The 230,686-nt window shown below is 68.7% G+C and carries 202 protein-coding genes and 5 tRNA genes (1 of these 207 cut by a window edge); 109 read left to right on the top strand and 98 right to left on the bottom strand.

The annotated features are described in order from the left end of the window. Positions 1 to 1,326 (top strand): aminotransferase-like domain-containing protein, encoded by a 1,326-nt coding sequence (locus EY822_RS05640; protein WP_150307372.1) that lies wholly within the window; start codon positions 1 to 3, stop codon positions 1,324 to 1,326. Positions 1,327 to 1,331: 5 nt separating this feature from the next. Continuing rightward, positions 1,332 to 2,297, top strand: coding sequence for a D-alanine--D-alanine ligase family protein (locus EY822_RS05635; RefSeq protein WP_150307371.1), 966 nt, complete (start codon positions 1,332 to 1,334; stop codon positions 2,295 to 2,297). A gap of 1,437 nt (positions 2,298 to 3,734) precedes the next feature. On the opposite strand, the gene EY822_RS05630 is transcribed toward EY822_RS05635, so the two are convergent. The 8 genes from EY822_RS05630 to rpmH all read right to left on the bottom strand — a co-directional run bounded on the left by EY822_RS05630 (position 3,735) and on the right by rpmH (position 8,772). Then, the gene (locus EY822_RS05630) at positions 3,735 to 4,778 is read right to left on the bottom strand and encodes a ParB/RepB/Spo0J family partition protein (protein WP_150307370.1); all 1,044 of its coding nucleotides are present in this window, start codon (positions 4,776 to 4,778) and stop codon (positions 3,735 to 3,737) included. Further along, positions 4,778 to 5,701: a ParA family protein gene (locus EY822_RS05625; RefSeq protein ID WP_150307369.1), complete on the bottom strand. Its 924-nt coding sequence runs from the start codon at positions 5,699 to 5,701 to the stop codon at positions 4,778 to 4,780. Before EY822_RS05625 ends, EY822_RS05630 begins: the two co-directional genes overlap by 1 nt. Before the next feature lie 131 nt (positions 5,702 to 5,832). Next, the gene (gene rsmG, locus EY822_RS05620; RefSeq protein ID WP_150308780.1) at positions 5,833 to 6,459 is read right to left on the bottom strand and encodes a 16S rRNA (guanine(527)-N(7))-methyltransferase RsmG; all 627 of its coding nucleotides are present in this window, start codon (positions 6,457 to 6,459) and stop codon (positions 5,833 to 5,835) included. A 16-nt stretch (positions 6,460 to 6,475) separates the two neighbouring features. Further along, the gene (locus EY822_RS05615; protein ID WP_150307368.1) at positions 6,476 to 7,012 is read right to left on the bottom strand and encodes a Jag family protein; all 537 of its coding nucleotides are present in this window, start codon (positions 7,010 to 7,012) and stop codon (positions 6,476 to 6,478) included. After that, positions 7,009 to 7,965, bottom strand: coding sequence for a membrane protein insertase YidC (gene yidC, locus EY822_RS05610; protein ID WP_150307367.1), 957 nt, complete (start codon positions 7,963 to 7,965; stop codon positions 7,009 to 7,011). The genes EY822_RS05615 and yidC overlap by 4 nt, the downstream gene beginning before the upstream one ends. Positions 7,966 to 7,973: 8 nt before the next feature. Beyond that, the gene (yidD, locus tag EY822_RS05605) at positions 7,974 to 8,285 is read right to left on the bottom strand and encodes a membrane protein insertion efficiency factor YidD (protein ID WP_150307366.1); all 312 of its coding nucleotides are present in this window, start codon (positions 8,283 to 8,285) and stop codon (positions 7,974 to 7,976) included. Beyond that, entirely contained in the window at positions 8,282 to 8,623 is a 342-nt protein-coding gene (gene rnpA, locus EY822_RS05600; protein ID WP_150307365.1) for a ribonuclease P protein component, read from the bottom strand. The genes yidD and rnpA overlap by 4 nt, the downstream gene beginning before the upstream one ends. An 11-nt stretch (positions 8,624 to 8,634) precedes the next feature. Continuing rightward, entirely contained in the window at positions 8,635 to 8,772 is a 138-nt protein-coding gene (gene rpmH, locus EY822_RS05595; RefSeq protein ID WP_010204566.1) for a 50S ribosomal protein L34, read from the bottom strand. A 390-nt stretch (positions 8,773 to 9,162) separates the two neighbouring features. On the opposite strand from rpmH, the gene dnaA reads away from it, so the two are divergent. The 11 genes from dnaA (at position 9,163) to EY822_RS05540 (ending at position 21,212) form a co-directional block, all read left to right on the top strand. Then, positions 9,163 to 10,584 (top strand): chromosomal replication initiator protein DnaA, encoded by a 1,422-nt coding sequence (gene dnaA / locus EY822_RS05590; RefSeq protein WP_150307364.1) that lies wholly within the window; start codon positions 9,163 to 9,165, stop codon positions 10,582 to 10,584. A 650-nt stretch (positions 10,585 to 11,234) separates the two neighbouring features. After that, positions 11,235 to 12,383, top strand: a complete 1,149-nt coding sequence (gene dnaN, locus EY822_RS05585; RefSeq protein ID WP_150307363.1) for a DNA polymerase III subunit beta — start codon at positions 11,235 to 11,237, stop codon at positions 12,381 to 12,383. A 36-nt stretch (positions 12,384 to 12,419) separates the two neighbouring features. After that, a complete protein-coding gene (gnd, locus tag EY822_RS05580) occupies positions 12,420 to 13,304 on the top strand; it encodes a phosphogluconate dehydrogenase (NAD(+)-dependent, decarboxylating) (RefSeq protein ID WP_150307362.1) in 885 nt (294 codons plus the stop codon). Positions 13,305 to 13,318: 14 nt separating this feature from the next. Next, positions 13,319 to 14,500, top strand: a complete 1,182-nt coding sequence (gene recF, locus EY822_RS05575; protein ID WP_150307361.1) for a DNA replication/repair protein RecF — start codon at positions 13,319 to 13,321, stop codon at positions 14,498 to 14,500. 169 nt (positions 14,501 to 14,669) lie between these two features. Next, a complete protein-coding gene (locus EY822_RS05570; protein ID WP_227497052.1) occupies positions 14,670 to 15,137 on the top strand; it encodes a DUF721 domain-containing protein in 468 nt (155 codons plus the stop codon). Between the two features lie 185 nt (positions 15,138 to 15,322). Next, positions 15,323 to 17,374: a DNA topoisomerase (ATP-hydrolyzing) subunit B gene (gene gyrB, locus EY822_RS05565; RefSeq protein ID WP_150307359.1), complete on the top strand. Its 2,052-nt coding sequence runs from the start codon at positions 15,323 to 15,325 to the stop codon at positions 17,372 to 17,374. A gap of 118 nt (positions 17,375 to 17,492) precedes the next feature. After that, entirely contained in the window at positions 17,493 to 20,048 is a 2,556-nt protein-coding gene (gene gyrA, locus EY822_RS05560) for a DNA gyrase subunit A (protein WP_150307358.1), read from the top strand. Beyond that, positions 20,045 to 20,455, top strand: coding sequence for a DUF3566 domain-containing protein (locus tag EY822_RS05555; protein ID WP_150307357.1), 411 nt, complete (start codon positions 20,045 to 20,047; stop codon positions 20,453 to 20,455). The genes gyrA and EY822_RS05555 overlap by 4 nt, the downstream gene beginning before the upstream one ends. Positions 20,456 to 20,540: 85 nt before the next feature. Next, positions 20,541 to 20,614 (top strand) — tRNA-Ile (locus EY822_RS05550). Between the two features lie 27 nt (positions 20,615 to 20,641). Further along, a tRNA-Ala gene (locus tag EY822_RS05545) sits at positions 20,642 to 20,714 on the top strand. 60 nt (positions 20,715 to 20,774) lie between these two features. Next, a complete protein-coding gene (locus tag EY822_RS05540) occupies positions 20,775 to 21,212 on the top strand; it encodes an NUDIX hydrolase (protein ID WP_227497307.1) in 438 nt (145 codons plus the stop codon). 134 nt (positions 21,213 to 21,346) lie between these two features. On the opposite strand, the gene EY822_RS05535 is transcribed toward EY822_RS05540, so the two are convergent. Further along, on the bottom strand, positions 21,347 to 22,066 hold the full coding sequence (locus EY822_RS05535) for a hypothetical protein (protein ID WP_227497051.1): 720 nt from the start codon (positions 22,064 to 22,066) through the stop codon (positions 21,347 to 21,349). Between the two features lie 141 nt (positions 22,067 to 22,207). Between EY822_RS05535 and EY822_RS05530 the strand changes: the two genes are divergently transcribed. The 3 genes from EY822_RS05530 (at position 22,208) to EY822_RS05520 (ending at position 24,557) form a co-directional block, all read left to right on the top strand. Next, a complete protein-coding gene (locus EY822_RS05530; protein WP_150307356.1) occupies positions 22,208 to 22,750 on the top strand; it encodes a peptidylprolyl isomerase in 543 nt (180 codons plus the stop codon). 20 nt (positions 22,751 to 22,770) lie between these two features. After that, the gene (locus EY822_RS05525; RefSeq protein WP_150307355.1) at positions 22,771 to 23,619 is read left to right on the top strand and encodes a rhomboid family intramembrane serine protease; all 849 of its coding nucleotides are present in this window, start codon (positions 22,771 to 22,773) and stop codon (positions 23,617 to 23,619) included. Between the two features lie 98 nt (positions 23,620 to 23,717). After that, a complete protein-coding gene (locus EY822_RS05520) occupies positions 23,718 to 24,557 on the top strand; it encodes a glucose 1-dehydrogenase (RefSeq protein ID WP_150307354.1) in 840 nt (279 codons plus the stop codon). Between the two features lie 153 nt (positions 24,558 to 24,710). On the opposite strand, the gene EY822_RS05515 is transcribed toward EY822_RS05520, so the two are convergent. The 7 genes from EY822_RS05515 to EY822_RS05485 all read right to left on the bottom strand — a co-directional run bounded on the left by EY822_RS05515 (position 24,711) and on the right by EY822_RS05485 (position 33,715). Beyond that, positions 24,711 to 24,953, bottom strand: a complete 243-nt coding sequence (locus EY822_RS05515; RefSeq protein WP_150307353.1) for a cell division protein CrgA — start codon at positions 24,951 to 24,953, stop codon at positions 24,711 to 24,713. A gap of 2 nt (positions 24,954 to 24,955) precedes the next feature. After that, entirely contained in the window at positions 24,956 to 25,849 is an 894-nt protein-coding gene (locus EY822_RS05510) for a sugar phosphate isomerase/epimerase family protein (RefSeq protein WP_150307352.1), read from the bottom strand. Beyond that, entirely contained in the window at positions 25,846 to 27,018 is a 1,173-nt protein-coding gene (locus tag EY822_RS05505; protein WP_150307351.1) for a dihydrodipicolinate synthase family protein, read from the bottom strand. The genes EY822_RS05510 and EY822_RS05505 overlap by 4 nt, the downstream gene beginning before the upstream one ends. Before the next feature lie 7 nt (positions 27,019 to 27,025). Then, on the bottom strand, positions 27,026 to 28,123 hold the full coding sequence (locus EY822_RS05500) for a Gfo/Idh/MocA family protein (RefSeq protein ID WP_150308778.1): 1,098 nt from the start codon (positions 28,121 to 28,123) through the stop codon (positions 27,026 to 27,028). A 174-nt stretch (positions 28,124 to 28,297) separates the two neighbouring features. Next, positions 28,298 to 29,347 (bottom strand): LacI family DNA-binding transcriptional regulator, encoded by a 1,050-nt coding sequence (locus EY822_RS05495; RefSeq protein ID WP_150307350.1) that lies wholly within the window; start codon positions 29,345 to 29,347, stop codon positions 28,298 to 28,300. Between the two features lie 58 nt (positions 29,348 to 29,405). Further along, a complete protein-coding gene (locus EY822_RS05490) occupies positions 29,406 to 30,536 on the bottom strand; it encodes a mandelate racemase/muconate lactonizing enzyme family protein (protein WP_150307349.1) in 1,131 nt (376 codons plus the stop codon). A 1,907-nt stretch (positions 30,537 to 32,443) separates the two neighbouring features. Continuing rightward, complete coding sequence (locus EY822_RS05485) at positions 32,444 to 33,715, bottom strand: MFS transporter (protein WP_227497050.1); 1,272 nt, start codon at positions 33,713 to 33,715, stop codon at positions 32,444 to 32,446. Between the two features lie 23 nt (positions 33,716 to 33,738). Here EY822_RS05485 and EY822_RS05480 point away from each other — a divergent pair, with 23 nt between their 5' ends. The 5 genes from EY822_RS05480 (at position 33,739) to EY822_RS05465 (ending at position 38,165) form a co-directional block, all read left to right on the top strand. Then, on the top strand, positions 33,739 to 34,323 hold the full coding sequence (locus tag EY822_RS05480; protein WP_150307347.1) for a TetR/AcrR family transcriptional regulator: 585 nt from the start codon (positions 33,739 to 33,741) through the stop codon (positions 34,321 to 34,323). Between the two features lie 222 nt (positions 34,324 to 34,545). Beyond that, complete coding sequence (locus tag EY822_RS05475; RefSeq protein WP_150307346.1) at positions 34,546 to 36,531, top strand: beta-galactosidase; 1,986 nt, start codon at positions 34,546 to 34,548, stop codon at positions 36,529 to 36,531. Between the two features lie 78 nt (positions 36,532 to 36,609). After that, entirely contained in the window at positions 36,610 to 37,362 is a 753-nt protein-coding gene (locus EY822_RS05470) for a class E sortase (protein WP_150307345.1), read from the top strand. Positions 37,363 to 37,371: 9 nt separating this feature from the next. Next, positions 37,372 to 37,530: a hypothetical protein gene (locus EY822_RS15330; protein WP_227497049.1), complete on the top strand. Its 159-nt coding sequence runs from the start codon at positions 37,372 to 37,374 to the stop codon at positions 37,528 to 37,530. Further along, the gene (locus EY822_RS05465) at positions 37,527 to 38,165 is read left to right on the top strand and encodes an anthranilate synthase component II (RefSeq protein ID WP_150307344.1); all 639 of its coding nucleotides are present in this window, start codon (positions 37,527 to 37,529) and stop codon (positions 38,163 to 38,165) included. The genes EY822_RS15330 and EY822_RS05465 overlap by 4 nt, the downstream gene beginning before the upstream one ends. A gap of 36 nt (positions 38,166 to 38,201) precedes the next feature. Here the strand turns inward: EY822_RS05465 and pknB are convergent, their stop codons facing one another. The 7 genes from pknB to EY822_RS05430 all read right to left on the bottom strand — a co-directional run bounded on the left by pknB (position 38,202) and on the right by EY822_RS05430 (position 47,156). Continuing rightward, positions 38,202 to 39,899: a Stk1 family PASTA domain-containing Ser/Thr kinase gene (pknB, locus tag EY822_RS05460; protein ID WP_227497048.1), complete on the bottom strand. Its 1,698-nt coding sequence runs from the start codon at positions 39,897 to 39,899 to the stop codon at positions 38,202 to 38,204. Positions 39,900 to 39,996: 97 nt separating this feature from the next. Then, complete coding sequence (locus tag EY822_RS05455; RefSeq protein WP_150307342.1) at positions 39,997 to 41,784, bottom strand: serine/threonine-protein kinase; 1,788 nt, start codon at positions 41,782 to 41,784, stop codon at positions 39,997 to 39,999. After that, positions 41,781 to 43,235, bottom strand: a complete 1,455-nt coding sequence (locus EY822_RS05450) for a peptidoglycan D,D-transpeptidase FtsI family protein (protein ID WP_150307341.1) — start codon at positions 43,233 to 43,235, stop codon at positions 41,781 to 41,783. The genes EY822_RS05455 and EY822_RS05450 overlap by 4 nt, the downstream gene beginning before the upstream one ends. After that, positions 43,232 to 44,611 carry an FtsW/RodA/SpoVE family cell cycle protein gene (locus tag EY822_RS05445; RefSeq protein WP_150307340.1) on the bottom strand — a complete coding sequence of 460 codons (1,380 nt, stop codon included), beginning with the start codon at positions 44,609 to 44,611 and terminating at the stop codon, positions 43,232 to 43,234. Before EY822_RS05445 ends, EY822_RS05450 begins: the two co-directional genes overlap by 4 nt. Then, the gene (locus EY822_RS05440) at positions 44,595 to 45,842 is read right to left on the bottom strand and encodes a Stp1/IreP family PP2C-type Ser/Thr phosphatase (RefSeq protein WP_150307339.1); all 1,248 of its coding nucleotides are present in this window, start codon (positions 45,840 to 45,842) and stop codon (positions 44,595 to 44,597) included. The genes EY822_RS05445 and EY822_RS05440 overlap by 17 nt, the downstream gene beginning before the upstream one ends. A gap of 4 nt (positions 45,843 to 45,846) precedes the next feature. Then, a complete protein-coding gene (locus EY822_RS05435) occupies positions 45,847 to 46,422 on the bottom strand; it encodes an FHA domain-containing protein FhaB/FipA (RefSeq protein ID WP_150307338.1) in 576 nt (191 codons plus the stop codon). Beyond that, on the bottom strand, positions 46,419 to 47,156 hold the full coding sequence (locus EY822_RS05430; RefSeq protein ID WP_150307337.1) for an FhaA domain-containing protein: 738 nt from the start codon (positions 47,154 to 47,156) through the stop codon (positions 46,419 to 46,421). The genes EY822_RS05435 and EY822_RS05430 overlap by 4 nt, the downstream gene beginning before the upstream one ends. Positions 47,157 to 47,420: 264 nt before the next feature. Between EY822_RS05430 and EY822_RS05425 the strand changes: the two genes are divergently transcribed. Further along, positions 47,421 to 47,507 (top strand) — tRNA-Leu (locus EY822_RS05425). A 67-nt stretch (positions 47,508 to 47,574) separates the two neighbouring features. Here the strand turns inward: EY822_RS05425 and EY822_RS05420 are convergent. From EY822_RS05420 to EY822_RS05395, 6 genes are all read right to left on the bottom strand, one after another. Beyond that, on the bottom strand, positions 47,575 to 48,675 hold the full coding sequence (locus tag EY822_RS05420) for a VIT1/CCC1 transporter family protein (RefSeq protein ID WP_150307336.1): 1,101 nt from the start codon (positions 48,673 to 48,675) through the stop codon (positions 47,575 to 47,577). Between the two features lie 44 nt (positions 48,676 to 48,719). Beyond that, the gene (locus EY822_RS05415; protein WP_150307335.1) at positions 48,720 to 49,175 is read right to left on the bottom strand and encodes a hypothetical protein; all 456 of its coding nucleotides are present in this window, start codon (positions 49,173 to 49,175) and stop codon (positions 48,720 to 48,722) included. A gap of 89 nt (positions 49,176 to 49,264) precedes the next feature. Continuing rightward, positions 49,265 to 49,942 carry an HAD hydrolase-like protein gene (locus tag EY822_RS05410; protein WP_150307334.1) on the bottom strand — a complete coding sequence of 226 codons (678 nt, stop codon included), beginning with the start codon at positions 49,940 to 49,942 and terminating at the stop codon, positions 49,265 to 49,267. Positions 49,943 to 50,077: 135 nt separating this feature from the next. Beyond that, positions 50,078 to 50,773, bottom strand: coding sequence for an endonuclease NucS (gene nucS, locus EY822_RS05405; RefSeq protein ID WP_150307333.1), 696 nt, complete (start codon positions 50,771 to 50,773; stop codon positions 50,078 to 50,080). Between the two features lie 9 nt (positions 50,774 to 50,782). Further along, positions 50,783 to 52,048 (bottom strand): MFS transporter, encoded by a 1,266-nt coding sequence (locus tag EY822_RS05400; protein ID WP_227497047.1) that lies wholly within the window; start codon positions 52,046 to 52,048, stop codon positions 50,783 to 50,785. A 51-nt stretch (positions 52,049 to 52,099) separates the two neighbouring features. Next, a complete protein-coding gene (locus EY822_RS05395) occupies positions 52,100 to 53,491 on the bottom strand; it encodes an MATE family efflux transporter (protein ID WP_150307332.1) in 1,392 nt (463 codons plus the stop codon). A gap of 64 nt (positions 53,492 to 53,555) precedes the next feature. Between EY822_RS05395 and EY822_RS05390 the strand changes: the two genes are divergently transcribed. Both EY822_RS05390 and EY822_RS05385 read left to right on the top strand, forming a co-directional pair. Then, positions 53,556 to 54,665 (top strand): Gfo/Idh/MocA family protein, encoded by a 1,110-nt coding sequence (locus EY822_RS05390; protein ID WP_150307331.1) that lies wholly within the window; start codon positions 53,556 to 53,558, stop codon positions 54,663 to 54,665. Continuing rightward, complete coding sequence (locus tag EY822_RS05385) at positions 54,662 to 55,387, top strand: ThuA domain-containing protein (protein ID WP_150307330.1); 726 nt, start codon at positions 54,662 to 54,664, stop codon at positions 55,385 to 55,387. The genes EY822_RS05390 and EY822_RS05385 overlap by 4 nt, the downstream gene beginning before the upstream one ends. A 172-nt stretch (positions 55,388 to 55,559) precedes the next feature. On the opposite strand, the gene EY822_RS05380 is transcribed toward EY822_RS05385, so the two are convergent. Then, positions 55,560 to 56,828, bottom strand: coding sequence for a uracil-xanthine permease family protein (locus EY822_RS05380; RefSeq protein ID WP_150307329.1), 1,269 nt, complete (start codon positions 56,826 to 56,828; stop codon positions 55,560 to 55,562). A gap of 114 nt (positions 56,829 to 56,942) precedes the next feature. On the opposite strand from EY822_RS05380, the gene EY822_RS05375 reads away from it, so the two are divergent. Continuing rightward, complete coding sequence (locus tag EY822_RS05375) at positions 56,943 to 58,952, top strand: M13 family metallopeptidase (RefSeq protein ID WP_150307328.1); 2,010 nt, start codon at positions 56,943 to 56,945, stop codon at positions 58,950 to 58,952. A 107-nt stretch (positions 58,953 to 59,059) separates the two neighbouring features. Here the strand turns inward: EY822_RS05375 and EY822_RS05370 are convergent, their stop codons facing one another. The 3 genes from EY822_RS05370 to EY822_RS05360 all read right to left on the bottom strand — a co-directional run bounded on the left by EY822_RS05370 (position 59,060) and on the right by EY822_RS05360 (position 64,114). Beyond that, positions 59,060 to 61,747 (bottom strand): phosphoenolpyruvate carboxylase, encoded by a 2,688-nt coding sequence (locus EY822_RS05370; protein ID WP_150307327.1) that lies wholly within the window; start codon positions 61,745 to 61,747, stop codon positions 59,060 to 59,062. A gap of 153 nt (positions 61,748 to 61,900) precedes the next feature. After that, positions 61,901 to 62,983: a M24 family metallopeptidase gene (locus tag EY822_RS05365; RefSeq protein ID WP_150307326.1), complete on the bottom strand. Its 1,083-nt coding sequence runs from the start codon at positions 62,981 to 62,983 to the stop codon at positions 61,901 to 61,903. A 99-nt stretch (positions 62,984 to 63,082) separates the two neighbouring features. Beyond that, entirely contained in the window at positions 63,083 to 64,114 is a 1,032-nt protein-coding gene (locus tag EY822_RS05360) for a LacI family DNA-binding transcriptional regulator (protein ID WP_150307325.1), read from the bottom strand. A 167-nt stretch (positions 64,115 to 64,281) separates the two neighbouring features. On the opposite strand from EY822_RS05360, the gene EY822_RS05355 reads away from it, so the two are divergent. The 3 genes from EY822_RS05355 (at position 64,282) to EY822_RS05345 (ending at position 67,536) form a co-directional block, all read left to right on the top strand. After that, a complete protein-coding gene (locus EY822_RS05355; RefSeq protein WP_150307324.1) occupies positions 64,282 to 65,640 on the top strand; it encodes a Gfo/Idh/MocA family protein in 1,359 nt (452 codons plus the stop codon). Beyond that, entirely contained in the window at positions 65,637 to 66,554 is a 918-nt protein-coding gene (locus EY822_RS05350; protein WP_150307323.1) for an NAD-dependent epimerase/dehydratase family protein, read from the top strand. Before EY822_RS05355 ends, EY822_RS05350 begins: the two co-directional genes overlap by 4 nt. A 67-nt stretch (positions 66,555 to 66,621) precedes the next feature. After that, positions 66,622 to 67,536 carry a 5-dehydro-4-deoxyglucarate dehydratase gene (locus EY822_RS05345; RefSeq protein ID WP_150308776.1) on the top strand — a complete coding sequence of 305 codons (915 nt, stop codon included), beginning with the start codon at positions 66,622 to 66,624 and terminating at the stop codon, positions 67,534 to 67,536. Between the two features lie 44 nt (positions 67,537 to 67,580). Here the strand turns inward: EY822_RS05345 and EY822_RS05340 are convergent, their stop codons facing one another. From EY822_RS05340 to EY822_RS05320, 5 genes are all read right to left on the bottom strand, one after another. Beyond that, positions 67,581 to 68,075: an NUDIX domain-containing protein gene (locus tag EY822_RS05340; protein WP_227497046.1), complete on the bottom strand. Its 495-nt coding sequence runs from the start codon at positions 68,073 to 68,075 to the stop codon at positions 67,581 to 67,583. Positions 68,076 to 68,101: 26 nt separating this feature from the next. Next, positions 68,102 to 68,716, bottom strand: coding sequence for a GNAT family N-acetyltransferase (locus tag EY822_RS05335; protein WP_150307321.1), 615 nt, complete (start codon positions 68,714 to 68,716; stop codon positions 68,102 to 68,104). A 34-nt stretch (positions 68,717 to 68,750) separates the two neighbouring features. Further along, complete coding sequence (locus EY822_RS05330; protein ID WP_150307320.1) at positions 68,751 to 69,389, bottom strand: GNAT family N-acetyltransferase; 639 nt, start codon at positions 69,387 to 69,389, stop codon at positions 68,751 to 68,753. Next, positions 69,386 to 70,699 carry a glutamyl-tRNA reductase gene (locus EY822_RS05325; protein WP_150307319.1) on the bottom strand — a complete coding sequence of 438 codons (1,314 nt, stop codon included), beginning with the start codon at positions 70,697 to 70,699 and terminating at the stop codon, positions 69,386 to 69,388. Before EY822_RS05325 ends, EY822_RS05330 begins: the two co-directional genes overlap by 4 nt. Positions 70,700 to 70,826: 127 nt before the next feature. Then, positions 70,827 to 71,441: a flavodoxin family protein gene (locus EY822_RS05320; protein ID WP_150307318.1), complete on the bottom strand. Its 615-nt coding sequence runs from the start codon at positions 71,439 to 71,441 to the stop codon at positions 70,827 to 70,829. A 78-nt stretch (positions 71,442 to 71,519) separates the two neighbouring features. On the opposite strand from EY822_RS05320, the gene hemE reads away from it, so the two are divergent. From hemE to EY822_RS05280, 8 genes are read left to right on the top strand one after another with little or no spacing between them, the layout of a single operon-like run. Then, the gene (gene hemE, locus EY822_RS05315) at positions 71,520 to 72,593 is read left to right on the top strand and encodes a uroporphyrinogen decarboxylase (RefSeq protein WP_319803461.1); all 1,074 of its coding nucleotides are present in this window, start codon (positions 71,520 to 71,522) and stop codon (positions 72,591 to 72,593) included. Next, positions 72,590 to 74,137, top strand: a complete 1,548-nt coding sequence (gene hemG, locus EY822_RS05310) for a protoporphyrinogen oxidase (protein ID WP_319803460.1) — start codon at positions 72,590 to 72,592, stop codon at positions 74,135 to 74,137. Before hemE ends, hemG begins: the two co-directional genes overlap by 4 nt. Beyond that, positions 74,134 to 74,463 (top strand): YtxH domain-containing protein, encoded by a 330-nt coding sequence (locus tag EY822_RS05305; RefSeq protein WP_150307317.1) that lies wholly within the window; start codon positions 74,134 to 74,136, stop codon positions 74,461 to 74,463. The genes hemG and EY822_RS05305 overlap by 4 nt, the downstream gene beginning before the upstream one ends. A 2-nt stretch (positions 74,464 to 74,465) precedes the next feature. Next, the gene (locus EY822_RS05300) at positions 74,466 to 74,948 is read left to right on the top strand and encodes a phage holin family protein (RefSeq protein ID WP_150307316.1); all 483 of its coding nucleotides are present in this window, start codon (positions 74,466 to 74,468) and stop codon (positions 74,946 to 74,948) included. Then, on the top strand, positions 74,938 to 75,288 hold the full coding sequence (locus EY822_RS05295; protein ID WP_150307315.1) for a DUF3618 domain-containing protein: 351 nt from the start codon (positions 74,938 to 74,940) through the stop codon (positions 75,286 to 75,288). Before EY822_RS05300 ends, EY822_RS05295 begins: the two co-directional genes overlap by 11 nt. Before the next feature lie 52 nt (positions 75,289 to 75,340). Beyond that, the gene (locus EY822_RS05290) at positions 75,341 to 76,891 is read left to right on the top strand and encodes an FGGY family carbohydrate kinase (protein WP_150307314.1); all 1,551 of its coding nucleotides are present in this window, start codon (positions 75,341 to 75,343) and stop codon (positions 76,889 to 76,891) included. Then, a complete protein-coding gene (locus tag EY822_RS05285) occupies positions 76,888 to 77,817 on the top strand; it encodes a hypothetical protein (RefSeq protein WP_150307313.1) in 930 nt (309 codons plus the stop codon). The genes EY822_RS05290 and EY822_RS05285 overlap by 4 nt, the downstream gene beginning before the upstream one ends. Then, the gene (locus EY822_RS05280) at positions 77,814 to 78,551 is read left to right on the top strand and encodes an aspartate/glutamate racemase family protein (RefSeq protein WP_150307312.1); all 738 of its coding nucleotides are present in this window, start codon (positions 77,814 to 77,816) and stop codon (positions 78,549 to 78,551) included. Before EY822_RS05285 ends, EY822_RS05280 begins: the two co-directional genes overlap by 4 nt. Positions 78,552 to 78,561: 10 nt before the next feature. Here EY822_RS05280 and EY822_RS05275 read toward each other — a convergent pair whose 3' ends face one another. Then, positions 78,562 to 79,533: an aldo/keto reductase gene (locus EY822_RS05275; protein ID WP_150307311.1), complete on the bottom strand. Its 972-nt coding sequence runs from the start codon at positions 79,531 to 79,533 to the stop codon at positions 78,562 to 78,564. 46 nt (positions 79,534 to 79,579) lie between these two features. Here EY822_RS05275 and EY822_RS05270 point away from each other — a divergent pair, with 46 nt between their 5' ends. After that, positions 79,580 to 80,635 carry a dienelactone hydrolase family protein gene (locus tag EY822_RS05270; protein WP_227497045.1) on the top strand — a complete coding sequence of 352 codons (1,056 nt, stop codon included), beginning with the start codon at positions 79,580 to 79,582 and terminating at the stop codon, positions 80,633 to 80,635. Positions 80,636 to 80,709: 74 nt separating this feature from the next. Here the strand turns inward: EY822_RS05270 and EY822_RS05265 are convergent, their stop codons facing one another. Continuing rightward, the gene (locus tag EY822_RS05265; RefSeq protein WP_150307309.1) at positions 80,710 to 82,221 is read right to left on the bottom strand and encodes a glycoside hydrolase family 43 protein; all 1,512 of its coding nucleotides are present in this window, start codon (positions 82,219 to 82,221) and stop codon (positions 80,710 to 80,712) included. Between the two features lie 211 nt (positions 82,222 to 82,432). On the opposite strand from EY822_RS05265, the gene hemQ reads away from it, so the two are divergent. From hemQ to hemL, 6 genes are all read left to right on the top strand, one after another. After that, positions 82,433 to 83,167 carry a hydrogen peroxide-dependent heme synthase gene (gene hemQ / locus EY822_RS05260; RefSeq protein WP_150307308.1) on the top strand — a complete coding sequence of 245 codons (735 nt, stop codon included), beginning with the start codon at positions 82,433 to 82,435 and terminating at the stop codon, positions 83,165 to 83,167. Continuing rightward, positions 83,167 to 84,399: a ferrochelatase gene (locus tag EY822_RS05255; RefSeq protein ID WP_150307307.1), complete on the top strand. Its 1,233-nt coding sequence runs from the start codon at positions 83,167 to 83,169 to the stop codon at positions 84,397 to 84,399. Before hemQ ends, EY822_RS05255 begins: the two co-directional genes overlap by 1 nt. A gap of 92 nt (positions 84,400 to 84,491) precedes the next feature. After that, positions 84,492 to 85,442 carry a hydroxymethylbilane synthase gene (gene hemC, locus EY822_RS05250; protein ID WP_150308773.1) on the top strand — a complete coding sequence of 317 codons (951 nt, stop codon included), beginning with the start codon at positions 84,492 to 84,494 and terminating at the stop codon, positions 85,440 to 85,442. Beyond that, on the top strand, positions 85,439 to 86,293 hold the full coding sequence (locus EY822_RS05245; RefSeq protein ID WP_150307306.1) for a uroporphyrinogen-III synthase: 855 nt from the start codon (positions 85,439 to 85,441) through the stop codon (positions 86,291 to 86,293). Before hemC ends, EY822_RS05245 begins: the two co-directional genes overlap by 4 nt. Next, positions 86,290 to 87,297, top strand: a complete 1,008-nt coding sequence (hemB, locus tag EY822_RS05240; RefSeq protein WP_227497044.1) for a porphobilinogen synthase — start codon at positions 86,290 to 86,292, stop codon at positions 87,295 to 87,297. The genes EY822_RS05245 and hemB overlap by 4 nt, the downstream gene beginning before the upstream one ends. Before the next feature lie 91 nt (positions 87,298 to 87,388). Further along, entirely contained in the window at positions 87,389 to 88,723 is a 1,335-nt protein-coding gene (gene hemL / locus EY822_RS05235; RefSeq protein ID WP_150307305.1) for a glutamate-1-semialdehyde 2,1-aminomutase, read from the top strand. A 62-nt stretch (positions 88,724 to 88,785) separates the two neighbouring features. Here hemL and EY822_RS05230 read toward each other — a convergent pair whose 3' ends face one another. From EY822_RS05230 to panD, 5 genes are read right to left on the bottom strand one after another with little or no spacing between them, the layout of a single operon-like run. After that, on the bottom strand, positions 88,786 to 89,625 hold the full coding sequence (locus EY822_RS05230; protein ID WP_150307304.1) for a DNA/RNA non-specific endonuclease: 840 nt from the start codon (positions 89,623 to 89,625) through the stop codon (positions 88,786 to 88,788). A 4-nt stretch (positions 89,626 to 89,629) separates the two neighbouring features. Then, positions 89,630 to 90,022, bottom strand: a complete 393-nt coding sequence (locus tag EY822_RS05225; RefSeq protein ID WP_150307303.1) for a DUF1304 domain-containing protein — start codon at positions 90,020 to 90,022, stop codon at positions 89,630 to 89,632. 10 nt (positions 90,023 to 90,032) lie between these two features. Beyond that, a complete protein-coding gene (locus EY822_RS05220; protein ID WP_150307302.1) occupies positions 90,033 to 91,028 on the bottom strand; it encodes an MDR family oxidoreductase in 996 nt (331 codons plus the stop codon). A gap of 57 nt (positions 91,029 to 91,085) precedes the next feature. Further along, positions 91,086 to 92,111: a 6-phosphofructokinase gene (locus tag EY822_RS05215; protein WP_150307301.1), complete on the bottom strand. Its 1,026-nt coding sequence runs from the start codon at positions 92,109 to 92,111 to the stop codon at positions 91,086 to 91,088. Positions 92,112 to 92,165: 54 nt separating this feature from the next. Next, positions 92,166 to 92,597, bottom strand: coding sequence for an aspartate 1-decarboxylase (gene panD, locus EY822_RS05210; protein WP_150307300.1), 432 nt, complete (start codon positions 92,595 to 92,597; stop codon positions 92,166 to 92,168). A 100-nt stretch (positions 92,598 to 92,697) separates the two neighbouring features. Between panD and EY822_RS05205 the strand changes: the two genes are divergently transcribed. Beyond that, on the top strand, positions 92,698 to 93,114 hold the full coding sequence (locus tag EY822_RS05205) for a hypothetical protein (RefSeq protein WP_150307299.1): 417 nt from the start codon (positions 92,698 to 92,700) through the stop codon (positions 93,112 to 93,114). Here EY822_RS05205 and trhO read toward each other — a convergent pair. After that, a complete protein-coding gene (gene trhO, locus EY822_RS05200; RefSeq protein ID WP_150307298.1) occupies positions 93,099 to 94,010 on the bottom strand; it encodes an oxygen-dependent tRNA uridine(34) hydroxylase TrhO in 912 nt (303 codons plus the stop codon). The two genes, EY822_RS05205 and trhO, sit on opposite strands and share 16 nt — an antisense overlap. 93 nt (positions 94,011 to 94,103) lie before the next feature. On the opposite strand from trhO, the gene EY822_RS05195 reads away from it, so the two are divergent. Then, positions 94,104 to 94,592 carry a GNAT family N-acetyltransferase gene (locus EY822_RS05195; protein ID WP_150307297.1) on the top strand — a complete coding sequence of 163 codons (489 nt, stop codon included), beginning with the start codon at positions 94,104 to 94,106 and terminating at the stop codon, positions 94,590 to 94,592. Positions 94,593 to 94,628: 36 nt separating this feature from the next. Here EY822_RS05195 and EY822_RS05190 read toward each other — a convergent pair whose 3' ends face one another. Both EY822_RS05190 and EY822_RS05185 read right to left on the bottom strand, forming a co-directional pair. Beyond that, entirely contained in the window at positions 94,629 to 94,916 is a 288-nt protein-coding gene (locus EY822_RS05190) for a CDGSH iron-sulfur domain-containing protein (RefSeq protein WP_150307296.1), read from the bottom strand. Next, a complete protein-coding gene (locus tag EY822_RS05185; RefSeq protein ID WP_150308771.1) occupies positions 94,913 to 95,932 on the bottom strand; it encodes an iron-containing redox enzyme family protein in 1,020 nt (339 codons plus the stop codon). Before EY822_RS05185 ends, EY822_RS05190 begins: the two co-directional genes overlap by 4 nt. Before the next feature lie 52 nt (positions 95,933 to 95,984). Between EY822_RS05185 and EY822_RS05180 the strand changes: the two genes are divergently transcribed. Further along, positions 95,985 to 98,087 carry a GMC family oxidoreductase gene (locus EY822_RS05180; RefSeq protein WP_150307295.1) on the top strand — a complete coding sequence of 701 codons (2,103 nt, stop codon included), beginning with the start codon at positions 95,985 to 95,987 and terminating at the stop codon, positions 98,085 to 98,087. A gap of 12 nt (positions 98,088 to 98,099) precedes the next feature. Here EY822_RS05180 and EY822_RS05175 read toward each other — a convergent pair whose 3' ends face one another. Both EY822_RS05175 and EY822_RS05170 read right to left on the bottom strand, forming a co-directional pair. After that, on the bottom strand, positions 98,100 to 98,594 hold the full coding sequence (locus EY822_RS05175) for a MarR family winged helix-turn-helix transcriptional regulator (protein WP_150307294.1): 495 nt from the start codon (positions 98,592 to 98,594) through the stop codon (positions 98,100 to 98,102). Beyond that, complete coding sequence (locus EY822_RS05170; RefSeq protein ID WP_227497042.1) at positions 98,591 to 98,824, bottom strand: hypothetical protein; 234 nt, start codon at positions 98,822 to 98,824, stop codon at positions 98,591 to 98,593. Before EY822_RS05170 ends, EY822_RS05175 begins: the two co-directional genes overlap by 4 nt. A gap of 184 nt (positions 98,825 to 99,008) precedes the next feature. On the opposite strand from EY822_RS05170, the gene EY822_RS05165 reads away from it, so the two are divergent. Further along, entirely contained in the window at positions 99,009 to 100,397 is a 1,389-nt protein-coding gene (locus tag EY822_RS05165; protein WP_150307292.1) for a glycoside hydrolase family 5 protein, read from the top strand. 57 nt (positions 100,398 to 100,454) lie between these two features. Here the strand turns inward: EY822_RS05165 and EY822_RS05160 are convergent, their stop codons facing one another. Next, the gene (locus EY822_RS05160) at positions 100,455 to 101,849 is read right to left on the bottom strand and encodes a glycoside hydrolase family 5 protein (RefSeq protein WP_150307291.1); all 1,395 of its coding nucleotides are present in this window, start codon (positions 101,847 to 101,849) and stop codon (positions 100,455 to 100,457) included. A 141-nt stretch (positions 101,850 to 101,990) separates the two neighbouring features. On the opposite strand from EY822_RS05160, the gene EY822_RS05155 reads away from it, so the two are divergent. From EY822_RS05155 to EY822_RS05120, 8 genes are all read left to right on the top strand, one after another. Next, on the top strand, positions 101,991 to 103,007 hold the full coding sequence (locus EY822_RS05155) for an NAD(P)-dependent alcohol dehydrogenase (protein WP_150307290.1): 1,017 nt from the start codon (positions 101,991 to 101,993) through the stop codon (positions 103,005 to 103,007). Between the two features lie 101 nt (positions 103,008 to 103,108). Continuing rightward, positions 103,109 to 104,185, top strand: coding sequence for a LacI family DNA-binding transcriptional regulator (locus EY822_RS05150; protein ID WP_150307289.1), 1,077 nt, complete (start codon positions 103,109 to 103,111; stop codon positions 104,183 to 104,185). Positions 104,186 to 104,253: 68 nt separating this feature from the next. Next, positions 104,254 to 105,264 carry a LacI family DNA-binding transcriptional regulator gene (locus tag EY822_RS05145; protein WP_150307288.1) on the top strand — a complete coding sequence of 337 codons (1,011 nt, stop codon included), beginning with the start codon at positions 104,254 to 104,256 and terminating at the stop codon, positions 105,262 to 105,264. A 198-nt stretch (positions 105,265 to 105,462) separates the two neighbouring features. Beyond that, a complete protein-coding gene (gene yicI / locus EY822_RS05140; protein ID WP_150307287.1) occupies positions 105,463 to 107,799 on the top strand; it encodes an alpha-xylosidase in 2,337 nt (778 codons plus the stop codon). A gap of 103 nt (positions 107,800 to 107,902) precedes the next feature. Then, complete coding sequence (locus EY822_RS05135) at positions 107,903 to 109,195, top strand: ABC transporter substrate-binding protein (RefSeq protein ID WP_150307286.1); 1,293 nt, start codon at positions 107,903 to 107,905, stop codon at positions 109,193 to 109,195. Positions 109,196 to 109,351: 156 nt separating this feature from the next. Continuing rightward, positions 109,352 to 110,329 (top strand): carbohydrate ABC transporter permease, encoded by a 978-nt coding sequence (locus EY822_RS05130; protein ID WP_227497041.1) that lies wholly within the window; start codon positions 109,352 to 109,354, stop codon positions 110,327 to 110,329. Then, positions 110,326 to 111,240: a carbohydrate ABC transporter permease gene (locus EY822_RS05125; RefSeq protein WP_150307285.1), complete on the top strand. Its 915-nt coding sequence runs from the start codon at positions 110,326 to 110,328 to the stop codon at positions 111,238 to 111,240. Before EY822_RS05130 ends, EY822_RS05125 begins: the two co-directional genes overlap by 4 nt. Beyond that, the gene (locus EY822_RS05120; RefSeq protein WP_150307284.1) at positions 111,237 to 113,261 is read left to right on the top strand and encodes a beta-galactosidase; all 2,025 of its coding nucleotides are present in this window, start codon (positions 111,237 to 111,239) and stop codon (positions 113,259 to 113,261) included. Before EY822_RS05125 ends, EY822_RS05120 begins: the two co-directional genes overlap by 4 nt. Before the next feature lie 158 nt (positions 113,262 to 113,419). Here the strand turns inward: EY822_RS05120 and EY822_RS05115 are convergent, their stop codons facing one another. Next, on the bottom strand, positions 113,420 to 114,913 hold the full coding sequence (locus EY822_RS05115) for an HNH endonuclease signature motif containing protein (RefSeq protein ID WP_150307283.1): 1,494 nt from the start codon (positions 114,911 to 114,913) through the stop codon (positions 113,420 to 113,422). A 948-nt stretch (positions 114,914 to 115,861) separates the two neighbouring features. Between EY822_RS05115 and EY822_RS05110 the strand changes: the two genes are divergently transcribed. The 4 genes from EY822_RS05110 (at position 115,862) to EY822_RS05095 (ending at position 119,158) form a co-directional block, all read left to right on the top strand. Beyond that, the gene (locus EY822_RS05110; RefSeq protein WP_150307282.1) at positions 115,862 to 116,803 is read left to right on the top strand and encodes an acyltransferase family protein; all 942 of its coding nucleotides are present in this window, start codon (positions 115,862 to 115,864) and stop codon (positions 116,801 to 116,803) included. A gap of 186 nt (positions 116,804 to 116,989) precedes the next feature. Then, positions 116,990 to 117,544, top strand: coding sequence for an acyl-CoA thioesterase (locus EY822_RS05105; protein ID WP_150307281.1), 555 nt, complete (start codon positions 116,990 to 116,992; stop codon positions 117,542 to 117,544). Then, on the top strand, positions 117,538 to 118,506 hold the full coding sequence (locus tag EY822_RS05100; RefSeq protein ID WP_406609985.1) for a DNA-3-methyladenine glycosylase family protein: 969 nt from the start codon (positions 117,538 to 117,540) through the stop codon (positions 118,504 to 118,506). The genes EY822_RS05105 and EY822_RS05100 overlap by 7 nt, the downstream gene beginning before the upstream one ends. Positions 118,507 to 118,510: 4 nt before the next feature. Beyond that, positions 118,511 to 119,158 carry a pentapeptide repeat-containing protein gene (locus EY822_RS05095; protein WP_150307280.1) on the top strand — a complete coding sequence of 216 codons (648 nt, stop codon included), beginning with the start codon at positions 118,511 to 118,513 and terminating at the stop codon, positions 119,156 to 119,158. A 289-nt stretch (positions 119,159 to 119,447) separates the two neighbouring features. Here the strand turns inward: EY822_RS05095 and EY822_RS05090 are convergent, their stop codons facing one another. Further along, positions 119,448 to 119,684: a hypothetical protein gene (locus EY822_RS05090; RefSeq protein ID WP_150307279.1), complete on the bottom strand. Its 237-nt coding sequence runs from the start codon at positions 119,682 to 119,684 to the stop codon at positions 119,448 to 119,450. A gap of 88 nt (positions 119,685 to 119,772) precedes the next feature. Here EY822_RS05090 and EY822_RS05085 point away from each other — a divergent pair, with 88 nt between their 5' ends. The 3 genes from EY822_RS05085 to EY822_RS05075 all read left to right on the top strand — a co-directional run bounded on the left by EY822_RS05085 (position 119,773) and on the right by EY822_RS05075 (position 122,822). Then, complete coding sequence (locus EY822_RS05085; protein WP_150307278.1) at positions 119,773 to 121,308, top strand: phytoene desaturase family protein; 1,536 nt, start codon at positions 119,773 to 119,775, stop codon at positions 121,306 to 121,308. Positions 121,309 to 121,393: 85 nt separating this feature from the next. Next, positions 121,394 to 122,275, top strand: coding sequence for a manganese catalase family protein (locus EY822_RS05080; RefSeq protein ID WP_150307277.1), 882 nt, complete (start codon positions 121,394 to 121,396; stop codon positions 122,273 to 122,275). Between the two features lie 97 nt (positions 122,276 to 122,372). After that, positions 122,373 to 122,822: an SRPBCC family protein gene (locus EY822_RS05075; RefSeq protein WP_150307276.1), complete on the top strand. Its 450-nt coding sequence runs from the start codon at positions 122,373 to 122,375 to the stop codon at positions 122,820 to 122,822. A gap of 101 nt (positions 122,823 to 122,923) precedes the next feature. Here EY822_RS05075 and EY822_RS05070 read toward each other — a convergent pair whose 3' ends face one another. After that, positions 122,924 to 123,838, bottom strand: a complete 915-nt coding sequence (locus tag EY822_RS05070) for a hypothetical protein (RefSeq protein WP_150307275.1) — start codon at positions 123,836 to 123,838, stop codon at positions 122,924 to 122,926. A 145-nt stretch (positions 123,839 to 123,983) separates the two neighbouring features. Between EY822_RS05070 and EY822_RS05065 the strand changes: the two genes are divergently transcribed. Together EY822_RS05065 and EY822_RS05060 are read left to right on the top strand one after the other, a co-directional pair. Next, a complete protein-coding gene (locus EY822_RS05065; RefSeq protein ID WP_150307274.1) occupies positions 123,984 to 127,592 on the top strand; it encodes a proline dehydrogenase family protein in 3,609 nt (1,202 codons plus the stop codon). A 63-nt stretch (positions 127,593 to 127,655) separates the two neighbouring features. Beyond that, positions 127,656 to 128,489 carry an aldo/keto reductase gene (locus EY822_RS05060; protein ID WP_150307273.1) on the top strand — a complete coding sequence of 278 codons (834 nt, stop codon included), beginning with the start codon at positions 127,656 to 127,658 and terminating at the stop codon, positions 128,487 to 128,489. A gap of 121 nt (positions 128,490 to 128,610) precedes the next feature. Here EY822_RS05060 and EY822_RS05055 read toward each other — a convergent pair whose 3' ends face one another. From EY822_RS05055 to EY822_RS05025, 7 genes are all read right to left on the bottom strand, one after another. After that, positions 128,611 to 128,994: a GntR family transcriptional regulator gene (locus tag EY822_RS05055; RefSeq protein ID WP_150307272.1), complete on the bottom strand. Its 384-nt coding sequence runs from the start codon at positions 128,992 to 128,994 to the stop codon at positions 128,611 to 128,613. Positions 128,995 to 129,076: 82 nt separating this feature from the next. Continuing rightward, positions 129,077 to 129,739, bottom strand: a complete 663-nt coding sequence (locus EY822_RS15325; RefSeq protein ID WP_227497039.1) for a hypothetical protein — start codon at positions 129,737 to 129,739, stop codon at positions 129,077 to 129,079. Between the two features lie 90 nt (positions 129,740 to 129,829). Next, the gene (locus EY822_RS05045) at positions 129,830 to 130,963 is read right to left on the bottom strand and encodes a Gfo/Idh/MocA family protein (protein WP_227497038.1); all 1,134 of its coding nucleotides are present in this window, start codon (positions 130,961 to 130,963) and stop codon (positions 129,830 to 129,832) included. After that, on the bottom strand, positions 130,960 to 131,748 hold the full coding sequence (locus EY822_RS05040) for a ThuA domain-containing protein (protein ID WP_150307271.1): 789 nt from the start codon (positions 131,746 to 131,748) through the stop codon (positions 130,960 to 130,962). Before EY822_RS05040 ends, EY822_RS05045 begins: the two co-directional genes overlap by 4 nt. 49 nt (positions 131,749 to 131,797) lie before the next feature. Next, positions 131,798 to 132,586, bottom strand: coding sequence for a carbohydrate ABC transporter permease (locus tag EY822_RS05035; protein ID WP_150308767.1), 789 nt, complete (start codon positions 132,584 to 132,586; stop codon positions 131,798 to 131,800). Positions 132,587 to 132,689: 103 nt separating this feature from the next. Beyond that, positions 132,690 to 133,544 carry a carbohydrate ABC transporter permease gene (locus tag EY822_RS05030; RefSeq protein ID WP_227497306.1) on the bottom strand — a complete coding sequence of 285 codons (855 nt, stop codon included), beginning with the start codon at positions 133,542 to 133,544 and terminating at the stop codon, positions 132,690 to 132,692. A gap of 187 nt (positions 133,545 to 133,731) precedes the next feature. Continuing rightward, positions 133,732 to 134,937: a sugar ABC transporter substrate-binding protein gene (locus EY822_RS05025; protein ID WP_150308765.1), complete on the bottom strand. Its 1,206-nt coding sequence runs from the start codon at positions 134,935 to 134,937 to the stop codon at positions 133,732 to 133,734. A 274-nt stretch (positions 134,938 to 135,211) separates the two neighbouring features. Here EY822_RS05025 and EY822_RS05020 point away from each other — a divergent pair, with 274 nt between their 5' ends. Beyond that, entirely contained in the window at positions 135,212 to 136,237 is a 1,026-nt protein-coding gene (locus EY822_RS05020) for a LacI family DNA-binding transcriptional regulator (RefSeq protein ID WP_227497037.1), read from the top strand. Between the two features lie 94 nt (positions 136,238 to 136,331). Beyond that, positions 136,332 to 137,348, top strand: coding sequence for a LacI family DNA-binding transcriptional regulator (locus EY822_RS05015; protein ID WP_150307270.1), 1,017 nt, complete (start codon positions 136,332 to 136,334; stop codon positions 137,346 to 137,348). 43 nt (positions 137,349 to 137,391) lie between these two features. On the opposite strand, the gene EY822_RS05010 is transcribed toward EY822_RS05015, so the two are convergent. The 6 genes from EY822_RS05010 to EY822_RS04985 form a co-directional block, all read right to left on the bottom strand. Then, entirely contained in the window at positions 137,392 to 138,333 is a 942-nt protein-coding gene (locus EY822_RS05010) for a sugar ABC transporter permease (protein ID WP_406609982.1), read from the bottom strand. Next, positions 138,333 to 139,961, bottom strand: a complete 1,629-nt coding sequence (locus tag EY822_RS05005) for an ABC transporter permease subunit (RefSeq protein WP_150307268.1) — start codon at positions 139,959 to 139,961, stop codon at positions 138,333 to 138,335. Before EY822_RS05005 ends, EY822_RS05010 begins: the two co-directional genes overlap by 1 nt. Before the next feature lie 94 nt (positions 139,962 to 140,055). Next, positions 140,056 to 141,309, bottom strand: a complete 1,254-nt coding sequence (locus tag EY822_RS05000) for a sugar ABC transporter substrate-binding protein (RefSeq protein ID WP_150307267.1) — start codon at positions 141,307 to 141,309, stop codon at positions 140,056 to 140,058. Positions 141,310 to 141,450: 141 nt separating this feature from the next. Continuing rightward, positions 141,451 to 143,490, bottom strand: coding sequence for a beta-galactosidase (locus EY822_RS04995; RefSeq protein WP_150307266.1), 2,040 nt, complete (start codon positions 143,488 to 143,490; stop codon positions 141,451 to 141,453). A gap of 190 nt (positions 143,491 to 143,680) precedes the next feature. Beyond that, positions 143,681 to 145,303 (bottom strand): peptide chain release factor 3, encoded by a 1,623-nt coding sequence (locus EY822_RS04990; RefSeq protein ID WP_150307265.1) that lies wholly within the window; start codon positions 145,301 to 145,303, stop codon positions 143,681 to 143,683. A gap of 237 nt (positions 145,304 to 145,540) precedes the next feature. After that, the gene (locus EY822_RS04985; RefSeq protein WP_150307264.1) at positions 145,541 to 145,978 is read right to left on the bottom strand and encodes an Lrp/AsnC family transcriptional regulator; all 438 of its coding nucleotides are present in this window, start codon (positions 145,976 to 145,978) and stop codon (positions 145,541 to 145,543) included. Positions 145,979 to 146,198: 220 nt separating this feature from the next. Here EY822_RS04985 and ddaH point away from each other — a divergent pair, with 220 nt between their 5' ends. The 3 genes from ddaH (at position 146,199) to EY822_RS04970 (ending at position 149,730) form a co-directional block, all read left to right on the top strand. Next, positions 146,199 to 147,053 carry a dimethylargininase gene (ddaH, locus tag EY822_RS04980; RefSeq protein WP_150307263.1) on the top strand — a complete coding sequence of 285 codons (855 nt, stop codon included), beginning with the start codon at positions 146,199 to 146,201 and terminating at the stop codon, positions 147,051 to 147,053. 47 nt (positions 147,054 to 147,100) lie between these two features. Continuing rightward, a complete protein-coding gene (rocD, locus tag EY822_RS04975) occupies positions 147,101 to 148,303 on the top strand; it encodes an ornithine--oxo-acid transaminase (protein WP_227497305.1) in 1,203 nt (400 codons plus the stop codon). Between the two features lie 395 nt (positions 148,304 to 148,698). After that, on the top strand, positions 148,699 to 149,730 hold the full coding sequence (locus EY822_RS04970; protein ID WP_150307261.1) for an aldo/keto reductase: 1,032 nt from the start codon (positions 148,699 to 148,701) through the stop codon (positions 149,728 to 149,730). 216 nt (positions 149,731 to 149,946) lie between these two features. Here the strand turns inward: EY822_RS04970 and EY822_RS04965 are convergent, their stop codons facing one another. The 9 genes from EY822_RS04965 to EY822_RS04925 form a co-directional block, all read right to left on the bottom strand. Further along, positions 149,947 to 151,185, bottom strand: a complete 1,239-nt coding sequence (locus EY822_RS04965) for an alpha-hydroxy acid oxidase (RefSeq protein WP_150307260.1) — start codon at positions 151,183 to 151,185, stop codon at positions 149,947 to 149,949. 49 nt (positions 151,186 to 151,234) lie between these two features. Then, positions 151,235 to 152,227, bottom strand: coding sequence for a serine hydrolase domain-containing protein (locus EY822_RS04960; RefSeq protein ID WP_150307259.1), 993 nt, complete (start codon positions 152,225 to 152,227; stop codon positions 151,235 to 151,237). Further along, a complete protein-coding gene (locus EY822_RS04955; protein ID WP_150307258.1) occupies positions 152,224 to 154,815 on the bottom strand; it encodes a family 78 glycoside hydrolase catalytic domain in 2,592 nt (863 codons plus the stop codon). The genes EY822_RS04960 and EY822_RS04955 overlap by 4 nt, the downstream gene beginning before the upstream one ends. Beyond that, complete coding sequence (locus EY822_RS04950) at positions 154,808 to 155,773, bottom strand: nucleoside hydrolase (protein WP_150307257.1); 966 nt, start codon at positions 155,771 to 155,773, stop codon at positions 154,808 to 154,810. The genes EY822_RS04955 and EY822_RS04950 overlap by 8 nt, the downstream gene beginning before the upstream one ends. Further along, the gene (locus EY822_RS04945) at positions 155,770 to 157,203 is read right to left on the bottom strand and encodes a rhamnulokinase (protein ID WP_150307256.1); all 1,434 of its coding nucleotides are present in this window, start codon (positions 157,201 to 157,203) and stop codon (positions 155,770 to 155,772) included. Before EY822_RS04945 ends, EY822_RS04950 begins: the two co-directional genes overlap by 4 nt. After that, positions 157,200 to 159,251 carry a bifunctional aldolase/short-chain dehydrogenase gene (locus tag EY822_RS04940; RefSeq protein ID WP_150308763.1) on the bottom strand — a complete coding sequence of 684 codons (2,052 nt, stop codon included), beginning with the start codon at positions 159,249 to 159,251 and terminating at the stop codon, positions 157,200 to 157,202. Before EY822_RS04940 ends, EY822_RS04945 begins: the two co-directional genes overlap by 4 nt. A 106-nt stretch (positions 159,252 to 159,357) precedes the next feature. Continuing rightward, positions 159,358 to 160,533, bottom strand: coding sequence for an L-rhamnose isomerase (rhaI, locus tag EY822_RS04935; RefSeq protein WP_150307255.1), 1,176 nt, complete (start codon positions 160,531 to 160,533; stop codon positions 159,358 to 159,360). Between the two features lie 192 nt (positions 160,534 to 160,725). Next, on the bottom strand, positions 160,726 to 161,604 hold the full coding sequence (locus EY822_RS04930) for an SMP-30/gluconolactonase/LRE family protein (protein WP_150307254.1): 879 nt from the start codon (positions 161,602 to 161,604) through the stop codon (positions 160,726 to 160,728). After that, positions 161,601 to 161,942, bottom strand: coding sequence for an L-rhamnose mutarotase (locus EY822_RS04925; RefSeq protein ID WP_150307253.1), 342 nt, complete (start codon positions 161,940 to 161,942; stop codon positions 161,601 to 161,603). Before EY822_RS04925 ends, EY822_RS04930 begins: the two co-directional genes overlap by 4 nt. Before the next feature lie 73 nt (positions 161,943 to 162,015). Here EY822_RS04925 and EY822_RS04920 point away from each other — a divergent pair, with 73 nt between their 5' ends. The 5 genes from EY822_RS04920 (at position 162,016) to EY822_RS04900 (ending at position 167,139) form a co-directional block, all read left to right on the top strand. Next, the gene (locus tag EY822_RS04920) at positions 162,016 to 163,026 is read left to right on the top strand and encodes a LacI family DNA-binding transcriptional regulator (RefSeq protein ID WP_150307252.1); all 1,011 of its coding nucleotides are present in this window, start codon (positions 162,016 to 162,018) and stop codon (positions 163,024 to 163,026) included. A gap of 207 nt (positions 163,027 to 163,233) precedes the next feature. After that, positions 163,234 to 164,553: an ABC transporter substrate-binding protein gene (locus tag EY822_RS04915; RefSeq protein ID WP_150307251.1), complete on the top strand. Its 1,320-nt coding sequence runs from the start codon at positions 163,234 to 163,236 to the stop codon at positions 164,551 to 164,553. Between the two features lie 28 nt (positions 164,554 to 164,581). Beyond that, the gene (locus tag EY822_RS04910; protein ID WP_150307250.1) at positions 164,582 to 165,577 is read left to right on the top strand and encodes a carbohydrate ABC transporter permease; all 996 of its coding nucleotides are present in this window, start codon (positions 164,582 to 164,584) and stop codon (positions 165,575 to 165,577) included. Then, complete coding sequence (locus EY822_RS04905; RefSeq protein ID WP_150307249.1) at positions 165,574 to 166,479, top strand: carbohydrate ABC transporter permease; 906 nt, start codon at positions 165,574 to 165,576, stop codon at positions 166,477 to 166,479. Before EY822_RS04910 ends, EY822_RS04905 begins: the two co-directional genes overlap by 4 nt. A 3-nt stretch (positions 166,480 to 166,482) precedes the next feature. Then, positions 166,483 to 167,139 (top strand): hypothetical protein, encoded by a 657-nt coding sequence (locus EY822_RS04900; protein WP_150307248.1) that lies wholly within the window; start codon positions 166,483 to 166,485, stop codon positions 167,137 to 167,139. A gap of 39 nt (positions 167,140 to 167,178) precedes the next feature. Here the strand turns inward: EY822_RS04900 and EY822_RS04895 are convergent, their stop codons facing one another. From EY822_RS04895 to EY822_RS04875, 5 genes are all read right to left on the bottom strand, one after another. Then, the gene (locus EY822_RS04895) at positions 167,179 to 168,039 is read right to left on the bottom strand and encodes a metallophosphoesterase (protein ID WP_319803494.1); all 861 of its coding nucleotides are present in this window, start codon (positions 168,037 to 168,039) and stop codon (positions 167,179 to 167,181) included. 104 nt (positions 168,040 to 168,143) lie between these two features. Continuing rightward, complete coding sequence (locus EY822_RS04890) at positions 168,144 to 170,021, bottom strand: ABC transporter permease (protein ID WP_150307246.1); 1,878 nt, start codon at positions 170,019 to 170,021, stop codon at positions 168,144 to 168,146. An 11-nt stretch (positions 170,022 to 170,032) separates the two neighbouring features. Then, positions 170,033 to 171,046 carry an ABC transporter ATP-binding protein gene (locus EY822_RS04885; protein WP_150307245.1) on the bottom strand — a complete coding sequence of 338 codons (1,014 nt, stop codon included), beginning with the start codon at positions 171,044 to 171,046 and terminating at the stop codon, positions 170,033 to 170,035. Positions 171,047 to 171,212: 166 nt separating this feature from the next. Next, complete coding sequence (locus EY822_RS04880; protein WP_150307244.1) at positions 171,213 to 172,289, bottom strand: extracellular solute-binding protein; 1,077 nt, start codon at positions 172,287 to 172,289, stop codon at positions 171,213 to 171,215. 248 nt (positions 172,290 to 172,537) lie between these two features. Further along, positions 172,538 to 174,997 (bottom strand): glycoside hydrolase family 2 protein, encoded by a 2,460-nt coding sequence (locus EY822_RS04875; protein WP_150307243.1) that lies wholly within the window; start codon positions 174,995 to 174,997, stop codon positions 172,538 to 172,540. A gap of 184 nt (positions 174,998 to 175,181) precedes the next feature. Between EY822_RS04875 and EY822_RS04870 the strand changes: the two genes are divergently transcribed. Then, positions 175,182 to 177,341: a glycoside hydrolase family 36 protein gene (locus EY822_RS04870; RefSeq protein ID WP_150307242.1), complete on the top strand. Its 2,160-nt coding sequence runs from the start codon at positions 175,182 to 175,184 to the stop codon at positions 177,339 to 177,341. A gap of 37 nt (positions 177,342 to 177,378) precedes the next feature. Here the strand turns inward: EY822_RS04870 and EY822_RS04865 are convergent, their stop codons facing one another. The 3 genes from EY822_RS04865 to EY822_RS04855 all read right to left on the bottom strand — a co-directional run bounded on the left by EY822_RS04865 (position 177,379) and on the right by EY822_RS04855 (position 178,868). Then, a complete protein-coding gene (locus EY822_RS04865; RefSeq protein ID WP_150307241.1) occupies positions 177,379 to 178,221 on the bottom strand; it encodes an alpha/beta fold hydrolase in 843 nt (280 codons plus the stop codon). A gap of 109 nt (positions 178,222 to 178,330) precedes the next feature. Beyond that, positions 178,331 to 178,555, bottom strand: a complete 225-nt coding sequence (locus tag EY822_RS04860; protein ID WP_150307240.1) for a hypothetical protein — start codon at positions 178,553 to 178,555, stop codon at positions 178,331 to 178,333. Position 178,556: 1 nt separating this feature from the next. Then, a complete protein-coding gene (locus EY822_RS04855; protein WP_150308762.1) occupies positions 178,557 to 178,868 on the bottom strand; it encodes a DUF7882 family protein in 312 nt (103 codons plus the stop codon). Positions 178,869 to 179,037: 169 nt separating this feature from the next. Between EY822_RS04855 and EY822_RS04850 the strand changes: the two genes are divergently transcribed. Then, positions 179,038 to 179,385, top strand: a complete 348-nt coding sequence (locus EY822_RS04850) for a hypothetical protein (RefSeq protein ID WP_150307239.1) — start codon at positions 179,038 to 179,040, stop codon at positions 179,383 to 179,385. Positions 179,386 to 179,429: 44 nt separating this feature from the next. Here the strand turns inward: EY822_RS04850 and EY822_RS04845 are convergent, their stop codons facing one another. Together EY822_RS04845 and EY822_RS04840 are read right to left on the bottom strand one after the other, a co-directional pair. Beyond that, positions 179,430 to 180,662, bottom strand: a complete 1,233-nt coding sequence (locus EY822_RS04845) for an ROK family transcriptional regulator (RefSeq protein WP_227497036.1) — start codon at positions 180,660 to 180,662, stop codon at positions 179,430 to 179,432. A 19-nt stretch (positions 180,663 to 180,681) separates the two neighbouring features. Continuing rightward, complete coding sequence (locus tag EY822_RS04840; RefSeq protein ID WP_150307238.1) at positions 180,682 to 181,068, bottom strand: hypothetical protein; 387 nt, start codon at positions 181,066 to 181,068, stop codon at positions 180,682 to 180,684. Positions 181,069 to 181,184: 116 nt separating this feature from the next. On the opposite strand from EY822_RS04840, the gene EY822_RS04835 reads away from it, so the two are divergent. Further along, on the top strand, positions 181,185 to 182,048 hold the full coding sequence (locus EY822_RS04835; protein ID WP_150307237.1) for a LacI family DNA-binding transcriptional regulator: 864 nt from the start codon (positions 181,185 to 181,187) through the stop codon (positions 182,046 to 182,048). Between the two features lie 52 nt (positions 182,049 to 182,100). On the opposite strand, the gene EY822_RS04830 is transcribed toward EY822_RS04835, so the two are convergent. Together EY822_RS04830 and EY822_RS04825 are read right to left on the bottom strand one after the other, a co-directional pair. Beyond that, positions 182,101 to 184,263 carry an alpha-galactosidase gene (locus EY822_RS04830; RefSeq protein WP_150307236.1) on the bottom strand — a complete coding sequence of 721 codons (2,163 nt, stop codon included), beginning with the start codon at positions 184,261 to 184,263 and terminating at the stop codon, positions 182,101 to 182,103. A gap of 22 nt (positions 184,264 to 184,285) precedes the next feature. Next, positions 184,286 to 185,563, bottom strand: coding sequence for an ROK family transcriptional regulator (locus tag EY822_RS04825; protein ID WP_150307235.1), 1,278 nt, complete (start codon positions 185,561 to 185,563; stop codon positions 184,286 to 184,288). A 152-nt stretch (positions 185,564 to 185,715) separates the two neighbouring features. Between EY822_RS04825 and EY822_RS04820 the strand changes: the two genes are divergently transcribed. The 6 genes from EY822_RS04820 to EY822_RS04795 all read left to right on the top strand — a co-directional run bounded on the left by EY822_RS04820 (position 185,716) and on the right by EY822_RS04795 (position 192,406). Further along, entirely contained in the window at positions 185,716 to 187,419 is a 1,704-nt protein-coding gene (locus EY822_RS04820; RefSeq protein ID WP_150307234.1) for an ABC transporter substrate-binding protein, read from the top strand. A gap of 39 nt (positions 187,420 to 187,458) precedes the next feature. Further along, entirely contained in the window at positions 187,459 to 188,448 is a 990-nt protein-coding gene (locus EY822_RS04815) for an ABC transporter permease (RefSeq protein WP_150307233.1), read from the top strand. Positions 188,449 to 188,473: 25 nt separating this feature from the next. Further along, the gene (locus EY822_RS04810; RefSeq protein WP_150307232.1) at positions 188,474 to 189,454 is read left to right on the top strand and encodes an ABC transporter permease; all 981 of its coding nucleotides are present in this window, start codon (positions 188,474 to 188,476) and stop codon (positions 189,452 to 189,454) included. Continuing rightward, complete coding sequence (locus tag EY822_RS04805) at positions 189,451 to 190,320, top strand: ABC transporter ATP-binding protein (protein WP_150307231.1); 870 nt, start codon at positions 189,451 to 189,453, stop codon at positions 190,318 to 190,320. Before EY822_RS04810 ends, EY822_RS04805 begins: the two co-directional genes overlap by 4 nt. After that, the gene (locus tag EY822_RS04800; RefSeq protein WP_150307230.1) at positions 190,317 to 191,249 is read left to right on the top strand and encodes an ABC transporter ATP-binding protein; all 933 of its coding nucleotides are present in this window, start codon (positions 190,317 to 190,319) and stop codon (positions 191,247 to 191,249) included. Before EY822_RS04805 ends, EY822_RS04800 begins: the two co-directional genes overlap by 4 nt. Before the next feature lie 107 nt (positions 191,250 to 191,356). Next, positions 191,357 to 192,406, top strand: coding sequence for a lipoate--protein ligase family protein (locus EY822_RS04795; protein WP_150307229.1), 1,050 nt, complete (start codon positions 191,357 to 191,359; stop codon positions 192,404 to 192,406). 354 nt (positions 192,407 to 192,760) lie between these two features. Here the strand turns inward: EY822_RS04795 and EY822_RS04790 are convergent, their stop codons facing one another. Then, the gene (locus EY822_RS04790) at positions 192,761 to 193,042 is read right to left on the bottom strand and encodes a GNAT family N-acetyltransferase (protein ID WP_150307228.1); all 282 of its coding nucleotides are present in this window, start codon (positions 193,040 to 193,042) and stop codon (positions 192,761 to 192,763) included. Between the two features lie 116 nt (positions 193,043 to 193,158). On the opposite strand from EY822_RS04790, the gene EY822_RS04785 reads away from it, so the two are divergent. The 8 genes from EY822_RS04785 (at position 193,159) to EY822_RS04750 (ending at position 202,422) form a co-directional block, all read left to right on the top strand. Next, complete coding sequence (locus EY822_RS04785) at positions 193,159 to 194,184, top strand: LacI family DNA-binding transcriptional regulator (RefSeq protein ID WP_150307227.1); 1,026 nt, start codon at positions 193,159 to 193,161, stop codon at positions 194,182 to 194,184. 292 nt (positions 194,185 to 194,476) lie between these two features. After that, positions 194,477 to 195,820, top strand: a complete 1,344-nt coding sequence (locus EY822_RS04780; protein ID WP_150307226.1) for an ABC transporter substrate-binding protein — start codon at positions 194,477 to 194,479, stop codon at positions 195,818 to 195,820. Positions 195,821 to 195,940: 120 nt separating this feature from the next. Next, positions 195,941 to 196,855 carry a carbohydrate ABC transporter permease gene (locus tag EY822_RS04775; protein ID WP_150307225.1) on the top strand — a complete coding sequence of 305 codons (915 nt, stop codon included), beginning with the start codon at positions 195,941 to 195,943 and terminating at the stop codon, positions 196,853 to 196,855. A 10-nt stretch (positions 196,856 to 196,865) separates the two neighbouring features. After that, positions 196,866 to 197,816 (top strand): carbohydrate ABC transporter permease, encoded by a 951-nt coding sequence (locus EY822_RS04770; protein ID WP_227497035.1) that lies wholly within the window; start codon positions 196,866 to 196,868, stop codon positions 197,814 to 197,816. 3 nt (positions 197,817 to 197,819) lie between these two features. Beyond that, positions 197,820 to 199,142, top strand: coding sequence for an arabinan endo-1,5-alpha-L-arabinosidase (locus tag EY822_RS04765; RefSeq protein WP_227497034.1), 1,323 nt, complete (start codon positions 197,820 to 197,822; stop codon positions 199,140 to 199,142). Between the two features lie 2 nt (positions 199,143 to 199,144). Further along, entirely contained in the window at positions 199,145 to 199,858 is a 714-nt protein-coding gene (locus EY822_RS04760; protein ID WP_150307224.1) for a YesL family protein, read from the top strand. Between the two features lie 66 nt (positions 199,859 to 199,924). Then, a complete protein-coding gene (gene arfA, locus EY822_RS04755; RefSeq protein ID WP_150307223.1) occupies positions 199,925 to 201,430 on the top strand; it encodes an arabinosylfuranosidase ArfA in 1,506 nt (501 codons plus the stop codon). Continuing rightward, positions 201,427 to 202,422 carry an arabinan endo-1,5-alpha-L-arabinosidase gene (locus EY822_RS04750; protein ID WP_150307222.1) on the top strand — a complete coding sequence of 332 codons (996 nt, stop codon included), beginning with the start codon at positions 201,427 to 201,429 and terminating at the stop codon, positions 202,420 to 202,422. The genes arfA and EY822_RS04750 overlap by 4 nt, the downstream gene beginning before the upstream one ends. 63 nt (positions 202,423 to 202,485) lie before the next feature. On the opposite strand, the gene EY822_RS04745 is transcribed toward EY822_RS04750, so the two are convergent. Continuing rightward, entirely contained in the window at positions 202,486 to 203,922 is a 1,437-nt protein-coding gene (locus tag EY822_RS04745) for a GH1 family beta-glucosidase (protein ID WP_150307221.1), read from the bottom strand. A 221-nt stretch (positions 203,923 to 204,143) separates the two neighbouring features. On the opposite strand from EY822_RS04745, the gene EY822_RS04740 reads away from it, so the two are divergent. Then, positions 204,144 to 205,118 (top strand): amidase domain-containing protein, encoded by a 975-nt coding sequence (locus EY822_RS04740; protein ID WP_227497033.1) that lies wholly within the window; start codon positions 204,144 to 204,146, stop codon positions 205,116 to 205,118. Between the two features lie 653 nt (positions 205,119 to 205,771). Here the strand turns inward: EY822_RS04740 and pgm are convergent. Continuing rightward, complete coding sequence (gene pgm, locus EY822_RS04735; RefSeq protein ID WP_150307220.1) at positions 205,772 to 207,427, bottom strand: phosphoglucomutase (alpha-D-glucose-1,6-bisphosphate-dependent); 1,656 nt, start codon at positions 207,425 to 207,427, stop codon at positions 205,772 to 205,774. A gap of 95 nt (positions 207,428 to 207,522) precedes the next feature. Between pgm and pheA the strand changes: the two genes are divergently transcribed. Beyond that, the gene (gene pheA, locus EY822_RS04730; protein ID WP_150307219.1) at positions 207,523 to 208,503 is read left to right on the top strand and encodes a prephenate dehydratase; all 981 of its coding nucleotides are present in this window, start codon (positions 207,523 to 207,525) and stop codon (positions 208,501 to 208,503) included. Between the two features lie 128 nt (positions 208,504 to 208,631). Here the strand turns inward: pheA and EY822_RS04725 are convergent, their stop codons facing one another. After that, positions 208,632 to 209,645 (bottom strand): diacylglycerol/lipid kinase family protein, encoded by a 1,014-nt coding sequence (locus EY822_RS04725; protein ID WP_150307218.1) that lies wholly within the window; start codon positions 209,643 to 209,645, stop codon positions 208,632 to 208,634. A gap of 36 nt (positions 209,646 to 209,681) precedes the next feature. Here EY822_RS04725 and serS point away from each other — a divergent pair, with 36 nt between their 5' ends. The 5 genes from serS to EY822_RS04700 all read left to right on the top strand — a co-directional run bounded on the left by serS (position 209,682) and on the right by EY822_RS04700 (position 213,951). Then, a complete protein-coding gene (gene serS, locus EY822_RS04720; RefSeq protein ID WP_150307217.1) occupies positions 209,682 to 210,953 on the top strand; it encodes a serine--tRNA ligase in 1,272 nt (423 codons plus the stop codon). Beyond that, positions 210,953 to 211,798, top strand: a complete 846-nt coding sequence (locus tag EY822_RS04715; protein ID WP_150307216.1) for an HAD family hydrolase — start codon at positions 210,953 to 210,955, stop codon at positions 211,796 to 211,798. The genes serS and EY822_RS04715 overlap by 1 nt, the downstream gene beginning before the upstream one ends. Positions 211,799 to 211,907: 109 nt before the next feature. After that, positions 211,908 to 211,992 (top strand) — tRNA-Ser (locus tag EY822_RS04710). Positions 211,993 to 212,058: 66 nt separating this feature from the next. After that, positions 212,059 to 213,357 carry an LCP family protein gene (locus tag EY822_RS04705; RefSeq protein ID WP_150307215.1) on the top strand — a complete coding sequence of 433 codons (1,299 nt, stop codon included), beginning with the start codon at positions 212,059 to 212,061 and terminating at the stop codon, positions 213,355 to 213,357. Between the two features lie 503 nt (positions 213,358 to 213,860). Then, positions 213,861 to 213,951, top strand: a tRNA-Ser gene (locus EY822_RS04700). Between the two features lie 266 nt (positions 213,952 to 214,217). Here EY822_RS04700 and EY822_RS04695 read toward each other — a convergent pair. Together EY822_RS04695 and EY822_RS04690 are read right to left on the bottom strand one after the other, a co-directional pair. Continuing rightward, a complete protein-coding gene (locus EY822_RS04695; RefSeq protein ID WP_150307214.1) occupies positions 214,218 to 216,107 on the bottom strand; it encodes a hypothetical protein in 1,890 nt (629 codons plus the stop codon). After that, complete coding sequence (locus EY822_RS04690) at positions 216,104 to 216,976, bottom strand: site-specific integrase (protein WP_150307213.1); 873 nt, start codon at positions 216,974 to 216,976, stop codon at positions 216,104 to 216,106. The genes EY822_RS04695 and EY822_RS04690 overlap by 4 nt, the downstream gene beginning before the upstream one ends. 298 nt (positions 216,977 to 217,274) lie before the next feature. On the opposite strand from EY822_RS04690, the gene EY822_RS04685 reads away from it, so the two are divergent. Continuing rightward, complete coding sequence (locus EY822_RS04685) at positions 217,275 to 218,201, top strand: ABC transporter ATP-binding protein (RefSeq protein ID WP_227497032.1); 927 nt, start codon at positions 217,275 to 217,277, stop codon at positions 218,199 to 218,201. 23 nt (positions 218,202 to 218,224) lie between these two features. Then, positions 218,225 to 219,442, top strand: coding sequence for an ABC transporter permease (locus EY822_RS04680; RefSeq protein WP_227497031.1), 1,218 nt, complete (start codon positions 218,225 to 218,227; stop codon positions 219,440 to 219,442). Between the two features lie 225 nt (positions 219,443 to 219,667). Here EY822_RS04680 and EY822_RS04675 read toward each other — a convergent pair whose 3' ends face one another. Beyond that, positions 219,668 to 220,495 carry a DUF4145 domain-containing protein gene (locus EY822_RS04675; protein ID WP_150307211.1) on the bottom strand — a complete coding sequence of 276 codons (828 nt, stop codon included), beginning with the start codon at positions 220,493 to 220,495 and terminating at the stop codon, positions 219,668 to 219,670. Positions 220,496 to 221,160: 665 nt separating this feature from the next. After that, positions 221,161 to 222,093 carry a site-specific integrase gene (locus EY822_RS04670; RefSeq protein ID WP_150307210.1) on the bottom strand — a complete coding sequence of 311 codons (933 nt, stop codon included), beginning with the start codon at positions 222,091 to 222,093 and terminating at the stop codon, positions 221,161 to 221,163. A gap of 105 nt (positions 222,094 to 222,198) precedes the next feature. Between EY822_RS04670 and EY822_RS04665 the strand changes: the two genes are divergently transcribed. The 3 genes from EY822_RS04665 to EY822_RS15320 all read left to right on the top strand — a co-directional run bounded on the left by EY822_RS04665 (position 222,199) and on the right by EY822_RS15320 (position 223,326). Beyond that, entirely contained in the window at positions 222,199 to 222,591 is a 393-nt protein-coding gene (locus EY822_RS04665) for a hypothetical protein (protein WP_227497030.1), read from the top strand. Positions 222,592 to 222,808: 217 nt separating this feature from the next. Then, entirely contained in the window at positions 222,809 to 223,093 is a 285-nt protein-coding gene (locus tag EY822_RS04660; RefSeq protein WP_150307208.1) for a helix-turn-helix transcriptional regulator, read from the top strand. Positions 223,094 to 223,158: 65 nt separating this feature from the next. Continuing rightward, on the top strand, positions 223,159 to 223,326 hold the full coding sequence (locus EY822_RS15320) for a hypothetical protein (protein WP_227497029.1): 168 nt from the start codon (positions 223,159 to 223,161) through the stop codon (positions 223,324 to 223,326). A gap of 243 nt (positions 223,327 to 223,569) precedes the next feature. Here EY822_RS15320 and EY822_RS04655 read toward each other — a convergent pair whose 3' ends face one another. Then, a complete protein-coding gene (locus tag EY822_RS04655) occupies positions 223,570 to 224,160 on the bottom strand; it encodes a hypothetical protein (protein WP_150307207.1) in 591 nt (196 codons plus the stop codon). 247 nt (positions 224,161 to 224,407) lie between these two features. Here EY822_RS04655 and EY822_RS04650 point away from each other — a divergent pair, with 247 nt between their 5' ends. Together EY822_RS04650 and EY822_RS04645 are read left to right on the top strand one after the other, a co-directional pair. Next, the gene (locus EY822_RS04650; protein WP_150307206.1) at positions 224,408 to 225,223 is read left to right on the top strand and encodes a helix-turn-helix domain-containing protein; all 816 of its coding nucleotides are present in this window, start codon (positions 224,408 to 224,410) and stop codon (positions 225,221 to 225,223) included. Positions 225,224 to 225,239: 16 nt separating this feature from the next. After that, complete coding sequence (locus EY822_RS04645) at positions 225,240 to 226,127, top strand: hypothetical protein (protein WP_150307205.1); 888 nt, start codon at positions 225,240 to 225,242, stop codon at positions 226,125 to 226,127. Positions 226,128 to 226,617: 490 nt separating this feature from the next. Here EY822_RS04645 and EY822_RS04640 read toward each other — a convergent pair whose 3' ends face one another. Then, entirely contained in the window at positions 226,618 to 227,070 is a 453-nt protein-coding gene (locus EY822_RS04640) for a hypothetical protein (protein WP_150307204.1), read from the bottom strand. A gap of 703 nt (positions 227,071 to 227,773) precedes the next feature. Here EY822_RS04640 and EY822_RS04635 point away from each other — a divergent pair. From EY822_RS04635 to EY822_RS04620, 4 genes are all read left to right on the top strand, one after another. Then, positions 227,774 to 228,463 (top strand): Ig-like domain-containing protein, encoded by a 690-nt coding sequence (locus EY822_RS04635; RefSeq protein WP_150307203.1) that lies wholly within the window; start codon positions 227,774 to 227,776, stop codon positions 228,461 to 228,463. A gap of 170 nt (positions 228,464 to 228,633) precedes the next feature. After that, entirely contained in the window at positions 228,634 to 229,041 is a 408-nt protein-coding gene (locus EY822_RS04630) for a hypothetical protein (protein ID WP_150307202.1), read from the top strand. A gap of 206 nt (positions 229,042 to 229,247) precedes the next feature. Then, positions 229,248 to 229,874, top strand: coding sequence for a DUF4352 domain-containing protein (locus EY822_RS04625; RefSeq protein WP_150307201.1), 627 nt, complete (start codon positions 229,248 to 229,250; stop codon positions 229,872 to 229,874). Positions 229,875 to 230,271: 397 nt separating this feature from the next. Further along, a protein-coding gene (locus EY822_RS04620) for an AlbA family DNA-binding domain-containing protein (RefSeq protein WP_150307200.1) crosses the window boundary here: on the top strand, positions 230,272 to 230,686 show its 5' end (the start). 869 nt of this gene lie beyond the right edge of the window; only the first 415 of its 1,284 coding nucleotides appear in the window; it begins with the start codon at positions 230,272 to 230,274; its stop codon lies off the right edge, out of view.

Raw genomic sequence — 230,686 nt, 5'->3', positions numbered from 1 at the left:
GTGAACACACCGCCGAACGACCGGGGGTTGCCAGGAACCAACCTCGACCCGTGGTTCAACTCTTACGCGCAGCGAACGGCCGGATTGAGCGCCAGTGAGGTGCGTGCCCTCTTCGCCGTCGCCTCACGCCCCGAGGTCGTCTCGCTCGCAGGCGGAATGCCCTACGTCTCGGCACTCCCGGCGGAACTGATCACCTCGGCCATGGAGCGCGTCATGCGCGAGTCCGGCCCGATGGCACTGCAGTACGGTTCCGGTCAGGGCACGATGGTGCTGCGCGAGCACATCCTCGACATCATGGCTCTCGAAGGCATCTCGGGCAGTGTGGACGACGTGGTCACCACAACGGGATCGCAGCAGGCGCTCGACCTCGTCACCAAGCTGTTCATCGATCCCGGCGATGTCATCCTCGCCGAAGCACCGAGCTACGTGGGGGCGATCGGGGTCTTCCGCTCCTATCAGGCGTCGGTGGCGCACGTCGCCATCGATGAGCATGGCCTCATCCCCGAGGCGCTGCGCGAGACGATCGCCCGTCTGCGCGGCGAGGGACGCACCATCAAGTTCCTCTACACCATCCCCAACTTCCACAACCCGGCCGGCGTCACGCTCACACGCGAACGACGGGCCGAAGTGCTCGAGATCGCCCGTCGCAACGAGATCCTCGTGCTCGAGGACAACCCGTACGGCTTGCTCTACTTCGACGAGAAACCGCCCGAGGCGCTCCGAGCATCCGATGACGACGGAGTGATCTACCTCGGTTCGTTCTCGAAGACCCTGGCTCCGGGGTTCAGGGTGGGGTGGGCCCTCGCGCCGCATGCGATCCGCGACAAGCTCATCCTCGCGGCGGAGTCCGCCACCCTGTCCCCCAGCTCGTTCAGCCAGCTGATCATCGCGGAGTACCTGCGCACGGCCGACTGGCAGGGGCAGATCGACACTTTCCGGGACGTGTACCGCGAGCGACGCGATGCCATGCTGAGCGCGCTGAACGAGTACCTGCCGCACCTCTCCTGGACCGTGCCCACCGGGGGTTTCTACATCTGGTTGACCCTGCCGCACGAGCTCGACGCCAAGCAGATGCTGCCGCGGGCCGTGAAGGAGCTCGTCGCCTACACACCGGGCACCGCGTTCTTCGCCGACGGGCGAGGACGCCACGCGATGCGTCTGTCGTTCTGTTATCCCACCCCGGATCGCATCCGTGAGGGCATCCGTCGCCTCGCCACGGTGATCAACGGGGAACTGGATCTCCTGCAGACGTTCGCGGGTACCGGCGCGCTCGATGCCGCGCGACCCGACAGCCACTACGCCAGCCCACCACCGGATTTGGACTAGCCGCCATGACCACTCGCGCTCCCCTCACCGTCGTCGTGCTCTCCGGCGGCATCTCGCATGAACGCGATGTATCGCTGCGCAGTGGCCGCCGCGTCGCCGACGGTCTGCAGTCGAGCGGTGCCCGGGTCATTCTGCGCGAGCCGGACTCCACCCTACTGCCCTACCTGCGGGAGAACCCGCCCGACGTCGTGTGGCCCGCTCTGCACGGTGCGAGTGGCGAGGACGGTGCTCTGTTCGCCCTGCTCGAACTGGCCGGCATCCCCTACGTGGGGTCGCCGAGTGGTGCCGCCCGTCTCGCATGGAACAAGCCCACCGCGAAGACGCTCGTCGCTCGCGCCGGCGTCGCCACACCCGCGTCGGTGACCCTGCCGAAGGATACCTTCCGCGAGTTGGGCGCATCGAGCGTGCTGCAGTCCATCCTCTCGGTGATGACGGCCCCGGTGGTGGTCAAGCCTGCTCAGGGGGGATCAGCGCAGGGCGTTTCACTGGTGAATTCCGACGACGACCTTCCCCGTGCCATGGTCGACGCCTACACGTATGTCGATGTCGCGTTGGTCGAGCAGTGCATCGTGGGCACGGAGATCTCGATTGGAGTGCTGGAGACGGATGGCGCCACGGTGGCACTGCCAGCGACGGAAATAGTCCCCGTATCAGGGGTTTATGATTACGCAGCGCGGTACAACGCGGGCGAGACACGCTTCTATACTCCGGCCAGACTGACTGACGACGTTGCAGCGCGGGCCGCCGAGGCCGCGCTGGCCGCGCACGCCGCTCTTGGTCTTCGGCACATCTCCCGCGTGGACCTCATCGTGGACGACAGTGGCACGCCGTGGTTCCTCGAGGTGAACGTGCTCCCCGGGCTCACCGAAACGTCCCTCGTTCCCCAGGCGATCGAGGCGTCGGCGCACGAGCTCGGTGACATCTACCTGGCGCTCGCCGAGCAGGCCATGCGAGACGCCGCGGCGGTATAGCGACGCGACATAGCGACGCGACATAGCGACGCGATTACGGCTACCGGCGTACGTCGGGTTGACGCTCCCACGCTGTATGCACAACTCACCCATGCGGTGATGGCCGCGTCGCAATATATCGGGAGACAGCGCCGTCAGGACTCATGTGCATCGGGTCTCGCGCCCCATGCCGCCACACGTGGCGGCGGAAAGTGCGAGCACCGGAGGAACTGCTGCACTGCCTCCATGAATTTCTCCGACGGTCGTGTGCACGATTGGCGATATCAGCTCCTATCGAGAGCCTGAAGTGGAAAGCCAATGGCCCCTCCACCCTGTGGTGGCAGCGAATCCGGGAGATCAATTCGTCGGGACTGGCGACGACTCGATCATCCGACGCTTGCGAAGGTGGCTTGCAGTAGATTCCCCCGCGACTACAGCAATCGAACGGGCAATTACCTGGCCTCTGACCTTGCTCCCGGATGCGACGCTGCCCGCCTCATCGGACGTGCGCGGCGACCTGCGGTACGGATGCACTTCCCATGACATCGCCGTTCGGGTGTGCGAGTTTCGTCGATCGAGCGCTTGCGGCGAATGTTTCACGTGAAACACGAGGTCGCCGCCCTCAACAGGCTCGAGTTCGCTCGGCGATAACCTCTCGGAGAACGGCCCGCTTCCCACAGGAGAGCGGGAGCGGCCATCCTGTTGACATCATCAGGGACTGCGCGGCGCCTCACACGCTTGCGTCGGAGTACCACTCCCTTGCCGCCGTGCGGCGACCGACCCGGTCATTGCCAGACCCCGGCTACCCGCGCCGCGACGCTGGCAAATTAGAGACGTCATTCAAGCGGGTTGTTCCACGTGAAACATTCGCTTCCGCGCTCTGTGAAACTCATGCACGACACGCACCGCCACCAGGCCGCGGTGCCGCCGTCACCCCTTTCCACACTCAGTCAAACGTGGGTGTCGTAGTGTCGTGCTCAGATGAGCGTTTCACGTGAAACATGTCTGCAGGGCGACCACAGGGGCGGTGAACCGAGCCAGAGAGGAACACCGTGATCCGGCGGCCGCAGAAGCGGGTCAATGACAGGCCGACTGACGAGCACCACATCGGTTGGCTCGGGAGCGGTGGATCGTGAGGACGTGGCAACCCGCGCTTCGTGACCGAACTGTCGGACCCGACACGGTGACTAGGCGATTACGGTGGAGTAGAAGTCCTCGCCGGACCGCAGGTTCCCGACAATGCCCCACAGAGACGTATTCGCCGCCTGCCCGCGAACGCAAGCCGGCGCCCGCGGGGTAACGTCAGCCGATCTACGCTGGGCACCAGACGACGATTGCTGACGACGGACATGGAGGCCGTTTCACGTGACACAGCCGTCGTTGCCGCCGCGAGGTCTCGATCGTCGACCGTCAGAAGTGGCGAGGACGTCAATACCCATGTTTCACGTGAAACACAGGCTAAGACCCGAAGCCCTCCACGCCCATTTCACGTGTGATGCGGTTGAGATCAGCGATCGTCGCGAACTCGATGATGATCGACCCCTTCTTACCGCCCGAAGACACGCGAACACGGGTGTCGAAGCGATCCCCGAGCCGCTCTGCCACCTCATCCAGCGCGCCCTGACGCGACGAGGGGGCGGGCCGAGGTCGCATGGCGCGGGGCCGGGCGGTGGCGGCGGCCTCCGCCGCGCGGACGGAGAGGTCTTCGTTCACGATCTTGTCAGCCAGGCGAATCATCTCCGTCTCGTCGACGACGGAAAGGACGGCGCGGGCATGGCCGGCACTCAACACACCCGCCGCGACCCGCTGCTGCACGATCGCGGGAAGCCGGAGTAGTCGCAATGTATTGGATATCTGCGGTCGCGAGCGCCCTATGCGCTCGGCCAAGCGTTCCTGCGTGATCCCGAAGTCCGAGAGGAGTTGCTGGTAGGCACTGGCTTCTTCGAGGGGATTGAGCTCCGAACGGTGCAGGTTCTCCAGCAGTGCGTCCCGAAGCATGGCGTCGTCGGCCGTATCCTTGATCACCGCGGGGATGCTCGTCAATCCCAGGGCCTTCGTCGCACGCAGCCGGCGCTCACCCATGACCAGTTCGAAGCGAGCGCCGTCGACCGCGTCATCAACCGGCCGCACCACAATCGGCTGCAGCACTCCGATCTCGCGAATCGACGCCATGAGCTCGTCGAGCTCCTCCTGCCGGAAGTCCGTGCGGGGCTGTTGTGCGTTCGGCACGATGTCGTTCGGGTCCAGATTGGCGAGCCGGGCACCAGGAACCGAACGTAATCCCTGATCAGGAGGTGTTTCAGCCGAATCGGCATCGTCTGTGGAATGGGCATCATCGTGCGCGGCGGCGGCGTTTCGCCGGCGTGCGCTCTCCGTACGTCCGTCATCGGCGTTCCCCGAGGACGTGGGGAAGAAGACATCGACCGGACGCGAGCGCGTCTCGTCGGACATCGGGATCAAAGCACCGATACCGCGGCCGAGGCCTGTTCGTTTCGTTGCCATCAGTTCGGTGCTCCTCGTCGTGCCAGTTCCGCTGCCGCCTCCAGGTAGGAGAGCGAGCCCGGGGAATTCAAGTCATAGCTGATGACGCTCTGCCCATAGCTCGGCGCCTCCGAGATCCGCACCGAACGCGGAATGATCGTGTCGAGTACCTCGTCGGGGAAGTGGGTCTTCACGTCCTGCGCCACCTGCTGGGCGAGATTCGTTCGCGCGTCGTACATCGTCAGCAGAATCGTCGACATCATGAGATCGGGATTCAGGTGCTTTTCGATCAGCTGGATGTTCTTCAGCAGTTGGCTCAGGCCCTCCAACGCGTAGTACTCGCACTGGATCGGGATGAGCACCTCGCGTGCGGCGACGAAGGCGTTGATGGTGAGCAGTCCGAGCGACGGCGGGCAGTCGATGAACACGTAGTGGAACGGTTCCTCGTCGGACTCCTCCGCGAAACGCTCGAGCGCCGTCCGCAGTCGCTGCTCCCGCGCCACGAGCGACACCAGTTCGATCTCCGCACCAGCCAGGTGGATCGTGGCCGGGATGCAGTAGAGGGAGTCGAACTCCGGACTTTTCTGCAGCACCTCGTCCATCGGCGCATCGTTCACCAGCACGTCGTACACGCTGATCGTGTCAGCACGGTGTTCGACGCCGAGCGCCGTGGAGGCGTTGCCCTGGGGATCCAGGTCGATCACCAGCACGCGAGCACCCGACTTCGCGAGCGCGGCCGCGAGGTTGACCGCCGTGGTGGTCTTCCCCACTCCACCCTTCTGATTCGCCACCGTGAACACCCGGGTCTTCGGAGGGAGCGGAAGCTGTTGCGCGGCGAGGGCGTTCCGCCGGCGGGTGTTCTCCGACAGCTCACGGGCGAGCGGCGTCGATCCGTCGAAGCCTCGCGCCGCGGGTGGGGGAGAGGGATTCTCGGGCTGTGTCACGTGAAACCTTCTGCGTCGGGGCCGCGCGGCGCATCCGCGCTCTGGGTCAATCCGGTAGGGCACATACTCCCGCACTCCGGCAGCGCAGAGAACGCCACGCGTGAGGAACTCTCGTGTGGCGTGGGAGTCGGTCAGTCCACTGTAGCCCGGATCACCCGGGTGACCTCGGGCACCACGCCCTCGCCCAGCACGAGCACCTCGACGTCGCGCAGGTGATGGGTGCGAATGGCCTTCGCGGCGGCGGTGATCTCGTTCTCGGCGTTTGCGCCCTTGAGGAATACGAGCTCCCCGCCGTCCTTGACCAACGGAACGGTGAGCGGGATCAGCTTGCGGAACGCACTCACCGCGCGGGCCGTCACCTGATCCAGCGCCACGCTGGTGCCGGCATCCTCGGCACGAGCTCGGAGCACGGTCACGTTGTCGAGACCAAGTTCCGTCTTCTGCCGATCGAGCCAAGCGACCCGCCGCTCCATGGGTTCGATGAGCACGAACGACACATCCGGCCGGGCGATCGCCAGCACGATTCCGGGTAGGCCGGCACCACTGCCGACATCCCCGACCACTCCCGGCCGCAGCAGAGGGGCCACGAGCGCGCAGTTGAGCACGTGTCGGGTCCACAGGCGAGGCAACTCGAGCGGTCCGATGAGACCCCATTCCTCACCATGCTGAGCGAGAGCCGCTGTGAAGGCCCTCGCCTGGTCGATCCGGGGTCCGAAGAGCACTTCCGCGGACTGCGGCTCGGCCTCGAGTTCGCTGATCACGAGATCGTCGGCTCTAGGCGGGGGAGATGACCGTGTGGCGGTCGCGACCCTCACCCTCGGACTCCGAGGTGTAGCCGCGGTCGGCGACGATGTCGTGCACCAGCTTCCGCTCGTACGATGACATCGGAGGGAGCGCGGCACTGGCGGAACCCGCCTCGATGCGCGAAATCGCACGGTCCACCAGCTGCGCCAGTTCGGCCTGACGTGCTTCACGCGACCCACCGACATCGAGGATGAGCCGGGAGAATGCACCGGTCTTGCTCTGCACCGCGAGGCGAGCGAGCTCCTGAAGCGCGGCGACCGTGTCCGGCTGCGACAGCACCGAGATGTTGCTGTCGGCACCCGCCGTCACCGAGACGTACGCGCGGCCGGCTCGAACGGCGATGTCGATGTCACCGTCGAGATCGCAGATGTCGAGAAGTTCCTCGATGTAGTCGGCGGCGGCGTCGCCCTCCTCCTCCAACTGCGAGAGAGGGACGCGATCGTCCTCCGGCACCACAGGGGCCTCGGGTGCGTTCGTGGTGTCGCTGATCCCGGTCACGTCGCTCATCTCTTCTTTCCTCCGGACTGCTTCTTCGCCCGGGACTTACCCACCGGCTGCGCCCGCTGCGCGGGCTTCTTCTCTTCGATCACGATCGTCGCCCCGGTCGACGGCTCCGGCGGCGCGAGCTTGCCGCGCTTCTGAAGCCGCGCCTCGCGAGCCTTCGCCGCCTCGCTGCCCGGTGTGGGCATGTTGCGGATGACGAGGAACTGCTGGCCCATGGTCCAGAAGTTGCTGGTGAGCCAGTAGAACATCACACCGAGCGGGAAAGCGACGCCCGAGACCGCGAAGACGAGCGGCAGGATGTACAGCAGGATCTTCTGCTGGCGGAACATCGGGCTGTTCTTGGCCTCCGGCGACATGTTCTTCGCCATGATCTGCAACTGGGTGATGAACTGCGACGCCGTCATCAGGAGCACCATCACGGCCGCGATGACCATGACCAACGGGTTGCCGCCGTTGTCGAGGAACGTGGCCCGCAGCGGCGCACCGAACAGCTCGGAGTTGGCGAAGGAGTCCGCGAGGTCGCGACTCAGCATGCCCACGCCGGCCTTGTCGTGCTGAGCGTCGTTGAGCACCGAGAACAACCCGAAGAAGATCGGCATCTGCAGCAGGAGCGGAAGGCAGGAACTGAGCGGGTTTGTCCCGGTCTTCTTGTACAGCGCCATGGTCTCGCGGGACATGGCCTCACGGGAGAACTGGTCGCGCTTGCCCTTGTACTTGTCCTGGATCTTCTTGAGCTGCGGCGCGACTTCGAGCATCTTCCGCTGACTCTTGATCTGACGCACGAACACCGGGATCAGCGCGGCGCGGACGATCAGCACCAGTCCCACGATGGAGAGCACCCACGTGATACCGGCGGCGGGGTCCATGCCGATGGCGGTCCACAGCGTGTGGAAGCCGACCAGGATCAGCTCGATGACCCACTTGATGGGCCAGAGGATCGTGCCGAGGATGTCCATGTTGCGGGTTAAGCCTTTCCGTGGCCGGCTGGTACGACGAATCCGAAGCGGGTGAGACCGTAACGGGCGGGTTGTCGGCGGGGAACGTCATCGATCCCGCCCGCCGCCCAGGGATGACACCGGGCTACCCGTCGAGCGGCGAGGAATCCGCCGACGATCACGCCGTGTTCCTGAACCGCCTGCAGACCGTACCCGGAGCACGACGGATAGTAACGGCACACATCGCCGTAGAGCGGCGAGATGACCGCCCGGTAGATCCGAAGCAGCACCACGATGATGTTGCGGGGGAGCAGCAGGAGGAAGGTGGCAACCGTCTTCATGCTGTCCCGACGCTCTTGTCTATGGCAGTGATGATCTCTGTGTGCAGGGTAGCCCACGGCACATCGTCGGACCCTGGCAATGCCCTGATGACGATGTCCGTTCCCGCGGGAATTCGACTCACCAGCTCATGCCCGATCGCTTTCAGGCGCCGGCGGACGAGATTCCGCCGATTGGCGATGCCGACCTTCTTCGACACGATGAAACCGAAGCGCGCAGGTGTCGCTGCGGTACTCGCCCGGACGTAGCAGACCGCATGAGGCGACCCGTATCGCCGACCACGGCGCACGACGGCGCGATAGTCGGCGGCACTGGTCAATCGATGCGGCTTCGCCAACACCCGGGGAGGGGTTACGCGGAGAGTTCGGTGCGGCCCTTGCGACGGCGAGCACCGAGGATGGCGCGGCCCGCGCGGGTGCGCATGCGCAGACGGAATCCGTGCACCTTGGCCCGGCGGCGGTTGTTCGGCTGGAACGTTCTCTTGCTCATGGGGAATCTCCACAGGTGTGATCCACAGGCCGAAGAAAGGTGGCCGGGGAAAAATGGGGCAGCCCGAAAGGGCTGGGGTCAACTGATTAAAACTACGTGTTGCCCGCGCCGGGGTCAAACCGGGCGCACCGGGACCGTTGATTATCCACAAGATTCGGGACCGTCGCGGTATTGACATGCCGGTACACCTAGAGTGAATTTGGTCTCCCCCCTCGGGCCTCACTAGCGTGAGGGCGAATCGGAGAACGCCGCCGCGGGGTACCGAGACTCGGCTTGAGGATTTCCTCACACAGGTGGATAACTATGTGAGTAACTTCCGCGACGACGGCAGTTCGCTCGGGAACACGCACCGGAACCGCACGTCGGTTCCCGATCAGGGCAAGGACACCAATGGCACAGGGCGCGGATCCGACGGTGGAGATCTGGCGGTCCATTCTGGGCTCGCTCACCGCGGACAACCGGATCACGCCCCAGCTGCACGGATTCATCAGCCTGGTCGAACCCAAGGGCATCATGACCGGCACCATCTATCTCGAGGTGCCGAACGAACTCACCCGGGGCATGCTCGAGCAACGCATCCGGGTGCCCCTGCTGAACGCCATCGGTTCCGTCGACGACAGCTTCGGCGTCACGAACTTCGCGATCGTGGTGAACCCCGAGATCGGCCGCGACGCGTTCGAGCGTCAACCGGATCAGGCCGATGCGCCGTACATCGAGACGCCCAAGGTCCCCACCGTCACCGACATGGCGCCCGCCCACAGTCGGTCGGACTCACGACTGAACCCCAAGTACAGCTTCGACAACTTCGTGATCGGCGGGTCGAACCGGTTCGCCCATGCCGCGGCCGTGGCGGTGGCCGAGGCGCCGGCGAAGGCGTACAACCCGCTGTTCATCTACGGCGAGTCCGGACTCGGCAAGACCCATCTGCTCCACGCCATCGGCCACTACGCGATGAGCCTGTACCCCGGCATCCGGGTGCGCTACGTGAGCAGCGAGGAATTCACCAACGACTTCATCAACTCGATCGCGAACAACCGTTCGTCGCTCTTCCAGTCGCGCTATCGCGACATCGACATCCTGCTCATCGACGACATCCAGTTCCTCCAGGGCAAGGACTCCACGCAAGAGGCCTTCTTCCACACCTTCAACACCCTGCACGATCACAACAAGCAGGTCGTGATCACGAGCGACCTGCCGCCGAAGCATCTCACCGGCTTCGAGGACCGCATGCGCTCCCGCTTCGAGTGGGGCCTCATCACCGACGTGCAGGCGCCCGATCTCGAGACCCGCATCGCCATCCTCCGCAAGAAGGCGCAGAGCGAGCAGCTGCAGGTGCCCGACGACATCCTGGAATTCATGGCGACGAAGGTCACCTCGAACATCCGCGAGCTCGAGGGCACCCTGATCCGGGTGACCGCCTTCGCCAGTCTGAATCGCACTGCCGTGGATCTCACGCTGGTCCAGACGGTGCTGAAGGACCTGATCACGCTCGATGACGACAACGTGATCGCGCCGGTCGACATCATCAATCACACCGCGAGCTACTTCAAGCTGTCGGTCGACGACCTCTACGGTTCGTCGCGGTCGCAGGCGATCGCCACGGCGCGGCAGATCGCGATGTACCTCTGCCGAGAACTGACGAACCTCTCCCTGCCGAAGATCGGCCAACTGTTCGGCAACCGCGACCACACCACGGTGATGTACGCCAACAAGAAGATCACCGAACTCATGAAAGAGCGTCGTTCGATCTACAACCAGGTCACCGAGCTCACCAGCCGGATCAAGCAAAACCACCGCTACGGCAAGATCTGACGCCGTCCGCCTCGGAACGACGAGGCACCGCTGCTTCGACCGACCCCCCGTCTGCTCTGGATCGAGCGTCCCCGCCCTGCGCCAGACGGCTCCTCACCCCTCTGAGCCCCCACCTCGTCGACAGGCGCGGTACGACGACCCGAAGCGCGCGATCCACGCCCCTCTCTGCCTCCCCGATGGACTCGGGAGTGCCCGATTCGGCGCCTCATCACCGGTATCAGGGGTCGATTTGGCCGAATTACACATGTGTGTACAAGCTGTGGATAACTGTGGACAGAGGTCGTTCCGCTTGTGGAGTTCTCGCGTTCCGGTGTGGAACCCGAGTCATTCGCCTCCCTCGGCCCGGACCGCACTTCCACACGGTTCGCACAGGGACGACACAACTTGCAGCCGTGTAGTTCCCTACTCCGGCCGGGCATCCGCGAAGTTGTCCACAGTTTCCACAGTCGTTAATGCCTTTGTTCATTAAGGGTTATTCAAGAAAACCCGATAACCCTCCTGCGCTCCGTCGTCGCCGTCGAGGTCGAGCGACGACCGCTCCCAAGGCGTCTCGGCCGGGGTGTACGGTAACTGTTTGCGGCTCCGGTCCCGGATGGTCGCACCCCGGTAGAGTTGACCACCACTCTCCCCGTCCAGATCGGAGTGCCTACGTGAAGTTCTCGGCGAACCGCGACGTGTTCAGTGAGGCCGTGTCGTTCGCCGTGAAGCTCCTTCCGCAGCGCACCACGCTTCCCATCCTGAGCGGCGTGCTCATCGAGGCGACGGAATCGGGTCTGACGCTGTCGTCGTTCGACTACGAGGTCTCGGCACGAACCGAGATCGACGCCGACGTCGAGGAGCAGGGGCGAGTCCTCGTCTCCGGTCGGCTCCTCGCCGACATCGCCAGCCGCCTGCCGAACGCCCCGGTGCAGTTCTCGACGGATGCTGCGCGCATCTCCGTGTCCTGCGGTGCCGCCAAGTTCACGTTGCTGAGTATGCCGGTGGAGGAATATCCCAGCCTCCCGGAGATCTCCGCGGAGTCCGGTCTGCTGCCGGCCGACTCGTTCGCCACCGCCGTGTCCCAGGTGGCCGTCGCCGCCTCCCGGGATGACGTCACGCCGGTGATCACCGGCGTCCAGCTCGAGATCGGCGACACCAGCCTGGGCCTCGTCGCCACCGACCGCTATCGCGTGGCCGTCCGCGAGATCGACTGGGACCGCGGGGACAATGCATCGGGGGAGACCTCCACCGCCCTGGTGCCCGCCCGCACACTGCAGGAGATCGGCAAGACCTTCGGGCACAGCGGGACGATCTCCGTCGCCATCACGGCGACCGACGAGCGCGAACTCATCGCCTTCAGCGCCAACCGCAAGACGGTGACGTCGCTCCTCATCAAGGGCAACTTCCCGCCGGTGAAGCGGCTCTTCCCCGAGACCGTCGACAATTACGCGGTCATCAATACCGCCGACCTCATCGAGGCCACCCGCCGCGTGTCTCTGGTACTCGAGCGCGAGGCCGCGTTGCGCTTCACATTCACGATCGACGGACTCACCCTCGAGGCCATCGGATCCGAGCAGGCGCAGGCGTCGGAGAACATCGACGCTCTGCTCACCGGTAACGACACCGTCGTGTCCCTCAAGCCGCAGTTCCTTCTCGACGGTCTCGGCGCGGTGCACTCCGAGTTCGTCCGTCTGTCGTTCACCAAGACCGACAACCCCAACAAGCCCGGCCCGGTTCTCATCACCAGCCAGTCGTCCAAGGATCAGGCCGGCGCCGACAACTACCGGTACCTGCTGCAGCCCAACCTGCTGCTGCGCTAGCTCTTCCCCGCGCGTTCCCGACCCCACGGAGTTCTCATGCATATCGGTCTCGTCGGCCTCGGAAAGATGGGCAACAACATGCGCGCGCGCCTCGAGCGAGCGGGCATCGAGGTCACCGGGTACGACACCCGGCCCGACGTCTCGGATGTGCCCACGTTGGAGGCACTCGCCGAGGCGCTCCCCGCGCCCCGCCTGGTGTGGGTGATGGTGCCGGCGGGGAAGATCACCGACGCCGTCATCACCGACCTGGCCGGGATCCTGGACGAGGGCGACCTCGTCATCGATGGTGGCAACTCGCGCTTCACCGACGACTTCGTGCACATGCAGCAGCTGCGCGAGCTCGGTATCCACTACCTCGACGTCGGTGTGTCCGGAGGCGTGTGGGGACTCGACAACGGCTACGGCCTGATGGCGGGCGGAGCGGCCGACCAGGTCGAGCGCGCCATGCCGGTGTTCGATGCCCTGCGCCCCGAGGGTCCGCGGGACGAGAGCTTCGTGCACGCCGGCGAGACCGGCGCGGGGCACTACGCGAAAATGGTGCACAACGGCATCGAGTACGCGCTCATGCAGGCGTTCGCCGAGGGGTACGAACTGCTCGAGGCGCGCGACGACGTGATCAAGGATGTGACCGGCACCTTCAAGGCCTGGCAGCGCGGAACGGTCGTGCGGTCCTGGTTGCTCGAACTGCTCGTCAAGGCGCTCGAGGAGAACCCGGAGTTCGAGAGCATCGAGGGGTACGTCGACGACTCGGGTGAGGGTCGGTGGACCATCGAGGAAGCACTCGACCAGGCGGTGCCCGTGCCCACCATCAGCGCGTCGATCTTCGCCCGCTTCGTGTCGCGCCAGGAGGAGTCCCCCGCCATGAAGGCGGTGGCCGCGCTCCGCAACCAGTTCGGCGGGCACGCGGTCAAGAAGTCCTAACGACGGGAGTCGCCATGCTCGTGCGACTGTTGTCGCTCACGGACTTCCGCAACTACCGGCAGGCCGATGTCCTGCTGGAACCCGGTGCCAACCTGTTCGTCGGCAGCAACGGTCAGGGCAAGACGAATCTGGTCGAGGCGCTCGGCTATCTGAGCACTCTGGGTTCGCACCGGGTGTCGACGGATGCGGCACTCATCCGGATGGATGCCCCGTCGGCGATCATCCGGGCGCGCCTGGAGCACGAGGATCGCCAGTTGCTCGTCGAGGTCGAGCTCAACCGCGGGGCGGCGAACCGAGCGCAGGTGAACCGATCCGCGGTGCGCACGCGGGAGCTCCCGCGCTATTTCTCGAGCGTGCTCTTCGCCCCGGAGGATCTGGCGCTCGTGCGCGGCGACCCGGGCGGTCGGCGTCGGTTCCTCGATCAGCTCCTGGTGCTGCGCACCCCCCGGCTCGCCGGTGTGCTCGCGGACTACGACCGGGTGCTGCGGCAGCGCAACTCGTTGCTCAAGTCGGCTCGGGCACGGGGCCTCAAGGCCGACCAACTCGGCACGCTGGACATCTGGGACGAACGACTGGTCTCCCTCGGTGCGGAGATCATCGTCGCCCGTGCGCGCCTGGTGGGGGAATTGACGCCCGAGGTGCAGCGCGGATACGAGGCCGTCGCCGGTGCGGATCACGGTCCGAGCCTCCGCCCGGCGCTCAGCATCCTGGGTGCCGACCCGGATGAGGAGCAGGACTCCGCACCCACCCCGGGAGAGGCGTTGCCCGATGCGACCGATGGCGCCGATGTCGCCCGGGCGTTCACCGTCGCACTGGAACGGTTGCGACGCCGGGAGCTGGACCGCGGCGTCACCCTCGCCGGACCGCACCGTGACGACGTGGTGTTCACGCTGAACGGTCTGCCGGCGAAGGGCTACGCGAGTCACGGTGAGTCGTGGTCGTTCGCGCTGGCTCTGAAGCTCGCATCGGCGGAGCTGCTTCGACGGGAATCGACGACGGGCGATCCCGTGCTGATGCTCGACGACGTGTTCGCCGAGCTCGACGAGGCGCGCCGGGCCCGCCTGGCCAACGCGGTGGGCGGGTACGGTCAGGTGCTGATCACCGCTGCCGTCTACGGCGACGTACCCGAGGCGCTCCGGGCCCACACGGTGCACATCGAGGCAGGCCGGATCGTCGGGAGCGAGCCGGATGCGTGACGTGGACGGGCGGAGCCCGTCGACAGGTTCAGGTATCGGGGGTTCGGGGGCCGAGCGCTCGGGGAGCCGGAACTCGGGGAGCCGGCACTCGGGGGCCGGGGGCTCACCGACCGGGGATTCACCGACCGAGGGCTCGCAGACCGAAAGATCGGCGGCCGAGAGCGAGTCCGTGGCCGTGTACCAGCGGTTCCGCAGGGTCTTCGGCAATCCGGCGGTGCGCGGTGCGACCGCGCGGAAGCGCAACGAGAAGTCGACGACCGGCAGTGCTCCGTTCTCCCCGGGACGCGACCCCGACCGGCTCGGCTCCATCGTCGAGGGACTCACCGCGCGCATGGGCTGGAATTCCCCGCTGGCCCGCTCCGACCTCATGCTCGCCTGGGCGGAGATCGCCGGTGCGGACACGGCGGCGCACTCCACACCGGTGGGGATCGAGGACGGCACGCTCACGGTGGAGTGCGAGTCCACGGCCTGGGCCACGCAATTGCGCCTCATGCGGGTGGAGATCACCACGCGCATCGCCGAACGGTATCCGGATGCCGGAGTGCAGTCGATCCGCTTCTCCGGCCCGGACGCCCCCTCGTGGAAGCGCGGGCCGCGATCGATCCCGGGTCGAGGACCCCGCGACACCTACGGCTGACCCGAACTCGGCCATTTCCCCTTCGCCGAATCCCCGCAGAACCGCGATTCCGGCCGGACCGCGGGGTGGCGTTTGGTAGACTTAAGGGTCGCCTAACCGGCCGAATCCCCGCCTCGATCGCCTCCGCGATCTACAGGTCCTTACAGCTTTGGCGACCCGAACGAACCGGCAGGAGCCCTTCCTTCATGACGTCAGAGTCTTCCACCCCCGAGCCCATCGAACCCCCTCGGCAGTCCGACATCGAGGATGACGCAGAGGTCATCGATCCCGAACACCGCAACAAGCGCACCAAGGTCGCCAACGAGTACGGAGCCGGCGACATCCAGGTGCTGGAAGGCCTCGAGGCCGTCCGCAAGCGGCCGGGTATGTACATCGGCTCCACCGGTCCCCGGGGACTGCACCACCTGGTGTCGGAGATCGTCGACAACTCCGTCGATGAGGCGCTCGCCGGTCACGCCGACACCATCACCGTGGTGATGCGCAAGGACGGCGGGATCCGGGTCATCGACAACGGTCGCGGCATCCCGGTGGACATCCACCCCGTCGAGGGCCGGTCCACCGTCGAGGTCGTGCTCACCGTGCTGCACGCCGGCGGAAAGTTCGGCGGCGGCGGATACGCGGTGTCGGGCGGCCTGCACGGGGTCGGCAGCTCCGTGGTGAACGCGCTCTCGTCCTCCCTCGACGTGGAGGTGCGCCGTCAGGGCAGCGTGTGGCGCCAGAGCTTCACCAACGGCGTGCCCGATGCACCGCTCGAACAGGGCGAGGGCTCCGAGGAGACCGGCACCACCATCACGTTCTGGCCGAGCAAGGACGTCTTCGAGACCGTCGAGTTCGACTACGAGACCCTGCGAGTGCGGTTCCAGCAGATGGCGTTCCTCAACAAAGGCCTGCGGATCACCCTCATCGATGAGCGCGAGCTCGACGGCGAGGAGCAGCGCGAGGAGTCGTTCCTCTACGAGCAGGGACTCATCGACTACGTCGAATACCTCAACCGGCAGAAGAAGTCGGAACTCGTGCACCCCGACATCATCGCGTTCGAGTCGGAGGACGAGGAGCGCCGCATCTCGCTCGAGGTCGCGATGCAGTGGACGAGTGCGTACACCGAAAGCGTGCACACCTACGCCAACACGATCAACACCCACGAGGGTGGCACCCACGAGGAGGGCTTCCGCGCCGCGTTGACCACGCTGGTCAACCGGTACGCCCGCGACAAGGGCATCCTCAAGGAGAAGGACGAGAACCTCACCGGCGAGGATGTGCGCGAGGGTCTCACCGCGGTCATCTCGGTCAAGCTCGGCGAACCGCAGTTCGAGGGCCAGACGAAGACCAAGCTCGGCAACACCGAGGCGAAGGCCTACGTGCAGCGCGTCACCGGCAACCACCTCGCCGACTGGTTCGACCGCAACCCCAGCCAGGCCCGTGACGTGGTGCGGAAGGGCATCCAGGCGTCCCTCGCCCGGCTCGCCGCCCGCAAGGCCCGCGCCGACACGCGCCGCAAGGGCCTGCTCGAGTCGGGCGGCATGCCCGGCAAGCTCAAGGACTGCCAGAGCAAGGATCCCGCCCGCTCCGAGATCTTCATGGTGGAGGGCGACTCGGCCGGCGGATCCGCCGTGCAGGGCCGCGATCCTGAGACGCAGGCCATCCTGCCGCTGCGCGGCAAGATCCTCAACGTGGAGAAGGCGCGGCTCGACCGCGCGCTCGGCAACAACGAGGTGCAGTCGATGATCACCGCGTTCGGTGCCGGCATCGGGGAGGACTTCGACCCCGAGAAGGCCAGATACCACAAGATCGTGCTGATGGCCGACGCCGACGTGGACGGCCAGCACATCACGACGCTGCTGCTCACGCTGCTGTTCCGCTACATGCGGCCCCTGATCGACCTGGGCTACGTCTACCTCGCCCAGCCGCCGCTCTACCGGATCAAGTGGTCGAATGCGGACCACCAGTACGTCTACACCGACCGCGAGCGAGACGTGAAGCTCGAGGACGGTCTCCGCGCGGGCAAGCGCGTGCCGAAGGACAACGGCATCCAGCGCTACAAGGGTCTCGGCGAGATGGACTACAAGGAGTTGTGGGAGACCACGATGAATCCGGAGACGCGCACGCTCCTGCAGGTGACGCTCGACGACGCCGCCGCCGCGGACGAGATCTTCACGACGCTCATGGGGGAGGACGTCGAGTCCCGCCGCAGCTTCATCCAGCGGAACGCCAAAGACGTGCGCTTCCTCGATATCTGATCCGAGCGGCGGGTGCCGACCGGAATCGTGACCGGCGAGCACCGCCCCCGGACACTCCGGCCCGCGCCCACCCGGCCGGCCCATCCGCACCGCAACGCGAGAAAAGAATCCGACGCACATGGCAGATGACAACACCCCCCAGGTCGAAGACAACGCCCGGGACCGCATCGAGCAGGTAGACCTCCAGCTGGAGATGCAGCGCTCCTACCTCGACTACGCGATGAGCGTCATCGTGGGCCGGGCGCTCCCCGAGGTCCGTGACGGCCTGAAGCCGGTGCACCGCCGGGTGATCTACGCCATGTACGACGGCGGATACCGGCCCGACCGCTCGTTCTCGAAGTCCGCCCGCGTGGTGGGCGAGGTGATGGGGCAGTTCCACCCGCACGGCGACGCATCGATCTACGACGCGCTCGTACGCCTCGTGCAGCCGTGGAGCCTGCGATACCCGCTGGCTCTCGGACAGGGCAACTTCGGATCCGCGGGCAACGACGGGGCCGCCGCTCCCCGGTACACCGAGACCAAGATGGCGCCCCTCGCCCTCGAGATGGTCCGGGACATCACCGAGGAGACCGTCGACTTCCAGGACAACTACGACGGGCGCACGCTCGAACCCGTCGTGCTGCCGAGCCGTTTCCCGAACCTGCTCGTCAACGGATCGGTCGGCATCGCGGTCGGCATGGCCACGAACATCCCCCCGCACAACCTCCGCGAGGTCGCGGCCGGCGCCATGTGGGTGCTCGAGAACCCCGACGCGAGCCACGAGGAGACGGTGGCGGCGCTGGTGCAGCGCATCAAGGGCCCGGACTTCCCCACCGGTGCGCAGATCCTCGGCGTTCGCGGCATCCAGGATGCCTACCGCACTGGTCGCGGGTCGATCACGATGCGCGCGGTCGTGAACGTCGAGGAGATCCAGAACCGCACCTGCCTCGTCGTCACCGAGCTGCCGTACCAGGTCAACCCCGACAACCTCGCGATCAAGATCGCGGAACTGGTGAAGGACGGCCGCCTGAGCGGCATCGCCGACATCCGGGACGAGACGTCCGGGCGCACCGGACAGCGCCTCGTGATCGTGCTGAAGCGCGACGCGGTGGCGAAGGTCGTGCTCAACAACCTGTACAAGCACACGCAGCTGCAGGAGAACTTCGGCGCCAACATGCTCGCGATCGTCGACGGCATCCCGCGCACGCTGGCCCTCGACGGCTTCATCACCGCGTGGGTCGACCACCAGGTCGACGTGATCGTGCGGCGCACCGTCTACCGCCTGCGCGAGGCGGAGGCCCGCGCCCACATCCTGCGCGGATACCTCAAGGCGCTCGACGCGCTCGACGAGGTCATCGCGCTGATCCGCGCCTCGGCGACCGTGGAGGTGGCGCGATCCGGGCTGATCGACCTGCTCGACATTGACGAGCTGCAGGCCAACGCCATCCTCGACATGCAGCTCCGCCGGCTCGCCGCGTTGGAGCGCCAGAAGATCGTGGAGCAGGCCGAGACGCTCGAACGCGAGATCGCGGAGTACCAGCGGATCCTCGCCACCCCCAGCCTCCAGCGTCAGATCATCGGCGAGGAGCTCACCGAGATCGTCGACAAGTACGGCGACGACCGTCGCACCGAGATCATGTTCGGCTACGACGGCGACATGAGCATGGAAGACCTGATCCCCGAGGAGGAGATGGTCGTCACCATCACCCGCGGCGGATACGTCAAGCGCACGCGAAGCGACAACTATCGCAGCCAGCATCGCGGCGGCAAGGGCGTGAAGGGCGCGCAGCTGCGGGCGGACGACGTGGTCGAGCACTTCTTCGTGACGACCACCCACCACTGGTTGCTGTTCCTCACGACCAAGGGGCGGGTGTACCGCGCCAAGGCGTACGAGCTGCAGGAGGCCGGCCGCGACGCGAAGGGTCAGCACGTGGCCAACCTGCTCGCGATGCAGCCCGACGAGGAGATCTCGCAGGTGCTCGACATCCGCGACTACCAGGCCGCGCAATTCCTGGTGCTCGCCACCCGTAACGGACTCGTGAAGAAGACCGCGCTCCCCGAGTACGACACGAACCGCACCGGCGGAATCATCGCCATCAACCTGCGGGACGGGGACGAACTGGTGTCCGCGCGTCTCGTCGACGAGCACGACGACCTGCTCCTCGTGTCCCGCAAGGGAATGTCGCTCCGCTTCACGGCGAGCAATGAGGCATTGCGCCCCATGGGCCGGTCGACCTCCGGGGTGAAGGGGATGACCTTCCGCGGCGACGACACGCTGCTCTCCGCATCGGTGGTCGGTGAGGAGGGGTACGTCTTCATCGTCACCGAGGGCGGCTACGCCAAGCGCACCTCGGCCGACCAGTATCGCGTGCAGAATCGCGGCGGAATGGGCATCAAGGTGGCCAAGCTCGCCGAGGCGCGCGGGGATCTCGCCGGAGCCCTCATCGTGTCGGAGGAGGACGAGGTGCTCGTGGTTCTCGCCAGCGGCAAGGTGGTACGCTCTGCCGTGGCCGAGGTGCCGGCCAAGGGGCGCGACACCATGGGTGTCGTATTCGCACGGTTCGCGAATGAGGATCGGATCATCGCCCTCGCCAAGAATTCCGAGCGCAACCTGGTCGGTCAACTGATCGAACAGGAAGAAGCCGAAGTCGTTCCGCTGGATGACCAGGCCGGGAAGGACGAAACGAATTCATGAGTAGTGTCGCCGACAAGCTGGCGCAGAAGTCCGCGCGAACGCCGTCCGCCAAGCAGGTGCGGCTGAAGCTCGTCTACATCGACTTCTGGTCCGCACTGAAGCTGGCCTTCCTCCTGTCCGTGGTGCTCGGCATCGTGATGGTCGTGGTCACGTTCCTGGTCTGGACCGTGATCGCGTCGACCGGGATCTTCGAACAGGTCAATCAGCTGTTCCAGGACGTCGCCGGAGAGGGGTCGGGCTTCGCGCTCGAGTCCATCGTCGGGCTCCCGCAGGTGATGGGCTTCGCGGTCATCGTGGCGCTGCTGAACGTGGTGGTGGTGACCGTGCTCGGCGCCATCACCGCCATGCTGTACAACCTCAGCGTGCGGCTGACCGGGGGTCTCCTCGTCGGTTTCACCAACCACTGACCCGGGAGCGCGCCATCCGCACCGGAGCGGACGGCGGCGATTCGAGGTTTGGGGCGTGCATACGGTAACGTGATCATGCCCTAACGGGGCTATAGCTCAGGCGGTTAGAGCGCTTCGCTGATAACGAAGAGGTCCCAGGTTCAAGTCCTGGTAGCCCCACGAGGAATTTCCCTCAGTAAGCCCCTCGGGGACGTAGCTCAATTGGCAGAGCATCGCCTTTGCAAGGCGGGGGTTAGGGGTTCGATTCCCCTCGTCTCCACGATGAACGCCCGGACACCCCGTCCGGGCGTTTTCTCGTTCGACGTGAGGACACCCTGTGATTCAGATCCGTGTGGCCGCGTACGGCGTCGTTCTCGACAACGGCCGCATCCTGCTGGCGCACTGGAACCAGAACGGCGCGGAGGGCTGGACGCTGCCCGGTGGCGGGCTGGAGTTCGGCGAGCACCCCGTGGACGCCGCGGTCCGGGAGATCGCCGAGGAGACCGGGTACACCGCCTCGGTGGATCGTCTGCTCGGGATCGACACGATCGCCATCCCCGCCGTCTCGCGCTTCGACGGGTCGGGGGTGCCGATGCAGGCGCTTCGGATCATCTACCGGGCGAGCGTCGTCGGCGGGGCGCTCGCCTCCGAGCGCGACGGCTCGACGGATGAGGCGGCCTGGTTCGATGTGGACGACCTCGCTTCGGTGCACACCGTCGATCTCGTGTCGGTGGGTATCCGGCTCGCCCGGGAGGCGCCCGCCGACGGTCGCTTGTGACCAGAGGGTCTGCGCTCGATCAGGCTCTCCGATGGCCTCCGACAGGGTCAGGCACCGCGGGGAAGTCGGGGAGCCGCACCATGCAGAAAGAGCCGACGCCCGGATGGACGTCGGCTCTTTCCGTGCTCATCGAACTAGATGATGGTGCCGGGCTCGATCGGCTTGTTACCCGCAACCGACGGCGGCAGGGTGGCCGGCGCGGGCGCGTTAGTCGGTGTGATCAGCGTGCTCGGCGTGCTGGGCGTGCTGGGCGTGCTCGGCGTGCTCGACGCGTTCGAGACCGGAGGGCCGTCGATTTCATCGTCGGCGATCCACAGGTCGTCATCGGCGCGGAAGGTCTGCCAGAAGGCATAACCCACACCGGCGACGACGATGACACCGGCAACGATCGCGACGATGCCGCCGGCACCGATGCCCGTGCGCTTGGGCTCGACACCCGGCACGTAACGCTCGGCGAGCTTGCGGCCGGTCTTCGACGCCGCCTTGCTCGCCTTCTTCGCACGATCGATGGTGTGCTCCACCTGAGGCGACTCGATGATGTTCGCCAGAGCGGTGATCGAGCCGAGTGCGGTCGCGACGCCCGGAAGCAGGTCGACGATGAGCTTCTTCTTGGCGGAGCTGCTCACGCTCCGGGCCGCGCTGTAGCCACGGTCGAAACCGGGTCGCACGTGCTCGTCGACGGCGCCACGCACCTTCGGTACCACGTGCTGGTTGGACAGCTTCTTCGCCTGCACGGCGGCTTCCTGGACCACGCTGTTGGCGCGGTCGATCACGTCTCGCTGCTCCTGCCACAGGCCAGCGGCATGCGAGCGCAGCTTCTTCAGTTCTCTCTTGTTCTTACGCGACAGACTCATCGGAAACTCCTCATCGGTGTCGTTCAGCCAACCGTTCCATCTTGTCACGCCCCTCCTGGGCATGCGAGCGAGTGCGGCCAAGAAGCGCAAGCTGTGTGCTCGCACGGGGTGCGGAAAATGCGCCCCTGTAGAATCGCGCTCATGTCGAACACCACTCACGTTGCAACCATCACCACCAACCACGGCGTTATCACCGTGAACCTCTACGGGAACCACGCCCCCAAGACGGTCAAGAACTTCGTCGGGCTGGCTACCGGTGAGATCGAGTGGACCCACCCCGCCACCGGCAAGGTGACGAAGGACCGGCTCTACGACGGCGTCGTCTTCCACCGCATCATCCGCGACTTCATGATCCAGGGCGGAGACCCGCTCGGCCAGGGCGTCGGTGGACCCGGCTACGCGTTCGACGACGAGATCTCCCCGGAGCTCACCTTCACCCAGCCCTACGTGCTCGCTATGGCGAACGCGGGCATCCAGGGTGGACGCGGCACCAACGGCTCGCAGTTCTTCATCACGACCACGCCCACCACCTGGCTGCAGGGCAAGCACACCATCTTCGGTGAGGTCGCCGACGACGAGTCCCGCAAGGTCGTCGATGCGCTGAACGCCGTGCCCACCGACGGCCGTGACCGCCCGCTCGACGACGTCGTGATCGAGAGCGTCTCCGTCGAGTCCGCTTCCTGACCGGAACGCAGGGCGCAGGGATGCCGGATTCGGCGGATAACTTCTGCTACCGGCATCCCGATCGGCAGAGCTTCGTGGTCTGCCAGCGGTGCGGCCGGACGATCTGCCCGGAGTGCCAGACGCCAGCAGCTGTCGGGGTGATCTGCCCGGAGGACATGCGGGAGCAGCGTCGCACGGCGCCGCGGACCACGCCTCCCCTCCGTCGGCGGATCGCGCGGCTCGGATCATCGGGCAAGCCGGTCGTCGTGTACTCGATCATCGCGATCACGCTGGTCGTCTGGGTTCTGCAACTGGTGCCGCGCGTCGGCGACACCGTAACCGCCGCGATGCTATTCAATCCGGTGTACCTCTACCCCGACGCCTCGCTCTTCCAGCCCTGGCGGATGCTGACCTCGCTGTTCGTGCACAGCCCGTCGTCGATCTTCCACGTGCTGTTCAACATGTTCTCGCTGTTCATCTTCGGGCGCATCCTCGAGCCGATGCTGGGCCGGTGGCGATTCCTCGCCCTCTACCTCATCAGCGGTATCGGCGGATCCCTCGCGGTCGTCGTGCTCGGCGCGGGCTCCGTGATCGGCGCGTCCGGCGCCATCTTCGGCCTGATGGGCGCGTTCTTCCTGCTGGCCCGCACGCTGGGCGGCGACATCCGGGCCATCCTCGGCATCATCGTCCTCAACCTGCTCAGCGGGTTCTTCATCCCCTCGATCTCCTGGCAGGCCCACGTCGGAGGGCTGATCGTCGGCCTGATCGTCGCGGCGATCCTGCTGAAGACCCGCACCGAGAGGCGGGACTGGGTGCAACCCGCCGCTCTGGGGGCTACCGCGTTCGCGCTCGTCGCCGCGGGAACGGCTCTCGTCTTCGCATTTGTCTAGCCTCTCGCACCGGGGAATTCGGACGAATAGCGTGGAATCATGCCGTGCGGACCCACAGGTCCGCGTTCGAACGGTCCGAATCCACGAGAGGAATGGTCATGTCCCAGCCAGCCCAGAAGCAGGACGTTCCCGGAGTACAGTCCCGAATGACGCCGGTGCCCGATTGCGGTGAGGAGACCTACCGCGGCATGGGCAAGCTCGCCGGAAAGGCGGCCGTCGTCACGGGTGCCGACAGCGGTATCGGACGTGCCGTCGCCATCGCGTTCGCCCGAGAGGGCGCGGACGTGCTCATCTCCTACCTGAACGAGGACGAGGACGCGCAGGAGGTCGCCCGCTACGTGGAGGAAGCAGGCCAGAAGGCCGTGCTCGTTCCGGGCGACCTGTCCGACTCCGCGCACTGCCGGTCGATCATCGACCGTGCGGTCCAGGAGTTCGGGAAAGTGGACGTGCTCGTGAGCAACGCCGCGTACCAGATGGCCCACGAGTCCCTCGACGAGGTCACCGAGGAGGAGTGGGAGTACACCTTCAAGGTGAACGTCGGCGCGATGTTCCACCTCGTGAAGGCAGCGATCCCGCACATGAAGCCCGGATCGTCGATCATCGGAAGTTCCTCGGTGAACTCCGACATGCCGAATCCCACTCTCGCGCCCTACGCCGCCACCAAGGCCGCGATCGCCAACTTCTCCGCGAGCCTCGCGCAGCTGCTCGGCGAGAAGGGCATCCGGGTGAACAGCGTCGCCCCGGGACCGATCTGGACCCCGCTCATCCCGGCCACCCTGCCGGAGGAGAAGGTCGAGTCGTTCGGCGACGACGTGCCGCTCGGCCGAGTGGGCCAGCCCGCAGAGCTCGCCCCCGCCTACGTGCTGCTGGCATCGGATGACGGCAGCTACATGTCCGGTGCGCGCATCGCCGTCACCGGTGGGCGGCCGATCCTCTAGGCGGCGCCGCTCTTCGTCATCCGGCGGAAACGCAGGTCGTGCCCGGGTAGTCGCTCTGATTACCCGGGCACGAAGTTATCCACAGCCGATTCCACAGTGGGGATAGTTACACGCGTGTAATTGTGCACAAAGGCGGTGCGCGGGGAAGGTGCGTCAGCGCCAGCGGGTGGTCATGAGAAAGCCGATGAAGGCGATTCCGAAACCGACGAGGATGTTCCCCGACCCGAGGGCGGGCACCGGAAGGCCGGTCTGACTCACGTAGTAGACGATGATCCAGGCGAGACCGAGGAGCATGAAGCCGAACATCACCGGTTTGAACCACACCGGATTCGGCGCCTGTTCCCCCGGCTCCGGGCGCGGTTGGACGGGAGTCGCGGGCGTCTTGTCTCGTGCCATGCTCAGGATCCTATCGTCTGGGCCTCCGGGCGGTCCCCCGGGACCCGGCCGATCGTGGTCAGATGGGGGGCGACGACGGTGGAGAACGCCTCGCTCGTGCGCTGAGCGACCTCCGCATACGGGCTGGCCCAGATGGGCTCCGAAAAGATCTCGACCTCGATGTCGCCCGAGTATCCCGTAGCCTCGACCGCTGCCGTCAGGCTTCCGAAGTCGATGACGCCGTCGCCCGGGTAGTGGCGGGCGAGCAGCACGTCGGCGGGGAGCGGCGTCGACCAGTCGCACACCTGATAGCTGGCGATGCGGCCGCCGGCGCCGGCACGCGCGATGGCGTCGCGCACGCGAGGATCCCACCAGATGTGGAAGGTGTCGACGACCACCCCGACGGCCGTGGAGGGGAACGGTTCGGCCATGTCGAGCGCCTGGTCGAGGGTCGACACGACGGCCCGATCCGACGCGTACATCGGGTGCAACGGTTCGATGGCGAGCGCGACGCCGGCCGACTCCGCCTCGGCCACGAGCTCGCCGATGGCGTCGACCACCCGAGCCCGCGCACCGACGAGATCCCGGGACCCGGCGGGCAGGCCGCCGGCGACGAGCACGAGGGCCGGAGCGCCCACGGCGTGCGCCTCGGCGAGGGCGCGGCGGTTGTCGTCGAGGGCGGCGCGACGCTGCGGACCCTCGGGCAGCGTGAAGAATCCGCCCCGGCAGAGGCTCGAGACTCGGAGGCCCGAGTCCGCGACCATGCGCGCGGCCCGGTCGAGACCGACCTCCTGCACGGGTTCCCGCCACAGTCCGATGCTGGCGTAGCCCGCCGCCGCGGTCACGTCGAGTGCCTCGCCGAGCGACGCGTACTTGATCGTGGCCTGGTTCAGCGACAGCCTCGGGTGCGGGGTCATCGGCCGCCCGTTCGGTCGATGCCGTTCACCGAGAGCAGCGCGTGCCAGCGCCGGGCGGCCAGCTCGGGGTCCTCGAGAGCTCCGGCGGCGTTGGCGAGACGAATGATCTCGGAGAGGGCGGGCAGGCTGCGCGCGGAGTGCAGGCCGCCCACCATGCTGAACGCCTGCTGGTGACCGTTCAGCCAGGACAGGAAGGCGACTCCGGTCTTGTAGTAGAAGGTCGGCGCGGCGAAGACCTGGCGGGAGAGCGCCTCGGTGGGGCCGAGGATTCGGCGATACTCGTCGGGATCGCCTGCGTCGAGCGCCTGGATGGCCGCGGATGCGTTCGGGGTCACGGCCGCGAACGCGCCGAGCAGGGCGTCGGAATGCGTCGTGCCATCACCCTCGATGAGGCTCACGTAGTTGAAGTCGTCACCGGTGAACATGGTGGCCGTTTCGGGCAGACGCGATCGGACGGCGATCTCGGCGTCGGCGTCGAGGAGGCTCATCTTGATACCGGAGACGATGTTGCGATTCTCCTCGATGATGTCGATCACCGTATCGGCAGCCTCCTGCCACACGGTGGAGCCGAAGTAGGCCGCGAGGGACGGATCGAACGCGGCGCCGAGCCAGTGCAGCACCACGGGGGAGCCCGCAGCACCCAGCACCTCGCGGTACACCCGGCGGTAGTCGTCGCCGGTGCGTGCCGCGCGAGCGAGGTGACGGCTCGCCATGAGCACGACCCCGGCGCCCGCGTCCTCGGCGAAGTGCAGCTGCTCCTTGTAGGCGTCGATCACCTCATCGAGCGAAATGTGCTCCGCCTCGACGGAGTCGGTGTTGACCCCGACCACCAGGCGGCCGCCCACCGACCGCGCCTCGGCGGCGCTCCGCGAAATGAGCTCGCGTGTCGCGTCAGCGTCGAGGCCCATGTTGCGCTGGGCGGTGTCCATGGCATCGGCGACACCGAGGCCCCACGACCACACCGAATGCCGGAAGGCGAGGGTGGCATCCCAGTCGATGTCCGCGGGCTGCCCGGGGGTGTTGTCGCCCCACGGCTTCGGCACGACGTGCGCGGCGGCGTAGGCCAGCCGGGCGGTGAGCGGGGCTGCGGGGCGCGAGAACCCCGGGGCGGGGTGCAGTTCCACCCTGCCGACGGCGCCGGACGGGTCGAGCGTGAGCAGGTCGGTCATGGTGCGCTCAGTCTTGGGGGAGGTCGATGCGACGGCCGGTCGCGTTGGACTCGAGACCCGCCTCGGCGAGCTTCATGCCGCGCGCGCCGGCCCGGAAGTCGAACTCGTTGGGTCCGTCCTCCACGACGTGCCGCAGGAACTGCTCCCACTGCGTCTTGAACCCGTTCTCGTACACGTCGTTCGTCGGCACCTCGAGCCAGTCCGCCATGTAGTCGTGCGTCTCCGCGAGGTCCGGGTTCCACACCGGCTTCGGGGTGGCGGTGCGCGGCTGGATCTTGGCTCCGAATAGTCCGACCACGGCGCTGCCGTGCGTGCCCTCGACCTGGAACTCCACGAGCTCCTTGCGGTTCACCCGAACGACCCAGCTCGAGTTGAGCTGCGCGACGATGCCGCCCTCGATGTCGAACACCGCGTACACCGCATCCTCGGCGGTAGCGGTGTACTCGGCGCCCTGCTCATCGGTACGGGTGGGGATGTGGGTCGCCGTCCGCGCGTACACGCTGTCGATGCGGCCGAAGAGGTTCTCGAGAACGTAGCTCCAGTGCGGGAACATGTCGACGACGATTCCTCCGCCGTCCTCCGTGCGGTAGTTCCAGCTGGGGCGCTGTGCGGGCTGCCAGTCCCCCTCGAACACCCAGTAGCCGAATTCGCCCCGCACCGAGAGGATGCGGCCGAAGAAGCCCGAATCGATCAGTCGCTTGAGCTTCTGCAACCCGGGCAGGTAGAGCTTGTCGTGCACGACGCCGTTCTTGATGCCGGCGGACTCGGCCAGTTCGGCCAGTTCCACGGCCTGCTCGTAGTTCTCGGCGGTCGGCTTTTCGGTGTACACGTGCTTTCCGGCCGCGATCGCCTTCTTGATCGCCGGCACCCGGGCCTGGGTCACCAGGGCGTCGAAGTAGATCTGCCAGCGCGGGTCCGCCAGCGCGCTGTCGAGGTCGGTCGTGTAGTGCTCGATGCCGTGCTTCTCGGCGAGTTCGCGCAGCTTCGTCTCGCTGCGGCCGACGATCATGAGCTCGATCTGCCTGCGGCTGCCATCGGCCAGTTCCACGCCACCCGCATCGCGGATGGCGAGGAGGGACCGGACGAGATGCTGACGGTAACCCATGCGGCCGGACGCCCCGTTGACGATGATGCCGATTGTCGACTCTGACACTGTTCCACTTCCCGTTCCCCGAGGCGCCACAGCCCCGTCGCTCGCGGCCTTCCGCCATCCGGGAAAGCGCTTACCAAGTATAGGCGGCGCGAGCGCGGAACGGCAAGAGTGCGAAGGGGAGGGTCGTCAGCCGCCTGGGCGGGGACCGGGCGTGCTCGCGCGGAGCATGACCTCCGTGGCCGTGGGAGTCGCCGGCTCGCCGCTTTCCGGGGAGGGTAGCAGGGCCCTCGCGATGGCGCGGCGGCCCACCTCCTCGAGCGGGATGCGCACCGTGGTGAGAGCCGGGGTCACGTCTCGGGCCGTCTGGATGTCGTCGAAGCCGGCGATTCCCACGTCGACGCCGGGCTCGCGACCGCTCTCCCGCAGTGCCGACATCGCTCCCACGGCCATGACATCGTTCACGGTGAACACGAGTTCCACGTCGTCGAGACCGCGCCCGGCCAGTTCGAGCATCCCCGCGTGACCACCGTCGCGGGTGAATCCGGTGCGCACGAGGCGATCGGGAGGGAGCTCGATGCCGTGCGCCGCGAGGCCGTCGGTGAAACCGGCGATCCGGTCCTGGGCGGTGAGCAACGACAGGTCGCCCGCGAGAGCGGCGAATCGCCGATAGCCGAGACCGATGAGTTCCTCGGCGAGCTGGCGCGCACCCCCGTAGTTGTCCACCAGCACCGAGTCGAAGTCGAGCTCGTTCCGGCTGATGAACACGACGCGGCCCCCCATCGCTTCGAACGCCGCGAGCTCGGCGATGAGGGCGTCCTGCGACGCCTCTTCCGCGACCCGGCTGGCGGCGAGGATGAGCACGCGAGGGCGCTGGCCGCGGAGCGCGCGGACGAGGGTCAACTCCCGTTCGGGGCTCCGTTCGGTGGCGGCCATCGTGACGATGAGCCCGGCGTCCTCGGCACTGCGGATGACACCCGCCGCGATGGACGAGAAGTACGGGTCGGCGATGTCGGCCACGAGCAGGGCGACGGTGTTCGTCGTCCCCTTCGCCACGGCCTGCGCCGACGTGTTCGGCGTGTAGTTGAGCTTGGCGGCCGCCGCGAGCACGCGCTTCCGGTAGTCCTCGTTGACCCTGCGGGCACTGCCGTTCAGCGACCGGGACGCCGTGGCGAGCGATACACCCGCCTCCCGCGCGACATCGTGCAGGGTGATCGGGGCCTTGCGCGCGGTCGTCACGAGGCCCCTTCCTGTCGCGGTGTCCTGCGGGAAAGCATATTCCCGAAGGGCATCCCGGTCAGGAACGTCCGGCGGGACTCCCGACCAGTCGAATGCCGCAGCCCGGTGCGCCGGTGGTGGTCAGCCTGCCGCTGTCCACGCGCACGGGGGCCGGACCGGCGAGCAGTCCGAGGGCGGTGAGGTCGGCCTCCTCCACCGCCTCCACCTCCGTTTCCGCGGCGAGCACCATGGCGAGCTGACCGGACAGTTCGGGCAACAGGTGCGGAGCAAGGGGAACGTCGCGCTCGGCGGCCAGATCGGCGATCTCGAGGAACGGGGTGATGCCTCCCACCCGCACGACGTTCGGTTGCACGATGTCGACGCCGGGGGCGTCCAGCAGGTCGCGGAAGCGGTGAACGGTGTGCAGGTTCTCGCCGAGGGCGATGGGGACGGTGCACGAGCCATGCAGGTGCCGGTATCCGGCCGTGTCATCCGCCCGCAGCGGTTCCTCGATCCAATCCAGGTCGAACTCGCTCAACCGGTCGATCGCGGCCTGTGCCGTGGGCAGGTCCCACCGCTGATTGGCATCGATGCGGAGCCGTCGGTCCCGGCCGATCACGTCGCGGACTGCGGCCACCCGATCCACGTCCTCGGCGATGTCGGGCTTCCCGACCTTCATCTTCACGGCGTCGTAGCCGGCGGCGACCCAGCGCTCGGCCTGCGCCACCAGTTCGTCCAGCGGATAGTGCAGATTCACTCCGCTGCCGTAGACGGGGACGCTGTCCCGACGCCTGCCGATCAGATCGACGAGGGACGCGGTGCGGCGTATCCCCGCGGCATCCCAGAGCGCGGTGTCGATGCCGGCCATGGCGATGGTCGTGACTCCTCCGCCGCCCGCCTCGTGCAGGTGGCGCCAGAGCTCGGGCCAGAGGTGTTGCGGATCGGCGGATCGACCGCGCACGAAGGTGGTGATGTCGGTGTCGATCAGGGCTCGCACGGCGGCCGCTCCGATGGTCGGCGTCCACGACAGTCCCGACCCGACCGTGCCGTCGGAGCATTCGACCTCGACTCGGATCACGTGCAGCCACGGGGCGTCCGGCACCCACGGGCGCGGCATCGACGCGGTGAGGGGAGTGGTCGTGACGCCGACCACCGTGGCGTCGGTCCGCGTGTCGGCCGCTCCGTGCAGTTGGTCAGTGGGAAGTGTCATGCGGCAAACCTTCCTGGGCGCTCGGTGCCGGGCCCTGTTCGCCAGTCACGTTACCCGTCGGGCTGCGGATTCCCGGATCACCCGGAGGGGAATGCGGCCGGTCGACCGATCTCGGGTTCCGGTCCGTACCGGTGTCCCGGTCGATTCGGCGCTCCCGTACAGTGCTGAGGGGGTTGGCGGGCCAGCCCACGAGGCTGAGAAGGAGAAACGTGTCGGAGCGCACCCCCTGGGAACTTCTGGCGACCGGGGTGGACTCCTTCGCCGGCAACCTGCAGGCCGACGGGACCCTCCACGATCCGGTCTTCGACACCCCGACCCAGTACGGAAGCTCCTACTACGGGTGGTGCTGCGCCGTCCTGGCCGCGCAGACGGCGGACGGCTCGTTCCTCGGCGGTTCCGGCACGGAGGTCTACCGGGAGCGGGCCGCCCGGATCCTCTCGGCCACGCTCGCCCACACGGCCGATCCCGAGCTACCCCCGCACGCTTCCGGGTTCAATCGCCAGACCCTCGGGGTGACGTCGCGGTTCACCCATCGCGACTTCACCTGGCCGCCCAATCCTCAAGACCTTCACAGCGCTCGCCGAGGACCTGCCGGAGCGGGAGCGGATCGCCGAGCAGATCGCATCCGTCGAGGTCACGTCGTCGTTCCGGTCGTCGCCGCCGTCCAACTGGGCCGCCGTGTGGATGAGCGGGGAGTGGCTGCGGATGCGGGCGGGGCTGTCCCCGACGCCACCGGAGCAGTTCGACGACTGGCTGGACGTGTTCTTCGAGCCGAACGCCACGGCCGGATTCGACCTCGACCTCGGCATGTACCGGGAGCCCGGCCTTCCCAACGCCTACGACCTGTTCACCCGGGTGCACCTGACCGATCTGCTGAACAGCGGCTACGACGGCCGTAACCGGGAGCGCCTGGAGTCGTTCCTCGCGACGGGCCTCCGACGCAGCCTGATCATGCAACTGTCCGACGGGTCGATGGCCTCCGGCTATCGCAGTACCGGCCAGACGTGGGTGCTCGCGGCCCAGATCGCGCTCTTCACGGGCTCGCGGGTCGCCGGCATCGGCACCGAATCGGACCGCGACGCGGCGGCCACAGCGGCCTGGCGGGCCTACTCGTCGCTCGAGATGTGGCAGCGACCCGACGGTCCGTTCTCGCCGGTGCAGAACGCGCTCGACCCCCGCCTCCGGGTGGGATACGAGACGTATACGGCGGACGGCCACTACTCCTCGCTGGCGCTCGCCTTCCTGGCGTCGGCGATCACCCTCGGCTTCGCCGACACCGACCGCCCGACGGCGGCACAGCTCGACGACCGTGCTTCTGCTGCCCGGGCGGAGGGCGTGCCCTCGCACCGTGGGGTCATCCACCGCGGTCGCATTTCCGCGGCGGTGCAGGCGCAGGCGGACGGCGTGTACGACGCGACGGGTGTGGTGGACATCACCTTCGGTTCGGGACGACTGCTCCAGTTCGTGAGCTCGGTCCGTCATCTCGGCGGGGGAGGCTGGCTGAACCCCGGGCTCGCGTTCCGCGGGACGGCAGGCATGGACGACGTCCTCGCCGTCGCGAGCTGCCGCCACGAACTCGTGTCCCCTCTGGCGACGACCGAGCACGGTGGCCTCTCCTTCGACACGACCCTGACGCTGCCCGAGGACGCACTCTCGGGCGTTCTCGAGGAGGGGCAGGCGTATCGGTGCGAGGTGGCCGCGACCGACGACGGAATCGCGGTCACGGAATCGACCCCCGCCCGGAACGGCTACCGCACGCTCCTCGTGCCGTACCCGCGCGACTTCGGCACGGGCGAGCAGACCACGGTGGAGTTCCTCGACGACGGGGTGCGTTTCCGATCCGGCGCGGAGACGGTCGAGTTCCACGTGGAAGGCGCACTGGAGCACCGGGCGGACCTGCCCTACGGCTACGAGAATCGGCGCGCCCTGTGCGGACTCGTGCGCCTGGACCTGCGCGGAACCGGCGATGCCCTGCGGTGGTGGGTGACCGGTTCCCGCGGATCGGTGAGCACCTCGCCGCGCTCGCCGGACACTCCCGGCGCGACGGCGGCGGCGAGCACAATCGCCGTCGCGACGAGGAACGCCGTAACGGAACCGGCTCCGGAGAGCAGCGTCCCGAGTACGGTGGCCCCGATCGCCTGACCGAGAACCAGGACGACGAAGGCCATCGAGGTTCCCGCGGGTGCCCTGCTGGGATCGATGCGGGTCGTCCAGGCGATGAGGGCACCGGTGGCGGCGGTGTAGCCCCAGCCGAACGCGCCGCAGGCGAGCAGAGCAACGGCCGGAATCGCCGGGACGATGCCGAGCACCAGCGTCGCGAGGGTGACCGCGAGGGTGGTCAGCGTCCACGCCCGATGCGGGAGGAGCGCGCTCATCATCCGAGCCGTGGCGATCACCGCCGTTCCGCCGACTCCCAGGGCTATCCACGCGAGCACCGTCCACCCGTGGTCGACGCCCGCGGCGACGAGATGCGTCCTGCCGAAGTTCCAGGTCGCGGCCGAGCCGACACCGAGGAGCAGTGCGGCCGCAAGCGGGAGCCCGTGCGCCTGGAACCATGACAGTGGTGGGATCCGCGGGCCGATGACGCCTTCCTCCCGCTGAAGGGACGCCCCGGCGCGGTCGGAGAGCAGGACCACGGTGGCCAGAACGAGAGTGACCGCCGCGACGACCAGCCACGCGCGGCGCCAGTCCGGCAGGAACAGCAGGGCGAGGATGCCCGCGGCCACGAGTCCGGGGCCCGTCCCCGCATTGACGATCGCCTGTCGGCGGTCGGTGTCCCCGGTCGGACCGTTCCGCCGGACGATGCTCACGAGGCCCGGTGAGGCGAAGCCGGCCCCGGCGGACCCGAGTATGGCGAAGGCGGCGAACCACGTGGTGTCGGGTGCTGTCGCCATTCCGAGCGAGCCCGCACTCGCGGTTGCGGCGGCGGCGAGGATCACGCTGCGGGGGTGCCGCGAGGCGACGGCGAATGCCACGATCGCCCCGACGCAGTACACGATCGAGGCACCCGACGAGATCCGGCCGGCCGTCGCCGCCCCGAACGACAAGTCCGCCTGCACATCGGGGAGGAACAGTCCGTAGGCGAGCCGGACGAGCCCGTACGTCGCGGCGATGAGCCCGGTGCCGGACGCGGTCAGGAGCACCGAGCGCGCGTCGGCTAACAAAAACGATCGTTTCACATTACGCAGTCTAAGGTGCTGCCATGGCCATCCGAGCGACCACCGAGACGAAACTGCTGGATGCCGCCGACGCGTTGTTCTTCTCGGCGGGGATCGGCGCGACCCCGATCGACGCGGTGCTCGAGAAGGCCGGCGTGTCGGCCGCGACCCTGTACCGCGGCTATCCCAGCAAGGAAGCGCTCGTCGCCGCCGCCCTCGAGCGGCGCCAGCTGGCCTGGCTCGACGTGTGGGACGCGGCGATCGAGCGTGCCGCGTCGCCGCGGGACCGGGTGCTCGCCGTGTTCGACGCGCTCGAGAGCTTCCGGCTCCGCGCGGACGGGGCGCGGTGGTGCGCGTTCCTCGGCTCCGCCGCCGAGTATGCGGATCCGCCGGAGGAGATCGCTCGGGCCGTGGCGCGGGACACGGCAGCGCTGCGGGACCGCTTGCGCGATCTCGCCGAACCGCTGGTCGGCTCGCGCGCGGCGGCGCTCGCCGAGGAGTTGCTGCTGATCGTCAGCGGGGACCTCGCGATGCGGTTGAGGGGCCCGGATTCCGACACGACCGTCGCGCGCGCGATCGCCGACACGATCCTCCAGGCGCACGAACGTGCCGGCACTGCCGATGCGTAGCGACGTCCCGCTACACGACGCCCGGCCGTAGGGCCGGTCGAGCGCCGCCCTGGGCCGAGGGATCGATCGGGTTCGAGTAGTCGGCGTCTTCGGTGCAGAGCACACGGGGCAGCATGGCGTCCGCGACGGTCGATACCCCGCAGGTGGAGCCGCGCGAAGCCGGGCGGATGGATAGCCTTGGCCGCGTGACCCGGCATCCGTCGGGCAGGGAGGTGTGCATCGATGCACTACGGCGGAGACTACAACCCCGAGCAGTGGCCCGAGGAGACCTGGCACGAGGACGTGCAGCGGATGCGCGAGGCGAACGTCACCATGGTGAGCCTCGGCATCTTCGCCTGGTCCCGCATCCAGCCCGCCGAGGGGGAGTTCGATTTCGGCTGGCTCGACCGCGTGCTCGACCTGCTGCACGAGAACGGCATCGCGGTCGACCTCGCGACCGCCACCGCGTCGCCACCGCCGTGGGCGACGACCGCATACCCCGACATGCTGCCGCAGGACGAGAACCTGTCGACGTACTGGCCGGGCTCCCGCCAGCACTACGCACCGAGCTCGCCCACCTATCAGCGACTCGCGAGCGAACTCGTCCGGGCTCTCGCCGAACGGTACGGGGCGCACCCGGCCGTGGTCATGTGGCACGTGAACAACGAGTACGGCTGCCATCTCCACTACGACTACTCGGACAACGCGGCGGCGGCCTTCCGCGACTGGTTGCGGACGAAGTACCAGACGATCGACGCGCTCAACGCCGCGTGGGGCACGAACTTCTGGTCGCAGCGTTACACCGACTTCGCCGAGGTCGTGCCGCCCCGCAAGGCGCCGTACAGCCACAATCCGGCCGGGATGCTCGACTTCCGTCGCTTCACGTCGGATACCCTGCTCGGGCTCTACCTCATGGAGAAGCGCATTCTCCGCGACGCGGGCATCACGGCACCGATCACCACCAACTTCATGGGCGCGTTCCTCCCCGCCGACTATTGGCGGTGGGCGGCGGAGATGGACGTCATCTCCGACGACAACTACCCCGACCCGAACGACCCGGACGCCCATCTCGGCTCCGCCTTCAGCCGTGACCTGATGCGTTCGCTGAAGCCGGACGTGCCGTGGATCCTCATGGAGCAGTCGTCGAACGCCCTCAACTGGCGACCGACGAACGCGCCGAAGGCGCCAGGGCAGATGGCGGCGCTCAGCATGCAGGCGGTCGCCCGCGGCGCCGACGGCGTGCTGTTCTTCCAGTGGCGGCAGTCCCGGTCGGGCAGCGAGAAGTTCCACTCTGCGATGCTTCCCCACGCCGGCGTCCGCACGCGCACGTGGCGCGAGATCGTGGGACTCGGGGCAGAGCTCGCCGCACTGCCGGAGCTGCCTGCGGGACAGCGCGACGCATCCGTGGCGCTCGTGTTCGACTGGGAGAACTGGTGGGCGCTCGAGAACCCCGACCACCCGGTCGTGCTGGATTATCCCGCGCTGGTGCAGCGGTGGCACGCGGCGCTCACCCGGCGGTCGGTTCAGGTGGATCTCGTGCGCCCCACCGACGACCTGTCCGGCTACCGGGTCGTGCTCGCTCCCCAGCTCTACCTGCTCACCGCGGCAGCCGCGAGCAATCTCACGGCGTTCGTGGAAGGCGGTGGGAGCCTGCTCGTCGGGGCGTTCAGCGACGTCGTCGACGAGAACGACGGGTTCCGCCCGGGTGGCTTCCTCACCCAGCTCGGCCCGCTGCTCGGCATCTGGCTGGAGGACTTCGGCGCCCTGGTGCCGGTGGAGGGTCCGGGATCCGGGGGCCCGGGTCAATCGGCGGCCGTCGTGGAGTTCGAGGGCGGCAGCGCCACCGGCCGCCTGCTCGCCGAGGAGATCCACCTCGACGGTGCGACCGCGCTCGGATCGTTCGCGGGAGGCAGGCTCGACGGCCGGGCGGCGTTCACGGTGAACGGGAGGGGCACCGGACGGGCCTACTACCTCGCCACCATCCCGGATGCCGACGGATGCGGCGCCATTGCGGATGTCGTGCTGTCCGCAGCGGGTGTCGAACCCGTACTGCCCGGCCTTCCCGCGGACGTGGAGGCGATCCGCCGTGGTTCGGTGCTCACGGTGATCAATCACGGCCGGGACTCCGCGACCCTCGACCTTCCGGCGGGCACCGACCTGCTCACCGGGGAGCCGAGCGGTCGCCGCACATTGCCCCCGTTCGACTACGCCGTGGTGCGCGTGGACTGACGCGCTCGGTCCGACGTCGCGCGTACGGGGAAGGCATCCACCCGACCCGGGCCAGCCGGACGCACCTACAATCGAACGATGTCCTCGCACGCCACCCGCCGCGCCCGGCCCGCGCCGCGCGTGACCGTTCTCGGCGTGCTGGGCGAGCTCCTCATCACCGCGGGCCTGCTCGTGCTGCTGTTCCTCGGCTGGCAGCTCTGGTTCAACGACCTCGTCGTGGGCGGGGAACAGCGGGGTGCCGCGCTGGAGTTGCAGCAGGACTGGGCGGCAGGGAGTGCCGACGGGTCGGTCGTGGCTCCGGGAACCACCGACTTCGGACCGCCGGTCGTCGGCGCGGCCCCGCCCGAGACCGAGTCCTTCGCCACCCTCTACGTGCCGCGCTTCGGCGCGGACTACGTGCGCCCGATCGCGGAGGGTGTGGGCACCCGCACCGTGCTGAACACCCTCGGCATCGGACACTACCCGGGCACGCAGATGCCCGGAGAGGTCGGAAACTTCGCCATCGCGGCGCACCGGACCACCTACGGCGCACCATTCGCCAGCATCGCCGACCTGCGCCTCGGTGACCCGATCGTGGTGCGCACCGCGGACGGCTGGTACACCTACCGATTCCGTACAATGGATTACGTTCCTCCCTCGGGCGTCGAGGTGCTGAACGCCGTGCCCGCCCTGGACGGGGCGGAACCGACCGACCGCATCATCACGCTCACGAGCTGCAACCCGCGCTTCTCGTCGGCGGAACGCATCATCGCCTACGGCGTCTTCGACTCCTGGCGACCCAATGCGGCGGGTCCGCCCCCGGAGCTGTCCGGCGTCGTGGATCCGGGATAGGGGGCACTCGTGTATGGAGCGCTCTGGCGGGCACTGCCCGGACCGGTGTGGCTGCGCCTGCTGGTCGTACTCGTGCTGATCGCCGGGGTACTGTTCAGTCTCGTCACCTGGGGCTTCCCCTGGGTGGATTCGATCGTCAACAATCAGGAAGTTACGGTGCAGGTGTGACCCGGGTACTCGTCGTCGACAATTACGACAGCTTCGTCTACACGCTGAACGGCTATCTCCTTCAGCTCGGGGCCGATACGACCGTCATGCGGAACGACGCGTTCGCCGCGGCCGCCGCAGCGGATGAGCTCGCCGGGTACGACGCGGTGCTGCTCTCTCCCGGACCCGGCAAGCCGGGCAACGCGGGAGTGTCCATCCCGCTCGTGCATGCCGCACTCGAGTCGTCGACGCCGCTCCTCGGGGTCTGCCTCGGCCACCAGGCCATCGCCGAGGCGCTCGGTGCCACGGTCACCACGGCGGAAGAACTCATGCACGGCAAGACGTCGGTGATCGAACACGACGGCAGTGCGTTCTACGACGGGGTTCCGCGCCCGTTCACGGCCACCCGCTACCACTCGCTCGCGATCGTCGACGGCACCGTGCCCGACGACCTGGTGGTGACCTCGCGCACGGGCGGCGGCGTGATCATGGGCGTGCGCCACGTGAGCGCGCCGGTGTTCGGAGTGCAGTTCCACCCCGAGTCCGTGCTCACCGAGGGCGGATACCGGATGCTCGGCAATTGGCTCGAGTCGGCCGGTCTCACCGGCGCCAAGTCGGCCGCCGCGGACCTCACCCCACTCGTCCGCCTGAGCTAGCGCGCCTCCCGGGCGGCTGGGAGCGGCGGAGGAGGGTCAGCCCGAGCAGTAGGTGATCGTGATGGCGGACTTCTGCGGCACAGCGCCCGGGGCGAGAGACTGCGCGGCGACGGGGGTGTTGGCCCGGAGCGAGCACCGCGGGTTGTCATCCACCGTCACCTGCAGCTGAAGATCCTGCTGGAGCGTGTTCGTCGCATCCTGCACGTTCTGGCCCACCACATTCGGTAACGCCACCATGCCGTCCGACACCACCAGGTTCACGGTGTCGCCCTCGCGGAGCTCCGTCCCGACCTCGGGATCGGTGCGCAGCACGACCCCCTCGGCCACACTGGGCGAATGCTCGACGGTCTGACTGCCGACCGTCAGGCGCGCCGCGACCAGCGTGGCTTCGGCGGACGCCACGTCGAGATTGACCACGCTCGGGATCGGGACGGTCACCGCACCGGTGGACACGTAGACGTCGACACCGGTACCGGGCGCGACGCGCGCTCCGTCCTCCGGGTCGGTGCGGATCACCGAGCCGACCGGAACCACGGTGCTCGATTCCCCGATCTCGAGCGGAACGAGGTCGGACGTCTCGAGTGCGTCCCGGGCACTGTCGTAGGACGCTCCCACGACGGAGGGGACGACCCGCGCGGTCTCGGGCACGGTGGCGCTCGGGCCGAGACTCAGTACCCAGACCACGACGGCGGCGACGATCACAGCGATGGTGAGGATGCCCGCCCAGATCCATACGGCGGGCGGCTGGCTCTGCGTGCGCACTACGCGGTCATCGTCCGCGCCGAGGCGCTTCATGGCGATGTCCGGACCCGACGACGCCATCGGTGAGGCGCCGAACAGGGAGATCGAGTCGGAGGACGGCAGCCCGCGGACGGGGACGTTGCCCGCACGGGCGGTCTCGATGTCGGCCCGGAACTCGGCGGCGTTCTGGTAGCGCTCGAACCGGTCCTTGCTGAGGGCGCGGAGAACGACAGCATCGAGGGCGGGCGACACCCGGTCGTTGCGCGTGCTCGGGGCGGGTGGTGCCTCGCTCACGTGCTGGTAGGCGACGGCGACCGGACTGTCGCCGCGGAACGGAGGAGTACCGGTGAGCATCTCGAAGAGCACGACACCCGTGGAGTAGAGGTCGGTGCGGGCGTCGACCGATTCGCCCTTGGCCTGTTCGGGGGAGAAGTACGAGGCGGTGCCGAGAATGGCACTCGTCTGCGCCACGGTGGCGCTGGAGTCGGAGATCGCGCGAGCGATGCCGAAATCCATCACCTTCACCTGACCCTCGTCGGTGATCATGATGTTGCCCGGCTTGATGTCCCGGTGCACCACGCCCGCCCGGTGCGAGTACTCGAGGGCGGTGAGCACGCCCTCGATGATGCGCATGGCCTCCTGCGGCAGGATCGGCCCATCCGCCACGATGTCCTTGAGCAGACGCCCGTCCACGTGCTCCATGACGATGAACGGAGCGACGGCATCGCTGCCGTTGTCGTCGACGAATCGGTCCTCGCCGGCATCGAACACCCGCACGATGGTCGGATGCGCCATGCGCGCCGCGGCCTGCGCCTCCTGCCGGAATCGCGTGCGGAACACCGGGTCGCTGGCGAGCGACGACCGAAGCAACTTGATGGCGACCTTGCGACCGAGCCGGCTGTCGTGCCCGACGTGCACTTCGGCCATGCCACCGCGTCCGATGACCTCACCGAGTTCGTAGCGACCGGCGAGGAGGCGAGTCGTTTTGGTCACTGAGCTCCCCCGGTCGGCTGCATTTCGCTTCCGCAAGTGTACCCGGCACCGTGTGGAGCGCCCGGAAGCCCGCGTGCCGCGTGCCGCGGCGGGGTGCTCAGCCCTCCTCGACCTCCTCGGACTCCTCTTCCTCGTTGCCGCTGTCGTCTCCGGTGTTCCCGCCGGTGTCCCCGCCGGTGGATGCGGGCGCCTCGACGGTGATCGTGAGGGCCGGCGAGTATCCGCTCTCATTCGGTCCGCAGAACACCTGGTAGCGCACGGTCATGGTCCCCGGCGCGAGCGCTTGGATCGTGCCCGAGGTGGTGTCCGCCGAGGTGGGGTTCTGACCGACCCAGGCGCCGGTGGCCGTCGGGTCGACCTGCACCTGGTACCCCGTCACATCCGTTCCGGAGGGGCAGCTGTACGCCGGCCAACTGATGGTCGTCTCGCTCCCGACGGTGAGCGCGGTGGCCGCGGCCGTGGGCGGTGCGGCCGGGGGAGTGGGCGCGGTGATGGGTCCGTACACCGTGACGTCGACGGCGGTTCCGCGCTGCACGTTGCCGCGGGGGCTGAGCTGGTAGACCAGGCCCTCCTCGTCGGGGCCGGTCGCCGGATTGCCGGTGAGGATGCGCGGCAGGAGTCCGAGCTCCTCGAGCTCCGCGGCCACCTCGTCGCCGGGGCGGCCCTCGTAGAGCGCGAAGTCCACGTCGACCGTGTTGCTGGTGGGCGTGGGGGTCGGCGAGTCCTCGGGTTCGGGTTCCGTGGACGGAGGCGGCGACGCGCTCGTGCTCGGCGCGACGACCGTGTCTTCGGGGTCGGCGAGGAAGGCGAAGACGGCGGCCGTGACCGCCGCGACCACGAGCAGGATCAGCAGGACGACGAGCCACAGGTAGCGGTTGCGCTTCTCCGTGGTGACCGGCCGGGTATCGGCGGGCACCTCGGCGGCGCCCACGGCGCCCACGGGGCCCGGCAGCACGGTGGTGGCGGAGGTGGCGCCGTACGCGCTGGTGGACGGCAGCACGCTCGTCGCCGCGGTCGCCGCGCCCGCTCCGAGTACCGCGGGTACCGCCGCCGCGGCCGCGGACACGTCGCCCCGGCGCAGCGCCTGGGCGGCCCGTGACAGGTGCGCCGCGGACGCGGGACGGTCGGCCGGTCGCTTCGCGATGCAGGAGAGCACCAGATTGCGCACCGGCTCGGCCACGGTGACCGGCAGGTCGGGAGCCGTCTCGTTGATCTGCGCCATGGCGATCGCGACCTGCGACTCACCGGTGAACGGCCGGCGCCCCGCGAGGCACTCGTAGGCCACGATGCCCATCGAGTAGATGTCCGTCGACGGCGACGCGGGGTGCCCGCTCGCCTGCTCCGGCGAGAGGTACTGCACCGTCCCCATGACCTGTCCGGTGGCGGTGAGCGGCACCTGGTCGGCGATGCGCGCGATGCCGAAGTCGGTGATCTTCACCCGACCCTCGGGGGTGATCAGCAGGTTGCCCGGCTTGATGTCGCGGTGCACCAGTCCGGCGGCGTGGGCGGCCTGCAGGGCCGACGCGGTCTGCGCGATGATGTCGAGCACCTTGTCGGTGGAGAGCACGCGCTCCCGCTCGAGGATGGTGGACAGCGCCTCGCCGGGGACGAGCTCCATCACCAGGAAGGCGCTGCCCTCCTCCTCGCCGTAGTCGAAGACGTTGGCGATGCCCTCGTGATTGACGAGCGCGGCGTGGCGCGCCTCGGCCCGGAAGCGCTCGAGGAAACCGGGGTCGCCGAGGTACTCGTCCTTGAGGATCTTGATGGCGACGGTACGGCCGATGACGCGGTCCGTCGCTTCCCAGACCTCGCCCATCCCGCCGATGGCGATGCGGTTGCCGAGCTGGTACCGGCCCCCGAAGGTCACTCCGCTGGTCGGTCTCATCTGTTCAGCACCGCCTCAATTACCTGCTTCGCGATCGGCGCAGCGAGGGTGTTGCCCCGGCCGGACTGGCCGAGACCACCGCCGTCTTCGACGACGACCGCGACGGCGACCGACGGGTCCTCCGCGGGAGCGAAACCGGTGAACCACAGACTGTATGGTTCCCCGCTGCCGTTCTCTGCTGTTCCCGTTTTTCCGGCCACGCTGACGCCTCCTATTCTTGCATTGCTCGCGACGCCGCTTCCGACGTTGTCGACCATGAGCCTCGTGAGTGTGTCTGCGGTGTCGGCACTGATCGGCTCGCTGAAGACGGACGGCTCCAGGGCGTCGATCTCGCGCAGGTCCGGCGCGAGGATCCGTTCGACGAGGGTCGGTCGCATGACCGTGCCGTCGTTCGCGATCCCCGCCGAGACCATGGCGATCTGCAGCGGGGTGGCGCGCACATCGTCCTGCCCGAACGCGCTCCGAGCGGTGGCGGGGTCGTCGGGATCGGCCGGGAACACGCTCCGGGCCGACGGCATCGGGACCGCGATGGATTCGCCGAATCCGAAGTCCTCGGCCATGTCCCGCAGCGCGTCGTCACCCAGGGCAAGGCCGAGCTCGGCGAAGGGGATGTTGCAGGATAGCCGCAGCGCCTCGGCGAGGGTGACCGATTCGGCCGCCCCGCACGCCCCCTCACCGGAGTTGGTGATCACGGAGTCGGTGCCCGGGAGAGGGAAGGTGGCGGGGTTCGGGAAGGTGCTCTCGGCCGTGTACTCGCCGCTCTCGAGTGCCGCCGCGCTCACGACGAGCTTGAAGACGGAGCCGGGCGGGTTCAGGTTGCCGGTGATGGCTCGGTTCACGAGCGGGTCGCCCGGATCCTCGATCAGCGCATCGTAGGTGGCGAGCACCTGGTCCGTGTCGTGCACGGCGAGCGCGTTGGGGTCGAACGCGGGCTTCGAGACCATGGCGAGGATCTTGCCGGTGCTGGGCTCGATGGCCACCACGGCGCCCGATCGGTCGCCGAGCGCATCGAACGCCGCGCGCTGGGCGGCGGGGTCGATGGTCAGTTCGACGGAGGCGCCCTTCGGATCCTGTCCGGTGAAGAGGCGGTTGATCCCGTCGAGGAACTGCGAGTTCGCGGTACCGCTGAGTTCCGCGTTGAGCGCGTCCTCGATGCCGGTGCTGCCCTGATCGAGGGTGAAGTATCCGGTGACGGCGGAGTACAGCTCACCCTCGGCATAGGTGCGCTGGAAGCGGTATCGGTCGTCGACCGGCACGGACTGGGCGATGGGCTGACCGTCCAGAAGGATGTGCCCGCGTTCGGTGGAGTAGCTCGCGAAGAGGGTGCGGCGGTTCCGGTCGTCCACGCGGAGGTTGTCGGCCTGGAACACCTGAATGGTGGTGGTGGACACGAACAGTGCCACGAACATGAGGAGCACCACCACGCTCACGCGCTTCAACTCGCGGTTCACTGCTGCACCACCAATCGGGGCTGGTTGCGCACCGTGTCGGAGAGCCGCAGCAGGATGGCGGCGATGATCCAGTTGGCGAGCAGCGACGATCCGCCCGCCGCCATGAACGGAGTGGTCAGGCCGGTGAGCGGGATGACGCGGGTGACTCCGCCGATGACGACGAAGACCTGCAGCGCGATGACGAACGACAGCCCGACACCGAGCAGCCGGCCGAAGTCGTCCTGGCCCGCGAACCCGATGCGGAGACCGCGGGACACCAGGAGGAGGTAGAGCGAGAGGATGGCGAAGACGCCCGCGAGTCCGAGCTCCTCGCCGAGGCTCGCGATGATGAAGTCGCTGTTCGCCAGCGGGGTGAGGCTCGGCATGCCCTGCCCGAGTCCGGTGCCGATCAGCCCGCCGTTCGCGAGCCCGAAGAGCCCGGACACCAGTTGGTAGCTGCCGCCCTGCGCGTTGTAGATCTCGTTGTCGAACGGCGTGAGCCAGGCGTTGAGCCGGCCGCCCACATACCCGAGCTGGGCCGCGGCGAAGGCGCCGCCGACGAAGAGCAGCAACCCGAGCAGCACCCAGCTGATACGGGCGGTCGCCACGTAGATCATCACGAGGAACAGCCCGAAGTACAGGAGGGATGTGCCGAGGTCGCGCTGGAACACCAGCACCGCCATGGCGGCGGCCCAGATGACGAGGATGGGCCCGAAGTCGCGGACGCGCGGAAAGCGCAGCCCGAGGAACTTCGCCCCGACCATCGACAGGCTGTCCCTCGCGGTGACGAGGTACCCCGCGAAGAAGACCGCGAGCGCGATCTTGGCGATCTCACCGGGCTGGAAGGAGAAGCCGCCGATACCGATCCACACCCGCGCACCGTTGATCTCCCGGCCGATGATCGGCAGCATGGGCAGCAGCAGAAGGGCGAGACCCGCGAACATCGCGATGTAGCGGTAGCGCTGGAGGACGCGGTGGTTGCGCAGCAGCACGACCACGGCGATCGCCACGGCGATGGCGAGTCCCGACCAGGCGATCTGACGCACGGCGACGCTTTCCCACCCGCTCAGGTCGTAGGAGAGGTCGATGCGGTAGATGCCGGCGATGCCGAGGCCGTTCAGCAGCGTGGCGATCGGCAGGATGAAGGGGTCGGCGTCCGGAGCGGACACGCGGAGCGCCACGTGCATCCCGAGGACGAGCACGGCGAGGCCGGTGGCGGGCAGGAAGAAGCTCGAGTCGAAGGCCCCGAGGGCGCCGAGCTGCACGAGGTAGAGGGCGGCACCGTTCAGCAGCGACGCGAACAGCACGAGCACGAGCTCGAGGTTGCGAAGCTTGCGGGGTACGTGCACGCGTCGCTCCCCGTCGGCGCGTGCCACGGTGTCAGTCGGCTGCGGCATTCTGCAACCTCTCGACGATGTCTCGGGCTTCGGAGAGCGAGTTGGCGCTGATCGTTCCCTCCACCTGGCTCTGGTAATACGGTCGCAGGTCGGCGACCTCCAAGTCGGTCGTGTCGTAGACGCTCGAGAGCGCGAACGGCCCTACGCCCTGCTGCACGCCGCGGTAGATGGCCACCGACCCGTCGCTGGCGCCGACGTAGTAGCGGCTCTGGGTCCACTGGTAGCCGAGCACGGCGGCGATGAGCACACCGAGCGCCACGAGGATCACGCCGACGAGCCAGGTGATCTTGCGACGCACGGCTCGTCGTCGGTCTTCGGCGATGAGCAGTTCGAGGTACTCGTCGGACTCCGGCTCGAACTCGGCCTCGCGCGTGGTCGTGGCCCGGAGGGGATGGAGCAGGAGGTTCGGCAGCCGAACGGCGCGTCGACCGGAGTCGCTCTCGAACGCGAGGGGAGCGGCGGCGGCTCCGACCGTCGTGGGCGGGGTTGGCCTGTCGGCGGTACCCTCCCGCACGTCGAGTACGACGACGGTGACGTTGTCGGGGGCGCCGGAGTCGAGCGAGTGCTTGACCAGCGCATCCGCGGTGCGCTCGGGATCGGCGGACTCGGCCATCGTCTTGGTGATGAGCTCCTCGGACACGTAGCTGCTGAGGCCGTCGGAGCACAACAGCCACCGGTCGCCCGGTCGTGTCTCGAGGATCGAGGTGTCGATCTCGGGGTGGGCGTCCACGTCGCCCAGCACGCGCATGAGAACGGAACGGCGCGGGTGGGTCAGCGCCTCCTCCGCGGTGATGCGTCCGCTGTCGACCAGGCGTTGCACGAAGGTGTGGTCGCTGGTGACCTGCTCGAGCGCGTCATCGCGCCAGAGGTAGATGCGCGAGTCGCCGATGTGGGCCATGGCGAGCGTGTCCCCCACGCGGAGGAGCGCACTGACGGTGGTGCCCATGCCGGTGAGCTCGGGGTGCTCGAAGACGGTCTCGGAGAGGAGGGCGTTGGCGGCCACGAGGGCCGCACGGAGCGCGTACTCGGCGTCCTGCGGCGACGCGTACGGCTGCTTGTCGGCATCCTTGATGCGTGTGACGGCGAGAGCCGAGGCGACGTCGCCACCGGCGTGACCGCCCATGCCATCGGCCACCACGAACAACTGCCGTCCCGCGAACGCGGAGTCCTGGTTGTTCGAGCGCACCTTGCCCACGTGGGACACGGCTGCGGCCTGGATGGTCGACGCCACGCCGTTACCGCCGGAGTTCGAAACTGGTCGCACCAATGCGGATCGGCGTGTTGAGGGGGATCTGCGTCGGGACGCTGACGCGCTTGCCACCGAGGAAGGTGCCGTTGGTCGAGTCGAGATCCTGGATCATCCACTCGTCGTTCCATAGCAGGAGTCGGGCGTGGTGGGTCGACGTGTAGTCGTCGCGGATCACGAGCCCCGATTCGCCGGAGCGTCCGATGGTGAGCGGTTCGGGGCTGAGTCGCAGCTCCTCGCCCGCCTTCGGACCGGAGGTGATGACCAGGCGGCCCGCGGAACTCGTGGTCGCCTTGGCGGCGCGTCCGCCCTGCGCCGTGTTCGGCCCGCCGGGCAGGGTGGAGATGGGCGGGGGCTGACGGGCCGGCGGTGACGGAGACGGGTTAGGTGACGGGTTCGACGGGAACGGGGATGCGGACGGTGCGTGCGCCGGTTCGGCGGCGAGCTTCTGCACCCGCGACCCGAACAGGTCGGACCGGAGTGCGTAGACGATGCCGAAGACGAACAGCCACAGCAGCGCGAGGAACGCCAGCCGCAGCAGCAGGAGGGTCAGTTCACCGCTCACGGGGCACCCCAGAATCCGTCGTGACGCTTGGTGGCGTCATCCTGCTGCCGGTCGGTGGAGGTGTCGGCCGCCGCCCGGGGGAGCACGCGGAACACGATGGTGGTGCGCCCGATCTCGATGACCGAGTCCGGGGCGAGCGCGGCCTTGCGCACGCGCTCACCGTTGAGCTTCGAGCCGTTCGTGGAGTCGAGGTCGACCACGAAGGCGCGGCTGCCGTCCCAGGTGACCTCGACGTGCTTTCGCGAGATACCGGTGTCGGCCACCGTGATGTCGGCCTCGCTGCCGCGCCCGATGACGGTGCGGGTGGCGATGAGCGGGTACCGCGTGCCGGCGATGTCGAGCACGGGAGTCCACGCGACGCTTCCCTTGATGCTGCGCGAGTCGATGCCGAGCACCCCCTCGGACAGGCTGTCATCCGGTCGGAGGGAGATCGAGATGCCGCCGGCGAACTGGTAGCCCTGCGTGCTCGCATGGCGTTCGATGGCCTGCACCAGCTCGTCGGTCAGTGCCTCGCCCAGGCTCGTCATGCGTTCGTAGTCCGGAGCCGACAGCCGCAGGGTGAATTTGTTGGGCACGAGGATGCGATCGCGGTCCACCACGGCGGCCTTGGTGTCGAGCTCGCGGCGCAGGGCCGACGAGATCTCCACCGGCTGGAGCCCCGACTTGAAGGTCTTCGCGAACGCGCCGTTGACGGCGCGCTCGATCCCCTTCTCGAAGCTGTCCAGAATGCCCAATGATGTCCCTATCCGTCCGTTGGCTACAAGGAATGTTAGCCGGGTCTGGTTCGGTACCCCGGGAGGGGGCGTTCCGCATCGCCTCCGCCGGGTCCCTGTGCCGCCTGTGGTCGGATGCATCCTCTCCCCTCCTCTGCACGTCGCATGCGCGAAATATCCGGGATCCGAGGGCTCGATGCCGGATTGATCGCTCAGTCGCACGGGCGGGAGGAGGGCGTACGCGGCGCGAAGGCGGCGCGCGTCATGGTAATCTCGCTCTGGTTGGCGCGAGTGGCGAAATTGGCAGACGCGCACGGTTCAGGTCCGTGTGCCCGTGAGGGCTTGGGGGTTCAAGTCCCCCCTCGCGCACCAGCAGCTCCGCCCGGCAGTAGCCGGGCGGAGCTTTTCTGTTTCAGCGACCTTCGCGTTCGGGGCGGGATCAGAGGGCGCCGGTGTTGAAGAGCAGGCCGAGCAGGTAGGTGGCCCCGGCGGCGCCGTAGCCGATCGCCAGCTGGCGAAGCGCCCGGCGGAGCGGCGGCGCTCCCGAGATCAGTCCGACCACCGCGCCGGTGCCCAGCAGGGCGAGGCCCACCAGCACCGCGGCCACGACCACGGCGGTGGTGCCCGAGAGCCCGAAGAGGTAGGGAAGCACGGGGATGACGGCGCCCGAGGCGAAGAAGAGGAAGCTCGACACCGCGGCGCTCAGGCCCGTGCCGACCGACTCGTACTCGTCCACGTCTGATGCGGCGGCGGCCGGCCGCGCGGCACCGGTGGCGAGGTCGCCGAGGACCTCGGTGGCGTGCGCATCCGCCTCGTCGGCCGTCATGCCGCGTGCCCGGTAGACGAGCGCGAGTTCGTTGGCGTCGACGTCGAGGTGGGGGAGGGCGTTGCGGGCGTCGGGGTTGGGGGTCGATGCCTCCAGGAGTTCCCGCTGCGACCGCACCGACACGTACTCCCCGGCACCCATCGAGAGCGCGCCCGCGAGCAAGCCCGCGAGGCCGGTGACGAGCACCGTGCCGGTGGACACGCCGGCGGCGCTGATGCCGAGCACCAGGGCCAGGTTGCTGACCAGCCCGTCGTTCGCACCGAACACGGCGGCGCGGAATGTGCCGGAGAGCCGGTTGCGTCCCCGCGTCGCGAGTCCCCGAAGCACCTCCTCGTGGATGCGCTCGTCGGCGGCCATCGCGCTCGTCGCATCGACGTCGGCCTCGTAGGGCGACCGCGCTTCGGCGCGCTGGGCGAGCGCGAGCACGAACACCGACCCGAAGCGGCGGGCGAGGAAGCCCAGCAGTCGCGTACGGATGTCGCCGCGCCGAGGCGCGCCGACCCGGTCGCCGAGCAGCTCGAGCCAGTGGGTCTCGTGTCGCTTCTCGGCATCGGCGAGGGCGAGCAGGATGGCCCGTTCCTCGCCGGTGCGCCTGCTCGCGAGGTCGCGGTACACGGCGGCCTCGGCCCGTTCGTCGGCAAGGAAGCGGCGCCAGCGACGGATGTCGGCTGCGCTCGCCGAGCTCGACCGGGTGGACGAAGACGCGTTACTCACCGAACGATTCTCGCAGGGGCGCGGGCGAGCGATCGGTCACCCCGCTATCGGGCGGCCGCTCCCCGCGTCGTCCCGAGTGACCGGCGCGCCTCGGCGAGCGCCGACTCGAGCGTGCGCAGGATGCAACTCACGTCGTAACCGTCGAAGAGTCGCTTCGTCCACATCCACTGCACGAGCTTGCCCACCACCACCACCTCCGAGCGCGCCTCGGCGGCATCCGGCGAACGGAACCGGGGATCGAGGTAGCCGGGAAGGGCGAAGAGGAGGTCGTCGGCGAACATGGTGCGCACGAAGGCCCCGTGCGGCGCGAACTGCCGCTCGGTGTGCAGCAGAGCGAGTTGGTCGGTCGTCAGGATCGCGGCACCCTCGGCGTCGAGGTAGTGCTCGAGGGAGGAGCGCACCCGAAGAGTGCGGCGCTCGGCCGCGGGTGACTGGCCCTCCGCGGCGTCGGCGAAGAAGGCATCGAAGAGGTCGGCGATGGTCGGCTTCGGGGTGGTCATGCGTCGATTGTCGCGGCTACCGCTGACATACCGGGGGCACGGTCCACGAAACTGTGGACAACTGCCGGGGAACAGACGAGAACGAACTGCTAAAGGAGCAGGTCCCTCAGGTCGTCGACGGAATCGGCCGTGGCGATGGTCCCCTGCCACTCTGCGGGATTGCCGTATCCCCAGCGAACGGCGATGCACGGGATGCCGTGCATCGCCGATCCCTCCACGTCGTGCTTGCGGTCGCCCACCATGACGACACGGCTGAGATCCACGTGCTTCTCGCGGAGCCGCCGGAGAGCCTCGGCGACCACGTCCGCCTTCGCGCTTCGCGACTCGTCGTCGGTCGCCCCCGCGATCTCGCGGAAGTAGCCGATGAGGCCGAAGTGCTCGAGGATCGGCATGGCCTGCGACTCCGGCTTCGACGTGGCCAGCGAGAACGGGATCCCGGCCCGGTGCACGTCGTGCAGAAGTTCCGCCATACCGGGGTACACGGTGATGCCGTCGACGAGCGTGCCGTGGGCCAGGCGACGGTAGACGGTGAGAGCCCGGCGGCTCTCCTTCTCGTCCATCCCGGCGAAGTCGCGGAAGGCGTCGAGGATGGGCGGACCCACGTAGCGCAGCAGGTCCTCCTGCGGCGGGACCGGGTACCCGGTCTCGGCGAGCGTCTCGGCGAGACGGGAGGTGATACCCGCCGCGGAGTCGGTGATCGTGCCGTCGAGGTCGAACAGGATGGCGGACCAGGGCGTGCCGTCGGTCGGTCGTTGGGGCGCAGTCACTCGCCCGATCCTATTCGACCGCCCTGAACGGGCCGCCGCCGACCGGACCTGCACCGACCGACCGACTGCACCGACCGGACCTGCGCCCACCGACCGACCGCCGCCGACCGGACCTGCGCCGCCGGTCGGCCGCCGTCAGAACAGGCGGGAGTGCGAGTCGTCGAGTCCGCGCATGGCGTCGTAGTCCAGCACCACGCAGCGGATGCCGCGGTCCTGAGCCAGGGTGCGGGCCTGCGGCCGGATCTCCTGCGCCGCGAAGACGCCGCGCACCGGCGCGAGATGCGGGTCCCGGTTCATCAGTTCGAGATAGCGGGTGAGCTGCTCCACGCCGTCGATGTCGCCTCGGCGCTTCAGCTCCACCGCCACCGCCCCTCCGTCGGCGTCCCGGGCGAGGATGTCCACCGGACCGATCGCGGTCATGTACTCGCGGCGCACCAGCACGTGGCCGTCGCCGAGGAGGTCGATCTGCTCCGCCAGCAGCTTCTGCAGGTGCGCCTCCACACCGTCCTTCTGCAGGCCGGGGTCCACACCGAGGTCGTGGGCGCTGTCGTGCAGCACCTCGTGGATGGAGACGATGAGCATGTCCGCCGTCTTCGCGGAGGTGACCTGCCACACCTCCACCACACCGGCCTCGGCCTGCAGCTCGTCCGGCTCGCGCGTGCTGAAGGTGGCGGGTGGGCTCATCCAGTTGAGCGGCTTGTAGGACCCGCCGTCGGCGTGCACGAGCACGCTGCCGTCGGCCTTGAGCATGAGCAGCCGGGTGGCGAGGGGGAGATGGGCGCTCAGCCGACCGGCATAGTCGACGGAACACCGGGCAATGACGAGACGCACCCCCCGAGCCTAGTTCGCCGCGGGTGCGCGTCGACCCGTCGCCTCGCGGGCGGCCCCGGAGGCGAGCCCGGCCACGGCGACCAGCACCAGCACCACGAGCAGGGCATTCAGCAGGCCGACCTGTTCACCGAGGAAGCCGATGAGCGGCGGACCCACGAGGAACGCGCAGTACCCGATGGTGGCCACGGCACTGACCCGGGCGCCCGCCGTCGCGGGGTCGTCCGCGGCGGCGGACATGCCCACGGGGAAGCCGAGGGAGGAGCCGAGCCCCCAGAGCACCACGCCGACGACCGCCACGACGGGGTTGGGCACGAGGATGACGAGCAGCAGGCCCACCGTGGCCATGGCCGCCGAGACCCGCAGCACCGGCACGCGCCCGTACCGGTCGAGAACGAACACACCCGCGATGCGACCCACCGTCATGGCGGTCACGAAGATGCCGAAGACGAGCGCTCCCATGGTGTTCGACACGGAGTGCCCGTCGACCATCGCGAGGGCGAGCCAGTCGTTGGCCGACCCCTCGGCGAAGGCCATGCCGAGAATCACGAGCCCGATGAGGAGGGTGCGCGGGTCGCGCCAGATGGCGAGACGGTTGCGCCAGGTGTCGTCGGTGGCGGCCGCGGCCTCATCCGCCTCGGTGCCGGCGAGGCGCTCGTGCAGGATGAACCGCGCGCAGATCAACACGGCCACGATCATCCCGAGGGACACGGCCGCGACGTGCAGCACGATCGGCACCGACAGGGCCTCGGCGAGGGCACCGAGCGCCGCCCCCACCATCGTGCCGACGCTGAACGCGGCGTGGAACAGCGGCATGATGGTGCGGCCGATGATCCGCTCGTTCGCGGCGCCCGACACGTTCATCGCGACGTCGCACATGCCCATCCCGGCGCCGAAGACGGCGAGTCCGGCGAAGATGAGCCAGAAGCTCGGGCCCACGCTGGCGCCGACACCGGCGAGGGCGAAGCCCAGCGGACCGAAGACGAGGCAGACCACCATCGTCACCCGCGCACCGACGCGGGCGAGCACGTGGCTCGAGGCGACGAGGCCGAGGATCGACCCCGCGGCGAGCCCGAACAGGAGCACGCCCATGTCGGATGTCGACGCGCCGAGCTCGTCGCGCACCGCGGGCACGCGGGACACCCAGCTGGCCAGGCCGATGCCCGACAGGAAGAAGATCAGGAAGATGGCGTTCCGCCAGCCGAGAGCTTCCCGGCGGGTCACCCGCCCGTTCATCGGGGCTCCGGATTCGGTCGTCGCCGGGGAGGAATCGGACATGGGGGATCTCACGGTCTACGAGGGAGGGGGCACGCCAGCCGACGCGTCCGACTACGCTATCGCGTCGCCCAGCACCAGCCAATGACCGCTCCGCGCCCGCCAGCCGAGGGTGAGCGCACGCGCGCCGATGTAGCCGAAGCCGAACACCACCCACAGCCAGACCAGCCCGGTCGCCCCGCGCAGGTCGGCCGCATGCACTGCCATCGCGAGGGGCAGGTAGACGGCGAGGTTGACGATGCCGCTCAGCGCGAGATAACGCGCGTCGCCCGCGCCGATGAGCACGCCATCCAGCACGAAGACATAGCCCGCCAGCGGCACGCCGACGGCCATGACCAGCACGGCAGCGGCGAGCATCCGCTGCACTCCGGCGTCGGGGGTGAACACGACCCCGAGCACGGGGGCCGACACGGCGAGCAGTGCACCGATCCCGACGCCGCTGCCTACTCCCCAGGTCACGAGGCGCGACGTGACCGCGGAGACGTGACCGCCGTTCCCGGCTCCGAGTCCGTGGCCCACCATGGCCTGCGCGGCGATCGCGAGCGCATCGAGAATGAACGCCAGGGTGGCGAACAGCGTAAGGGCGATCTGCAGCGCACCCAGTTCTCGCACGCCGAGACCGGCGCCCACGTACACCGTCGCCAGCATGGCCGCACGAAGCGATGCCGCCCGCACGAGAAGCCAGCCGCCGGATGCCGCGGCGCCGCCGACCCCGCCGAGACCCGGCCGGAGGCTCACCCCCGTCGCCCGCGCCGCCCGGACGGCGAGAATCAGGTAGGCGACGGCCATGCCCCACTGGGCGATCACGGTGCCCCAGGCCGACCCGGCGATGCCCCAGCCGAACCCGTAGATCAGCACGGCGTTGAGGATTGCGTTCGCGCCGAAGCCCGAGGCCGCGATGACGAGGGGCGTGCGGGTGTCCTGCAGCCCGCGGAGCAGCCCGGTGGCGGCGAGCACGAGCACCATGGCCGGCAGCCCGAGAACGGAGATGGAGAGATAGGTTGCGGCGGCGGTGGTGGCGTCCGCATCGGCGCCGAACCAGCCGACGATCGCGCCGCTCGTGGGGAGGAACACCGCGAGGAGCACGATGCCGAGGGCGATCGCGAGCCACATCCCGTCGATCCCGGCCCGGATGGCGCCCGGTCGGTCGCCCGCGCCCAGGCGCCGCGCCACCGCGGGGGTCGTGGCATAGGCGAGGAAGACGAGGAGCCCGAGGATCGTCTGCAGCACCGCGCTCGCCACGCCGAGCCCGGCCAGCGACGAGGCACCCAGGTGCCCCACGAGGGCGGTGTCGGTGAGCAGGAAGAGCGGCTCGGCCACGAGGGCGCCGAGCGCCGGTACCGCCAGGCGCAGGATGTCGCGGTCGAGCGGGCTCCGGCCGGGGAGCACGCGCGCGCTCGGGCCGCCGGGTCGGCGCGGGCCGGTGCGGCGACCGGTTCTCGACATGCGCGGGTGGGCCTTCCTGCCGCCTCGCCTTTGCGGCGGAGGGCGACGGTGACAGGCTAGACGAATGACCAGCACCGGATCCGCGTCCGCACCGACCGATTCGCCGATGCTTCGAGTGGGGGTCATCGGGCTCGGCTTCGCCGGCACCACCCACCTCGACGCGTTCACGGCACTGCCGGGCGCGGAGGTGGTGGCGCTCGCCGGGCAGGAGCGGGAGCGCCTCGAGGAGCTCGGCGCCACCCGGGGGGTCCCGAACCTCTATGAGCACTGGGAGGACCTCGTCGCGCGCGACGACCTCGACATCGTGAGCATCGGCACCCCGAATGCCCTGCACCATCCGATCGCGATCGCGGCACTCGCCTCGGGCAAGCACGTGTTCTGCGAAAAGCCGCTGGCCTCCACCGGCGAGCTCGCCGCCGAGATGGTCGCGGCGGCACGGGATGCGAACCGGGTGCTGGAGATCGCTTTCAACCACCGGCGCCGCGCCGATGTGCAGTACCTCAAGCGCTACATCGACACCGGACCGCTCGGCAGCATCTACCACACCAAGGCGATGTGGACCCGGCGCCGAGGCATCCCCGGGCTCGGTTCCTGGTTCACGAGCAAGGCGCTCGCGGGCGGCGGCCCGCTCATCGATCTCGGCTCGCACGTGCTCGACATCGGCCTGCACCTGCTCGGCGAGCCGCGGGTCACGAGCGTCTCCGCGGTCACCTACAGCGAGCTGGGCAAGCACGGGCGCGGCGGGGCGCGCGGGGCGAAGACCACGGGTAGCGGGCACGAGTTCGAGGTGGAGGATTTCGCGAGCGCGCTGCTCCGCCTCGACAACGGCAGCAGCATGCAGCTCGAGGCATCCTGGGCGGGATACACGAAGGACTTCGACGACATCGCCATCGAGGTGATGGGCGGCACCGGTGGGGCACGGCTCTTCATCGAGAACTACGCGACCGACGACACGCTGCGCATGTACACCGATGTCGAAGGCGAGCCGGTGATCATCACGCCGGAGGTGCACGTGCCGCACGGGCACCACCGGGCGGTCATCGAGGAGTTCCTCGCCACCGTGCGTTCGGGTCTGTGGAATACCAGCTACGGCGAATACGCGCTGCACCGCAGTCGCGTGCTCGACGCCGTCTACGAATCGGCCCGAGAGGGCAGGGAGGTGTCCGTCGCATGAGGGTGACCGTCTGGAACGAGTTCCTGCACGAATCGCGAGGGGATGAGACGGTGCTGTCGCATTACCCCGAGGGGATGCACGCCGTGATCGCCGAGGGACTGCGCGAGTCGCTGGGCGCCGAGGTCGAGGTGCGCACCGCCACGCTGCAGCAGCCCGAGCACGGGCTGACCGAGGATGTGCTCGCCGACACCGACGTGCTGCTCTGGTGGGGGCACATCGCCCACGACCAGGTCGCCGACGAGGTTGTCGAACGGGTGCACCGGCACGTGCTCGAGGGCATGGGAATCATCGTGCTGCACTCCGGACACTTCTCGAAGATCTTCAAGAAACTCATGGGCTCGACCTGTTCGCTCAAGTGGCGGAACGGCGGCGACCGCGAACTGGTCTGGAACGTGGACCCCACGCATGCGATCGCCGACGGCGTGCCGAACCCGATCCTGCTGCAGGAGCAGGAGATGTACGGCGAGTACTTCGACATCCCGACGCCCGACGAGCTCGTCTTCATCAGCTCGTTCACCGGCGGGGAGATCTTCCGCTCCGGGGTCACGTACCGGCGCGGTCTCGGCAAGGTGTTCTACTTCTCGCCGGGGGACCAGGACTATCCCGTCTATCACCACCCCGACATCCGGCGGGTGCTCGCCAACGGCGTGCGCTGGGCGCAGCCGCGGAAGCCGCGCACGCACCTGCCCGCCGACCACCACCCCGCCGGCTGGTTCGAGTAGGACCGTCCCTCACCACGCTGCGCCGCGCCGCCGCTCCCGTTCCCCTTCCCTGCTTCCGCTATATGGGCGGCGAGGAAGGGAAGCGGAAGCGGCGAAGGCGTGGGGACGCTCCGCCCCTACGGTCCCTGAGCCCGTCGAAGGGACGCTCCGCGCGGCTCAGCGTCCGCGCGCCCTACGCGGTGCCGCGGGCCTTCGCGATCGCGGTCATCACGTGGTAGATCACGATCGCGGCGACGGTACCGAGCGCGATGCCGGTGAAGGTCAGCCCGCCGGCGGAGAAGGTGAAGTCGGCGATGCCGATGATGAGGGCGGTCGCGGCGGTGAGCTGATTGGCGGGCTTCGAGAAGTCCACCCGGTTGTCGAGCCAGATCTTCACGCCGATGATGCCGATGAGGCCATAGAGCGCGGTGGTCACGCCGCCGAGCACACCGGCCGGGATGGTGTTGATGACCGCGCCGATCTTGGGGGAGAGGCCGAGCAGCACGGCGAAGATGCCGGCCACCCAGTACGCGGCGGTGGAGTAGACGCGGGTCGCGGCCATGACCCCGATGTTCTCGCCGTAGGTGGTGGTGCCGGAGCCGCCGCCGAGGCCGGCGATCACCGTGGCGAGACCGTCGGCCAGCAGGGCGCGCCCGGTCAGCTTGTTGACCCGCGGGTCGGTGAGCTGCGCCACGCCGCGGATGTGGCCCACGTTCTCGGCGACGAGCACGAGCACGACGGGCAGGAACGTCGGGAGCACCGCGAGGAAGCCGGGTGACAGCTCCGGGGTGACGAAGGTGGGCAGGCCGACCCACGCGGCGTCACCGACGCCGCCGAAGTCGACCTCGCCGAAGAGCACGGCGGCCAGGTAGCCGACGGCCACGCCGAGGAAGATCGAGAGGCGGGCGAGCATCCCTCGGAACAGCACCGTCGACAGGATCACGGCGGCGAGGGTGATCGCGGCAGTTGCCGGGGCGGCCTCGAAGTTCGCCTTCGCCACGGGCGCCAGGTTCAGCCCGATGAGGGCGACGATAGCGCCCGAGACGACGGGCGGCAGCAGCGCGTCGATCCACGCGGTCCCGGTGAGCTGCACGATCGCACCGATGAGTGTGAGCAGGATGCCGACGGCGATGATGCCGGCGAGTGCGGTGCCCATGCCCGCCGATGCGGTCGCGGCGGTGATCGGCGCGATGAACGCGAACGACGAGCCGAGGTAGCTGGGGAGCCGGTTCTGCGTGATGAGCAGGAAGAGCAGGGTGCCGAATCCGGAGAACAGGAGCGTCGTGGACGGGTCGAAGTCCGTCAGCAGCGGAACGAGGAAGGTGGCGCCGAACATGGCGACCACGTGCTGCATGCCGAGGCCGATGGTGCGGCCCCAGGAGAGCCGCTCGTTCGGCTTGACGATCGCACTCGCGGCGATGTTCTTGCCATCCCCGTGCAGCTTCCAGACGGTGTTCGCCATGTGTGTCTCCATTCCGCCCGCGGAGGGTGCCCCGCGCCTCGTGCCGGTGCCTCGTGCCCTGCGCCTCGTTGAGCGTAGTGGAGCGCGCGAGCCGCGAGATTAGGCTGGACTGTCATGAGCGCTGATTCCTCCGTGACCTCCGAAAACTCCGGCATCCGCATCGACGAGCTCGACGAGTCGGTGCGCCCCCAGGACGACCTCTTCCGGCACGTCAACGGCAAGTGGATCGAGCGCACCGAGATCCCCGAGGACAAGGCCCGGTACGGCTCCTTCCTCCTGCTGGCCGAAGAGGCGGAGAAGGCGGTGCGGGGAATCATCGAGGAGGCGCAGGACGCCGAGCCCGGCACCGAGGAGCGCAAGTTCGGCGACCTGTTCGCGAGCTTCATGGCGGAGGAGCGCATCGAGCAGCTCGGCGCCCAGCCGATCGCCGTCCTCCTCGAGCAGGTCGCGGCGGTGTCGACCATCGACGAGTTCCTCGCCACCCTGGGCCGGTTGGAGCGCTCCAACGTGAGCGGTTTCCTCGGCGTCTTCGTCGACAACGACCCGGGCGACCCGGAGCGTTACATCGTGCAGCTCGACCAGGCGGGCATCGGCCTGCCCGACGAGAGCTACTACCGCGAGGAGAAGTTCGCCGACATCCGCGACGCGTACCGCTCGTTCGTCGAGCGGATGCTCGGCCTCGCCGCGCTGCCCGACCCCACTGAGCAGTCCGCCGCCGTGTTCCAGCTCGAGACCGACATCGCGGCCGTGCACTGGGACAACGTGAAGACCCGGGACAGCCAGGCGACCTACAACCCCCTGAGCTGGCGAGAGGTCACGGAGCTGGTGCCGGCGGCGCAGCCGGGCGACTCCGGCGACGGGTCGACCTCCCCGCTCGACATCTGGCTGACCGCGCTCGACGCTCCCGCCGGCTCGTTCGACTCCGTCGTGCTCCGCGAGCCCAGCTTCCTCGAGGGCGTCGGTCGTCTCCTCACCGAGGACCGACTCGACGCGTGGCGGTCGTGGCTGGCCTGGCAGGTCATCCGGTCGAACGCGTCGCTGCTGTCGTCGTCGTTCGTCGAGGCGAACTTCGACTTCTACGGCCGCACGCTGAGCGGAACGCCCTCGCAGCGAGCCCGCTGGAAGCGCGGAGTCTCCCTGGTGGAGGGAGCGATGGGCGAGGCCATCGGGCGCATCTACGTGGAGCGGCACTTCCCGGCCGCGGCGAAGCAGAGCATGGATGTGCTGGTCGGCAACCTGGTCGAGGCGTACCGCTCGTCGATCACCTCGCTGGACTGGATGACGGAGGAAACCCAGGAGCGCGCGCTCGAGAAGCTCGACCGGTTCACCCCGAAGGTCGGCTATCCGGTGAAGTGGCGCGACTACTCGGCGCTCGCGGTGGATCCGGCCGACCTGGTGGGCAACGTGCGCGCATCCGCGGAGTTCGAGTTCCAGCGGGAGCTCGGCAAGATCGGCAACCCGCTCGATCGCGACGAGTGGTTCATGACCCCGCAGACCGTGAACGCCTACTACAACCCCGGCTTCAACGAGATCGTCTTCCCGGCCGCCATCCTGCAGTACCCGTTCTTCGAGGCGGATCGCGACGACGCCGCCAACTACGGCGCGATCGGCGCCGTGATCGGGCACGAAATCGGGCACGGCTTCGACGACCAGGGCTCCCAGTACGACGGCGACGGGCGGCTCACCGACTGGTGGACCGAGGCCGACCGGGCCTCGTTCGAGGAGCGCACCGCGTCGCTGATCGCTCAGTACAACGCGCTGACCCCGTCCCAGGTCCCGGGCAGCACCGTGAACGGCGCGCTCACCATCGGCGAGAACATCGGCGACCTCGGTGGGTTGTCGATCGCGTGGAAGGCGTACCGGATCTCACTCGACGGGGCCGAGCCGCCGGTGCTCGACGGTCTCACCGGGGCGCAGCGCTTCTTCCTGTCCTGGGCGCAGGCGTGGCAGGTGAAGATGCGCGACGAGGAGGCCGCCCGGCTGCTGGCGATCGATCCGCACTCGCCGAACGAGTTCCGCTGCAACCAGATCGTGCGCAACATCGACGAGTTCTACGAGGCGTACGGCGTCACCCCCTCCGACGCGCTCTGGCTCGACGAGAGCGAGCGTGTGCGCATCTGGTGACCGTGGCGTGAGCCGGCAGACCTAGAGGTGATGGAGCGCGACAACCACCAGCAGGCGTGGGTCAGCTGTCCGGGATGCTGAAGGCGGTTCCGCAGAGCCCGAGAGGATCAGCCCGTGTTCTGCAGCCCTGCCGCGACCCCGCTGACCGAGAGCAGCAGCAACCGCTGCAGCGCGGGATCCGCGGCCGTGCCTTCTGGTGTTTCGCGCAGACTGCGCAACGCCCGCAGCTGAAGCATTGACAGCGCGTCGACGTAGGGGCTGCGCATCTTGACGGCCCGCTGCAGCACAGGGCGGTTGGCGAGCAACTCGCCGCCGCCGGCGATGCGGATCACCCATGATCGCGTGAGATCCATCTCTTCGAGCACTAGAGAGGCGAGATCGTCACGATCACCGAGGGCCAGAAAGAGGCGCGCGATGCGGTCATCTGACTTGGCGAGGCCCATCGCGACGTTGTCGATCATCGTGCGGAAGAGCGGCCATGCCGCGTAGGCAGAGGTGAGGAGTGCTTCGTCGCCCACTGCATCCAGTGCACTTCCCAGCCCGAACCAGCCGGCGAGGTTGATGCGAGCCTGGGTCCACGAGAACACCCATGGGATGGCGCGGAGGTCTTCGAGAGACGAGACCGACAGGCCGCGGCGGGCCGGGCGTGAACCGAGCGCGAGGAGTCCCACCTCCTCCATCGGCGTGACCGTGGCGAACCACGGCGCGAAGCCGGGGGCGTGCACGAGCTGGAAGAAGCGGGCGCGGGAGGTCTCGTCCATGGTGGCGGCGACGTCCGCGAACCGGATGGCGGCATCCTCGTTGCGCTTCTCGATCGACGGGGCGGAGGCGAGCAGCACGGCCGCGGCGACCTGGTCGATGTGTCGCATGGCGATGTCGTGATCGCCGTAGCGGGCGAAGATCACCTCGCCCTGTTCAGTGAGCTTGAATCTGCCGTCGACGGAATGCGGCGGCTGCGCGAGGATGGCCGAGTTGGCCGGACCGCCGCCGCGACCCAAAGCACCGCCGCGCCCGTGGAACAACGTGAGGGTGATGTCTTTGTCGATCGCCCATCGGGAGATCTCGCGCTGCGCCTCATAGAGCGCCAGGGTCGCGCCGACGGGTCCGACATCCTTCGAGGAGTCCGAGTAGCCGAGCATCACCTCGAGGCGACGATCGTTGGCTTCGAGCCTGGCCGCGAACTCGGCATGCTCCACGATCTCGGCGAGGATGCCTGGCGCCGCCTGCAGGTCCGCGAAAGTCTCGAAGAGCGGGATCACGTCGAGCACCGGGGGAGTGCCGTTCGCCCCGACAGCGGCCCGCGCCAGTCGGTGCACGTTGGCGAGGTCCTCGGCCGACTGGGTGAACGAGACGATGTAGCGACCCGCAGCGCGCGGGCCGTAGCGTTTCTGGATGTGCGCGATCGCGCGCACCACCTCGAGTGCCTCCTCCGCCACATCGCTGAGCGGGTTCCCGGACTCGATCTCTTCGAGAACCGAGCGGTGGACGGCCGAGTGCTGGCGCACCTCGAGTTCCGCCAGGTGGAATCCGAAGGTCTCCACCTGCCAGATGAACTGCTGCAGCTGGCCATATGCGTGCCGGCCGGCGCCGGCGCTCAGGAGCGAATGCTGCACGATCTGGAGCTCGGCGAGCAACTGGGCAGGTTCGAGGTAGGCGAGGTCGGCGTCGCGGGTGCGGGTGGCGGCGATGCGGCGGGCGATCAACAGCAGGACGCGGCGGTGCGGCTCGTTCGGGGAACGCTTCGCGACCTCCCTGGCCGCCTCCTCGTCCGCGGACTTCAGCTTCTGCCAGAGCGCGAGCAACTCGTCCGTCGGGGGAGTCGTGGTCGCGTCGAGGGTGAGGCCACGCCCGACCCGATTCGCGGTGCGTTCGAGGCCGAGCAGCACGTGCTCGGCCGCGATGCCGGCAGCCTTCTTGGTGACAGACGCGGTGACGAAGGGGTTGCCGTCGCGGTCGCCACCGACCCAGGTGCCTAGGCGGATGAACGAGCGCACCACCGGTGCTTCGTCGCCCTCGCGTTCGCGCTCGCCCTCGCGTTCGCGATGCAGCACATCCTCGATGCGCTGGTAGACCTCGGGGATCGACGTGTAGAGCGTCTCGTCGAAGACCGCCATGATGGAGCGCACCTCATCGACCGGCGAAGGCTTCTCTGTGCGGAGCGGGGCCGTGCGCCATAGGGTGTCGACCTCCTCGAGCATCCCGCGTTCGATGCGCCTCTCGTCGGTGCTCCCGTGGCTGAGGTCGTGCTCGGCGAGGAGTTCCGACAACCGGCGGATGCTGCTCGACACCGCGCGCCGCCTCGCCTCGGTGGGGTGCGCGGTGAACACCGGGTGGAAGCGCATGGTCTGCAGACGCTCGGTTGCGGCATCCACCCCGATCTCCTCGCTGAGCTGCGCGAAGGCGCTACCGACCGTGGCCGACGGATCGGTGCTGAAGGCCTGCCCATCGCGCTCGCGCAGCACCCGCACGCGTTGGTGCTCCTCGGTCAGGTTCACGAGGTGGAAGTAGGCGGTGAACGCTCTGGCTACCTCATCCGCGCGTTGGATGGTGAAGGTCTCCACGATCTCCTCGGCGCGCGTGAAAGCCTCGGACGTCTCATCCGTGTACGCCTGAATCGTCGCGAGCCTCAGCCGCTCCACGTCCTCGTACAGCCCATCGGATCCGCTCTCGCGCAGGACGCGACCCAGCAGGGCGCCCAGAAGACGCACGTCGGCCCGCATGGTGCCGGGGATCCGATGCCCGGCCTCGAAGCGCCCGACGACGTCGACAGAACCACTTGCGGTCGATTCACTCATGGGTCAACGGTAGCTCTCGGATGTTTCACGTATGTTCCTGCCGCATGCGTGCCGACGACCGAGCGCGCGCGGCTGTCGGAGGCGAGCATGCCGTGAGTCTGCCCAGTGGCGTGCTTCGCGGTGAACGATCAGGGCTGCGGTTCCAGCGCCCGGTTACAGCTCCAGCACCGACGGGCGGGGGAGACCCCGCACCGTGGTGGTGGGCCAGGCGGACGTGCTGAGCACCTGGATGCCGTCCGGGCCGAGCAGCACGGTGTCCTCCACCTTCACGTTCGGGGCGCTCGGGTTCCAGGCGAAGGCCTGATTCGGCACGACCACGTCCTTGGCGCCCGGGGTCGCCCGCGGGTCGCGACCGTTGTACCCGCAGGGGCCGCCCTGGTGGTGGTTCTCCCACTCGGTGGCGGCGAAGCCGTGACGGAGATACGACGCGGCACCCTCGGCGAGAATCTCGGCGAGCGTGGTGCCGACGCGCGTCGCGGCAAAGTAGTCGGCCTCCACCTCCAGGATGCGAGCCTCCGCGTCCCGCTGTTCGGCGGTCGGCGCACCGAAACGCACCCAGCGCGTCACGTTGGCGATGAGGCCGTGGCGCCGCGCGCACACCACGAACATCGCGAGGTGTCCGAGCGGGCCGGGCGTCGGCAGCGGATGCCGGAAGCCCAGGCGATCGGCGCCCGCCGCGAGGAGCACGAGCGGGTCGGCTCCGCGCTCGAGCACCGCTCGTCCCACGAGCGCCGTCGCGTCGCGCTCGGCCGTTCCGGGGGTGAGACCGGGCAGCACGTCGGAGAAGACGTCGGCCGCGTCGCGGCAGAGCGCGGCGTACCGATCGACCTCAGCGGGAAGCAGCGAGGCGCGCGCGGCACGCAGTTCCGCGGCGATGTCGGCCTCCGCGAGGAGCCGGTCGCCGCCCAGCTCGGACGCGATCGGCCCGGCCGACTCGTGCCAGTCCAGCACGCGCACGGCGATTCCGGCGGGCAGCTCCTCCGCGCGCAAGCGATCCACCTCGTTGCGGGTGGCGAACACGGTGTCGCCCTCCGGCGTCACGAGCACCTGCACGATCGGGTCGCCCGCCAGCGAGACATGCACCCGCGCCCCGCACAGGTACCAGGCGAGGGCGCCCGGGCTCGTGAGCAGCAGTGCGCTTGCGTCCTGCTCGCCGAGGATGCGGAGGAGGCGCTCCCGCTTGGCGGAATGCTCACCGGATCCGACGGTCACCTCCGCGTCGACTGCCGTAGTCATGCCCACTCCCGTCTGTCCCCGATGCTCAGGAAACGTTTCCCGACGCTAGCAGCGGCTCGAACGGGCCGTCAACGCGCCGGGACTTCGACGGAGGCCGCCTCAGTCCGACGATGCGGCCGCACCCGACGCCCGCGTCGGCGCAGGACCGGTGCTGCCGCGCACCTCGAGCCGGGGGAGCACGCGCACGTCGTCGGCGGGAGCGTCCCCGACGAGCAGGGCGTGCAGCCGGACCCACGCCTGTTCGCCCAGCTCGACGTCGGGCACCGACGCGGTGGTGAGCGCCGGCGTGGTGTAGCGGGCGAAGGTGATGTCGTCGAATCCGGTGATCGAGAGGTCCTGCGGCACCGCGACGCCGCGTTCGTGCATCGCCGCGAGCAACCCCATGGCCACCAGGTCGTTGAAGGCGAGCACGCCCGTGGCGGATGACGCGAGCACCGCATCCGCCGCGGCATAGCCGTGCTCGAACGCGACGCCGCCGGGCAACCGATCGAGCGACACGTCGGGGTGGTCGGCGCAGAACGCATCGAGTCCGCGAAGGCGCGAGGTGTTGGACGAGCTGTGCGGATTGCCCTCGAGGTAGGCGAGGCGGCGATGGCCGAGGTCGTAGAGATGCTCGGCGAGCGGCCGGATGCCGGCCTCGTAGTCGGCGCTGAGCGTGGGGGCGGCGAGACGCGGGTCGTCCCGGTTGATGACTACTGCGGGCGCGAGACTCGGCATCACCTCGAGCAGCCGGTCGGCCGGCATCCGTGGCGCGCAGAGCACGATCGCATCGGAACTTCGTCGCAGCTCGCCGGCGAGCAGGCTCTCCTCGCTCACGGTCTCGAGCGAGTCGGCCACGAGCACGCGGTAGTTGCTGCGGGCGGCCGCCCGGCTGAGCCCGCGGAGCATGCCCTGGAAGGTGGGGTTCGCGAGGTCGGGCACTAGGATCGCCACGGTCTGAGTGCGTCCGAGCACCAGGGACCGCGCGAGCGGGCTGGGGCTGTAGTTCAGCTCCTGAGCCGCTGCCCGCACGCGCTCGGCGATGGCGGGATCGACCGTGGTGTGGCCGTTCATCACCCGGGAGACGGTGGAGGGCGACACGTTCGCGCGTCGGGCGACCGCGACGATCGTCGACCGGGTCGTCGCTGCCATGTCCCTCCGCCTTCCCGCCGGGTGCTCGTCCTCCCGCCGACCATACCGCGTCGGTTGACCGACCCGCCGGATGCTGATTCAATGGCGATACCGCCGAGAAAACGATTTCTTAGGCACGAACGCGAGTGTGCAGACGACACGGTGTTGAACCGACCGGAGGGCCATCGATGGGGAAGCTTCGTTACGGACTGGTCGGTACCGGATCACGGGCGCGGATGTACATCGACGCCATGCTCGGCGACCACTCCGAGGTGGCGGAACTCCTGGCGATCGCCGACGTCAATCCCGGCCGGATGCGACTGCACACGGCGCACATCGAGGCGTCCGGCGGAACGGCGCCTGCCGCCTACTCGCCCGACGACCTCGAGGCCATGATCGCCGAGCACCGCCTCGACCGGGTGATCATCACGTCGCCCGACGTCACGCACGCGCCGATGATCGTGCGGGCACTCGACGCCGGAACCGACGTGGTGGTGGAGAAGCCCCTCACGATCGATGCGGAGGGCTGCCGGGCGATCCTCGCCGCCGTCGAACGCACGGGCCGATCCGTGACCGTGACCTTCAACTACCGGTACTCGCCCCGCAACAGCGCGCTGAAGGAGCTGATCGCCTCCGGGGCCATCGGGCGGGTCACGTCCGTGCACTTCGAGTGGGTGCTCGACACGAACCACGGGGCCGACTACTTCCGGCGGTGGCACCGGGACAAGGCCAACTCCGGCGGGCTGCTCATCCACAAGGCCTCGCACCACTTCGATCTCGTCAACTGGTGGATCGACGATGCCCCGGTGCGGGTGTTCGCGAGCGGCGGTCTCCGGTTCTACGGCGACGCCAACGCCCGCATCCGCGGTCTCGGCGAGCGCCCCGAGCGCGGCAGCATCGATGGCAACGAGAACGACCCGTTCAGCCTCGACCTCCGCACCAACCCCGCCCTGGCGGCCCTGTACCTGGAGAACGAGGAGTTCGACGGCTACCGCCGCGACCAGGACGTCTTCTCCGGCGGCATCACGATCGAGGACAATCTGTCGCTCGTGGTCGACTACCGGAACGGCGCGAGCATGTCCTACTCCCTGAACGCGCATGCGCCGTGGGAGGGCTACGTCGTCGCGGTGAACGGTACGGAGGGACGGGCCGAGCTGACCGTCGTGGAGCGCGGTTCGGTGCTCGACGATGATTCGATCGATCCGAGTGTCGCGTCCCGCGGTGCCGACGCCGAAGTGGTGCGACCCCAGGGCGAGCGCCTCGTGCTGCAGCGCCACTGGGAGCACGCTCGGGAGGTGCCGATCGCGAACGACGAGGGCGACCACGGCGGCGGTGACGTGCGTCTCCTCACCGACGTGTTCCGCGGGGCCGGCGACGATCCGCTGGCGCGGCCCGCCGGGTACGTGGACGGCTTGCGGTCGGTGGTGGTGGGCATCGCGGGCAACGCGTCGCTCGAGTCGGGCGCGGCCGTGCTCATCGACGGCCTAGGCCTCGGTGTGTCCCTCGCCCGCTCCGAGCCCCAGCCTCCGTTCGGGCGGCAGCCGTGAGTCGCGCTCTCGTGACCGGCGGCTCGGGCCGCCTCGGCCGGAGCGTCGTACGCGCACTGACGGACGACGGCCACGAGGTGATCTCGGTCGACCGCCGGCCGCTCGAGGGCCTGGGCGTCGAGCAGCGGGACGTCGACCTCACCGATGCGGATGCGACGTCCCGGGCGTTCCTCGACCTTCGTCCCGATGCGGTGATCCATCTCGCCGCGATCGCCGTGCCGTTCAGCGCGCCCGAACCGGTCATTCTGAACACCAACGTGTCGATGGTGTGGAACGTGCTGAGCGCGGCGGTGGAGGCGGGGGCCACGCAGGTGCTTGCCGCGAGTTCCCCCACCGTGATCGGGTACGGCGCGCCCACCGGCTGGCGACCGCAGTACCTCCCCATCGACGAGAACCACCCCGTGGCGCCGTGGAACGCGTACGCGCTGTCGAAGCAGGTGATCGAGGCGGCCGTGCGCACGGCGGTCGCGCGGGACGGCGACAGCGTCACCTTCGGCGTGTTCCGGCCGTGCTTCGTGATCTCGCCCGAGGAGTGGCGCGGGGCTCCGACGCAGCAGGGTCACACCGTCGTCGAGCGGCTCGACAACCCGGACTACGCCGCCGTCTCGCTTTTCAATTACGTGGATGCGCGCGACGCGGGCGACTTCGTGACGACCTGGCTGAAGCGGGCATCGGACGCCCCCAACGGCTCGGTCTTCTTCGTCGGTGCGGCCGACGCGCTCGCCCGGGAGTCGCTGCAGAACCTCGTGCCGTCCTATCTACCCGGAACCGAGCACCTCGCCGAGGCGCTGGCGGGCTCCGCCCCGGCCTTCTCGTCCGCGAAGGCCGAGCTCCTGCTCGGCTGGACCCCGAAGCACGACTGGCGTTCCGAGCTCGATGCTGCCCGGACCGCCACCGAAACAGCTCCGTCCTGACCGGCACCGCTCCTCACGTCCTCCCGCGACCCACCGCATCCCCCGAAAGGCCAGCATGAGCACCGCACTGAACTTCGACGGCGTCCTCTTCTTCCCCGTCACCCCCTTCACCGAGTCGGGCGCCGTCGACACCGATGTGCTCGCCGAGCACGTGTCCTCCCGGTTGCCGTTCTCCCCGGGCGGGGTCTTCCCGGCCTGCGGTACCGGCGAGTTCCACGCGCTGGACGCCGATGAGGTTGCGACGGTGGTGCGCACTACCGTCGCGACCGTGTCGGGGAGCGTGCCCGTCGTCGCGGGCACCGGGGGCCAGCTGGCGCACGCGCGGGCATGTGCCCGCAGCGCCGCGGATGCCGGAGCGGACGCGCTGCTCGTGCTCCCGCCCTACCTGGTGTCCGGGCCGATCGAGGGGACCGTGGCGTACGTGGAGGCGATCGCCGACGCCTCGCCCCTGCCGGTGATCGTCTATCACCGCGGGACCTCGCAGTACACGCCCGCCGCAGTGACCCGCCTCGCCGAGAACCCCAAGGTCATCGGCTTCAAAGACGGAACGGGAGACGTGGGGCTCGCCCAGTCCATCGTGCTCGCCGTCCGGGAGTCGGGCCGGTCGGATTTCCTGTTCTTCAACGGACTGCTCACCGCCGAGCTCACCCAGGGCGCGTACCGCGGACTCGGGATGCCGCTGTACTCTTCCGCCGCCTTCGCGATGGCGCCCGGTGTCGCCCGGGAGCACTACCGGGCCTACACGGCGGGCGACGACGAGCGCCGTCTCGACATCCTCGACCGGTTCTACCGGCCGCTGGTGCGCCTCCGCGACCAGACGCCCGGATTCGGGGTTTCGCTCATCAAGGCGGGCCTGCGCCTCGGTGGGCTCGCGGTCGGCTCCGTGCGGCCGCCGCTCGTCGACCCGAGCGCGGAGCAGCTGCACGAACTCGAGCGGATCCTCGCCGTGGCGCGCGACATCGCCCCGGACACCGCGGCCTGACCGGCCGCAGGCCCACCCGGCTCCCGCCGCGGATCGAGCTCTGCTCAGTCGATGAGGTCGAGCTGCACCAGGCGCTTGAGGATGTCGGCACCGACCGACGTGCACCGGTCGGCGTCGGCCGAGGACACCCAGACCAGCCCGTCGGCGCGGCCGACGGGCTGCGGCTCATCGGCGGTGTCGCCGGAATAGACGGTCATGCTGATGACCGGACCGTCCTCGTCATCGTCGTCCGAGCCGAGCACGGTGAAGAGGTCGCCGATGCTGGTGCGCTCGATCTCCACGCCGAGTTCTTCCCGACAGCCGCGCACGAGCGCATGCCGAGGCGGCTCGCCGTCGGCGATGGACGCACTCGGCAGGGTGAGGGTGGTTCGATCGTGCAACGCCACCAGCAGCAACCGCCGGTTCCGGAAGAGGGTCAGTGCGGCCACGCGCGGCGGGCGTCCGGCACCGCCTCGCTGCACGCCATCCTCGATGTCCTCGTCATCGAAGTCGTCGTCCAGGTCGTCATCATCCAGGTCGTCCTCGAGGTCGTCAATCACGTCGTTCGCTCCCTCCCGCACGTCGATCACAGTCCGTCAACGCTCTTGCGCGCGGCCCACTCCACGTCGAGGATCCCGTAGATCGCCACGTCCACCCATCTGCCGTCGAACCACAGGTCGTGCACGAGCCCCGCCTCGTTGCGCATCCCGAGCCGGGTCGCGAGGCGTGCCGGGGCCACGTTGCGGAGGTCGAACCGCGCCGTGACGCGGTGCACGCCCACCTCGTCGAAGGCGAACTCGAGCACCCTCGTGGCGGCCTCCATGCCGTAACCCAGCCGACGGAAGTCGGGATACAGGGCGCAGCCCAGCTCGGCCCGCCGATCCCGGGACGACGCAAGGGTCAGGCTCACCTCACCGATCACGCGGGCGGGTTCGCTGCCGTCGGCCGGTAGTTCGATGGCGAGGTCGAGGCGGTCGCCCGCATGCTCGATGCGCGTCGCGTTGAGGCGACGCTCCAGTTCCCCGGCCGACTCCGCGGCGCTCCGCTCGGCGCGCAACAGGCTCCGCGCCACCTCGGGGGACGTGTCGAACGCCCGCAGATCCGTGAGGTCGTCCCGCTCGAAGGGTCGGAGCCGAAGACGCTCCGTCGGCATGGGCCCCCGCACATCGACGGCGCGCAACGGTTGATCGACGGAGTCCATGACGCTCTCCTTTCCGGCGGTCGTACGGGGCGGTCTAGCCGGATGACAGCGGTGAGGCCGTCCACTCCTCATCGAGTATGGCGTAGTAGAGGCTGTCGCCCCATGCCCCCTTGAACCACAGGTCCTCGCGGAACAGCCCCTCGCGACGCATACCGAGCCGTTCGGCCATGGCCGCCGAGCCGGTGTTCCGGGCGTCCAGCTGGGCCATGACGCGGTGCGCGCCCAACCGGCCGATCGCGATGTCCAGCATGGCGCGGCTCGCCTCGGTGGCGTAGCCCTTGCCGCCGAAGTCGGGATGCAGCACCCATCCGATCTCCACCTGGCGGTTGCCGACGCTTCGCAGCAGCAACGACGCGTCACCGATCACCCGGCCGGAGCGGGATTTCGGATTGAGGCTCGGCTCGCCGGGCAGCTCGATCGCGAGCCCCAGGAAGTCACCGGTGTGCTGGAGGCGGGTCTGTCGACGCCGACGCGCGAGGTGCTTCGCGGACTGCTTGCGGGTGCGGAGCGGCCACAGCATGTACCGAACGACCTCGTCATTGCCCTGCATGGCGGCATAGTCATCCAGGTCGGCGGCCGTGTAGGGACGCAGCACGAGCCGCTGGGTGACGATGGGCTCACGGATGCGGACGGGCGTCGGGATGGGGCGTCCGCGCAGAACGCGGGGCTTCATGAGGCGGCGTCGGCTTCGTCTGCGGCTCGGAGCAGCGCCGGGGACTCGACCGCGGCGGGCTCGGGCACCTCGATGCCGTACAGGGCGTCCAGACCGTCCAGGAAGCGCTCGGCGTGGCCCGTGCGCGCAAGTTCACGGGCTCGCACCGACGGCGTGTGCACCAGCACGCTGACGAGGTGACGGAGTGCCCGCTCGGTCTGCTCCGACGAGTCGCCCCGGGACCGGGCGCGCTCGATCTCGGCCTCCAGCACGCCGAAGAGGTGACCGCGCAGGGCGACCACTGCCGGAGCCACGGCCTGCGCCGCGTCGGCCGCCCGGTACTCCTCGGCCGCCTCATCCACCAGCTGCCGTGCGTCGTGCGACGCGTTGAGGTCGGTCAGGGGGGCGTGCAGGGAAATGGTCTCGAGGTCGAGCAGTTGCACGCCGGAGATCTCGGTGACGCCGGGGTCCACGTTGCGGGGCAGGCCGAGGTCGATGACCAGCTGACGAGGGGCCGCGATTCCGCCGTCCCTGCTCCGCGCGACCTGATCGGCCGTGAGTACGAACTCGGGCGATGTGCTGCAGGTGACGATGATGTCGGCGTCCGCGATGGCGTCGAGGTAGCCGTCCGCGAGCACCGCGGTGACACCCTCGCGGGTGGCGAAGCGGGAGGCGCGGCCGGACGGCGAATAGACGGTCACATCGGAGACGCCCCGGTCGCGCAGGGCCTTCAGGCTCGCGCCGGCGTAGGCGCCGGTGCCGACGAGCAGAACGCGGGCATCCGCCCAGTCGGGAACGCGGCTCTCGGCGAGGTCGAGGGCGAGACGCACCATCGATCGTCCGGCGGAACCGAGCCCGGTGCGGGCCTTGACGCCGCGCGACGTGTGCGAGGCCTTCTGGAAGAGTCGCTCCAGGTCACTGCTCACGGTGCCCTCGGATCGCGCGGTCTCGAGTGCGCGTCGCACCTGTCCGGCGATCTCGCCCTCGCCCACGACCACGGATTCGAGACCGGAGGACACGGCGAAGAGGTGCTCGACGACCTCGTCGCCGCACAGCACGGACACGCTCTCGCGCACCTCGGCGGCGGGCACGTTCGACGAGGAGCTGACCATGTCGACGATCGCGTCCATCGCTTCGGCGGAGTTCTCGGCCACGGGTTCGGCAATGTCGAGGTACGCCTCGAAGCGGTTGCAGGTCGCGAGGACGACCGCACCGGCCACGATGTCGCCCTCGGCGATCAGATCGCCGGCCACGGCGGGTGCGCCGACGGAGAGCTTCTCGAGAAGCTCGAAGGGCGCGTTCCGGTGACTCGCCGTCAGACACATCAGCACCCGTCGAGTCTAAATGACGGCGCCTGAGCGTTCGAATCGGCGCGTGCCCGTTCCGCTCTCGGGGTAATCGTCCTTCGCCGCCGCCGCCGCCGCCGCCGCACGGCCCGGTCTCAGCCGCGCGACCGGTTCAGCTCGCGGGGTAGTTGTCCTTCTTCAGCAGCGCGGCGAGGTGCGCCGCATTCGCCGCGAGCGACGCCGTCGTCGACGCGACGGCCTCCGGGGTCTCCTTGAGGTCGAGATAGTCCGTCGAGTGCATGGCCTCGCCGTTCCAGTAGGTGGCGCCCTGGGCGGGGATCGTGAAGCCGAAGTCGCCGAGTCCCTGGAACAGGGAGGCGGTGATGTGGTGCGCCCCGTCCTCGTTGCCCACCACGCCGACCACGGCGACCCGGCCGTACAGGATCGGGCGGCCGCGGTCGTCGGTCTCCGCCAGTTCGGCATCCAGCCGCTCGAGCATGCGCTGCGCAACGCTCGACATCTGGCCCACCCAGGTGGGCGTCACCACGACGAGGATGTCCGCGGCGAGGATCTGCTCGCGGATCTCGGGCCACTGGTCGCCGTCGCCCATGTCGGTCTCCACCCCGGGGCGGATGTCGTAGTCCACCAGGCGCAGAGTGGAGGTGGCGACCCCGTGCGAGCGGAGCTCCGTCAGGATCTGGTCGCCGAGGAGCACGCTGCTCGACGGAGCGGGACTGGGCTTCAGAGAACAGGTGATGGCGAGGGCACGAACCGTCGGTGTGGTCATGCGTCGAGTGTCGTCCTCGTCCGGGGTTTCGGCTAGGCGGGAACCGAGGCACCCAGCGGGGGATGGAACAATGAACGCGTGATTACCGCCCTTCCCGACACCCATCCCCTCGCCACCGGTCGAACGGCGGACTCGGCGCTCGTCCGCGCCTACTCCGGCGACCGCCCGGAGAAGACGCCGGTGTGGTTCATGCGGCAGGCCGGACGATCCCTGCCCGAGTACCGCGAGCTGCGCGTGGGCACCCGGATGCTCGATGCGTGCCTCGACCCGGCGATGGCGAGCGAGATCACGCTGCAGCCCGTGCGGCGACACGGGGTGGACGCGGCGATCTTCTTCAGCGACATCGTCATCCCCCTGAAGCTCGCGGGCGTGGCCGTGGACATCGTTCCGGGCACCGGTCCGGTGCTCGAGCACCCGGTGCGCACGGCCGCCGATGTGGCCGCCCTGCCCGCGCTCGATCCCGAATCGCTCGCCCCCATCGCCGAGGCCGTGGCGATCACGGTGGCCGAGCTCGGGAACACGCCGCTGATCGGTTTCGCGGGCGCCCCGTTCACCCTGGCGGCCTACCTCGTGGAGGGCGGCCCGTCGAAGGACCACATCGCGGCGCGCGGCCTGATGCACGCCGACCCCGAGGCCTGGGACGCCCTGATGACCTGGTGCGCCGAGGTCACCGGCGTCTTCCTGCGGGCGCAGGTGCTCGCCGGGGCCAGCGCGGCGCAGCTCTTCGACTCCTGGGCGGGTGGGCTCTCGCTCGCGGACTACACCTCGCGGGTGGCCCCCGCGTCCCGTCAGGCGCTCGACCCGGTGCGGAACCTCGGGGCCGGGAACAGGACCGTGCCGCTCGTCCACTTCGGGGTCGGAACGGGAGAACTGCTCGCGGCCATGCGCGACGTGGGCGTCGACACGGTGGGCGTCGACTGGCGCATTCCGCTCGACGAGGCGTCCCGGCGACTCGGCGGCACGGTGCCGGTGCAGGGCAACATCGATCCCGCGCTCCTGTCGGCGCCGTGGCCGGTGTTGGAGGCGCACTTCCGCGACGTGCTGCAGCGGGGCACCGCGGCACCCGCCCACGTTCTGAATCTTGGTCACGGCGTACCGCCCGACACCAACCCCGACGTGCTCACGCGGATCGTCGAGTTCGTCGCCTCGTGACCCGGCGGGGCGGCGCGGACGGCGGCATGGACGGCGGCTCTGACGGTGCCGCATCGCCGCTGGATGTGGTTGTCGTGGGCGGGGGAGTCGCCGGTCTGGTCGTCGCGCGGGAGCTCGCGCTCGGCGGCGCGACCGTGCGGGTGATCGAAGCGTCGGATGCTCTGGGGGGCAGTGTGGCGACGCATACCGTTGCCGGCATACGACTCGACAGCGGTGCCGAGAGCTTCGCCACTCGGCGCGGCACCGTGGCCGCACTCCTCGACGAGCTCGGACTCGGTGACGACGTGGTGGCTCCCAGCCCGCTCGGCGCCTGGCTGCAGGCACCCGACCGAGCGTTTCCCCTTCCGCGCACCGCGCTCCTCGGCATCCCGTCCGACCCGCGGGATCCGGAGTTGCGGGAGCTCCTGGGCCGGCGTGGTGCGGCGCGTGCCGCTCTGGACCTCGTCCTGCCGGCCGCCGTCGGGGCGTCCGCCTCCAGCCTCGGCGACCTGGTGCGCCTCCGGATGGGCAGCGCGGTGCTCGACCGCCTGGTCGCCCCAATCGTGGCGGGTGTGCACTCCGCCTCGCCCGACGACGTCGACGCCGACGCGGTGGCCCCGGGGCTCCGCGCCGGACTGAAGACCGAGGGGTCGCTCGCCGCATCGGTCGCCCGGCTCCGGGAGAGGGCACCGGCGGGCTCCGCCGTCGGCGGCATCCGAGGCGGAATGCATCGCCTCGTCGAGGAGCTCGAGCGCGATCTGCGCGAGCGCGGCGTGGCCATCGAGACGGGCACGCGGGTGTCCGCCCTCCGACGTCACCGCGACCGCGACGGCGCCGTCACGGGCGACGACTGGCACATCGACCTGGCCGACGGCCGCGCGCTCGACCCCGACCGGGTGGTGCTCGCCATTCCGCCCGAGGCGAGCGCGCCGCTCTTCGGGGGGATGCTCCCCCAGTCGCTGTCGGAGGCGTGGCCCATGTCGACGCCCGTCGAACTGATGACGCTCGTGATCGACGTGCGGGCGGACGCGGACGCACAGGATGCTCTGGATAGGGCGCCCCGGGGAACCGGCGTGCTCGTGACCGAAGGCATGGGGGGTGTTCGCGCGAAGGCGCTGACGCACGTCACGGCGAAGTGGCCGTGGGTCGCGGATCGGGCGGACGGGCGGCACGTGGTGCGCCTCTCCTACGGTCGCGCGAACGAGCGGGGGGTCGCCGACGTCCCGGATGCGGACCTGCTGTCCACGGCGATCGCCGACGCGTCCCTGCTGCTCGGTGTGCCGCTACGGGCGGATCAGGTGGTGGGCTCGGCCCGCACCCGCTGGAGCACGGCGGTGCCCTTCGCGGCCCGCGGCCAGAAGGATCGGGTCGCGCTGGTGCGCGCCGAAGTGGCGGAGAACCCCGGCATCGATGTCACCGGCGCGTGGATCGCGGGGACCGGACTGGCGTCGGTGATCGTCGATGCTCGGGAGACCGCCGTCCGGATAGGGGGGAGCCGGACGGACCGGCCCCGTTCGGTCTACGCTGAAAAGGATCCGTCCCCCCGATCATCGGAGAAACCATGAAGAAGCTTGTGTTCGTCGTCGGTCTTGGCGCCGGCTACGTGCTCGGTGCGCGCGCCGGACGTGAGCGCTACGAGCAGATCACGACCACTGCCGCGGCGATCTGGAACGACCCCCGCGTGCAGAAGGGCCTCGACGAGGTGGAGGTCGCCGCGGCGACGGTGCTTCCCGACATCCCCGTGCTGCTCGGCAACGGTGTGACCGCGGTCACCCGCAAGCTGTTCTCCCGCTCGAAGCGCACCTCCGGAGGCGGTGGCCGCCGTGGCCGCAAGGGCGGCTCGTACTCCACGATGCGCCCGGCGTCGCCGGCGCCCGCCGACGGCGCGTAGTCATGCACGGACAGGCCTCACCGGTCGACCCCTCCGCCGGCCGGACGCGTCCCGTCGGTCAGACGCGATCCGTCGGACAGACGTTCAACCCCAAAAGCTCCCGCTCGCTCGTCGAGCTGGTGCGGGACCTGCCGACGCTGCTCGTCGAACTGGCCAAGCGGGAACTGAACCTCTTCACGAGCGAGCTCGCCCGACGCCTGAAGGCCGCGGGCATCGGTGTCGGGTTCTTCGTCGGAGCGGCGTTCTTCGGTCTCGTGGCCTTCTGGGTGCTCGTCACCGCCGCCGTGCTCGGACTCGCCCACGCCGTACCGGCGTGGCTCGCCGCGATCATCGTCGCGGTGCTGTTCCTCATCGCCACCGGCATTCTGGCGTTCCTCGGCATCCGCTTCCTGAAGCGAGGCGTGCCGCCGGTGCCGAAGGAGTCGGTCGACGGCCTCAAGCAAGATGTGCACGCCCTGAAGGGAATGGGTAAGTATGACCGATGACGACGCAGTACTCCGCGAACGGACAGAGGCCAAGCGCGAGGTGCAGCGGCTGCGGGACGAGATCTCCGCGACGGTCGACGCCATCGAGTACAAGCTCGACGTGAAGCGTCAGGCCGCCGAGGTCACCGAACAGGTGAAGGCGACGGCCATGGACGTGACCGATCAGGTGAAGACCACGGCCGCCGACATCGCACGCCGCGTCACGACGGAGGCGAAGACGGCCCGATTCCGCGCGAAGCGTTTCGCGGAGGAGGACCCGGTGCTGCTCGGGGCGATCGGCGCCGCCGCGATGGCCCTCATCGGCAGCGGTGCGTGGCTCACCCGAGCCTCCCGCCGCTAGGCACCCGCTTCTCCCGAACGCTCGATTCCGCTCGCTCGACTGAGGGCTGCCCGTGGCACTGTCGCCGTCCGCACCGAGTCGTTCGTCGCCACCGGGTCTCGTCGCGTTCGGGATCGACGTGGGGAGCACGTCCACCAAGGTCGTCGCGATCCGCGTCGGCCCGACCGGCACCGACCCGTCTGGCTTCCACTCGCCCCGTGACGACTCGCCCCGTGACGACTCGCCCCGCGAACTGCGGGTGCACAGCTTCGGCACACCGGCCGACCCGACGGCGCTCCTGAGCCTCACCGCCGACGCGGTGACCGCGCTCGTGGACGAGGTCGGGCAGCCTGCGACCGTCGGCGTCGCCTCGATGGCCGAGTCCGGCGTGCTTCTCGATGCCGCCGCGTCCGCCCTCACCGACGTCGTGCGCTGGGACGGCACCGTGGCGCCCGCCGCTCTGCTGGAGGCGCTGGGTGGCGGCGAAGCGCGCGCGCTGCACGCGCGCACCGGGATCGTGGCGAGTGCGAAAGTACCGCTGGTGCTCTGGGCCGACCTGTGGGCACGCCACCCAACGCTCTGGGAGCGCGCCTCCCGCTGGGTGGGCGTGGCCGATCTCGTCGTGCTGGCGATCACCGGGAAGGCGGTCACCGACCCCACGCTGGCGGTGCGCACGATGGCCGTGACACGCCCGGAGCGACCGGGGGAGCAGGTCCGCTTCGATCCGGATCTGTGCGCCCGCGCGGGGCTGGAAACGTCGCGCCTTCCCTCGATCGTGCCGCACGACGGCTGGGCCGGCCGTGCGGTCAGCACGGCGGGCTTCGGGGCGCTGGCCCCCGGCATCCCGATCGTCGTCGCCGGACACGATCACGTGGTCGCGGCATGGGCGGTCGGCGCCCGTTCCCCGGGCTCCGAGGTCGATTCGGTGGGGACGTCGGAGGCGATCGTGCGCCTCTTCACTGGACCGGACGTACCGGCGACCGCGTTCGACGAGGGCATGAGCGTGGGGATCGACGTCACCGGCACGCTCTCCACGCTGATCGCCGGATCCGCGGCCGCCGGCCGCGCGGTGCGCGAGTGGACGACACGGGGGAGCGCACCGGCCGCCGCGGTCAGCCGCGTGGATGCCGAGGACGTGCTCCGCCCCGCCGAATCGATCGTGCAGCCCTACCCCGCGGGCCGTCAGTCGCCGCGACCGGACCCGGACGCCACGATGACGCTCGACGGCCGGGATCCGCGCGACCTCGATCCGGCGCGCATCGCCGCGCTCACCCCGGCGCTCCTCGACGGACTGGCGCTGCACGCGCGCTGGATGCGGGACGCTCAGACCGCCGTGCTCGGCGCGCCGCCGACCGGCGACCTCGTCGTGGTCGGCCGCGCGCTCGGTCTCGACGACCCGTGGCTGCGGCGCAAGGCAGCGGCCTTCGGTCGGCCGGTGCTCGTGCCCGCCGTGTCGGAGCCCGTCGCCTGCGGCGCCGCGATGCTCGCCCTCGAGCGCACCGTGCGCCCATCCGCACCCCCGCTGCCCCTGCGCGAGGCGCTCGTGCCGACCGAGAACGCCGTCGCCGCGTACGCCGCAGCCTTTCCCCGATTCCTCGCCACGGCAACCGAAAGGACACCATGACCGACAGCCCGACCTCCCCGCACGTCAACCTCGGAACCCCGGCCCCCGACCTCGATTCCATCGCGCTCGCCTCGGGAGGATTCGCGATGGTGGCCATGGATCAGCGCGAGAGCCTTCGAGCCATGTTCGACCTCGCCGGTGCCGGCCGGCCCGCAGACCCGGTGCTCGTGGAGTTCAAGCGGGCGGTCGCCCGGGCGCTCGCGCCCCGGAGCTCCGGCTTCCTCATCGACCGGCACTACGGCTTCGAGGAGATCCGCCGTGATGGCACCGTTCCCGAGACGAGTGGGCTGATCCTCGCGGCCGACGCACTCACGCAGCAGGACGGCGGTCCGGTCGAGGAGACCGACCTCGACGAGACGGTTCTCGACGGCGGCGTCTCGCTCGCGGGCGTATCAGCCTTAAAGCTGCTCATCATCTGGCGGCGCGACGCGAAGCGGGGTCAGCGGGTCGCGCTGGCGCACCGCTTCGTGGCCGAGTCGAGGCGACTGGGCCTGCTGTCGGTGCTCGAGCCCGTGGTGCGGGCGACGGCCGAGGAGCTCGACTCGGGAACCTGGGATGCCGACGAGGCGATCCGTGAGGCCGCTCGCGAACTGTCGGTGGTCGGCCAGGACCTCTACAAGGTGCAGGTCCCGCTCGCCGGACTCGGCGATGCCGGGGAGCAGCGGGCGGCCAGTGAAGCGCTCGCCGCCGACATCCGCGGCCCGTGGGTCGTGCTCTCGCAGGGAGTGGAACGCGACCGGTTCACCGACGCGGTGCGCGCCGCGTGCCGGGCCGGTGCCAGCGGCTTCCTCTCCGGCAGGGCGCTGTGGAGCGACATCGTGGGTTCCCCAGACACTCCGCGGCTGCTGACCGACCGCGCGCTGCCCCGGCTGGAGGCGCTGCGCGAGATCGTCGAGACCGACGCGCGACCGTGGCGGCAGGCATGACCCGCGTCGGACTCGTGCACACCGTGCCCGGCCTCGTCGGGGACTTCTCCGCGCGCCTCACCGCGGCTAACCCGGACCTCGACATGGCGCACGTGGCCGACCCGTCGCTGCTGTCGCGCGCCATCGCTGCGGGCGTGACGCCGGACGTGCTCGCCGACGTGGAGCGATACGTGCGCACGCTGGCCGAATCCGGCTGCCAGGCGGTGCTCGTCACCTGCTCGTCGATCGGCGGAGCGGTGGACGACGTCGCCGCCGGCATGGACATCCCCGTGCTGAGGGTCGACCGTCCGATGGCCCGGGAGGCGGTGCGCCTCGCCGCGGGCGGGAGCGGACACGTGGTCGTGCTCGCAACGCTCGAGGCGACGCTCGCTCCGACGACCGCCCTCATCCGCGCCGAGGCCGGAGATGGGGCCGTGCCCGTGCCCGTGCCCTTGCCCGTGCCCGTGCCCGTGCCCGCGGATGCCGGTGCCGCTGATGCCGGTGCCGCTGCCCACCGCATCGAGGTGAGCAGCGAGGTGCTTCCCGGCGCCTTCGCGGCCCGGGCACGCGGGGACGACGAGACCCACGACACCGCCGTGCGGGACGCATGCGCCCGGTGGGCGACCTCGGCCGACGTGATCGTGCTGGCCCAGGCATCCATGGCGCAGGCGCTCGGCGAGGAGGGCTACGGCATACCCGTGCTCACCTCGCCCGCGAGCGGTGCCGAGGCCCTCCTCGCCGCCGTCGCCCCCTGACCCGCAGGAGCTACCAGGCGTAGTCCTCGGGGGCCGTCTTGTGGCCCGGGAAGATCTCGTCGAGACGGGCGAGGGCCGCCTCGTCGAGCGTGACCTCGAGCGCGCGCAGTCCGGCGTCGAGTTGATCCTGCGTGCGGGGCCCGATGATCGGCGCGGTGACCGCCGGCTGGTGCAGCAACCAGGCGAGCGCCACGTCGCCCGGCTCGTGTCCGAGCTCGTCGGCGAACGCCTCGTACGCCTCCAGCTGCTCGCGGTGCTCCTCCACGGCCTTGGCGGAGCGCTCCTCGAGACGACGCTTGCCCTCGTTCTGCTTGCGGATGACACCGCCGAGCAGGCCGCCCTGCAGCGGGGACCACGGGATGATCCCGAGTCCGAAGTGCTGCGCGGCGGGCAGTACCTCGAGCTCCACGTCGCGGGTGAGGAGGTTGTAGATCGACTGCTCGCTCACGAGGCCCACGAAGTTGCGCTTGGCCGCCTCGGCCTGCGCGGTGGCGATGTGCCAGCCCGCGAAGTTGCTGCTGCCGGCGTAGAGCACCTTGCCCTGCGCCACGGCGGTCTCCATCGCCTGCCAGATCTCCTCCCACGGCGTGGCCCGGTCGATGTGGTGGAACTGGTAGAGGTCCACGTAGTCGGTCTGCAGGCGGGTGAGGCTCGCATCCAGCGCGCGGCGGATGTTCAACGCGGACAGCTTGCCGTCGTTGGGCCAGTCGGACATCTCGCCGTAGAGCTTGGTGGCGAGCACCGTCTTCTCGCGGCGTCCACCGCCCTGCGCGAACCAGTTGCCGAGCAGCGTCTCCGTGGCGCCCTTGCCGAGCGTTCCGCCGTAGGCGTTCGCGGTGTCGAAGAAGTTGATGCCGTTGTCGAGCGCGGAGTCCATGATCGAGTGGGCGTCGGCCTCCTCGGTCTGCTGACCGAAGTTCATCGTGCCGAGACAGAGACGGGAGACGCGAAGGCCGGTGCGGCCGAGGTGTGTGTATTCCATGACTCCACGATGCTCCGGTGCGGGAACGGATGCCCACGGTCCTAGGGTGTTTTTCACCATCGCCGGAACCAAGGAGGAGTCCGCCATGCCGGATGCGCACGACGACTACCGCACGAGCGACCACCGCACGGACGACGCGGCGCGGGACGATGCGGCGCGGAACGATGCCGTGCGGAACGCCGCCGACCGCGAGGTCGTGCGCGCTCTGCTCCGCATCGACGACCCGCGGAGCATCCGGCCGGGAACCGTGCGGGTCGATCCCGCCGAGTCGGCCGACGGGTATTCGCGGCGACGCGTGGTGCTCACCGCCCCGGACGGGCACGAGGTGCCGTGCCTCTTCCTCGCCCCGGACGCGCCGCTGCCGTGGGGTGCTGCCGTGGTCGCGGTGCACCAGCACAACGGGGAGTTCGACTGGGGCAAGACCGAGGCCGCCGGCCTCGAGGGCGACCCGGAGGTCGCCTACGCCGCCGAACTGGCGGCATCAGGAGTGCCGGTGCTGGCGCCGGACCTGATGGGATTCGGCGAGCGCGTCGGCGCCGGCGACCCCGCCCGAGCCGAGCAGATCGACGCGTGGGCGAGGATCACCCGCGACCAGACCCTGCAGGGCCTGCACGTGCAGGACGTGGCGCTCGCCGTCTCCTGGCTGGAAGACAACCCCGACGTGGTGGGACCGATCGGCATCATCGGGCATTCCCTGGGCGGACAGGTGGCGCTGTTCGGTCTCGCCTGCGACGACCGGCTGACGGCGGGCGTGCTCAGTTGCGGCGTCGGTACGCTCTCCTCGTTCCAGGAGGGCGGCATCCTGCACAACCCCGCCTGGTACGTGCCGGGCCTTGCCTCCGCCGGTGACACGCCCATCGTGGCCCGTGCCGTCCGCGGGCAGCGGGTGCGCGTGCTCGCCGGTCGGACGGATCCGATCTTCCCCTTCGCGGGCGTCCGCGAGGTCGTCTCGGCTCTGCCCGACGACACCGAATTCGTGGCGTTCGACGGCGGGCACCGGTTCCCTCGAGCGCACCGGGCCGAGGCGCTCACCTGGTTGAGCCGCACGCTGCGCGGCGAGCGCGGCGGCGACGGGCGCGGGACCGGCACGCCGGGCAACTGACAACCCGTCGGCTGATGGACAAGAGGGGGCCGGCCTGCCCGGCCGACCCCCTCAGTGCTCCGTCGAGCCCGTGCCTACGAGCGGCCCTTTCCCTTGCCGGGCTTGCCGTCGACCGACAGCTCCACCGGATCGGTGGACACGTCGCCGTGGGCGTTCGAGAGGGTCGCGCGCACCAGCAGGCCGTCCTGATTCCGGGTCGTCTTCGGGAACCGCAGGGTCGAGGTGACCGTGCCGTCCTTCGTGCGAACCGTGCGGGGCTGTTCTTCGACGGTCGACCAGGTCGTCCCGCCGTCGACGGAGGTCTCCCACACGGCCACCGGTCGAGGCGTTCCCGTAGCGCTCGCGGTGAATGAGGCGCGGCGACCCTCCACGGTGCCCACCTCCTCGGGCGACGAGATCAGCGCCGGGAGTTCCCCGGTCTGGTCGAACGTGGGCCAGCCGTCCACCCAATTGATCTTCTGGATGCCGAGGGTCGGGAAGAACGGGATCTCCTCGTTCGATCCGTCGTAGTAGTGGAACGCGAGGTAGTCCCCGTAGACGGACTGACCGCCCGGACCCGTGATGGCGCCGTGCGCGTCGAACACCACCGTTCCGCCGCCGCCGAACATGTCGCGGCCCTCCATGTCGAGGTACGGGCCCTGCACCGACTCGGACCGACCCACGGCGATCTTGTAGGTGGAGTCCCCACCGCGGCAGCACGCGTCGAACGAGACGAACAGGTAGTAGTACCCGTCGTGCTTGGTGATGTACGGCGCCTCGATCGGGTTGCCGGGAATGAAGCGGTCGGCGATGTTCACCGTCTGCGACTGCCAGTTCTCCACCGGCTTGCCGCTCGGCCACTCCAGCGGCACGAGGAAGATCCCGTACCAGTAGGAGCCGATCGCCATGAAGGGGTTGCCCTCATCGTCCTCCACGATGCCCGCGTCGATCGCGTTGAACGTCTTGCCCGGGTTGTTCGGGTCGAGCCCGGTGGCCGGCGACGAGATCACGAGCCCCTGATCGACCCACTCGTAGTCCGGGTCGTTCGGGTCGAGCGTGGTGTTGGTGGCGAGCGCGGTGAGCGAGTTGTTCTCACCGAACCGGGATGCCGAGTAGTAGAGATAGTACGTGCCGTCGTTCTCGTAGATCTCGGGCGCCCACAGGTTGTCGGGAAGTGTCCCATCGGAGTAGTGCTCATCGATCCACGCCGGGATCTGGTCCCACACCGTGCCGAGGTACTCCCAGGTGGTGCCACCGTCGTAGGACGCGTTGATCTGGATCGTTCCGCCGTTCTCGCGGTTGATCCGTCCCGTCGAGTACACGTACCAGGTGCCGTCGTCGGCGATGATCAGGGCGGGGTCGTGGATCGGCGACGTCTCCCCGACCACGCTCTTGCCGCCGGGCAGGTCTGCCTGCACCTTCGTGCCCGGATACGCCGGGCCGTGGCCCGGTGCGCCGTATCCGGAGCCGTACGGCGCCGACGCGTGCTGAGCCGTCGATACTGATCCCCCCGGCGCGGCCGAGGCCGGGGCGACGGCCGCGCCGGTGACGGCGAGGCCGAGAGCGGCGAATGCGCTCGTCGCTTTCCACAGGATTCGAGTCTTCATTAACCAGTTTCCGTTCTCGTGAAGCGGTGCTCTATCGCACCCGCAGCGACGATGCGTGCGAGCGCGCGGAGACTCCAGAGTAATTTCCAACGTTGCAAATAGCCAGAGGTGATTCCGGATTGCTCCGGAGAGGCATGCGGTCGCGTCTCCGCGTCCGCGCCACCTCGGCTCGCGTACAGTTCCGGCGGGCGGCGCGGCTTACCATGGGTATATGAGTAACCCGGCTGCCGAGTCGGCAGTATCCGCTACGCCCGACCTCCCCACGCCGCCGACCCCCACCGAGTACACGCTGTGGGTGGTGCTGCGGCGTGATCCGGCGAACCCCGACGACCTCGACGGTCACGACGTTCCCCGGGCCGTGGCCCAGCTCGACGCCACCGTGGCGACCATCCAGGACGAGGGCGTCACCCTGCGGGGAATCTACGACGTGTCCTCGATCCGCGCGGATGCCGACCTCATGCTCTGGGTGCACGGCACGTCCCCCGAGGGGCTCCAGTGGGCGGTGCGCGAACTGCGCCGCACGCAGCTGTTCAAGGGCCTCCTGCCCACCTGGAACGCGATGGGCGTGCACCGGGATGCGGAGTTCAGCGCCAATCACCTGCCCGCCTACATGCGCGGCAAGGAGCCCGCAGCCTGGCTCACGGTGTACCCGTTCGTGCGCTCGTACGAGTGGTACCTGCTGCCCGCCGAGGAGCGCCGAGACATGCTCATGCGGCACGGCCGTGCCGGGGCGGAGTACCGCTCGGTGCTCACCAACACCGTGGCGTCGTTCGCCCTCGGCGACTACGAATGGATTCTCGCTCTCGAAGACGACGAGCTGCTCAACCTGGTCGATCTGATGCGCGCCCTGCGCTCCACCGACGCGCGCATGCACGTGCGCAACGAGGTGCCGTTCTATACGGGACGACTCATCACCACGGCAGAGGTTGTAGAGGTGCTTCAGTAGTGACAGCAATCAACATCGGCTCGAAGCCGAACCCGGCGACGGATGCTCCGCTCGAGCCCGGCGCACTGGTCTCCGCGGCGACGCCCGCGGCGCAGTCCGGTCCCGAGCACGTGGAAGAACCGGTGGCGTACGACGCCATCCTGCTCGCGTCGTTCGGTGGGCCCGAGGGCCAGGACGACGTCATCCCGTTCCTGCGCAACGTCACCCGTGGCCGGGGGATTCCCGAGTCGCGGCTCGAAGAGGTCGCCCACCACTACCGCGCGTTCGGTGGTGTGAGCCCGATCAACGACCAGAACCGCGAGCTGAAGGCCGCCCTCGAACACCGGCTCGCGGAGCGCGGCATCGACCTGCCCGTGCTGTGGGGCAACCGCAACTGGAACCCCTACCTGAACGACGCGCTGCGCGAGGCGAACGAGGCCGGGTACACGAAGCTCATCGGCCTGGCCACCAGCGCCTACAGCTCCTACTCCAGCTGCCGGCAGTACCGCGAGGACTTCGCCGACGCGCTCGAGGACACGGGTCTCGGCGGCGTCATCCAGATCGACAAGATCCGGCAGTACTTCGATCACCCCGGGTTCGTCACGCCGTTCATCGAGGGCGTGCGCACCGCCTTCGACACCGTCCGCGAGGCCCATCCGGACATCGACTTCTCCACCGAGGTGGAGGTGCTGTTCGCCACCCACTCGATCCCGTCGTCCGACGCCGCACGATCCGGACCCGCCGAGCGCGGCTTCGACGGCAACGGTGCGTACGCGGCGCAGCACCTGGCCGTGGCCGAGGTCGTCATGCACGCGGTGACCGGCGACTCCGGGACCACCGTCCCGTGGCAGCTGGTGTACCAGTCCCGATCGGGCCCGCCCAGCATGCCCTGGCTCGAGCCCGACGTGAACGACGCCATCGCCGATCTGCCCGCCCGCGGTATCCGCGCGGTGATCGTGGTTCCGCTCGGCTTCGTGAGCGACCACATGGAGGTGCTCTGGGACCTCGACAACGAGGCGAAGGAGTCCGCCGACGAGCAGGGCCTGTTCTTCGTCCGCGCGCCGACGCCCGGCGTGCACGCCGCCTACGTCGACGGCCTGATCGACCTCGTGCTCGAGCGGGTGAACGGCACGCCCAAGGCGGAGCGACCGGCGATGACCGACCTCGGACCCTGGTACGACGTGTGTCGGCCCGGCTGCTGCGAGAACGTGCGACTGGGCTTCAAGCCGGCCGTGTCCGGGCTGAAGCCGTGACCGATCCGCTCGATCATTCCACCGCCTTCCCCACCACGACGACCGATGCCTCCGAGCGCGGCGAGGCGGCGGAGGCGGTCGTCGGAGCCACCCTGCGCCTCGGTACGCGCGGCAGCGCCCTCGCGCTCGCCCAGGCGGGAGTCGTGGCCGACGCCATCGCCGAGGCCGCCGGGCAGCCGGTCGAGCTGGTGCCCATCTCCACGCACGGCGACCGGTCGCGCGAGTCGCTGTCGAGCCTCGGCGGAACCGGCGTGTTCGCAAGCGCGCTCCGGGAGGCGCTGCTTCGGCACGAGTGCGATTTCGTGGTGCACTCGCTGAAGGATCTGCCGACCGCCCCCTACGACGGACTGGCCATCGCCGCCGTGCCCGCGCGCGCCGACGCGCGCGACGCGCTGTGCGCACGCGACGGCATGACGCTCGCCGACCTGCCGAGCGGCGCCCGCGTGGGCACCGGATCCCCGCGCCGGGTCGCGCAGTTGCGCACGACCCGACCGGACCTCGAGGTCGTGGACATCCGCGGAAACGTCGACAGCCGGCTCCGCCGCGTGAGCGAGGGCGACCTCGACGCCGTGGTGCTCGCCGCCGCCGGACTCGACAGACTCGGCCGTCTCGACGCGGTCACCGAATACTTCCCGCTCGAGGACTGGCCCACCGCGCCCGGACAGGGAGCGCTCGCCATCGAGGTCCGCGCCGAGGACCTGCACGGACCCACGCCGCTCGCGCGCGCGGTCGAGTACATCGACGAGCCCTTCACCCACGCCGCGGTGACCGCGGAACGTTCGGTGCTCGCCGGCCTCGAGGCCGGCTGCTCGGCGCCCATCGGTGCCACGGCCGCCTTCTCCAGCGAGAGCCTGTCGCTCGCCGCCACCGTCTACCAGCTCGACGGGGCGCGCTCGATCACCCGTGCGCACACGCTGCCGACCGGGGGTTTCACCCTCGAGAACCTTCCGGCCTACGCCGTCGCCCTCGCCGGTCCGCTGACCGAGGAATTGCTCGACGCCGGGGCCGCCCAGCTCGCACCACTGAGAGGGTCCGCGACATGACCACAGTGAGTAGGTCCGTGAAGCCGTTGTCCGGCTGGCGCGTGCTCGTGCCGCGCGGTGGACCCTGGGGCGACCGGGTCGCGGCGGACCTCCGCGGTCAGGGCGCCTACCCGGTGATCGCGCCGATGATCAACTTCGCCCACACCCAGGACACCGCCACGCTCGACCGTGCGCTCACCGCGCTCGCCGAGGGCGCGTTCGATTGGATGACCGTCACGAGCGCCACCACGGTCGACGTGCTGACCTCCCACCAGGCCATCGTGCCGCCCACGACCCGCGTTGCCGCGGTCGGTGAGACCACCGCGGCGGCGCTCACCGCGGCGGGCTTCCCGGTGGACTTCGTGCCGACCGGCGACAACTCCGCCGACGCCCTGCTCCGGGACTGGGAAGAGATGCGCGCGGGTAGCACGCCGCAACGCGTGCTCGCCCTTCGGTCCGAGATCGCGAAGCCGCTGCTCACCGAGGGACTGCGCTCGCGCGGCCACCTCGTCGAGTCCGTCGTCGCCTACCGCACCGTCGGCGTGCCGGTGTCCGACTCGGTTCGAGCCGACGTCGCGTCGGGCCGGGTCCGCGCCATCCTGGTCACCTCGGGCAGCGTGGCGGATCAGGTGGCCGAGCAGTTCGGCACCATCCCCGAAGAGACCCTCGTCGCCTGCATCGGCCCCCGTACCGCGAAGGACGCCCGCGCAGCCGGCCTCCGCGTCGACGTGGTGGCGCGCCACCAGTCCTCCACCTCGCTCATCCACGCGGTCGTCGACGCCGCGATGGGCGAGAAGGGTGAGGAACCGCACCCCACCGGGGAGCCGCCGCTCGACGGCTGGTCCGGCGCAGACGACAGGGAGAGCATGTGAGCCGCTCGCACGACACACCCGCCCCACGCCCCTCGGCGTTCCGGCCGCGCCGACTGCGCACGACCCCCGCGATGCGCCGCCTCACCGCCCAGACCCGCCTGCACCCCGAAGACCTCGTGCTGCCGATGTTCGTGCGGGAGGGTCTCGAGGAGTCGGTGCCCATCGCCTCGATGCCCGGCGTGCACCAGCACTCCCTCGACGGATTCCGGTCGGCCCTCGCCGACGCCGCCGAGGCCGGCATCGGCGGCGTGATGCTCTTCGGTGTGCCCGAGAAGCGCGACGCGGTCGGCAGCCAGGCGACCGACCCCGACGGCATCCTCAACCTCGCCACCCGTATCGCCGTCGAGGAGGTCGGCGACGAGCTCGTCGTGCAGACGGACCTTTGCCTCGACGAGTTCACCGACCACGGGCACTGCGGCGTGCTCGCCGACGACGGGAGCGTGGACAATGACGCGACCCTCGAGCGCTACGCCGAAATGGCGCTCGTGCAGGCCGAAGCCGGATCGGCGCTGCTCGGACTCAGCGGCATGATGGACGGCCAGGTCGGCGTGGTGCGCGACGCCCTGGAGAAGGCCGGCCACACGAGCACCGCCGTGCTCGCCTACGCCGCGAAATACGCCTCGTCGTTCTACGGCCCGTTCCGGGAGGCGGTGGACTCGCAGCTGTCCGGCGACCGGCGCAGCTACCAGATGGACAACGCCAACTCGCGCGAGGCCCTGCTCGAGGTCGAACTCGACATCGCCGAGGGCGCCGACGTGGTGATGGTGAAGCCCGCCGGAAGCTACCTCGACATCCTCGCCGCCGTCGCCGCCCGCAGCACCGTTCCGGTGTGGGCCTATCAGGTGTCGGGCGAGTACGCCATGATCGAGGCGGCCGCGGCGAACGGCTGGATCGACCGCGAGCGCGCCATCGACGAGAGCGTGCTGGCCATCAAGCGCGCCGGCGCCGACGCCATCCTCACGTACTGGGCGGTCGAGCTCGCCGACCGCCTCACCTCGCGCTGACGGTGCCTGTCGCACAGCTGACGCCCCCGACCACCACCCCGTCGAGGACCTCACCCTCGAACGCCGCCCCCGTCGACCGAAAGGCGACCCCATGACCTCCAGCTCCGACCTGTTCGACCGCGCCCGCGCGGTCATCCCCGGCGGCGTCAACTCCCCGGTGCGGGCTTTCGGCTCGGTCGGCGGAACACCTCGGATGATGGTGTCGGGGAGGGGTGCCTATGTGACGGATGTCGACGGCAACGAGTACGTTGACCTCGTCAATTCCTGGGGTCCCGCAATCCTCGGCCACGCGCATCCGCGGGTCGTGCGCGCCGTGCAGGACGCGGCGGCGCGCGGACTCGGCTTCGGCGCCACCACCCCGGCGGAGACCGAGCTCGCCGAGCTCGTGCACGAGCGGGTGGCGGTGGACGGTACCCATGCCGTCGAGAAGCTGCGCCTCGTGTCGACGGGCACCGAGGCGACCATGACCGCGATCCGGCTCGCCCGCGGGTTCACCGGGCGCGACCTGCTGGTCAAGTTCGCCGGTCACTACCACGGCCACTCCGACGGTCTGCTCGCCGAGTCGGGCTCCGGGGTCGCCACCCTCGCCCTGCCCGGGTCGGCCGGTGTGCCCGCCGCGATCGCCGCCCAGACGCTCGTCGTGCCCTACAACGACCTCGACGCGCTGCGCGAGGTGTTCTCGGTGCACGGCGACCGCATCGCCGCCGTCATCACCGAGGCCGCCGCCGCCAACATGGGCGTGGTGGCACCGATGCCCGGTTTCAACGCCGCACTCGCCCGCCTGACGGCCGACAACGGCTCGCTGCTCATATCCGACGAGGTGCTCACCGGATTCCGGGTGAGCGCTGCCGGGTGGTGGGGGCACGAGAACCGCGACGGCGTCGAATGGACGCCCGACCTCGTCACCTTCGGCAAGGTCATCGGCGGCGGCCTCCCGGTCGCCGCGCTCGGCGGTCGCTCCGACGTCATGGACCAGCTCGCGCCGAGCGGACCCGTCTACCAGGCGGGCACGCTCTCCGGTAACCCGGTCGCCGTGGCCGCGGGCCTCGAGACGCTGCGCCTCGCGGATGCGGCCGTCTACCGTACGCTCGACACCGCGGCCGACATCGTCATCTGGGCCACGTCGATGGCGCTCGAGAACGAGGGTGTGCCCTATTCGGTTCAGCGGGCCGGCAACCTCTTCAGCTTCGCGTTCGGCGAGACCGTGGCGGGCGGCGTGCACAACTACGCCGACGTGCGCGCGCAGGAGGCGTGGCGGTATCCGCCGTTCTTCCACGCGATGCTCGATGCGGGCGTGAGCCTGCCCCCCTCGGTGTTCGAGGCGTGGTTCGTGTCGGCCGCGCTCGACGAGGGCGCCATCCGTCGCATCCTTGCCGCCGTCCCGGTCGCCGCGCGCGCGGCCGCGGCAGCCGCCCCGCCCGCCTAGCCTCCGCCCGCCTCAGAGCGCAGCGCACGTGCCGCGACGGGATGGGGCAGGGCGGGAGCGGGTTAGAGGGTGAGGGCGGCGGGGGAGTCGAGTTCGCGCCAGGCGGCGCGACCGGCCCGGGCGGAGGGGGCCGGAACGGGCACGCGGAGCCGGTCCGCCGCGACCAGGTCGCCGAGGTCGAGGGCGGTGAGCCTCGCGATCTCCTCCACGGGCACCTGGAAGGTGCGGAACGGCCCGAGCGGCGGGGCGTCGGCGACGGCGCCGAGGTCGACCCGGTCGAGTTGCGGGGTCTGATCGAGTAAATAGGCGGTGGCGGCGAGCCCGCCCTCCTGCGCCCAGGCCGCGACCTTCCAGAACAGGAGCGGGATGCGCACTCCGCGATACAGCGGGTCGGCCGCGCCGAACACCACGCCGGTGAAGACCGAGAGGCGGCGGTCGAACGCGACCGCAGCGTCGAGGATGTAGTCCTCGAGTCCGAGCCACAGTTCCTTGGACTGGTTGAAGGTGTTGGCCTGCGGCGCCGCGTTCGTGTACGCGAAGGTGTCGGAGTTCGCGCGCGCCGCAACGTCGGGGTCGCCCCAGACGGGATCGCGGCGGCGCACGAGGTGCCCGCGATCGAGGTCGTTGCGGGCGTACAGTTCGGGACCCGCCTGCGCCCCGGCGGGGACGCGGTCGTCGAGGTGCCAGTCGTCCGACCGAGGCACGTCGAGGACGCGGTCGCCGTCGATGTTCACCGCCGTGGCCGCTGCGAGGCGACGGTCGGTATCGAGCACCACGGAGAAGTGGGTGTAGTCGAGCACCACCCGCGCGGATCCCGCGGGGGAGACCGGAAGCGGAACCGGATCGGGAAGCCCGAGAAAGCGCTCGTCGTAGCCCGTGCGCTTCGGGTCGGACGTCGTCATCGGGTCAGACGGCGGCGGCGAAGAAGACGAGGCCGAGCAGCGGGGGAGCGCCCTGAATCAGCGCAGCGCCGAGCATGCGCCGGTTGGTGCTCGCGAGGATGATCGCGGCGAGCACCATGAACGCCGTGGTGTAGAGCACCAGTGTGAGGCCGGCGGGCACGTTCCCGGCGAAGTAGAGGATGAGACCGAGCCCCGCGCCGAGGGCGAGGAACAGATTGTAGAAGCCCTGGTTGAACGCGAGGGGACGCGCGATGCCGGCCTGCTCCTGAGAGGTGAGCCCGAAGCGCTTCCAGGCGTGCGGTTTGGTGAAGTACACGCTCTCGACGAGGAAAAAGCCCACGTGGAGGAGTGCGGCGAGCGAGACAAAGATCGTCCCGGTGAGTGCGATCCCTGACATGGTGCCTACTCTATGCGCGCACGTCGACCACCGTGCGGCCGCGCACCCGCCCCGCGAGGATGCGCGGCGCGACGGTCTCGGCATCCGCGAGCGACACCGTCGACGTCATCGAGTCCAGCAGGTCGAGATCGAGGTCGGTGGCGAGTCGGCGCCAGGCTTCCGCGCGGAGCTCGGGCGGCGCATCCACCGAGTTGATGCCGACCAGGGACACCGCGCGCAGGATGAACGGCAGCACGGACCCCGGCAGATCGGGACCCTGGGCGAGTCCGCAGGCGGTGACCGTGCCGCCGTAGACGGTCTGGGCGATGATGTTCGCGAGGGTGTGGCTGCCGACGGAGTCGACGGCTCCGGCGAAGCGTTGGCTCTGCATCGGCTTTCCCGCTTCGGTGAAGAGGTCGCGGTCGATGACGTCCGCGGCGCCGAGTGCCCGCAGGTAGTCACCGGTCTCGGCGACGCGGCCGGTGGAGGCGATCACGCGGTAGCCGAGACCGGCCAGCACGGCGATGGCCACGGAGCCGACTCCCCCCGCCGCCCCGGTGACGAGCACGTCACCGCTTCCCGGTCGCACGGTCTTCTCCAGCGCGAGCACCGACAGCATGGCGGTGAAACCCGCCGTGCCGATGGCGGCGGCCTGGGCGGCGCCGACCCCGTCGGGCACGCGCACCAGTGCGGCGGAATCCACCCGCGCCCGCTCGGCGAGGCCGCCGTGCCGGGACTCGCCCATGCCCGCGCCGTTCAGGGTGACGAGGTCGCCCGCGGCGAAGTCGGGCGATTCGCTGGCACTCACGGTGCCGACGAGATCGATGCCGGGGATGAGCGGGCTGGTGCGCCCGATGCCGCCCCGCCCGGCGAGCAGCATCCCGTCCTTGAAGTTGATGCTCGAATGGCTCACGTCGACGATCACGTCGCCGTCGGTCAGGAACCCGTCGTCGAGGTCCCGGATGCCGACCTCGGTCGCATCGCCGTCGGCACCCTGCGACTTCTCCACCACGATCGCCCGGAACATGACTTCAGGCTAGACCGGGTTCACCTGGAGAGATCGGCTACACCCGAACGACGGGGCTCACCCGAAGAGGATGGCCGCCTCGTCGTACCGGTCCTGCGGCACGGTCTTCAGCGTCTTGAGGGCCTCGGCGAAGTCCACGTGCACGATGTCGGTGCCGCGGAGCGCCACCATGCGGCCCCAGTGGCCCGCCATGACGGAGTCGACGGCGGCGAGCCCGAGCCGGGTGGCGAGCACCCGGTCGTACGACGTGGGCGTTCCGCCGCGCTGGATGTGGCCCAGCGTGGTCGCCCGGGTCTCGATGCCCGTGCGCTCCTCGATGATCGGAGCAAGCTGTTCGCCGATGCCGCCGAGCCGCGGGCGCCCGAACGCGTCGAGTCCGCGCTCGTTGTGCGCGTCGGCGGCGGAGTCGGGCACGAAGCCCTCGGCCACGACCACGAGCGGCGCGCGACCGCGGTTGTAGGCGGCCTGCACCCACCCGACGATCTCATCCATGCTGGTCTTCTTCTCGGGGATGAGGATGGCGTGAGCGCCCGCCGCCATGCCCGAGTGCAGCGCGATCCAGCCGACGTGGCGCCCCATGACTTCGGCGATCATGCACCGGCTGTGCGAGTCGCCCGTGGTGCGCAGGCGGTCCATCGCATCGGTGGCGATCTGCACGGCGGTGTCGAAGCCGAAGGTGTAGTCGGTGGCGCCGAGGTCGTTGTCCACGGTCTTCGGCACGCCGACGATCTTGAGGCCGGCGTCGGTGAGGCGCTTGGCGGCGGCGAGGGTGCCCTCTCCGCCGATGGCGATGATCGCGTCGATGCCGAGCCGGTCGAGGTTCGCGGTGATTCGCTCCACCCCGCCGTCGCCGTCGAAGGGGTTGGTGCGGGAGGTGCCGAGGATGGTTCCGCCCTGCTTGCCGATTCCCTGGATCTCGCGCCGGGACAGCGGCATCACGTCGCCGTCGACCACGCCGCGCCAGCCATCCCGGAAGCCGAGGAACTCCTGCTTGTGGATCTGCGTGCCCTTGAGCACCGCGCCGCGGATAACCGCGTTGAGTCCGGGGCAGTCGCCACCACTGGTCAGTATTCCGATTCGCACGCGTCCATTCTGCTGTACGCGTCCGTCAGGCTCTAATCCCGTCGCGGTGGCGGATCAGTCCGAGTCGCGCGCGGACGGCTCGGCGAGCGGAGGCCGCTCGACCCCGGCCATCACCGCCGCCGCGGCGTCGGTGCCGATCTCGACCATGCGGTTCCGGGCGTCCACGTGCACGATGCGCGGTTCGAACGCGAGCGCCTCCGCGGTCTCGAACTGTCCGTAGGCGATGAGGATGACCACGTCGCCCACGTGCATGAGGTGGGCCGCGGCACCGTTGATGCCGATCACGCCGCACCCGCGCTCACCGGCGATCGTGTACGTCTCGAGGCGCGCGCCGTTCGTGACGTCGACGATGCTCACGAGCTCCCCCGGCAGGATGCCCGCGGCGTCGAGTAGGTCGTGGTCGACGGTCACCGAACCGACGTAGTGCAGGTCGGCGTGGGTGACCGTGGCGCGGTGGATCTTGGCGGTGAGCATGGTGCGGAGCATGTATCCATGGTGACGCATTCCCGGAGGCGTTCTCGATACAGTTCCTGTACGACCCGTCCGCCGCACTCCGGGCGGACACCACACGCGGGGGACGAACGGCATGACCGACACGGCCACCGGTCCGGGCGACCCGGCGCCCCGGCCTGCGGCGTCCCCGCCCCCGGCGCTTCATCCTGCGGCGGGGCACGCGGATCCCGCTCGCGAGCAGCACGTCGCCGCCGTGTGGAGCGTAGTGGGGTTCGCCCTCGCCATATTGCCGCCGTTCTCGCTGCTCGGGCTGGCCGCGAGCGTGGTGGGAATCGCGCTGTCCCGGCGCGCGGGGCGGACCAGTCGCCTCGCCGTGGCGGGCGTGATCCTCGCCGTCGTCGTGCTCGCCGCGGGGGTGGCCGTGCTCGTCGCGGTGACGTCGACGGGATTCGCGCTGTTCGGCACCACCGTCGGCTCGACCGTGTGGGTGTGCGCCGAGCTCGGGCCGGGCGAGCACGTGGTCGACGGCCTGCGCTACACCTGTCGCTGACCTCCGGACGCGACGGGTTCGCCGTGTCCCACGCAGGTGACCGGCACGCCGGCCGCCGCGCACCCGGCGCAGGTGACGAGTTGCTCGCGGCAGCCCGCCACGTCGCAGTTGTGCATGTCGCCGGTGTTGCCCCCGCAACGGTGGCACACCCCGATCGCGACGGCATCGGCGCTGAACGGCACCGACACCCGGTTGTCGAACACGTAGAGGCTGCCCTCCCAGAGTCCACGGTCGCCGAACGCCTGGCCGTACCGCGCGATGCCGCCCTCCAGCTGGTACACCTCGCCGAAGCCGCGGTTCACCATGAGGGCCGACAGCACCTCGCACCGGATGCCGCCGGTGCAGTAGGTGACCACCGGGCGGTCCTTGAGGTGGTCGTACCGCCCGCTGTCCAGCTCGGCCACGAAGTCGCGGGTGCTCGTCACATCGGGCACGACGGCGCCTCGGAAGCGCCCGATGGCCGCCTCGAAGGAGTTGCGCCCGTCGAAGAAGGCCACCTCGTCGCCGCGGCGGGCGACGAGCTCGTGCAGCTCGGTGGGCGACAGCCTGCGTCCGCCACCCACCACGCCGTCCTCATCGACCCGCAGTTCGTCGGGCGCCCCGAAACTCACGAGCTCGTCACGCACCCGGACGCTGAGACGCGGGAAGTCGTTCCCCGTGCCCTCGCTCCACTTCGGATCGAGCGCGGCGAACGGGCCGTACTCCCGGGTGCGCCGGAGGTACTTCTTCACGGCGTCGAGGTCGCCGCCGACGGTGCCGTTGATCCCGTCCGGCGAGATGAGGATGCGCCCACGGAGTCCGAGCGACTCGCACAGCGTGTGCTGCCACAGACGGATCGCCTCGGGATCGGCCAGCGGCGTGAACACGTAGTAGAGCAGGATCTTCGGGATGGCCACCGGCCCATGATAGGCAGCCGGGGATCCGGGCACCGTCGGCCGTGCGGTGTTGGCCGTCCGCCCGGCGGGCGGCCGGGTCGTAGCATTGCGGCCATGCACATCCGGGCATACGCCTCCCGCGACGCCCTCGCCACCGCGGCGGTGTTCCGCCGAGCGGTTCGGGCCACCGCCGGTGCCGGCTACACCGCCGCGCAGGCGGCGGCATGGGCGCCGGACGACCGCGACCCGGAACGCTGGGCGAAGAGGCGAGGGTCGCGGCCCACCTGGGTGGCGGTGGAGGAGGACCGGGTGATCGGCTTCACCGACCTGCTGCCGCACGGGCACGTCGACATGATGTTCGTCGCGCCCGACGCGCAGGGCCGCGGCGTGGCATCCGCCCTGCTGGAGACCGTTCTGGCCAGTACGGAACTGGCCGAGGCCAGACTCCGGGGCGTGCATGCGCTCACCACCGACGCGAGCATTCCGGCCCGGCCGTTCTTCGAGCGGCACGGCTTCGTCGTGGTCGCATCGCGGGATGTGCCGCTACGCGGTCAGGTGCTCCGCAACTACCGGATGCGACTCGACCTCCCCGACGACTTCTGACGAGTCGTCGCCGAATCCGCGCCGATCCGCCGGGGGCTACGCCGCGGGGTCGCCCGGAAGCTGCGGTTCGGTGCGGAAGCCGATGAGCTTGTGCGTGCCGTCGCAGAAGGGCTTGATGGTGGACTTGCCGCAGCGGCAGAGCGCGACGGTCGCTCGCGTGCGCTCCACCGGTGTGCCATCGGGTGCGGTGATGGCCACGTCGCCCCGCACGAGGAAGGGGCCGTCGGGATAGGCGACGATGACGACGTCCTGGTCCGCATCCCCGGGGCCCGTGCGGTTCCGGGCGCCCGCATCCCCGGCGCCCGTGCCCACTGCGTCGCTCATCGAACCGCCGCCGGCGTGCGGAGCGCCGAGTCGCCTGCGGCCCAGGCCGCCATGGTGCGCTCGGTCGCCCAACCGTCGACGGCGAGCCCGGCGGCCGCACCGAACAGCACGTCGTCGAGCAGCGCCGGCTCGGCCTCCACGAGTCCACCCGCCATGTCGTGCGCCGCGATCTGCTCGTGCACCGCATCCGCCTCGACGTGCTCGTCGTAGTACCAGGTGGCGTCCTGGTCGAAGCCGAGCCGACGGAGACCGTCGCCGTAGAGCCGGCTCGGCACCGACGACGTCATCTCGTACGCCGCGAGATGCCCCACGATCGCGCCGCGCAGTCGACGGTGCAGGCCGAACATCGAGATGAGGTTCACCGAGGCGAGCGTTACCGCGGGCACCGCGTCCACGTAGGTTCCGTAGGCCGGATCGAGGCCTGCCGCACTCATCGTGCGGGGGAAGATGGCGGAGTGCATGCGGGTGGGGCGTCCGCCGCCGTATTCGTCGGCCTGGATCTCCACCAGCGCCGCCTTCGCCCGACCGCTGAGACGCGGGATGGCCCAGCTGTGCGGGTCGGCCTCCTTGAGGGTGTAGATCGACCGCAGGGTCAGGAACTCCGCCACCTGCTCGTGCGTCGCCTTCTTCGCGACGAACCGGGACATGCTCGGTCCGGTGTCCGCGGCGGTGAACTCGAAGAGGCGGGCGGCCACCGCCTTCGCGGTGGGCTCGGGGCGCTCGGGCAGCGGCACCCGGGCGCGGAGCGCCGCCTCGAACGCGCGCTCGATCCGGCCGCGCGCGGCGAGCAGGGCGGTATCCCACTCCCAGTCGTCGCTCACGTCCCGGATTCCGCCGTAGTGCAGCTCGTAGAGGCAGAACAGGGTGAGCTGGAGGTCGTCGTCGAACACGATGTCCGGCGTCGACTCCAGCGCCGCGCTCACCTCGGCCGCAAGCGTTCCCGCGGCGTCCGCTTCGCCGGAGAGGATGTCGAGCAGTGCGGCGCTCGCCGGGCCCCGGTCGGCCGGGAGTACCATCGGCGACTGAGTCAGAAGAGCTTCGGCGGGGGAGAGATCGATCGGTGTACCCATGAATTCGACCCTACGCGGCACTGCTGATACGAGCCTGCTGCCGCTGGTGCTGGACGCGATCGTTCCCGCCGACGAGTACCCCTCGAGCAGTGCGTCGGGCGGCGTGTCCTTTCTCGGGACCGTGCTCGAACGCGACCGACCCGAGTGGATCGATCGCCTCGACGCGGTGCTCGCCGACATCGACCGACGCGCGACGGATCGGATCGAGGGTGGCTTCGCCGCTCTCGATCCGGATGGCCGCCTCGCGGTGCTCGACGAGCTCGCCGACGACCCGGAATATCGGTGGCTGGCCCGGCTGGTGACCGACGGCTACTACGCCGACCCCGGCAACGGCGGCAATCGCGACGCGGTGTCGTGGTCCGCGGTGGGGTGGTCGCCGCACGGTGCCGGCCGCCTGCCCGACGTTCCGCGGGAGTACCGCGCACCCGACCACGTGCTCACCCCGCAGCGGGTCGGTGCGCGCTACGACGCGGTGGTCATCGGCTCAGGTGCGGGGGGCGGCGTCGCTGCCGAGGCGCTCGCGGCATCCGGTCGGTCGGTGCTCGTGGTGGAGTCCGGGGACTGGCCCACGACCGCCGAGCTCGCAGGCGACCACCTCCGCAACCCGCGGTCCGCGTCGGGCCTCGACCCTCGTTCCGGTCCGCCCACGGCGGGCAATCCGCGCACCGTGCGGATCGGCGGACGCACCCTTCGGGTCGGACCCGCCGAACACCCGTGGAGCAACAACGCCATGACGGTGGGCGGCGGCACCCGGGTCTACGGCGCGCAGGCATGGCGGTTCACGCCCGATGACCTGCGGATGGCGTCGCGCTACGGGGTACCCGAGGGCAGCGCGCTCGCCGATTGGCCGATCGAGTACTCCGACCTCGAGCCGTTCTACAGTCGGGCGGAGTGGGAGATCGGGGTGTCCGGTGCGCAGGGCGGCGACCCCTGGGCGGGCGAGCGCTCGCGGGACTACCCGATGGCCCCGCTCCCCGGCTCGCAGTTCGGCACGCGGCTCGCGGATGCGGCGTCCCGACTCGGCATGTCCACGCTGCCGGTGCCGCTGCTCATCAACTCCCGCCCGTACCTCGGCCGCGACGCCTGCGAGCAGTGCGGGCAGTGCGTGGGCTTCGCGTGCGCCGTGGATGCCAAGAACGGCAGCCAGAACACCACCCTCCTGCGCGCCTTCGCGACCGGGCGATGCGCGATCCTGCCCGGCGTCCGCGTCGAACGGATCCTCACCGATGCCGCGGGCAGGGTCAGCGGCGTCGCCCTCGTCGCGGAGGTGGCCGGGGCCGTCTGGCGGCGGGAGGTGACCGCGGGGGAGGTGGTCGTGTCGGCCGGCGCCGTGGAGAGCGCCCGACTGCTGCTCGCGAGCACGAGTGATCGTGAACCGAACGGGCTCGGCAACAACGCCGATCAGGTGGGCCGGCACCTGCAGGGTCACGTCTACGCCGGTGCGCTCGGCGTTTTCGACGACGAGGTCGTGGACTCGGTGGGTCCGGGGCCCTCGATCGCCACCTGTGACTTCCGGCACGGCACGCCGTCGATCGTGGGCGGCGGCATGCTGGCCAACGAGTTCGTCGCGACCCCGTCGAGCACGTTCCGCCATCTCGTGGAGGCGGGCGTGATTCCGCCGCACGGGGCCGCGTCGAAGGAGGGCATGCGCCGCCTCGCCCGTCGCATGCAGAGGGTGGTGGGGCCGATTCAGGAGGTGACCACCGCATCCGCCCGGGTCGCGCTCGACCGGGACGTGCGGGACCGCTTCGGCAACCCGGTGGCGGCTCTCTCCGGCGGCATCCACGCGGAGGACGTGCGCTGCCAGGGTGCGATGAACGACCGGGCGGCGGAGTGGCTGGCGGCCGCGGGGGCCCGGCGGGTGGTGCCCGCGGCGGCCGTGTCGACGAGCACCGGACCGAGCGGGGGGCAGCACCAGGCCGGCACCTGCCGAATGGGCACGGATCCGGCGTCATCGGTGACCGATCCGTACGGGCGGGTGTGGGGCCACGACAACCTGCGGGTGGCGGACGGGTCGCTGCACGTGACGAACGGCGGCGTCAATCCGGTGCTGACCATCTTCGCCAACTCGATGCGCGTGATGGAGCACATGACGCGCTGAACGCCCGCCCCGTCAGTCGCGGGGGCGCGTCACTTCGATGAGGCGGTGCAGGGCGTCCCGCGTCGCCTCGAGTTCCCGTACGTCGATGCCCAGTTTCGCAATCACCTGAGCAGGGACCTTCTCGCACTCGGCGCGGAGGGCCCAGCCGGCGTCGGTGAGGTCGACGGCGAGGGCACGTTCGTCGGTCGTGCTGCGGCCGCGGGTGAGCAGCCCGGCCGCTTCCAGACGCTTCAGCAGCGGCGTCAGGGTCGCCGGCTCGAGCATCAGCGCGGAGCCGATGCCGGTGAGGGTGCGGGGGCTCTCTTCCCAGAGCGCGAGCATCACCAGGTATTGCGGGTGCGTGAGACCGAGGGGGGCGAGGATGGGGCGATACACCGCGATCACGTTGCGGGAGGCGACGGCCAGCGCGAAGCACACCTGGCGATCGAGTTTCAGCAGGTCCTCCGTCTCAGCCGCTACGCCCCCTCCCCGCGCCGCTCCCGCGGGAGCCTCACCTGCCCGAATCATTTCGGGCAGGTGAGATAGGTGCGAGTGGTGGCGTTGCCCCGCTCGATCGCGTGATCCGCCATCGGTCGGGTGCAGATGGGGCACACCGGGTCGACCGGGGGCACGTACGGCTCCTCGGTTCGTCCGTATCCGACGCCGATCTGGGCGGGCCCGATGAACGGGAACAGCGTGCGATTGACCTTGTTCCAGAATCCGGGACGCCCGACGTACGGATTCCACTTATGCTCCACAATCTTTAGTGTACTAAACATATTGGCGATCGGCTGCACCCTTCACCCCGCCGACGTCGGACGCAAGCGAGAGCCGATGGCGGATTCGTTTCGGAAGTTGACGGCAACTTTCGAGGCTCTTAGCCTGTGAGAGGCGGGACTCGTGGCCTGCCAGGGTGCTCGCCCCCCGAACACAGGAGTTCTCATGGCCGAACGCCCCTTCGCTGGAATCGCAACCGAGGGATCGACTTTCGTCGACGGGGCGGGGAACGTCATCCGGTTGCGTGGTGTGTGCCTCGGCGGATGGCTCAACATGGAGAACTTCATCACCGGGTATGCGGGCACCGAGTCCCGGATGCGGGCCGAGGTTCGCGCAGTGCTGGGGGACGAGCTGTACGAGTTCTTCTTCGACCGGCTCCTCACCGAGTTCTTCGGCGAGGACGACGCGAAGTTCCTCGGCGACAACGGATTCACTCTCGTGCGGATCCCGGTGAATCACCGTCACATCGAGCGGGACGACAGGCCGTTCGAGATCCTGGAAGACGGTTTCCGGCACCTCGACCGCGCGGTGGAGGCCTGCGGCAGGCACGGCGTGTATTCGCTCATCGACCTGCACGCGCTCCCTGGGTCGCAGAATCAGCACTGGCACTCCGACAACGCCGACGGTCACGCCGCCTTCTGGGACAACACCCAGTACCAGGACCGGGTCGTCGCGATGTGGGAGGCGATCGCCGAGCGGTACCGCGGCAATCCCTGGGTGGCCGGCTACAACCTCATGAACGAGCCGGCGGACGAATCCCGCCGGGTCGTCGGGCCGTACTACAAGCGGCTCTTCGACGCCGTGCGGGCGATCGACCCCGACCACACGATCTTCCTCGACGGCAATACCTATTCCACCGAGTTCGACATCTTCGACGCCGAGCCCTGGCCCAACACGGTTTACTCGCTCCACGACTACGTTCCTGCGGGACTCGGCCGCGGCGGCCCCTACCCCGGGATCACCAACGGGGTGTGGATCGACAGGCAGACCGTGCTCGACAAGTTTCTCAGGCGCTCCGAGTACGCGCGACGAACCGGCACGCCGTTGATGGTCGGCGAGTTCGCGCCCATCTACACCGGTGACCTCGAGACCGACGCAGAGCGGCGACAGATCCTCGCCGACCAGCTCGAGATCTACCGCGACCACGACGTGAGCTGGACGTCGTGGATGTACAAGGACCTCGGGAGGCAGGGCCTCGTCTCGGTGCGACCCGACTCGGCGTACCTGCAGCACTTCGGGGACTTCGTGGCGAAGAAGAACCGCCTCGCGGCCGATCGCTGGGGCGGCGACGGGGTGGGGGTGAAGGAGGTCTCGCAACCGCTGCAGGACCTCATCGCCCGCGAGTTTCCGGACTTCGACCCCTACCCGTGGGGAGCCGCCGACTGGGTGCGCCTGATGCTCCTGAACATCACCATCTCCCAGCCGCTCGCCGCCGAGTACGCCGCGTTGTTCCGCGGGCTCGGGAGAGAAGAACTGGCGGCGCTCGCGTCGTCATTCGCCTTCGAGAACTGCTCGGTGCGCGAGTCACTCCTGGAGCAGCTCGTCTCCGGTTGACAGCCGGTACGTCGGCGCGGCCGCCGTCCCGATCGAGTCAGCGGCGGCCCCGGGCGTCTACTTCAGACCGTCCTTCAGTTGCTCGAGCAGCGTTCCCCGCACCTCGCAGTTCTCGAACGAGAAGGAGTCGGCCAGCGCGTCGAGTTCGGAGTCGTCGAGTCCGCGGAACAGGTCGGCGTACTCGTAGGCCAGCGGCTCGGCGAGGGTGATGTTGAGCAGCAGTCGCCCGAGGAAGTGGGACGTTCCGAACGGGTACGGATCGAAGGTCGGGAACTCCCGTGCGAAGAGGTCGCGCAGCGGCTGGCTGACCTCCCGGGGACCGATCTCATCGCTGCCCCAGCCATCGGCCGAGAGCCGGAACTTCTTGGCGACGAACGGGTCGAACCGCTGGCGGTACGGGGTGTGGGGCCGCACCCCCACGAGACCCTGTCGTCCTAGGTCCTTGTACATCCACGTGTTCCAGCTGACGCCGTAGCGCGAGTAGATCTCGAGCTGGTCGGTGAGGATCTGACGACGCTGCACGTCCTTCGCCTCGTCGTTGAAGTAGATCGGAGCGAACTCGCCGACGTAGATCGGAGTCCCCGTGCGACGTGCGTACTCGCTGCGGGCGAGGAACTTCTCCTCCACGGCCTCGCGGTCGATGTACTGCCCGTCGGTCACGCCCGGGTACGGCCCGCCGCGACCGAATCCCGAGGGCACGTAATCGTGCAGGGCGTACACCACGCCGTCCTGCGGCTCACCGAAGATCGACCAGTCGACGGAGTAGGTGTTGCCGTCGAGGAAGATGATGTGGTTCGGGTCAACGGCCTTCACGGCGCTCACGATGCGGTCGTAGAAGGCGGAGACTCGCGTGCCCGTCGGATCCGCCGGCTCATTCATCAGGTTGTACCCGCTCACCCACGGGTTGTCCCGGTACCGGTCGGCGATGGCCTCCCAGATGTGCACGGTCCTGTCCTGGAAGTGCGGGTGGTCCCAGAAGGCGTCGACATGGCTGCGGTTGTCGGAGTGCCAATCCTGATTCTGGTGGCCCGGATGGGCGTGCAGGTCGATCATCGAATAGACGCCGTTCGCTGCGCAGAGGTCGATCGCGCGGTCGATGTGACGGAAGCCGTCCTCGATGATCTCGAAGGGACGGGCGTCGCTCTCGAGGTGCCGGTAATTGACGTTGAGGCGCACCGAGGTGAATCCCTCGCGGCCGAGGAATTCCGCGTCGGCCTCGGCGAAGAAGCTGCTCAGCAGGCGCTCGAAGAAGCGCTCGGCGCGGTCATCGCCGATCGCCTCCCGCACCGTCCGGCGCATGAACGACTCGTTCGCCGCGTAGCCGGTGATGAAATTCTCCATCAGGAGCCACCCGCCGATGTTCACCCCCCGGAGCGTCACGACGTCCCCCGCGGAGTCGACGAGGTCGCTCCCTCGGATGGACAGGGGTCGCGCGGTTCCTGGGGTCGCCATAGGAGTCCTCGATTCAGCGTCATTGCGTCGGCCGGGTTGCCCGCGGTTCGATGCGACAGGGGCCGCAGTTTCGACGAATCTCGTATAGTTTCGAACCGGGATCACCCTACTCGATCGGAGACACCCGTGGACAATGGCGCCATGAACGCGAGCCTGCTCATCACCCCCGGTGCAGTGGAGGTGCGTTCGGTTCCCATCCCCCCGCTCGAGCACGACGAGGTGCTCGTCGAGATCGCCACGGTCGGGGTGTGCGGGTCCGATGTGCACTACTTCCACGAGGGCAGGATCGGCGACTTCGTGGTCGAGGAGCCCATGATCCTCGGTCATGAGGCGTCCGGGGTGATCACCGCGGTGGGCTCCGGGGTCCCCGCTCGAAGGATCGGCGAGCGAGTCTCGATCGAGCCGCAGCGCGCATGCCGGGTATGCGAGCAGTGCAAGCGCGGGGCCTACAACCTGTGCCCGTTCATGGAGTTCTACGCGACACCGCCGATCCACGGCGCCTTCGCCCAATACGCGGTGATCCAGGCCGACTACGCATTCGCGATACCGGACTCGATGAGCCTGGAGGCCGCCGCGCTGTGCGAGCCGCTCTCCGTCGGCATTTGGAGCAACCAGAAAGCCGGCACCCGGCCCGGGAGCCGGGTGCTCATCGCCGGCGCCGGACCGATCGGCATCATCGTGATGCAGGTCGCCTTCGCCTTCGGCGCGTCGGAGGTGATCATCTCCGACATCGCCGAGACCCGTCGGGAGGCGGCGGCGCGGTTCGGCGCCACCCGCACCATCGACCCCACCCGCGAGGACGCGACGAACCCCTCGCTGGAGGTCGACATCTTCATCGATGCCTCCGGTGCGGAGCCCGCGGTGAAGTCCGGGATCATGGCGCTGAAGCCCGGAGGCCGCGCCGTACTCGTGGGGATGGGTCGGGATGAGTTCGCGCTGCCGGTGTCGCGCATCCAGGCCCGCGAGATCGAGTTGACGGGGGTGTTCCGCTACGCCAACACCTGGCCCCTGGCGATCCAGCTCGCGAGCAGCGGCAAGGTCGACCTCGACTCCCTCGTCACTGGGCGCTTCGGGCTCGATGCGGTGGAGGAGGCCCTGAATGCCGCCGTCGACCCGCACGCGCTCAAGATCGTGGTCACGCCGAACATATCCGCCTGACGGGCCACTCCTCCTCAACTCCGCTGCCCTCCCCGAGGATTTAAGCTGGTGCTTCGTTTCCCAGGGATGATCCCCACCCTCGGACGTCTCGAAAGGACGCCATGTCGCCGCGGAGCAAGTCAGCCGGCCCGACCCTCAAGCACGTGGCCGAGCGGGCGGGGGTGTCGCAGGCAACGGCGTCGAAAGTGCTCAACGGACGGGCGGATGTCGCTCCGGGGACCCGGGAGCGGGTGCTGCAGGTGCTCGATGAGGCCGGCTACCGCGCGCGGAGCAGCAGTCCGGCGGAGACCGGACGGAAGCGCGTCGCCGCCATCTTCGATGGGATCACGTCGCAGTACGCGGCGCTCATCCTCGACGGCATGGTCTCGGCCGCGGCGGATCTCGGCGTCGACGTGTCGGTGCTGCGCACGCCCAAGGACTTCGCGGACCCCGCACGCAAGGCCGCGAGGTCGTGGGTGCACGAGAATCAGGCCTTCACCGGGGTTATCGCCGTCACGTCGTCCCTCCCCGCGGACATGATCCGCACGGCTGCGCAGGTGAACCTGCCCCTCATCACCATCGACCCGGCCGACGAGTCGCAATCCGATCTGGTGAGCATCAGCTCCACCGACTGGACGGGTGGTCGGTCCATGACAGAGCACCTGCTCGAACTCGGGCATACGCGGATCGCCTGGATCGGTGGCCCTGCCGTCTCCGCCCCCACGATCGAGCGCTTCCACGGGTATCGCTCGTCCCTCGAGCGCGCGGGAATTCCGGTGGACCCGGCGATCTGCCGCAACGGTCCGTACAGCTTCGAGGCGGGGATCGAGGCCGGGCGGGAGCTGATGCGCGGATCGGATCGGCCCACGGCCATCATCTGCGCCAGCGACGCAATCGCCTTCGGTGTGCTCGAGGCGGCCCGACGGGAGCGTCTGGAGGTGCCTCGCGACCTGTCGGTCGGGGGCTTCGACGACATCCCGCAGGCGGAATGGGTGAGCCCCAAGCTGACGTCGGTGCGCGCGCCGCTCATCGGCATCGGGCGGATGGCGATCGAGACGATCCTCGGCATGTCCGTCGGCAAGGAGCCACCGTCGCACCACATCCAGCTGGCGACCCAGCTCATCGTGCGGGAGTCGACCGCGCCGCCGGTCGGGGCGGTCGTGCCCGCGGACGTCGAGCGGGCCGTGGCGGTGCCGTAGCGCGTTCCCGGCACCGAGGCGCGAATACGGGCCGCTGTACTATGAAACGGTCGGATGACGGAGGATCAGTGGCGAGCATTCACGATGTGGCGCGTCTCGCGGGAGTCTCCATCTCGACCGTGTCGTACGCCCTGTCGGGCAAGCGTTCCATCGGTGAGTCGACGCGAATACGCGTCAATGACGCCGTGGAGAAGCTCGGGTATCGCGCACATGCCGGTGCGCGCATGCTGGCGGGCGAGCGCACCCACATCCTCGCGCTGGCGGCGCCGCTGCACTCCGGGACATCCGAGCCGGCGCACATGGCGTTCGTGATGTCCGTCGCCCGAGCCGCCCGCGAACACGACTACGACGTGCTGCTCCTGACCCAGGACGAGGGAGCCGACGGACTGCAGCGGGTGGCCCTCAGCCGTCTCGTCGACGGGATCATCGTGCTCGACGTCTCCGATCAGGACGAGCGCGTCGACCTCATCCGGTCACTGGACGTGCCGGCCATTTTCGTCGGGGTGCCGCGCGATTCGGCCGGACTGGTGTGCGTGGACATGGACTTCGAGGCGGCAGCCACGATGTCGGTGGAGCGCCTTGCCGCGGTGGGCCATCGGTCGATCGCCTTGCTGGGTCAGTCCCCGGCCCTCTACGACCGCGGATCCGGCTTTCCGCGTCGCTTCCGGGACGCCTTCCTCGCCGCGGCCGCCGACCGCGGTATGGCCGCGGGCTTCGCCATGGCGGATCGCGACCCGGCGAACGTGCGGCAGGCGCTCGACTCGCTCCTCGGCACGGACCCGGGCGTCACGGGTCTCGTGCTGCACACCGACGAGGGAGTGCAGACCACCGCACTCGGCATCCTGAGGGAACGCGGCGTGCGGATGCCGCACGACCTGTCCGTGCTCTCCGCCTGCTCCAGCTTCTCCACCGAGCACTTCGAGCCGCCCCTCGACACCATTCCGCTCGTGCCCGACGACTCCTGCGTCCCGGCAGTGGCGCTCGCGGTGCAGCAGGTCGGCGCGCCGATCGCCCCGCGCGTCGAACTGATCCCTCCGCGATACGTCGGGCACGGATCGGTCGTGCCCCCGGCCGCATAGCGGTCGGATAGCCGCTTTCGCACCGCGCTTGCACAATCCGGCGCGGAATGCTTATGCTGCTGCAATCAATCGAAGCGTTTCGACAGATCCGTTCGACGACCGGCCGCCTGGCCGCCGCCGCACCGGGGAGGACGCTTCTCAGGACGCCGTGGCCCTCGATGCTCGGTGGAGAACGCGAGCAGGAGCGAACACGACCGTATGAAGTTCACCGATGGTTTCTGGCAGACCCGGCCCGGCGTTTCCGCGCTCTACGCGCAGGAGGCGTACGACCTCGAGGTCGGGCGAACCGCCGAGGGTGACACCGTCACGGCCCACGCGCCGACCAAGGTGATCGAACGCCGCGGGGACACCCTCAACCGTCCCGTGCTGACGGTCACGCTCTCGGCACCGCTCGAAGGCGTCATCCGGGTTCGCGTCGAGCGCCATGCCGGCGGGCGCCCGCACGCGGGCTTCGATCTCGACGGTGCGACCGAGGGCGTCGGCCGTGCGACGTCCGACGAGACCGGCGCCGCCCTGACCTCCGGTGGACTGACCGCCCGCATCTCCGCCGGAGCCCCGTGGAACCTGGCGTTCGAGGCGAACGGACGCGTGCTCACGACGAGCGGAGCCAAGTCGCTCGGGCACATGACCCTCGACGTCGGGGCGCCCGTCGCGACCGAACCGGTCGGGCCCACCGGAGTCACTCGCTCCGGCCTCGCCGCGCATCCCACGTACACGAACGCCCAGCTGAGCCTCGGCGTCGGCGAGCTGGTCTACGGCCTCGGCGAGCGCTTCGGGCCGCTCGTCAAGAACGGCCAGACCGTGGACATCTGGAACGCCGATGGCGGGACGTCGAGCGAGCAGTCGTACAAGAACATCCCGTTCTACCTCACCAACCGCGGCTACGGCGTGCTGGTCAACCACCCGGAGCACGTGTCGTTCGAGGTCGGCTCCGAGTCGGTCGAGCGGGTGCAGTTCTCGGTTCCCGGCGAGGCGCTCGAGTACTTCGTGATCCTCGGCCCGAGCCAGAAGGACGTGCTCCAGCGCTACACCGCCCTCACCGGCCGGCCCGCCAAGGTGCCGGCGTGGTCGTACGGGCTGTGGCTGTCCACGTCGTTCACCACCGACTACGACGAGCAGACCGTCACCAGCTTCATCGACGGAATGCGGGAGCGCGACCTCCCGCTGTCGGTGTTCCACTTCGACTGCTTCTGGATGCGCGAGTTCCACTGGACCGACTTCGAGTGGGACGCCCGGGTGTTCCCCGACCCCGAGGGCATGCTGGCCCGCCTGCACGACAAGGACCTCCGGGTCAGCATCTGGCTGAACCCCTACATCGCGCAACGCTCCGCCCTGTTCGCCGAAGCCCGCGACGCCGGATACCTCGTGCTCACGGAATCGGGCGACGTGTGGCAGTGGGACATGTGGCAGGCAGGCATGGCGCTCGTGGACTTCACCAACCCCGGGGCCGTGCGCTGGTTCCAGGACAAGATCCGCACGCTGCTCGACACGGGCGTGGACGCCATCAAGACCGACTTCGGCGAGCGCATCCCCACCGATGTGGTGTGGCACGACGGCTCCGCACCCGAGGCCATGCACAACTGGTACACCCAGCTGTACAACCAGGCGGTCTTCGACGTGCTCGAGGAGCGCCGGGGCGAGGGCGACGCGGTGCTGTTCGCCCGCTCCGCCACCGTGGGCGGGCAGAAGATGCCCGTGCACTGGGGCGGCGACAACTCGTCCAGCTTCGAGTCGATGGCCGAGAGCCTCCGCGGCGGTCTCTCCCTGTCGTTCAGCGGGTTCGGCTTCTGGAGCCACGACATCGGTGGATTCGAGGGGACCCCCGACCCGTCGGTGTTCAAGCGGTGGCTCGCGTTCGGACTGCTGTCGAGCCACTCGAGGCTGCACGGATCCACCAGCTACCGGGTGCCGTGGGCCTTCGACGAGGAGGCCGTCGACGTCACGCGTCGCTTCACCCGCCTGAAGCTCGAGCTCATGCCCTACCTCTACGCGGTGGGACTCGACGCGCACGAGCTGGGTCATCCGTTCATGCGTCCGATGCAGCTCGAGTTCCCGGACGACCCGACGGTCAATCACCTCGACCGTCAGTACATGATCGGCGACAGCCTGCTCGTCGCTCCCGTCTTCAGCGCGGATGGCTCCGTGGAGTATTACCTCCCGGCCGGCGAATGGACGAATTACCTCACCGGCGAAGCGGCGAGCGGTCCGGGGTGGCGTCGCGAGGTGCACGGCTTCGACAGTCTGCCGCTGTGGGTGCGCGAGGGCGCCGTGATCCCGACCGGATCCCGCACGGATCGGCCGGACCACGAGTACCTCGACGGGCTCACGCTCACCGTCTATCCGGGGAACCCGGGCGACACCGAGGTGGTCGTCACCAGCCCGATCACCGGCGAGCCGACCACGTTCACCATCACGCGCGGGGACTCCACGGTGCAGGTCGCCGGACCGGCCGGTGCCGAGTTCACCGTCCGCCTGGCCGGCGGCGACCCTGTGACGAGCAGCGGCGGCCGTGCCTCCCTCCGCTCCGCCTCCTGATCCCGCACCTCCCCGACCCATTCATTCGCGACCCAAGCATTCCCGACCCGCCCGTTCCCCGACCCGCACCGCACTGCACCACATCACATCGAAGGAGATACCCATGCGTTCACGACGCTTGATCGCCGCCGGCGCCATCCTGGCGCTCACCGGCGGACTCACCGCCTGCTCGGCCGAATCCAGAGGCGGGTCCGACGGCCCCGTCACCCTCACGTTCTGGGGCTGGGGGGTGGGCTACGAAGACGTCATCGCCGAATGGAACGAGGCCAACCCCGACATCCAGGTCGAGCACACCGACGCCGGTGGTGGTGACGACTCGTCCGCGAAGCTGCTCACGGCCGCTCGCGCGGGCAACGCCCCCGACGTCGCGCTGGTGGAGTACACGACGCTCCCCGCGATGATCGTGGCCGACGTTCCGCTCGACATCACCGAGTACGTGGGCGACGCCGAGGATGCCTTCACCGAGGGCACCTGGGACCAGACCCGCTTCGACGGTGCGGTCTACGCCATCCCGCAGGACGTGGGACCGATGGCCCTCACCTACCGTCAGGACCGGCTCGAGGAGATGGGTCTCGCGGTTCCCACCACGTGGGAGGAGTTCGGCGAGGTGGCCCGGGGGGTCAAGGCGAACGACCCGAACAGCGTCCTCACGTCGCTGCCGCCGAGCGAGCTCGGCTTCTACGCCGGCGTCGCGGCTCAGGCCGGCTCCGAATGGTGGTCGCTCGAGGACGGCGTGTGGACCGTGGGTATCGCCGACGAGGCATCCCTCGAGGTCGCCGACTTCTTCGAGGGCCTCGTGAAGGAGGGCGCCATCTCCACCGAACCCCTCCTCACCCCGGAGTACAACGCCAAGCTGAACGACGGCACGATGCTCTCCTGGCCCGCCGGGATCTGGGCATCCGGCGTCTTCTACGGCGTCGCCCCCGACACGGCAGGTAACTGGGCCATGGCGCCGCTCCCGCAGTGGACGCCCGGTGACGCCAAGGTCGCCTACCAGGGCGGTTCCGGAATGATCGTGACCAAGGAGAGCGAGCACCCGGAGGAAGCCGCCGAGTTCGCCAAGTGGTTCAACGCCAGCGAGGACGGCAACGAACTGCTGCTCTCGTCGCGCCAGGTGTACCCCGCATCGATCGTCGGCCAGGAGATGGCCGCGTCGAGCGAGCCGCCCGCGTTGATGCCGCAGCAGACCACCTTCTACGAGGAGGCCGCGGCCATCTCGGCCGAGACCATCCCGGTCACCTGGGGTCCGAACGTCAACCTCGCCAAGATGGTCTTCGAGGACCGCCTGAACAAGGCCATCGCCGACGGAACCCCGTGGCGCGACGCCTTCATCGCCACGCAGGAGGCCGTCGTCGACGACATGAAGACGTCGGGCTACGAGGTCTCGAACGACTAGCTCCACCCCGAGGATGCGGCCCGGCCGGTCTGATCGACGGTCCGATTCGACCGTCGAGTCGGACTACCGGCCGGGCCGCCGGCCGGGCCGCATCCTCACCCATCCCTGTGCACGCCCCTCCATCCCGTGCCGTACGGACAGGAAGAAGCAACATCCGTGACCACTAGCAATCTCGCGCCCGTCAAGTCGACGGTCGCGCGCACCGCCGGACGCAACGGCGCGCCGCCGAAGCGCGGTCGCATCCGCGGCCGCTTCGCGCCGTATCTGTTCGCGGCGCCCGCCGTCGTGCTCTACGTCGTCTTCATGCTGATTCCGGTGCTGTACGCCATCTGGCTCAGCCTGCGGGCGTACCGCCTGCAGTCGGGCGGAACCTTCGGCCGTCGCGTCGAGGTGTTCGTGGGCCTCGAGAACTACACCGCGGTGCTGTCCGACCCCGAGCTTCTCGCGAGCTTCGGGAGAATGGCCGTCTACGGGATCATCGCGGTTCCCCTGACCCTCGGGCTGGCGCTTCTCTTCGCCCTGCTGCTCGACGTCCCCGCGGTGCGGGCGAAGCGCTTCTCCCGAACCGCGATCTTCATCCCCTACGCCGTGCCCGGTGTCGTCGCCGCGCTCATGTGGGGCTTCATGTACCTGCCGAGCACCAGCCCGTTCTCCTACATCTCCGAGCAGATGGGCTTCGGCACCATCCCGTTCCTCGAGGGCAACGCGCTCTTCGGGTCGCTGGCGAACATCGCGATCTGGGGCGGCGTGGGCTTCAACATGATCATCATCTACACGTCCCTCCGGGGCATCCCGGCCGAGTTGTACGAGGCCGCCCGTCTCGACGGCGCCAATGAGTTCCAGATCGCGCTCCGGGTGAAGGTGCCCCTCGTCGGACCGGCGATCGTGCTCACCACCGTCTTCGCGTTGATCGGCACCCTGCAGCTCTACGGCGAGCCGATGACCCTGAAGCCCATGACGAATGACATCAGTCAGACGTGGGCACCGCTCATGACCATCTACCGCGACGCGTTCCTCACCGACAACCTGCCCGCCGCGGCCGCGTCGTCCACGCTCCTCGCCCTGGGTACCGTCGCGCTGTCGCTCATCATCCTCGGCATCGTCAACCGCAAGAAGTTCGGAGAACGCGCATGACCGCCACGACCGCCGCAACGGCCGTTCCGGCTTCGACGACCGCTGGACGAGCGCGTCCGTCGGGCCGGACGTCGGGTCGCATGTCGTGGGGAGCCGCCATCCCCACCGTCATCCTCGTGATCGGCGCCATCTACTGCCTCATCCCGGTGATCTGGGTGTTCATCGCGTCCACCAAGTCGCGCGGGGAGCTCTTCACCACGTTCTCGTTCGCGCCGGGCTCCGGGCTCTGGCAGAACCTCGGCGACCTGTTCAGTTACGGTGGGGGCCAGTTCGGCTCGTGGGCGGCGAACTCGCTGCTCTATGCGGGCGTCGGTGGCGTGGTCTCCACCCTCGTCTCCGCGGCGGCCGGATACGCGCTCGCGAAGTTCGACTTCCGCGGTCGCGACCTCATCTTCTACTCGATCCTCGGCGGGGTGCTCATCCCCGGTATCACCCTGGCCGTGCCGCAGTACCTGCTGCTGTCGGAGCTCGGCCTCGCCGGCGGTCCGATCTCGGTGCTGCTGCCGAGCATCATCAGCCCGTTCGGCATCTACCTGTCCCGGGTGTTCGCCGCATCCGCGATTCCCACGGACATCCTCGAGGCCGGTCGCATCGACGGGGCATCCGAGTGGCGCGTCTTCCGGCTGATCGTGCTGCCGATCATGGTGCCCGGCATGGTGACCGTGTTCCTGCTGCAGTTCGTCGGCATCTGGAACAACTTCCTGCTGCCGTTCGTGATGCTCTCCGATCAGGGCGACTACCCCCTCACCGTGGGCCTCTACACCCTGCTCGCGAAGGGATCCGGTTCACCGGCCCTGTACTCGCTCGCGATCATCGGCGCCGCGGTGTCGATCATCCCGCTCATCTGCCTGGTGCTGTTCCTGCAGCGGTTCTGGCGACTCGACCTGATCTCCGGAGGACTCAAGGGATGACACGCTCGACCACCTGGCCCACCGACGGCATGAGCTACGGCGGGGATTACAACCCCGACCAGTGGTCGCCCGAGACATGGGAGGAGGACATCCGCCTCATGACCGAGGCGAGGGTGAACATCGTCACCCTCGGGGTGTTCTCCTGGGGCAACTACGAACCGGAGGAGGGGCGATTCGAGTTCGAGTGGCTCGACACCGTCTTCGACCTGCTGCACGCCGCGGGGATCTCGGTCGACCTGGCCACCCCGACCGCCGCGCCACCCATCTGGCTGCACCAGAAGCACCCGGAGATCCTCCCGGTCACCCGGGAGGGCAAGCGGTACTGGCAGGGCGGGCGACTGGGCTGGTGCGCCAGCACGCCGATCTGGCGCACGCACGCCCTGCGCATCGCCGAGGTACTGGCCGCCCGCTACGGCGACCACCCGGCTCTAAAGATGTGGCACGTCAGCAACGAGCTGGGCGGCGGCAACCGCACTTGCTTCTGCGACGAGTCCGCCGCGCACTTCCGCCGCTGGCTCGTGGACAAGTACTCGACCATCGACGCCCTCAACCAGGCCTGGGGCACGGCCTTCTGGGGACACCGCTACGTCGACTTCGCCCAGGTGCTCCCACCCCGGGACAGCGAGACGGTGCCGAACCCTGGCCTGCAGCTCGACTTCGATCGCTTCTCGTCGGCGGCGCTGCTCGAGCACTTCGAGGCCGAGGCCGCCGTGCTCCGCGCCGCGACGCCGCACCTGCCCGTCACCACGAACTTCATGGTGAGCACCCGGCCGAGCGTGGCCGACTACGCCCGGTGGGCCCCGCGCATGGACGTGCTGGCCAACGATCACTACACGATCGGCGAGGACCCCGCCCGCGAGCAGGAGCTCGCGATGAGCGCCGATCGCATGCGCGGCATGCGACTCGGCCAGCCGTGGCTGCTCATGGAGCACTCGTCGAGCGCCGTGAACTGGCAGCCGCGCAACCGCGCGAAGGTGCCGGGCGAACTCGTGCGCAACAGCCTCAGCCATGTCGCCCGCGGCTCCGACGGCGCGCTGTTCTTCCAGTGGCGGGCATCCAGCGCCGGTGCCGAGCAGTTCCACTCCGCGATGGTGCCGCACGCGGGCACCCGCTCGAAGGTCTGGGCCGACGTCTGCGAACTGGGTCGCAACCTCGACGCCCTGCGCGACGTCGTGGGCACCCTCGTGGAACCCGCGCGCGTCGCACTGCTGATCGATGAGGAAGCGTTCTGGGCGTGGAAGTCCGGACCTAAGCCGGTCAACGACGAACCGATCTGGGACACCGGTCGCAATCTCCACCGGGCCCTGTTCGACGCGGGCGTGCTGACCGACGTGGTGCCTCCGTGGGTCGACCTCGACCGGTACCGTCTCGTCATCGTGCCGAGCCTGTTCCTCGCATCGGACGACACAGCCCGTGCGCTCGCCGAATTCGCGGCGGACGGCGGACACGTCGTGGTGACCCACCTCTCCGGCATCGTCGACCCGACCAACCGGGTGCGCACGGGCGGCTATCCCGGGGCGTTCAAGGACATGCTCGGCGTGATGTCGGAGGAGTTCTTCCCCCTCCTCGCCGGGCAGAGCGTGACCCTCGACAACGGCTGGAAGGCCGATGGCTGGACCGAGCGGCTGCATGCCGACGATGCCGAAATCATCGCGTCGTACGCTGACGGTGACCTCGCAGGTCATCCGGCGGTCACCCGTCGTGCGATCGGCGATGGCGCGGCCGGTGGGAGCACTGCCGGTACAGCCTGGTACGTCTCCACGACGCTCGGCCGCGCCGCCCTCGCGGATCTCGTCGACCGGCTCCTTGCGGAGTCCGGAGTCGCCGCATCCATCGTCGTGCCGCGTGGCGTTGAGGCGGTGCGTCGCATCGGTGACACCGGCTCCTTCGTCTTCCTGCTGAACCACGGTGCGGACGCCGTGCGCATCGACACCGTTGCCGGGCACGACCTGCTCGGCGATCGCGCCGTGGACCGGGGCTTCGAGCTGGCCGGCGGCGCCTGTGCCGTCGTGCGCGAGTAGGGGGACCGACCGGAGTAGGGGGACCGGCCGGAGTAGGGGGACCGGCCGGAGTAGCGGGCCCGACCGGAGTAGCGGTGGCCTGAGGGGGCGTGGCGGAAGGGTTTGCGCTGGGTAAGCTCCCGCGGCGATGGTGCACTCCGCTTTTTCAAGGCTGAGCATCATTCGATCGACTCCTGCCAGGTCACGGTCCTCCCTGGTGATCGGCTAGACCTGCGCCCTCGACTCGGCGTGCGTGTGGGGGAGCCATGCCTCATGCGGGTGTTTCGGGTGGTGCGGGCTCTGCTGGCGGGTCGCCATTCGGGGTTGGGGTTAATCCAGGGTGGTGGTTGTACTTGGGTTGCACCGTGGTGCATGCGGATGCGCCAGCCGGAGGTGGTGATGGTGCGGTGGTGGAACCAGCACAGCAGCACACCGTTGTCCGTGTGAGTCGGTCCGCCTTCGGCGGCCGGGACAACGTGGTGGATCTCGCACCAGGTGGCCGGGATGGGGCAGCCGGGGATGATGCATCCGCCGTCTCGGGCGGTGATGGCGCGTCGTTGTCGTGGGGTGAAGCACCGTTCCGGGGATCCGAGGGCGAGGACCCGCCCGTTCCCGGCAAGAACAACGTTCTGGGTGCCGCCGGTGCAGATCATCTGCTCCACCGTGGTCGCGGACAGCGGGGTCTCGACCCCGTCCGAGAATCCGACGGTGCGGCCTTGGGCGAGGTCGTCGGCGTGCACGGTGACGAGCACGGTCGGCGCAGCCCCACCGACCTGGGGTGTGCCGGGGGTGCGGGCGAGGGTGTCGATGAGGGCGATGAACACGTCGTGGCGTTGTTGGTCCCTCGACCGGGTCTCACCCGGCACGGCGGCGATGGTGTCCTTGGCATCGGTGGTGTCACCGGTAGCGGCACCTTCGGGGTGATGGTCTTGGGTGGGGGTGAGGTGTGCGTCGAAGAACTTCTCCACCCGCCCCGCTGCCTCCGGCAGCACCAGGAGCTTCATCGGAACCAGCCCACGGTGCAGGTGCCTGCCGATGGAGAAGTACCGGTGCCGCATCGCTTCTTCTTCGGCCTCTTCGACACCGTCGGGGTGGAGGAACGCCTGCCACACCACCGCCTGAACACGCACCTCGTCCGCACCGGCCGGGACCGGGGTGTCCGGCCCGGAACCGGTCGCCGCGGCCACCAGCTCTTCCTCCGCGCGCCCAATCGAGTCGGCGGCCACCCGGTCGTGCAGCGGCCCGAGCACACCGGTGATCGCCGACGCCGTGTCGACGCCGATCGTCCCGGCGCGGAATGCGGCACCGACCCGGTCGAACCGGGCCGGCAACGGGTCCCCGGTCAGCGACACCCTGGGGCGGACGGCGGCACCCAGCGTGACCCGCCGGTACAGGGTGGATGCGGAGGCGAGGGTGGTGCGTTGCAGCAGCTCGGCGGGGGTGCGGCACCCGCACCGAGCGGCGAGCCCCGCGGAACCCAAAGGTTTCCGGGAGCGTTCCGCGACCTCCGCCGCCACCGTGACCCGCAACGCGTCCACCCGCCGACCGACCGCCTCCACGGCACGGACCACGGCCAGCAGACGCACATCATCCAGCCCGGCCACCGCGTCGCAGGGCAGCGTGTCGGTGATCGCGTCCGCGATCCCGGTCAGCGCCTCGACGGTGGGGTCCATGCGTCAACGATCCACCCCACCACCGACATTCCCGCCGATGAACCCCAGATCAAGCGGCGATTTGTGGATAACCGTCCACATCGGCGGCCTGTGTAAGAGAGGACGGCAGTCGCGATACTCAGGGCGCCCGCGGTCTGCGTGTGGGTGAGTTGTTCCGACGAGGTCAGGGCCCCTGCGGGTCGGGCCGGTGGGGCGGCCGAAAGCCCTGCCGTGTTGAGGACCCAGCGGGGGGCGGCGTCGGAGGGGCTCGGGGGCATCTGCGGGCGGAGCCTCCCGGCGCCGCCCTCTGCCCGCCGCGGCTACGCCACGCCACGACCGCCTGCCCGCAACGAGGAATGTCCCTTCGACGGGCTCAGGGACCGTCAGTGGGTGCGTCGCTCCGACAAGGTCTGGGACGGCGTGGCTTACGTCCCTTCGACAGGCTCAGGGACCGTGGGGGGCGTCCCTCCGACGGGCTCAGGGACCGTAGATAAGTGTGTCCCTTCGACGGGCTCAGGGACCGTAAGTGGGTGCGTCCCTTCGACAGGCTCAGGGACCGTGGGGTGCGTTTGTTCGACAGGCTCAGAACCGTGGGGGTTCGTCCCTTCGACGGGCTCAGGGACCGTGAGTGAGTGCGTCCCTTCGACGGGCTCAGGGACCGTGAGTGCGTGCGTCCCTCAGACGCATTCAGCGACGGCGATCCGCACGCCCCCGCACCCACGCCCCCGAAAGCACCGCATCCTCGCCACGACGCCGTTGCGCCCTTCCGTCCACCGATTTGCAACCCTCACTCGACGTGAGGCTTGAAGCGAGCTAGAGTGCTGGCTAGACAACGAGCGTCTCCCACCAACCGCGACGCTCGGTTCTTCGATCGGCGCGGTACCCGGGCCGGTTCGTTCGATCGCGTCGGCCGTCCCTCATCGGCGACAGATCGGAACATCAGTGGCACATCGCACGAGAATCGCGTCAATGGACCAGCTCCGCGGACTGGCCATCGTGCTGGTCATCACCTTCCACGCCCAGGTCAATCTCGACACCTTCGCCGAGACGGTCCCGCAATCGCTGAGCATCGGGTTCGACTTCTTCGAGCCGTTCCGCATGCCCCTCCTGATGTTCCTGTCCGGGATGCTGCTGACGCGTTCGCTCGCCAAGCCGGCGCGAGGATATTTCCTCGGCAAGCTGCGCGGCATCGGCTGGCCGTACCTTCTGTGGTCCCTCGTCTTCCTCGCGGTGTCCGCACGCCTCACGATCGACACTCTCGCGCGGATTCCCCTCGTGCCGCCCACCTACCTCTGGTACCTGTGGTTCCTGCTCGCGTACTACGCGATCGCGTGGCTGATGGTGAAGTGGCATATCCCCATGTGGGTGGGACTCGCTGTCGCCCTGATCGGAGCCTTCGGGCCGGATGTGTTCCGTGCGTCCCGGTTCTGCTTCCTCTTCCTGTTCTTCGTGCTGGGGCACCTCTACAGCGCACACCGAGAGCGCGTTTCGCTAGAGAACCACCGAGGGTGGCTGCTGCCGGTGAGTCTCGCGACCGTGGCGGTCTTCGGTGTTGCGAGCGCGTGGGGTGCGCCCCTGCTGTACGACCCGGTGTTCGTGATCGCACCGTTGGGCGGCATCGTGCTCGGCCTGCTTCTCGCGCCTTCCTCGGCCCCCGGCGTCGTGCGACGGGCCCTCGGCTGGATCGGCCGGGACTCCATCGTCTTCTACGTCACCCATTTCGTGGCCCTGTGGATCGCGGGGTGGTGGCTCGTGAGGAGCGGAGTGACCGACCCGTGGATCCACTACTTCGTCACCGTCACGACCGCCTTCGCCGTCGGATGGGCCCTGACTTGGGCACGCAATCGCAACCGGTTCGCCGATGCCCTGTTCCGGTTCCCCGAGGTGAGGCGCGCCGAAGCGACGGCATAGCCGGCGCATGCAAGCGGCTCAACGCATCCGGCCCAACGCGAGCGGGCCAACGCAAGCGGCTCAACGCATCCGGCCCAACGCAGCCGTCGCGCCTCAGCCGGAACCGACCTCGCAGCACCCGCCGCGCGTCTCACCGCACGCGTCGTCCCGCCCAACCGACCGGGGATGTCGGCTCGCCCGATTAGCATGACGGGCGTGCACCTCTTCTTCCGGACGCTCCTGCGCACGATCCTCTCGTCGCTGGGTCCGCGCATTCGCCCGTACGACGTGGCACGGGCGAGATTCCGGGTGCTGCCCACCGATCTCGACGTGTTCCGGCACATGAACAACGGCGTGTACCTCTCCATCCTCGATCTCGGCCGGCTGGATCTGCTCCGCCGCGGTGGCATCTGGCCGATCTTCCGCGAGCGTGGCTGGTATCCCGTCGTGGTGTCCGAGACCATCAGCTTCCGCAAGTCGCTCACCCTGTGGCAGCGATTCACCGTCGAATCGCGCATCCTCGGCTACGACGACCGGGCTGTGTACGTGGAGCAGCGCGTCGTGCGGAACGGCGAGGTGTACTCGCGGGCGTTCATCCGTGGCCGGTTCCTCAAACGCACGGGCGGTGTGGTCACGATTCCCGAACTGCTGGAGGCCGTGCCCTCGCCACCGGCCGACCTCGTGGTTCCCGAATGGCTGCTCACCTGGGGAGCGGATTCGGGATTGCCGCCCAGTCGGGCGGAGGCGCCGAGCGTATGGTGACCGCGACTCCCACTCCGGTTCCGCCGGTTCTCGAGTGCTCCACGGTCTACCGTCCGGCCGAGCCGGTTTCCCTCGCCGCCACGCTCGGCCCGCTCCGACGTGGGCGGGGCGACCCCACCGTGCAGGACGATGCGTCGACTCAGCCGGGGAGAGCGCGCACGTGGCGCACGTTCCGCACCCCGCTCGGCGCCGCCACCCTGGTGCTCGGGACCACCGCTGACGGCGCCATCGAGGCCCGGGCGTGGGGGGACGGCGCGGAGTGGGTGATCGACGGCGTTCCCGAGCTCCTCGGCGCCGGTGATGATTGGAGCGATCTCGACGTCTCCGGCAATCGGTTCCTGCACGAGGCCTACCGCAGGATGCGCGGCGTGCGGTTGCCCCGCACTCGGCTCGTGTTCTGCGCGATGGTGCCGGCCATCCTCGAGCAGAAAGTCACCACCGTCGAGGCGCTGCGGGCGTGGCGTCAGCTGGTCCGCCTCTACGGCGACCCGGCTCCGGGGCCCGCGCCCGAGGGTCTCCTCGTGATGCCGACGGCGGAGCGCTGGCGTCTCATCCCGTCGTGGGAATGGCACCGGGCGGGCGTCGACCCGAAACGGTCACGAACGGTGCTCGCTGCGGCATCGGTGGCGGCCGGACTGGACCGCACCGTGACACTCGGGCGCAGTGGCGACGAGATCACCCGCAAACTGTGCACCGTGCCCGGCGTGGGGATATGGACCGCGGCCGAGACCACGCAGCGCTCGCACGGCGATCCCGATTCGGTGAGCGTCGGCGACTATCACCTGCACGACGTCGTCGGATGGGCGCTGGCCGGGCATCCCGTCGACGACGACGGCATGCTCGAGCTGCTCGAACCGTGGCGGGGTCACCGCCAGCGCGTGATGCGGATCATCGGGGCGAGCGGCTTCCGAAAACCCCGTTTCGGTCCGCGCATCACCATCCAGGATCACCGGCGGCACTGACGACATGCCGGTTCTGAAGCCGCGCGTGAACGAGCCTCGCCTGCCCGAGCTCCGGGCGTCCGACGCCTCCGCTCTCGGCGCCGGCGTGTTCGCCGAGAGGATGCGGTTCGACTCGGCCGACCTGTCGGGACGCGACCTCTCTGAACTCGCCGTCACCGAGTGCGCGTTCGCCGGGGTGCGGCTCGACGGGGCGACGCTGCGGGGAGCATCGTTCGACGAGGTGCAGATCACCGGGCTCACCGCGGCCACCCTGCAGGCGGAGCGTGCGCGGTGGCACACCGTCGATGTGCGGTCCTCTCGGATCGGCGCGGGTGAGCTGTACGACGCCGAGATGCGCGGTGTTGCGTTCACGGGGTGCAAGATCGGTTTCCTCAACCTCGCGGGATCATCGCTCGACGACGTCCTGTTCACCGAGTGCGCGATCGACGAGCTCGATATCTCCGGAGCCAGGGCGTCGCGAGTGGCGCTGCGCGACTGCACGGTCGGCACGCTCACCGTCGCAGGAACGCGGTCGAGCAACGTGGACCTCCGCGGCACCCGCATCGAGCGGACGACCGGGCTCGACGGGCTGCGTGGAGTGACGCTCGACGAGGATCAGGTCGCGATGCTGGTGCCCTCGCTCCTGCGGAGCGCCGGCATCCTCCTCGGCTGACTGCCGTCGTCCCCTCGACAGGATCAGGGACCGTGATGCCTCCGACGGGCTCAGGGACTGTGATCCCTTCGACGGGCTCCGGGACCGCGATCCCTTCGATGGGATCCGGGACCGTGATCCCTTCGACACGCCTGCACGAAGGACGGGCGCCTTCCGTCTGCACGTCGGAAAGCGCCCGTCTCTTTTCCCCGTCGTGCTTGGAGGCAGAAGGGAAGCGACCGAAGCCGCGGAGCCACCCTACGTATGTCGAGGGTGAGTTGGCTGAGAGTTTCGCGCAGGAAATCTCAGCTCAGGGCAGCGGCCCTTCACCCTCGGCCGGGACGGGCTTCGACGCGGGGAAGTCCTGGCCGCCGTCGGTGTCGATGGCGTTGCCGGTCATCGTGTCGAGCTCGTCATCGGTCTCGCCCTCGACGCCCAGCCCGGGTTCGGTGGCGTGAGCAGCCCGCCGGGCGTCCTCGGCATCGAAGTCCGTCGTTCCGGACGGGGTGGCCGAGGGATCGGGGGTGGTGTCGCTGTGCTCAGACATGCTGCAGTTCTCCTCCGTGGCTGACGTGCGCGAATTCCCACGCGCTTTTCCACGCTAGACCCGGCGAAGGGGAGCGCCAAGGGGTTGTATGGGTGTGCGGCGGACGCTCGCCGACGGAGGAGGCACCATCGTGGACACCGTGGACGTCATCGTCGTCGGAGCCGGCCCGAACGGTCTGGCCGCCGCCGTCACCATGGCCCGTGCCGGGCTCAGCGTACGCGTGTACGAGAAGGCGGACGTGATCGGGGGCGGGTCCCGCACGGCCGAACTCACGCTCCCCGGGTTCCGCCATGACATCTGCTCAGCCGTGCACCCGATGGCCTACGCCTCGGCCTTCTTCCGCCGGTTCGGCCTCGCCGAGCGGATCCCGTTCGTGCTGCCGGAGGTGTCGTACGGGCATCCGCTCGACGGCGGTCGTGCCGGTATCGCCTACCGGGACATCGAGCGCACCGTGGAGTCGCTCGGGGTGGACGGTCATGCTTGGAAGACCCTGATGGGTCCTCTGGCGCGGCACGCCGACCAGGTGGCCCGCACCACCGGATCCAGCCTCCTGCAGGCTCCGCCGCATCCCCTCACGTTCGCGCGATTCGGTATTCGGGCTCTCGAGCAGGGCACCGTGGCGTGGAACCTCCGCTGGAAGGAGGACGTCGCCCCGGCGATGCTCGCCGGCGTGGCCGCGCACGCCATCCGGCCGATGCCGAGCCTCGCCACCGCCGCCGGGGGACTGATGCTCGGGACGTACGCCCACGATCGCGGCTGGCCGATCCCCGTCGGCGGCAGCCAGTCGATCGTGGATGCAATGGCCGCCGATGTGGTGGCGCACGGCGGTGAGATCGTGACCGGCACCGAGATCACCTCCCTCGCGGAACTCCCGAAGGCCCGTGCGGTGCTGTTCGACGTCAGCCCCCGCGCACTCGTCCGTATCGCCGGGAGCAGGATGCCCGCGCGATACGAACGGGCGCTGAAGCGGTTCCGTTACGGCAACGGCGCGGCGAAGGTGGACTACGCCCTCTCCGGTCCGGTGCCGTGGACCAACCCGGAGCTGCACCGGGCGAGCACGCTCCACGTGGGCGGCACCCGTGCGGAACTGGTGGCGGCCGAGAAGGATGTGGCCCGCGGGCGGCACAGCGAGCGCCCGTACGTGCTCGCGTCGCAGCCCACCACCTTCGACCCGAGCCGTGCACCCGAGGGGAAGCACGTGCTGTGGGCCTACGCCCACGTGCCGCAGTATTCGACGGTCGACCAGACCGAGGTGGTCACCGCGCAGATCGAGCGGTTCGCCCCTGGCTTCCGCGACCTCATCCTCGCCTCGAGCAGCACGACCGGCATCGAGATGGAACGGTACAACCCGAACTACATCGGCGGTGACATCGCGGTGGGTGCCCCCAGCATGCGGCAGCTGGTGGCTCGTCCGGTGTTCTCCGCAGATCCGTGGCGTACGCCGATGCCGGGCGTCTACCTGTGCTCGTCGTCCACCCCGCCGGGACCCGGCGTGCACGGTCTCGCAGGCTGGCACGCGGCCGCCAGCGCACTCCGGCACGAATTCGGCATGCACGGTACTCCGGCTCTCGGGATCGAGCAACCCCCGATGCAGACCCTGCAGAATTCGGGGGCCGCGGCGTAGCGTCGAAGCACTGCGCCCCGCTCGGGCCTTCCCCCAAGGTGACTGGCCGGATGCGTGTGGGGCGCGAGCTTCGGGAGGTAATCGAGTGTTTTTCCACAAGCAAGAACTCCAGTTCAAGGCCACGCCGGACAAGCCCGACGCCGTCTATGCGCGCAAGCTGCAGGAGGTGCTCGGCGGTCAGTACGGCGAGATCACCATCGCCATGCAGTACGGCTTCCAGGCATGGAACAGCCACATTCCCGGCAAGTACCGCGACCTGCTCTACGGAATCGCCGCCGAGGAGATGGGGCACGTCGAGATGCTCGCGATCATGATCGCGCAGCTGCTCGAGAAGGCGCCCGTGGGCATCACGGGTGACACCCTGCAGGAGGACCCGGCCGTCGCCGCCGTGGTGGGGGGCATGGACGTGCAGCACGCCATCGTCGCCGGTGCGGGAGCACGCGCCGTCGACAGCAACGGCAACCCGTGGCAGGGCAGCTACATCACAGCCAGCGGCAACATGCTCGCCGACTTCACGTCGAACGCCAACGGGGAGATGCAGGGGCGCGTGCAGGCCGCCCGGCTCTACCACATGACCGATGACAAGGGCGTTCGCGATCTGCTGTCCTTCCTCATCGCCCGCGACACGATGCACCAGAACCAGTGGATCGCCGCCGCCCGCGAGTTGCAGGAGGAGAAGCTCGAGCAGCTGCCCGTGCCGAGCAACTTCCCGCAGAGCAAGGAGTACACGAAGGTGTCCTACGAGTACATCAACTTCTCCGACGGGAAGGCCGCCGCGGAAGGGTCCTGGGCCTCCGGACCCACGCCCGACGGCAACGGCGAGTTCAGCTACCGTGACGGCCCGGAGACCACCGTGCCGGCGCCGCCGCCCACGCATCCCGACCCGCGCTTCTACGGCACCACCGAGAAGTCGAACTTCATCGAGAAGACGACAGGGGCGGTCAAGGACGCGCTGAACAAGGGCTGATCCGCCGCACCACCCGCATCGCCGAACGCCCCGCCTCGAGCGGGGCGTTCGTGTCGTGCGGCTAGCCAGGCCCCCGGAGGAGGAGAAGGATGGGCCCATGGCCGTCAATACCCGTCGCATCGACTGCTCACCCGAAGACGTCTTCCGCATCCTGGCCGATGGCTGGCTGTACCCGAGTTGGGTGGTGGGCGCGTCCCGCATTCGCGGGGTCGAGGACGCCTGGCCGGCCGCAGGGGCGAAGATCCACCACTCCTTCGGGGTATGGCCGGCGCTCATCGACGACAGCACGAGCGTGCTCGAGTGGGACCCGCCGCACCGCGCCGTGCTGCAGGCCCGGGGCTGGCCGATGGGTGAGGCCCGCGTGACGTTCGAGGTCAAGGCGACCAGTTCGGGCTGCGTCGTGCGACTGGGCGAGGATGCCGTCAAGGGGCCGGGCGTGCTCGTTCCGGCGCCGCTTCGGCACCTCGGCATCCACTACCGCAACACCGAGACGCTGCGGAGACTCGCCTATCTCGCCGAGGGCAAGCGGGAGAACGCCGAGTCCTGACCAGCTCGGTCGCGGCACGTGCGGTGCACCCGCGGCACCCGAAGCGACGCGTGCCGCGAGTGCGAAAGGCGTGCCGGGACCCCCGCCGTGCGCGGGCGCCGCTAGCGTTTCGGGCGGAAGTAGCGAGTCCACCAGCGGCGTCGCCGGGGTGCCCGCTCGGCTGACTCGGGCTCCGGTTCCTGCTCGGAGCCGTCGAGGGTTTCGGCGTCCTCCGCCCGGGTCCAACGCCCCACATCCCCGCGTGGGATGGCGATCGTCTCCCCGGCGACCGGCGCGGGAAGCGCCGCCTCCTCGACCGGTCGTCCGAGCACGCGGGCGGCCTGCCGCTGGATTCCCGGTGCCCCGGCTCGGGCGAGGTCCTCGAGGAGTTCCGGGCCTCGACCACTGGGACTTGCGAGCACCGCATGCAGCACCTCGTCGTTCGACGCGCTCCCGGCCGGGGTGAGGCGGGCGAGCAGCACCTGCTCGAGTCGGTGGCGCACGATGTCATCGGTCGAGCGCTCCAGCAGCACGATGCCGTTTCGCGTCACCTTGGCGGCGTTCTCCCGCGACCGAACCGGCCGGGGCGCCATCCGGAAGCCGCTCGAGTCGCCGAGCGCCTCGAGTACGGCGTCGGCGATGCGCGGGTCGTCCGGGCGGGCCTCGATCGCCGCGGCCAGCAGGTCGGCGGTGACGGCGGCGTCCGCCAGCAGGGTCGCGGCGGGACCGTCGGCGCGGGCCATGACGCCCACCTCGGTGAGGAGGTCGGACAGGAGCGGGGAGGACGGATCCTCCCCGGCGTCGGTGAGCAATGCGCGCAGGACGGAGTCATCGGCGCACGCGTCGGCGGCGAGCACGGCCGCCCGGAGTCGGATGCGCTGCGGCTTCGAACCGGCCGGTGCGGTGGCGAGCTCCAGCACCGCGGCGCGGGCCGCCGCACCCCCTCGGCGCACGCGCGTCTGCAGCGCGGTCGCCTGCGGGGACTCGGTGGCGAGCGCCTCGGCGATGTCGGCTGCGACGTTCGGCTGGTCGGTCACGGTTCCCCTCTTCGGTCGGTGCGCAACCAGCGTATGCCCGGGTGCGGGAACCGCCTCGCGCCTCGACCGCGTCGTGGTTTCCGCAGGGGTGGGAGCGGTGGGTCGCGCGGAGCAATTCTCCGGGCGGAAGGCATAGTCTCCCTTCATGCCTAACCCAACCGCTGCGACATCGACGCGCCCCGGGAACCTCGCCGACGATGCGATCGCGCTCGTGCGGAGGTGGCTCGCCGAGAGCGGCGAATACCCCACGGACGCGGCCGCCGCCCAACTCGCCGGGGTGTTGAAGGACCCGAACGGCCTCGACTTCACGCTCGGCTTCGTGGACCGGGTGGTTCGCCCCGACGACCTGTTCGTAGCGGGCAACAGCCTGTCCGGCGTCGCGGGACGGGTACCGCGATTCCTGCCCTGGTACATGCGCGGAGCGGTGCTGCTCGGCGGCGCGGTCGGTCCGGTGGTGCCCGGGGTCGTGGTGCCGACCGCCCGGAAGGTGCTCCGCCGCACCGTCGGACACCTGCTCGTCGATGCCACGCCCGACAAGCTCGGACCGGCGATCGAAAAGCTGCGGGAGAACGGCGCGCGCCTGAACCTCAACCTGCTGGGTGAGGCGGTTCTCGGGGACGCCGAGGCGGAACGCCGACTGGCCGGCACCCGACGGCTCCTCGAGCGCGATGATGTGGACTACGTATCGGTCAAGGTGTCGTCGATCGTGAGCCAGCTCTCGATGTGGGCGTTCGACGAGGCGGTCGACAGGATCGTGACGCGACTCACCCCGCTCTACGAGTTCGCGGCGACGTCGCCGACGCCGAAGTTCATCAACCTCGACATGGAGGAGTACAAGGACCTCCACCTCACCATCGCGGTGTTCGAGCGCATCCTCGATGCCCCCGAACTGCTGCACCTCGAGGCCGGGATCGTGCTGCAGACGTATCTGCCCGACGCGCTCGACGCCCTCGCCGGCATCACGCAGTGGGCGCTGCGTCGTCGCGCCCGCGGTGGGGCGCCGGTGAAGGTGCGCGTGGTGAAGGGCGCGAACCTCGCCATGGAGCACGTCGACGCCGCCATCCACGGCTGGCCGGCCGCGCCGTACGACACCAAGCAGCAGACCGACGCCAACTACAAGCGGGTTCTCGACTACGCCCTCACACCCGAGCGCACCGATGCGGTGCACATCGGCGTGGCCGGGCACAACCTGTTCGACGTGGCGTACGCCTGGTTGCTGGCGGGGGAGCGGGGAGTGCGCGACCGGATCGACTTCGAGATGCTGCTCGGCATGGCCACGGGGCAGGCCGACGCGGTGCGGCGCGAGGTCGGGGGGTTGCTGCTCTACACGCCCGTCGTGCACCCCGGGGAGTTCGACGTGGCCATCTCCTACCTCGTGCGTCGGCTGGAGGAGAACGCCAGCTCGGAGAACTTCATGTCGGCGGTGTTCGAGCTCTCGACCGACGAGACCCTGTTCGCACGCGAGCAGGAGCGGTTCCTGCGGAGTCTCGCCGACGTGCAGGGCACCGCGCCGGTACCCCGTCGCACCCAGGACCGGCGGATGCCGGTGTCGGTGCCGGAGGTGCCCGCAGCGCCGGAGCCCGGGAGCGGCTCGGGGACCGCGACAGGGTCGGGGACCGCGACAGGCTCGGGAACCGCGGGCGGGGACCCGTCGCTCACCGGCGCGGTGCTCGGGCTCACCCGGGGATCGCGTTCCGACGGCGATCCCCTGCGCCGCCCCGACACCTTCCGGAACGCCCCCGACACCGATCCCGCGCTCGCCGCGAACCGCGAGTGGGGGCGGGCGATCCTCGGCCGCGTCCCCGGGTCGACGCTCGGTCGGGATGCGGTGGCTGCGGCGACCGTGTCGGAGCCGCACGAGCTGACCCGGTTGATCGAGGACACCGTCGCGGCCGGTGCGCGCTGGGGTGCTCGTCCCGCGGCGGACCGCGCCGCGGTGCTCCGCGCCGCCGCCGCAGCCCTCGAGGCCAACCGCGCCGCGCTGATCGAGGTCATGGCGAGCGAGACGGGGAAGACCATCGCCGAGGGCGACCCCGAGGTGAGCGAGGCGATCGACTTCGCGAATTACTACGCCGATCGCGCGCTCGATCTCGAGCGGGTGCAGGGCGCGACCTTCGAGCCCGCCCGCCTCACCGTCGTCACCCCGCCCTGGAACTTCCCCGTCGCCATCCCGGCCGGATCCGTGCTCGCGGCGCTCGCCGCCGGCAGCGCCGTCATCCTGAAGCCCGCCGTACAGGCGCAGCGGAGCGGCAGCGTGCTGGCCGAGGCGCTGTGGCAGGCCGGGGTACCTCGGGACGTGCTCGCCCTCGCGCACGCGAGCGAATCGGAGCTCGGAAAGGACCTCGTGTCCTCGCCGCTCGTCGATCGGGTGATCCTCACCGGTGCGTACGAGACCGCCGAGCTCTTCCGATCGTGGCGCACCGACCTGCCTCTACTGGCCGAGACCAGCGGCAAGAACGCCATCGTGGTCACGCCGAGCGCGGACATCGACCTCGCCGTGGCGGACGTGGTGCGCTCGGCATTCGGCCACGCCGGACAGAAGTGCTCGGCGGCCAGCCTCGTCATCCTCGTCGGGTCGGTGGCCCGGTCGAAGCGGTTCCGGACGCAGTTGATCGACGCCGTGCAGACGCTCACCGTGGGCTACCCCGATGATCCCGCAACCCAGATGGGTCCGATCATCGAGCCGGCGTCGGGCAAGCTGAAGCACGCGCTCACCTCACTCGGTGGCGGCGAGAGCTGGCTGGTGGAGCCGAAGCAACTCGATGACACCGGTCGGCTCTGGTCGCCCGGCGTGCGCAGCGGTGTGCGGGCCGGCTCGTACTTCCACCGCACCGAGTTCTTCGGTCCGGTGCTCGGCATCATGCACGCCCGCACTCTCACGGAGGCGATCGATCTGCAGAACGCGGTGGCCTACGGGCTCACCGCCGGCCTGCACTCGCTGGACGCCACGGAGCTCGGGTTCTGGCTCGACCGGGTGGAGGCGGGCAACCTGTATGTGAACCGCAGCATCACCGGAGCGATCGTGCAGCGTCAGCCCTTCGGCGGCTGGAAGCGGTCGTCGGTCGGCACCGGCGGCAAGGCGGGTGGCCCGAACTACCTGTACGGCCTCGGCACCTGGCGCACTGACACCGGACGGAACAGCGAGACGCTCCACCTCCGCGGACTCGCCCCGCGGGTGACCGAACTGATCGAGGCCGCGCAGCCGTCGCTCGACTACGTCGACTTCGATGTCGTGCGCCGGTCTGCGCTGAGCGACGCGGTCGCGTGGCAGGAGGAGTTCGGTGCCGTGCGCGACGTGCAGCAGCTCGGCGTGGAGCGCAACCTCTTCCGCTACCTGAGCGTTCCGGTCACCGTTCGGCTCGGTGCGGGCGGTCGACTCGCCGATCTCATCCGCGTGCTCGCCGCAGCGACCCTGGCCCGGGCATCTGTTCGGGTGAGCACGGTCATGCCGCTGCCCCAGCGGGTGCTCGACGTGCTGGACGTGCGCGACGTGCCGGTCGAGCTCGAGTCCGACGAGGAGTGGGTGAGGCGGGCCGCGGCCGGGGAGCTCGGAGCCGACCGCGTGCGACTCGTCGGCGGGAACGCGTCCGCGCTCGCGAGCGCGCTCCGCGGGGCACCGGATGTGGCGATCTACGGCGGGGAGGTCACGGCGGCGGGTCGCCTGGAACTGCTGCCGTTCCTGCACGAGCAGGCCGTGAGCATCACCGCGCATCGGTTCGGCAACCCCGACGGCTTTTCCGACGCGGTGATCTGACGGGTGGCGACCGGACGCGACATCGCCCGGTCGCATGAGGATGTGCCGTGCTTGGATAAGAGGATGAGCGCACACATCCCCTCCCTTCCTCTCAGCAACGGCGCGAGCATTCCTCAGATCGGTCTCGGCACCTCGCCGCTGACCGATTCGGAGGTGACAGACGCTATCGTCCTGGCCGTCGAAGCCGGCTACCGACACATCGACACGGCGGTCAAGTACGGGAACGAGAAGGGTGTGGGGGAGGGGATCCGCCGCAGCGGTATTTCGCGCGACGAGCTCTTCCTCACCACCAAGCTCGACGGCGCGTACCAGGGCGCCGATCGCGCGATCCAGGGTCTCGACGAGTCGCTCGAACGACTCGGCGTCGACCATGTGGACCTGCTGCTCATCCACTGGCCGCTCCCGCAGCGCGACGAGTTCATCAGCACCTGGAAGACCTTCGAGAAGCTGCACGAGCAGGGCAAGGCCACCTCGATCGGTGTCTCGAACTTCAAGCCCGCCCACCTCGACCGTCTGCTCGCCGAGGCCACGGTGCCGCCGGTCATCAACCAGATCCAGCTGAGCCCGCAGATCGTGCGCGAGGAGCAGCGGGCGTACGGCGCCGCACACGGCATCCTCACCGAGGCGTGGAGCCCGATCAGCGCCGGGGACGACCTGCTCTCCGCTCCCGTGCTCGCCACCATCGGCGAGCGGTACGGCAAGACGCCCGCCCAGGTGGTGCTGCGCTGGCACGTGCAGCTCGGCAACGTGGCCATCCCCAAGTCGACGAACCGCGATCGGCTCGCCCAGAACATCGACGTGTTCGACTTCGAACTGACCGAGTCGGACATGGCCGACATCGCCACCCTGTCGAAGGGCCCCGACGCCGGAGTCGACTCCGACGTGAGCGGCCACTAGACGAATTCGGCTGAGGAAACGTCCCTTAGCGGCTCGGGGACCGTGGATCCGGCCGAGGGAGCGTCCCTTCGACGGGCTCGGGGACCGTGGATCCGGCTGAGGGAGCGTCCCTTCGACCGGCTCAGGGACCGTCGGCGCGGTCCGCGCGAGGGAGGCCGAGCGCCGCACGGACGAGGTCCAGCGCCTCCCCGGGCGGGAGATGCAGCTGCCGGATACGCTCGGCGTATGCGGATGCCGCCGCCTGCGCCTGCCGATGTGCGGCGTCGCCCGTCGCGGCGACGAACGACCCCTGGCGTCCGCGGGTCTCGATCACCTCGTCCCGCTCGAGTTCCCGGTAGCTGCGGGCCACGGTGTTCGGGGCGATGCCGAGGTCGTCGGCGAGCTGCCGAACCGTCGGCAGCTTCGATCCGGCGACGAGCTCACCCGTCCGCACCGCCTCGAGAACCTGCTGCCGGACCTGCTCGAACGGCGGCACGGCGGATGCGGGGTCGATCCTGAACTTCACGTGAGCGATCCTCCGGACGACACTGGACACATACGAACGAGGCTGGGCACTACCGACACTGTAGCCAGCGGTGCCGGAGCAGTCAGCCGGGAGTCACCGTCCAGAACGTCGTGGGCACGACGAGCACCTCGTAGAGCCCGGGTGTCGCCTGCTCGGCGACCCACGCCTCGGATGCTGCGACCGCAGCCTCGGAGGTGGCCGTCGGCTCCGTCATGGCCCGACTCGCGTACCAGATGCAGTTCGAGTCGTCGGGAACCTCCCCGTCCTCCGCCTGCGGCCCCTCCCCGGCAGTGTCCGACCCGAAGCAGGTGCGCGTCACGGTGATCACGTTCTTCCCCGTCGACGTCATCGCCGCTTCGAGATCCCGGAGCGCGCCGGCATCCGCGTCGATGCCCGGGGCGGGAGCGGCGAATGCGGCACGTTCGAGCAGATCGTCACGCACCGCGGGCGGCAGCGGCTCGTAGCGCCGGGTGAGGAGCACGGTGCCGTCGAGCGTCTCGTACGCGCGCTCATCGACGCGAACGTTCCCGACCAACTCCGCCGCGACGTCCTCCGGCAGTTCGTCTCCCACGACGTAACCCGCCGCCGGGGACTCCGGGAGCGGAGCCGCCGACGGGGCGGACGGTCGACCGTAGTCCCCGTCCGAGTAGCAGCCGCTCGCGCCGAGCAGCAGGGCGGCCAGGAGAACGGGGCTCACCAACGCCCGACCGATCCTCGCCCGATGCGCCCGCCCCTTCGCTGCCATGGCCCGAGGGTACCGGAGTGGTCAGTCGTCGGTATCGGTGATCGGGGGACGTGATGGTCGATCGCCGCCCCGCCCCCCGGCATACTGCGTCTAGCCGCCGAGGCCGTTCCGGGCGGATCCCCATCCCTCGAGCGCCGCACGCACGTCGTCGCGTGCCTCGTCGGCGACCGCTGTCAGGTATGCCGCCTCCAGCACGTCACTCACCCGCACGCGTTCGCCGGTCTCCGCCGATCGCACGGCCGCCTCCACCATGGCGAGGCTGAACACGTTGGAGTGCACCTCACCGGAGGGAACGATGCCCGTGCGCAAGGCTGAGACGAACTCCGCGAGCGAGCCCTCGATCTCCTCGAGCGTGGCGGTCGAATCGTCCGCCTCGACCGTGTTCTCGGCCGGAGCGTCGGGAACGCGATCGACCACGGGCGACGTCTCACCGTCCCACGTGGCGGTGCCGTGCTCGCCGTTCGCGCGCCAGGTGCCGTTCCACGAGGTCTCCAGCCCGTCGGCGCACCAGTTGCCGGTGTAGACGTAGCGCGTGCCGTCGCCGAACTCGAAGATCGCGGTGGCCGCGGCATCCCGGGAGTACCAGCTCCACGACGGGTTGAACTCCTCGCAGTACACCGAGACCGGGTCGGCGTCGAGCACGTACCGCGCCACGTCGAAGGCGTGGATGGCCATGTCGACGAGCAGCACGTGCGCCATCTCCTCGCGGAACCCGCCGAAGTGCGGCGCCTTGAAGAACTCCGTCGTCAGGATGCCCACCCGGCCGAGCCCACGCACGGCGTCGCGGTACTCGGCGAGCGTGCGGTAGTACCGCCGAGACTGGCTGATCATCAGCAGCTGTCCGGTGACCTCCGCGGTCGCCGCGAGGGAGAGGCCCTGGCTCACGGTCGGCGCCACCGGCTTCTCGCAGAGCACGGGCAGTCCGGCCGACATCGCCTCCACGTTCACCGGGTGATGCGCGATCGGGATGGTCACGTTCACCACGGCCTGTGCGCCGGTCGCCGATACGACGGCGGAGAGGCTCGATCCGATCTCCAGCGTGGGCAGTCCCGCGTTCGCCCGCGCCGCCTCCGCGGTGTCGAGGTTCAGGTCGACGAGCCCCACCAATTCGACGTCGGGCGACTCGGACAGCACCTCGAGCCATCGCTTGCCCATGCCGCCCGCCCCCACCAGCACCACGCGAACGGGCGAGGTGGTGTCGGTCAGCGCAGTGAACGCGCTCAATCGGCCATCGCCCCCTGGTAGGTCTTGCCGTTGTAGAAGTCCTCGCGCTCGTAGCGCAGCAGCACCGGGTCGGTGCGCTCCGGGCGGTCGGTCACCGCCCACTCCACGCCGTTGGCGAGCACCCGGCGCACGTCCTTGTGGTGGTAGACGGGGTAGTCCTGATCGCCCGGGCTGAAGAAGAAGATCTTGCCGAATCCGCGGCGGAAGGTGCATCCGCTGCGGAACACCTCGCCTCCGGAGAAGGTGCTGAGGAAGACGAGCTCGTCGGGCGCGGGGATGTCGAAGAACTCGCCGTACATCTCCTGCTCCGGAATGATGAACGGGTGCGGGATCCCGCGGGCGATCGGGTGGGTCGGGTCGACCGTCCAGACGATCTCGCGGTCGCGCTCCGAGCGCCAGCGCAGGGTGCACGACGTGCCCATGAGCTTGCCGAAGATCTTCGACCAGTGCCCGGAGTGCAGCACGAGGAGTCCCATGCCGGCGAGCACGTGCCGATGCACCCGCTCCACGACCTCGTCCGACACCTCGGCGTGCGCGGCGTGTCCCCACCAGAGCAGCACGTCGGTGCGAGCCAGCACCTCCTCGGTCAACCCGTGCTCGGGGTCGTCGAGGGTGACCGTGGTCACCTCGGCGCGGGAGCCCAGGTTCTCCTCGATCCCCTCCCGGATGGTGGTGTGCATGCCGTCGGGGTAGATCGCTGCCACCTCCGGCTCGTGCTGCTCGTGCCGGTTCTCGCCCCAGACGACGACCCGGATGGGGCGGTCGGGGCTGCTGCTGTTCGACATGACTGTCCTAACTGAAGGTGGGTGGGGAATGGGGAAGGAGGGTTCGAGGCTACTTAATCGATCCGCCGAGCGCGCCGGCGGCGATGTACTTCTGGGCCAGCACGAGCAGCACGATCGCGGGGATCGACGACAGCACCGCCGTGGCCATGACGGCGCTCCAGTTCGCGACCTGGGTGCCGAGGTACTGGTAGATACCGAGGGTGACCGGTCGCACCTCATCCGTCGTCGTGAGGGTGAGCGCGAAGAGGAAGTCGCTCCACGAGAAGAGGAACGCGAACAGGGCGGCGGTGATGATCGAGTTGCGGCTGATCGGCACGACGATCGACACGAAGGCGCGCACGAGGCCTGCACCGTCCACCCGTGCAGCCTCGACGATGGACGGCGGGATGCCGACCATGAACGCACGCAGGATCAGGATCGCGAACGGGATGGCATGGGTGGCATCGGCGAGGATGAGACCGGGGATCGAGTTGAGCAGACCCAGATCGTTGTAGGCGGTGTACAGAGCGTTGGCGATGACGATGCCGGGGATCATCTGGGAGATCAGGATGGCGAGCAGCGCCCCGTTGATCCACCGGAACCGGAACTGAGCGAGGGCGTACGCGGCGGGAGCGGCGATCGCGAGACTCAGCACCACCGTCCCGAGCGAGACGATGAGACTCGTCACGAGATTCGCCCCCTGATCGGCGATCGCCTTCTCGTACCCGCCGAAATCGGGGTTCCAGGGGAAGAAGTCTGCCGTGAGCGTGTTGCCCGAGGGCTGCAGGGAGGCGTTGATCATCCAGTAGATGGGGAACAGCATGATCCCGAGGAAGAGCACGCCGAGTGCGGTGTACATGCCGCGGGTGGCGGCGGCGTGGCGGTGGCGCCGCGGGGTGGGTGCGGAGCGGGCGCCGAGGGTGTGTGCGGCGGTGGCGGTTGCGGTCGTCACGACGTGCCCCTTACTCGTCGACCGCGCGGCGGTTGGCGCGGAGGTAGATGATGGCGAAGAGGAGGGAGATCAGGATGAGGATGTTGCTGTACGCGGCGCCCACCCCGAACTCGAAGTTCACGAACGACTCCTGATAGGAACGGATGGAGAGGGTCTGGGTCGAGTTCGCCGGACCGCCGTTGGTGAGTCCGAGGATGATGTCGAGCACCTTGATCGTGTACACCACCCCGAGCACGAGGACCACGCTGACCACCGGTCGCAGATTCGGCCAGGTGATGTGCCAGAACGCTTTCCACCCCGTGGCACCATCCATGGCGCCTGCCTCGTAGAGCTCCTCGGGGATGTCCTGCAACCCGCTGTAGAGCAGCGTGACGTTGAACGGGATGCCCACCCAGATGTTCACGAGGATCACGGCGATCAGTGCGACCGACGGGCTGGTCAGCCAGGGCACCGGTTCCTGGATGAGGCCGACGCCCTCGAGGAACCGGTTCAGGATGCCGCTGTCCTGGTCGAGGATCGACCGCCAGGTCGCGCTCGCCACGATGAGGGGCAGCAGCCAGGGCAACAGCAGCATCGAGCGGAGGAAGCCGTTCAACGGGAACCGTCGCTTGAAGAACGACGCGAGGGCGAGGCCGATCACGAACTGCCCGAGAATCGAGCCGATCGTGAACAGCGCGGTGTTGAGCATCGCGGGCCCGAACAGCTGGCTGCCCACCACCGTGGCGTAGTTCGCGAGCCCCACCCAGGGCGCCTCACCCGTGAAGAAGGTACGAGTGGTGTACTCCTGCAGGCTCATCGTGACGTTCTTGACGACGGGGTACCCGAAGAACAGCACCAGGTAGATCGCGGCAGGCACCACGAACATCACCTTGGTGACGGCCTCGCGGGAGAAGCGGCCGCGGCGCGGATGCGCGGGCGGGGTACTTCGACGTGGCTCGTCGGTCTGCGGCTGACCCGCATCCGGCGTACCGGTCGAACTCATCGTGGTCGACATGTTTCTCGATCCTTTCGGCGCCATCGTCGAAGTACCCTGCTGGTGTGCGGAGGCGGTCCTAGCCCTGAGCGGCCTGTTCGAACGCCTCTTCCGGTGTGGCCTGTCCGGTCAGCACGAGCTGGATCGCCGTGTAGATCGTCGTCGCCGCCTCGGGCCACTCCTCACCGAGCTGACCGGTGCGGGAGCGGGCGTTGGCCACCTGCTCGGTGAACGCGGCCATGCTCGGCACGCGCTCGACGTATTCATCGGCGAGCTCGGTGCGGGTCGGCACGAGGTAGCGGGCCTCGGCGAGCGCGAGCTGGTTCTCGTCGCTGCTGATGCACTCCACCATCTCGGCGGCTTTCGCCTGCCGGGCGTCATCACCGGTCACGGGCACGGTCCACACCTCGCCACCGAGCGGGGCGACGGGAGTCTGTCCCTCCTCGTTGACCGGCACCTGCACGACGTCCCAGGTCACATCGGGGTTCTCGTTGAGGCTGGGGATCTGCCACGGTCCGTTGATCATCATCGCCGCCTTGCCGGCGACGAACTGGTCCTTCGCGTCACCCTGCGACCAGTTGATGACGCTCGACGACATCGAGCCCTCGTCGAGGAGGTCCTTGTAGAGCTGCAGACCCTCGGCGACCTCCGGGGAGTCCAGCTCCGTCTCGTCGCCCCCGTTGGTCCACATGAACGGCAGGAACTGCCAGGATCCCTCGTACGTCGCGATGGCGGACAGCGCCAGGCCGTACTGCTCACCCGTGGTGAGCGCGGCGGCCGCGGTCTTCAGCTCCTCCCAGGTCTCGGGCGGCTCGATACCGGCCGCGGCGAGCACCTCGGTGTTGTAGAACAGGGCGAGGGTGTTGACGGCGGGGGCGAGTCCATACACTTCGCCCTCGTAGGTGGCGGCCTCGAGGATGCCCTCGCTGAAGCCCGACGTGTCGACGTCGTACTCGCTCAGGGGGGAGAGCCCGCCCGTCGCGGCGATCTCCTGAACGTCGGGGTTGTCGAGCATGAGCACGTCGGGCAGCGTCTTCGAGCTGGACCGCTGCAGGACCTTCTGGATGAGGTCCTTGCCGGGAACGGTCTCGCGCTCGAGCGTCACCCCGAGTTCGGTGGCGCAGGCGTCGAGCGTCTCCTGAACCAGAGACTTGTCGGGTTCGTTGTTGTAGTAGTCCAGGATGCTGAGCGAGCTGACGTCTCCGCCCTCGGATCCTCCTCCGGTGCCGCCACCTCCTCCGCCGCCGGCGCAGGCGGTCAACGCGAACGGTGCTACGGCTGCCATGGCCAGCACGGTGGTCAGTCTGGTCTTCTTCACGGGGGCTCCTTTGCCTGGTGATGCGGTGCGGTGCAGTGCTGTGGTTAAGCGGTTTGATCCATCCGCGAAGCGGTGGCCCGGCGGATGCCGGCGAGCACTGCAGGGAGGGTGTCACCGAGTCTGCGCGCGCATCCCCGGTCCTGTCAAGGAAAAGTTAACCGCTTTACCGGCGCGGTCGAGAAGGGATAATGAGTCCGAAAGACGTGCGGCGCGCGTCGTTCTCCCGAGAAAGGCGTTCCCGATGGCCACGATGCGCGATGTCGCACGGCTCGCGAACGTCTCCATCGCCACCGTGTCGTTCACGCTCAACAACACCAAGCCGGTCGCGCCGGCCACGCGGTTGCGGGTGGAGCAGGCGATGGAGGAGTTGAAGTTCCGTCGCAATCCGGTCGCCCGCGCCCTCGCCAGCCGACGCACCCGCATCATCGCGCTGCTCTATCCGGCGCTGCAGCATCGGTTCAGCGGCACCGTCGTCAACTTCTTCACGAGCGCCGCGCAGACGGCGAGCGAGCACGGGTACACGCTCGTGCTCTGGCCGATCAGCAATGACGCCGCCGAGGTGACCGAACTCGTCGATGGGGGCCTGGTGGACGGGGTGCTGCTGATGGAGGTGCAACTCGACGACCCGCGGGTGGAGCGACTGCGGCAGTCGGACTTGCCGTTCGCGCTCATCGGCCGCACGCGGGACCCGAGCGCGCTCTCCTACGTGGACATCGACTTCGAGAACACCACCGCCGCGGCGGTGGATCACCTCGTCGACCTCGGTCACCGCGCCATCTGCCTGCTGAACGGGAGTGTGGGGAGTTCGGCCCTGGAGGCCTACGGACCGGTCGCCCGCACCGAGGCCGCGTTCGACGAGGTCATGCGCGCGCGCGGCCTGACGCCGGTGACCCTCGCCTGCGACGAGACGCCGATCGCGGGCCGAGCCGCGGCGAGCGAGTTGCTGGAGCGGGCACCCGACGCCACCGCGGTGATCGTGATGAACGAGCATGCCGCGTTCGGTTTCGTCAGCGGACTCACCCATCGCGGGCTGCACGTGCCGCGCGACATGTCCATCCTCTCCATTGCGTCGTCCCGCGACATGGCCGCGATCTCCGATCCGGAACTGACCTGCATGGCGGCGCCGGGCGTCGAGCTCGGCCGGATGGGTGTGGAGGCGTTGCTCGATCAGCTGGAGGGCCGCAGCGAGAAGCATCCCCAGGCGCTCGTCATGTGCACCTTCGTCCCCGGCCAGTCGACCGGCCCGGCGCCCGATCGGCGGCCGTAGCCCGGGGCCGGTCCCTGGGCCCGTCCGGAGACACCTTCGGTTCCGGGATCAACGGACAGGGGCGGCCGCCACCCTGCCGTCCTAGACTTTCTGCGTGCAGGGCACCGGCCGCAAACGATTGACCATCCGTGACGTCGCGACCGTCGCGGGCGTATCGAGCGGAACCGTGTCGCGGGTGCTGAACGGCAAGAACTGGGTGAGCCCCGAGGCGCGGACCGCGGTCGAGCAGGCGATCCGAAAGACCGGGTACCGGGTCAACCCGCACGCCCGGAACCTCGCGACGAGCAAGTCGAACACGGTGGCGTTCCTGCTCAACGAGTCGCAGCACGTGCTGTTCGAGGATCCGAACTTCGCCCACCTCGTGCGGGGAACGGCGCGTGCCCTCGCGGCCCTGGAGGTTCATTCCGTGCTGATCATGGCGGGTGATGCGGCGGAGCAGGCACGCGCCTTCGCCTACATCTCCGCCGGACACGTCGACGGCGTCCTGCTCGCGTTCACCTCGGCGGGCGGTACGCCGCTGGTCGAGAGACTCGTCGACGCGGGGGTGCCGCTGGTGTCGTGCGGACTGCCGGTCGGGGACTTCGAAGGCAGGCTCGGCAGCGTCGCCGCCGATGACCTGCTCGGGGCCACACAGGTGATGGAGCACCTTCTGGAGCGCGGACACCGGCGGATCGCGACGATCACCGGCCCCGCAGACACTCCCGGCGGCATCGCTCGCTTCGAGGCGTACTCGCGCGCGGTCGGCGACCGTTTCGATGAACGGCTCGTCGTCGGGGGCGACTATTCGCGAGCCGGCGGCGCGCATGCGACGCACGCGCTGCTCGAGAGGACGCGGGAGTTCGACGCCATCTTCGCCGCGAACGACGCGATGGCCGCGGGGGCGATCGATGCACTCCTCGAGGCAGGGCTCCGCGTGCCTGACGATGTAGCCGTGGCCGGATTCGACGACAACGACTTCGCCACCGCGACCGACCCGCAGCTCACGACCGTCCGTCAACCGTTCGAGCGCATCAGCATCGAGATGGTCCGGCTGCTCATGGATATCATCGGTGGCGAGCAACCGGCGACTCTCACCCTGCCGACCACGCTCGTCGTCCGCGGATCCGCGTAGGCCTTCGTCGCAGGCCCTCGTCAACCTTCAGCGGTCGCCGCGTTCAGCCCTTCACGGAGCCCGCGGTGAGCCCGCCGACGATGTACCGCTGCAGCGACAGGAACAGTGCGAGCAGCGGGATGGATGCGATCACCGCACCGGCCGCGAACAGGCCCCAGTTGGAGTTCAATTCGTTGGAGACCCAGGCGTACATGCCAACCGCGAGGGTCCAGTTGCCCTGACTCACGAGGACGATCCTGGCCAGAATGAACTCGTTGAAGGCGCTGATGAAGCCGAGCAGCCCCACCACGGCGAGCACGGGAGTGACGAGCGGCATGATGATGCGCCAGAAGATCTGCGCGTGGCTCGCGCCGTCGATCTTCGCCGACTCATCCAGCTCGTTCGGGATCGAGTTGAAGAACCCGTACATGAGGAAGGTGTTCGCCCCCAGGGCGCCGCCAAGGTAGACGCAGATCAGCGCGATCTTCGAGTTGATCGCGAGGGCGGGAACCGCATCGCCGAGGGCCAGCAGCATGAGGAAGATGGCGACGAAGGCGACCGTCTGCGGGAACATCTGGATCAGCAGCAGACCGGTGAGACTCGCCCGCCGGCCACTGAAGCGGAAGCGCGAGAACGCGTACGCCGCCGCGGCCCCCATCAGCACGGTGCCGATCGACGTGATTCCGGCGATGACGAGGCTGTTGAAGCCCCACCTCCAGTACGGGGTCTCGAGAAGTGCGGCGAAATTGCCGAAGTCGAGGGCGCTGAACAGCGCGCTGCTTCCGGCGAGCCTGCCACCGGGGCGCAGTGCGGCGGAGAGCACGTACAGCAGCGGGAACACGGCGTAGGCGACGATCAGGATCGCGACCGGATACTTCCAGCCGACCTCGGCCAGCCAGCGACCGCGTCTCGCTCGGGAGCGATCGGAGACGCTCGGCCGGCTCGGGATGTCCGGCGACGGGCGCTTCGGTTCGGTGGACGTCGACAGCACGGGATTCGTGGACATCATTGCATCTCCTCGAGCTTGCGGGTCTGACGGAATGCGACGGCGGAGATGGCGCCGATCACGATGAAGATGATGATCGACAGGGCGCTCGCCAGACCGTAGTCGGAGGAGCCGCCGGAGACGCCGGAGATCTGATAGACGGCGTTGATCAGCAGGTCGGTGGCGCCCAGTTGTGAGGTGCTGCCGGCGAAGTTGGGACCACCGCCGGTGAGGAGGTAGATCAGGGTGAAGTTGTTGAAGCTGAAGGCGAAGGACGCGATGGCCAGCGGAGCAGTGGAGACCAGGAGCAGCGGAAGCATGATCGAGCGGAACCGCCGGAATCTGCCCGCCCCATCGATCTCGGCCGCCTCGAGCGTGTCGGCGGGCAGCGCCTGCAGCGCTCCGGTGCACACGAGGAACCAGTACGGGAAACTGAGCCAGAGGTTCACCCACAGCACCGCGAAGCGGGCGAGCGTCGGGTCCTGGAACCAGTTGAGATCGGCACCGAAGAAGAGCAAGTCGTTGACGATGCCGAACTCCGGGTTCAGCATCCCTCGCCACAGCAGCGCGGACATGAACACCGGGAAGGCGTAGGGGAGGATGAAGAGCGTGCGGATCAGCTTGCGGCCTCGGACGCGCGAGTCGTTGTAGATGATGGCGAGCAGGAGCCCGAGGCCGAAGCTCGACAGCGTGGTCAGGATGGCGAACGCGAACGTCCAGACCGTGACCTGCAGCAGCGGCGCCGCGTAGTTCGTATCGGTGAAGGCCCGCACGAAATTCTCGAAACCGACGGGCACCGACCACCCGGCCGGCAGGCTGCTGCCGTCTTCGGCGACGAAGCTGCCGCGGTCGCTCGCCGAGTAGACCTTGCCCGTCGCGGTCTCGGTGAGAGTCTCCGTGTCGGGATCCCAGTCGAGCGAGGACAGGTACACCGCACCGCTCGTGCCGTCACGGGTGCGGATCGAACCTTCCTCCGGGTCATCCGAGACGGGGACCCGGAGCGCGGTCACCCGCTGCTGGAGTTCGGTGTCGGTGAGCACCTCCGCGCGGGGGATGACCGTCCAGCCGGGCACCTCGGTCGGCGCGCCGGCTCCGCCGACCTCCGCGTCCGGTTGGACGGAGAGCGGCTCGAGCTCAGTGCCGACCCGCACGTCGCCGTCGGAGTCGGCAATGGCGAACCCGAGCTCGTCACCGCGGCTCACCACGCTGAGCGGATAGCTCGGGGAGTCTGGCACGCGCTGCTCCGCCTGAATGAGGGCGGCCTGGACCGCCTGCGCCTGTGAACCGGAGTGTCCGGATCCGTAGTTCGTGAAGGCCACGTAGCCGGTGTACACGAGGCTGAAGATCTGGAACACGAGCAGGAAGATGAGCCCGGGAGCCATGTACTTCAGCGGCAGCGCGCGCTTGGTGAAGTAGATGACGTCGGTGGCCACGAGCAGCACGATCGCCGCACCGAGGATGAACCACGATTCCGAACGCACGGCACCGAGGATGACGCTGAGTCCGATGGCGTTCACGAGGGCCATCAGGAGCAGCTTCACGAGAAAGCCCCACCCGAGTCCGCGCCAGCCGCGCGCGTGCGATTCGCGCTCCGGTGGCCCGTCCCCCCGGGTCGCGCTGCGCGATCGCGCGTCTTCCTGCACCGTCATGGAGTCTCCTGTGTCGATCGATCCGGTCGAGAGCCCTCCCGGGGCGGGACGCGCGGTCCCGCCCCGGGAGGAGTGTTACTCAGGGTTGTGCTGGTCAGGCTCCGACTTCTGCCTCGACGTCGGTGACCATCTTGTTCCAGGTGCTGACCGGGTCTGCACCGTTCAGGATCTGCGACTGCGCGGAGTTCCAGAACTCCCAGACAGAGCCCATCTCCGGGATGCTCGGCATCGGCACACCGTTCTGCGCGGATGCCAGGAAGCCGGCGATGATCGGGTCCTCCGCCACCTCCTCGGCGAGCGTCGAGTACGCCGGGATGCGCGGGTCCGCCTCGTACAGGGCGCGTTGGGCGTCTTCCGTAGCGAGGTAGTTCACGAGGAAGTCCGTCGCGAGGAGCGCGTTCTCACTCTGCGAGCTGAGATAGAAGCCCTGCACCCCGACGAACGGCGCGGCGGTCTCGCCACCGGCCGACGGGATCGGGTTCACGGCGACATCTACCCCGGCATCGGCGAAGGCGTTGATCGCCCACGGGCCCTGGATCGTGTACGGCGTCTGGCCCGAGGTGAACAGCTCGATGTTGATGTCGTAGTTGACCGTCGTCGGGATGTAGCCGGTTCCCGCGGTGCCGTTGCCGTGCAGCCACTGCGCGAACGCCTCGCCCTCCGGCCCGCCCATGCCGAGTTCGCTCGTGTACGAACCCGACTCGTCCTGCACGAATACGGGAGCGCCGAACGACGTCTGGAGCCCGTACATCGTGTACGCGTCGCCGACCTCGGATCCCGTGTTGAGCACGACCGGCCGTTCCGTACCCGCCGCAAGGCCCTTCTGTATCATCTCGTCCCAGGTGGCCGGCGCCTCTTCACCGACGAGCGCGGTGTTCTGGATCAGCGCCATCGCCTCGAGCGAGTAGGGGAGCGCGTAGAGCTGACCCTCATAGGTCATGGCATCGATCGCGACCTGCTCGAAATTGGCAGCCTTCTCGCCGAGGTCGACGGTGTTGACGACACCGGCCGTGACGAGTGCGCCGAGCCAGTCATGGGCACCCACGGTGATGTCGGGACCCTCGCCGGTCGGAACCTGCGCCAGGAAGTCGTTCCGCAGGTCCTCGAAGTTCTTCGCGACGAGGGTGACGGTCGCGCCGGTCTCCTCCTCGAATGCGACGGCCGCGTCGGCGATGGCCTGCTCGCGTTCCGCGTCGGTCCAGACGACGATCTCGGCGCCGCTGCCGCCCGTGCCGCCGCCCTCGGACGCCTCAGGTGCCGATGTCCCGCCGCCGCCGCCGCTGCTGCAGCCGACGAGGAGCATTGCGGATGTCACGGCGAGTGCGCCGAGTCCTAGGTGCTTACGCATGGTGTTCCTTCCAGAGTGGCCGGGCTCGACTCTGGCGAGTCGCGCCGTTACGACCGGGGATGAGTGTGGAGAGACGAGCCGGAGAGGCTGCGACTCGATGGGTGGTGGTCTGTGTTCGGGCGGAAGTGTGGACGGGAGGTGTCAGGGGAGGATGCGCTCACCTCCCGAGGGGGCGGTGGTCCGGATGACGGCGACGTCTCCGGCGGGCACGTCGTGCGAGTCGGAAACCCCCGAACCGGTCAGGAGTTCTACGCCGGACACGGCGAGGGAAGCGGCCGCGTCGCCGTGGTTGATGGCCACGACGAAATCCGCGTCCGCGCTCCTGCGCACGATGACCTCGAACCGTTCCGGCAGGTCGCTCGGCGTGATCCCGGCGTCCTCGTAGACCGCGGACATCAGCGTGCGCATGCCCGTATTCTGCACCCGGGTACTGACGTACCACCCCGTTCCGGAGCCGTGTCGGTGCCGTGTGATCGCCGGCCCTCCCGCCGCGGGTCCGTTGACATACGTCGCACGGATCTCGGCGCCGGTCGTCGCCAGGGCCTCCTGCCAGATGTCGGCGGGAAGGTTCTGAGCGGGGTCCGCCTGCCAGGCCAGCGTGCTGGTGACGCCCTCCCGCAGCGGGAGGAATTCCTCCACGCGGACGCCGAGTGCCTGGGAGAGCGGTGCGCCGAAGCCGCCCTCGTGCACGCGATCGTTCTCGTCGACGATGCCGGAGAAGAAGGAGACGAGCAGGGTGCCGCCCCGCTCGACGTAGCGCGTGAGGTTCGCCGCGTCAGCCGTGCTGAGCAGGTACAGCGCCGGGGCGATCACGAGCGCGTACCGGGAGAGATCGTGGGAGGGCAGAGCGAAGTCGACCGTGATCCCGTCCCGCCAGAGCTGCTCGTAGTAGGCGCGGATGCGCTCGCGGGAACTGACGTCGTCGGAGGGGCGCCATTCGAGGTCCTGCGCCCAGAACGACTCGAAGTCCCACAGGATCGCCACGTCGGCCGTCACCCGCGAGTCGCGCACCTCGGCCAACCGGTCGAGCTTCGCGCCGAGGTCCACGACCTCGCGCCACACTCGCGACTCGGTTCCCGCGTGCGGCAGCATGGCCGAGTGAAACTTCTCCGCCCCGGAGCGGCTGGCGCGCCACTGGAAGAAGAGGATGGCATCCGCCCCGCGCCCGAAGTGCGACAGGGAGTTCCGTGCCATCTCGCCCGGGCGCTTCGCGATGTTCCGCCCCTGCCAGTTGACGGCGGAGGTGGAGTGCTCCATCAAGATCCAGGGGTTCCCGCCGGCGAGCGAGCGGGTGAGGTCGGCGGCGATCGCGAGACCGATCTCGGCCTCCGGGTCGGCCGCCCAGAGGTAGTGATCGTTGGATACAACGTCCACCTCCGCGGCCCAAGCCCACAGGTTGACGCCCCAGTGCTGGTTCGCCATGAAGTTGGTGGTGATCGGTTGCGCCGCATGGGCACGGATCGCGTCCCGCTCGAGCACGTAGCACTCGCGCATCCTGGCGTCGGTGAAGCGGGCGAAGTCGAGGCGCTGCGCCGGGTTGGCCACGGACGGGGTGGCCGCGGGAGCGCCGATGTGATCCCACGTCGTGTAGTGCTGTCCCCAGAACGCGGTACCCCAGGCGGCGTTGAGGGCGTCCAGCGAGCCGTAGCGCGCGGAGAGCCACGAGCGGAAGGCCTGCACGGACTGCTCGGAGTAGTCCTCGCCGACAGGCGCGCCGTATTCGTTGTGCACGTGCCACAGCACGACGGCCGGATGATCGGCGTAGCGCTGCGCCAGTGCGTCCGCGATGCGGACGATCGCCGTCCGGTAGGCCTCCGATGAGTGCGACGCCATCCCGCGCGACCCGAATCCCATCACGGTGCCGTCCCGAGACTGGACCCGCGCGCCGGGATGCGCCGCGAAGAACCAGGCGGGCGGGGAGGCCGTGGGCGTTCCGAGGTCGACGGCGATGCCGTTCTCATGCAGGAGGTCGATCACCTCGTCGAGCCAGGCGAAGTCGAACAAGCCCTCGCTCGTCTCGAGAAGGGCCCAGGAGAAGATGCCCACGCTGACGAGGTTCACGCCCGCGTCCCGCATGCGCGCGACGTCGTCGCGCCAGACCTCGCGGGGCCACTGCTCGGGGTTGTAGTCGCCGCCATAGGCGATTCCGGCGACCGCCGGCCACACGTTCGTTTCGCTCACGACACTCCATCGGATCGGACTAAGACCGGTTACAGTATGGCGTCCCGAGCCCGACGGTCCCGTTCGCCGGCTCGCGTTCGTTATCCAACCGTGATCGGTGCGGAGCGGGGACTCGTTCGCCTCGCAGACTCGGCGGACATCCACCGGGACGCTCGTCCGCGGGGCTCTCCCCCGCTCGGTTCGGCGCCGGTCAGGCGTTAGCGCGGGGGCTCGCGGCGCCGGTGTCGGCCAGGTCCAGGAGGACGAGGTCGGGGTGGGCGCGAGTGACGGCCTGAAGGCGCCACTGGGTGCTGAAGAGAGCGAGGAGGGTCCCGTCCGAACGCGTGAGCACCTCGACCTGCCGCTCCTTCTCGAGGACCGCGGCATCCGCCGGTGTGGTGATCCGGGCGACCTGATAGGGCAGCTCCTCGAAGCGGATCGGGGAACCGAAGTCGTTCGCCATGCGGTCCTCCACGACCTCGAACTGCATGGGCCCGACCGCGCCGAGGATCGGCGCCTGGTCGCCGCGGAGCTCGGACCGCATCACCTGGATGACGCCCTCGTGGTCGAGCTGCTCGATGCCGCGCCGGAACTGCTTGTGCTTGCTGCTGTTGGCGGCCCGCACGACCCGGAAGTGCTCGGGGGAGAACATCGGCAGGCGCGGATACTCCACCGGTTCGCCCTCGAAGAGCGAGTCGCCCACGCGGAGGGCGGATGCGTTGATGAGGCCGACCACGTCTCCCGGCCAGGCGGTGTCGATCGTCTCGCGGTCGCCGCCGAAGAACTGTTGCGCGTACTTGGTGGCGAACGGTCGACCCGTCGCCGCGTGGGTGACGATCATCCCGCGGCGGAACTGGCCGGAGCAGACGCGCACGAAGGCCACGTGGTCGCGGTGCGACGCGCTCATGCCGGACTGCACCTTGAAGACGAAGCCGGAGAACTCCGTGTCCACGGGGCGGCGGCGGCCGGTGCTGTCCGGCCGCGCCTCCGCCGGGGGAGCGGACTGCACGAGCACGTCGAGCAGCTGGTGCACGCCGAAGTTCAGCACGGCGGCACTGAACAGCACCGGCGTGGTCGTGCCGGCGAGGAACGTCGACTGGTCATGGATCTGGCCCTCGGCCGCGAGGAGCTCCGATTCCTCGGCGGCCGTCACCCAGGCGTCGCCCTCCTCCGCGGCGGCCGCGGAGGCCGGAAGGTGTTCGGCGGTCGATACGGTGGCGCCGCCCGGTGTGCGCGTGAAACGGATGAACTCGTGCGTGTGGCGGTCGAGCACACCGCGGAAGTCCCCCGCCTCACCGACCGGCCAGGTCAGCGGTGTGGGGACGAGGCCCGTGCGGTCGCGGATCTCGTCCATGAGCTCCAGCGCGGACAGGCCGGGTCGATCCCACTTGTTGATGACGGTGATGACGGGCAGACCCCGCTGCTGGCACACCCGGAAGAGCTTCATGGTCTGCGCCTCGAGACCCTTGCTGGCGTCGACGAGCATGACCGCAGCATCCACGGCGGACAGCACGCGGAACGTGTCCTCGGAGAAGTCCGCGTGACCGGGGGTGTCCACCAGGTTGATCACGGTGTCGTCGTACTCGAACTGGATGGCCGCCGATGTGATGGAGATGCCGCGGGCCTGTTCCATCGCCATGTAGTCGGACACGGTGCCCCGGCGGCCCGCTTTGCCATGCACCGCTCCGGCGGTGGTGATCGCCCGCGCGTGCAGCAGCAGCGCCTCGGTGAGGGTCGACTTGCCGGCGTCCGGGTGCGAGATCACCGCGAACGTCCGGCGGCGGCGCGCCTCCGATGACACTTCGAGGTTCGGCGCCTCAACGAGCTGCGACATGCATCTTCTTCCTGCGGGCGGGGTGAACGGGGAGGGGGAGGGGAGCACGACGGTTACCGGGTCGGGCCGGATCCCGTCGTCAGGCTGAAGTCGGTGAGGGAGTCGGCGCACGACCGACGCGGCCGGCCCGGCGCGTTTCCCCGCGAGCGAGCGCCCGGACGGGCGGTCCACGCGCGCACTGCCGCGCACCCTATTCTCCCCCCTCACGCTGGGTGCTTCGATTCGCGCGGGTCTGCGTCAGTCGTGCACCCGGTCGATGAGCCGGGACAGCACGATCGCGCTTCGCGTGTGGTCCACGTTGGGCGCCTGGCGCACCTTCTCCAACGCGAGCTCGAGGCTGGGGATGTCGCGCGAACGGATGCGCACGATCGCGTCGGCGCTGCCGGTGACCGTTCCCGCATCCACCACCTCCGGCACCGCCGAGAGGATGCGGCGCAGCTCCGCGGGCGACACCGTGCCGCGGCAGAACAGCTCCACATAGGCCTCGGTGCTGAGTCCCTCCACGGCGGGGTCCACCTGGATGGTGAAGCCGCGGATCACCCCGTCGGCCACCAACCGGTCGACCCGGCGCTTCACGGCGCTCGCGCTCAGCCCGATCGAGGTGCCGATGTCCCCGTACCCGGCCCGCGCGTTGATCCGGAGGTGGTCGATGATGCGGGAGTCCAGGCTGTCCATCGCGCCAGCGTACGCGATCGAATGCGCGCCCCCACCCCAATGCGCAGGATTATTGCGCCCGGCGGCAAGAAGCTTCGGATGTCTGCGTGGAAGACTGAGGGCGGCGTCGACACAGCGGCTCACGAGTCCGTCCGCCTGGGCAGTCCGGCGCTCGCGAATGCGGAGCGCCGCCGGCGCAGTGCGTTCGCACGAGTGCCGGATCACTATCGAAGGAGTTCCGATGCCATCCACCCTTCTCGATTCCGAGCGGACGACGGAGGAGCGGGTAGCCACGCCGCGCACCGTGCTCATGTGCCGACCGGAGCACTTCACGGTGAGTTATCGCATCAACCCGTGGATGCAGCCGCAACTCCCCACCGACACCGCGCTCGCGGTGCGCCAGTGGCAGACGCTGCACGACACCTACGTCGGGCTCGGCTTCGACGTGCACCTCATCGATCCCGTCGATGGGCTCCCCGACATGGTCTACGCGGCGAACGGTGGATTTGTGCTCGACAACGTGGCCTACGGCGCGCGGTTCTGGCACCCGGAGCGCCAGCCCGAGGGACCGGCGTACATGGACTGGTTCCGCGCGAACGGGTTCGACGTGCGCGAACCGCGCGAGGTCAACGAGGGCGAGGGCGACTTCCTTCTCGTGGGCGACGTGATCCTCGCGGGCACCGGGTTCCGCAGCGCGAGCGACAGTCACGCCGAGGCGGGGGAGGTGTTCGGCCGCGAGGTCGTGACGCTGCGACTCGTCGACCCGCGCTTCTACCACCTCGACACCGCGGTGGCCGTGCTCGACTCCGACGGTGGCCCGGCGAGTGTCGCCTATCTTCCCGCTGCGTTCGACGAGGCGAGCCGCCGCATCCTCGAGACCCGCTTCCCCGACGCCGTGCTCGTGAGCGACACCGATGCGACCGTGCTCGGCCTCAACTCCTTCAGCGATGGACGGAACGTGGTGATCGCGTCGCGAGCCACCGGCTTCGAGAAGTCCCTGCGCGAGCGCGGCTACACCCCCATCGGCGTCGACCTGTCGGAGCTGCTGCTCGGCGGTGGCGGAGTGAAGTGCTGCACACTGGAGCTGCGGCGATGAGCCCGAAGACCAAAACCACGACCGAGTCCTCGACGACGCCCACGGCCATGCGCGATGCGATCGAGCGCGAGGAAGCGCACATCGCCGCCAACTACGCGCCGCTGCCCCTCGTGGTGGCGACCGGCGAGGGCGCCTGGGTGACCGACATCGAGGGCAAGCGCTACCTCGACTGTCTCGCCGCCTACTCGGCGGTGAACTTCGGCCACTCGCATCCGCTGCTCCTGGATGCCGCCCGCGCCCAGCTCGCGCGCGTCACGCTCACGAGTCGCGCCTTCCACAACGACCAGCTCGGCCCCTTCGTCACCGCGCTCGCCGCACTGGCCGGCAAGGACATGGTGCTGCCCATGAACACCGGCGCGGAGGCGGTGGAGTCGGGCATCAAGGTGGCGCGCGCCTGGGGCTACCGGGTGAAGGGCGTGGCGGCCGATCGCGCCACCATCATCGTGGCCGACGGCAACTTCCACGGGCGGACGATCTCGATCGTGAGCTTCAGCGACGACCCCGACGCCCGGGCGGATTTCGGTCCCTTCACGCCCGGGTTCCGGTCGGTGCCGTACGGGGATGCCGCCGCGCTCGAGGCGGCGATCGACGAGAACACCGTGGCCGTGCTGCTCGAGCCCATCCAGGGCGAGGCCGGCATCCTCGTTCCTCCGGCCGACTACCTGCCCGCGGTGCGGGACATCACCACGCGCCACAACGTGCTGTTCATCGCCGACGAGATCCAGTCGGGCCTCGGGCGCACCGGCGCGACGTTCCAGTGCGACAATGCGGGCGTGGTGCCCGACCTCTATCTGCTCGGCAAAGCTCTCGGCGGCGGCATCGTGCCCGTGTCGGCGGTCGTGGGCAACCGCGACGTGCTCGGCGTGCTGCAGCCGGGCCAGCACGGCTCCACCTTCGGCGGCAACCCGCTGGCGGCCGCCGTGGGGAGGGCCGTCGTGGAGCTGCTCGCCACCGGCGACTACCAGGCCCGCGCACGGATGCTCGGCGAGCGCATGCACGCCCGCCTCGGCGCGCTGGTCGGCCGCGGGGTCGTCGGCGTGCGCGGCGTCGGCCTGTGGGCGGGTATCGATATCGACCCGTCCCTGGCCACCGGCCGTGCCGTGTGCGAGTTGCTGATGGAGCGCGGCGTGCTCGCGAAGGACACGCACGGTGCCACCATCCGCCTCGCCCCGCCGATCGTGGTGTCGGAGCCGGACCTCGACTGGGCGATCGATCAGCTGGAGGCGGTGCTCGCCGACCTCCGCGCCTGACGTCCGCATCGCGGTCCCTGCGCCCGTCGAAGGGGCGCTCTCTACGGTCCCTGAGCCTGTCGAAGGGACGCACTCTACGGTCCCCGAGCCTGCTGCACGGACGCACTCTACGGTCTCTGAGCCTGTCGAAGGGACGCTCTCTACCGTCCCTGAGCCTGTCGAAGGGACGTTCGCACCTCACGACGCTTCGACAGGCTCAGCGTCCGTACCCGAAGGGACGTTCGCCCCTCACGACGCTTCGACAGGCTCAGCGTCCGTGCCCGAAGGGACGTTCGCACCTCACGACGCGTCGACAGGCTCAGCGTCCGTACCCGAAGGGACGCGACCTCCAGCGCTCACCTGCGAGGAGTAGCCTCCGATTCGAATCATCCAATGAATCCAACGGAGGAGAACTCATGGAGTACCGCAAGCTAGGCCGCAGCGGAGCCGTCGTCTCGGCTCAGGCCCTCGGAACGATGACCTTCGGTGCGGAAGCCGACGAGGCCACGTCCGGTGAGATCATGACCGCGTTCATGGAGGGCGGTGGCACGTTCTTCGACACCGCCGACGTGTACAGCACGGGTGTGTCCGAGGAGATCATCGGACGGTGGCTGGCGGAGCACCCGACCGAGGCGTCGCAGGTGGTGCTCGCCACCAAGGGCCGCTTCCCGATGGGTGCGGGCCCGAACGACCTCGGCCTGTCGCGCCGTCACCTGCGCACCGCGCTCGACGCGTCCCTCAGCCGGCTCGGCGTGGAGCACATCGACCTGTACCAGATGCACGCGTGGGACGCCCTCACGCCGATCGACGAGACCCTCGGCTTCCTCAACGACGCCGTCAGCTCGGGCAAGATCGGCTACTACGGGTTCTCCAACTTCCTCGGCTGGCAGCTCACCAAGGCGGTGCACGTGGCCGCCGCGCACGGCTGGGCCGCGCCGGTGACCCTGCAGCCGCAGTACAACCTGCTCGTGCGCGACATCGAGCACGAGGTGGTTCCGGCCGCGCTCGACGCGGGCATCGGCCTGCTGCCCTGGTCGCCGCTCGCCGGGGGCTGGTTGAGCGGCAAGTACGAGCGCGACGTCGCCCCCACCGGCTCGACCCGACTCGGCGAGGACCCGAAGCGCGGCATGGAGGCGTGGGAGGCCCGCAACGCCGACGAGCGCACCTGGAGCGCCGTGGATGCGGTGCGCGCGGTGGCCGAGGCGCATGGCGCGTCTTCGTCGCAGGTGTCGCTCGCATGGCTCGGCGCGCAGCCGGCCGTGACGTCGGTCATTCTCGGCGCGCGCACGGTGAAGCAGCTGAAGGACAACATGGGCGCCGTCGACCTGCAGCTCACGCCGGAGCAGCTGCAGTCGCTGTCGGATGCGAGCAAGCCCCGCATCGACGACTACCCGTACGGCACCGCCGGGGTCGCCCAGCGCAACCGCAAGATCGAGGGCGGCCGCTAACCCCATTCGCCACGGTCCCTGAGCACGTCCCGTCCCTTCGACGAGCTCAGGGACCGTATGGTCGCGCCCTGCGCGTGCGTCCGGTCCCGTCCCTTCGACGAGCTCAGGGACCGTATGGTCGCCATTCACGGTCCCTGAGCCTGTCGAAGGGACGTTTGGCGCCACGGTCCCTGAGCACGTTTCGAGCTCAGGGACCGTAAGGGCCGGGGCGTGCGGCTACGAGCGGAGGCGCGGGGCGAGGCGCTCGAGCTGCGTGACGTGGTCGGGGTTCAGCTCGTCGAGGGACGTGGCACCGAGCAGGCGCATGGTGCGGGCGATCTGCGTCTCCAGGATCTGGATGGCGCGGTCCACACCGGCGCGTCCGCCCGCCATCAATCCGTAGAGGTACGCACGGCCGATGTAGGTGAAGTGCGCACCCATCGCGAGGGACGCGACGATGTCGGCCCCGGAGAGGATGCCCGTGTCGAGGTGGATCTCGGTGTCGTCGCCCACCTCGCGCACCACCTCGGGCAGCAGGTGGAACGGGATGGGCGCACGGTCGAGCTGCCGCCCGCCGTGGTTCGACAGGATGATGCCGTCGACGCCCACCTCGGCGAGACGGCGCGCATCGTCGACCGTCTGCACGCCCTTCACCACGAGCTTGCCCGGCCACTGGGCCTTGATCCACTCGAGGTCCTCGTAGGTCACGGTCGGGTCGAACATGGTGTCGAGCAGTTCGGCCACCGTGCCCGACCAGCGATCGATCGACGCGAACGCCAACGGCTCGGTGGTGAGGAAGTTGATCCACCACTCGGGCCGCGGGATCGCGTTGATCACCGTCTTCGGCGTGAGCGTGGGCGGAATGGTCATGCCGTTCCGCGCATCCCGCAGTCGCGCGCCGGCCACCGGCACGTCGACGGTCACGAGCAGCGTGTCGAAGCCCGCCTTCGCCGCCCGGTCCACGAGCGCCATCGAGCGGTCGCGGTCCTTCCACATGTAGAGCTGGAACCAGTTGCGGCCGTTCGGGTTCGCTGCGGCCACGTCCTCGATCGACGAGGTGCCCATGGTGGAGAGGCTGAACGGGATGCCCGCCGCGGCAGCGGCGCCGGCGCCCGCGATCTCCCCCTCGGTCTGCATCATGCGGGTGAAGCCGGTGGGCGCGATGCCGAAGGGCAGCGCGGTGGGCCCGCCGAGCACCGTGCGGCTGAGGTCCACTTTCGACACGTCGCGCAGGATCGCGGGGTGGAACTCGATGTCGCGGAACGCCTGTCGCGCGCGGCGCAGCGACAGCTCCGCCTCCGCCGACCCGTCCGTGTAGTCGAACGCCGCCTTCGGCGTGCGGCGCTTCGCGATCTTCCGCAGGTCCTCGATCGTCAGGGCCTCCTCGAGGCGCCGCTTCTTCGCGTTCAGCGTGGGCGTCTTGAACTTCATCAGCGGCGCGAGGTCGTGCGGGTTGGGGATGCGTCGGGTGACCATGGTGCTTACCTTTCCAGGGCGGATGGCCGGGTGGCCGGATGGCGGTCGATCAACGGCCGGAGGCGACCGCGTTGAACAGCGGATCGGCGGTGAAGCCGTGGTGGCCGGGACTGGCCAGGTTGGTGAGGAACGCGAAGCACACGTCGAGTTCAGGGTAGATCCAGAACTCGGTGCCGGCCCAGCCGCCGTGCCCGTACACGCCGCGCTCGAGGAGCCCAGGGGCGGAGTGCCGAATATTCCAGGAGAGGCCCCAGTCTTGTCCGCGCGACTCCGGGTACGGCTCGAGCTTCGGCAGTCCGCCGGTCAGCGGACGCCGCATGGCCGCGGCGGTGCTGGGATGCACGACCGCACCATCGTCGCGCAGCAGGGCGGAGCCGAGCGACAGCAGGTCCTCGGCCCGCGCGAACAGCCCGGCGCCCGGATGCCGGAGCCGGGCGAACGCGTCGTAGTCGAGTCCCTGCTCAGCGGCCTCGTACACCGGATGCGGGTCGCAGTCCGCGTCGAAGGTGAGGCCCGGCATGCCGGCGTCGGCAGCCAGCGCCGCGAGCTCGGCGTCGAGGGTGCCGCCGGTCGCGTGCTCGACCAGAGCGGCGACCCCCTCGAAGGCGAGGGTGGAGTAGCGCGACACCGTGCCGGCCTCGAAGTCGGCACCGGCCTCGAGAATGCTGCGGCGGAGCCCGCGCGGGGTGTCCATCGGCACCTCCGTGATGCCCGACGTGTGGCTCAGCAGGTGAGGGAGGCGCACGGTGTCGGTGCGCTGCGCGCCGAACTCCGGGAGGGCGTCGGTGAGCGGCGCGTCGAGCGCCAGCAGGCCGTTCTCCACGGCGCGCAGCGCGGTGAGGGCGACGAGAGGCTTGGTGATCGAGAAGAGCGGGTAGGCGTCATCGGGTCGGGCGACGCGGTCCCCGCTCGCCCCCGCGGCGACCACGTCCACGGTCCCCGCGGAGGTGGCGATGCCCAGCACCGCGGTGGGCAGAATGCCCCGATCGACTTGGCGGCTCGCCCAGGAGAACGCGCGTCCGAAGGATCGTTCCGCGCTCATCGGGCCACCGCATCCTGTACGGCGGGCGGCACGGTCACGGTCCAGGAGTGCGCACCCGAGCCGACTTCGACAACGTCGACGGACCCGGGGAGATGCACGTCGGCCCGCGCGTTGGGCGGAACGACGGCGGTCACCACCACGGAGTCGCCGTCGCGACGCCAGCCGGACTCGGCGAGCCCGTACGGGGTCTCGTGCGACGCCGTCGCGTGGTCGAAGCCGTCGAGCACGAGCGGGCGGATGCGCAGGCGACGGTAACCGGGTTCAGCAGGGGCGAGGCCGGCGAGGTCGGTGTGCAACCAGTCGGCGATCGCGCCGAGCGCGTAGTGGTTGAACGAGGTCATCTCGCCGGGGTTGATGCTGCCGTCCTCCAGCATGCTGTCCCAGCGCTCCCAGATGGTGGTGGCGCCCATGGTCACGGCGTACAGCCACGACGGGATCCTGGTCTGGGTGAGCAGTCGTTCCGCGACGTCCGCGTGCCCGGTCTGCACGAGCGCACCCTGGATGAGCGGCGTGCCGACGAAGCCGGTGGTCATGGTGTAGTCGGCCGCGCGCACGAGGGAGGCGAGCCGATCGCCCATCGTGGTGAGCCGCTCCTCGTCCGTCACGATGCCGAATCGGATCGCGAGGGCGTAGGCGGTGGTCGCATCGGAGAGCATCCGCCCCGCCTCGGTCACGTACTCGCGCACGAACGCGGTGCGCACGGCCTCGGCGAGGTCGCCGTAGCGGACGGCGTCGTCGGCGCGGCCGAGCTCGCCCGCGGCGGCCGCCAACAGGGAGGTCGACCGGTAGAGGTAGGCGCTCGCCACCAGCTCGCTGTCGGTCTTCGCCGCGCCGGGCTGGTCGGGGGGTGCGTCGGGGTCGAGCCAGTCGCCGAACTGGAATTGGCCCTCCCACAGCATCCGGGGTCCCGCGATGCCGAGCAGCGTGTCGACCCACGCGCGCATGCTCTCGTACGATTCGGCCAGCACCTGTCGGTCTCCGAAGCGCTCGAAGAGCACCGACGGCACGATGGTCGCGGCGTCACCCCACGCCGCCGCCGCATCCACGGGGAAGGGCAGGGAGTTCGGCACGACGAAGGGCACGACGCCGTCCCGCGCCTGCTGCTCGAGGCGGAGGTCGGCGAGCCAGGAGGCGAGGAAGGCGTCGCAGTCGAAGAGGAAGCTCGCGGTGGGCGCGAACACCTGGATGTCGCCGGTCCAGCCGAGGCGCTCGTCGCGCTGGGGGCAGTCGGTGGGGAGCGACAGGAAGTTGCCCCGCATGCCCCACACCACGTTCTCGTGCAGTCGGGTGACGAGCGCGTTCGAGCAGTCGAACCACCCGGTGCGCCTCATGTCGCTCGACAGCACGACCGCCGTCACGTCGGCGGGATCGAGCTCGCCGGGCCAGCCGCCGACCTCGGCGTAGCGGAAGCCGTGGAAGGTGAACTCCGGTTCCCATGTCTCGCTTCCGCCGCCGGCGAGGGTGTAGCGGTCCGTCGCCGCGGCGAAGCGGAGGGGCCGGGTGCCCAATTCGTCGTGCTCGAGCACCTCGGCGTGCCGGAGGGTGATCACCGTCCCGGCGTCGCCGGTCACGCGGATGCGAAGTCGCCCGACCAGGTTCTGGCCGAAGTCGAGCACGGTCTTGCCGCTCGGCGTGCGCAGCACCCGGTCGACGGGGAGTTCCGATACGCGTCGCACCGGTTCGGAGATGCCGGCGGTCGGGACCACCGTGCCCTCCGCGGTGCGAACGGGCGACCAGTCGGCGTCGTCGAATCCGGCGGTCGACCACCCCTCGCGAACTCGACGCGCGTCGTGCTCCTCACCGGCATAGATGCCGCTCGCCGTGATCGCGAAGTCGCCGGTCGCGCGCCAGGACCCGTCGGTGCACAGCACCTCGGCCGATCCGTCGGCGTAGTCGAGGTGCAATTGCGCAGCGGCGGCGGGCTGGTCGCCGTAGAACCGCTGTCCGGCTCCAGCGGCGCCGTACTCCTCGGTGTACCAGGCGCCCGTGGTGGTGATGCCGATCGCGTTCGGGCCCGGTACGAGCAGGGCGGTGACATCCGTGGTCTCGTGCAGCAGGCGGTACTGGTACGCGGTCCAGCCGGGCTTCAGCACCTCGTCATCCACGTCCCGGCCGTTGAGCTGCACCTGGTAGGCGCCCTGGGCGGTGGCGTACAGGGTGGCGCGGGCCACCGGTCCGCGCGGGGTGAACTCGCGGCGCAGCAGCACGGGCTGCGCTTCCCGGTCGGGTGCGTCGAGGCCCACGAAGTCGGCTCGCCATTCGCCGTCGGCGAGGAACGCGGCGGTGGCCTCGACCTCCGTGCTCCAGTCCGACGTGGATCCGTCGGTGCCGTGCACACGCACGCGCACGGTGCGCCGCTCCCGCGGGCGCAGGGGCGTCGACGGCCATTCGACGGACACCGACTCCGACCCCTCGTGCCGGTGCACCTCCCCATCGATGTCGATCTCGGCGGAGGCCTGGATCCAGTCGCGCGCGTCGCACTCGGTCGCCCAGCTGAGCCGCGGCGTCGGCGTGGCGACGAGCGGGAGATCCCGGCGGCGCTCGAGAGTGAGGCGACCGACGGTGGGAACGCTTGCGGTGTCAGTCATGCGCACCCCTTCCCGTGGGCCGGTCGGTACCCTCGCCGAAGTCGGCGATCTTCGCGAACATGTCCTCGAGCAGGAAGCGCACGTCGTACGACTCGAGCACGAGCACGGGCGATCCTGTCGATGACGGTTCGTAGTGGCCGTCGGCTGTGAAGCGCACGGGCTCCTGCCGCCGGAAGACTCCGCTCCAGGGTTCGAGCATGAGGCCGATGGCGGGGGAGTCGCCGAGCGACCGGCTCTCGATCGGCGTCCGGTGGTACACGGCGTTCCACTCCACGAGCTGGCGGACGAGGTAGTCGCCGAGTTCCCCGTGCGGCTGGACGCGGCGACGCAGTTCCGCGTACCCCACGTTGACGAGTCGGTAGATGGTGGAGGGCACCTGCCAGATGGCGATACCCGACCCGAAAACCACGTTGGCGGCGGCGATGTCGTTGCGCAGGTTGAACTCCGGCCACGAGCCGAAGGAGTGGACGTCGTCGCCGTAGCCGGGTCCGCCGATCCAGATCACGGTCACGCCCGGCCGTACCATGCTCGGGTCGAGCAGGATCGCGGAGGCCATGTCGGTGAGCGGGCCGAGAAAGGCGATCAGCAGCCCGTCGTCGCCCGCCGTCGCCACCTCGTCGAGAATGAGGCGGGCTCCGGGCGAGTCGACCGGGGTGTGCGCGTCGGGCAGGGCGTGCGCGGCACCGTTCGCCACGGTCACCGTGCCACGCCGCCCGAGCAGGTCGAGCAGCAGATCGACCTCCGCGCGCGAGTCGAGCATGCTCGTCGCGCTGCGCGATGTGCCGAAGTGGGCCGGGATGATGCCGCGCACATCGAGGGTGGGCGACAGCAGTGCGTGCACGAGGGCGTACTGGTCGTCCGCCTCGTTCTTGGCGTCGCTGTTGATCAGTACGCGGCGCGTGCGCGGCTTCGGGATATGCGCGATGTGCGCGCCGTGCGCGGACTGCGGGGCGCTCATGCGCGCACCCTCGCCGTCGTGCGCGGCGAATGCCGGCGCGGCTCGGTCGATCGGGCGACGAGTGCGCGCAGCGACTCGAGCGACCCGGACACCGCACCCTGCGCACGCGCCTGCACCAGCACGTTGCCGATCGCCGTGGCCTCGACCGGTCCGGCGAGCACCGGAAGACCCGAACGGTCGGCGGTCAGCTGGCAGAGCAGCTCGTTCTGCGAGCCGCCGCCCACGATGTGCACCACCGTCACGCGCTTCCCCGACAGCGTGGCGGCGGTGTGCACGGCCCGGGCGAACGCCTCCGCGAGGCTCTCCAGAATCGAGCGCACCAGCTCGGCGCGCGACGCCGGTACCGGCACGCCGCGCTCGCCGCAGAGCACGGCGATGCGGGCGGGCATGTCACCCGGCGGCATCAGTCGCGGGTCATTGGCGTCGAAGATCGACGGCGGCGTCGACACGGCCGCCGCGGCGGTCAGGAGGTCGGGGAGATCGATCGACTCGCCCAGGAGCTCCCAGGTGCGCACGCACTCGCTCAGCAGCCAAAGGCCCATCACGTTGTGCAGATAGCGCACGCGCCCGTCCACGCCGCCCTCGTTGGTGAAGTTGGCGGCGCGACTCGCGTTCCCGACCACCGGATGCTCGAGCTCGACGCCGACGAGGCCCCAGGTTCCGCAGCTGATATAGGCGAAGTCGTCGGAGGTGGCCGGAACGGCGACGACCGCGGAGGCGGTGTCGTGCGAGCCCACGGCCACCACGTCGACCGACCGCGCAAGCCCCAGCTCGGCCGCCACATCGGGCAGCACCGGCCCGATCGGCGACCCGGCATCGACGAGCTCGGGCAGGATCCCGCGGGGAAGTCCCAACCGGGCCACCAGGTCGTCGTTCCAATCGCGGCCCGAGAGCGCGAGCAACCCGGTAGTCGACGCGTTCGACCGCTCGGCCACTTCGGCCCCGCTCAACCAGTAGGCGAACAGATCGGGCAGCAGCAGCATCCTGTCGGCGAGCGGCAGAACACCGTCCTCGTCATCGACGGCCAGCTGGTACAACGTGTTGAACGGCAGGAACTGCAGTCCGTTGGCGGCGTAGAGCTCCGCCGCCCCGACCCGCTCGTGGCTGCGGGCGACTCCCCGCTCGGTGCGGGCGTCGCGGTACGAGTACGGTGTGCCGAGCATCCGACCGTTCCGGAGGAGCGCGTAGTCCACGGCCCAGGAGTCGATGCCGATGCTGGCGATGTCGGTGGTCGCGCGGGCGGCGGACGTGAGTCCGGCGAGCACGTTCCGGTACAGCTCGAGGATGTTCCAATGCAGGCCGTCGATCGTGCGCACCGGCGTGTTGGGGAAGCGCGCCACGTGCTCGAGCGACAGCTCGTTCGGGCGCACCCGGCCGAGCAGCACCCGGCCGCTCGTCGCGCCGAGATCGACCGCGGCGACAGTGGTCATCGCAGGAACGCCGCGGCGACGCCGGCGTCCACCGGCACGTGCAGTCCGGTGGTGTGGCTGAGGTCCGACGTGCAGAGCACGAACACGGCGTTGGCCACGTTCTCGGGCAGCACCTCGCGCTTCAGCAGCGTGCGCTGCGCGTAGTACTTGCCGAGCTCCTCCTCGGGAACCCCGTAGACGGCCGCGCGCTTGGCGCCCCAGCCGCCGGCGAAGATGCCCGAGCCGCGCACCACCCCATCCGGGTTGATGCCGTTCACGCGCACGCCGTACTCGCCGAGTTCCGCGGCGAGCAGGCGCACCTGATGCGCCTGGTCGGCCTTCGTGGCGGAGTACGCGATGTTGTTCGGCCCGGCGAACACCGAGTTCTTGCTGGAGATGTAGAGGATGTCGCCGCCCATCCCCTGGTCGATGAGCACTCGGGCGGCCGCGCGCGACACGAGGAACGACCCCTTGGCCATCACGTTGTGCTGCAGGTCCCAGTCGGCGACGGTGGTGTCGAGCAGCGACTTCGAGAGCGAGAGCCCGGCGTTGTTGACCACGAGGTCGAGGCCACCGAAGGCGAGCAGGGCGGCGTCGACGGCGGACTGCACCTGCTCTTCGTCGGTCACGTCGGCGCGCACACCGATGGCCACGTCGGTGCTGCCGAGCTCCGCCGCGGCCTCCCGCGCCTTGTCGAGGTCGAGGTCGGCGATGACGACGCAGGCGCCCTCGGCGGTGAGGCGGGTGGCGATGGCCTTGCCGATGCCCGACGCGGCGCCGGTGACGAGCGCGATCCGGCCGGCGAGGGGCTTCGGCTTCGGCATCCGCTGCAGCTTCGCCTCCTCCAGCGACCAGTACTCGATGCGGAACTTCTCCGCGTCGGAGATCGGCGCGTACGTGGAGATCGCCTCCGCTCCGCGCATCACGTTGATCGCGTTGACGTAGAACTCGCCCGCCACCCGTGCGGTCTGCGTGTTGGCGCCGTAGCTGAACATGCCGACGCCGGGAATCAGCACGATGGCCGGGTCGGCGCCGCGCATCGCGGGGGAATCCTCGGTCGCGTGCGCCTCGTAGTAGGCGGCGTAGTCGGCGCGGTACTGCTCGTGCAGCTCGGTGAGGCGAGCGATCGCGTCCTCCACCGGTGCGGTGGCGGGCAGGTCGAGCACGAGCGGCTTCACCTTCGTGCGCAGGAAGTGGTCGGGGCAGCTCGTGCCGAGCGCCGCGAGGCGAACGTGCTCGGTCGCGGAGAGGAAGTCGAGCACCACGTCGGCGTCGGTGAACGATCCCACCTGCGGGCGGTCGGTCGAGACGAGACCGCGCAGGGTGGGCGCGAGGGCGGCGGCGCGGGCGCGACGCTCGGCGGGCGCGAGGGGGCCGTAGCCGTCGAGCGGCGCACCGAACGGGTCGGCCGCGCCGTTCTCGGCGATGTAGCGTTCCGCGGTCTCGATGATCCAGCGCGAATTCGCCTCGGACTCCGCGCTCGTCGCACCCCAGGCGGTGATGCCGTGACCACCGAGGATGCACCCGATGGCGTCCGGGTTCTCCTCGTGGATGCGGGCGATGTCCTCGCCGAGCTGCCAGCCGGGGCGCCGCCACGGCACCCAGACCACGCGGTCCCCGAAGATCTCCGGGGTGAGGCGTTCGCCGTCGGTCGCGGTGGCGATCGCGATGCCGGAATCGGGGTGCAGGTGGTCCACGTGCGCCGCGTCGACGAGCCCGTGCATCGCGGTGTCGATGGACGGCGCCGCGCCACCCTTGCCGTGCAGGGTGTAGTCGAACGCGGCGACCATCTCGTCCTCGCGCTCGACACCCGGGTACACGCCGCGGAGCCCGCGGAGACGGTCGAGGCGGAGCACCGCGAGACCCGCTTCGGTGAGCGTGCCGAGGTCGCCGCCGGAGCCCTTCACCCAGAGCAGCTCGACGGGCTCGCCGGTGACCGGATCGATGTCGGTGCCCTTCGCCGAGGTGTTGCCCCCGGCGTAGTTGGTGTTGCGTGGATCCGCGCCGAGCCGGTTGGAGCGGGCGACCAGCTCGGCCGCGGTGGGGGAGGTACTGCTCACGGTGTTCATCCTTCTCATCGGGACATGCCATTCGACCGCGACCGGCCCGCTCCGTGCGGAGGGGAGCGTCGCGACCCTGACCGAAGTGGGCTCGGCGGAAGCGGAGGGGAGAGGGTCAGGCGCCCCAGCCGGCCTGGGTGCCGCCGACGCGCTCCGAGCGGATCTTGTCGGTGTAGCCGCTGTCGCGGAAGGCGACCATCGGGTCGGCGGGCAGCCCGCGGCCCTCGCGCCATTCGGCGAGCAGCGGACGCACGTCGGTGTAGAAGGCGTCCATGTAGATGCCGTTCGCCCCGAGCACGTCGTTCTCCCGCTGCGCGGCGTCGAGCGCCTCGCGGTCGATCAGGAGCGCCCGCGCCGTCATCTCCTGCACGTTCAGCACCGAGCGGATCTGTCCAGGGATCTTCTCCTCGATGTTGTGGCACTGGTCGAGCATGAAGGCCACAGCGCTGTCCTCGTCCATGCCACCGCCGCGGATGACCTCGGCGAGGATGCGGAACAGCTGGAACGGGTCGGCGGATCCCACGATGAGGTCGTCGTCGGCGTAGAAGCGGGAGTTGAAGTCGAACGAGCCGAGCTTTCCGAGCCGGAGCAGCTGGGCCACGATGAACTCGATGTTCGTGCCCGGCGCGTGATGCCCGGTGTCGAGGCACACGAGCGCCCGGTCGCCCAGGGCCGACACCTGCGCGTACGACGTGCCCCAGTCGGGAACGTCGGTGTGGTAGAACGACGGCTCGAAGAACTTGTACTCGAGCACGAGACGCTGGTCGTCGCCGAGTCGGGCGTAGATCGCGGCGAGCGACTCGGCGAGGGCATCCTGCCGGCGGCGGATGTCGTCCTGCCCCGGGTAGTTCGTGCCATCCGCCAGCCAGATCTTGAGGTCGCGCGAGCCGGTGGCGTGCAGGATGTCGATGCACTCGAAGTGGTGATCGATCGCGCGCTGGCGCACCGCCGGGTCGGACGACGCGAGGCTGCCGTACTTGTACTCCTCGTCCTGGAAGGTGTTGGAGTTGATGGTGCCGAGGTCGACGCCCTGCTCCTTCGCGAACGAGCGGAGCTCCGAGTAGTCCTCGACCCGGTCCCACGGAATGTGCAGCGCGACGGTGGGCGCCAGGCCCGTGACGGCGTGCACCTGGGCGGCGTCGGAGATCTTCTCCTGCGGAGTGCGCGGGGTGCCCGGTGTGCCGAAGACACGGAACCGGGTACCGGAGTTGCCGAACGCCCAGGACGGCAGTTCGATGGCCTGCCGTTCGAGCACGGGCGTGATGGTGGCGAAACGAGACGACGTTGTCATGATGGCCAGATCCTTCTGCGCGACGAGTGAGGTCCGGGGATTTCGGGGACACCGACCCCCGGACGGCTGAATCGTTTCAAGGATAACGCTTACCGGACCGGCGTTGTCAATCCCTTGTCCCCGGGGTGGCCGTTTCCGTCCGGCCGATGTCCTGCGTCCGCCGTTTCCGCGTCGAGCCCCTCCGGGCGCCGATCACACCCTCGGGCGCGGGGCCTGCCGAGTGGTCGTGCGGATGCGGTAGAGGCTGGTCGTCGCCGTGATGTAGAGATCGCTGCCGTCGTTTCCACCGAAGCAGAGGTTGGCCACCGTTTCCGGCACGGGAATGCTGCCGAGCTTCTCGCCCGTCGGCGCGAGCACCTGCACCTCTCCGTCACTGGAGGTCCACACGCGGCCCTCCACGTCCACCCGGAAGCCGTCCGAGTAGCCCGGGTCGATGTGCGCGAACATGCGCCCGTTCCGGCAGGTGTCGTCCACCACGTCATAGGCCCGGATCTGGCGGGTGCCCTCCGGGAGCTGCGAGTCGGCGGTGTCCGACACGTAGAGCACCGACTCGTCGGGCGAGAACGCCAGGCCGTTCGGATGCGTCATGTCGGTGATGACAGGCGTCACCGTTCCCGTTTCCTCGTCGAACCGGAACACGAAGCACCCCTCGTAGTCCGGGTCGGACGCGTGGCCCTCGTGATCGGAGAGGATGCCGTAGGGCGGGTCGGTGAACCAGATCGCGCCGTCCGCGGCGACCACCACGTCGTTGGGGGAGTTGAAGCGTCCGCCGTCGAAGCGATCGACGAGGGTATCGGGCACGCCGTCGATCTCGCGCTCCACCGAGCGGCGACCGTGCGAGCACTGCACGATGCGGCCCTGCCGGTCGAGGGTGCGGCCGTTCGTGTACTCGACGTCCTCCCGGTGCACCCGCGTCTCGCCCGAGCGGGAGTCGTAGTCGAGAATGCGGTCATTCGGGATGTCGCTCCAGCGGACGGTCCCGGTCTCCGGCAGCCATACCGGGCCCTCGGCCCACACGCATCCCGTGTACAGGTGCTCGAGTTCGGCCCCGTCGGGGATCGGGATGCTCATGCGATGCTCCTCAGCTGGTCCTCGAGGGAGAAGACCTCCGGGATCGGCGTCATCGCCTCGTCCGGTCGGCGGCCGTCGAGCGACTCGAAGAACTCCGACATCTCGGCCTGCCAGCGGGCGTTCACCTCGGTCGCCGCCATCGCGTCCTGGGCGGCACGGAAGTCCTCGACCTCCACGTAGCCGACCAGGAGCCCGTCCTCGCGCAGGAAGAGCGAGTAGTTGTTCCACCCGCTGTCCTTGAGCGCGCTGAGCATCTCGGGCCACACCGCCGCGTGCCGGGCGCGATACTCCTCGACCCGATCGGCACGGACCTTGAGAAGGAAGGACAATCGCTGCATTGTTCGGCCCCTTTGCGCCAATGACAGAATGGAACGGTTCACAGACCTGGGCCCAGTCTAAGGAGCCGCCGCCATGGCATCGTCCAGCATCCGGGATGTCGCGGCGCGAGCGGGTGTGTCGGTGGGCACCGTCTCCAATGTGCTCAACCACCCGTCGAAGGTCTCGGGCCCGGCGGCCGAGCGCGTGCACGCCGCCATCCGCGACCTCGGCTTCGTGCGCAACGGTGCCGCGCGCCAGCTCCGGGCCGGCCGGAGCAGCACCGTGGGTCTGATCGTGCTGGACGTGCGCAACCCGTTCTTCACCGATCTGGCGCGGGGCGCCGAGGAGCGGGCGGCGCAGTCGGGACTGTCGGTGCTGCTCGGCAACGGCGACGAGAACCGCGACCGCGAATCCACCTATCTCGACCTGTTCGAGGAGCAGGGTGTGCTCGGCGTGCTCATCTCGCCGCTCGGCGACGTGACAGCGCGATTGGAGCGGTTGCGGGCGCGCGGCACCGCCGCGGTGCTGGTGGACCGGAGCGGTGACGAGTCCCGCTTCAGCTCCGTGTCGGTGGACGACATCGCCGGCGGCCGGCTCGCGGTGGATCATCTCCTCGCGCAGGGCCGCCGCCGCATCGCCTTCGTCGGCGGTCCCTTCGACATCCGTCAGGTGGCCGACCGGCACCGCGGTGCGGAGCTGAGCGTCGGGTCGCATCCCGATGCGTCGCTCGAGGTCGTGCCCGTGCCGGCGCTCACGGTGCAGGCCGGCCGGGCGGCGGGCCAGTCCATCGTGCGCCGTCCGGCGGCGGAGCGGCCCGATGCGGTCTTCGCCGCGAACGACCTGATCGCGATGGGGGTGCTGCAGGCGCTCGTCATGCAGGGGGGCGGAGTGCGGGTGCCCGGTGACATCGCGCTCATCGGGTACGACGACATCGACTTCGCGAGCGCTGCGGTCGTGCCGCTCAGTTCGGTGCGGCAGCCGAGCGCATTGATCGGACGAACCGCGCTCGACATCCTGCTCGAAGAGGCGGACGATCCTGCCCTCGACGCCCGGCACATCGTGTTCCAGCCCGAATTGATCGTGCGGGAGAGCACCGGCGGCTGAGCCGATTTCGGTCGAGACCAGGGCCGGGACAGGGCCCGATAGCGATGTCATCCGACCTTTACAACGTTATCGGAGCGAGACTTGACACGATTCAATGACGCGTCGCACAATGGCCCGGGCAGGAAAGCGATTTCCCGCAGCGTCCCGACCTCCACCGGGGAACCACCACACAGCACGTGACACAGACGTCAGATCGGAAGGACGAAGATGTTCTCAGCACGCAGGAACCGCGCCGCCGCAACATTCGCGGCCATGGCGCTCACCGGCGCCGTCGTATTGACCGGATGCTCCGGAAGCGGCGAGTCCGCATCGGGTGGCGGCGGGGAGGGCGGCGGAGAGCCGGTCTCCCTCAACTTCGCGTTCTGGGGCAACGACGTTCGCGCCGCGATGTACGACGAGGCGATCGCCGCGTTCAACGAGGAATACCCCGACATCGAGGTCAACGTGAGCTTCCTGGGCTTCCCCGAGTTCTGGGAGAAGCGGCAGATCGAGGCCACCAGCGGCGGGCTTCCCGACGTCATGCAGTTCGACTACTCGTACATGAGGCAGTACGCCGACAACGGGCTGCTGCTCGACCTCGAGCCGTACCTCGGTGAGCAGATCGACACCGACCCGCTGTCCGAGCAGATCCTCGGCATCGGCGTCGTCAACGACACCACCTACGGCATCGCCACCTCGACCAACGCCTGGACGATGTTCCAGAACCCCAAGCTGCTCGAAACCGTCGGCGCGGAGCCGTACGAGGGCGGGGGCACCTGGGAGGACTACACGGAGTACGTCGCGGGCGTGACCGAGACCGCGAAGGCCGCCGGCCAGGAGATCTACGGCGGCACCGACTACACCGGACGCATCCAGAACTTCGAGATCCAGCTGCGCGCCGAGGGCGACGCGCTGTTCACCGAGGACGGCGAGCCCGGCTTCGACCAGGAGCGCCTGCAGGAGTTCTGGGAGGAGGGTGAGGCCCTTCGCAACGGCGGAGCCCTGCCCGGCCAGCGCATCGAGGAGATCTACCCGCTCTCCGGCTTCGACTCCGCTCTCACGACGAGCGAGCTGACCTGGGACAACTTCGGTGCCGGCTACCTCGGCAACCTGGGCGAGGAGTACACCGAGCTCACCCTGACCGAGCCCCCGGTCACCGTCGAAGGCGCGAAGGACCTCTACGTGAAGCCGTCGATGCTGCACACGATCGCGGCGACGACCGAGCACCCGGAGGAGGCGGCAACGCTCCTCAACTTCCTGGTGAACAGCCCGGAGGTCGGTGCGGCGTTCGGTACGAACCGTGGTCTGCCTGCATCGGAGACGCAGCTCGAGGGCATCGAGCTCGACGGCCTCGACGCTCAGATCCGCGACTACGAGGAGTCCATCTCCGACCGCCTCGGCGACGCGCCGCCGGTGCCGATCGTCGGCTTCGGCAGCATCGAGGAGAAGTTCCGTCAGCTCGGTAGCGACCTGGGTCTCGGCGTCATCACGCCCGAGGCGGCGGCGGAGCAGTTCTTCCAGGAACTCGACGTCATCCTGGCCCAGTAAGCACTCCGACGCATCCGGAGGACGAGTCATGTCGACAGCATCCCGGGCCACCTCGCTCTCCACGCCGGATGCGGTGGCGGCGGCCCGCCGGGGAACACCCTCCCCGGCGGGCCCGCCGCCGAGCGCCCAGAAAAAGCGGCTCAATAGGCGGGAGAACCTCGCCGGGTACGGCTTCCTCGCCCCCTGGTTGATCGGGTTCTTCGCGCTCACCGTGGGGCCGATGGCGATCTCCCTGTACCTCGCCTTCACCCGCTACAACCTCTTCACCGACCCGGTCTGGGTGGGGCTCGACAACTTCGAGCGCCTGTTCGCCGACCCGAACTACATCCAGTCGGTCACCATCACGCTGGTGTACGTGCTCGTCGGCACACCGATCAAGCTCGCCGCGGCCCTCGCGATCGCGATGCTGCTCAACTATCGCGACCGCGGCGCGGCGTTCTTCCGCTCGGCGTTCTACGCGCCGTCGCTCATCGGGGCGAGCGTGAGCGTGGCGATCGTGTGGCGCGCGATGTTCTCCGCCGAGGGTCCGGTCGACAGCGGGCTCAGCCTGTTCGGCATCCGGCTGGGCAGCTGGGTCGGAAACGTCGACCTGGTGGTGCCCATGCTGATCATCCTCGCGGTGTGGCAGTTCGGCGCTCCGATGGTGATCTTCCTCGCCGGTCTCAAGCAGGTGCCGCACGAACTGTACGAGGCGGCCCAGATGGACGGCGCCGGCCCCATGCGCAAGTTCCTGAGCGTGACCCTGCCCATGCTGTCGCCGGTCATCTTCTTCAACCTGCTGCTGGAGACGATCAACGCCTTCCAGATCTTCGCGTCGGCGTTCATCATCTCGAACGGCAGCGGCGGGCCCGGCGGGCAGACCAACTACTACACGGTGTACCTCTACAAGCGCGCATTCGCGGACCTGCAGATGGGGTACGCGTCGGCCATGGCCTGGGTGCTGCTCGTCGTGGTCGCCATCATCGCCTTCGTCCTGTTCCGGACGAGCAAGTCCTGGGTGCACTACGGAGGGGATACCAAGTGACCACGTCCGGCGACATCACCGTGGCGGGGCCCGCGACGCCCGAGCGCGAGGGCCGCACCGGCAACCGACGCGGCCGGATCAACACGATCGTCTGGTTCGTGGTGCTCGGTGCGCTCACGCTGCTCGTGCTCTACCCGCTCATCTGGCTCATCTTCTCGACCTTCAAGCCGTCGAGCGAGTTCGGGTCGAACAGCGGCCTCCTGCCCGAGAGCCCCACGCTGCAGAACTACGTGAAGGTGGCCGAGGGGATCGGCGGAACACCGCTCTGGCGGTTCTTCGCCAACTCCCTGCTCATCGCCACCCTCGCCGTGGTCGGCACGCTGATCTCCTCGGCGATGGCCGCGTACGCGTTCGGGCGCATCCGGTTCCGCGGGGTGTCGCTGTACTTCGCGGCGATGATCGGCACGCTGCTGCTGCCCTTCCACGTGCTGATCATCCCGCAGTACATCCTGTTCCAGAAGCTCGACCTGGTTGACACCTACGTGCCGCTCGTGATCGGCAAGTTCCTCGCGATCGAGGCGTTCTTCGTCTTCCTCATGGTGCAGTTCATCCGCAACCTGCCCCGGGAGATGGACGAGGCCGCGCGCATCGACGGGGCGGGGCACATCCGCATCTTCGTGTCGATCATCCTGCCGCTCATCCGGCCGGCCCTCGTGACGTCCGCGATCTTCAGCTTCATCTGGACCTGGAACGACTTCCTCGGTCCGCTGCTCTACGTGACGTCGCCGGAGAAGTATCCGCTGCCCATCGCGCTGCGCCTGTACAACGATGCGACGAGCACATCCGACTACGGGGCCACGGTGGCGGTGTCGATGCTCGCCCTCGTGCCGATCCTGCTGTTCTTCATCGTCTTCCAGCGGTTCCTCGTGGCGGGCGTGGCGACGCAGGGGCTGAAGGGCTAGCCCGTGTCGACGCGCGCGGTGCGTTCGGCGCGGCGGATCGAGGCGTCCGGCGCGGGCCCGGCCCGCGCAGGTTACGCTCCGGGGCGCTGGCCCGAGGCCGGGGCGCGGTTCGCGCTCTTCGGTGAGGTGCTGCTCGTCGGCATCGCCGTATCGGTGCTCTCGGTGGGCGTGATCACGATTCCACTGGCCCTCGCGCTGGGTGTGCGCCACCTCCGCCGGCACCTGCGGAGCGAGTCCTCCACCCTCGGCGACGTGCTCGCGGACGCCCGCCGCGGGGCGGTGCCCTCCCTCGCGCTCGGCGTGCTCGTCGCGATCGCGGGGCTCGTGCTCGTCATCGATCTCGCGCTCGCCGCCGACCGGCTCCTGCCTTTCGCGGAGGTCGTCGGTGCCGCGGGGGCCGCGGCCGCCCTCGCCCTTATCGTCGTGCTGCTCACGGCCGCTCGGCTGTGGACGCCCGAGCAGGGGTGGATTGCGGCATTCCGCGGCTGCCCGGAGAACTGGCGCCGCGATCCCGCCGGAGTGCTCTATCTGCTGGCCGCCATCGGTCTCGTCGCCGTGCTGGCCTGGCAATTCGTGCCGCTCGTGCTCCCGGGCATCGGCTGTCTTCTGCTCGCCGTCGTGGCGATCCCGGAGCGCCTCGTCGACGGAGACGCCGACTAGCGCGCTGCGCGCGGTGCGCGCTGCGCGCGGTGCGCGCGCTCAGTCGCGGAGGATGCCCGCGGCCGCCAGTCGCTCGCGCGCCTTCTCCGGGCTGACGAACTCGCCGACCGTGGGGAAGTCGCCCGCGGGGACGACGGAGTGCAGCACGGTGTCGTCGTACACGTAGACGAGGGAGAAGCCGTGAGCGCCGTCCCGTCCCCGGGTCCCGCCGACCTCGACGCTCAGGTCCTGCGTGTACGCGGTCGATGTGGCGGTGGAGACGGGGATGCCGGCGAACGTGCCGCTCGACGAGTAGTGCACGTGACCGCCGAGGATGGAGCGCACATCCGATCCGCGCAGTACGTCGGCGAGGGCCTTCTGGTCGCGGAGCTCCACCGTGGCGGCGAGGTCGAGCACGGCCGGAAGCGGCGCATGGTGCATCACGATGATGCTGCCGTCCGGTGCGGGCGTGGCGAGCTCGTGCTCCAGCCAGGCCAGCTGGTCGACGTCGAGCTCACCGTGGTGGTGGGAGGGCACGCTGGTGTCGAGCACGATCACCCGCAGGTCCCCGAGCCGGATCGCCCCGTGAATCGGAGCGGCCGGCTCGACGTCGGTGACACCGGGGGTGCCGATGCCGCCACCGTCGAGCAGGAGGGAACGGAAGGTGGCCCGGTCGTCGTGGTTGCCCGCCGCCCAGACGATGCGGGCACCGAGGCGGTCGGCCGCGGGTTCCACGATCGAGCGGAGCCGTCGGTAGGCGCCCGCCTCGCCGCGATCGGCCAGGTCACCGCTCAGCACGATCGCATCGAGCACCGCGCCGGACGCCACGAGCTGATCGAGCACGCGGGTCAGGTTCGCCTCGGAGTCGGCGGCGCCGTAGAGCAGGCTCCCCGCGTCACCGGTGAAGTGGGTGTCGGTGATGTGGGCGAGGCGGTAGCGCGGGGAGGGGTGTTCGGAGGATCGGATGGGGTGCTCCCGGAGTGGGTGAATGGGCGGGCCGAGGACGCGGATCGGGCGGAGGCGGATCAGGCGGGGCGCGACCGGTCCGGATCCGCCGACGGGTCGTCGGTGCGCTCCGCACCCGGGGCGAGTACCGGGTCGGCGAGCGGCGAGGCCGCGGTGCCCGCCGCCGTGCCCCGGGCGGCGGCCATCCCGCCCGCTGTCGTGGCTCCGGCCACCGGGTGACGACGGCGGCGGCGCTTCGTCGGGCCGGCGTTGCGGCCGTAGACGAGGTACATCGTGAAGCCCATGATGATCATGAGGAGCACGGTGTAGACGAACGTGATCGACATCGAGTCGAGGTTGTTCTCGCCCTCCGTGCTCGCCTTGATCGCGATGCCGAGCGGCTGGTACAGCGGGTGGTAGAGGAACACCGCCGCGTCATAGTCGTCGAGCAGGCTGTTGAAGTTGAGCGCCGTGATGGCGGCCGCCGTGGGGATCACGAGCGGGAAGAGCACCTTGCGCAGGGTGAACAGCGACCGGGCGCCGAGGATGCGGGCGGCGTCTTCGAGCGACTCGGGCACCGACGCGAAGGCGGCCTTCAGCAGCCGGAGCGTGAACGGGATCTTCACCACGATGTACGCCACCAGCAGCAGCCAGGTGGTGCCGGTGAGCACCTGGCCGCCCACCAACGGCGTGGGGGTGTCGAAGGTCATCAGCAGGGCCAGCGCGATGAGGATGGTGGGCAGGATCCACGGGATGTGCAGCAGGTACTCGAGCAGCGAGGTGACCGGGTTGCGGTACTTCTGCAGCACCCGGGCGACGAAGAGCAGGCCGACCACGACGATGAGCGAGGCGAGGGCGCTGTAGACCACGCTCACCACGAACGGGCGCAGCACCGCGGGCGAGCTGAACACGGTGGCGTAGTTGCCGAGCGTGAACGCGTCCCAGGTGATGGTGCCGGTGAGGATGGCGCTGGAGTCGAGGAACGAGAACAGCACGATCAGCAGCACCGGGGCGGCGTAGATCACGAAGAGGATGTACGCGGCCACGTGCACGAGCGCGTTCCCCACCGGGTGAGGGATCGGCTGCTTCTGCAGGGGTGTGGCCACCTTCGCCACCGAGAAGTACACGCCCGACTTCTCCACCCGGTTCATCACCGCGAGCAGCACGATGGTGGCGAGACCGAGGATGATCGCCAGCAGCGCCGCCAGGTCGCGCGAGCCGGTGCTTCTCGAGAACGTGAGGATCATCGGGGCGATGGTCTGGAAGTCGCTGCCGCCGAGCACGAGCGGTGCGGTCAGGGCACCGAGGCCGGTGAGGAAGGTGAGCACGGTGACCGCGAAGATCATCGGGCGGAGCGCGGGCAGCACGATCCGCCACAGGATGCGGAGCGTCGACGCGCCCATGTTCCGCGCGGCCTCGATGGTCTGGTAGTCGATCTTGGCGAGCGACGACCCGAGGAACAGCATGTGGTTGGTGGTGGTCGCGAACGTCATCACGATGACCACCGCGAAGTATCCCGAGAACCAGTTCGGGTCCACCTCGGGGAAGACGTTCCGCACGGCGTTGGTGATGAACCCGTACCGGCCGTAGATGAAGTTGTAGCCGGCGGCGAGCACGATGCCGCCGTAGATGAGCGTGGTGGCGTAACCGAGCCAGAGCAGGCGCGCGCCGCGGATCTTGAAGTAGTCCGTCACCAGCACGATGAAGATACCGACCACGTTGACGGTCACGGCCAGCGTGGCGGCGAGCAGGAAGCTGTGCCACAGGCTGTTCATCGCCCGTTCGGAGCTGACCAGCTTCTCGAGGGCCCGCGGGCTGAACGAGCCGTCGGGGAAGAAGGTGCTGATGAGGAGGTTCGCGTTCGGGAACACGAGGAAGCTGGCGATGAACCAGAGAAGGACGAGCATCACCACCACGACGAGGGGTGAGCGGAACATCGACCGCAGGGTGCCGCGCATGAGCCGGCGCCTCAGTACTGCAGCACGGAGGCTGGCTCGATGTACAGGTCCGCGCGGGATCCCTCGGCGAGCGGCTCGGCACCGCCCTCCGGCACCATGGCGCGGATCGTGCTGCCGTGGCTCTCGATCTCGTAGGTGCTGAACGCCCCGTGGTAGGAGCGCTGGGCGACGACGCCGTCGGTGCGCACCACCGCCGTCCCGGTGCGGGGCGGGTGGAGGGCCACCTTCTCGAGCCGCAGGTAGGAGCTCTTGCCGGCGTCGAGCCCGGTGGCTCCGCCCCGCTGCAGCTCGCGCACGAAGTCGCCGGTGAGCCGGTTCATCGCACCGATGAAGGTACAGACGAATTCGGTCTTGGACCGGTTGTAGATCTCCTCGGGGGTGCCCACCTGCTCCACCACGCCGTGATTGAACACGGCGATGCGGTCGCTCATGGTGAGCGCCTCCTCCTGGTCGTGGGTGACGTAGACGGTCGTGATCCCGAGCTCGCGCTGCAGGTTCTTCAACTGCTCGCGGAGCTGCACGCGCAGCTTCGCGTCGAGGTTGGAGAGCGGCTCGTCGAGCAGCAGGATGCGCGGCTTCAGCACCAGGGCGCGGGCGATCGCCACGCGCTGCTGCTGGCCACCGGACAGTTCGGACACGTTCTTCGCCAGTTGCGCGGGGGTGAGTTCGACCTGCGACGCAATCTCGGCGACGAGGGTGTCGATCTCGGACTTCTTCGTCTTGCGCACCCGGAGGCCGAACGCGATGTTCTCCTCCACGCTCATGCTGGGGAAGAGGGCGTAGTTCTGGAACACCATGCCGACGCGGCGCTTCTCGCTCGGCAGGCGCGTGGCGATTTCGCCGTCGATGGAGATGTCGCCGCGGGAGGGCTCGATGAATCCGGCGAGGGTGCGGAGGGCGGTGGTCTTGCCGCATCCGGACGGCCCGAGCAGGGTGAAGAACTCGCCCCTGCCGATCTCGAGGTTGAGGTCGGGGATGGCCACATGGTCCCCGAAGCGGACCTCGATGTTGTCGTACCGGATCATGATTCCTCCCCCCGTGCGGCGTGCGGCCGCAGCGGGGTCTGTGTCGAGCGGGCGGGAAGGCGGGTGGTGCAGAGGGCGAGCGATGCGCGCTGCGGTGCCCTACAGGTCCACGGCCGGCCGGCGCGAACGCCGACCGGCCGCGGACCGTGCGGGTCCGGGAGTGCTGTTACGGCAGGTACTCGAGCTCGGTCTTCTCGACCCACTCGCCGATGCGCTCACGGGTAAGCGCGTAGTCGATGTCCTGCTTGGGCAGCGACTCGATGAGCTCGGTCACCTCGGGCAGCGCCTGCGCCTTGGCGCCCTCGTTCACCGGGTACGCGGCGAACTCCGCGGCGAACTCGCCCTGCACCTCGGCGCTGCCGAACCAGTCGATGAACGCCTCGGCCTGGTCCTGGTTATCGGTGCCGTTGATGATGGCGATCTGCTCCGTCACGTACGGCACGCCGTTCTCCGGGCTGATGACACCCGTCTCGGTGCCGTACTCGGCATCGCGGCTGGTGATGCCGCTCGAGGGGATCACGCCGTAGTCGACCTCGTCGCGCGTGATGCGGGCGTACAGGTCGGTGCCCTCCACCGCCGGGGACCCGTTGGCGAAGTAGGCCTCGACCTGCTCCCAGCCCTCGTCGGAGACGCCGAGGTCGCCGTCCTCGTCGATGTACGGGGCGAGGAGACCGGCGAGCACGAGTTGCGGCGTCGCCTGGCCGAGGCTGGTGTTGACCTCGTAGCGGCCCTGGTACTCGTCGTTCTCCCACAGCTCGCTCATCTCCTCGGGAGCGGCGGATGCGTCGATGCTGTTCGTGTCGTACACGGTCACGATGGCCTGCTCGACGAGCGGCCAGAAGGCGCCGTCCTCGGCGTCGCCGGACGCGGCGTCCACCTCGCCCGACCAGGCGGGGGTGTAGGCCGTGATGGCGTCCTCGGACTTGAGCGTCTCGAAGTACATGTTGTTGAGGCCGAAGACCACGTCGCCGACGGGGTTGTTCTTCTCGGCCACGATGCGGTTGGCCAGGTCGGCGCCGCCGAGGCCCACGATCTCGATGTCGATGCCCTCTTCGGCGGCCTGCTCGGTGACCCACTCGCCACGGCCGTCACCGTTGGAGTTGGTGTAGACGATGAGCGTTCCCGAGGAACCCTCACCTCCGGATGCCGTGGTGCCCTCCTCCGCACTGCTGCAGGCGGTGAGTGCCACCGAGCCCAGAACGAGAGCGGTGACGAAGGCGGGGCGGGAGTAGTGCTTCTTCATGTCAGTCCTTACTGCGCATCAAAACGGGATCGGACTGTGTCCCCCGTCGAGCATGCAAATCGGCAATGTGCTCACCAACGTACGCGCATGCGGTCCGCTATTTCGTCGGCTTCGGAGATTGTTCGCCCAATGTTCCCTCGACCGAGGTGCTTTCCCTCCCGGGTACCCGCGGAGTGCCCGGAGCGGTCCCTCCTCCGGTGGATTCGGGACGCATCCGGGCACCTCGCGGTGCGCGGTGCGGGGCGGGATCAGCCGCGCGCGGAGAGCAGAGCGTTCACCGACTGCAGCACCGGAGCCTGAACCATCGCATCGACGTCGAGGTCGCTCCCGGTCACGGTGAAGCGGTGGCTCTCCCCGGGCAGCAGGGTCACGAGCATCTCGTCGACGGTCGCCTCGGGGGAGAGACGGTCGGCGTTCAGCACGATGTCCTTGGTGAAGGTGTTCGCCGTCACGGTGACCGCGTACCCGCCGTCGACGGCCTCGACCGACGTGTCGATGTCGAGCGCCGGAACCGCCAACTCGAGGTCCTCCACGAAGTACCAGCGGGCGGGGCGCGCCGTGCCGGACGCGGCGACGATCAGCTCGGCCGTCGGCGTCGACGCGGAGGTGACGGATGCGCCGAGCGGCACGGTCGCGTTCGTGCGCGACGGGACGTCGAGCTGCACCGTCTGGCTGTCGAGCACCGTGCCGTCGAGGGCGACGCGACGCACCTCCACCGACTCGACCCATGCCTCCGGGCTGTCGTTGCTCGCCACCAGTGCGAGAGAACCTCCGCGCGGCTGGATGGTGAGGAGGCGCGGGGCATTCACCGAGCGCAGCGCGTACCACAGCGGCTTCCGGCGCTTGTCGCCGTCCACGGCTGCCCAGCTGGTGACCGGCCAACAGTCGTTCAACTGCCAGATGATCGATCCCGCCGTGCGTGGCGAGTACGAGCGGAAGTGCTCGACGCCGTACGCGATAGCCCGAGCCTGATTTAGCTGCGTGGTGAAGTGCCAGTCGTCGAAGTTCGTCGGCTCCGGCAGGTGCGGCGCGTAACCGCGGGCGAGCTTGCCGTTGCCGTCCTCCGCCTTCTGGTGCGAGAGCACGCCGGGGGAGTCGGCGGCCATGGGCGAGTCGTGCACGGACCGGGTGAGGGTGGAGAAGTTGGGCGGGCCCTGGTATCCGAACTCCGACACGAACCGGGGGATGTCGTCGCGGTAGGTCGTGTAGTCCTGGCGGTTCCAGACCTCCCAGCTGTGCACCGGACCGTGCTCGGGGTCGCGCGGTGTGGCGTAGTTCTCCGGGGAGAACGGGCTCGACGGCAGGTACCCGCGGGTGGGGTCGACCTCGGCCAGGATCGCGGGGAGCAGGTTGTCGTAGTAGTCGCGACCCCAGTCCTCGCCCTCGGCCAGCTTCTCCTTCCACCCCCAGTGGTAGAAGCCCTCGACGTTCTCGTTGCTGCCGTTCCAGAAGACGAGCGACGGGTTGGGCGCGAGGCGGGCGACGTTCTCCCTGGCTTCGGCGGCGACCTCGTCGCGCAGTTCGTCGGCCTCGGAGTAGGCCGCGCAGGCGAACAGGAAGTCCTGCCAGACCAGCAGGCCCTCCCGGTTGCAGATGTCGTACAGGTCGTCGCTCTCGTAAATGCCGCCGCCCCAGATGCGGAGCATGTTCATGTCGGCGTCGACGGCGTCGCGGATGCTCTTCTCGTAGCTCTCGCGCGTGATGCGGGGGAGGAAGCAGTCGTCGGGGATCCAGTTCGCGCCCTTGATGAACACGTACTGGCCGTTGACCGAGAACTCGAAGCTCGTGCCGAACTCGTCGGGTGCGACCCGCACCTCGACCGTGCGGAAGCCGATGTCGTGGGTCCAGGAGTCGAGCTCGGTGTCGGCCGACGAGACCACGACCCGTGCCTCGTAGAGCGGCTGGTCGCCGTAGCCGCGGGGCCACCAGAGCTCCGGGTCCTCGACCTCGAGGGTGATCACGGCGGTCGACCCGGTGGTCACGGTGCTCGCGCGCACGTCCGTTCCGCTTGGGCCGGTGACCGAGGCGTCGAGGGTGAGGTCCGTCTCCCCGGTGCACTCGAGCTCGATCCGCAGCTCGACCGTGCCGGATCCCGAGGACGACACGGTCACGAGCGGCACCACCTGCACGATGCGGGCGGTCGACCAGGCGTGCAGGTACATCGGCTTCCAGATGCCGGCGGTGGTGAGCACCGGTCCCCAGTCCCAGCCGAAGTTGCAGGCCATCTTGCGGAGTGCGTTGTAAGGCAGGGCGTTGCCCACGAACGGCTTGGCGCCCATACGCGCCTCGGCCTCGCGTGCGGACCGCACCGGCGAGGCGAACTCCACGGCGAGCTCGTTCTCGCCCTCCTCGAGCAGCGCACGCACGTCGAAGCGGTACGAGCGGTGCTGATTGCGGGTGCGCCCGAGGAGGGTGCCGTTGAGGGTCACCGCGGCCACGGTGTCGAGCCCCTCCGCCACGAGGTCGACCCGTTCGTGGCCGTCGGCGGCATAGGCGAACGAGGTCGCATAGGTGAAGTCGGAGTCGCCGATCCACTGCAGCTCGTGCTCGTTGAGGTCGAGGTAGGGGTCGGGGATGAGGCCGGCGGCGAGCAGGTCGGTGTGCACCGTGCCCGGCACGGTTGCCGGGACCTCGGCGGGAATGCCGTCGGGGATCGGCCCGCCCGTGGGGCGGAGGGTCCAGCCGGAGTTCAGCGGCGTGCGGCTCATGAATGTCGTCCCTTGACTGGAGGAGGTGGGTGGCGAGCCCAGAATAACGGGGGATCGACGTCGACACACAACTTTCTATATCTGATTGACTAACTGCATCCGCAATGGTGCACCGAGGGGAAGACATGCAACCGCAACCGCAACCGCAACCGCAACCGCAACCGCACACCGAGGCGGGCACCCGATGACCGCCCCTGACGTTCTCGCCCCTGCCCCTGTCGTCTGGGGGAACGCCGGCGTCACGCTCGAATTCGACGTGAGCGGCGACGCCCCCGTCCGCCTGCGGTCATTTCGCCCGGCCGACGCGCCCGCCGCCGATCCGGCGGGCCCGGGCGCGCGACCGACGGTGACCACCGACCAGCCCCTCGTCGAGGTCTCGGCCATCGGGCACGGACGCTTCCCGGGCGGGTTCCGCCATGTGGACACGGTGATCGGCAAGCGGCTGCGCTACGCGTCGCACTCCGACAGCGTGGAGGGCACGACCCGCCGCCTCGAGATCGTGCAGGCCGACCCGGAGACCGGACTCGAGATCACGAGCGTCTTCGTCACCCGCGGCGACGTCGCGGCCGTGCAGGCGTGGTCGGAGGCCGTGGTGCGGGGCGACGGCGAGCTCATGCTCGACTTCCTCTCCTCGTTCGCCACCGGCTCGTACCTCGGCGACTCCGGCAGCGACGTCGATGACCTCGACCTCGTGCACGGGGACAACGACTGGGTGGTCGAGAGCCGCTGGCGGCGCGAACCGCTGCGCACGCTCGGCCTCGCGCGCATCGATCGTGAACTGCAGCACCACTCGCCGCGGAGCCGCTGCGCCGTCACCAACCGCGGCTCGTGGTCCACCGGTGAGAAGCTGCCGACCGGCGTGCTCGTCTCGAACGCTGCGCCCTTCGCCCTGTGCTGGCAGATCGAGCACAACGGTCCGTGGGGCTACGAGCTCGGGGAGACCCGGGCGAGCGCGTACCTGCTGCTGCACGGCCCGACCGACGCGGAGCACTCCTGGTCGCGTCGAGTCTCGGCGTCGCGACCGTTCGTCTCGGTGCCCGTGTCGGTCGGCGTCGTGGAAGGCGGCATCGACGAGGCGTTCGCGGTGCTCACCGCCCAGCGACGCGCGCTCCGCACCGTGCGCGACATCGACCGCACCCTGCCGGTGGTGTTCAACGACTACATGAACACCCTCATGGGCGACCCCACCACCGAAAAGCTTCTGCCCCTCATCGACGCGGCAGCGGAGACCGGCGCGGACTACTTCTGCATCGACGCCGGCTGGTACGCCGAGGGCCACTGGTGGGACACCGTCGGAGCGTGGGAGCCCGCCGCGAGCCGCTTCCCCGCGGGCATCACCGAGGTGATCGACCACATCCGGGCACGCGGCATGGTGGCCGGGCTCTGGCTCGAACCCGAGGTCATCGGCATCCACTCGCCGCTCGCGCAGACGTTGCCCGACGAAGCCTTCTTCTCCCGCGGCGGGGTGCGCGTCGCCGAGCACGGCCGTCACCTGCTCGACCTCCGTTCGCCCGCCGCCGTGCGACACCTCGACGAGGTGGTCGACCGCCTCGTGTCCGACTACGGCGTCGGCTTCTTCAAGATGGACTACAACACGATGACCGGGCCGGGAACGGACTCGACCGGCACCGCGCCGGGCGACGGTCTGCTCGACCACAACCGGGCGCTCCTCGACTGGCTGGACCGCATCCAGGCGCGGCACCCGCACCTGCTCATCGAGAATTGCGCGTCGGGCGCCATGCGGATGGACTACGCGATGATGTCGCGGCTGCACCTGCAGTCAACCTCCGACCAGCAGGACCCGGTGATGTACGCCCCGATCGCGGCCGCGGCACCCGCGTCGCTCCTGCCGGAGCAGGCGGGGAACTGGGCGTACCCGCAGGCGGGCATGAGCGACGAGCTGCTGACCTTCAGCCTCGTCAACGCCATCGCCGGCCGGATGTACCTCTCGGGCTACCTCAACCGGATGAGCGCCGACGAGCGTCGTCGGGTGAGTGACGCCGTAGCCGCCCAGAAGGTGGTGCTCGCCGACATCGAGCGGAGCACCGCGGTCTGGCCGCTCGGCCTGCCGGGCTGGGAGGACCCCTGGGTGGCCATGGGCCTGGCGATTCCCGACGGGCCGGTCTACCTCACGGTGTGGCGGCGGCCCGACGCGGACGGCGGCAGCCACACGCTCGTGCTGCCCTTCCCGGCGCTGCGCGGTGCCGACGTGACCGTCGACCCGTTCTTCCCGGCAGACCAGACCGGGTGGGACTGGGCGTGGGATGCGGCCGAGGGACGGCTGATGGTGACCGTGGCGGCTGCCGCGCCGACCGCTCGGGTGCTCACGCTGCGGAGGGCGTAGGCCGGAGCGGCATCCCGCAGGAGTCAGCGCACGAGGGTCAGTGCGCGATGTGCGCGTTGAGCCAGGCGAGGAGGTCGCCGATGACCTCGTCGCGGTTGAGCTCGTTGAACACCTCGTGCCGGGCCTCCGGGTACACCTGCACCTGCACGTCCGTGAGTCCGGAGCGCCTGCGATAGAGGTCGGCGAGTCGTCGCACGCTGCGCTCGCCGCCGAGCGAGTCCTCGCTGCCGATCTGGATGAGCAGGGGCAGTCGGGAGGGCAGATTTCGCGCGGGCACCCCGAAGAGGCGCCGCCCGTCGACGAGTCCGAACAGCTTCCGGGCATCGGCCGGGAACGTCAGCGGGTCGTCATCGAACGCGCGCTGAACGTCGAGGTCGCGGGTCAGCCACTCCCGGCCCGTCGTGCCGAGGTGCTTGTGCAAGCGGTTCAGATCGCCGCCGTTCATCAGGCCGGGCAGCCGCGCGGCCGTGCCGGTGAGCACCACGGCCGCGTAGTCCGCCGAGTGGGTGTTCAGCAGCACCTGGGCGATGATGGATCCGAAGCTGTGACCGAGGAGCACGATCGGCACGCCGGGGTTGGCGTCGCGGACCAGCGCGGTGAACTGGTGCACGGCCGCGAACGTGGCCCGCAGTCCGCCCGGGCCGAGCCTGCCGAGTCGCGACAGATCGCCGCCGTGCTGGGCGAGCCCGGTCTGACCGTGCCCGCGGTGGTCCTCCGCGTACACCGAGTACCCGGCGCGGGAGAGCGCCTCGGCGAGCGCGCCGTACCGCTGCGCGTGCTCCCCGAGGCCATGCACGAGCTGCACGACGGCTCGAGGCTCCGACACGGTCCACTCGTAGTAGGTGATGTCGACGCCGTAGGAGTCCGTGTAGGTGGGCATGGCCCGATTGTGGCACGCGACCGCGGTCTCCGGACCACGCGATCTCGCCGGCAGGCGGTTCTCGTGGCACCGTGCGATTCGGCGCGGGTGCCGCCGCCGAATGCCGCCGCTACTCGGCGGACGCCGGGTCGATGGCCGAGAGCGAGATGCTCGTGCTCGGAGTGATGAGCAGGTCGACCTCGCGGAAGGATCCCTCACCGTGGTTGACGCGCAACCAGTGCGGACGACCGGACTCCACGAAGGACTCGATCTCCGCCTTCACCTCGTCGTACTCGCGGTTCCCGATGCTGTAGGACGCCCCGTCGTACGCGATGTTGATGCGCTTGATGGGCACGTCAGCCCTCCTCGGGCGCGTTCGGCTCGGGAACGAGGAGCAGGCCTCCCGGCGAGATGGCGGACACCATCAGCGCGTCGACCCACTGGCGGTTCAGCGTGGGCATCCTGCTGCCGAAGTACTTGTAGACCAGCGGCACGGCGGGGTGCAGCCAGATCGTGGTCCGTCCGTTACCCACGCGGGCGTCGTCTTTCCAGGAGAAGTGAAAGGACTCGCCGTGCCGGAGCTTTGCGCCGATCACCACCTGCAGATGCGCGAGGACTCGGTCGTCGAAGTCGACCGTGAAGGTCCCGTTGTAGGTCAGCGTGCCCATTGTGTGTCCCATCGTTATCACGTCGCCCGGAGCAGTGTTGCCGCGTAGAGGCAAAGCGAGGCCTTGGAAAGAATACTCTGGCAGAAAAGCGGTGCTGAACGGGCGCGCGCAGCGGTTCCGGCGCATTCCGCCCCACCGCATCGAAGGGAGAAGTCCGTAGAGTGGCAGCGTGAAGTCCATCCACTACGCTGGCGACATCCTGCTCACGGGCGATGCGATCGCGGATGCCGTGGTGCAGTACGCCTCGGCACTCGCTCTCAACAAGATGTCGGACACCATCGACGTTCCCGTTCGTTTCCCCGATGGCACCATCGAGAAGGCGACCTTCCTGCTCGGGCCGGCCAGTCAACTGGTCGGCGTGCCCACCGACAGCAGCTTCGACGAGGTCGTCGAAGAGGCCCTCGTGGCCGACCTGGTGCGGAAGACGCAGCAACTGCAGATCCCGCATCCGCGTACGGGCGACACCGATACGCCGAACGCCGAGCTGCTCGACGACCTCGAATACCCCACGGAGTGACTCCGGTCGCCCGCGGGTGACTCCCGGGCCGACGAAAACCTCGATCAGCCGCTGAACGATCGCGGTGCGAGGTGCTGCTGCAGCACCAGTGCCGCCCCGCCCACGGCGGCCGCCTCGGCCACCTGGCTCGAGATGCGCACCCGCACCTCGTGCGCACGGCCCGCGAAGAACTGCGTATCGAGCCGGCGTTTCACCAGTTCGACGTAGACGGAGCCGGCGGTGGCGAACGAGGGACCCGCCAGCACCACCGAGTCGAGGTCGAGCAGGTTCGCGGCGGATGCCACCGCGGACGCGAGCACCTCGGCCGATGCGGTGATGAGCCGTAAGGCGTCGTCGTGGCCGCGGACGGCGGCGCTCGCCACCGCGGCGAAGTCGTCGTGCGCATTGCCATCGGCCGAGAGACGCACCCCGGGAAGCGTCCCGCGCTCCGCGGCGGCGCGCGCGGCCGCGGCGACGGCCCGGGGCGCGGCCAGGTCTTCGATGGTTCTCCACTGCCCGTCCGGCGATGACTGCACGAGAGTCTGGCCGAGCTCGCCGGTGTTGGAGCTGGCACCGCGGTAGACGGTTCCGCCGAGCACGATGCCGGCACCGATCCCGGCGCCCATGTAGACGGTGAGGTGCGCCTTCGATCCGGTGAGTGCACCGCCCCAGAACTCGCCCACGGCCGCCGCGGTTGCATCGTTGTCCATGAGCACCGCCAGGCCGGTCGCCTCCCACAGGCGATCCCGCAACGGGAAGCCGTGCCAGGCGGTCATCGACGACGGTGCGAGGATCATGCCCGCATCGAGGTCGAGGGGCCCCGGCGCCACCACGCCGAGACCGACGATGCGGTCGGGGCTCACGCCGAGATTGCGGATCAGGGTCGCGAGATCGTCGGCGATGTCGGCCACCACCCGGCCCGGGTCGTCCACCGGTCCCTGCGTGCGGGTGCGACCGATGATGGCCCCGCCGAGGTTCGTCACCACGTAGGTGATCTCGTCGGCGCCGAGCTGCACGCCGACCGCGAACCGCGACACCGGATCGATGTCAAGCAGGGTCGGGCGCTTGCCGCCCGTCGATTCACCGCGACCGATCTCCTGTACCAGCCCGTCCTCGAGCAGGTCCCGCACCACGTAGGACATCGTCGCCTGGGTGAGACCGGTCGACGCGGCCAGCGCCACCCGGCTGATCGGTCCCCGGGAACGGATGAGGTCGAGGACGAGCCCGCGGCTGGTCGCGACCGCCATCGACGCCCGCGCTCGCACCGGCGCCGCCTCTGTCGTCCATGTGCTGGTCATGTCCTCGGTCCGGGGGAACTCAGTGCGTGCTGCCGGAGCGGAAGTAGTCGTCGTCGGGGTAGGCGTCGCGGAACCGATCGAGGTCGGTGATGCACCACAGCTCCGCACGCCACTTCCCGACCGAACCCGACCACGTGGCGAGGCCGTCGTCGCCGATCATCGACGTGGTGTTCGCGAAGCCGAAGGCGAGCGCCCATCGCTCCACCGCCTCGAACGCCTCGGGGGTGGCCGCATCACCGGGGTAGCTGCCGGCCAGATCGACGTCGGTCATGACGCTGGTGTGCCAGGAGAGGGGGGCGAGACCATGGGAGGTTCCGAAGTCGTTGAGCACCGTGCTGAGCGACGTGCTGATCGCGGCGGAGAGGTGGCCGAGCGAGTCCGCGGGAAGTGGTGTCAGAAGGGGCATAGTGCCCATCATGGAGCAGACCCGGCGTCAGATCCGCGTTCGGGCGCAGATTTCGTCCTCGACCGTTCCCTACGGGGCGAAATCGTGCCCGCTCCGGCGTGCGGGATACTGCAGGCATGAATACTCCCCCGGTTCCGACGGGCGTGGCTCGGTCGGTCGGCATCGTGCTCCGTCGCGACCCCCGCACGCTCGGCATCGACCCGTTCTACGTCGAGATCATCGCGGGCATGGAGGATCTGCTCGGCGCATCGGGCTATTCGGTGCTGCTGCAGGTGGTACCCGATCGGGAGGCCGAACTCGAGGCCTACGAGCGGTGGGCGGCCACCGGCGGGGTGGCAGGGGTGCTGCTCGCCGACCTCGTGGAGAACGACGGTCGCGCCGAGCGCACGCACGCGCTCGGACTCGCCACCGTGGTGCTCGGTGAACCCGCGACCGAGGACATCACCGCGGTGCGGGTGGACAACTACGGCGCGATGACGGATGCGGTGGGGGCGCTGACGGCGCTCGGCCACACCCGGATCGCGCGGGTCTCCGGTCCCGTCGACCTCCGGCACTCTCAGGCGCGCGCGCTCGCGTTCGATGCCGCCATCGCCGCAGCGAACGTGGCCGGTGCCACGGTGGAGGGCGATTACACCGAGGCGAGCGGCGCGGTCGCCACCCGTTCCCTCATCGAGAGTTCGCCCGCGCCGACGGCGATCATCTACGACAACGATCGAATGGCGGTGGGCGGGCTCGATGTCGCGCACGAACTCGGCGTCGCCGTGCCGGAGCGACTGTCGCTCCTCGCCTGGGACGACTCGACAGCCTGCCGACTCGCGACACCGCCGCTCTCCGCGATGAGCCACGACGTGCACGCGCTCGGCGAGTCGGTGGCGGAGGCGCTCCTCGCGCTGATCGATGGCCGCACGGCGTCGAGCAGTCAGGCGCCGTCACCCACGTTCATCGGTCGCGGTACGACGGCGCCCTGCCCGACCGACTGACGTCGCCTCCCGCGGGCGGGCGGTCGGAGCGGTGCGGGCCGAGCGCTCGGGGTCAGATCGCCGTCGCGTGCAGCACCATTCCCTGCGCCGGCCACAGGGCGGGCAACTGCAGGCCGATCGTGCCGAGCACCGAACCGGGCAGCACGACTCCACCGCGCAGCACCCAACCGGGATGGTGCCAGCCGTACGCTGCCGACCCGATCTCGTCGCGCACCCGCACACGGTACGTGCGGTCGGGGTCGAGCCCGTGCAGGCGCGCACGCTCCGGCAGGGAGTCCTCCGGGGTCGCCACGCTCGCGATCAGGTACACGGCCTCGGTGCGATTCTGCGACACGAACCCGTTCAGCCGCAGGGCGGGGTCCCGCAGGTCGCCGTGCACGGCCGTACCGGTGTGGATGACCGACCGCAACTCCTTGTACAGCGCGGCGAACCTGGTGATGGCGTCGAGCTCGTCCTCGGTGCAGGCCGCGATGTTCCACTCGAATCCCGACGACCCCATGAGGCTCGTGACCATGCGATAGGAGAGGTCGGTGGCCCGACCGGAGCTGTGCGCCGGCGACGGACCGACGTGCGCCCCCACCAGTTCCGGCGGCAGCAGCAGTTCCGTCCAGCGCTGGATGTCCTGGCGTTCGATCGGGTCGTTCGAGTCGCTCGCCCACACCCGGTCGGTCACCTGAAGGATGCCGAGGTCGGTCCGAGCGCCACCGCTCGAGCACGACTCGATCTCGAGGCCCGGATGGGTCGCCTTCAGCTCGGCGATCAACCGGTAGGCGGCGAGGGTCTGCTCGTGAACGCCGTAGCGCCCGTCGTGAACGGCTTCGACCAGGTCCCGGTTGTGGTCCCACTTGATGAAGTCGATGCCGAGCTCCGACACGAGGGCGCTGATCTGGCCGAACACGTGGGCGTAGGCATCGGGGGAGGCGAGGTTCAGCACGAACTGGGTGCGCCACGACAGGCCGGCCGGGGTGTCGAGGTGCGCCGGGTTGTGCAACAGCCAGTCCGGGTGGGCCCGGGCGAGGTCCGAGTCGAGATTCACCATCTCGGGCTCGAACCAGAGACCGAACTCCATGCCGTGACCGTGCACCCGATCGGCGAGAGGCTTCAAGCCGTCCGGCCACACCGCGGGGTCCACGATCCAGTCGCCGAGACCGCGGGTGTCATCGCGTCGCGCCAGAAACCAGCCGTCGTCGAGCACGAAGCGCTCGATGCCCACGCGGGCCGCGGTGTCGGCGAGGGAGGCCAGGAAGTCGGGATCGTGGGTGAAGTAGACCGCTTCCCACGTGTTGAGCACCAGCGGTCGGGGACTGTGCGGGTGCGAGGGGCGGCTGCGCAGGTAGGTGTGGAAACGCGCGCTGAGGCCGTCGAGGCCGCGGTCCGACCAGGCGAAGTAGCACGCGGGGGTCTCGTAACGCTCCCCAGGGTGGAGCGTGATCTCACCGGGCCGCAGCATCTCACCCGCACCGAGCACGGTTCCGGAGTCGGGCATGCGGTCGGTGCGGTAGGTGACGTCGGCGCTCCAGCCGAGGTGCACCGCCCACAGCTCCCCCGAACGGTCGCGAGGGGTGTCGATGGACGCCATCATCACGTGCGGCGCATCGTGACCACTGCGGCCCCGGCGGGTCTGCCGAAGCCAGGCGCCGCGAGGGAACGGACCCGTGTGCGGGGACTTCTCCCGCGTCCAGCGGCCCGAGAACTCGGTGAGCGCATCCACCGCCTTCGGGGCAGGCAGGGTTACTTCGAGCCACTCCACGGTGAGACCGCCGTCCCCCGTGTTCTGCACCTCGTGCACCACCGTGACCACGCCGCCCTCGAGGATCGACAGGGTGGTCACGAGCCTCAGTCCCGCTTCGGCGTCCGTCGCAGTGGCCGTGAGGGACGCACCCGACACGTCGAATCCGTCGGTGGTCCATCGGGGGAAGACGGGGCGGTCGCTCCGTCGGAAGAGTGCCCCGGGTCGGCCCGCCCAGCCGTCGGCCTCCTGAGGCAGCACGGTCAACTGCCAGGCGGCATCCACCGTACCGGGAGGGCTCTGCCGACTGGTCGCGATGCCGAGCTCCCGGCACGAGTCGTCGTCGAGCGCACCCAGGTCGGCGCCCCAGTGCAGCACCTGCACGAGTCCGGCGGCGGGGCGTTCGACCACGAGGCTCGATCCGTCGCGGCGCAGCACCGCGAACGACGATGCACCGGCTTCCGTGGGGGTCTGGTCAGGTGTCATGGCTTCCACTTCCTCGGGTGTGTCAGGACGGTGCGGTCAGAGGCAGGGCGGTCGCCCGCGAACTGCCGTACCGCAGCGACCGGCCATCCGGCCGCCGCAGGTCGCGCGGCGTGTACTCGCTGCGGAGCACCAGCACGGCGCCGCCGATCGCCGCGGCATCGGCGCCGCTTTTCGAGAGTGTCACACGCACCGGATGCACGTCGCGAGCGAATCCGGCGCGGTCGAGTTCCGCCTGCATCGCCTCCACGTAGATAGACCCGGCCGTGGCGAAGCTCTGGCCCGCGAGCACCACCGCATCGAGGTCGAAGAGGCTGGTCAGACTGATGGCGGAGTGCGCCATGTACCGGGCGGAGTCGCGGATGAGCGTGAGCGCGTCGGCGTCCCCGGCCACGGCGGCCCGCGCGATGCGGGCGAAGTTGGTGAGCGTCTCCGTCTCGCCCGCGGTGAACCGCAGCCGTTCGGCGAGGCCGGGAACGGTGTGCGCCTTCGCGATGACGGCGGGCGGCCCGGCGTAGTCCTCGAGGCATCCGCGGTTGCCGCAGCTGCACTCCGGGCCGTTGATGTCGAGCGACACGTGTCCGATCTCCACGCTGTTCGAGGTGCCGCCGCGGTACACGCCGCCGCCGCTCACCACGCCGCCACCGATGCCGCTCGCCATGTAGATGCACGCGTAGGTGCTCGCGGGGTCGACCCCGCCGATCCAGAACTCGCCGATCGCGGCAGCGGTCGCGTCGTTGTCGAGCAGCACCGGCAGTCCGGTGATCTGCTCCAGGTCGGCGACGATCGGGAAGCCGTGCCACTGAGGCATGGGGCTGAGGGACAGCAGTCGGCCGTCGTCGAGGTTCTGCGGGCCGTGGCTCACGAGCCCGATGCCGAGCACCCGGTGCCGGTCCACGCCCGCGCTGTCGAGGAGGGAGTCCACGTGGTCGGCCACCATGCAGAGCGTCTCGTGCGGCGACCGGTAACCGGCGCCGCCGATGGCCGTGCGCGCGACGAGCTGCCCGGCGAGGTCGATGATCACGATGGTGCAGCTGGAGCGGTCGAGTTGCACGCCGACGGTGAAGCGCGCCCGGGCGCGCAACCGCAGGAGCGTTCGCCGCTTGCCCCCGGTGGACTCGGCGTGGCCGGCTTCCTCGACGAGGCCCTCGTCGATCAGGTCGCGCACGACGTTCGTGATGGTGGCGCCGGTGAGACCGGATGCATCGACCAGTTCCACCCGGCTGATCCTCCGGGCGGCGCGGATGAGGTCCAGCACGACCCCGTGCGTGAGCGGGCGCTGTGGAGCGGCAGCGGTCGACATTCGCCACTCCTTCGTTTCGGCTGCAGAACGTCGGTTCCGCCTTAGTTGACTTACTTAATTTACTTCGATAAGAATGTAAAAAGCCAGCCGCACCGAGACTGGTCACCGAAGGCGCGCCCACGCAGCTGTGGCGTCGCAGGAAAGGATCAACGATGTTCCGCAACGTTCCCGCTCGCCGGAAGGGAGCAGCCCTCGCCGCATCAGCGGCCGTAGCAGCGCTCCTGCTCTCCGGATGCAGCGCGTCCGAGTCGGGTACGAGCAACGGCTCGTCCTCGGGTTCCGACGCCGACACCCTCATCGCCTACACGGGCCAGGCCGGCGACTACCAGATCAACTTCAACCCGTACTCGCCCTCCACCATCGGTGGTGTCGGCGAGATCTTCGAGCCGCTGTTCTACTACAACCAGCTGCAGCCGGGGGAGCCGAAGCCCATGCTCGGCACCGAGTTCTCCTGGAACGAAGACGGCACCGAACTCTCCATCACCACACGAGAGGGCGTCACCTTCACCGATGGCGAGCCCTTCACGGCCGAGGACGTGGCCTTCAACCTCAACCTGCTCAAGGAGAACCCGGCGATCAACGCCATCGGCTTCTCCGGCGAGGTCACCGTGGTCGACGACACGCACCTCACCATCGCGTTCTCCGAGCCGGCGTTCGTCGACGGCCCCAGCATCCTCGGCCGCACCTACATCGTGCCCGAGCACATCTGGTCGGACGTCGACCCCGCCACCGACGTGGTCGCCGAACCGGTGGGTACCGGTCCGTACATGCTGAGCGACTTCAAGGCTCAGGCATTCACCTACACCGCCAACCCCGACTACTGGGGCGGCGAGCCCGCGGTGAAGAACGTGCGCTACATCGCTCTCTCCGGCAACCAGGCCGGTGCGGACGCCCTCGCGGCCGGCACCATCGACTGGCAGACCGGCCCGGTGCCGGACATGGCCAACGTCGAGGAGAACTACCCCGGCTACAAGGCGATCACCGTGCACCTCAACCAGCCGGCGCTCTTCACCTGCTCCAACGCCGAGCTCGGCTGCGAGGGGCCGCAGACCGACCCCGCCGTGCGCCAGGCGCTCTACTACGCGATGGACCGCGAGCAGATCAACTCGCTCGCCTTCCAGAACACCGCGGCGGAGATCTCCCCCGGATTCGCCCTGCCCGAGCGTGACGCGGAGATCATCTCCGACTCGCTCGAGGAGCCCATCGCCCCGATGAGCCCCGACGCCGACCGCGCCTCCTCCATCCTCGAGGCCGCCGGCTACGCCAAGGGCTCCGACGGCATCTACGCGAAAGACGGCGAGCGCGTCGCCATGAGCGTGCGCGTGGTCACCGGCTGGACCGACTACATCACCGCGGTCGACCTCATCGCCCAGCAGGCCAAGGCCGCGGGCATCGAGATCACGGCGCAGCAGTCCTCGTGGAACGAGTGGACCGAGGTCCGCGGACTCGGCGAGTACCAGTTGCTCATCGACTCGCTCGGTCAGGGCCCGGCCGCCGACCCGTACTACATGTACAACGAGTTCTTCAGCACCGCGAACACCGCACCGGTGGGCACCAACGCCAACCCCGGCTTCGCCCGGTTCAGCGACCCCGAGGTCGACGCGGCGCTCGCCGCACTGAAGGCGTCGAACCCGACGGACACCGAAGCGCGCCAGCCGCACTACGACGTCATCCAGAACAAGATCGCGGAGAGCCTGCCCTACATTCCGATCCTCGTGGGGGGAACGACGAGCGAGTACAACGCGGCGAAGTTCGACGGGTGGCCGACGCAGGACGACCTGTACGCCTTCCCGGCGATCTGGGCGCGCCCGGACAGCTCGCAGATCTTCATGTCGCTCACCCCGACCGGCGAGTAGTTCGATCGCTCGGGAGGAGTTCGTAGGAATGGGTACGAAGTGAATTACTTTCTTCGCAAGGCCGGCTTCTACCTGGTCGCGCTGTGGGCAGCTCTGACGCTGAATTTCATGATTCCGCGTCTGATGCCCGGCAACCCGGTCGACGTGCTGCTGGCGAAACTCCAGCAGCGCGGCGGTCAGGTCGACGCGAACACGCGCCGATCCTACGAACTCCTCCTCGGCGGCGGCACGGATGACCCCATCCTGAGCCAGTACGCCAACTACCTCACCAACCTCGCCAAGGGCGACCTCGGCATCGCGGTGAGCGTCTTCCCCACGCCGGTGAGCGAGGTGATCGGCGGCGCGCTGCCGTGGACGATCATGCTCGTCGGCATCGCCACCCTGCTCTCCTTCATCCTCGGCGTCGGCCTCGGCGCCATCGTGGGCTGGAAGCCCGGCACCTGGCTCGACAGCCTGGTGCCGGCCACCACCCTTCTCGCCGCGGTGCCGTACTTCTGGCTCGCGCTGATCCTCGTCTTCATCATCTCGTCCACCCTGCAGCTGCTGCCGGCGATGGGCGGGTACGACGTGGTGCTGAACCCGGGCTGGAACGCCGACTTCATCCTGTCGGCCATCCGGTACGGCACCCTCCCGGCGCTGACGATCGTCATCTCGTCGATCGGCGGCTGGCTGCTCGGCATGCGCAACATGATGGTGTCGACCCTCTCGGAGGACTACATCCTCACCGCGCACGCCAAGGGACTGAAGAACTCGCGCATCCTCACCCGGTATGCCGCACGGAACGCCGGTCTGCCGTCGATCGCGGGCTTCGCGATCTCCCTCGGCTTCGTGGTCTCCGGCTCCATCATCACCGAGCAGGTCTTCTCCTACCCCGGCATCGGGTCGAAGCTACTGCAGGCCGTGCAGAACAGCGACTACGCGCTGATGCAGGGCATCTTCCTCGTGATCACGCTCGCCGTGCTCGGGGCCAACTTCCTCGTCGACATGCTGTACGGCATCATCGACCCGCGCACCAGGGCCAGGAGCTGACGGCCGAGGAGGCCAGGGACACGCCATGACGAATCTCACCCCCACCACCGAACCCACCGTCGCCGACAACAGCGCCGGACTCGTCGAGTCCCGCCGCGAGACCGGTGCCAAGCCCCGCGGCGGCTTGCGCCAGCTGCTGCCCACCATGACGCCCGCGCTGGTGATCGGCTTCAGCATCGTCACCGCCATCACGCTCTTCGGCATCTTCGGACCGATGTTCGTGCAGGACCCCAGCACGGTGCGCAACATCGGCATGACGCCGCCGTCGGGCGACCACGTGCTCGGCACCACCCAGACCGGGCAGGACGTGCTGGCGCAGCTGGCCTACGCCACGCGCGGCTCGCTGCAGATCGGCCTCATCGTCGGTGTGCTCGCCACGCTGCTGTCCGCCTTCTTCGGCATCCTGGGCGCCTACCTCGGCGGATTCGCCGACGAAGCGTTCTCGCTCTTCTCGAACGTGATGCTCGTCATCCCCGGCCTCCCGCTCGTGATCGTGATCTCGGGCTTCGTGCCGCAGGAGCAGCGCGGACTCTGGACCATCGCCGTGGTGCTCGCCATCACCGGCTGGGCGGCTTCCGCCCGCGTGCTCCGGGCGCAGACGCTGTCGCTGCGCAACCGCGACTACGTGGCCGCCGCCCGGGTGGCGGGCGAGCGCTCCTGGCGCGTCATCGCGGTCGAGATCCTGCCGAACCTGCTGCCGGTGATCGCCTCGCAGTTCGTGTTCGCCGTCATCTTCGCCATTCTCAGCGAGGCAGGCCTCGCCTTCCTCGGCCTCGGTGCGTCGAACTCGACCACCCTCGGCACCATGCTGTTCTACGCGCAGAACGGCTTCGCGCTGCAGTTGAAGGCATGGTGGTGGTTCGTGCCGCCTGGCCTCATCATCGCCCTCTTCGGCTGCGGTCTGTCGCTGATCAACTTCAGCATCGACGAGATCATCAACCCCAAGCTCCGCAACGTGCGCGCACACGCGAAGCTCACCCGCGCCCGAGGAAAGGCCGCGAAATGACCCTGACCGGAACCCGACCGGTACTCACGGTCGACAACCTCTCCGTCGTCTACGACGTCGACAAGCCGGTGACCGCGGTGAAGAACGTGAGTCTCACCCTGTCGCCGGGCGAGATCCTCGGCCTCGCCGGTGAGTCGGGCTGCGGCAAGACCACGCTGGCCTACGCGATCAACCGTCTGCACAAGCCGCCCGCACGCATCGACACCGGGTCGGTCACCTTCCACGACTCGGACGGGACGGACTCCGACCTCCTCGCCCTCGGCGACGAGCAGCTCCGGGCCTTCCGCTGGTCGAAGCTGTCGATGGTGTTCCAGGGCGCCATGAACGCCCTGAATCCCGTCATCTCCATCCACGCCCAGCTCGACGACGTGCTGAAGACGCACCGGCCCGGAATGTCGAAGGCCGACCGCCGCCGGCTGTGCGCCGACGTGCTGGAGCGCGTCGGGGTGGACTCGAAGCGCCTGTCGAGCTTCCCGCACGAACTCTCCGGCGGGATGCGCCAGCGCGTGATGATCGCGATGGCGCTCATCCTCGAGCCGCAGGTGATGATCATGGACGAGCCGACCACGGCGCTCGACGTGGTCGTGCAGCGGGACATCCTGCGGGAGATCCTCCGCCTCCGCGACGAACTCAACTTCGCCGTGATCTTCATCACGCACGACCTGCCACTGCTGCTCGAGATCAGCGACCGCATCGCGATCATGCTGCGCGGCGAGATCGTAGAGCTCGCATCGAGCGAACGGATCTACCGGGAGCCCGAGCACGCCTATACGAAGAAGCTGCTCGGCTCGTTCCCGAGCCTGACCGGCGAGCGCGGCGACTTCATCCGCACGGGTGACCACGCGCTGAGGGGAGAGAGCAAGTGACCAGCGTTGAAGTGACCGACCTCACCAAGGAGTTCCGGATCGGGCACGGGCTGAAGCGCAGCACGCTGCGCGCCGTGGACCGCGTCTCCTTCGACCTGCTGCCCGGCCGTACGGTGGCGCTCGTGGGGGAGTCGGGTTCCGGCAAGTCGACGATCGCACGCATGCTCGCCAAGCTCGAGCGGCCCACGTCCGGCTCCATCACGGTGACCCTCGACGACAAGACGCCGGTGGGCGGCTCGGTGTATCGGCGCCACGTGCAAATGGTGTTCCAGGACCCGTTCGCGTCGCTCAACCCCTTCCACAGCATCGAGCACCACATCGCCCGGCCGTTGCGCATCCACGATCGCACGCGCGGTGCCGCGGCGACCCACGAGGCAGTCGTGCACATGCTCGAGCGCGTGAACCTCGAGCCCGCCGCTGACATCGCCGCCCGGCGCCCGCACGAGCTCTCCGGCGGGCAGCGCCAGCGCGTGGCCATCGCGCGGGCGCTCGCACCCGGTGCGCAGGTGCTCATCGCCGACGAGCCGGTGTCGATGCTCGACGTGTCGATCCGTCTCGGCGTGCTGAACCTGATGGCGCGCCTGCAGCGCGAGGACAACCTCGCCGTGCTGTACATCACGCACGACCTCGCCACCGCGCGGCACTTCTCCGACGAGATCCTCGTGCTCTACCGCGGTCGCGTGGTGGAGCGGGGACCGTCGGACGCCGTGATCCTCAACCCGCAGCACGACTACACCAAGCTGCTCGCGGCATCCGCACCCGACCCGGAGCGTGTGGGCAAGCTCACCTCCGTCGCCGCCCCCGACCGCAGCAAGATCGACAACAGCGTGAGCTTCAACCACTACACGGGGGAGTGGTCGTCCCTCGACGATGCCGCCGTGGGTGCTTCGTCCGGTCCTGCCGCCTCCGTCGCGACCCCGGTGCGCTGACCGCGACCCGGTGCCTTTCCTTCGCGACCCGGTGCCGTTCTTCCGTGGGACGGTGCCGGGTCCGTGGCGCTCGTTCGCGGCGCATCCGCCGCGGTTAGGCTGGCGCCATGCATGGTGAGTACAAGGTCCCGGGCGGCAAGCTCGTCGTCGTCGACCTGGAGGTCGTGGACGATCGGATAGCGGAGTTCCGGCTCGCCGGCGACTTCTTCCTCGAGCCCGACGAGGCCCTGGTGGCGATCAACGCCGCGGTGAACGGGCTGCCGGCCAGCGCGGATGCGAAGACGATCAGCGCTGCCGTGACCCGCGCCCTCCCCGAGGGTGCCGTGCTGCTCGGTTTCTCCGCCGATGCGGTCGCGGTGGCGGTGCGTCGCTCGCTCGCTCGCGCCACTGCCTGGCGCGACTACGACTGGCAGATCATCCACGACCGCGCCTATCCGCCGGTGCAGCAGATGGCGCTCGACGAGGTGCTCGCCGACGAAGTCGGCGCCGGGCGACGCGCACCGACCCTGCGCATCTGGGAGTGGAACGACCCCGCGGTGGTGATCGGCAGCTTCCAGTCGCTCCGCAACGAGGTCGACGCCGAGAACGCGGCCAAGTACGGGTTCGACGTGGTGCGCCGCATCAGCGGTGGCGGGGCGATGTTCATGGAGGCCGGGTCGGTCATCACGTACTCGATCTACGCCCCCGTCGACCTCGTGCAGGGCATGACCTTCGCCGACTCCTACGCCTACCTCGACGAGTGGGTCATCCTGGCGCTGCGGGAGATCGGCATCGACGCGTTCTACCAGCCGCTCAACGACATCACGAGCGCCAAGGGCAAGATCGGCGGGGCGGCGCAGAAGCGCCTTGGCAACGGTGCCATCGTGCACCACGCCACCATGAGCTACGACATGGACGGCGAGAAGATGGTGCAGGTGCTGCGCATCGGTCGCGAGAAGATCAGCGACAAGGGCATCACGAGTGCGGCGAAGCGGGTCGACCCGCTGCGCAGCCAGACCGGCCTCAGCCGGGCCGAGATCATCGACCGCATGAAGGCCACCTTCACCGGCCTCTACGGTGCGACCCCGGGCGAGATCACGCCGGACGAGCTTGCGCGGAGCGAGCGGCTCGTCGCCGACAAGTTTTCCACCCGCGAGTGGATCGCCCGCGTCCCCTGACCCCTACGGTCCCTGAGCCCGTCGAAGGGACGCACCGCGGTCTACGAGCGTCACCCCACGGTCCCTGAGCCCGTCGAACGGACGCGCCGGAGGGACGCGTCGCGCCGCATCCCACCGCCGCGGTTTCGCTCACCCGCTACCCATCCGCTCTTCCGCGCCGCCCCTTTCGTCAATCGCCGCTGTTGATTCGCGGGCGATTGAGTGAAACGGCGGCGCATGCGGTGCCGCGCACGCCGCATCCGTGGTGCGCATATCTCCACGGTCCCTTCGACAAGCTCAGGGACCGTGGAGATATGCGCACGCACGCGCTAGCTCGGGGACCGTGCGCGCGCACACACGGCCGCACCGCCGCGCCTACGCGGCGAGGAGGTCCTGGTAGTCGGGGTGCTCGCGGAGCCACCGCGCCACGAACGGGCACACCGGATCCACCCGCAGGCCCGACTCGCGCACGTCATCGAGGGCGCCGCGGACGAGCTCGCCGCCGAGCCCTCCGTTCCGGCGAGACGGGTGCACCTCGGTGTGCGTCATAATGACGATGTCATCCCGAAGCTGGTAGTCGATCAGTCCGGTGTGTTCCCCGTCCACCAGCAGCATGTAACGGCTCCCGGCCGGTTCGTGCGTCACCTCTGTTGCCATGTCGATCCTTCCGGTGGCATCACCATACGCTTGTTCTGTAGCCTGCGACTTTCCCCGCGTGCTGCGTTGTACGTTCGGTCGCGTGTTTCCCGCCCGCGGCGAGACAGGAGAGACCCATGGCAGCGACACTGCACGACGTCGCCGCGCTGGCCGGCGTCTCGATCAAAACCGTGTCCAACGTCGTGCACGACTACCAGCACGTGCGCGCCTCGACCCGCGAGCGGGTGCAGCGGGCCATCGTCGAACTGGACTACAAGCCCAACATCACCGCCCGGAGCCTCAGGTCCGGCCGCACGGGCGTCATCGGGCTCGCACTGCCGGAGCTCAGCCTCAGCTACTTCGCCGAGCTGGCGGATGCCGTCATCCAGGCCGCCGAGCGCCAGTCTCTCGTCGTGCTCATCGAGCAGACCGGTCGCGGCGACCGGGAGCGCGAGATCGCCATGCTCACCAATCCGCGGCTGCAGCTGACCGATGGACTGATCTTCTCCCCCCTGGGGATGAGCCAGGACGACGTCGACCGGTTGAACGTGCGCTACCCGCTCGTGGTTCTCGGTGAGCGCATCTTCGGCGGACCGGTCGATCACGTGACCATGAGGAACGAGGAAGCCGCTCAGGCGGCCACCGAGCACCTGATCCGCACGGGCCGTCGGCGGATAGCGGTGATCGGCGCCCATGAGGGCGAGGTCATCGGATCGGCGGCGCTCCGCCTCGAGGGCTACCACCGTGCGCTCGACGCGGCCGGCATACCGCGGAGCGAGGAGCTCGTCGGGTACGTCATCGAATGGCACCGGCTCAACGGCGCCGAGGCGATGCGGCGGATGATCGCGGCGGGCGTCGAGTTCGACGCGGTCTTCGGCCTCAACGACACTCTCGCCCTCGGCGCCATGCGCGCCCTGCAGGAGGCGGGGCTGCGCGTGCCGCAGGATGTGGCCGTCATCGGCTTCGACGACCTGGACGAGGCCCGCTACTCGCTTCCGACTCTCTCCACCGTCGACCCGGGCAGGGTCGAGATCGCCGAGACCGCCGTGCGCGTGCTCGCCGAGCGGATCACCGCCGGCGCGACCTCCACGCCGCCCGCTGATCCCCGCGCCTACCTCACCGATTTCAGCGTCATCGGCCGGGAGTCCACCGCCTCCGTCTGATCGATCGGGCCGACTCCTCCGCTCCGCTCGTCGCCGCGACGCGACCGGAGCCGACCCAACCGCATCGTCCGTCGGTCCCGAGTGACCGTCCGACCTGGCACCTCGATGATCCGGCCCGGCACTCGGTTCGAACATCACGAATTTGCAACGTTGGAAAAACTTCCGGTTTCAACTTGACCGCGCCTCCGACGCCGTGTAATTCTAACGTTGTAAATCCACAGGCCAAGGATGCCCGAAGCGTTAGTGCGCGGCTCCGGCCTTTTCACGCACTGCCTATCGGAAGGACCACGTGATGACGAAGTCACGTCTCACCGCCGCGACCGTAGCCATGGTTGCTACGGCCGGACTCTTGCTCACCGGATGCGCCGGAGGCGCCGCGGGCGCCGGCGACAGCGGCGAGAAGAAGCTCACATTCATGTTCCGCGGGGGGCCCGACGAGCAGAAGGCCTACGAGAAGGCCGTCGGCGAGTTCGAAGAGGCGAACGGCGTGGACGTCAACATCATCGTTACGACCGCCGATCAGTACCCGACCAAGCTGAAGGCCGCGATCGCCGGCCGCCAGATCCCCGACGTGTTCTACATCGGCCCGGGCGACCTGCAGGCGTACGTCAAGAACGGCATCGTCAAGGACATCACCGAGTACGTCGAGGGCTCGGACACCATCGACCTCGACAACATCTGGGACCACGGCGTCGACAGCTACCGCTTCGACGGCGAGCTCATCGGCCAGGGCGCCATCTACGCGCTGCCGAAGGACGTCGGACCCTTCTCGTTCGGCTACAACAAGACCATGTTCGAGGCCGCGGGCATCCCGCTGCCCGACGTGGACGAGCCCTACACGCTCGAGGAGTTCGTCGACGTCGCGAAGCAGCTCACGAAGGACACCAACGGCGACGGCACCCTCGACCAGTGGGGTACCGGCCTCAACGTGCAGTGGAACCTGCAGCCGTTCGTGTGGGGCAACGGCGCGGACTGGCTGAACGAGGACCGCACCAAGGTCACCGTCGACACCCCCGAGTTCGCCGAGGCGCTCCAGTGGTTCGCCGACCTGCAGAACGTGCACGGCGTGACCCCGTCGGTGGGCGAGGCGCAGACCCTCGACACCTACCAGCGCTGGATGAAGGGCGAGATCGGCTTCTTCCCGGTGGCGCCGTGGGACCTCTCCACCTACGAGAAGCTCGACTTCGAGTGGGACACCATCCCCTACCCCGCCGGGGTGAGCGGTGAGACCAGCGCCTGGATCGGCACGCTCGGCATCGCCGTCTCCAACAGCACCAAGCACCCGGATGAGGCCGTGAAGCTCGTCGAGTACCTCACCGCCAACGAGGAGGCGCAGCAGACCCTCGTCGACGCCGGCATCCAGATCCCGAACCTCAAGGACATGGCCGAGACCTGGGCAGCCGACACGAGCACGATGCCCGCGAACAAGCAGGAGTTCCTGCAGATCGTCACCGACTACGGTCGCGGCCTGCCGGGCGGCAACACCTACAACGGCGAGTGGTACGACGAGTTCTTCACGAACATCCAGCCCGTGATCGACGGCAAGATGACGGCCGCCGACTACCTGGCGGAGGTGCAGCCGAAGATGCAGGCGTTCCTCGACTCGGCGAACCAGCAGGCCGGCATCGGCGGCTAGTTCCCCTCCGGGACCACTCCGGATGCCGCGCCCGCGTTCACGTTCACGCGCGAGCGCGGCATCCGCTCCCCGCACCCCGGTGCACCCCGCGTCTCCCTATCCCAGCGAGGAACCGCCCGCATGACCACGACCACCCGCCGCCCCACGCTGCAGCGCTCGACGCTGCACCGCACGGAGCACCGCGCCGCTCTCGCCTTCGTGGCGATCCCGGTGCTCGGCTTCCTGATCTTCACGCTCTACCCCCTGCTCTACTCGGTGTACGCGTCATTCACGAGCTGGAACGGCCTCTCGGCGCCGATCTTCGTGGGCATCGACAACTACATCGCCATGGCGAACGACCCGTACTTCCTGCAGTCGATGTGGAACACGCTGTTCATGATGCTCGGCATCCCGATCGGCCTCGTCATCTCGCTGGTGCTCGCTCTCGCGCTCAACCGCAAGATGCGCGCAACCACCTTCTTCCGCACCGTGTACTACCTGCCGGTGATCTCCTCGATCGCCGCGGTGGCCATCCTCTGGCAGTGGGCGTACAACGGCGACTTCGGACTCATCAACCAGACCCTCGCCTTCGTCGGCATCGACGGGCCAAACTGGCTGCAGAACACCGCGACCGTGAAGCCGGCTCTGATGATCATGGCCATCTGGAAGGGCCTCGGTTACTCGATGCTGCTCTACCTGGCGGCGCTGCAGTCGGTGCCGCGCCACCTCTACGAGGCGGCGGCGCTCGACGGTGCGGGCACGATCCAGCAGTTCCGCAACATCACGCTGCCCATGGTGCGCCCCGTCACCTTCTTCCTCGTGGTCACGAGCGTGATCGGCGGCTCGCAGATCTTCGTCGAGGTCAACATCATGACCCCGACCGGCGGCCCCGAGTTCTCGTCCGCCACCATCGTTTGGTACATCTGGCAGAAGGCCTTCGACAACCTGCAGATGGGCTACGCCTCATCGATGTCGATCGTGCTCGGGCTGCTCGTGTTCCTCATCACCTTCATCCAGTTCCGGCTGAACCGCCGTAACCAGTTCTCCATCGAGTAGGGCCGCCATCGTGACGACTTCACCAGTAATGCCGCCCCCGCCGCTGCACACCCGCGGCGCCACCCCCGGCGAGCCGATCACCAAAGGCTCGCAGGGCAAGACGGTCCGGAGCAATCCGCTGTCCCGCAAGGGGCGGTACGCCATCGGCAACGCGCTCGTGACGGCGCTCCTCTCCATCGGGGCTGTCGCGATGATCGCGCCGCTGCTGTGGACCTTCTCCACCTCGCTGAAGACCCGCGACGGGGTCTTCGCGCTTCCGCCGCAGTGGTTCCCGGACCCGATCGTGTGGGAGAACTACGTGCGGGTGTGGACGGCCGGTCCGCTCCTCAGCGGTATCCAGAACAGCCTCATCGTGGCGTGCTCGGTCACCATCGTGGGATCGCTGGCGTCGGCGCTCGCGGCCTTCGCCTTCGCCAAGATGCGGATGCCGTTCAAGAACGTGCTGTTCCTCAGCCTGCTCGCCGGACTGATGATCCCGTTCCCCACGCTGATGATCCCGCAGTTCATGTTCTTCGCGAGCATCGGCTGGATCGACACCCTGCTGCCCCTCATCATCCCGGGCATCTTCGGCAACATCATCATGATCTTCTTCCTGCGGCAGTACCTGGCGACCGTGCCCGACTCCATCGTCGAGGCGGCGAAGATCGACGGTGCGTCGTACCTGCAGATCTTCTTCCGGCTGATCCTGCCGGTGATCAAGCCGGCCCTCGCCGCGCAGTTCATCCTCTGGTTCATGGCCGTGTGGAACGACTACCTCGCGCCGATCATCTACCTGAACTCGCCCGACCGGCAGACGCTGCAGCTCGTGATCGCGAACTTCAACGCGCAGTACGCGATTCAGACGGACTACCCTCTCATCATGGCGGCCTCCTTCATCGCGCTGCTGCCGGTGCTCATCGTCTTCATCGTCTTCCAGCGTCAGATCATCGAGTCGGTCGCGCTGACCGGGGCGAAGGGCTGAGCCGTGACCCTCGAATCGACTGAGGTCGACGGCGCCTCCGCGACGCCGGCCGACCCCTCCACCTGGGGGGCGAGGCACGCGCACGACCCCACCGTCGTGCGCGGGGACGACGGCATCTGGTACATGTTCTCGACCGACTCGGGGCCCGATCGCGACACCATGCCGACCGGCGTGCACGTGCGCACGTCGACCGACCTCGTCACGTGGACCTTCGCCGGTACTGCGCTGCCGGGCGTCCCCCGGCCCGCCGCCGACTGGGCGAACGCCCGGATGCTGTGGGCCCCCGAGGTCATGCGCTGGCCGGGCGCGGACCCGCGGTGGCACATGTACTACTCGGCGTCGACCTTCGGGTCGCGCACGTCGGCCATCGGGCTCGCCGTGGCGTCGGACCTCGCCGGGCCCTGGGAGGACCGCGGCATCGTCGTGGCCACCCGCACCGATGAGGACACGCAGAACGCCATCGACGCCAATATAACGTTCGACCGGGACGGCGCGCCGTGGCTCACCTACGGGTCGTTCTTCTCCGGCATCTACACGCTGCCGCTCCGCCGCGACAGCGGGGAACCCCTCGAGCCCGGGGACCACGGCACGGTGATCGCCCGGCGGCCCCGCTCCGTCGACGGGGCGATCGAGGGCGCATTCGTGCTCCACCGCCGGCAGGAGGACCGCTTCGTGCTGTTCGCCTCCTACGACTCGCTCTTCTCCACGTACAACGTGCGGGTGGCGGTGGCCGACGCCATCACGGGACCGTATCGCGATGCCAACGGTCGCGACATGGCGGATCTCGGATCCGCGCCGCACGCCATCGGCACGAAGGTGCTCGGCAGCTACCGCTTCGACGGTGACACCGGCTGGCTCGCACCCGGCCACAACTCCATCCTCGTCGAGCCGACCGACACGGGCGACGAGTACTTCATGGTGCATCACGTGCGCGTGGAGGGGAATCCGACCGAGCACACGGCCCACGTGCGCCGCGTGTTCTTCACGGCCGCGGGGTGGCCGGTCGTCTCGCCGCAGCCCTTCGCCGGACGGGACAGCGAGGCGCTCCCCGCCACCGAGCCGCTCGACGGCACCTGGCGCGTGGTGCGGTTCGATCCCGAGTCGTCGGAGCTCGTACCCGCGCGACCGGTGCACCTCGAGTCGCCGGCCGGAGAGCCCGGCCGCCGCTTCGGAACCGCGGCCGAGCAGGCGCGCATCCGGGTCGACGGCGTCGACCTCGATGCCGTGGTCTTCGGCAGTGCGGATGCGTCGCGCGGTCGGGCGGCCTTATCATTCAGCGGGATGGGTTCGGACGGCGTCGTCTGGTTCGGCACGAAGGGGGACTGAGCGTGAACGACTCCGAGGGAGGCTGGGCGGGCCGACTCATGCTGTGGCTGCGCTTCGCCATGTCGCTGGTGGTGCTCAACCTGCTGTTCATCGCGGGCACGCTGGTGGGTTTCGTTCTCCTCGGTGCGTTCCCCGCAGCGGTGGCGACCACCACGCTGCTCGCCCGGCTCCGCGCCGGGGATCCGATCGACTCGATTCCTCGCGAGTTCGTCGCGCTGTACCGGGGGCAGTTCTGGCACCTGAACCGCGTCGCCGTGCCGTTCTGGCTGGCCGGGGCCCTCCTCGCTCTCGATGCCGGAGCGTTCGCGATCCTGGCGGCCGACCCCGCCACCGCGTCGTCACCGATGCGGGCCGTGCTGGGTGGGCTCTTCCTCGCGGCCGCCGTCGTCACGGTGCTCGCGGCGGCCAGCGCGGTGACGGTGTGTTCGCGCTACCGGGACACCGTTCGCGGCACGTGGCGGTATGCCCTCGTCCTGCCGCTCGTGTCACCGGCGATGAGCGCGGCCCTGCTGGTGTGCCTCGCGGCAACCGCGATCGCCCTTATGGCGTTCGGCGTGCTCGTGCCCCTCGTCGGTGCCTCGCTCCCGCTTCTCCTCGCCGGGTGGATCGTCGACTACCGGCTCGCCGCGCTCGACCCCACGCATCCCTCCCGTCCGACCACCGACGCCACGGCGCCCGCTCGCGCGAGCGCCCGTCCCGCAACCTCCGCGGCCTGACCGGTCCGCGGCCCGTGAACCACCACGACGGCGAACTTCGCCGCACAATATAAGGGAGCTATACCCGTGACCAGTGCACGCATCGTGATCGACCGCTCGGCGGTCGTCGCCCCCATCAATCGCCGGATCTTCGGCTCGTTCGTGGAGCACCTGGGTCGGTGCGTGTACGACGGCATCTACGAGCCCGGACACCCCACCGCCAATGAGGACGGCTTCCGGCTCGACGTGGTCGAGCTCGTCAAGGAGCTCGGCTCCAGCACCATCCGCTACCCCGGTGGAAACTTCGTCTCCGGCTACCGCTGGGAGGACAGCGTCGGTCCGCGCGAGCAGCGTCCGGTGCGCCGCGACCTGGCCTGGCACGCCCTCGAGTCCAACCAGGTGGGCCTCGACGAGTTCGCCCGTTGGTGCAAGCTCACCAATTCCGAACTGATGATGGCGGTGAACCTCGGCACGCGCGGCATCGAGGCCGCCCTCGACGTGCTCGAGTACGCCAACCACCCGTCGGGCACCGCGCTCAGCGACCTGCGCATCGCCAACGGCACCGAGGAACCCCACAACATCCGCATGTGGTGCCTCGGCAACGAGATGGACGGACCGTGGCAGACCGGGTACATGACCCCGGAGGACTACGGCAAGATCGCCGCGCGCACCGCGCAGGCGATGAAGGCCGCCGACAAGGACCTCGAGCTCGTGGCTTGCGGCTCGTCGAGCTCGTCCATGCCGACCTTCGGCGACTGGGAGCGCATCGTGCTCGAGACGGCCTACGAGCACGTGGACTACATCTCGTGCCACGCCTACTACCAGGAGCGCAAGGGCGACCTCGACTCCTACCTCGCATCGTCGCTCAACATGGAGTACTTCATCCAGACCGTCGTCGCCACGGCCGACCACGTGAAGCACAAGCTGCACAGCGACAAGACGATCAACCTGTCGTTCGACGAGTGGAACATCTGGTACCTCGACGAGCACCAGGCCTCCGACGAGGTCAACGAGGAGTGGCGCTTCGCCCCCCGTCAGCTCGAGGACGTGTACTCGGTCGCCGACGCCGTGGTGCTCGGCAACCTGATGATCACTCTGCTGAAGAACCACGACCGGGTGGCCTCCGCGTCCCTCGCTCAGCTGGTCAACGTGATCGCCCCGATCATGACCGAGCCCGGCGGAGAGGCATGGCGCCAGACCACGTTCTTCCCGTTCTCCGTCACCTCGCGCCTCGCGCGCGGCGAGGTGCTGCGCCCCCGCATCGACGTCGGCACCTACCAGACCGCCGTGTACGGCAGCGCGCCGCTGGTGGATGCGGTTGCCACGGCGGACTCCGAGTCGGGCGCCTCCGCGGTGTTCCTCGTGAACCGCAGCCAGACCGAGTCGATCGAGGTCTCGATCGACGTGACCGAGCTGAACGCCACCTCGATCGGCGAGGCCGTCTCGCTGCACGACGACGACGTGTACGCGAAGAACACCCTGCAGGACCAGAACCGAGTGGGCCTGAAGTCGCTCGACGGAGCGACGCTGGAGGACGGCGTGCTGACCGTGACGCTTCCGCCGGTGTCGTGGTCCGCACTCGCCCTGGCGTGAGTGCCGTCCGGCGAGGGGCGCGGGCTGCGCTCCTCGCCGGGTGCCTGGCGCTTCTCGCCGGGTGCGCTCCTGCCGTCGAGCCCGGCCCGCTCGAGGTGACCGGCGACCTCGCCACGCATGACCCCGCACTCGTCGCCGGCGGGGAGGGCGAGCCCTGGTTCGTCTACTCCACCGGCAACGGGCAGGTCGCCGACGGGAGCATCCAGGTTCGCCGGTCCGACGACGGCGGGGAGGAGTGGACCTACGCGGGCGAGGTGTGGGGCGAGAAGCCGGACTGGCTCGCCGAGGCGGTTCCCGGGGTGGACAACCTCTGGGCGCCCGAGCTGTACGAGCATGACGGCACCTGGTACCTCTATTACTCCGCGTCCACTTTCGGCAGCAACACCTCGGTGATCGCGCTCGCCACGAACACCACCCTCGACCCCGACGACCCCGGTTACGAATGGGTCGATCAGGGACCGGTGATCACCTCGGAGGGCGACGACTTCAACGCCATCGATCCCGGGATCGTCGAGGATGCCGACGGCACGCCCTGGCTCAGCCTCGGGTCGTTCTGGAGCGGCCTCCGCATGGTCGAACTGGAGTGGCCGAGCGGGTTGCGGGCCGACGACGCGGAGCCTCTGCGTCTCGCCGACCGTGGGTTTCCGCCGAACGCGATCGAGGCGCCCTACATCCTCGCGAGGGACGGGTACTTCTACCTCTTCTTCTCGCGGGATGCGTGCTGCCGCGGCGTCGACAGCACGTACAACATCGCGGTCGGTCGGTCACCGGAGGTGGGCGGACCCTACGTCGACGCGAGCGGTGTCCCGCTTCTCGAGGATGGCGGCACCCCGGTGCTCGTCACCGACGGCACGCGGATCGGGCCAGGCGGTCAGTCCGTGTCCGATGGAGTGCTGGCGTTCCACTACTACGACGCCGACCTCGCCGGCGGGTTCCAGTTGGGGCTCACGCGGCTGGACTGGGAAGACGGCTGGCCGGTCGCATCCTGGTAGCAGTACGCGTCCGCAGCATCGTCGTCCTGCGTACAACGCGCGACAGCACCATCGCCGTCCGGGTCACAGCGCCCGGGCGGCGATGATGCGGCGGTACTCGAGCGCGCTCTCCTTGAGGGTGCGCTCCTGCGTGGGATAGTCCACCCGCACCAGGCCGAACCGCTTGGCGTACCCCCACGCCCATTCGAAGTTGTCCATCAGCGACCAGTAGAAGTACCCCTTCACATCCACGCCGCCGTCGATCGCATCGAGGATGGCGGCGAGGTGCAGCCGCAGGAACTCCACCCGGTCGGAGTCGTGCACCCGTCCGTCCTCGGTGACCACGTCGTTGTAGGCGGCGCCGTTCTCGGTCACGTAGAGCGCCACCCCGGCGGGTCCCGCGTACTCGTCCTTCACCCGGTGCAGGAGACGGGTGAGTCCCTCCGGCTGCACCTCCCAGTCCATCGCGGTGACGGGGAGCCCGCGCGGATGCCAGTACACGCCGTCGGCGGCCGGGAAGGGCGACCGCTTCGGCCGCTCCGACGGAGCCGCCGTCGACATCTGCTGCGCCTTGGGCGGGCGGGAGCTCACCGCTTCGCCGTGGTAGTAGTTCACGCCGAGCACGTCGATCGGACTCGCGATCAGCTGCAGGTCGCCGTCCCGCACGTGCCGCTCGAAGCCGTAGGCGTCGACATCCGCCAGTACGTCGGCGGGGTACGAGCCGCGGAAGATCGGGTCGAGGAAGAAACGGTTGAACTGTCCGTCGATGCGGCGTGCGGCATCCAGGTCGCCCTCGCTGTCGGCATCCACCGGGTCGGCGACGGTGAGATTCAGAGTGACGCCCAGTTCCAGGGATGCGTCCCGGCTGCGGAGCTCGGCGATGGTGAGCCCGTGCGCGAGCAGCAGGTGGTGCGCCGCGGCCAATCCGGTGGCCGGGTCCTGGATGCCCGGCGCGTGCTCGCCGCCGATGTAGCTGAGGAACGACGCGCACCACGGCTCGTTCAGCGTGGTCCAGGCGTCCACCCGGTCGCCGAGCACGTCGTGCACGGTCGCCGCATAATCGGTGAACCGATACGCGGTGTCCCGGTGCGCCCACCCGCCCTTCTCCTGCAGCGCCTGGGGGAGGTCCCAGTGGTAGAGGGTGAGCCACGGCTTGATGTTCTTCTCGAGCAGCTCGTCGACCAGCCGGGAGTAGAAGTCGAGGCCCTTCTTGTTCACGGAGCCGCCATCCGGGCGCACGCGCGACCACGAGGTGGAGAAGCGGTACGTCTGCAGGCCGAGGTCGGCCATCATCGCCACGTCCTGCCGGTACCGGTGGTAGTGGTCGCAGGCGACCTCGCCGTTCTCGCCCCGCACGACGGCGCCGGGCACGCGGCTGAAGGCATCCCAGATCGAGTCGGTGCGCCCGTCCTCGTGCGCCGCGCCCTCGATCTGGTAAGCCGCTGTCGCGACCCCGAACAGGAAGTCATCGGGGAACGCGCCCGTTCGGGCACTCGACGTGGTTTCGAACTGCTGTGACATGCCTGGGCTGCTCCCTCGCACTGGTCAGGATGTGGGCCGCGCCCGCTCCGACGGGGGAACGGACGACGATACCGTCGAGGGTATCGCGGGCGGCGTCGCCTCCGGCCTGGGTGCACCTTCTGCAGCGCGCGCACCCTCCGTGATGCGCAGGCTCCGTGGCGCGCGGAGGTGCGTCGGCTACGATGGCGGGGTTCGACACCCTGATTCGGAAGGTCGGTGGAATGCCGGTTCGACGCAATCCGCTTCTCGCACTCACCTCGTTGGGGACGATGGCGCTGCTCGTGGTGGGCTGCAGCTCGCCCGCACCGGACGCGGATGCCGGCGGTGTCGCTGCACCGGAGTCGGCTTCCAGCAACGCGGATGCCGCGCAGGCCGACACGGCCGACACCGACACCGACGCAGGAGACGCCGCCCAGGGTGACCCCGTGCAGGCGGAGACCGCCGCCGCGCTCGCCGCGACCGCCATCAGCCCTGCCGAGCTCCCGGTCAGCGGGGGAGCGCGCGTCACCATCGAGGGAACCGGCCTCGCCGACGCGACCGTGGTCACCTTCAACGGCGTGCCCGGCACCGAACTCGCGGTCGAGTCCGACGAGCGCGTGACGGTCGTCTCGCCCCGCAGCCCGAACTTCCAGCCCGCCGCGGCCGACATCCAGGTGGTGACCGACGGTGCCTCCGCGCCGGTAGCAGCGCCGGCCAGCTACACCGTGCAGACCCCCGTCGACCGGCAGATGAGGTACGCCCTCGCGCACTGGAACAACTACAATCTCGCGGCCTACGGCGACATGAACCCCATCGGCGGCGACTGCGTCAACTTCGTGAGTCAGACGCTCATCGAGCGGGGCTGGGAGATGACCGAGGAGTGGCACAACCGCTCGGGCGGTGCCGAGTGGACCTCGGCCTGGATCCATGTGCCCACCTTCGACCGCTGGCTGCGGGCCAACGCCGACACCCTGGGCATCACCCCGCTCAGCATCGAGCAGCGCGATCAGGTGAAGGTGGGCGACATCGTCGTCTTCGACTGGAACCTCAACGACTCCCTGGACCACACGCAGATCGTCTCCGCGGTCGAGGTCGTGGATGGGAAGCAGCGCATCCTCATGGTGGGTCACAACCTCGACCACGACTTCCGCGACTTCGACAACACCATCACCGTGGAGCACCCCAACGCCTATGCGGCGTTCTGGAGCGTTCCCTAGCGCCTGCGGCGGCCGCGTCTGCGGCACGAGTCCGTACGGTCCCTGAGCTCGTCGAAGGGACGCTCGCCGTGTTCGGCGACCGTGTCTCGAGGACGCGCCCGTACGGTCCCTGAGCTCGTCGAAGGGACGCTCGCCGTGTTCGGCGACCGTGTCTCGAGGACGCGCCCGTACGGTCCCTGAGCTCATCGAAGGGACGCGACCGGCGTGCGTACCGTCCCTTCGACAGGCTCAGGGACCGTGTCTCGGGGACGCGACTGGCGTGCGTGCCGTCCCTTCGACAGGCTCAGGGACCGTGTTTCGGGGACGCGCAGGTATGGTCCCTGAGCTCGTCGAAGGGACGCTCGCCGTGTTCGGCGACCGTGTCTCCAGGACGCGCCCGTACGGTCCCTGAGCTCGTCGAAGGGACGCTCGCCGTGTTCGGCGACCGTGTCTCCAGGACGCGCCCGTACGGTCCCTGAGCTCGTCGAAGGGACGCGACCGGCGTGTGTGCCGTCCCTTCGACAGGCTCAGGGACCGTGTCTCGGGGACGCGACCGGCGTGTGTGCCGTCCCTTCGACAGGCTCAGGGACCGTGTCTCGGGGACGCGACCGGCGTGTGTGCCGTCCCTTCGACAGGCTCAGGGACCGTGGGCCCCTTCGACGGGCCGCGTCGGGCTAGGCGCCGGAGATCGCCTCGTCGACGATCCGCTTCGCCTCGGCCTGCACCTCGTGCAGGTGATCGATGCCTCCGAACGACTCGGCGTAGATCTTGTACACGTCCTCGGTGCCCGACGGCCGCGCCGCGAACCATGCCTTCTCCGTCACGACCTTCACGCCGCCAACCGCGGCATCGTTGCCCGGCGCGCGACTGAGCTTCGCCGTGATCGGGTCTCCCGCCAGTTCCGTTGCGGTGATCGCGTCGCCGTCGAGCTTGCCGAGCGCGGCCTTCTGCGCCTTCGACGCCACGGCATCCACCCGCTCGTACACCGGGTCGCCGAACTTCTCCGTCAGCTCCGCATACAGCTGCGACGGGCTCTTGCCGGTCAAGGCGCGGATCTCGGCCGCGAGCAGAGCAAGGAGGATGCCGTCCTTGTCGGTGGTCCACACGGTGCCGTCGAAACGCAGGAAGCTCGCACCGGCGGACTCCTCGCCGCCGAAGCCGACCGATCCGTCGACCAGGCCGGGCACGAACCACTTGAAGCCGACCGGCACCTCCCACAGGCGACGTCCGAGGGACTCCGCCACGCGGTCGATGATCGTCGACGACACGAGCGTCTTCCCGATGGCCGCGTCCTCGCGCCAGCCGGTGCGGGTGCGGTACAGGTAGTCGATGGCCACGGCGAGGTAGTGGTTCGGGTTCATCAGACCGCCGTCGGGGGTCACGATGCCGTGCCGGTCGGCATCCGCGTCATTGCCGGTCACGATGTCGTAGTCGTCCTTGTGGGCGAGCACGGATGCCATGGCCGACGGCGACGACGGATCCATGCGGATCTTCCCGTCCCAGTCGAGCGTCATGAAGCTCCAGGTGGCGTCGACGTGGGGATTGATCACCGTGAGGTCGAGCTCGTACCGCTCGGCGATGGCCGCCCAGTACGCCACGGAGGCACCGCCCAACGGGTCCGCACCGATGCGGATGCCCGACTCGCGGATGGCCTTCATGTCGATGATGTTCTCGAGATCGTCGACGTAACGGCCCATGTAGTCGTAGGTCTCCACGGCGCTCGGTTCCGCGCGCTTCACGTCGCGGAGGCCGCCCTCGATGATCTCGTTCGCGCGGTTGGCGATCCACCCCGTGGCGTCGCTGTCCGCCGGGCCACCGTGCGGCGGGTTGTACTTGAAGCCGCCATCCGCGGGCGGGTTGTGGCTGGGCGTCACCACGATGCCGTCGGCCTGCCCGGTGCCCGCACCGTTCCCGGCGTCCGAGCCCGATGCGGCGAGGTCGCGGTTGTAGGCGAGGATCGCGTGGGACAGCGCGGGCGTGGGGCAGTAGTTGTCGTACTGGTCGACGAGCACGCGCACCTGGTTGCCCACCAGCACCTCGAGCGCCGTGGTGAGCGCCGGTGTCGAGAGCGCATGGGTGTCGATGCCGATGAACAGCGGACCGTCGGTGCCCTGCTCCGTGCGGTACTCCACGATCGCCTGCGTGATCGCGGCGATGTGGTCCTCGTTGAATGCGGTGGTGAAGGCGCTGCCGCGGTGACCGGAGGTGCCGAACACCACCCGCTGTTCCGGATTGCTCACGTCTGGTTTCTGACTCCAGTACGCCTTCAGCAGGGCGTCTGCGTCGATCAGATCGGATGCCTGGGCGGGGGTTCCGGCGCGCTCACTCATGTGCCCATACTGGCACCGCAGCGACCTTCGAGGGGGGATCGAGCCCGGGATCGCCCCGGAATGCCGCCGCGAACGCGTGCCCTAGGGTTTTGTGCATGACTGTGCCCCCTCCCTCGCCGGTGCCTGCCGACGCGTCCGACGGTGACGCCTACAGCTACCTCGGGCCGTCGGGCACCTTCACCGAGGCAGCGCTCGCACAGGTCGAGGACGCCCGCGGCAAGCTGTGGCGCTCGGTCAACAACGTGGGGGAGGCGCTCGCCGACGTCGTGTCGGGCCGGAGCGTCGCCGCCATGATCGCGATCGAGAACACCGTGGAGGGCGGCGTCACCGCCACGCAGGACGCGCTCGCCCACGTGCCGAACCTCCGCATCCTCGGCGAGTACCTCGTGCCCGTGAACTTCGTGCTCGTCGGCCGTCCGGGCACTACCCTCGCCGACGTGCGCACGATCCACGCCCACCCGGTGGCCTACGGGCAGTGCCGGGCCTGGCTGGATGCGACGCTGCCGTCGGCGGGGCACATCCCGGCGACCTCCAACGTGGCGGCCGCGATCTCGCTGCTGCCCGACCCGGAGTCGGGCTCTCTCGCGAGCATCGCCGAAGCGGCGATCGCGCCTCCCGGGATCGTCGACTCCTACGACGTCGAGCTGCTCGCGTCCGGCATCGAGGACAATCCGAACGCCGTCACGCGGTTCGTGCTCGTCGGGCGATCGTCGCAGTTGCCGGCGCGCACCGGCGCCGACAAGACCAGCGTGATCGTGGAGCTCCCGGACGACCGTGCCGGTGGCCTGCTCGAGATGCTCGAGCAGTTCGCCACCCGGGGGGTGAATCTCACCCTCATCCAGTCGCGCCCGATCGGTGACGCGCTCGGTCGCTACCGCTTCGTGATCGACGCCGAAGGGCACGTGCACGACGAACGCGTCGCCGATGCGCTGCTCGGGCTCCGTCGGTTCAGCCCCCGGGTCACCTTCCTCGGCTCGTATCCGCGGGCCGACCGCGCACCGAGCACGTACCGCGAGCGCTACGACGACTCGGTCTTCCTCGAGGCACGGGACTGGCTCCGCGCCCTCCTCGACTGACCCCGGCCCTGCTAGCAGCAGGACTGAGTGAGCGATTAATCCGGGATGGAGCGTCCCGATGCCGGATCAATCGCCCAATGGATGGGATGCCGGGCCGGGCCGGCCCGGGCGGGCTCAGCGGGGCCGGGCTACGACGCCGTGGCGGGCACCTTCACGGTGAGGCCCAGGTGGTCGACGCGCACGCGCATGGCGGACGCGTTGCCGAAGCTGTCGCCGTCCAGCTCCACATCCTCGGGGCGGTCGAGCCGCACCACGAGCTCCTTGCCCTTCATGTAGCGCAGGGTCCGCACCTCTTTGGTCATGCCCATGATCTTGCGGCCGACGCTGCTGCGGCGCAGCACCCCGTTCTCCCACACGATTTTCACCCAGATCTGCACCCAGCCGAACAGCCCCTCGGGCCGCAGGGCCACGATGTCGAACTCCCCGTCGTCGACCGCGGCGTCGGGCAGCAGCAGGATGTTGGCGGGGAGCGACCCGCAGTTGCCGATCAGGATCGTATGCGCGCGCAGTGTTCGCGGGCCGTTGTCGTCGAGGGTGAAGCGCATCCGCAGGGCGTTGCTGTCGCGGAGCGAGCGCACGATCGCATCCACGTAGGCGAGCCAGCCCACCTTGGCCTTGAGCTCGTCACTGGTGTTGGCGATCATCTTCGCGTCGAGGCCCATGCCGGCCATCACCAGGAAGATGTGCTGATCGCGGGTGCCGTTCTCGCGCTGGAGCGTGGCCACCCCGAGGTCGATCCGTCGGTCGTCGCCGGTGAAGGCGGTGCGCACCGACTCCTCCACGTTGTCGAGGGTGAGCTTCAAATTGCGTGCGAGCAGGTTGCCGGTGCCCGACGGCAGCAGACCGATGGGCACGCCGCTGTTCCGGAGCGCCTCGGCCACGGCGCGGATCGTGCCGTCACCGCCCGCCGCCATCACCACGTCGGCACCCGCGGCGAGGGCCTCGCGGGTCACCGCGCCGCCCGGATCCTCCACCGACGTCTCGTACCAGAGCGTCTTCGCCCAGCCGGCCTCGCGTTCCGCCGCCTCGACGGTGCGCTTCAGGGCGGCGAGGTCCACCTTGATGGGGTTGTACACCACGGCCGCCGTGTTGCGAAGGGCAGAAGGAGAGGGAGAGGAGGGCGCGGACGGGGCGGGGGGCACGATTCAACGGTACGGCATGGCAAGTAGGGTGGAGAGGTGATCGATCCGCAGCTCCTCCGCGAAAACCCCGACCTCGTCAAGGCTTCGCAGGAGGCGCGGAGGTCCTCCGTGGAGCTCGTCGACCGGGCGCTGGAAGCGGACGGAGTGCGCCGCAGCGCCATCGCCGACTTCGAGCGCCTGCGCGCCGAGCAGAACGCCTTCGGTAAGCGGGTGGCGCAGGCGCCCGCCGACGAGAAGAAGGCGCTGATCGCCGAGGTGCAGCAGCTCGCCGCCTCGGTGAAGGATGCGGCGCAGCGCTCGCAGGATGCGGAGGCGGACTTCACCACGGTGGTCCGCGGCATCCAGAACATCGTGCTCGACGGCGTGCCGGCGGGTGGCGAAGACGACTGGGAGCTCGTGCGCGAGGTCGGCGACATCCCCACCTTCGACTTCGAACCGCTCGACCACCTCGCCCTCGGCGAGGCTCTCGGCGCGATCGACATGGCCCGCGGCGCCAAGGTGTCGGGCGCGCGCTTCTCGTTCCTCACCGGCATCGGGGCGCGGCTGGAGCTCGCCATCATGAACATGGGACTCGACCGCGCGATCGCGGCCGGCTTCATCCCGATGATCACCCCCACCCTCGTCAAGCCCGAGATCATGAGCGGCACCGGCTTCCTCGGCGAGCACGCCGACGAGGTGTACTCCCTCAAGGACGACGACCTCTACCTCACCGGGACGAGCGAGGTGGCGCTCGCCGGCTACCACAGCGACGAGATCCTCAACCTGTCGGACGGACCCCTCCGCTACGTCGGCTGGTCCACCTGCTACCGGCGCGAGGCCGGGTCGTACGGCAAGGACACCCGCGGCATCATCCGGGTGCATCAGTTCACGAAGCTCGAGATGTTCAGCTACGTCGACCCGGCGGATGCCGAAGCCGAGCACGAGCGGCTCCTCGCGCACCAGGAGGGCATCCTGCAGGACCTCGGCCTCAGCTACCGGGTCATCGACACCGCGGCCGGCGACCTCGGGTCGAGCGCGGCCCGCAAATTCGACGTGGAGGCGTGGATTCCCACGCAGAACGCCTACCGCGAACTCACCTCCACCTCGAACTGCACCACGTACCAGGCCCGTCGTCTCGACATCCGGTCCCGCACGGAGACCGGCAAGACGGCGCCGGTCGCCACGCTGAACGGCACGCTCGGCACCACCCGGTGGATCGTCGCCCTGCTCGAGACGCACCAGCAGGCCGACGGCAGTGTCGTGGTGCCCGAGGCGCTCCGTCCCTACCTCGGCGGACTCGACGTGCTCGTGCCGACGGGGAGCAACTGATGTCCGCCGAGACCGCGCCTCGCGCCGACCGCGTGCACCGTCCCGACCGCCTCCTCGTCGCACTCGACATCGACGGCACCGTGCTCGGCATGGACGGCTCGCTGAGCGACGCGGTCGTCGACGAGGTGCAGCGGGTGGCCGCCGCCGGCCACGAGGTCATGCTCGCGACGGGACGTTCCGTCGCCGACACGCTCCCCATCCTCGACCGGCTCGGCCTTACGCCCGAGTACGTGGTGTGCTCCAATGGCGCGATCACCCTGCAGCGAGACTCGACCGCCCCGATGGGATACCGCCGTCGCTTCGTGGAGACTTTCGACCCGACCGACGTGCTGCAGCGCATCCGATCGCACCTCAAGAGCGGTCGGTTCGCGGTGGAGGACGAGGAGGGCAAGTACCTCTACGCGGGGGGCGATTTTCCCGGCGGCATCGCCGACCGCAACGGCGAGCAAGTCGAGTTCGAGGACCTGCTGCATCAGCCCGCCACCCGCGTGGTGGTCGTATCGCCCGGGCACGACATGGAGGATTTCCTCGCCGTCGTCGAGCGGATGGGGCTCCACCGGGTCAGCTACGCGATCGGCTGGACGGCCTGGCTCGACATCGCGCCCGACGGGGTGAATAAGGGAACGGCTCTGGAGCGCGTGCGCGAGCTCCTCGACATCCCCCGCACCCGCATCGTCGTCGCCGGAGACGGCCGGAACGACATCGACATGTTCGACTGGGCGAAGGTCGCCGGTCGCGCGATCGCCATGGGGCAGGCGCCCGACGATGTCATCGGCGCGAGCTCGGAGGTCACGGCGCCCGTCACCTCAGACGGCCTCGCGGCGGCACTGTCCAGCATCCGCTGACCCCCCCCCGCAGCCCGCGAACGCGGGCCAGCGGTTTCGCACGAGCATCCATTACACTCGGGGCTTGTTGCGCCCGCGTCCGCCCGGTCGACGCGAGTGCGGCGCACATGGAGGGCTGTCCGAGCGGCCGATGGAGCCAGTCTTGAAAACTGGTGGGCAGAAATGTCTCGTGGGTTCGAATCCCACGCCCTCCGCACATCCCGGGAGCGACCGCGGCACCAGCGCCGCCTCTGTTCTGGGCCACGGACGAAAGGATCGGAATGAGCGACGCTCCCTCGCGCGCGCCTCGGCGTGATCGCGTGTCGAGCATCGCCCGCCACGGGAGACTGAAGCGTTCGAATCCGCTCCTTTCCCTGATCAAGGGGATCTCGATCGTTCTCGCCGTCGTTCTCGTGAGCGGCGGATCGGTCGCGGCGATCGCCCTGTGGGATCTCGACCGCACCATCCAACGCAACAGTGTGGACATCTCGGGCAACGGTGACGGCGAACTGCCGGAGATCGGAGAGTTCGAGGGCGGGGTGAACCTCCTCCTGGTCGGCAGCGACAGCGGCGAGGGCGACCCGCAGTACGGCGTGCGGGAGGACGAGCTCAACGACGTCACCATGCTCATGCACATCGCCGAGGACCACAGCAATGCCGTGGTGGTGAGCTTCCCCCGCGACCTGATCGTGCCCATCCCGGAGTGCACCGGCGAGGACGGCACCGTCTTCCCCGCCGACGATGCCGAAGCCATCAATCAGACGCTCTCCCGCGGTGGACTCGCGTGCGTCGTGGAGACGGTCGAGGCGCTGACCGACCTCGATGTGCCGTACGCCGCGGAGATCCAGTTCAACGGTGTGATCGAGATGTCGAACGCCATCGGCGGCGTGCCCGTTTGCGTGGCCGAGCCGATCCGCGACAGCTACACGGGTCTGTCGCTCGCCGCCGGTGAGCACGAGCTGCAGGGGATGGATGCCCTTCAGTTCCTCCGCACGCGCCACGGCGTCGGCGACGGCAGCGACCTCGGCCGCATCAGCAATCAGCAGGTGTTCCTGTCCTCCCTCGTGCGCACGGTGAAGAGCTCGGAGACCCTGAGCGATCCCGCGAAGCTGTACGGACTCGCGCGAGCGGCCGTGAACAACATGAACCTCTCCACGAGCCTCGCCAACTACGACACCCTGGTCTCGATCGCGCTCACTCTGCGGGACATCCCGCTGGAGAGCGTCGCCTTCGTGCAGTACCCCGGCACCACCGCCGGTACGGGAATCTACGCGGGCAGGGTGCAACCGCTGCAGGAGGCCGCGGACGAGATGTTCGCGCTCATCAAGGCCGATGAACGGTTCGCGCTGTCGCCGGAGGCGGAGAGCATCGGGTCGGTCGCCGACCCCGATGCGACGCCCGTCGCCCCGGCCCCGGATGCCACCGCCGCTCCCGTCGACGCGGCCCCGGATGCGCCCGCCGCCCCGACCGCGACCGCGACACCGGGTGCGCCCGCCACCCCGGAGGTGCCCGTACTTCCGCCGTCGGTGACCGGGCAGACCGCCGCCGACTACACCTGCTCCGACGGCCGCAAGGACTGACGCGACGCCCACCGGTGCTGGTTGCGACGCCGGCCGGTGGCGAATGCGTACCGGTGGCAATTGGGGTACACGGGCGGGCCCGAACGAACCCGCGTCACGAACAAAGGCGACGAACCCCCGCGTGGCACACCCAATGCCTGCGGGGGCTCGTCTATCTCACTGCGGTCAACCCGAAATGACGCAAATGAGAGTTCTTACCGCTCTCACCGCGGAGGAATCGGCCTACCCACGGGCGCGCGCGACGATAGACCGGCAGGTCGGAACGAGACGGGTGCGGGCGCGGCATGGGGGGCGTTGGTCCTCGATCGGTGAAGCGAGCACCCGTCGGGGGTAGCCGGCCGTCGGGGACGGCCTGCTCGGGTACTACTCGGAACTCTAGTGTGTCCCCTCGTTGGGGGACAAGTAGAGCCGTTCGCCCGGCGCGTCGCCCGACTTCGGGGGACGAATCTGCGATCCGCGTGTCGTGCCGTTATGATGGCTGACGTGCGTCTGCGAAGGCGCGAGGAGACGTCGCATAGTTCGGCCTAGTGCACCACCCTGCTAAGGTGGAGTACCCTTTATTGGGTACCGTGGGTTCAAATCCCACCGTCTCCGCGTCAGGGCTGATCGCGGAACTCGCGAGTTCCGTTTGTGAAACTCGGCTCGAAAGGAAAGGCCCCCGGTTTTCCGGGGGCCTTTCTTAGTTTCCACCCTCTGCCTGGTCACTCGGACGGCATTATCGTCATCGTTGGATCTTCTTTGGGACCATGAGCAGTGGCATTCGGCGCTCACTCAACCGTTGTGTCGGGCGTTCAACTCTTTTGCGGCGCGCCGAAGTGTCCTGCTGAACTTTGGGTGAATTGATGTGTGACGCGAGTGGTCTAGATTTGCTGCGGAATGTCGGGTGGCGGCAGGTCGGGCAGTGTCTCGACCGCTTCGACCCTCTCCCGCCAGCGGACGTACGCGCTCATTCCTAAGCGGTCCCGTCGGCGCCCTTCCTTTGGCTTGCTTTTCGGCCTAGGGCGTTTCTGTTCGAGTATGAAGCGGGCTATTTTCCTGAGGTTGGCGGTGACGAGCATCATTGTGATGAGGTATTGCTGAGCGGCCATCCCGCGGAGTCGGCGCGAGGCGGAGTTTCGGAGATCTTCGGGACCATCTTTCAGGTACTCGTTCATGCTTTCCATGCTGTTGCGGTCATGGGCGTAGGTTCTCGCCCATTCGTCGCTGCCGTAGTGGAGGAGCTGGTCGTGCTCTACTCCGTCGAGTGCGTGGAAGCTGACTGAGACCTGCTTGCAGATTCGGTCCGGTTTCGCAGGGAGGTTTCGTTTGAGGATGACAGCTTTCGGCTTCGCTGAGGACTTTGGGTGCTTCTCGCGCCAGGGGCATTCGACGGTAGCCGTGGGCCCGAAAGCCGGGCACATCATCGGCTGGTTGCCTTGCTCGTCTGGTTTCTCTTTTGGCTTGAGCCGGTAGTTCCGGCGCTCCTCGATTCTGGCCCGGTAGGTGTGGAAGTCGATGAGTTGCTGGTCCATCTCAGGTGTCGCTTCGAGAAGTTGCTTGGGTGTCGCTGGGCAATAGTGCGCGCCTTCGACTTGTATGGCGCCGCCTTTGCCGCCCTTGATCCCTTTCTGCGTGACTTTGTAGTCGACGACGAGAGGTACGTTCATGGCTTTCATCGGGATGTGGAAGTCTTCGGCCTTCATGCCACCGTTGTATCCCCGGTCGACGGTCAGTCGGCTGATGTGGTGCCCGCGTTCCTTGACCGAAACGATGGCAGCGAGAGTGTGTTCTGCGGTGTCCTTGTTTGGTGTGCCGAGGCTCGCTGCGATGATCAGTTGCGGGTGGCCGGGGGCGACTCCGGGTTGCTCTGCGACCTGGATGAAGAGGTTTGCCATGTAGGTGAGCTCCCATTTGTAACCGGGGGAGCGCTTCTTCGCGTTCGGGGCACTAGGGGCGGTAGCGGCGTCATGGTCCTTCTGTTCGGCACTCTTGTCGATGGGGTACAGGTCAGCATCGATCTCCATCACCCATTTGGCGATCTCCTCACGAGTTTTCAGGTTGTACTTCGGTACCTCCTGACGTGTTTTCTCGTCCCGTCTCCACCGTTTCTTCTGGCTGGGGGCCTTCACTGTCGTCTGGTCCGCGGAAATCGCGCCTTTCCAAGCTCGCCGGATGTCGCGCGGTTGAGCTTTGATCGTCATCTCGAGCATCGCGTTCGTGAACCAGCGGCTGCGTTCAAGCTTCCGCTTCGTCATGTTCTTGTCCCGGAGCGACATAACCTCGGCCCGTTCTTCGCGGTTCAACAGGACTTTAGGTGCTGGCCACCCGTCCCATGTGTCGATCATGCTGTGGAGGCTGCGCCACACGCGGTGGTACCAACCGTCGGCGTCTTTGTGGTGCTCGCCCGTGTTGATGATTCCGGCTACGCCGAGGGCGACACGCGCGTCATCGGTGAGACGGTAGTGGAATACGTTCCTCATCTCTGTGACGAACAGTCGGGAGCCTTCGACCATGAGCATGAGCGAGACAATGAGGATGGCGCGGTCGTCGAGTAGTGACGGGCGACCACCGCCGCGTTTCATGTATCGGTCCTCGGCGCGCCATTCTGCGATCTTCGGGAGGACGCCGGCCGCGTCGATGCGCCGCCCGGCAAGTTCCACGTCCTGAGCGGTGAACTTCGTGGTCTTACCGGACCCCGACGTGATGGAATCTTCGTCGAACAGGACAGAGAAGAGCTCGTCCTGCAACTCTTCCGGTTGCGTGAGGCTCATGAGGTGACCACCGGCCCGCGCAGCGCCTCGTACATCTCCTCGAGCGGAACCTGGTCCGCGTGTCCCATGTACCGGACGAGCGAGGCTGGGCTGTTGTAACCGGCCGCGTGCACGAGACTGCCGAGGGGGAGAACGTTGACGAGTTCGGTAATCCAGGTGACCCTGAGGCGTGCGGCACGGGGAGCGTTGCCCTCGGCACGTCGTCCGAAGCTGGCAAGCGCCTTTAGGCGGCCCTCAGCCTTGATATGGGGCACGGCGATGAGCCTGTCGGGGTCGAGTCCTTCGAGTGCTTCCTCGACGGGTTTTTCCCACCCGCGTCTCACCGGGATCTGACGCGGGTACTTACCGGAAACCTGAACGAGGTAACCGTCGTCTGTGGTGATGACATCGGACGCACGGAGTTCGACTAATTCGACGGCTCGGAGTCCCGCACCGCCACAGAACCCTAGGAGGGCACATCCGTCCCGACGCGTGGACGGTGTCCGTTGGGTCGCGACCCAACTGAACAAGCCGGGAAGGTCAGTTGAGTTGTAAGGGCGGGCGTCCGTGACTTTGACCCGCACCCGACGGGCCTCGGCGTCTTCGCCGAGCGCTTCGCGGATGCGGTGGAGCCGAGCTTCGGCGATCTGACGGCTCTTGACGCTCGTGTAGGTGAGGGCGAACCGGTGGATGACGGTCGGATGGAACATGTCGAGGCGGTCCAGGGGAATCGCCGCGACAGTCGTCGCCCAGTGAACGTAGCGCGCTGTGAAACCCAGGGCGTCCTGCGCCCATTTGACGTTGGGCGGAACCGCGTCTCGGACGCATCCGGTGACGAAGTCGCGGATCGGCGCCCAGTGCGCTTCGGGTAGATGTGGTGCGTACTGCACGATCATCTCCTCGATAGCTTCGGCGCGTCGGTCATTATGTTGACCAAAGTCTGCTATACGAGGTGCGCCTGTGGAAGAGGAGGGGACGAATGCGGGGAGTGGTTCTGCGGTGGGGGTGTTCACCTCGTTAAGCCATGCGGCGAATTTCGAGTGAAGGCAGGAATTCACTCGAAGTAATCTTGTGGTGAGTCATAGGCGCATTTCCACGCTTAGCCGTCAGCCCAGGGCTGCATTGTTGGGTCAGGAATGAGACCCGAGAGTATTACGAGCCGGATTTCCCCACCGCTAGAGTTTGCGGATGACATCTCCTGGTGAGTCTCTGGTTCACATCGAGCATTTCCGGATGGATTTCGCCGGCGTCACAGCCGTCGAGGATTTGTCCTTCGACGTGGAACGAGGCGAGACATTCGGGTTTCTCGGATCAAACGGTTCCGGGAAGACCACCACGCTCCGGGCTCTCCTCGGGATCTACATCCCCACCGCTGGGATCCTTCACATTGATGGGCGACCGTTCACGCCCGAGGCTGGGAGCCGACTGGGATACCTCCCAGAAGAGCGCGGGCTGTACAAGAAGGAATCCGTCCTGACAGTGATGACGTACTTCGGTGAGCTCAAAGGCCTGTCCCGGAAGGCTGCAGCGGCGTGGTCGATGAACTACCTCGAACGGGTGAACCTCGGGGAGAAGGCCAAGACGCGGGTGGACAAGCTTTCCGGCGGTCAGCAGCAGAAGGTGCAGCTGGGCGTGACGATTATGAACGACCCCGAGCTGCTGATTTTGGATGAGCCGACGAAGGGGTTCGACCCGGTGAACAGGCGGCTGCTGATGGACGTCATCGAGGAACAGAAACGGGCTGGTGCGACGGTGCTGATGGTCACTCATCAGATGGATGAAGTGGAACGCCTCTGCGACCGCGTCATCCTGCTGAAAGGCGGCCGGGCTGAGGCGTACGGGACGATTCCCGAGGTGCAGAACCAGTACGGCGGAACGATGATCCGGCTCAGTTACTCCGGGAACATCCCGGAGTCACCGCACTACGAGATCAGTACGCGGGATCGGAACTATGCCGAGCTCACCCTCACTGACAGCACTGATGAGGCGTTGATCCTCCGTGACCTGGTCGCTGCCGGTGTTTTGGTGCGGAGTTTCACGACGAGCAAGCTGTCGCTCGAGGAGATCTTCGTCAGCGTGTATGGCGACCAGAACAACGAGATGGCGGCCGTCTGATGGCACAGCACAACCTCCGCACCGTGGTTGGGTTTGAAGTCAGCCGCACGTTGGGGAAGAAACGGTTTTGGCTCATCACGTTGCTGGTTCCGATCGCGATCGGCATCGTCATGGCCCTGGTGGTCCTCGGGAACGCGACCGCCGCGAGCAGCTTGGATGAGCAATCCGAGACCGAGTTCACCTTCACCTACAGTGACACCTCCGGCTACGTCGACCCCGCCGTCGCCGGCACCCTGGACGGCACACCGGTCACCGACGACGAGGCGGCGATCGCCGCGGTGAGAGCCGGCGAACAGGACGCGCACTTCGTGTACCCGGAAGACCCGACCACCACCCCCACCGAGGTGTACGGGGTCGACAAGGGACTGTTCGGCAACAACGCGTACGGCAGTGTCGCCACTCAGGTGCTCGTCACCAGCGCGCAGGACCAGATCGGCGACCCGGCGTTGACGGCGTTGGCGCAGGGCAACGTCGCAGTCACGGCGACGACGTTCGTTGATGGGGAGGAAGCGGCCGGGTTCATGGGCATGATCCCGCCGCTGATCTTCGTCGGAATCTTCTTCCTCGTCTTCACCCTCCTCGCCAATCAGATGCTCACCAGCACCCTGGAAGAGAAAGAGAACAGGGTCACCGAGATGATCCTCACCACCCTGAACCCCACCACCCTGATCACAGGGAAGATCATCGCCCTCTTCACCGTCGGCTTCGTCCAAGTCCTCGTCTTCCTCCTCCCCGCCTTCATCGCCTACCTGTTCTTCCGCACCGCTCTGAACATCCCCGAGCTCGACCTGTCCGGGTTCAACTCCGACCCTGCCCAAATGATCATCGGCGCACTTCTCGCGATCGGTGGATTCGCCTTGTTCACCGGCACGTTGGTTGCGATTGGGGCCGTGATGCCGACCGCGAAAGACGCCGGCAACTTCTTCGGCGCGCTCATCATCCTGATGATCATCCCGCTCTACGCCCTGTCGCTTATCCTGTCCGACCCGCAGAGCCCGGTCGTGCAGCTGTTCACGTACTTCCCGTACTCGGCGCCGATCACCGCGATGCTCCGCAACGCGTTCGGCTCCCTCGCCGGTTGGGAAGCCGCCATCGTCATCACCGAATTGTTCCTCCTCAGTGCCGTCGTCCTGCAAGTCGCCGTGCGCCTGTTCCGATATGGCTCCATCGAATACACCAGAAAGGTATCTTTCAGATCTGTGTTCCCCTGGCCGAGAACGAAATGCACGACGCACCGGTGAGTTGGCGGCCTCCTGTGCCGCATGTTCACCTTCATTAGTTCGGGTGCGGACGTCGACCCGTCAAGCACCCGAACGTGAATGCGCTCCGCATCCGAACAACGCCGATTTACCCATGCTGTGCGAGTAACTCACACATGCGCGCCTTCAGCCATGCGCTCCGGCCTCGATCCCATGCGTACACGCAAAAGCCCGTTATCCCTGCGATCGGCTATATCCAACACGGCGCTATTCGGATGGCTCGTTCACAGTGGCGGCTGCCGCCCTTTTTCTCTCTACCTCTTCAATCACGGCGGCCGGTACGGCATTGAGTAAGCGTTCTCTAGATCGTGGCTTGGTCACTAGCTCGTCGACAACATCGTTGATGGCATTGAAGATCAACTCCACTATTTCGGCGTTGTTGTCATCCAGTACAAGGACTAGCGCATCATCGGGAGTATCGGCCACGTGTAAAGCCTTGTTACCCACATGACGAATGACCGTCAGCGCATCTCCGAGACTCGAAGACACTCGTGGGATGACGTGCACGATGCGCTCATCAAGCCGAACCTTGCCGGGGTCCATCGGGTCGAGTTCGATGAGCAGTCGCTCGAGAGTGGCTCTCGCCATTGCAGCGCCTGCGCGACGTGAGACCTGCATCACGGCCGCGGCTTCTTCGTAAAGGTTGCAGGGAAGCGAGGGCATGTCCGCGTTTGGCCGAGGCGCAACTCGTGCCGAAGGATAGATGATCTTTTCGTCGTGCCATACAGTGCTGCGTTGGCACCCGAGGCACTTGCTGGTGGCCCAACTCTCCGCTGTTACCCACTTGACCGGGGGTGTCTCTGGTTCGTCCCACGGGTCAGGGCGAGAATCAAGTTCGACGAATACGTTGAAAGCACGGGGTTTCGACACTTCCGGTTCGGTTTCCGTCTTCAGAGGTTCAAACCACTGATCGCCACTGTCGTCGATGTGGTGGTGAACCAGGCCGTTCCACTCTTGCATCCCGTAAAGGCCGCAACGAGGGCAGTGGAAGCCGTGTTGTGTTCGAGAGGGTATTCGGGTGGCTTCAACGGGCATGAGCGTATGTTACGGCCTGTCGCGACGCTTGATAGAAGACGATCGCCCGTTAGAACCTCGGCAGAGACCCCAGCGTGGTGAAGTGTCCCGTCTGCCGTTCTCGTGGCGATTTCCGCCACGCTGGGCGCTTCGTTGCCTTCCCGTTCGATCGGCTGGGTGCGATCGCTGAAAGTACGTGCGAGGGTACCAATTCGCTGCGAGGCCTCCGGTTCATGCGGACGGGAGTCCCTCTCCAGAGCTGACGTTGCCCACGCGCGCAACGGGTCCCGTCTGCGTATGAGTGCGAGGCCAGGGCCAGAACGCCTGCTATGAGGTGAGCACTGCAGAAGCATCCGGTGGTTCGCTTAGGACCGAGCTGGGGCGAGCAATAGGACCCGGTCAGGTCCGCGCTGCAAAAAGCTCCTAATCCGCGCCACGTCTTCAGTGACAAATCCCTAAGCATATCAGCGTGCATCTACCCTCGGCCGCAAGCGTGACCCTCAGCGGTCACTCGGTCACTCGGTCACGCTTGCCCGACAGTGAGCGCACCCGCGCTCGAGCGCTCCGTCCACACTTCGACCAAGCCTTTGCAATTGTCCTCGATGGCAGCCGTCGACGAGTTTGCAGTGGCTCCCGTCCCGTCAAAGAGGCGAGTCGACTGTTCAACTTGACACCACGATCACTCCTTACAGTTCCTGCCTCGTGTCGCGGTCCGCTCCAGTCCAGCTGACAAGACTCCGTCGCGCCGTTTCGCAATCGGTCTCCGCCGGCACGAACCGCATGAACCTCCCCAGCGCCTCCGGCGACTGCAGCCCGGCGGCTCGTAGCAGCGGGACGAGTGGCGTGCCGGCTGCTATGTGGTGGACGAGCCAGGTGGCTCGCATCCTTCGAGCTTGCAGGTTGACTCTTCCGTAGGAACGGGACACGAAGTCAGTGATGAGATTCGGGTTTCCGCCTTCTTGACCGTTGCGGAACGCCCAGGTGTCATTGTGGGCACCCGAGAGTCGGTCGGCGAGCGGTTGTTCCCAGTCGCGGAGCACGGGTACGGCCCGCGCGCTTGCCCCGCGCACTTGTACCAGGATCCCGAGCTCGTCTTGCTCTATGTCGGCGACGCGGAGGCCCACGATTTCTTTTCCCGCGAGTCCGGCGCCTAGGCCGAGCGCGAGTAAGGCTCCTGCGCTACTCCTGCGTTCTTCGCTTCCTTGGCTGGCTGCCCAGCTGCGGAGCGCACTCACGTCGCGCTGTGTGTATGGGGCTGACGGGTCTGACTTGCCCATCGGACGGTGTCGGTCTGGATCTTTGTCGGGGCCGAGGAGGACGTCCGCCATCCGCCTGAGCCGAGCGCGCATGGTGTTCCGCCCTGCGTTCGTGTATTGGAGCAGTCCTTCTGCGGAGAAGCGGTCGATCACCGGAGCGGAGAACACGACGTCTGCTTCGAGGGGGAGTGACGCGGTCTGCCAGGCCCACAGGGCGAGTCTGGCGGCAGCTGGGTACAGCTGCTTTTCGGAGTAGGCGGTGAGCGGTGCGGCTTCGCGGACTGTGTGGCGTACGAAACCACTGATCATGGTCCAGTGTTCGGCGGGGATCATGGGTGTGTAGTCGTATTGAGTATCCGTCATGGTGTCGCTTTTCTTGGTGATGACATCCTCCTCATTATGGCTAATATAATCACCATGTGGTGGAAAGGCGACAGGGCATCATGGAACGGCCCAGGGTGGTTCCATGTGACGAAGCTCGGCAGGGGGAAGTTGGACCTCTCGTGGGCCGACGACATGACACTGCACGCTGATGTCGACGTTCGGTTCATGGACCTCGACGACCGCTTCAACCTCGTTGTCGTCCGAGGGGCAGATGAGGTAACTATCGTCGCGGATCTCCTGTCGGGGGAGTCGGTGGTGGGGTGCAGCGGATCTCCAGACGAGGACTTGCAGCTCTACGCGGTGGATCTCGCCGAGCGGAAGCTGGGCAGTATTCTCGGCCAACTCGATGGCGAATCGGTCGGCGCTCATGAGTCTCGGGTTTCCCCCGGGGACACCTTGACCTACATGCAGTTGATCGCGACGGTGACCGGTGCACGGTGGATCCCGGCGGCCGTTCGACGCCGTCGTGCTGACTGATCGACGAAAGCGCCGCACCGCCATCAACACCGTTTGCTCGGAGCGCGTCAGCGATGCGCTTCCACTGCTGAGAGCCCGATGCGCTCCTGGAGTGCCCCGGCCCTGACGGACAACAGGCGTTTTTCTATTCGGTGACAAGGATCTGCATCCAGCGCCTTCTTCTCGACCGTCGCAGTGCCGGTCCACCTTGCCTACTGCCGGGCTTTACGCTGTTGACATGGGAATGGTGGCGCGGGGAAAACCGGTGGAGCTCGCACCCGCGCCCTGGCCTGATATTCCGTCAGACGACCTGATCGGTGAGGTGGCACGGCAACTCGTCCTCAACCTCCGGGCGGCCATCGGCGATCAGAGCATCCGGTCGGTTGCCACGGCCGCCGGAATGAATCACGTCACGGTGCTGAACGTCTTGGCCGGTCGAGTCTGGCCTGACCTCGCCACCATTGCGAAGCTTGAGCGAGGTCTCGGTAGACCCCTTTGGCCGAGCGCTATTGCCGAGCGCTAACTACTCACTCGCGGTCCTGTGGATAACCTCGGTAGCTCTCCGAGGTCGACAGGTACGCTTCCCGCATGCTGCGTCTAGTCCAGCCCGGTGATGAACCGGAGTTGCCGAACACCGACCTCGAGTTCCTACGCGACAGTGAAGAGTTCGAGAACGGGCTCCGGGCTGTGACGCATCTCATCCACGTGGATGCCTACGAGCGGGCCGCGGATTGCGAATCAACGGCCCACGATTAGCGCAGTTATCCGCAGTCGCGCCGGCGTCGCCGCCGGGGTCGAGGGTACAAAGCTGATCGCCGGGGGAGTGACTGTTCTTGCCGGTGGAACGGTATGCGCAACGGTTCTAACGCCGTGGCCTCGTCATGACGCCCCAGGTCCTGCAGTAGCTTGATCCGTACTTCCCGCGCTAGGCGCCTCACCGCGTCGCTCGAGACCTCGCTGCCAACGTCAGCCCGGAGTGCATCGTCACTGCGCTGCGAATCAGGCATGAGTCGTCTCGTCCACCACACCGGTGACTCCTATCGACGCCTCAGAGTTTGCGCGCGGGCCGTCGAACGACCCGGTGGGCGGCTCGACCATGTTGAGTGAGGAGGAGAGCGGACCAATGTGGTCGCCGGGGTCAGAGTCGCTTGCGGCGAGCTCAGCGGTTGGGGTTCGCCCAGTCATCGGATCCGGAGTGTGCAGCCGCACGGCTACATTCAGCGCATCGCGTCCGATCAGCTGCGGCGACACAAGCAGCTCGTGAAAATCAGGGCGTACTTGGCCCCGTCGATTGAACTGGCAGCTCGGATAGACCACCACTCCGTGGTCGACGACACCGAAAAGGCGTCCGCGCCAATACTGCGCGTGGACCGACTGATGAGAAGCCTGACGCCATTGGGAGAGGCCGGTCATGGCGTAACACGGTCTGATTGGCGGGTCGGCGATGACGAGGTTGGGCAGGGTCTCTAGCATGCGCTCGGCGAGGTTCTTTGGGGATGGATGCAGGCCGTGTGGCTGACGCAGATCAAGTTCATCCTGTTCGCGTCTGGGTGCTCGAATGACTTCAGAAACTGCGGATGTGTCCTTCACGATGATCCCGTGTCTCGCCAAGTGGTCATAATGTTTACCATACCGAGTAAACGGCCGCAGCCGAACTCACTCGGATCGCTCGCCATTAAACCGGTCGTAAGGACCGGGCGCAGCTGATTGCGGATGCGCAATTGCGTGCATTGCGAATACGCCATCAAGTAGCGTTGCTGATACGCAACCTTGTTGCCTGGCGGATATGCAACAGCACCAAATTGCGGATACGCAATTAAAGGATTAGTATCCTCACATGGATGCAGCACAACTAACAACAACGGTGCGAACGCTGAATGGCCTTTCGCGCGCCCAGTTGGGCAAATTGTCCAACATAGCTCCGTCCACGATCGGACGAATCGAGCGCGGAGAACTTGAGCCGTCCTGGTCTTCGATGATCGCCATCCTTAACTCCGGCGGCTTCGACCTGGATGCCTTGGTGCCTCGGGCGGATGTAAGCGCGATTGCTGCTGCGCGCTCGGTTATCGGTACGGATTCCGGCATGCTTCGGGACGACTATCAGATTCAGCCATGGCTTGATCGCTGGAAGCGCGCAGGTTTGATCGACGGAGTGTTGGCCCTGCCGGGCCAAGTCGGCCAGATTGCGCTATTGGCGGGAAATGCTTCGAAGCTGGGGGCGCGAGCCGGTGTTCGCGACTTTGCTTACACGAATCCTTGGCAGCGCACGGCAAACGCGCTTCGTAACGCAGGCATTCGCTATGCGGTAACCGGCATCCCGGCTGCCGAGGGTGGGAACAGTGATTATGGTTCAGACTCGCCCGTCATATATGTGGATAGCCCAAGGGCGGCCGCGCAGACGTTAGAACTGGAGCCAGCGGCCGACGGCCAGCGCCGATTAACCCTTGTTCCGTTTGATCGGGTCTCGACCGTGGGTGTTTGGGACGACGAACAGGGCTTTTCGTGGGTTGATTCCGTCCAGGGACTTGTCGATGCCTATGCGAGTGCGGGTCGATCTGCGGATCGCGCAGATGCAGTAGTTCCACAATTCGAACGGCGAGTCATGATTGAACGATTGTCTGCATTGAATCGACTGACTGTCGCTCGAACTTGAATTGGAGTTCGCAACCATGCAAGGTGATTACTTCGCATTCGGGGCTGATGTCGTCCGGTCCCGGGGGATTCTCTTAGACACCCTCCATGCACTCGATGCGCATAAGCAATCGCTGACTGTTGTCGGCGCACACGCAGTTTATGAACGCACCAAGCATCTGACGAACGAAATTGAAATGGACTCCACCAGAGACGCCGACATTGGCGTCTTCCCGGAACTCCTAGCAGCAAGTCCGCTACTCGGTACGATCATGGACTCCCTCGACTTGGAACCAGCGTCTCCGGCACGGCCGGGCGTCTGGGGCCTCAAGTCTGAGCGCGGAAGAGATTTGCACGAGAGGCTCACTGTTGACCTAATTGCTCCGGACGCGATTGCCGGGAAAGGTAGCAGATCTGCAGATACAGGAGTGCACGGGACCAAAATCGTCTCCCGAACCAAAGGCACAGAGTTGACCCTCATTGATCGCGACCTGATGTACCTCGATAGCTTTGGGTCCGGCACACCCATTGACGCGTACGTTGCTGGCCATGCCGCGCTGATCGCCGCGAAGTCGTGGAAGCTCATCGATCGCCTTGAAGAAAAGGAGCTCTCGAGGAACAGAAACCGGCTTCGCCCAAAAGACGCCGGCGATCTCTGGCGTTTGATTGCCACCTCGGACGGAAATGAAGTCCTGAAGGTATTCGATGTCGGCATCGCGGACTCGCGTATCGGGGACGCAGTTGCTCACGCGAAGCGCCACGTCATAACTGTGATCACTCCTGAGGGCCCTTTCGTGCCGCTGGTCAAGTCTCATTTCGACGGTCGGTTCTCAGATGAGCGAATCCAGACGGAGATAGAGAGATGGTCGGAGGGGTTCCTCAACGAAGTCGGTGGTGCGACGGAACTACCCCACATAGCTGAATGAGTGGGGCACTATGTAGCCGAACTTTGGCGAGCGTTCACTCAGGCTGAACGCCTCCGGTCTACGGCAATCTATTGGCCTCTGGACGCGATTACGGCAACGACAGTTGAATGGCCAGTTGCCCTTCGCCCTAGTGCTTCGCGTCCTTGGCCTTTGACTCGTTACCCGGCTTCACCCTGTCCTCGTCACGGATCCGGCTGTCAGACCTGTCGATGCACCGAGCCCGCAGGTGGTCAAAGCGGTCTCAGGGGGCGGGGCGTGGCGCTAATGGGCGAAGCGCCGTTGATACTCGTCGGCGGTACTTCGAACTGGGTTGAAGAGCATCGAAGCGGGTGCCCGCCCGGGATGCACGGCTGAGCGACCGCTTCTCTGCCTTTGTCCTCCTCCCCCGGCCGTGCATGCCGCGATTAGTCGAACTGAGTCGACGAACGCGCGCGGCACTACTAGGGGTGATAGACACGAGCCACATCGCGGCGCGCCCTGAAAGCGCGCCCTAGTCAGTGCTGCGTCGCACGAGCCCTGCGCTGAACCAGCTCACGAGGACGACAGCGGTGGACACCGCGACTGCCGCTTCTTCCTGGGAGACGTTGTCTTCTGGACCAGTGGACTGACCGCCATGCCTGTCGCGGTGACCGTGCCAAATCATCCGCATCAGCGCGACAACGGTGCTACCGGTCGCCGCGCGTGCATCCTCCCGTGCGAGCGGTAAGGCCCAGTTCTTTTGATCCTCGATTTGCTTAAGAACTGTCCCTAGTGTGGCGGCGGAGTTCTTCGGCGACACAACCGGAATGGCTGCATCCTCGACCGCCTGGATGGCCAGACGGTAAGCTTCGCTCGGGTTGCCACCCAGCCCGTGGAGTTCCTCCCAAGCCCTGGCCAGACGGGCTCCCGCGCGACCCGACCGAGCAATGACTGCATCGACGGCAACTTGAACGCCGGAGGGCACTCGGCGTTCTAGACCAGGCCGACCAGCGCGTTGTCCAATCCGCCATGCAGATTTGCTTCGCTCGAGGATTCCCTCCAGTTCGTCTCGGTCCCCGTGCCCATCGTGGGCGAGCAAATAGTCAGCGATCTGGAGCGGGTGCGGGTGCACACGGAGCCTCTGCAGAGCCGAAGTGAGTTGAGAATCTCCTCTAGCGGCAGATACAGCACTCGATCGGAGGTTGGGTAGATAGATGCGTAGTTGCTGGCACATTTGCTCCGCTAGAACTACGTCGAGCATAGGAACCCGCCCGCTGCCGTCCCTGTAGCTCCGGTTGTGGGTGATCGCGGATAACACCCACGCCCAGAAAGCGCCTGTCATCCATTCGGGTACGTCGTCGTGTAGTGCGTCGTACTCCGCCACCGCATCGTCATCGTCAACGCCGAGGGGTCGCCAGGAGTCATCAGTCACGCTTGACATCATGACATCGACGACCGACGAAGGATGCGCCGGGACGGCGCCATCCCTTGAATCGCTCCTAGTCCGGCGTGCATCCAGGCGCTGCGGACTGTCGTACCCGAACTTCACCGGTGGTGCATAAAATCCTCCAACCACTATTTTCAAGTCCAGCCGCTCTGCTCGAAGGGCGTGACGACACTCTCGACGCAGCCGCGCTGAATTAGCCACTGGACAGGAGCCTGAGCGCCCTCGCCGTGGAGCGCTCCTTGTGGGACCGACACAAAGGCGCCACAGTCATCCAATTCCCCGGGGCAACGCCGCCATCATTTCGGGCAGCCCAGGCAGCGGCCGTAATCCGGGGATCAACGCCCGTAGCGTGCCGACGACCGCACCAGTCGAAGTCAGGTTCAGCGAAGCGATGTCCCGGATCACGTCCAGCCAGATCAAGCTGACCGCCGGGTCAACTACTGTCGCCACAACCGTCACACAGAACACGGCGACGAACGACGCAATCGTGAGGCCGAGTTCACCGCTCCGCGCGGACACCCGGTACACGGTCACCGTCTCAGGGGCCAGCGATAAGGCCGGGAACCTGGTCATCCCGTCCACGTGGACGTTCCTCACCGGTCCGGCACCGACGGTCACGTCGAAGACCCCGGCAGTCGGGGCGACGAAAGTCCGGAGGGCGGCGAATATCACCGCGCGGTTCTCCGAACCGGTCACCGGGTATGCGACGGCCACCGCGAGAATCACCCGGGCATCTGACGGGGCTGCCGTCACCGCGACGGTCAGCTACAGCTCGTCCACCCGGACGGTGACCGTGAACCCGGGATCGAACCTCGCCGCGAACACCGTCTACCGCGTGTCGCTGTCCAACGGGATCACCGGCATCCGTGACATCGCCGGGAACCCGATCGATTTCACCACCTGGACCTTCACCACCGGCACCAGCTACTAGAACGGCTCTGACCTCAAACCCCAGAAGATGTTAGGTGGTGCGAACGCCTGGTCCTTGTGTTGGCAGTCGGCCCCCAGCATCCTCTGCCCTTTTGCCCCTGCTTCCTGTTCCGCTCACGGCACTCGCACTGGGGATGTCCGGCCCGGGTCGATCGCCGTAACGTGATGCGGATGGAGTTCCCGTCGTCCCTGGCCGTTTTCATGCTGTTGTTGATCCTCGTCGGTGGCCCAATCTGGCTTATCGGCAATGCAGTGGAAAGGAGAAGGGAGCGTCAAGCAGCGCAGGCCGACGCGACCGCTGCCGCGGCCATCGACCATACCGAGATAGCCGACTTCCGCTACGACACCCTGGGTCCGCTATCCGAAGCCGAACTTCAAGCTTTGCTGCGACTGACTCTCTTCACCATGTCCAAGGACGGTTCTGTGACGTGGAGCGAGACTCTCGACAACATGACAGTGGCGCGCCGCATCGTCCGCGAACATCCGAACGGGTTCGATGAGGCAGGGGCTAGCGACGCGGCCGGAACGGAGTCCCATGGAGAGACTTTGGCCCATTCGCGGGAATCCAGTCACGGTTGAGACCGGAGGCGCTCGAGGTCGTTCCTCACCGCAATGCCGGCAACCTATGCGAGGGAAGCTGTATCCTCCTGCGACGAGCGTGAGCAACTAGACCGGGAAGACGGGAAGAGATGATGGCCAGCGGGGCTGCGCAAAGCCCCGCATTGGGCATGGCCCGTGAACGTCATGTTGGGTAAGGTCCAGTTACCTACCCGGAGGAAAATTCAATGAAGCGCACCCTGGCGGCATCTGCCCTCGTATCGATGATCGCTTTGACTAGCGGTTGTGCAGCCGAAACGCCGCAGGCGGCCGACGCCGCAAGAACTCCTTCCGCGGAGAACCTCACGACGCAGACCCCTACACCTACACCGACTCCCACGCCCGAGTCGAAGTACGGAGCGCAAGTGAAGAACGACCACGGGAACCTCATGAAGGAGTTCGGGCAGCTCGCGGGTCTCACCTCCGCAGCGAACAGCGATGTGGAGGTCGCTACGTTCATCGTGACCGGTATCCAACTGGATCCCGTCTGCAACAGCGGCTTCGCCGAACCGCCGAGGAACGGGCACTACGCGCTCGTCAACGTGAATATCGAGACTCTGCCCGAACTGGCGCAGGAAGAAATCACATCGCTCTACTTCGATTCGTACGCCTGGCAGGCATACGACGCGGAAGGGAAGCGGGTGAACGACCCGGTCGGTAACTCCTGGACGTGCATGGATGTCGGGTCGTTGCTACCAACCGACATCGGCCCCGGGCAGAGCGTGTCCGGCGACATCGTCCTGGACCTGCCGAGTACCACCGGCTCAATCGCACTCACCATGGGCGGGCCGGCTGGATGGGAATGGACGTACTAGACCACCCCGGTGGGCCGCGGGTGCCCTCACCACCGGCCAATAGGTAGGCGATCCGGAGCCGCAATAAGTACTATGGCTCGGAATCTTACTGACGGCATGAAGGTAGGTTTGGCCTGAGAGGCAGATGATGACTGGTTCGAAGTCCGGGCCTAGTCAGGTTCCCGCCGCTAGTTCTGCTTCCCGGCATCCACACCGTTCTCCGCCTCGAACGCCGCCAAGATCTTTCGGTGTAGTCGCAGCCGAATTGTCCCCGTTCCCATAGCGACGAGGCCGACCCGACCTGTGACCATTTCAATGAAGTCGGCTCACCGAAATCAGGCCCGCGGCCGACAGCGCATACGTCGCCGGACGAGTGTGTCCTCTTCGCGGGCACACCCAATGAAGCTAATTTAATTGGATGTTATCGAACGAAGAGATCGCGGCATTCCTCGAGGCAGGCTATGAGAGTCGCGCGGTTGAGTTCAAGGGCGCGGGGTCAACTCGCGACAGCTCTTTCGTTGCGACCGTGGCTAGGGCGGCGATCGCGTTGGCTAATCAGCGCGATGGCGGTTGGGTGATCATCGGTGTCGATGAGGACGACATTGAACGGTCAGGCCTTTCCCCTCAGCAACTCGCTGAGTGGAGCGACTACGACACTGTGGTCGACAAGATCAATCGCTTCGCCGACCCTCCGTTGCGTATCGCCCGCGCCGCACGGTCATTGCCAGACGGGCGGGACGTTTTGGTACTTCAAGTCGCCGAGTTCGACGACATTCCGATCCTGTCAGCGCGAGACTTCGGAAGTACAATTCAGCGAGGTCGCCTATACACGC

This window comes from Planctomonas psychrotolerans (assembly GCF_008642235.1).
GTDB classification, from domain to species: Bacteria; Actinomycetota; Actinomycetes; order Actinomycetales; family Microbacteriaceae; genus Planctomonas; species Planctomonas psychrotolerans.
Note: the sequence above shows the minus strand (reverse complement) of the source record. Positions and strands in the feature narration are given on the sequence as shown.

Coding starts and splice junctions, on each gene's coding strand:
- EY822_RS05160 (WP_150307291.1), bottom strand. CDS start 101,849: ATGGCGACCCCAGGAACCGCGCGACCCCTGTCCATCCGAGGGAGCGAC.
- EY822_RS04835 (WP_150307237.1), top strand. CDS start 181,185: ATGAATACTCCCCCGGTTCCGACGGGCGTGGCTCGGTCGGTCGGCATC.
- EY822_RS05500 (WP_150308778.1), bottom strand. CDS start 28,123: ATGGGTTACCGTCAGCATCTCGTCCGGTCCCTCCTCGCCATCCGCGAT.
- EY822_RS05085 (WP_150307278.1), top strand. CDS start 119,773: ATGGGTGTGCGGCGGACGCTCGCCGACGGAGGAGGCACCATCGTGGAC.
- EY822_RS04630 (WP_150307202.1), top strand. CDS start 228,634: ATGGAGTTCCCGTCGTCCCTGGCCGTTTTCATGCTGTTGTTGATCCTC.
- EY822_RS05105 (WP_150307281.1), top strand. CDS start 116,990: ATGACGGGCGTGCACCTCTTCTTCCGGACGCTCCTGCGCACGATCCTC.
- EY822_RS04820 (WP_150307234.1), top strand. CDS start 185,716: ATGTTCCGCAACGTTCCCGCTCGCCGGAAGGGAGCAGCCCTCGCCGCA.
- EY822_RS04990 (WP_150307265.1), bottom strand. CDS start 145,303: ATGTCGCAGCTCGTTGAGGCGCCGAACCTCGAAGTGTCATCGGAGGCG.
- EY822_RS05010 (WP_406609982.1), bottom strand. CDS start 138,333: ATGTCCACGAATCCCGTGCTGTCGACGTCCACCGAACCGAAGCGCCCG.
- EY822_RS05520 (WP_150307354.1), top strand. CDS start 23,718: ATGTCCCAGCCAGCCCAGAAGCAGGACGTTCCCGGAGTACAGTCCCGA.
- EY822_RS04965 (WP_150307260.1), bottom strand. CDS start 151,185: ATGGTCACCCGACGCATCCCCAACCCGCACGACCTCGCGCCGCTGATG.
- EY822_RS05005 (WP_150307268.1), bottom strand. CDS start 139,961: ATGACGGTGCAGGAAGACGCGCGATCGCGCAGCGCGACCCGGGGGGAC.
- EY822_RS05305 (WP_150307317.1), top strand. CDS start 74,134: ATGAAGAAGCTTGTGTTCGTCGTCGGTCTTGGCGCCGGCTACGTGCTC.
- EY822_RS04790 (WP_150307228.1), bottom strand. CDS start 193,042: ATGGCAACAGAGGTGACGCACGAACCGGCCGGGAGCCGTTACATGCTG.
- EY822_RS05335 (WP_150307321.1), bottom strand. CDS start 68,716: ATGGACTCCGTCGATCAACCGTTGCGCGCCGTCGATGTGCGGGGGCCC.
- EY822_RS05300 (WP_150307316.1), top strand. CDS start 74,466: ATGCACGGACAGGCCTCACCGGTCGACCCCTCCGCCGGCCGGACGCGT.
- EY822_RS05180 (WP_150307295.1), top strand. CDS start 95,985: ATGAATTCGACCCTACGCGGCACTGCTGATACGAGCCTGCTGCCGCTG.
- gyrB (WP_150307359.1), top strand. CDS start 15,323: ATGACGTCAGAGTCTTCCACCCCCGAGCCCATCGAACCCCCTCGGCAG.
- EY822_RS05225 (WP_150307303.1), bottom strand. CDS start 90,022: ATGTCAGGGATCGCACTCACCGGGACGATCTTTGTCTCGCTCGCCGCA.
- EY822_RS05230 (WP_150307304.1), bottom strand. CDS start 89,625: ATGACGACGTCCGACCCGAAGCGCACGGGCTACGACGAGCGCTTTCTC.
- EY822_RS04950 (WP_150307257.1), bottom strand. CDS start 155,773: ATGAGCGCCCCGCAGTCCGCGCACGGCGCGCACATCGCGCATATCCCG.
- yidD (WP_150307366.1), bottom strand. CDS start 8,285: ATGAAGACGGTTGCCACCTTCCTCCTGCTGCTCCCCCGCAACATCATC.
- EY822_RS05000 (WP_150307267.1), bottom strand. CDS start 141,309: ATGCGTAAGCACCTAGGACTCGGCGCACTCGCCGTGACATCCGCAATG.
- EY822_RS05515 (WP_150307353.1), bottom strand. CDS start 24,953: ATGGCACGAGACAAGACGCCCGCGACTCCCGTCCAACCGCGCCCGGAG.
- EY822_RS05135 (WP_150307286.1), top strand. CDS start 107,903: ATGCGTTCACGACGCTTGATCGCCGCCGGCGCCATCCTGGCGCTCACC.
- EY822_RS05040 (WP_150307271.1), bottom strand. CDS start 131,748: ATGTCGAACAGCAGCAGCCCCGACCGCCCCATCCGGGTCGTCGTCTGG.
- EY822_RS05090 (WP_150307279.1), bottom strand. CDS start 119,684: ATGTCTGAGCACAGCGACACCACCCCCGATCCCTCGGCCACCCCGTCC.
- EY822_RS05280 (WP_150307312.1), top strand. CDS start 77,814: ATGACCCGCGTCGGACTCGTGCACACCGTGCCCGGCCTCGTCGGGGAC.
- EY822_RS05020 (WP_227497037.1), top strand. CDS start 135,212: ATGGCCACGATGCGCGATGTCGCACGGCTCGCGAACGTCTCCATCGCC.
- dnaA (WP_150307364.1), top strand. CDS start 9,163: ATGGCACAGGGCGCGGATCCGACGGTGGAGATCTGGCGGTCCATTCTG.
- EY822_RS04840 (WP_150307238.1), bottom strand. CDS start 181,068: ATGCCCCTTCTGACACCACTTCCCGCGGACTCGCTCGGCCACCTCTCC.
- EY822_RS04930 (WP_150307254.1), bottom strand. CDS start 161,604: ATGAGCATCCCGATCCCCGACGGGGCCGAACTCGAGCACCTGTACACG.
- EY822_RS05475 (WP_150307346.1), top strand. CDS start 34,546: ATGCACTACGGCGGAGACTACAACCCCGAGCAGTGGCCCGAGGAGACC.
- EY822_RS05530 (WP_150307356.1), top strand. CDS start 22,208: ATGTCGAACACCACTCACGTTGCAACCATCACCACCAACCACGGCGTT.
- EY822_RS05155 (WP_150307290.1), top strand. CDS start 101,991: ATGAACGCGAGCCTGCTCATCACCCCCGGTGCAGTGGAGGTGCGTTCG.
- EY822_RS04880 (WP_150307244.1), bottom strand. CDS start 172,289: ATGAAGAAGCACTACTCCCGCCCCGCCTTCGTCACCGCTCTCGTTCTG.
- EY822_RS05525 (WP_150307355.1), top strand. CDS start 22,771: ATGCCGGATTCGGCGGATAACTTCTGCTACCGGCATCCCGATCGGCAG.
- EY822_RS05185 (WP_150308771.1), bottom strand. CDS start 95,932: ATGGTACTCCCGGCCGACCGGGGCCCGGCGAGCGCCGCACTGCTCGAC.
- EY822_RS04845 (WP_227497036.1), bottom strand. CDS start 180,662: ATGACCAGCACATGGACGACAGAGGCGGCGCCGGTGCGAGCGCGGGCG.
- rocD (WP_227497305.1), top strand. CDS start 147,101: ATGCGCGATGCGATCGAGCGCGAGGAAGCGCACATCGCCGCCAACTAC.
- EY822_RS05470 (WP_150307345.1), top strand. CDS start 36,610: ATGTCCTCGCACGCCACCCGCCGCGCCCGGCCCGCGCCGCGCGTGACC.
- EY822_RS05355 (WP_150307324.1), top strand. CDS start 64,282: ATGGGGAAGCTTCGTTACGGACTGGTCGGTACCGGATCACGGGCGCGG.
- EY822_RS05370 (WP_150307327.1), bottom strand. CDS start 61,747: ATGAGTGAATCGACCGCAAGTGGTTCTGTCGACGTCGTCGGGCGCTTC.
- rhaI (WP_150307255.1), bottom strand. CDS start 160,533: ATGACAACGTCGTCTCGTTTCGCCACCATCACGCCCGTGCTCGAACGG.
- EY822_RS05490 (WP_150307349.1), bottom strand. CDS start 30,536: ATGACACTTCCCACTGACCAACTGCACGGAGCGGCCGACACGCGGACC.
- EY822_RS05380 (WP_150307329.1), bottom strand. CDS start 56,828: ATGGCGAACACCGTCTGGAAGCTGCACGGGGATGGCAAGAACATCGCC.
- EY822_RS05330 (WP_150307320.1), bottom strand. CDS start 69,389: ATGAAGCCCCGCGTTCTGCGCGGACGCCCCATCCCGACGCCCGTCCGC.
- EY822_RS05195 (WP_150307297.1), top strand. CDS start 94,104: ATGCACATCCGGGCATACGCCTCCCGCGACGCCCTCGCCACCGCGGCG.
- EY822_RS15325 (WP_227497039.1), bottom strand. CDS start 129,739: ATGGCAGCGAAGGGGCGGGCGCATCGGGCGAGGATCGGTCGGGCGTTG.
- EY822_RS05265 (WP_150307309.1), bottom strand. CDS start 82,221: ATGAAGACTCGAATCCTGTGGAAAGCGACGAGCGCATTCGCCGCTCTC.
- EY822_RS04945 (WP_150307256.1), bottom strand. CDS start 157,203: ATGACCACTGTCGCCGCGGTCGATCTCGGCGCGACGAGCGGCCGGGTG.
- EY822_RS04985 (WP_150307264.1), bottom strand. CDS start 145,978: ATGGACAGCCTGGACTCCCGCATCATCGACCACCTCCGGATCAACGCG.
- EY822_RS04970 (WP_150307261.1), top strand. CDS start 148,699: ATGGAGTACCGCAAGCTAGGCCGCAGCGGAGCCGTCGTCTCGGCTCAG.
- EY822_RS04625 (WP_150307201.1), top strand. CDS start 229,248: ATGAAGCGCACCCTGGCGGCATCTGCCCTCGTATCGATGATCGCTTTG.
- EY822_RS04685 (WP_227497032.1), top strand. CDS start 217,275: ATGACATCTCCTGGTGAGTCTCTGGTTCACATCGAGCATTTCCGGATG.
- EY822_RS05150 (WP_150307289.1), top strand. CDS start 103,109: ATGTCGCCGCGGAGCAAGTCAGCCGGCCCGACCCTCAAGCACGTGGCC.
- EY822_RS05060 (WP_150307273.1), top strand. CDS start 127,656: ATGAGCGCACACATCCCCTCCCTTCCTCTCAGCAACGGCGCGAGCATT.
- EY822_RS05510 (WP_150307352.1), bottom strand. CDS start 25,849: ATGACCCCGCACCCGAGGCTGTCGCTGAACCAGGCCACGATCAAGTAC.
- EY822_RS04795 (WP_150307229.1), top strand. CDS start 191,357: ATGCATGGTGAGTACAAGGTCCCGGGCGGCAAGCTCGTCGTCGTCGAC.
- EY822_RS05365 (WP_150307326.1), bottom strand. CDS start 62,983: ATGACTACGGCAGTCGACGCGGAGGTGACCGTCGGATCCGGTGAGCAT.
- EY822_RS04715 (WP_150307216.1), top strand. CDS start 210,953: ATGTCCGCCGAGACCGCGCCTCGCGCCGACCGCGTGCACCGTCCCGAC.
- EY822_RS05400 (WP_227497047.1), bottom strand. CDS start 52,048: ATGTCCGATTCCTCCCCGGCGACGACCGAATCCGGAGCCCCGATGAAC.
- hemL (WP_150307305.1), top strand. CDS start 87,389: ATGACCTCCAGCTCCGACCTGTTCGACCGCGCCCGCGCGGTCATCCCC.
- EY822_RS05445 (WP_150307340.1), bottom strand. CDS start 44,611: ATGCCGCAGCCGACTGACACCGTGGCACGCGCCGACGGGGAGCGACGC.
- EY822_RS05320 (WP_150307318.1), bottom strand. CDS start 71,441: ATGACCACACCGACGGTTCGTGCCCTCGCCATCACCTGTTCTCTGAAG.
- EY822_RS05065 (WP_150307274.1), top strand. CDS start 123,984: ATGCCTAACCCAACCGCTGCGACATCGACGCGCCCCGGGAACCTCGCC.
- EY822_RS05095 (WP_150307280.1), top strand. CDS start 118,511: ATGCCGGTTCTGAAGCCGCGCGTGAACGAGCCTCGCCTGCCCGAGCTC.
- EY822_RS04785 (WP_150307227.1), top strand. CDS start 193,159: ATGGCAGCGACACTGCACGACGTCGCCGCGCTGGCCGGCGTCTCGATC.
- EY822_RS04925 (WP_150307253.1), bottom strand. CDS start 161,942: ATGCAGCGATTGTCCTTCCTTCTCAAGGTCCGTGCCGATCGGGTCGAG.
- EY822_RS05120 (WP_150307284.1), top strand. CDS start 111,237: ATGACACGCTCGACCACCTGGCCCACCGACGGCATGAGCTACGGCGGG.
- EY822_RS04915 (WP_150307251.1), top strand. CDS start 163,234: ATGTTCTCAGCACGCAGGAACCGCGCCGCCGCAACATTCGCGGCCATG.
- rpmH (WP_010204566.1), bottom strand. CDS start 8,772: ATGAGCAAGAGAACGTTCCAGCCGAACAACCGCCGCCGGGCCAAGGTG.
- EY822_RS04780 (WP_150307226.1), top strand. CDS start 194,477: ATGACGAAGTCACGTCTCACCGCCGCGACCGTAGCCATGGTTGCTACG.
- EY822_RS05635 (WP_150307371.1), top strand. CDS start 1,332: ATGACCACTCGCGCTCCCCTCACCGTCGTCGTGCTCTCCGGCGGCATC.
- EY822_RS05535 (WP_227497051.1), bottom strand. CDS start 22,066: ATGAGTCTGTCGCGTAAGAACAAGAGAGAACTGAAGAAGCTGCGCTCG.
- gyrA (WP_150307358.1), top strand. CDS start 17,493: ATGGCAGATGACAACACCCCCCAGGTCGAAGACAACGCCCGGGACCGC.
- EY822_RS05190 (WP_150307296.1), bottom strand. CDS start 94,916: ATGAGCGACGCAGTGGGCACGGGCGCCGGGGATGCGGGCGCCCGGAAC.
- EY822_RS04660 (WP_150307208.1), top strand. CDS start 222,809: ATGGGAATGGTGGCGCGGGGAAAACCGGTGGAGCTCGCACCCGCGCCC.
- EY822_RS05555 (WP_150307357.1), top strand. CDS start 20,045: ATGAGTAGTGTCGCCGACAAGCTGGCGCAGAAGTCCGCGCGAACGCCG.
- EY822_RS04670 (WP_150307210.1), bottom strand. CDS start 222,093: ATGACGGATACTCAATACGACTACACACCCATGATCCCCGCCGAACAC.
- ddaH (WP_150307263.1), top strand. CDS start 146,199: ATGCCATCCACCCTTCTCGATTCCGAGCGGACGACGGAGGAGCGGGTA.
- EY822_RS05390 (WP_150307331.1), top strand. CDS start 53,556: ATGACCAGCACCGGATCCGCGTCCGCACCGACCGATTCGCCGATGCTT.
- EY822_RS04940 (WP_150308763.1), bottom strand. CDS start 159,251: ATGAACACCGTGAGCAGTACCTCCCCCACCGCGGCCGAGCTGGTCGCC.
- EY822_RS04745 (WP_150307221.1), bottom strand. CDS start 203,922: ATGTCACAGCAGTTCGAAACCACGTCGAGTGCCCGAACGGGCGCGTTC.
- EY822_RS04910 (WP_150307250.1), top strand. CDS start 164,582: ATGTCGACAGCATCCCGGGCCACCTCGCTCTCCACGCCGGATGCGGTG.
- EY822_RS05025 (WP_150308765.1), bottom strand. CDS start 134,937: ATGGCAGCCGTAGCACCGTTCGCGTTGACCGCCTGCGCCGGCGGCGGA.
- EY822_RS04695 (WP_150307214.1), bottom strand. CDS start 216,107: ATGAGCCTCACGCAACCGGAAGAGTTGCAGGACGAGCTCTTCTCTGTC.
- pgm (WP_150307220.1), bottom strand. CDS start 207,427: ATGAGTGAGCGCGCCGGAACCCCCGCCCAGGCATCCGATCTGATCGAC.
- EY822_RS05375 (WP_150307328.1), top strand. CDS start 56,943: ATGAGCGCTGATTCCTCCGTGACCTCCGAAAACTCCGGCATCCGCATC.
- EY822_RS05615 (WP_150307368.1), bottom strand. CDS start 7,012: ATGAGCGACGTGACCGGGATCAGCGACACCACGAACGCACCCGAGGCC.
- EY822_RS04775 (WP_150307225.1), top strand. CDS start 195,941: ATGACCACGACCACCCGCCGCCCCACGCTGCAGCGCTCGACGCTGCAC.
- EY822_RS05220 (WP_150307302.1), bottom strand. CDS start 91,028: ATGTTCCGGGCGATCGTGGTGGAGAAGTCGCAGGGTGCCGACGGCGAT.
- EY822_RS05100 (WP_406609985.1), top strand. CDS start 117,538: ATGGTGACCGCGACTCCCACTCCGGTTCCGCCGGTTCTCGAGTGCTCC.
- EY822_RS05110 (WP_150307282.1), top strand. CDS start 115,862: ATGGACCAGCTCCGCGGACTGGCCATCGTGCTGGTCATCACCTTCCAC.
- EY822_RS05035 (WP_150308767.1), bottom strand. CDS start 132,586: ATGTACACCGCACTCGGCGTGCTCTTCCTCGGGATCATGCTGTTCCCC.
- yicI (WP_150307287.1), top strand. CDS start 105,463: ATGAAGTTCACCGATGGTTTCTGGCAGACCCGGCCCGGCGTTTCCGCG.
- EY822_RS04875 (WP_150307243.1), bottom strand. CDS start 174,997: ATGAGCCGCACGCCGCTGAACTCCGGCTGGACCCTCCGCCCCACGGGC.
- EY822_RS05455 (WP_150307342.1), bottom strand. CDS start 41,784: ATGAGACCGACCAGCGGAGTGACCTTCGGGGGCCGGTACCAGCTCGGC.
- yidC (WP_150307367.1), bottom strand. CDS start 7,965: ATGGACATCCTCGGCACGATCCTCTGGCCCATCAAGTGGGTCATCGAG.
- EY822_RS05295 (WP_150307315.1), top strand. CDS start 74,938: ATGACCGATGACGACGCAGTACTCCGCGAACGGACAGAGGCCAAGCGC.
- EY822_RS04650 (WP_150307206.1), top strand. CDS start 224,408: ATGGATGCAGCACAACTAACAACAACGGTGCGAACGCTGAATGGCCTT.
- EY822_RS04960 (WP_150307259.1), bottom strand. CDS start 152,227: ATGAGCGCGGAACGATCCTTCGGACGCGCGTTCTCCTGGGCGAGCCGC.
- EY822_RS05360 (WP_150307325.1), bottom strand. CDS start 64,114: ATGGCAGCGACGACCCGGTCGACGATCGTCGCGGTCGCCCGACGCGCG.
- EY822_RS04805 (WP_150307231.1), top strand. CDS start 189,451: ATGACCCTGACCGGAACCCGACCGGTACTCACGGTCGACAACCTCTCC.
- EY822_RS05630 (WP_150307370.1), bottom strand. CDS start 4,778: ATGGCAACGAAACGAACAGGCCTCGGCCGCGGTATCGGTGCTTTGATC.
- EY822_RS04645 (WP_150307205.1), top strand. CDS start 225,240: ATGCAAGGTGATTACTTCGCATTCGGGGCTGATGTCGTCCGGTCCCGG.
- EY822_RS05415 (WP_150307335.1), bottom strand. CDS start 49,175: ATGACCACCCCGAAGCCGACCATCGCCGACCTCTTCGATGCCTTCTTC.
- EY822_RS05205 (WP_150307299.1), top strand. CDS start 92,698: ATGACCGACACGGCCACCGGTCCGGGCGACCCGGCGCCCCGGCCTGCG.
- pheA (WP_150307219.1), top strand. CDS start 207,523: ATGACTGTGCCCCCTCCCTCGCCGGTGCCTGCCGACGCGTCCGACGGT.
- EY822_RS05125 (WP_150307285.1), top strand. CDS start 110,326: ATGACCGCCACGACCGCCGCAACGGCCGTTCCGGCTTCGACGACCGCT.
- EY822_RS05030 (WP_227497306.1), bottom strand. CDS start 133,544: ATGTTCGTGGTGCCTGCCGCGATCTACCTGGTGCTGTTCTTCGGGTAC.
- EY822_RS04865 (WP_150307241.1), bottom strand. CDS start 178,221: ATGCCCACCTACACGGACTCCTACGGCGTCGACATCACCTACTACGAG.
- EY822_RS04830 (WP_150307236.1), bottom strand. CDS start 184,263: ATGACACCTGACCAGACCCCCACGGAAGCCGGTGCATCGTCGTTCGCG.
- EY822_RS15320 (WP_227497029.1), top strand. CDS start 223,159: ATGCTGCGTCTAGTCCAGCCCGGTGATGAACCGGAGTTGCCGAACACC.
- EY822_RS04740 (WP_227497033.1), top strand. CDS start 204,144: ATGCCGGTTCGACGCAATCCGCTTCTCGCACTCACCTCGTTGGGGACG.
- EY822_RS05505 (WP_150307351.1), bottom strand. CDS start 27,018: ATGACCGACCTGCTCACGCTCGACCCGTCCGGCGCCGTCGGCAGGGTG.
- EY822_RS04825 (WP_150307235.1), bottom strand. CDS start 185,563: ATGTCGACCGCTGCCGCTCCACAGCGCCCGCTCACGCACGGGGTCGTG.
- EY822_RS05480 (WP_150307347.1), top strand. CDS start 33,739: ATGGCCATCCGAGCGACCACCGAGACGAAACTGCTGGATGCCGCCGAC.
- EY822_RS05075 (WP_150307276.1), top strand. CDS start 122,373: ATGGCCGTCAATACCCGTCGCATCGACTGCTCACCCGAAGACGTCTTC.
- EY822_RS04890 (WP_150307246.1), bottom strand. CDS start 170,021: ATGCGCGGCACCCTGCGGTCGATGTTCCGCTCACCCCTCGTCGTGGTG.
- EY822_RS05115 (WP_150307283.1), bottom strand. CDS start 114,913: ATGGACCCCACCGTCGAGGCGCTGACCGGGATCGCGGACGCGATCACC.
- EY822_RS04885 (WP_150307245.1), bottom strand. CDS start 171,046: ATGATCCGGTACGACAACATCGAGGTCCGCTTCGGGGACCATGTGGCC.
- gnd (WP_150307362.1), top strand. CDS start 12,420: ATGCATATCGGTCTCGTCGGCCTCGGAAAGATGGGCAACAACATGCGC.
- EY822_RS05245 (WP_150307306.1), top strand. CDS start 85,439: ATGACCACAGTGAGTAGGTCCGTGAAGCCGTTGTCCGGCTGGCGCGTG.
- EY822_RS05275 (WP_150307311.1), bottom strand. CDS start 79,533: ATGGAATACACACACCTCGGCCGCACCGGCCTTCGCGTCTCCCGTCTC.
- EY822_RS04855 (WP_150308762.1), bottom strand. CDS start 178,868: ATGGGCACGCTGACCTACAACGGGACCTTCACGGTCGACTTCGACGAC.
- EY822_RS04920 (WP_150307252.1), top strand. CDS start 162,016: ATGGCATCGTCCAGCATCCGGGATGTCGCGGCGCGAGCGGGTGTGTCG.
- EY822_RS04810 (WP_150307232.1), top strand. CDS start 188,474: ATGACGAATCTCACCCCCACCACCGAACCCACCGTCGCCGACAACAGC.
- panD (WP_150307300.1), bottom strand. CDS start 92,597: ATGCTCCGCACCATGCTCACCGCCAAGATCCACCGCGCCACGGTCACC.
- EY822_RS05395 (WP_150307332.1), bottom strand. CDS start 53,491: ATGTCGAGAACCGGTCGCCGCACCGGCCCGCGCCGACCCGGCGGCCCG.
- EY822_RS04675 (WP_150307211.1), bottom strand. CDS start 220,495: ATGCCCGTTGAAGCCACCCGAATACCCTCTCGAACACAACACGGCTTC.
- EY822_RS04705 (WP_150307215.1), top strand. CDS start 212,059: ATGAGCGACGCTCCCTCGCGCGCGCCTCGGCGTGATCGCGTGTCGAGC.
- EY822_RS04955 (WP_150307258.1), bottom strand. CDS start 154,815: ATGACTGACACCGCAAGCGTTCCCACCGTCGGTCGCCTCACTCTCGAG.
- recF (WP_150307361.1), top strand. CDS start 13,319: ATGCTCGTGCGACTGTTGTCGCTCACGGACTTCCGCAACTACCGGCAG.
- hemQ (WP_150307308.1), top strand. CDS start 82,433: ATGAGTAACCCGGCTGCCGAGTCGGCAGTATCCGCTACGCCCGACCTC.
- EY822_RS05175 (WP_150307294.1), bottom strand. CDS start 98,594: ATGATTCGGGCAGGTGAGGCTCCCGCGGGAGCGGCGCGGGGAGGGGGC.
- EY822_RS05285 (WP_150307313.1), top strand. CDS start 76,888: ATGACCGACAGCCCGACCTCCCCGCACGTCAACCTCGGAACCCCGGCC.
- EY822_RS05165 (WP_150307292.1), top strand. CDS start 99,009: ATGGCCGAACGCCCCTTCGCTGGAATCGCAACCGAGGGATCGACTTTC.
- EY822_RS04870 (WP_150307242.1), top strand. CDS start 175,182: ATGACCGCCCCTGACGTTCTCGCCCCTGCCCCTGTCGTCTGGGGGAAC.
- EY822_RS05385 (WP_150307330.1), top strand. CDS start 54,662: ATGAGGGTGACCGTCTGGAACGAGTTCCTGCACGAATCGCGAGGGGAT.